We start from the raw sequence: 226,932 nt of genomic DNA on the forward strand, positions 1-226,932 counted from the left end.
GATCGCAGCCTATGGCGGCCTCGTCAACCGGATGCCGCTCTACGCGCTGACCTTCATGGTCTTCACCATGGCCAATGTCGGTCTGCCCGGCACCAGCGGCTTCGTCGGCGAGTTCATGACGCTGCTCGGCACCTTCAAGGTCTCGATCCCGACGGCGTTCTTCGCCAGCTTCGGCGTGATCCTGTCGGCGTGCTACGCGCTGTGGCTCTACCGCAAGGTCGTGTTCGGGGCGCTGGTCAAGCCGTCGCTGGCGAGCATGAAGGATCTCACCTTCCGGGAGTGCCTGACGCTGTTCCCGATGATCGCGCTGACGATCCTGTTCGGCGTCTATCCGAAGCCGGTGCTCGACATGTCGGCCGCCTCGGTCCAGCAACTCGTCAACAACTACAACACCGCTGTGACGGCCGTGAAGGCCGCCGCACTGCTCCAGTGAGCGGGCAGGTCAGGATATCGCCATGAGCTTTGAGACTGCAGGTTATCAACTGGCGCCGGTGCTGCCCGAGATCGTGCTCGCGATCGGCGCGATGGCGCTCCTGATGCTGGGAGCCTATCGCGGACAGGGCACCACCAGCACGGTCACCTCGCTGGCGGTCGTGCTCCTGGTCGTGGTCGGCGTGCTCGAATACATGCTGCCGGCGGGCAAGCATGTGACCTTCGGCGGCAGCTTCATCGTCGACGACTTCGCTCGCTTCATGAAGATCCTGGCCCTGATCGGCTCGGCGGTGACGCTGGTGCTGTCGACCGAGTTCCTGTCCGACCCGTCGCGCCGGATCTTCGAGTATGCCATCCTGGTGCTGCTCTCGACTCTCGGCATGATGGTGCTGATCTCGGCCGGCGACCTGATCTCGCTCTATCTCGGCCTCGAACTGATGTCGCTGGCGCTCTACGTCGTTGCGGCCTCCAACCGCGACAATGCCAAGTCGACCGAGGCCGGCCTGAAGTACTTCGTGCTCGGCGCGCTGTCCTCGGGCATGCTGCTGTACGGCTCCTCGCTCATTTACGGCTTCACCGGCACGGTGAGCTTCACCGGTATCGCCGCGGCTGCGACGGTCTCGAATGTCGGCCTGGTGTTCGGCCTCGTCTTCCTGCTCGTCGGCCTCTGCTTCAAGGTCTCGGCCGTGCCGTTCCACATGTGGACGCCGGACGTATATGAAGGCGCACCGACCCCGGTCACCGCCTTCTTCGCTTCGGCGCCGAAGGTCGCCGCGCTCGCCGTGTTCACCCGCGTCGCGCTGACGGCGTTCCCGGGCATCGTTTCGCAATGGCAACAGATCCTGGTGTTCGTGGCGATCGCCTCGATGGCGCTCGGCTCCTTCGCCGCGATCGGCCAGAGCAACATCAAGCGCCTGATGGCCTATTCGTCGATCGGCCATATGGGCTTCGCGCTGGTTGGCCTTGCCTCGGGCACGGTCGAGGGCGCGCAGGGCGTCCTGATGTACATCGTGATCTATGTCGCGATGACGCTGGGCTCGTTCTCGATCATCCTCGCCATGCGCCGCAACGGCCAGGCCGTCGAGCAGATCAGCGATTTCGCGGGTCTGTCCCGGACAAACCCGCTGCTCGCCTTCATGTTCGCGATGCTGCTGTTCTCGCTCGCCGGCATTCCGCCGCTCGCCGGCTTCTTTGCCAAATGGTACGTCTTCGTCGCCGCCATCAAGGCCAACCTGTTCACGCTCGCCGTCGTCGGCGTCCTGACCAGCGTGGTCGGCGCCTACTACTATCTCGCCATCGTAAAAACGATGTATTTCGACGAGCCGGCCGGCGAGGTCGACCCGGTGCGCGTTGAGGTCAAGACGGTGCTGGCGATCGCGGGCCTCTTCAACATCCTGTTTGCGCTGTTCGCAGGTCCGGTGGTGAGCGTCGCCTCCGCCGCCGCAAAGTCGCTGTTCTAGGATGGCTTTCGCGCTCGGTCCTCGCGCATCGGCCGCGGGCTACAAGCTCGCGGCGTTCGAACGGACCAGTTCGACCAATACCGAGGCGATCGAGCAGGCAAGGAGCGGCGAGCGCGGCCCGATGTGGTTCGTCACGTCGGAACAGACCGCCGGCCGCGGCCGCCGTCAGCGCGCCTGGATCGCGCCGCGCGGTAATCTTGCCGCCAGCATCCTCGAAGTCATGGACGTCGCGCCGGCGGTTGCCGCCACGCTCGGTTTTGCCGCCGGGCTCGCCGAAGAGGCGGCGCTGGAGAAGGTCAGCCTCGAGGCCGCCCTGCGCCTCGGCGAGGGCCGCCCCCGCTACGCCCTCAAATGGCCCAATGACGTGCTCGCCGGCGGCAGGAAGCTGGTCGGCATCGGCCTTGAAGCGGAGGTCGTCGGCAACGGCCTCGCCGTCGTCGTTGGCATCGGCACCAACGTCGTCGCAGCCCCCGAGGGCACCCCGACGCCGGCGGTGTCGCTGGCTGCGCTCGGCGTCCAGATCAGTGCGGAGGAGCTGTTCTCGGCTCTCTCCGATGCTTGGGTCGAGTTCCGCGGCATCTGGGACAATGGCCGCGGCTTTGCCGAGATCCGCAAACTGTGGCTGGAGCGCGCCGCCGGCCTCGGCGAGCGGGTCGCGATCCACACGGGAGTGATGACGCTGGAAGGCATTTTTGACACGATCGACGACACCGGCTGCCTGATCGTCCGCACTGCGGAGGGCCGGCGCGTGCCGGTGGCCGCGGGCGAGGTGTTCTTCGGCACGGCCGCCTCGGTGGGAGCTGCGTGATGGCGAAGCCTGAAGAACTGGTGTTTGCGCCGCTCGGCGGCGTCGGCGAGATCGGCATGAACCTGTCGATCTACGGCCTCGGCAACCGCCAGCAGCGCGCCTGGATGGCGGTCGATCTCGGCGTCTCTTTTGGCGACGAGGAGCATCTGCCGGGCATCGACCTGATCATGCCCGACATCAGCTTCCTGGAGAAGGAACGCAAGAACCTGATGGGCCTGGTGCTCACCCACGCCCATGAGGACCATTTCGGCGCCATCATCGACCTCTGGCCCAAGCTGAAATGCCCGATCTATGCGACGCAGTTCAGCGCCGCGCTGTTCGAGGCCAAATGCGCCGCCGAGCGCAATGCGCCCAAGATCCCGGTGACGGTGGTGCCGTCGGGCGGGCGCGTCGATGTCGGCCCGTTCAATGTCGAGTTCATCCCCGTCGCGCATTCGATTCCGGAGTCGCATGCGCTCGCGATTCACACCGAAGTCGGCACGGTGCTGCACACCGGCGACTGGAAGATCGATCCGACCCCGATCATCGGCCGCCCGACTGACGAAAAGCGGCTGCGGGAGCTCGGCGATCAGGGCCTGCTCGCCTTGATCGGCGATTCCACCAACGCCGTGCGCGAGGGCCGCTCACCCTCGGAAGCCGAGGTTGCCAGATCCATTACCGAGCTCGTCAAGGCCGCCAAGGGCCGCGTCGCGGTCACGACCTTTGCCTCCAATGTCGCGCGCCTCAAGGCCGTCGCCATCGCCGCGAAGGCCGCCGACCGTGAGGTCGTCGTGGTCGGGCGCGCCATGGAGCGCGTGGTGCAGGTTGCGCGCGAGACCGGCTATCTCGACGGCGTCCAGAATTTCCGCTCCCCCGACGTCTACGGTCATCTGCCGCAGGACAAGGTGCTGGCGCTCTGCACCGGCAGCCAGGGCGAGCCCCGCGCTGCGCTGGCGCGCATCGCCAATGACGACCATCCCGAGATCACGCTCAACCGCGGCGACAGCGTGATCTTCTCCTCGCGCACCATTCCGGGCAACGAGAAGGCGGTCGGCGCCATCATCAATGGCCTGGTTTTACAGGGCGTCGAGGTCATCACCGACCGCGACCAGCTGGTCCATGTCTCCGGTCACCCCCGCCGCGACGAATTGCGCGACATGATCGCCTGGACCAGGCCGCAGCTCCTGATCCCCGTCCATGGCGAGGCCCTGCACCTGAACGAGCACGCCAAGCTGGCGCGCGCCGCCGGCGTGCCGCGGGTGCTGGTCTGCCGCAACGGCGATCTCGTCAAGCTCGGCCCCGGCGATCCCGGCATCATTGGGCAGGTGCCTGCGGGCCGTCTCTACAAGGACGGCACGATCCTGGAGGATTCCAAGTCCCGGGCCGTGGTCGAGCGACGCCGCATGGCCTTCTCCGGCTGCGCCTTTGTGGCCATTGCCATGACCGAGCAGGGCGAGCTCGTCGACGATCCCGAGGTCGATCTGATCGGCATCCCCGAGAAGAACAAAGCGGGCGAGCCCTTCGACGACATCGTCTTCGATGCCGTGGTCTCCACCATCGAAGGCCTGCCGAAGGCGCGCCGCCGCGATGCGGATGCTCTCGCCGAGTCGGTGCGGCGCGCTGTCCGGTCCGTCATCAACGAACATTGGGGCAAAAAGCCCCCCTGTCTGGTACACGTACTGACAGTCTAATTTGGGCATGATCTTTCCGGAAAACCGCTTCACACTTTTCCGGATCATGCCCTAGGGGAGAGAAACATGCTGGGCCGGCTCAACCACGTCGCGATCGCGACCAAGGACGCCGTCAAGGCCGCCAGGATCTATGGTGCGGCGTTCGGAGCAGAGATTTCGGAAGCCGTCGCGCTGCCCGAGCATGGCGTCACCACCGTGTTCGCGACCCTGCCCAACACCAAGATCGAGTTCATCGAGCCGCTCGGCGAGGCTTCGCCGATCGGAAAGTTCCTGGAGCGCAACGCCGACGGCGGCATCCACCATGTCTGCTACGAGGTCGTCGACATCATCGCCTCGCGCGACACGCTGGTGAAGGAGGGCGCGCGCGTGCTCGGCGACGGCGTGCCGAAGATCGGCGCCCACGGCAAGCCGGTGCTGTTCCTGCACCCGAAGGATTTTTCCGGCGCTCTGGTCGAAATCGAGCAGGCATAAGGCCGCCCCATGGCCATCCAGATATCGACTGCGGTTGCGATCTACTTCGTCATCTGGTGGGTCGCGCTGTTCCTGACGCTGCCGTTCGGCGTGCGCAGCCAGCACGAGGACGGCGCCGGCGCGCCCGGCACCGACCCCGGCGCCCCGATCCTGACCCGGATGGGCGGCAAGCTGATCTGGACCACGATCATCTCGGCGATCATCTACGCGATCGCGATGGTCGCCTATCACGCCGGCTATTTGTCAATCGAACGCCTGTCGAAATTGATGGGCATGCCGTTTTAAGAATTTCTGGTTGTCTTGTTGGGGGACAAATGACTTTTCAGAGGATCGTCGTCGCGCTTCTGGTGCTGATCGTCGCGGGCATTGGCGCCGTCGGCTATGTGGAGTGGAAGATGGCCGGGCAGGTGCGCACCCTGAAGGCGTTCGTTGAGGGCTATGTCTTCAACGAAGCCGTGATCGCCTGCGAGCAGGCCAAGAGCTCGACGCCGTTCAAATGGAACGGCGGCAAGAGCACCTCGGTGATCGGCCTGAACTCGGTCAAGACAGACAAATACGCTGTCAGCGCCAGCTACACGCTGGTGGCGGACCTCGTTTATTGTGATTACGATCCGATCAAAAGAAAGGCCGAGATCGGCTCGAGCTTCCTGGAGCGGGAGTAACGATCCGGCCGTGCCAAGAGCATGATCCGGAAAAGTGTGAAGCGGTTTTCCGAGAAGATCATGCTCAAATAGAAAAACTAAAGCGCGATTTCATCGCGCTTTGGGGGATGGGATCGTCATGGCGCAGGGGCAGGGGGATTACCGGATTCTGCATGAGGCGGCCTTGCGGGATTATCTCGCGGGCCTGCCGGAGCTCAACGCGGTTCTTGGCGGCGAGCCGGCCGGCTGGACGATCACCGAAGTCGGCGACGGCAATCTCAACCTCGTCTTCATCGTCAAGAGCGCGAGCGGCGGCGTCGCAGTGAAGCAGGCATTGCCTTATGTCCGCCTCGTCGGCGAAAGCTGGCCGTTGCCGCTGTCGCGAGCCCATTACGAATATCTGGCGCTGTCGAAGCAGGCCCAGCTCGCGCCGGGCCTCGTGCCGGCTTTGCTGCATCACAACGAGAATCTGGCGCTGACGGTGATGGAGCTGCTCGAGCCCCACATCATCATGCGCAAGGGGCTGGTCGCGGCGACGCAATATCCCGGCTTCGTCGGTGACATCACCACTTTCATGGCGCGCACGCTGTTCTTCACCTCCGACCTCGCGCTGCCCGCGGCCGAGAAGAAGGAGGGCATCGCGGCCTTCGCCGGCAACCACGCGCTCTGCAAGATCACCGAGGATTTGATCTTCACCGATCCCTACCGCATCGCCGAACAAAACCGCTGGACCGCGCCGTATCTCGATGCGCTCGCGGCGAGCCTGCGCGACGACATGGAGCTGCATGTCGCGGTCTCCCGGCTCAAGCTGAAGTTCATGGCAAGCCCCGAGGCGCTGCTGCATGGCGACCTCCACACCGGATCGATCATGGTCACGGACAGCCAGACGCGGGTGATCGATCCCGAATTCGCGTTCTATGGCCCGATGGGGTTCGACGTCGGCGCCGTGCTCGCCAACCTCTTGATGGCCTATTTTGCATCGCGCGGCCACGAGCGCTCGCCGGGCGAGCGGGCTGCGTTCGAGGCCTGGGTGCTGGAGACGGTCGAGCAGGTCTGGAACGAGTTTTCCCGCAAATTCCTCGACCTCTGGCGTGCGGGCGCGACCGGTGACGCCTATCCGGCTTCGCTCTTCCCTGGCGACAAGGGGGCCGCGCGGCTGGAGGCTGAGCGGCAGGCCTACATGCAACGCCTGTTCACTGATGCCGTCGGCTTCGCCGCCGCGAAAATCATCCGCCGCATCTTCGGCCTTGCCCACAACATCGATTTCGAGCTGATCGAGGACCCGAAGAAGCGCGCCATCAGCGAGGCCCGAGCCGTGCGGCTGGCAAGGACGATGATGCTGGAGACCGAGGCGCTTCCGACCATCGCGGACGTCACCGCGGCGGCGCGAAAATTGCGGGACTGGCAGCCCGGGTTCGCGACTGGCTAGGGCGCGTACTCACAATCGACGGCGCCCGAGCGCCGCGCCCGCAAACATCAAGCCTTCAAGACGCTTGCGCTCGACGTGCCATGGATGGTCAACTCTCAAACCGGAGCACGCGGGCATGATCGGAGGGAGCATGATGTTCAGGATGATTGCGATCGTCGCGGGGGTAGGGCTGGCGCTCGCCGGATCGGTGGAGGCCCAGACCCCCCGCAAGGGCGGAACCATCCGCATGACCGCCCCGTATGGGTCGAGTTTCACCAGCCTTGACATTCACACCACACAGCGGGCCCAGGACGAAATCTACGCCAAGGCCCTGCACAGGTCGCTCTACATCTGGAATTCCGCCGAAGGCAAGCCGGTCCTGGAGCTTGCAAAGGAGGATGTGGTCTCGGGCGGCGGCCTCGTTCACACCTTCAAGCTGCGCGACGACGCCTATTTCCACAGCGGCCGCAAGATGACGGCCGACGACGTCATCTGGTCCTACAACCGCATCATGGACGGCGCCAAGGCCTTTCCCGGCGCGCGGTATGTCCGCGTGATCGAGGGCGCGGCCGCGGTCGAGAAGGGCCAGGCCAAGGAAATCTCCGGCCTGAAGAAGATCGACGATTTCACCATCGAGATGAAGCTGACCGAGAAGGTCGATCCGGGCTTCTACTTCTTCACCGCGCTGACCTCGATCTATCCGGCCGACGAAGGGGCCAAGGAGAGCTTCATCCAGAAACCGATCGGTCTCGGACCGTTCAAATTCGTCGAGCACGTGCCGGGATCGCGTATCGTGCTCGAGCGGTGGGACCGGTTCTACAAGTCCGGCAAACCCTATGCCGACAAGGTCATCGTGTCGGTCATGGGCGAGGCCGCGGCGCGCGACGTGGCCTTCCGCAACAAGGAAATCGACACCTCGGTGCTGGGACCGGCGCAATACGTCGCCTATCAGTCCGACGCCAATCTCAAGGGTACCATCGTCGAGGTCGCAGAAGTCTTCACGCGCTACATGGGCATGAATCCCTCGTTCAAACCGTTTGCCGACAAGCGCGTCCGGCAGGCCATCAACTATGCGATCGACACCGACCTGATCATCAACAAGCTGGTCAAGGGCAAGGCCTACCGTGCCACCAGTTGGCTGCCGCTGACCGCTCCGGCCTACGACAAGGCGATGAAGCCCTACGCTTACGATCCCGCCAAGGCCAAGCAGCTGCTCACCGAGGCCGGCTACGCCTCCGGCTTCGAGTTCGAATGGACCACCAGCCAGAACGAAAGCTGGGGCCTGCCGATCGTCTCGGCCGTGATCCCGATGCTGGACAAGATCGGCATCAAGGCAAAGGTCAAGCAGGTTGAGACCGCGGTGCTGGCGGAGGTGGTGCGTAGTGGCGACTACCAGGCCTTCATCTATTCCCAGGCAAGCGGTCCGGATCCGCTCGCTGCCCTTAAATGCTTCCACTCCTCGACGCCGCAGCCGGCCTGCAATTACATGACCTTCAAGAACGCCGAATTCGACAAGATCGTCGACGAGGCAGCGCAGGCTGACGATCCCGCCAAGCGCATCCAGCTGCTGCAGAAAGCCAATGCGCTGCTCTACGAGGAGGCGCCGGTCTGGTTCTTCAATTACAACAAGGCGGTCATGGCCGTGCAGCCGTGGCTCAAGGGCGTTCAGCTGAACGCGACGGAGCTGACCCATCAGAACGTCGAAGACCTCTGGGTCGACGAGACCTCGCCGGCGAAGTGACGCACGCTCTCGCGCTCCCTCCATCGCAACGAACGATGGAGGGAGAGGGGAAAGGCTGAGATGCTCTCGTTCCTGTTCCGTCGACTCCTACAGACCATTCCGACCGTGCTCGCCGTCGTGCTGCTCGTCTTCGTGCTGTTCAGTGTCGTCCCCGGCAGCATCGTCTCGAGCATGAGCGACGATGCCGATCCGCAGGTGGAGATGCGCCTGAAGAAGCAGCTGGGCCTTGACGAGCCCGTCTACATGCGTTTCGGCTCCTATATTGCAAAGCTCGCGACCGGTGATTTCGGGACCTCGTTCCGGACCCGCGAGCCGATCACGGCCATGATCGCCAAGCGCGCATGGCCGACGCTGCAGCTGATATTCGCGGCCATGGCGTTCGCGATCCTGATCGGGGTTCCGCTCGGGTTCATCGCGGCGCTGAAACCCGGCGGCATCGTCGATACCATCGCAATGGTCGTGGCGGTGTCCGGGCTTTCCATTGCCAAATTCTGGCTGGGGCTCGTGCTGATGTATCTGTTTGCGCTGAAATTGGGCTGGCTCCCGAGTTTCGGCTATGGCGATGGGGGGCTGAAATTTCTGCTGCTGCCGGCCGCGACGCTCGGCGTCTCGCCGATGGCGCTGTTCGCCCGGACGACACGCGCGGCGGTCCTGGAAATCATGACCGCTGATTTCGTCCGCACCGCGCGCTCCAAGGGCATGAGCGAGACCAGGGTCGTGAAATGGCATGTGATGCGCAACGCGCTCGTTATCATTCTCACGACCGTTGGCCTGCAATTCGGCGGGCTGATGGGGCAGGCCGTCGTCGTCGAAAAGCTGTTCTCCTGGCCGGGCATCGGCTCGCTGCTAGTCGATAGCGTGCTCCAGCGCGACATTCCCGCCGTCCAGGGCTCCATTCTCGTGGTGGTGCTGGCCTTTCTCGCAATCAATCTGCTGATCGACGTGCTCTACGGCGTGATCGATCCCAGGATCAGATACGTATGAAGCTCCGCGCCAATCTCGTCATCGGTGGGGTTTTGTTCGCGCTTGCGATCTTCGTCGGCCTGCTTGCGCCCTGGCTGGCGCACACCGATCCCGTCATGGACGCCAACCTCATGAACGCGGAGGAGCCGCCGAGTTGGACCTGGTGGTTCGGCACCGACGACCAGGGCCGCGACATCTATTCCCGCGTGGTGTATGGCGCGCGTGTCTCGCTGACGGTCGGCATCATCTCGCAGCTGATCAACAGCGTCATCGGCGTGGCCTTAGGGCTGAGCGCCGGCTATTGGGGCGGATGGTGGGACGATGTCGTCAACGCGCTGACCAATGTGATGCTCGCGATCCCCTCGCTGATCTTCGCGCTCGCCATCATGGCGGTGCTCGGCCCCGGCCTGACCAGCCTGCTCATCGCGCTCGGCCTGACCAACTGGTCCTTTACCTGCCGGATTGCGCGGGCCTCGGCGCTGTCGCTCAGGAGCCAGGGCTATGTGCAGGCCGCCACCGTGCTCGGCTATGGCGATTTGCGGATCATGATCACGCAGCTGCTGCCGAACATGTTGGGGCCGATCGTCGTCATCGGCACGCTGGGCATGGGCAGCGCAGTGCTGTCCGAGGCCGCCTTGTCGTTCCTCGGCCTCGGCGTGCGCCCGCCGTTTCCGAGCTGGGGCAGCATGTTGTCGGATGCCCGCGACCAGATCACGACGGCGCCATGGCTCTCGATCTTTCCGGGCCTCGCCATTTTCCTGACGGTTCTCGGCCTCAATTTGCTCGGCGACGGCCTGCGGGACATCCTCGATCCCCAATCGCGGAGCCGGCGGACATGACCGGCACGCCGCTGATCGAAGTCGAAGATTTGCGCATTGATCTCGATGGCGGGGGCAGGCGCGTTGCGGCAGCCGAGGGCGTTTCGTTCCGCATCGATCGCGGCGAGACGTTCGGCCTCGTCGGCGAATCCGGCTGCGGCAAGAGCATCACGGCGCTTGCCCTGATCGGCCTGTTGCGGCACCCCTTGTCGATCGGTGGCGGCATCATCCGGTTCGGAGGGCGGGAGATCCAGCACCTTTCCGCCGCGAGGCAGCGGGAGCTTCGCGGCAACCGCATTGCCATGATCTTCCAGGAGCCGATGACGGCTCTGAACCCGGTCTCGCCCGTGGGCCGGCAGATCGCCGAGATGTTCGTGCTGCACAAAGGCAAGGGCTGGCGGGAAGCCAACCAGCTGGCGGTCGAGGCGCTGGCGAGCGTGCGCGTTCCCGCACCCGAGCGGCGCGTGAAGGACTACCCGCACCAGCTCTCCGGCGGCATGCGGCAGCGCGTGATGATCGCCATCGCGCTCGCCTGCGGTCCGGATCTCCTGATCGCGGACGAGCCGACCACCGCGCTCGACGTGACCGTGCAGGCCGAAATCATCGAGTTGATGCGGAATTTGTGCGCGGAGAGGGGAACGGCCATCCTGATGATCAGCCACGATCTCGGCCTCGTCGCCAACGTCTGCCGCCGCGTGGCCGTGATGTATGCCGGCCGCATCGTCGAGGAGCGCGGCTCGGCCGATATCTTCCGCGCGCCCTCGCATCCCTACACGCAAGGCCTGGTCGCCTCGCTGCCGCGGCTGGGCAGCCGTGCCGCGCTCGGGCGCAGCAGGCTGAAGGAGATCGCGGGCGTGGTCCCGGCCATCACGAATTTCCCCGATGGCTGCCGGTTCAATCCGCGCTGCGCGCAGGCGACCGATATTTGCCGGACTGTCGCGCCGCGGACGGATTTGCTGGACGCTGGCGGTCTGGTGAGGTGTCATCACCATGCATGAGCCGCAAGTCGTGCAGGGCAAGGCGGGACCGAACGACGATCTCATCCTCAGCGTCGAGGACCTCGCGGTTCATTTCCCGCTGGGCGGCGGCCTATTTGGCCGTGGCCGGCGGTTGCTCCGGGCCGTCGACGGCGTCGATCTCAGCTTGAAGCGGGGCGAGTGCCTCGGTCTCGTCGGCGAGTCCGGCTCCGGCAAGTCGACGGTCGCATTGTCGATCCTTGGTCTCCAAACGCCGACGCGCGGCCGCATCATGCTGGACGGCGAGGTCATCACGAACCGGCAATCCGGGGATCGGAAGTCATTGGCGCGTACCGTGCAGATGGTGTTCCAGGATCCCTACGCTTCGCTCAATCCGCGCCAGACCGTTCGTCGCACGCTTGAAGATCCCCTGCGCGTCCATGGCGTGACCGCAAAGAGCGAAATCCAGGATCGCGTCGCGACCATGCTGCGGCATGTCGGCCTGCGCCCCGAACAGTCGGGCCGCTACCCACATGAATTCTCCGGCGGCCAGCGCCAGCGTATCGGCATTGCCCGGGCCCTGATTCTCAACCCCAGGATCGTCATCTGCGACGAACCGGTGTCGGCGCTCGATGTCTCCATCCGCGCCCAGATCATCAATCTGCTGCTGGAGTTGAAGGAGACGCTCGGCCTATCCTACATCATGATCAGCCACGACCTCGGCGTCGTCGAGCACATGAGCGACAAGGTCGCCGTGATGTATCTCGGCCGCATCGTGGAGAATGGCCACTGGCGCGAAATCTTCGAACGGCCGGCGCACCCGTATACGCAAGCCCTGATCGCCGCCATCCCCGATCCGCTGCGCCATGCACCGCTGGCGACGACAGGGGGCGATCTCCCCAATCCTCTCAATCCGCCGAACGGATGCGCGTTCAGCCCGCGCTGCCGTTATGCCGAGGCTGTGTGCCGGAGTGAGCCGGGGCCGTCGCTGGAGACGCGAACTGATGGGCATGCGGTGAGGTGTTGGCGGAGTGAGGAGATTACCGGTCGGACGGCGCTGGCCGCGGCCGAGGGTGGGCATTTCTAGAAGGGAGGGCGCGTCGGACGGGGATCGGTCTACTCGTCCGATCGCCCAGCGGTTGATCCGTCGGCCTGCATCGCGAGGATTTCTGATTCCGCATAACCAATTTCGCCGAGTATCGCTGCGGTGTGTTCGCCGACCAGTGGCGATCGGCTGCGAACGATAGGTCGGCTCGAAATGGGCAACGTCCCCGGTATCTGAGCAATCGCGATAGTGCCGACGCCGGGATGATCGACGTATTCAACCGCATTCATCGTCCGGGTCTGGGGATGATCGAGAAAATCGCCATAGGTCTGCACCGGCGCATTCATTACGCCGGCCGCCGTCAATTTCTCCGCCCAATAGGCGGTCGTCTGCTTGGCGAATTCCGTCCGGAGGATCACGAGCAGGGACGCTTCATTTCTGATCCGCAGTTCGCGACCTTGATAGATCGGATCGCTTGCGAGCTCAGGCCGACCGATGACGTCGCACAGGGCGACGAAGTGCTGCTCACGCATCGCCGTGATATTGAGATAGCCGTCGCTGGTGCGCATCGTCGCCACAGGCGAATAGAGTGGCTGCGGCTCGCCGCCCTCCAGGTGATATTCCATGATTTTCGCTGCCTGGAATGCCGCGGCCGCCTGCATCAGGCTGACCTCGATATGGCAGCCCACTCCAAACCGAAACTTGCGAAGCAACGCGGTCGCGGCCGCCTGGAAGGCGTAGAGACCGGTGACAACGTCGACCGGGGTCATGGTGAGACGGTTGGGCACACCATCGCTTGACCGGGCGACCGTCATCAATCCCGAAAAGGCTGGATCACCGCGTCGGTCACGGGCAGCGTCGCGTTGGGGCCGTGGCTGCCAAATCCATTGATCGACAGATAGACGATGCCGGGATTGGTGGCCTTCGCGTTCTCATAGGCAAGACCGTATTTCGTCATCACGCCAGGCCGGAATGCCTCGATCACGACATCGCTCGTTTTTATCAGTATCCGCGCGGCTTCGAGCCCGCGTGGTTTGGTCAGGTCGAGGGCGATCGACCGCTTACCCCGGTTGAACGCGATCGAGTGTGCAGTGTTCTCTCCATAGGGTCGGCCGAGCGTACGGCCCCAGTCTCCCGAGATAGGTTCGACCTTGACGGCGTCGGCACCATGCTGTGCCAACAGCATCGCGCAATAAGGACCCGCGATGCCCTGGCTGAAATCCAGGACGCGAAGTCCGCTGAAAGCTTCGTTATCGATCATGATGTTTTCGTCTGCGTTTGCGTGCGCTTATTCGAGGGGCACGTTGGCCGTCTTGACGACGGCCGACCATTTCTTGATTTCGACGTCCACGAAGCGGGTGAAAGCGGCGCCCGACAATTTGCCGGGGGCTACCCCCTGGGTTGCAAATTTTTCGGCGATTGCCGGGGAGGCCAGAATTTCGGTCATGACCTGGACCATCCTGGAATGAGCAGGATTGCCATTGGCCGCCGGCATGTAAATGCCAAACCATGCGGTCGCTTCAAAACCCTTGACGCCGGCTTCGTCGAGCGTCGGGACATCGGGAAGCGACGCCGCACGGGTCATGCTGGTGACAGCGAGCACGCGGATGTTGCCCGCGGAGGCGGCCGGCAACACGGTCGGGAGGGTGTCGAACATGATCGGGATGTGGCCGCCAAGCAGATCGTTCATCGCGGGCGCAGCTCCCTTGTAGGGAATGTGAACGATGTCGATGCCCGCCATTTGCTTGAAGAGTTCGCCGGACAGGTGATTGGCGCCGCCGATCCCGGAGGAGCCGAACGACAACTTGCCTGGCTCCTTTTTGGCCAGCGCGATGAGTTCGGCGACGTTTTTTGCCGGGAAGTCCTTGGAAACCACGAGCGCGTTGGGCGCGCTCGCGACCACCGCCACGGGCGAGAACGCGGTTTCCGTGTCATAGGGCAGCTTACGGAACAGGCTCGGGTTGATGACGTGGTGGGTCGCGGTGATCAGCAGAACGCTGCCATCCGCCGGGGATTTAGCAACCAACTCGGACCCTATGGTGCCCGACGCGCCGGCGCGGTTTTCCACAACGGTCGAAACGCCGAGCTTTTCGCCAAGGTGTTGCGCGATGAAGCGGGCCAGAATGTCCGTTGTACCGCCGGCCGGGAACGGAACGACGATCTTGATCTGGCTCGGGGGAAACTGCTGGGCGGACACCGAGCCCGGCGAGATCGCCAGCGACAGCACGGCCAGGCCAACAGCGAGCGCGAGCCTCTTCATCCTTGCAATCCGGTTCATGTCGTCCTCCCATCGAACGGTCTATACGCGCTCGTCTTGTTATGATTGTCGCGGAGGCTTGGTGCGGTGCCGATGTCGGCACCGCGAGGCACGATCGCGCTCGATTTCTCGGTCAGACCGCGATTGAGCCGGATACCGGAAATTCGACCATGGCTTCACCCGCGGCGACGTGTTCATCCATTTGATTGCGGACCAGCACGTCGATCAGCACCCAGCGTGAGTTCTGCGTCAACTGCTTGGACTTCACGATGCCCACGGGCTGAATCATGTCGCCGGGCTTGACCGGCTTGAGCCAACGCGTCTCCAGGCGACGCTGAATGGCACCGGCGGGGTAGGCCCAATCGGTCAGCATTCGGGTGATCAGCCCGAAATTGTTCATGCCGTGCATGATGATGCCGCCGAAATTGGTCTTGCCGAAACTATTCTTCATGTAGTCGTCGTCGAGATGCAGGGGGTTGTAGTCGAGGGATCCGTCGCAAAACAGACGAATGGATTCGCGCGAGACATCGAACTTTGGGCCGTTGATCGTGTCGCCGACGGAGAGGTTTTCGAAGCTGGTGCTCATGCCGTGTTTCCTTGTCTGTCGTTGCGATCAAGCGGGGCGGATTGTCTGGCCGCGGCCGGAACAGATGACCTCGCCGTGCTGGTTGAAGAACACGTTGTCATGGACGACGAAGAGGCGCTCGCGCTTGATGAACTTGTCCAGTGCGCGAGCTTGCAGGGTGATGGTGTCGCCGGGCCGCGCCGGCTTGTTGTAACTCCAGGACTGGCCGGCATTGATGGTCCCCGGGGTTCGCATCCAGTCATCGGTCGGCGTGCAGGCGAACATCAGCAGGATGTGGATCGACGGCGGTGCGATCAGCCCGCCATGCGGGGTTTTCCTGGCGTAAGCCTCGTCGAAATAGAGCGGGTGATCTTCGCCAACGGAGCGGCAGTAGAGCTGGATGGCTTCCAAGGTCAGCTTGTAGGGGATCGTCTTGCGCGGCTCACCGGGCACGATCTCGTCCCACACTTTGCGCAGATTGGCGTCCTTCCAGAAATCCGTCTCGAATCCGGGCGCTTGCGTCATCGCGTCTCCTCCCTTAGTGTGTTGTTCGCCAGGCGAACGAACATGCCGTTTTGTGAAACACTATGCACGGAGCTCGCCCGACTCCGCAAGGGTTCTTAAATTGCCAAAAGAGAGCGACGGATACGTTCGTGCCATCGAACGAGGTTTCGCCCTGATCGAGGCGCTCGGTCGATCGCCGGGGCGGCACACGCTGTCGGAGGCCGCCATCCACGCGGGCCTTAATCGCGCAACGGCGCGACGCATGCTCGCCACCCTCGTCACGCTGAAATATTGCGAAGCCGACGGCCGCTACTTTCGCTTGCGACCCCGCGCTCTCGGTCTCGGATTGTCCTATCTGAACGCGTTGCCGTTCTGGGGTTATGCCCAACGGGCGCTCGAAGACCTTCGCAATGACATCGGCGAATCCTGCGCGCTCGCTGTGCTCGATGAAGCTGATATCGTCTATGCCCTGCGGCTTCCGGCGCGGCGTATCCTCTCCGCCAATCTTGGAATTGGCAGCCGGCTGCCTGCGCATCTCGTCTCGTTGGGACGCGTGCTTCTGGCCAATCTTCCGCCGGAGCAGCGAGACCAATATCTGGCAAACACACCGCTCAAGTCGGTTACGCCGCGCACCATCATCGACCGCGGGCGCCTCGCTCAGGAACTGCGGTTGTCGCAGGAGCGGGGATACGCCTGGGTCGATGGCGAACTGGATCCGGCGATTTGCGGCATCGCTGTGCCCATTCGCGATCAGGGCGGCAACGTTGTTGCGGCGATCAGCATCAACTTGATCTCCGGTACGCTGAACGCAACCGCCGCAAAGAAAAAATATCTCGTGCGGCTCCAAAAGACCGCTCAGGACATTCGGACACAGTCGGTCTCACTGTCCTGATTTGAGAATGCCCGGCCGGCTGCGGGCAAGATTTTGTCGTTCCCAATGTCGCAAGCGTCTCTGTTGGGCCTTCGACGCCGAATTCCTGCGAGTTCGTGGCCTCAACTTCCGACGCCGCCGACCAGACGCGGGCGGCGTTGGTTTGCGCGCGGGAACTTAACCGGCAAGGTGCGCAGCCAATCGCGAAAACTGGCAATCTCGGGGCAATCCGCGGTGCCTTCAGGCGCGATCAGCCAATCGCCCAAGCCGGACCCCGCATCGACCCGGTCGCAGCGATAGCCCGGATGATGGCCAAAACCCCGGGCGATCAGCAGGTCGACCTTGCCCTCGACCAATTCGTGCAGGCCGGCGGGCTGCAGCACCCGCAATCCGATCTCCGCATGCGCGCCGCGAAACGCCGCCAGATCGAGGCGGCGCAGGTCGAGGCTGCCATGAACGCCCAATTGCAGCAGCACCGCACCTGCCGGCTTCAGCTCTGAGGTGGCCTCCGCGATGTGGCGAAAGCCCTCGGAGACCCCGGGCAGATAGGCCTGACCGGCCGCGGTGAGGATGAGCTGCTTATGCAACCGCTCGAACAGGCGCACGCCGAGGCGCGCCTCCAGCGCCTTCACCTGCTGCCCCACGGCGGCGGGCGTCACGTGCAACTCGTGCGCCGCCAGCTTGAAGCTGAGGTGCCGCGCGGCGGCCTCGAAGGCGCGGAGCGCGTTGAGGGGTGGAAGGGCGTAGGTCATGCATTCCATTTTGACACTGATGGGCCGCGGTTTTGCAATAGATTTTCTTGCGTTGAACCGCAGCAACAATGCTTTGCGAAGCAGTGATGTCGCGGCATAGGGTCGGCCTGCAATCCGGAGAAACTCTATGTCGCCAGCCCAAATCGTCAGCCACAATCCCGCAACGGTCCACGCTCCCGCCGGTGGTTACAGCTTGGGACTTGAACTGAAGCAGCACCGCCGCCTGCTGTTCGTCAGCGGCCAGGTACCCGAGAGATCCGACGGCACCGTGCCCGAGGGTTTCGAGGCGCAATGCGAGCAGGCCTGGCGCAATGTCGTCGAGGTGCTCGCAGCCGCCGACCTTGGCGTCGAGCATCTGGTCAAGGTCACCACGTTCCTGACCGACCGAAATCAAGTCGTGACCAACCGTAGCGTTCGCTGCGCGATGCTCGGGGACCACCAGCCCGCGCTAACGGTCGTGATCGTCGAGACCGTCGACAGCAAATGGTTGCTGGAAATCGAGGCGATCGCCGCGGAATGAAACCGACTTCGCGAATGAGCCAATCATATCAGGTGTCCAATGGCTGAAAACATGCATCCCTTCTACGAGACGCACCGGAGCACGATGGAAGCAGCCATGCGCCAGCGGCTCGACCTTGCCGATGCGATGTTGCGCGAGCGCGCGCATCTCACCGAGATCGGCGCGATCAGGCAGGAGGTGATGGACGAATTCGAGATCGTGCTCACACAGATGCCCTATGTCGGCGGCGCGGCCAGTCGCATGAGCGATTTTTTCATGCGTCTTTTGGGCTTCATGGCCATCAGTCGTGTCCTGCGGCGGCACGGCGTGCCGCTGCCTGTGGTCGGCGAGATCGAGCGGGAAACCTATAAGGCGCAATTGCTGACCGCGCCTGAAGCGGAGCGTCTCGCGGCGGGGCGTCAATTCATGTCGCCGGAGAACCAGGCTTTGCTGCGCGAGCAGGCGGCCACAAGCATGACCGACAGCCATCAGAAGGAGTTTCCGGAAGATTTCGCCTACGATTTCGTTGAGCCTGATACGAACGACAATTTCGAGTTCGGGATCAACTACAAGGCCTGCGGCTTCTGCAAATTCGCTGCGCGCCATGGCGACAAGGACATTCTGCCGAACATCTGCGGCCTCGATTTCGTCGCCTACGCAGCGCGAGGCATCCACCTGGAAAGGACACAGACGCTAGCGGGCGGCGCGAGCCACTGCAATTTCCGGTTCTCGCGGCTCGCGCTGGAAGAGAAGTCGGAGAGCTAAGCCGCGTTCTTATGCCCGGCGATACAGATGGCCCTGGATCGCGCCCGCTGTCACAGCGTCATTGCGAGCGTAGCGAAGCAATCCAGAATCTTTCCGTGGCGGCAGCCTGGATCGCTTCGCTGCGCTCGCAATGACGGAGCTTGGGGTAACGTCCTGGCCCACCGACGCCAAGCGCCATCATGAGATCCTGCTCCTGTTTTGCCCGACGAGTCAAACCGCCAGCGCGGTCGCACTCACGCAATCGTAGACTCGTAAGCGATTGAACTCCCTCACAGTTTCTACTGTGCATGGGGTTGTTTTCGCGCTTTTTGTTTTGAGGGCTGTCTACTCCGCCGCTTTTTCCCTCAGCCGCTGCGCGTAGACGTTGATGACCAGCGCTGCCAGCAGGATCAGGCCGCGGATCAGGATCTTCAGGAAGCTGTCGATGTTGACGTGGTCGAGGCCGTTGTTGAGAACACCGAGAACGAAAAGCCCGACGATGGTGTTCCCAATGCCGCCGCGGCCGCCGAACAGGCTGGTGCCGCCGACGACGACGGCGGCGATGGAGTCGAGCAGATAGGTGTCGAACTCGTTCTGCTGCGCGCTGCCGAAATGGGCGACGCCGAGCATGCCGCCGATGCCGGAGCAGACCGCCGAGATCACCATGACCGCGCCAAGGATGAGCTTGACGTTGAGGCCGGAATATTCGGCCGCCTCGCGGTTGCCCCCGACCATGTAGACGTAGCGGCCGAAGCGCGTGTAGGTCAGCACCAGATGGCCGCCGAGCAGCATGAGGGCGGCGACGATGACGATCCAGGGAATGCCGCCGATCGAGCCGGAGCCGAGCGTCGTGATCAGGCTCGGGACCTTGTAGGCGATCTGGCCGCGCACCAGCAGCGCCGAGATGCCGGCGGCGATCTGCATCATGGCGAGCGTCATGATGAACGAGGGAATCCCGATCACGGTCAGCCCCAGCGCGTTGACGAGGCCGAGCAGAGCGCAGAGCAGGATCGACAGGATGATCGCGACCGCGCCGGGCAGGGGGATGTTGGCGATGTTGACGTAGGAGTCCTGCAGCGTGAAGTAGGCCACCGCGATGCCGGTGACGTTGGCGATGCCGGCGACCGACAGGTCGATCTCGGCGCAGAGGATCACGAAGGTGAGGCCGACGGCGATGATGCCGGTTACCGACACCTGGGTCAGGATGTTGCCGAGATTGTCCAGCGTCGCGAAGGAGGGGCTGGCAAACGCGAAGAATCCGGACAGGAAGATCAGGGTGAGGAACGGGGCGATGTTGCGCATCTGCGAGCGCAGGAAGGGCGCGAGCCCGCGCGCCCGCTGACCCGCCACTGGTGCCGCTTCACTGCTCGTCATGTGCTTCTCCGTCACGCCGCTTCCAGCAGGCGGTCCTTGCTGACCGGCTCATTCCTGAATTCCCGTACCACCGCGCCGCGCTTGAGCACGAGGATGCGGTCGGCCAGCGACAGCACCGTTTCCGGCTCGGTCGATAGCACGATGATCGCAAGACCCTTGGTGCGGAGGTCCCGGACGATGTTGATGACGTCGTTCTTGGCGCCGACATCCATGCCGCGGGTGGGCTCGCACAGCACTAGAAGCTTGGGCGGATAGGTCAGCCATTTCGCCAGCGCGACCTTCTGCTGGTTGCCGCCGGAGAGCATGCCGAGGTCGAGGCCGACCACCGGCGGCCTGATCTGCAGCTGCTTGACCTGGCGCTGCGCGATGTCGCGCTCCTGCGCCGGCTTCAGCAGCAGGGCCGAGATGCGGTCCAAAATGCTGATCGAGATGTTCTTGTAGACCGGCTCCTGGTGAAACAGCATGTCGCGCCGGCTCTCCGGCACCAGCGCCACGCCGGCACGGCGTGCCGCCGCCGTGCTGGCAAAGGTCTTTGGCTTGCCATCCACCGCGAGCGTGCCGCTGTCCGGCTTCAGCTTGCCGAACAGGATGCGCGACAGCTCCTGCTGGCCGCAGCCCATGAAGCCGTAGATGCCGAGCACCTCGCCGGCGCGCGCCTCGAACGAGACGTCCTGAAGACTGCGGGCGAGGGACAGCTGGTCGACCTTCAGGATCACTGAACTGCCGCTCGGCTGTGGCAACATCAGATCGTCGGTATAGCTGTGCTCGAGCGCCTCGCCGCCGCGGCCGATCATGGCCTCGATCAGCGCGCCCTTGCTGGTCGCAGCGCTCGCGGTCTCCGCGACCTTCCGTCCGTTGCGGAACACGGTCACGGTGTCGGAGACGCGCAGGATGTCTTCGATGAAATGCGAGATGAAGACGATGGCAGTGCCTTGCTCGCGCAGGCGCCGGAGCGTTGTGAACAACCGCTCGACCTCGGGCGGGGAGAGGGCCGAGGTCGGCTCGTCCAGGATGACGATGCGGGCGCCGGAGAACAGTACGCGGGCGATCTCTATCAATTGCTGCAGCCCGATGGGCAGGTCGCCGAGCCTGCTCATCGGATCGACGTCGATACCGAAGCGGGCGAGCTGCTCGCCGGCCTCGCGGGCCATGCGTCGCCATTGCACGAGGCCAAGACGGTTGGTCGGCTGGTTGCCGAGGAAAACGTTCTCGGCGACCGTGAGGTCGGGCGCGACGGAGAGTTCCTGATGCACCATGGCGATGCCGGCACTGTGGGCGTCGCGGGCCGAGCGGAAATGGGTCTCCGCGCCGTTGATCAGGAAGCGGCCGGAGAATTCGGTGTGCACGCCGGCGATGATCTTCATCAGCGTGCTTTTTCCGGCGCCGTTCTCGCCGACGAGACCGTGGATCTCGCCGGGAAGAAGCGCGAAATCGACACCACGAAGCGCTTCGACGCCGCCGAAGCTCTTCGTGATGCCCTGCAGTTCAAGGATGGGCGAGCGCACCTCGGGCATGAAAGTTCAGATCTTGGAGGCTCAGATCAGGAAGTGATCCTGCATCCACTGCATTCCTGCGGCGTTGGCCTTGGTCACGACCGGGCCGTCGGTGACGACGTTTTTGGGAATGCCCTGTCCGCTCTTCTCGCCGCCCACCACGGCTGAGACGCCCGCGATGATGGCGCCGCCATGGATGCGGCAGGAAGGATTACGGACGGTCGCGAACATGCGGCCTTCACTCACCGCCTGGATCGCCGGCGGCATGGCGTCCACGCCGCCGATCAGGATGTTCGTGCGGCCCCGCGCCTTCATGATGTTGGCGGCGGCGAGCGCCATGTCGTCATTGTGGAAGAACGCCGCATCGATCTGCGGATATTTCGTGAGGTAGGTTTCCCACAGGCGCGCCGTCTTGGAGACGTCCCAGTCAGCCGGCTGGGTGTCGAGCACCTCGATCCCCGGGAATTGCTTCACGACATTGTTGAAGCCCTTGGCCCGTCCTTGCGCGCCGGTGTGGCCGAGCGCGCCCTGCGTCATGATGATCTTGCCCTTGCCCCCCATGGCGTTGCACAGCGCCTGCGTCACCGAGGCGCCCATGAACTCGTTGTCGGGAGCAAGGAAGGAGTGCACGTTGATCTGGTCGAGCGGTGCGATCAGCGTGTCCATGTCGATCACCGGCGTGCCGGCGTCGATCATCTTCTGCACGGGCTGGGTGAGGGTGCCGATGCCGAAGGCCTGGATCGCGACGAAATCCCATTTCTGCGAAGCCATGTTGTCGATCGCCGCTCGCTGCTTCACGGCGTCGAGCTGGCCATCGAACCAGGTGACCTCGACGTTGAAAAGCTTGCCCCAGAATTCGGCGGCCTGCTTGCCCTGTGCGCACCAGGTTGCCTGGAGGCCCGCATTGGAGAACGCCGCCTTCAGCGGCTTCTCGCTGCGTCCGACTTCGGCGGCCAGTGCTGGATTTATGCCCATGCTGCCGAAGAGGGCAGCTCCGGCGCCGGCGGCGGCCGCCGCCTGAAGAAGATCGCGCCTGGTCGTCGAGAAATCTTTTGTCCCGGACATCGCTCGCTCCCATATATTTTATCGTCGGCGCGTCATTGATTGCGCGACCGATGTTGAAAGTGTCTCACAAGAGTTGATGCCACTCAATCTGCAATCGCGCACGCCATCGCAGCGAGCCACCGTTGGTGCACCGCAAAGCGTCAGCCGGTCGCGCCGGTGAGTGCGTCGATGTCCACGAGCAATGTGTCCCAAGCCTGCGCGATCTCGGTTGACCATTCATCGCCGAGCAAATCGCGCAGCGTATCCCTGATGATAACGAAGAAGGCGGTGAACAGCTGGCGCGGCGTGCCATAGGCATCGTGGGAGGCGACCTCGCAGGCAATCAGCCGGAAACGCCCATGGCGCATCCCGGCGAAATCAAGGATGGCCTCGATCGTCAGCGCGAGCATCGACCCTTTCACGAGGTCACTGCCCTCCGAGCGGAACATCGCTTGCGTTTCGGGATGCGCGGCGAACAGGCGTTGGTAGACGAGGGGCGTGAGATCCGCGCAGCGCGAGGCCGCGAGTTCGAAGCTGATTTCGATCGGATTTGACGAAGCCTTCATCGACGCTTCAGCCTCGCGGACAAAAAAAGAGCGGGGCCCTAGCCCCGCTCGAAAATTGTGTCGACCCTATTATCCCCGATTCTAAGATTTGCTCTTGATTGACGGGGCGACGCTGCGTTTTGCGCGCCAGGGGCTCCTCCCGAGACTTGGACCACCAGACTTCGACCTCACGGCCAGCCTGAGCAAGAGGGATGCTAGATCAACTTTTCTCACTTGTCATCATTTTCAGCAACGAATGTTCAAAATTCCGGCAACTGGCGAAATGATCGGGCTTTTTGCCGCAAGTATATGACGGATATCAGAATATTTGGGCGGCGAGGCCACTGGACACGCCTCAAAATCCTCACCCCGGTCCCGCGGGTGGGTACTCTGGGCACGGTTCCCGACCAAATTTGCGCCGGGCCAAGAAGGCGGCGGAACTGACCTCGACTTGGGGCCGGCCGGGTGTTTAGTTAGCAGACGAACGAATGGTTCGGCGGATGCGCGCACGGCTACAGAAATTCCTACCCCTGGTCCTGCTCGCCCTGGCGATGCAGGTGCTGGCGCCGATTGCCGCATGCTGGGCGACTGGCCTCGCCGTCGCCGACCCGCTGTCAGCCGGCGTCATCTGCCATAGTGCGAGCGATCAAGGCGGACTGAGCGACCAGACCGGTGCGCCGATCGCGCATTCCGGCGCCTGCGCTCTGTGTTGCCTGTCCCAGGCCAACGCGTCGCTCGATTCGCCGACGCACGCGGCACTGCCGATTCTCTTCCCCCACGCCGAACCGGTGGTGTGGCGAGTCGCGGAAGGTCCCGCCGTTGCAGGCCGGAAGGGCTCAAGCGCCCAGGCCCGCGCACCGCCTCAATTTTCCTGATCTAGCGACAAATCTGCCCGGCGGCGGCGGCTGCACCGGGATTCGCAATGCGCCGGCACTCGTGCCGGCATCAGGAATTGTCACATGTCTCGTCTTGGTTTGTTCCAAAACGCTTCCGCGCGCGCAATCGTGCTTGCTTCTCTCTCTGCTCTCTCCCTGCCACAGCTTGCCGATGCGCAGGAAAGTCGGCGCGAACTTCCTCCGGTGATCGTGGACGCGCCACGGCACAAGCGCGCGGCGCCGGCCCGCCCGCAGCGGACTGCCGTGCGACCCACGCGCGCGCGTAGCGCCGCTCCGCAGCAAGCGGCGCCTCCGCAGGGGGAGGGCGCAAGCGGTCCAGGCGCATTGACCGTTCTGACGGCGCAGCAAGCCCTTGCGGAAATCAACCAGACACCCGGCGGCGTGGCGCTGGTGACAGTCGAGGCTTACCGGAATTCCACCCCCGTGAGCACAATCAAGGACGTTCTTGACTACGTCCCTGGCGTCTTCGCCCAGCCCAAATGGGGCGACGACACCCGGCTCTCGATCCGTGGCTCCGGGCTGTCGCGCAACTTCCATCTGCGCGGCGTGCAGCTTTATATGGACGGCATCCCGATCAACACAGCGGACGGTTATGGCGATTTCCAGGAGATCGACCTAACCGCCTACAAGTACGTTGAGGTCTACAAGGGCGGGAACGCGCTCCAGTTCGGAGCGAACTCGCTTGGTGGAGCGATCAATTTCGTGACGCCGAGCGGCCGCGATCGGTTCGCCAACGGAGTATCCGTCGATGTTGGAGGCTTTGGATACAAGCGGATCCAGGCCAACGCGGGCGGAGCGAACGGTCCTTGGGACGGCTTGGTGACAGCCTCCACGCAAGCCGCAGATGGTTTTCGAGACCACAGCTTTGGCTCAAGCAACCGTGTTAGCGCCAATGCCGGCTATCAGTTTTCGCCGGATTTCGAGACGCGCTTCTATCTCAATGCCAACGAGGTGCGGCAACGCATTCCCGGCACCGTCACCAAGGGGTCTGCGCTGACCAATCCCGAAGCTGCAGCTCCGGCAAATATTGCTATGGATCAGCAGCGCAATATCGACACGGTCAGGCTCGCAAACAAGACGACGATCCGTTTCGACGAGACCAAGGTTGAATTCGGCGCCTTCGGCGTCGATCGCCATCTGATGCATCCGATTTTCCAGTGGCTCGACTATCGCTACAGGGATTACGGGGGCTTCGCGAAAGTTACCGACGACCGCTTCATCGGCGGCTTCCGCAACAGGCTGGTCGCGGGTGTCAACGTACTGGATGGCAGCATCGACAATCAGCAATTCGCCAACATTGCTGGACAAAAGGGAGCTCTGCTCTCATCGTCGGTCGATCGTTCGAAGAACACGTCAGTCTACGTCGAAGACAGCTTCTACTTCCTTCCCAGTGTTGCTGCGATCGCCGGGACGCAGTTTCTCTATGCAACTCGAAGCCGGCAGGACCGTTTTCTCAGCGATGGCGATCAATCGGGGGCAACTCGCTTCAATCTGTGGTCGCCGAAAGCGGGCTTGCTGTGGCAAATCGATCCGACATGGCAGGCTTTCGCCAACGTATCGCGCAGCGCCGAAGTGCCGAGCTTCGGCGAGAGTTCAATTGGGCCGCTCATTCCGACGATCCCGTTCACCAGCATCCGCCCCCAGATCGCGACGACCTACGAGATCGGGACGCGCATGCGGCGGCCGGACTACTCGTGGGAGCTGACGGCCTATCGCGCCAATATCCGCGACGAACTGCTATGCCTCTATAGCGCCTTCGGCAATTGCAACGTGACCAATGCAGATCGGACCATCCACCAGGGCATCGAAGCCGGCGGAGGGGCCGCGATCTTCCGCGATATCTTCGTGACGGGAAGCGCGCCGGACAAGGTGTGGCTCAATTTGGCGTACACCTATAACGACTTTCGCTTCGACAATGATGCGATGTTCGGCAACAATCAGTTGCCTGGAGCGCCGCGTCACTATTTGCGCGCTGAATTGCTCTACAAGCATCCGACGGGCCTCTATATCGGACCTAACGTCGAATGGGTGCCGAAGGCCTATTTCGTTGACAGCATGAATACGCTGACGACAGAGCCTTATGCATTGTTGGGACTGAAGGCCGGTTTTGACAATGGCGGTCCGTTCTCCGCTTATATCGAGGGCCGTAACCTCACCAACCGGACTTATATTGCGAGCGCCAGCATCATCGATCGTGCGACTGCTGCGTCGACTTTGTTCGAGCCTGGAACAGGACGGGCAGTTTACACTGGAATGAGGTATCGATGGTAAGTGCTGCGGGTTCGCTGAAACAACCACGACCTTACGCGTTCGGTTACATCAACCATGAGGGAACCAAAATGAGCAAGACCCGGCAAACACTTTTCGCAATCGCCATTTTGCTGAACGGCAGCGCGGGCGCATTCGCGGACGACGTCAAGGCCGGCGATCTCGTGATCTCGCAAGCGTGGAGCCGCGCGACGCCAGGCGGCGCGAAGGTCGCCGGCGGCTATCTGACCATCGAGAACAAGGGGACGGCAGCGGACAGGCTGGTCAGCGTCTCCGCCGATATCGCAGGCAAGGCCGAGATTCATGAGATGGCAATGGACAATGGCGTCATGAAGATGCGCCCGCTCGACAAGGGGGTCGCGATTGATCCCGGCAAGACGGTGAAGCTCGCGCCCGGTGGTAGTCATTTGATGCTGCAGGAGCTCAAGGGCCCGTTCAAGCAGGGCGGCAAGGTGCCAGTGACGCTGCAATTCGAGAAGGCCGGCAAAGTCGCCGTTTCCCTCGACGTTCAGGGCGTCGGTGCGCAGGCGCCTGGCGATGCCGGGCATTCGGGTCATATGGACGTGAAGAAAATGCCGGATCATTCGGGAATGAAAATGAAATGAGAATGATCTGCGCTCTCGGGAGGCCGAACATGAAGCGATCATGCGTGTTCCTGATTTCCGCGCTCGCCGCCTCGCCGGCGGCGGCGCACGTGTCGATCGAGACCAAGCAAGCAACGGTCGGCGCGTCGTACAAGGCCGTGTTCACTGTCCCGCACGGCTGCTCGGGCTCGCCGACGGTGAAGATCCGCGTTCAGATCCCGGAAGGGGTGATCGCAGTGAAGCCGATGCCGAAGGCGGGCTGGAATGTCGACGTCGTCGAGGGCAAATATGCCAGTGAATATGACTATCACGGCAACAAGCTCTCCTCCGGCGTCAAGGAGGTGGCGTGGTCCGGCGGCAAGCTGCCGGACAAGAACTATGACGAGTTCGTCGTTAGCACGTTCCTTAGCGACAGCCTGAAGGCGAACACGATTCTGTACTTCCCCGTCGTGCAGGAATGCGAGACCGGCGTCAGCCGCTGGATCGAGATCCCAACCGATGGGGCAGGGCATTCACATGGGGGCAAGTCCGGGAGCAAGTCGCCGGCGCCGGGTGTCAAACTGTTGCCAAAACCCTGATGCGCCTGCTCGCCGCGCTTTCGACGCTGCTCCTCGCTGCCGGCTTCGCAAGCGCGGCGTGGGCGCACGCCGCGCTGATCTCGGTCGAGCCGGCGAGCGGCAGCATGCTCAAGACCGCGCCCAATTCGGTGGAGTTGCGCTTCAACGAGACGGTGACGCCCGGCGCGATCCGGCTGATCGACGGTGCGGGCAGGGCGCGGGACGATACAGGTGTCAGTGCATCGGGCCAGACAATTTCCGTCGCGATGCCGGCGGATCTGCCTGAGGGGACCGCGATCGTCAGCTATCGCGTGATCTCGCAGGACGGCCATCCCATCGCGGGATCGGTGACCTTTTCGACCGGCATGCCGACGCCGACGAAGCCTGCGGCCGCTGTGGATGGCGGGTTGAATGCGCTGATCTGGCTGGCGCGGGTTGGCCTTTATGTCGGGTTGTTCGTCGGCGTCGGCGGCGTGTTCTTCGCGCGTTGGGTTGCGTGGTCGATGACCGGCATGCGTGTCCCGCGCCTGGCGCTCGCCCTCGGCCTTCCGAGCGCCGCCGTCTCTCTCGGCGCGTTGGGCCTCGATCTCCTCGGCGTGCCGCTGACAGGTCTCGCGACGGCCGCGCCCTGGAAGGTCGCATTTGCAACCAGCGCCGGTCCGGCGCTGCTCGTCGCGATGGCCGCGATGCTGCTCGCGGTGATCGCGCTGTACGGCACGTGGTACGCGCGCGCTTTTGCGATCATCGCATTCATTGGCGTCGGCCTGTCGCTCGCCATGACCGGACACGCCGCCACCGCACCACCGGAGATGTTGACGCGGCCGGCCCTGTTCCTCCATGGCCTTGCCGTCGCCTTCTGGATCGGCGCTCTCGCGCCGCTTGGCGCGCTTGCGTCAAAGCCGACGAGCGCGACGTTGCCCGTCGTGAACCGCTTTTCCCGCATCGCCACGGCGGCCGTCGGCGGGCTCGCATTGACGGGCCTTGGGCTCGCGATCGTCCAACTCGAGAAGCCGTCCGCGCTGGTCGAGACGCGTTACGGCGTCATCCTCGCGGCGAAGCTCACGCTGGCCACCGCGCTGCTAGGGCTTGCCGCGCTCAATCGATTCCGGCTGACACCGGCCCTGGCGCGAGGGGAAACGGCGGCGCCGGCCCTCAAGCGCTCGATCCTGCTCGAATGCGCCATCGCGCTTGCCATCTTCGCCCTCGTGGCCGGCTGGCGCTTCACGCCGCCGCCGCGGACGGTGGCTCCCGAGACGCCTTTGGCGATCCACATCCACGGCGACAAGGCGATGTTCCAGGTCCTGGTCTCTCCGGGCAAGGCGGGGCTCGACGATTTCGTGCTTCAGCTCATGACCGGCGAGGGGACGCAGCTGGCGGCCAAGGAGGCGACGTTGACCCTCAGCCTGCCCGAACGCGGCATCGAGCCGATGGAGTGGAAGGCCTCGCCAGGGCCGGACGGCTACTGGCACGTGCGCAAGGTGGAGCTTCCCTTTGCTGGCCGTTGGCACCTGCGGATCGATGCGCTGGTGAGCGACTTCGAGCAAATCACGCTGGAAGATGAACTCGACGTCACGTTGCCGTAACGCACAGCTGAAGTCGGTCCGACGGAAAAATGACAGGAATTCCGCTGCCTTAGCGGCTTTTCCTCATTCCCGGTCTTGTGTTTTCGCTCTCAATCCGGTTTCACTGCAAGCGGTCACTGATTCCCAGAGTATTGCCATGCGGTTGTCGCGGTTCTTTCTGCCCATCCTGAAGGAAAATCCGAAAGAGGCGGAGATCGTCTCGCATCGGCTGATGCTGCGGGCGGGCATGATCCGGCAGGAGGCGGCCGGCATCTATGCCTGGCTGCCGCTCGGCTTCCGTGTGCTGAAGAAGATCGAGCAGATCGTGCGCGAGGAGCAGGACCGCTCCGGCGCGCTGGAACTGTTGATGCCGACGCTCCAGCTTGCCGACCTCTGGCGCGAGAGCGGCCGCTACGATGCCTATGGTCCGGAGATGCTGCGCATCGCCGACCGTCACAAGCGCGAGCTGCTGTACGGGCCGACCAACGAGGAAATGATCACCGAGATCTTCCGCGCCTATGTGAAGTCCTACAAGAGCCTGCCGCTGAATCTCTATCATATTCAATGGAAATTCCGCGACGAGCAGCGTCCGCGTTTCGGCGTGATGCGCGGCCGCGAGTTCCTGATGAAGGACGCCTATTCGTTCGACCTCAACGAGGCCGCCGCGCGTGTTGCCTACAACAAGATGTTCGTGGCTTACCTGCGCACCTTCGCGCGCATGGGGCTGAAGGCAATCCCGATGAGGGCCGAGACCGGCCCGATCGGCGGCGATCTCAGCCACGAATTCATCGTGCTGGCCGAGACCGGCGAATCCGGCGTCTTCATCAATCGCGACGTGCTGGACCTGCCGGTGCCCGGCGAGGACGTCGATTATGAGAGCGACCTGACCCCGATCATCAAACAGTGGACCTCGGTCTATGCTGCCACCGAGGACGTGCACGATGCCGCGCGCTTCGAGCAGGAGGTGCCGGCGGACAAGCGGGTGAACACCCGCGGCATCGAGGTCGGCCAGATTTTCTATTTCGGCACCAAATATTCGGACGCAATGAAGGCGCTGGTTGCGGGCCCCGACGGCGTCGACGTGCCGATCCATGGCGGCTCCTACGGCGTCGGCGTCTCGCGCCTGTTAGGTGCCATCATCGAGGCCTGCCATGACGACGCCGGCATCAAATGGCCGGAGGCGGTGGCACCGTTCCGCGTGTCGATCCTCAACCTGAAACAGGGCGACGCCGCGGTCGATGCGGCCTGCGAGAAGCTCTATGCCGAGCTCACCGCCAAGGGCGTCGACGTGCTCTATGACGACACCGACCAGCGCGCCGGCGCCAAGTTTGCCGCTGCCGACCTCATCGGCATCCCCTGGCAGATCATGATCGGACCGAAGGGGCTCGCCGACGGCAAGGTCGAGATCAAGCGGCGAAGTGACGGCTCCCGCGAGGCCATGTCGCCTGCCGACGCGGTCGCAAGACTTGTGGGCTGATAAGGCGGGTCGGCTGAATATTGTTCATCGCGCGATATCGCGGCCGCCAATCCGGCCACAATTGACCCCGAATCATGGGATTATCGAGCGATGGATGAGACCATGACCGAGACCGTGCAGACCGCGCCTTTTGCGCCATTCGAGTGGATGCTGTCGGGGCGCTATTTGCGGGCGCGCCGCAAGGAGGGATTCATCTCGGTCATCGCCGGGTTCTCCTTTCTCGGCATCATGCTCGGCGTGGCGACGCTGATCATCGTCATGGCCGTCATGAACGGCTTCCGCAAAGAGCTGCTCGACAAGATCCTGGGGCTGAACGGCCACATCCTGGTGCAGCCGCTGGAATCGCCGCTGACGGACTGGAAGGACGTCGCCGACCGCCTCAGCCAGGTCCAAGGCATCCGGCTCGCCGCGCCCGTGGTCGATGGCCAGGCGCTGGCGTCATCGCCTTGGAACGCCTCGGGCGTGCTGGTTCGCGGCATCCGCTCCGACGACCTCAACAACCTCACCTCGATCGCCAAGAACATCAAGCAGGGCTCGCTCGAAGGTTTTGACGACGGGCAGGGCGTCGCGATCGGCCGGCGCCTCGCCGACCAGCTGTCGCTGCATGCCGGCGACAGCATCACGCTGGTGGCGCCGAAGGGCGCGGTCACGCCGATGGGCACGACGCCGCGCATCAAACCGTACAAGATCGCCGCGGTGTTCGAGATCGGCATGTCCGAATACGATCTCGGCTTCGTGTTCATGCCGCTGGCCGAAGCGCAGGCCTATTTCAACCGCAGCAACGACGTCACCTCGATCGAGGTATTCACCACAAACCCCGACAAGATCGACGCCTTCCGCAAGGCGGTGACGGAGGCAGCCGGACGTCCGGTGTTCCTGGTCGATTGGCGACAGCGCAACTCGACCTTTTTCAACGCGCTCCAGGTCGAGCGCAACGTGATGTTCCTGATCCTGACCATGATCGTGCTGGTCGCGGCGCTCAACATCGTGTCCGGCCTGATCATGCTGGTGAAGGACAAGGGCAGCGACATCGCGATCCTGCGCACGATGGGTGCCTCGCAGGGATCGATCATGCGGATATTCCTGATCACGGGCGCCTCGATCGGCGTGGTCGGTACGATGGTCGGCTTCTTCGTCGGCCTCGTGATCTGCCTCAACATTGAATCGATCAGGCAATTCCTGTCCTGGCTCACCAGCACCGAGCTGTTCTCGCCGGAGCTCTATTTCCTGTCGAAGCTGCCCGCCGAGATCGACGTCGGCGAGACCACGGCCGTCGTCATCATGGCGCTGACGCTGTCGTTCCTGGCGACGCTGTATCCGTCGTGGCGCGCCGCGCGCCTCGATCCCGTCGAAGCGCTCCGGTACGAGTGAGGGGTTGATGGATCAGCAGCAGGGGGCTGAAGATGTACCGGTCATTTATCTCCACGAGATAAAGCGGCAGTACTTGCAGGGCGAGGTGCCGCTGACGATCCTCGACGGCGCCAAGCTCGCGCTGTGGGCCGGCCAATCGGTCGCGCTGGTGGCGCCGTCCGGCTCGGGCAAGTCGACGCTGCTGCACATCGCGGGGCTGTTAGAGGCGCCCGATTCCGGCGAGGTCTATGTCTCGGGCGCACCGACCTCGCAGCTGCCCGACATCGAGCGCACGCAGCTGCGCCGTACCGATATCGGCTTCGTCTACCAGTCACACCGGCTGCTGCCGGAGTTCTCCGCGCTGGAGAACGTCATGATGCCGCAGATGATCCGCGGCCTCAAGAAATCCGAGAGCGTCAAGCGCGCCAAGGAGATCCTCGGCTATCTCGGCCTCGGCGACCGCATCACCCATCGCCCGGCCGAGCTGTCGGGCGGCGAGCAGCAGCGCGTCGCGATCGCGCGCGCGGTTGCCAATGCGCCGCGCGTGCTGTTTGCGGACGAGCCGACCGGTAATCTCGATCCACACACCGCGGATCACGTCTTCCAGGCCTTGATGCAGCTCGTCAAGGCAACCAAGGTCTCGATGCTGATTGCGACCCACAACATGGAGCTCGCCGGCCGCATGGACCGGCGCGTGTCGCTGTCGAACGGCCAGGTGGTCGAGCTCGAATAGAACGCGAAAACAACCCCATGCACAGTAGCCAAGTGCTTGGTTGGACAGGCGAAAAAAATTGGCGACGGCGCTTTGGCCGCCGCCCGGTGCTCAGGGCCGGATCACCGTCAATTTGAACGGCCCGCTGTTGGCGGCGGCATGGGCGACCGCTTCGTTGGCATGGTCGAGGTCGAAGGCCGTGGTCTCGTATTCATCGAGCCTCAGCAGCCCCGACCGCACCAAGGCGATCAGACGGATCGCGGCATCCGGCGGATACATCCATACGCCGTGAATGCTGATGCAGTTGCGCATGACCCAGGGGTAGGGCAGCTCAAGGCCCGCGCCGCCCGCCATGCCGACGCCGCCCATCAGCACGACGCGTCCATAGGGGCGCACGGTCGTCACCGCCGCACGGACTACGGTGGTGCTCACCGAGGGCGGCATGATGTCGAACACGCAGTCGATCCGCCCGGGCGCTGCACGCTTCATCCGTTCGCGGTCGTCGTCCTCGTTGCCGGTGAGTTTCACCGGCTTCACGCGGGGGCCGAAGCGGCGGACGAGGTCGGCCAGGATCTCCTCGTTGCGGCCGGGTGCGACCACGCAGGCTGCGCCCATCGCGAGCGCGACCGAGACGGCGGCGCTGCCGAAATTGCCGGTGGCCCCGCTCACCAGCACGGTCTCGCCTGGTTGCAGGTTCGCCGCGAGGAAGCCGCCGTAAGGCACCAGCAGTGTCCCAAGGGCACACCATTGCGTGGCTTGCTCGGACGTGATTGCGCCGAGGGGTTTGACGTTCTCGGTCGGCAGGCGCATCTGCTCGGCAAACGAGCCGTGGCGAAAATGCTTCTGCAGGCGCATGCCGCCGGCGCCGGCAGCGGTCAGTCCTTGCAGCGCGATGTCGGGTGCGACGGCGCCGTCGCGCGAGCGCACCGTCGGATCGCAGAACACCCAGTCGCCGACATTCAGCTTGGTCGCGTCCGGTCCGATCGCGCGCACCCGGCCGATGCCGCCAGGGCCCGGGATGATCGGCAGGTCGAGTGCATAGTTGCGCTCGCCGCTGAACACCTCGTTCATGTAGGACAGCACGCGTGTGGCGACGATATCGACGATGATCTCGCCGGTGCCGAGCACCGGCTCTGGAGCATTCTCGATCGCCAGCGGCGAGCCGAAGGATTTGAGTACGGCAGCTTTCATAGTTCACCTCACACTGGGGAGAAGCCGATATGGGCTGCCTTGGAAGGGACAAGAAGGCCTGGTATTATCCTAGTATTCCAGAGGCCCTCCATCGCGGGAGCAACAGCAATGGCCGACCCACGCCGCGTCGAGTTCGGCGATTTTCTGAGGTCCCGCCGCGAAAGGCTGTCGCCGAAGACCGTGGGCCTTCCGGCGGGCCCCCGGCGGCGCACCGCGGGGCTGCGGCGTGAGGAAGTCGCGCAACTCGCCGGCATCGGCGTCGACTGGTACATCCGCCTCGAGCAGGGCCGCACCGTCAGCCCGTCCGTCACCACCATCGACGCGCTGGCCCACGCGCTCCGCCTGAGCAAGACCGAGCACGCGCATCTGAAGGCGCTGGCGCGCGACGGGGCAAGAAGCCCGTTCACGCGCGAAATCGTGCCGCCGTCTATCCGGCGGATGATCGAGAGCCTGCACCAGCCGGCCTATATCACCGGCCGGCGCTGGGACGTGCTGGCCTGGAATGACGCGGCCGAGGGCATCTTCGCCTTCGGGCAATTGCCGGAGCAGGATCGCAATACGCTGCTGCTGGTCTTGACCAACAGGCAGACGCGAAAATTCTACGGCGCGAGCTGGACCGACGTCGCCAGGAGCATGGTTGCGATGTTTCGCGCCACTCACGACGTCTGGGCCGGCGATCCTGCCTTCACCGAGCTGCTGACGCGGCTGCGCCAGGGCAGCCCGGAATTCGTCAAATGGTGGAAAGCGCACGACATCCGCAGCACCATGTCCGGCCTCAAGACCATGAACCATCCAGCCAGGGGCGTGCTGAATTTCGAGCACACGAGCTTTCAGGCCAACGACGATCCCGCGTTGAAGCTGGTGATCTACACGCCCGTGTGAGGTGTCTCACGGCGACGGCGCGGACGCGGGCGTTGTGCCGGCGTTCGGCACCGTGGCGGGCCAGGGGCTGATCGGGCTCAGCGTTGACAAGGCGCACGATGACTTGAGCTCGGTCCATGCGGACGCGAGGCCTGTCAGGTCGATGTCGAATTTCGTCGTGTCCGTCTTGTCGTCCGGCATCGTCGTGGTTTGGCGGACATGCAGGGCGCGGGACGCCAATATCGACTTGACCGTGTCGGAGTCGATGCTGCCGCGCCAGAGCTCGTACTTGCCGGACCGCACTGGATATCCTCCGGCCTCCTTGCCCGTCTCCGCATCCGCTGTCATCAGGATCGTGCTTTTTCCGACGGCGGCCTCGTCGATCTCGCCCGCGAATGTCAGCGGCACACGCTTGCTGCTTTCGCAAGATAGCCGCCACTCCATCGTACGGAACGAAGTGCCGTTCTCCTTCTTCATCACCGCGAACTTATGGACGAACGGCCGCGCTTGCTTCTCCAGCCTCCACATCGTCTCGACGAGGGGCCGCGTGTCGATGCCGAAACGATGAAGCTCGGGCCGCGTCAGCACGTGCAGGCTTTCGAACTTCACGGTGCGGATCAGGGCATCAAGCTCGCCGCTGATTCCCATCGCCGCAATGAACGCGGCGCGGTCGCGGTCGGCGCTGGCGATCCGCCGCCGCCTTACCTCTGCGACCACCTCCGGCGGTGGATTGCCTCGAAAGCGGAGGATCAGCCTGGAGTTATGGACTGCCAGCGCAGCATCGGGAGCAACCTCGCGCGAGGTCGCGCCGAGAAACAGATAACCGCAGGCCGAGTTGCACATCGCACGGTGAGTGGTGAGTTCGGCTTCGACCTCGCCAGTCGTGGTCTTGATCTTCAGGCAGGCGGCGTCCACCTGCGTGCCCGCGGCGCACGCCGTCGCGGTCGTTCGGCCAACCCGCGCGACCGCCTTGCGGCTGCGCAGCAGCCGGCCGATCGCATAGGACTGCTCCACGTTTCCGCCTGGCGAGTGAAGGTAGATCGGTCGCTGCGTGTCCTTGACGCCGGCGAGGAAGCGGCGAATGCGCGGCGCGGCGTCCTGATCAATCTCGCCCTCGATCGCGATCCAGCGGTCGCAGCCGCGCCCGCACGCATCGGGCGCCCCCTTGGCAAGATAGATCGTCAGCCGGGATGCAAATCCGGCTTTTTCAGCCGGCGATGCCGCGGCATGAAATGCGTCCGATGTTGACAGCAATGCCAGGAGGAGCAGGATACGGAGGATCATGGGATGACGGGCACGCAGACTGAAGGCCTGCGGCCGACGTTACACAATGGTCGTGAGCTGTACAACTTCCGGTCGCATAAATTGATGGCTAGGCGGCGCGCCCGGTCTCTCCGGTTTGGATCCTGCGCTTCAGCTCCCTGCAACCGGCCTCGAGCTTGTGCGAGCCGAGCTCGCGCGCCACGAGCTGGGCTGCATGAATCTCCGCTGCGGCACCCCGGACGTCTTGACTTTCGAGCTGCAGCTTCGCGATCCGGAGTCGCAGCCTCACGGCCTGGACGCGCCCTTCGACGCTCGACCAAAGCTGCCGGGCCAAGTGCAGATGCCGCAGTGCGGCTTCGTGGTCGCCGTCGGCATGCGCAAGCACGGACTGCGCCTCGTTGGTGAGCGCCCGGATCGAGGGCATCGGCCATCGGTCGGGACTGCCCGCAAGCTCCTCGATCAATTCCAGCGCCTGGCCGCGACGGCCGGTATGTGCCGCGACCAGCGCGAGATGTGCAAACAGAATTCCACGCCGCTGCAGGGTCCACCAGGTCTTGCCGATCAGGCTCCGCTCGAGGCCCGCATGGGCGGCTTCCGCCTCACCGCGCTCGAGCAACAACATGGCGCGACCCGGTTCGGGACACCAGCCGAGCGAATAGGCCCTGTCATAGGCTTCGAGCGCCGCGTCGTCGTTGCCGATTGCGGATTGAATATCGCCGAGGACGCGGTTGGCATCGCCAATCGACCATGGCGCATCGCTGCTGAGGCGCGACAGCGAGTCGTCGATGCGGGTGAGGGCCTCGCCGAGCGATCCCCTGACGCCGAGGACTTCGGAACGGTGGAGCTGGCACGAGCCAGTCAGTTCGACGCCGCTTTCGGAGCAGAATTTCTGATAACCCAGCGTCCATTGATCGGCGCGTGCCCAGTCTCCGAACATCCGCGAGGCCCACAGGATATTGCAGTAGAGGATTCCGCCCATGACCGGATCGAGCTGGTTGCTCGAGAGCGCCAGGGTTGCCGCGTGGTCCTGGTCCGCCAGACCTGCGCGGGTATCGCCAAGGCACAGCCGATAGAAGCCGCGATAGACGAGGCTCAACGCCTCGATGCCGACGGCGTCCTTGTGGCGCACCACGCCATAGGCTTCGTCAGCCAGCGACAGCGCCAGATCCGGTTCACCGTCGAACGCTGCGACCTTGGACTTCATCCAGAGGATCAGCGCCGAGGTTGCGGCATCCTCGACGTCGCCGGCCCAATCCTCGGCACGTGCGAGCCAGCCCTTGGCGATCGCCGCCTGGCCGCGCTCGAAGTAGAGGCCCGACAGCGTGACGGCGTCGACGACGGCCGATGGCATATTGCCTGCTTCGGTATGCGCTGCGACGGCGCGAACCAGAAGCGGCATGGCGGCATCGTTGTTGCCGGTGCATTGAAGCGCGAGCGCCCATTGGTGCAGATCCGGCCCATCCAGAATCTCGGCGGCATCGGCCTGTTCGAACAGGGTCGCGGCCTCGGTCCACGCCTGCGCGAACGCCGCGCGTTGCGCCCGTGTGCGCACGTCTGTGGCCTGCTCGCTCAACGTCCCGGGGGAGTGAGCCTGCAGTTCCGGCTCATGGTCGATGCAGAAGCGATAGCCCTTGCCCGGAATGTTCCGGATGGCGCTGTCCATGCCGCCCTCGCGCAGGATCATGCGGAGCATGCTCACCGCCCGCTGCAACGAATTGTCAGTGACGGTCACGTGCGGCCAGACGGCGCCCAGCAGCTCATCCTTTCCGATCAACCGGTCGCGGTTGCGCACCAGATACGCAAGTAGATCGAACACCCTTGGCTGCAAGGCGACCTCGCGCCCTGCGCGCAGAACGACGCGGCTCGCTTCGTCGAGCTCGAAGGGTCCGAACCTGAGGATCATATCGATGTGTCCGGGCAGGACGGGAAAGGTTCAGGCAGGCATCAGGAAATGATCAGGTCCCGGTAAGGACGGTCAGCGCCGCCTGCGCCTATAGCTCGCATGCGGTCGTTCGCGGCCGGTCGGTCAACAACCAAAACCTGAGGAGATATGACATGGAACTCTACGTCATTCGTCGTCCGAGCGCCTGGGCCAGTCTGTCCGAGCTGGAAGAAGCGGGCGCGAAGTCGGCCCGCATCGGCAACGAGCAAATGCCGGACCGCGTCCGCTGGATCCGCAGCTACGTCGTGCAAGAGGCCGACGGCCGCATCGGCACCTTCTGCATCTACGAGGCTCGCGACGGCGAGTCCATCCGCGAGCATGCGCGCCGCGTCGGCATGCCCGGCGAGGAATTTTACAAGATCGCCGCTACCGTCGTCGTGCGCGCCGATCCCGCGCAACAAAGCGCCGCCGCGGAATAACGGTTCGGCGCAAGCGCAGTCCGCCTTCCAGCAATTGCCAGTTCGCTATCATCGATCACGACTGCCAACCAAACGATTAGGAGCAACACATGAACACGTCCTTCTGGAAAGCCCTTCTGCTGATTGCTGGCCTCGCAGGAGGCAGCATTCTGAGTTCCGCCGAAACTGCCAATGCTGCGAAAATGAGCTGCATTCAGAAGTACCGACTCTGCAACCAGCGTTGCGCCGGGGCTTCGGGGCGAGGCGACTGGACGGCGTGCATCAATCGAACCTGCAACAGGCAGTACGACAACTGCGCGTCCAGTTACTGACTTCACGGCCCATTTGCTCGGTGTGCAGCGATCCCGCACGTCCAACGGACGCTGCCGAACAGTCTTTCGGCGCGGGCGCCGTTGTCTCGAACTCATCGAAAGGAAATCACATGCCAACGCTCTCCCAGGCGCCCGCGCTGAGCCCGTCGCACCGATACCTTTTCGTCGTCCTCGTGCGCCTGCGGCGGTTCGTCAACCGGTCCGTCGCCAACATGCTGGTGAAGCGCGAACGGGCGGCGGTCCAATTCATGACGAAGAAGGTCGGCCAGCGGCATCCGGATTGTGCAGGCCGTAGCCGCGGCCGAGTCCTCGGCGTCCGCGCCGCGCTGCTTGGTCTGATCGTTGCCGGCTTGCTGTCGCCGGCTGCGGCGCGGGCGGAGCAGCCGGTCTCGCGCGACCATCGCGGCGGCCGCGCCCAGCAGGCACCCAGGGTGTTCTGCGACGCGCGCAACCACACCCACACGCCCGATGGCGGCTGCGTCACGGCGAGAGGCGAGGCGACTGTTCGCGACCACCGTTCGCGCTGATCGCGCTGCCGTTTCTCCGATCCACGGCCGGCGCCGCCTGCGTCGTGCCCCAGCAACACCGGACGGCGGCCTGACCTTTGCCGTTCGATCCCGCACGTCCCTGCAACAACGTTCCCAACCCCGAGGAGGAATCCGTGAACTCGCTATTCAAGTCCAACACCGCCTGCAACAATGACATCTTCAGCAAGAGCATCTTCAAGACGACGGTCGCTCTCGCGATCGGCATGGCTAGCGTGGTGATGACCCTCGCCCCGGCCTCGGCCGCGACGACCGTCCGCGACCATCGCGACAAGCCGGCGGTTCGCGACCACCGAGAGGGGCAGCCCACGGTCCGTGATCACCGCAGCGCAGGCGGCGGAGGCGTGACGGTCCGCAACAGTCCGGCCAAGCGCAAGCCAGCCGATTGCCTCGGCAGCCTCTGCAACGTGAAGAAAGTCTGCATCGGGCTCACCTGCATCTGAGCCGACCTAGCGGCCGCGGCGACGGATCGGACGTCGTCGCGGTCATCATCCCCGCACAACCGCACATCAGGAGAACCGGACATGTCCATCACCCTGCAGAACGGGCCGGTCCAGGCCCAAAGCTCGCTCGCCGCTCGCAGCCTCGTGCTCGGTTACGGCCTGCTTGCCTATCTCGTCTTCTTCGGCACCTTCCTCTATGCCGTCGGCTTCGTCTCGCAGTTCCTCGTCCCGAAGACGATCGACAGCGGCGTGGCCGGTTCGCCCGTGCATTCGCTCGTCGTCAATGTTGCATTGATGTCACTGTTTGCGATCCAGCACAGCGGCATGGCACGCCAGGGCTTCAAGCGGCTGTTTGCCAGCGTCGCTTCGCCTGCGCTCGAACGCAGCACCTATGTGCTGCTGGCGAGCTCGAGCCTGATCCTGCTGTTCTGGCAGTGGCAGCCGATGCCGGCTGTCGTGTGGTCGATCGAGACGCCGTCACTCGCTTATGCCGCTGTCACAGGCCACTTCATCGGTTGGCTCATCGTGCTCTACAGCACGTTCCTGATCAGCCATTTCGAACTGTTCGGCCTGACGCAGGTTGTCGGGCATTTCCTCGGGCGGCTCGCTGCACCGATGAAGTTCAAGACGCCCGGATTGTATGGTTTGATCCGGCATCCCATCTACCTCGGCTTCATCGTCGCCTTCTGGTCGGCGCCGACCATGACGCTCGGCCACCTGCTGTTCGCAGCCGTGACGACGGCCTACATCTTTGTCGGGATCTGGCTCGAGGAACGTGATCTTCTGGAGTTGTTTGGCGATCAGTATCGCCACTACAGGCAGAAGGTGGCCATGTTGATCCCGGGCCTGTTCTGATCACGAGCGGCAAATCGCAACGCTGAGTGCGGCGGGAGCGGGCTGGTACCGTTCCCGCCGTCGCATCGAGACTGACAGGCTTTTGTCTGTCGTACTTGAACCGACACTAGCCGGCGGCGACATTGGAGCAGCCATGCGAGGCGGGCCGCATGTCAGCGTCCCGATCGCTACGTGCTAATCCAATCGAGCCGCTTCGAACGGCGCGGGGTCTTCCGCGGAAAAAGCAACCCGGTGCATGCCTGCCGCGGCGGAACCTTAACGCCTTCATAAAGTTATCGGGGTGCCAATTTCTCGCGGCATCGACGCTGGCGGTCGTCAGGTCGCAAGCTTGCCTTGGACCACTATTTAGTGAAACGAGAGAATTGTCGGGGGGAGTGAGATGACAACGGCGGCCGGGGAGACCTCGACCGATCGCAATGCCGTCTTGGCCGCACTTGGGGGCTACATCCGAGAGATCGCTGACCCTGACGATCTTGCCTATGCTGCTGCAGAGTTGCTCGGCCGCAGTCTGAAAGTGAGCCGGGCAGGCTATGGCACGGTCGATACATCGGCCGAGAGCATCACCATCGTTCGGGACTGGAACGCGCCGGGAATCTCCAGCCTGGCAGGGGTGCTGCGCTTTCGCGACTACGGCAGCTACATCGAAGATCTGAAGCGCGGCGAGACCGTCATCTGTGCCGATGCGGAAAAAGATCCCCGTGTCGGTGACCGGGCCGGGGCTCTCGAGGCCATCTCTGCGCGGGCGCTCGTCAACATGCCGATCTCCGAGCCCGACGGGGTCGTGGCGCTGCTGTATCTCAACAACGCCGCGCCCCGCCAATGGAGCCCCGAAGAGCTGGAGCTCATCCGCGACGTTGCCGAGCGCACGCGCACCGCGGTCGAGCGTCGCCGTGCTGAGACGGCGGTACGGGAGAATGAGGCCCGGCTGCTCTTCCTGGACGCACTGAACAAGGAGACGGCCAAGACCCGCGATGCCGATGGCGTGATGGCGGTTACGACCCGGATGCTCGGTGAGCATCTCGGCGTTTCCAATTGCGCCTATGCCGACATGGATTCCGATGAGGACGGCTTCACCATTCGCGGTGATTGGGCTGCGGCCGGCGCGATGCATATCGTTGGCCACTACAGCCTTGCCGACTTCGGCACGAAGGCGGTGCGAGAGCTTGGCGCCGGCAGGCCGCTCATCATCAACGACAATCTGACGGAGATCGCGCCTGAGGAGGCCGCCACATTCCAGAGCATCGGAATAGGCTCGACCATCTGCATGCCCCTGGTCAAGGAAGGGCGACTGACCGCCCTGATGGCGATTCATCATCGCGGCCCGCATCAGTGGACGCCGCGCGAGCTCGCCCTGCTCGCCGAGGTGACCGAGCGATCCTGGGCCCATATCGAACGCGTTCGCTCGGAACAAGCGGCCCGCGAAGCAGCCGAGCGGCTGGTGCTCGCGAACAAGGCGGCCGGCATCGGCACCTGGGACTACGATCCGGTCAACGACGTTCTGCGTTGGGACGTCCGCTGCAAGGAGGTGTTCGGTCTCTCGCCGGACGCAGAGGTCAGCTATGAAGGGTCGTTCCTGCGGGGTATTCATCCCGATGACAGGCGGCGCGCTGATGAAGCCGTATCGGCGGCGCTAAGTTCCAATGCTCCGACGGGTTACAACATCGAATTCCGAACCGTCGGGATCGAGGATGGTGTGGAGCGCTGGATTGCGGCGACCGGTGAAGCCATCTTTGCCGACGGCAAGGCCGTTCGATTCATCGGGACGGTACTGGATATCACCGCGCAAAAGAAAACCGAGCGTCACCTCAGAATACTGAACGACACAGGTGCGTCGGTCGCCCGTGAACGGGACCTTGAGAAAATCGTGCAGACCGTGACGGATGCCGGTGTCGAGCTGACGGGTGCTCAATTCGGAGCTTTCTTCTACAACGTTCTGACGGCGGACGGCGGCAGCTACATGCTGTATTCGCTGTCAGGTGCGCCGCGATCCGCATTTGAAAAATTCCCGATGCCGCGCAACACCGCCGTTTTTGGCCCGACCTTCCAGGGCTCTGGGGTTGTGAGGTCCGACGACATCCTGCAGGACCCCCGCTATGGCAAGAACGCGCCGCGGAAGGGCATGCCCGAGGGCCACCTCCCGGTCCGATCCTATCTGGCGGTCCCTGTGATCTCGCGGACGGCCGAGGTGCTCGGGGGGCTATTCTTCGGTCATGCCGAAACAGGTAAATTCCAGCCCGAACATGAGGCCGCGTTGCTCGGGATTGCCGGCCATGCTGCCACCGCGATCGACAATGCCCGGCTTCTGACACGGCTCGAGGCGCTCAATGCCCAGCTGGAGCAGCGTGTCGCAGATGAGATTGCCGAGCGCATGAAGGCCGAGGAGCAATTGCGGCAATCCCAGAAGATGGAAGCCGTGGGTCAGTTGACCGGAGGCATCGCCCACGACTTCAACAATATGCTGGCCGTGATTCTTGGCAGCTTGAATCTCGCCAAACGGCGGCTCGGCAAAGGAGAGGTCAACATCGACCGCTTGATCGAGGGCGCCATCGACGGCGCAAACCGCGCGGCCACCTTGACGCAAAGGCTGCTGGCGTTCTCGCGCCAACAGCCTCTTGCGCCGGAAGTCGTGGACCTCAACAAGATGGTCGGAGGGATGAGCGAGCTGCTGGAGCGATCGCTCGGCGAGCTTGTTCGCCTCGAAACGGTCCTTGCGGCCGGCCTCTGGCGCGTCAAGGCGGATCCGGCCCAGCTGGAAAGCGCTGTCATCAACCTCGCGGTCAACGCCCGCGATGCCATGCCGAAGGGCGGCCGGCTGACCATCGAGACCAGCAACGCCTCGATCGATCGGAAATTTGCCGGCGAATACGCATTGTCGCCCGGACAGTATGTTCTCATTGCCGTGACGGACAACGGCACCGGAATTCCAGCCGACGTGCTGGGAAAGGTGTTCGATCCGTTTTTCACGACCAAGGTCGTGGGTAAGGGTACCGGTCTCGGCCTCAGTCAGGTCTACGGCTTCGTGCGGCAGTCGGGCGGCCACGTCAAAATCTACTCGGAAGTCGACGTCGGCACCACGGTGAAGATCTATCTTCCACGCTTCGCCGGCGAGGAAACTGCCTCGGCTTCGTCGCAAGGCGTGACCCATCATGGTGCAAGCCTTCAGAGCGAAACCATTCTCGTCGTAGAGGACGATGAGCGGGTCCGCAGCATCTCATCCGAAAGCCTGCGCGAGCTTGGCTATACGGTGATTGAGGCTGCGAGCGCCAAGGAAGCGATCAGCACGATCGAAAATGGTTTCGTTCCGGATCTGCTGTTTACCGACGTCGTCATGCCCGACATGACAGGCGCTGAACTCGCGACCGAGCTGTCGAAGCGACACCCGGATCTGAAGGTGCTGTTCACCACCGGCTATACGCGCAACGCCATCGTTCACAATGGCACGCTCGATGCCGGCAAGCATCTGCTTTCCAAGCCCTTCGCGATCGAAGACCTGGCCGCCAAGGTTCGCAATCTGCTCGACGAGGGTTGAAGACGTTTCGGGCGAGGAGAACTCTCCCGTTTGCAAGTCGCGCTCGCAAGCGCTATGTCCCGGCTTTCGGAAGAGCCCTGACATGACGATCTCTGATGACGACGACCTCATCCGCCTGAAAGAGATCGGGCGCATCGTCGCCACTGCGCTGGAGGCGATGGGGAAGGCGCTCGAGCCGGGCATGACCACCTCCGAGCTCGACCTGATCGGGCGGAAGCTTCTGGAGGGCGCCGGGGCGCGTTCGGCTCCGGAGCTTGCCTACGAGTTTCCCGGGGCGACCTGCATCAGCGTGAACGAGGAGATCGCTCACGGCATCCCGGGCGCTCGGCGCATCGCGCGCGGGGATCTCGTGAACATCGACGTGTCAGCCGAGAAGAACGGCGTGTTTGCGGATACGGGAGCCTCGTTCGCCGTTCCACCCGTAACCCGCGCGGTCGAACGTCTTTGCAGGGACGGCCGGCGCGCGATGTGGACGGGCCTGCAGCAGGTTGGAGCCGGCAAGCCGATCGCCGGCATCGGTCAGGCGATCGGGACCTTTGCGCGGAAGAACGGTTACAGCCTGATCCGGAACCTTGCCAGTCACGGTGTCGGCCTGTCGCTCCACGAGGAGCCGACCGAGATCGCAACCTGGCCCGACCGCTCCGAGCGCCGCATCATGAACGAGGGCCTGGTGTTCACCATCGAGCCATTCCTGTCTCTTGGCGCCGAGTGGGCCGAGGATGGCGACGATCCGTGGACGCTCTACAGCAGCCCCGCAGCACCGACCGTCCAGTACGAGCACACCGTGATCGCCACGCGAAACGGACCTTTGATCGTGACGTTGGCTGGTTGAGGCGACGGAGGTAGAAGCCCATGCGGCTCACGCGGCGCCCGATGATAGGCGACCTCCTGCCAAGGGATTGCTTGTAGCACCCGATCGCTTCGATCATCCCGTGCCAACGGAAGGACGTCTCGAGCGGCGAGGTGACGGCAGTTTGCTCGATGGAAAATACGGGTTCACCATACAACTCGCCGAGCGTCCGGCGGCGAGATATCTGCACTGCTCGAGCGAGCTGTAGCGGCAGTCGAAATAGCCGACGGGGCCGTAGATCTGCATGCACACGGGATAATTCGGATCATAGGTCTGCGCGTGTGCAGACCCGCCCGCGAGGAGCAGTCCGATCACGAGGAGTGCGAGGCGAGGGCGGTGCATCTCAGCGCGGCAGGAAATAGCCCGGTGAATAGCCCGGTGTCTGTGCGCGCGGACGATTCTGGTAGGCGTAGGGGTCGTCGCTCTGTCCGAAATATGGATTCGCGATGCAGGTCAGCGCGCGCCCCGATGCGCTTGCCTGGCACTGCACGTAGGTGTCGAACCTGCAATTGCTCAGACCCGGCCATTCATCGCCGGTGAGGCAGAATGGATGGTGCGTTCCGAACGCGCGCGCCGGTGTGCTTGCGCTCGACGCGAATGCGAATGTGGCGAGTGCGAGCGAAAATGTGGCGACAATGGGGAGGGCGCGTCGTCTATGCATCTCAATTCTCCTTCACGCGAATGTGCGCGTGGCGTTGTTACGCGCGCATGCAATATATCCGGCCCGCCGACATCAGAACTACAAAAAACACTTGGTTTCGAAGGGTTTCCGGCGCGCGGTGATAGACCTTCGAATGAAGCGCTCGTCTTTGGAGCCAACTGTGGCGTCGAGGTTACAGCAATTCCGTCGATCACTGTTATGACCACTGCGCGGCCAGGGGGCCTAACGACGAAACTGGAACGGGACTCAAATGAAGAAGAATTTGTTGCTTGCTGCTGTGAGCCTTGTCGCGCTGAGCGCGACTGCGCCGGCGCTGGCTGCTGACCTCGCGGCACGGCCCTACACCAAGGCGCCTGCGATGGTTGCCGCGATTTATGACTGGAGCGGCTTCTACATCGGTATCAACGGTGGCGGCGGTTCGTCGCACTCGACCTGGGATTTCGTCGGCGGTGGCCGTGAGGGTTCGCACGATGCGACCGGCGGCACCGTCGGTGGCCAGGTCGGTTATCGCTGGCAGTCCGGTCAGTTCGTGTTCGGCCTGGAAGGTCAGGGCAACTGGGCTGACTTCTCGGGTGACAATGTCAGCGCGCTGTTTGCCACGCGCAACCGCTCGAAGATCGACTCGTTCGGTCTGATCACCGGTCAGGTCGGCTACGCCTGGAACAACGTCCTGCTCTACGTCAAGGGCGGTGCGGCCGTGGTCGGCGTCAAGTACGACGTGTTCAGCACGGTCTCGGGTGCGCTGCTGTCCTCGAACGAGCAGGCCCGTTGGGGCGGCACGATCGGTGCCGGCCTCGAGTACGGCTTTGCGCCGAACTGGTCGCTTGGCGTCGAGTACAACCACATCTTCCTGTCGGACAAGGACGTCACCTTTGCCGGCCTCGCGGGTACCGACCGCATCCGTCAGGACGCCGACATCGGCCTCGTCCGCCTGAACTACAAGTTCGGTGGCCCGAGCCTCGGCCGTTACTGATTATCAACCGCTCTTCGAGCGTTTGTCGAAAGCCCCGGCCTTGCGCCGGGGCTTTTTTGTTTTGAATTCAACGAGTTAACCATTCCCTTTCGGAGTGGTGGAGATGGCTTGACTCCTGAGAACGAAATGAGAACAATGTTCTCTTTACGTTCTAGCAAAGGAGCGAGGTCATGTTCAAGATTTTCGTGGAAGAAGCGGCGGCGCTGGCGTCGATCACGCTGTTCGTCGGGATGATTGCGATCTGGGCCCAAGTCATACCGCAGCTCTGATTCCGCAACTCCAGGGCGGCGGTTTTGTAAACCGGTGCTCCTCTTTCGGTGACGCCTTGGGGAAAAGCAGGACGACGCGGCCAATTGGCCGCTCCGGCGTGGACTCTGGAGCAGTGACGCCCCACCATTGTGAGGCGAGTCGGCGGGCGAGTGCAGGATGCCTTGAAGAGCCGGCGACCGCTTCATCTCATCTGCAAGAGGCCGTCACGCGACCATGCCGAGCGCCGGATTTGTTCACCTTCACGTTCACTCGGCCTATTCGCTGCTCAAGGGCTCGATCAAGATCGCCAAGCTCGCCGAGCTTGCCAAGAAGGATCACCAGCCGGCCCTGGCGCTGACCGACACGGACAATTTGTTCGGCGCGCTGGAGTTCTCCGACAAGATGGCGGGCTCCGGCATCCAGCCGATCGTCGGCTGTGAGCTGGCGATCGATTTCGGCGACCAGGACCCGAATGCGCGCAGCGCGATGGGGCCCTCGCGCGTGGTGCTGCTGGCAGCACAGGAGCGCGGCTATCGCAGCCTGATGCGTCTGAACTCGCGCGCGTTCCTCGAATCGCCGGACAGCCATGCTCCGTTCGTCAAGTTCGACTGGTTCGACGGCGAGACCGAAGGACTGATCGCGCTGACGGGCGGACCTGACGGGCCGATCTCGCTGGCGCTGGCCGGCGGTCATGCCGAGCTTGCAGCCCAGCGCTGCGAGCGTCTGGCCAGCCTGTTCGGCGATCGCCTCTACGTCGAATTGCAGCGCCACAACACCGACAAGGAGCGGCGCGTCGAGAGCAGCCTGATCGATATCGCCTACGCCAAGGGACTGCCGCTGGTTGCGACCAACGAGCCCTATTTCGCCGCGGCCGACGATTATGAGGCGCACGACGCGCTCCTGTGCATCGCCGGCGGGCGGCTGATCGCGGAGACCGAGCGCGAGCAGCTCACGCCCGATCATCGCTTCAAGACCCGGGCCGAGATGGCGGTGCTGTTCGCCGACATTCCGGAGGCGCTGGCCTCGACTGTGGAGATCGCCGAGCGCTGCTCGTTCCGGCCGATGACGCGCAAGCCGATCCTGCCGTTCTTCACCGTCGGCGCGGCGCAGAGCTCGGACGCCGCGGCGGTCGAGTCGGCGGAATTGAAGCGCCAGGCGGAGGCGGGGCTTGCCAACCGCCTCAGCATCCACGGCCTGTCGCAGGGCACCACGGAAGAGGACTACCACAAGCGCCTGGCGTTCGAGCTCGACGTCATCATGCGCATGAAATACGCGGGCTACTTCCTGATCGTGTCCGACTTCATCAAATGGGCGAAGGGCCAAGGGATTCCGGTCGGGCCGGGCCGCGGCTCCGGCGCAGGTTCGCTGGTCGCCTGGGCTCTGACCATCACCGACCTCGATCCGATCAAGTTCGGCCTCCTGTTCGAACGCTTCCTCAATCCCGAACGCGTCTCGATGCCGGACTTCGATATCGACTTCTGCCAGGACCGCCGCGGCGAGGTGATCCAATACGTGCAGCAGCGCTATGGCCGCGATCAGGTCGCGCAGATCATCACCTTCGGTACGCTGCAGGCGCGCGGGGTGCTGCGCGACGTCGGCCGCGTGCTGCAGATGCCCTATGGCCAGGTCGACAAGCTGACCAAGCTGGTGCCGCAGAATCCAGCGGCGCCCGTCACGCTCGCGGCGGCGATCGAGAGCGAGCCAAAGCTTCAGGCGTTCCGCGACGAAGACCCGGTCGTTGCGCGTGCCTTCGACATCGCCCAGCGCCTGGAAGGCCTGACGCGCCACGCCTCGACCCATGCGGCCGGCATCGTGATCGGCGATCGTCCCTTGAGCGAGCTCGTGCCGCTCTACCGCGATCCCAAATCCGACATGCCGGTGACCCAGTTCAACATGAAATGGGTCGAGCCGGCCGGCCTCGTCAAGTTCGACTTCCTCGGCCTGAAGACGCTCACCGTGCTCGACGTCGCCTGCAAACTGCTCAAGCCGCGCAACATCCATGTCGATCTTGCCACGCTGCCGATCGACGATGCCGAGAGCTATCAGATGCTGGCGCGCGGCGAGGTGGTCGGCGTGTTCCAGGTTGAAAGCCAGGGCATGCGGCGCGCGCTGGTCGACATGCGGCCCGACCGTTTCGAGGACATCATTGCGCTGGTCGCGCTGTATCGCCCGGGCCCGATGGCGAACATCCCGACCTATTGCGCGCGCAAGCACGGCGACGAGGAGCCGGAATATCTGCATCCCGTGCTGGAGCCGATCCTCAAGGAGACCTTCGGCGTCATCATCTACCAGGAACAGGTGATGCAGATCGCCCAGGTGATGTCGGGCTACTCGCTCGGTGACGCCGACCTGCTGCGCCGCGCCATGGGCAAGAAGATCCGCGCCGAGATGGAGAAGCAGCGCGAGATCTTCGTCGCCGGTGCGGTGAAGAACGGCGTGCCGAAGGGGCAGGCCGACACCATCTTCGAGCTGCTGGCGAAATTCGCCGATTACGGCTTCAACAAGAGCCATGCGGCGGCCTATGCGCTGGTGTCCTATCACACTGCCTACATGAAGGCGCATTACCCGGTGGAGTTCATCGCAGCGTCGATGACGCTGGATCTCAACAACACCGACAAGCTCTCCGAATTCCGCTCGGAGGCGCAACGCCTCGGCATCAAGGTCGAGCCGCCGAACATCAACCGCTCCGGCGCGACCTTCGAGGTCGGCGACAAGACGATCTACTACGCGCTCGCGGCGCTCAAGGGCGTCGGCCTCCAGGCAATCGAGCAGATCATCGAGGAGCGCACCAATCGGGGATTGTTTACCTCGCTCGCCGACTTTGCCGCACGGGTCAATCCGCGCGCGATTAACAAGCGCATCATCGAAAGTCTCGCCGCCGCCGGCGCCTTCGACACGCTGGAGCCGAACCGCGCCCGCGTCTTCGCCGGCGCGGACTCGGTCCTGGCCGCCTGCCAGCGCGCGCACCAGGCCGAGACCATCGGCCAGAACGACATGTTCGGGATGTCGGCGGATGCACCGAGCATCATGCTGCCGCAGATCGAGCCCTGGCTGCCGGCCGAAAAACTCCGCCGCGAATACGACGCGGTCGGCTTTTTCCTCTCAGGACATCCGCTCGACGATTACGCCACCGTGTTGAAGCGCCTGCGGGTGCAGAGCTGGGCCGAATTCTCGCGCGCGGTGAAGACCGGCGCCACCGCGGGCAAGGTCGCGGCCACCGTGGTCTCGCGCATGGAGCGGCGCACCAAGACCGGCAACAAGATGGGCATCATGGGGCTGTCTGATCCGACCGGCCACTTTGAGGCGGTGCTGTTCTCCGAAGGGCTCGCGCAATATCGCGACGTGCTGGAGCCGGGCGCCGCCGTGCTGCTGCAGCTCGGGGCCGAGCTCCAGGGCGAGGACGTCCGCGCCCGCGTGCTGCATGCCGAGCCGCTGGATGATGCCGCCGCCAAGACGCAGAAGGGGCTGCGGATTTTTGTGCGCGACACCAAGCCGCTGGACTCGATCGCCAAGCGTTTGGCGGGCCCCGACATGGCCGCATCGAATGGCGCCGCGCCAAAGATCGGCAGTCTAGGCGTTGCGTCACGCTCGAATGGCGACGGCGAGGTCTCGCTCGTGATGATGCTCGACCTCGAGACCGAGGTCGAGATGAAGCTGCCCGGCCGCTTCAAGGTCTCGCCGCAGATCGCCGGCGCGATCAAGGCAGTCGCGGGCGTGGTGGACGTGCAGCAGCTCTAAGCTTGCCTGCGTCGCCGCGAACCAAAGCTTAACTATCAAGCTCACGCATGGTTTCGAAGTCTGCCGGGTACAGCTATGAGTTGTTTCCCGGCGCGAACCAAGGAAGAACAATCATGTGTGACAAATGCTCTGAAAATCCGCATCGATCGCGTGCTCCTTCCCGGCGCTCGATGATGCTTTTCGCCGCCTCCGCGCTCGGGATGGCCGCGTTCGGCGGGCACGCGTCGGCCAAGGAGGCGAAGGCGCCGCCGAAACCCCAGAATGTGCTGTCGCCCGATGCGGCGCTCAAGCGGCTGATGGAGGGCAATTCGCGCTACGTGTCGGGTGTGTCGCGCCGGCACGACTTCACGCATGAGCGCGAGGCATTGGTCGGCGGTCAGAATCCGTACGCGGCCGTGTTGAGCTGTGCCGATTCGCGTATCGCGCCAGAATATGCCTTCGACAGCGGACGCGGAGACCTGTTCGTGTGTCGCGTCGCCGGAAATTTCGCCGGGGATGAGACGGTTGCAAGCATGGAGTACACTGTCGCCGTGCTCGGCACGCCGCTGATCCTGGTGCTCGGCCACGACAATTGCGGCGCCGTCGACGCGACGATCAAGTCGCTGAAGGACGACAAGCCGCTGCCCGGGCACATCCCGACGCTGGTCTCCGCGATCGCGCCGGCGGTGAAGACGGCGGCCCGCCAGAGCGGAAATGCGCTCGACAACGCCATTCGTCAGAATGTCCTCGACAACGTTACCAAGCTGAAATCGGCCGCTCCGATCCTCAACGCAGCGGTCGAACAGGGCAAGCTCAAGGTGGTCGGCGGCATCTATCGGTTGAGCACCGGGACCGTCGAGTTGCTTGCCGAGAGCTAGCTAAGCTTCCGGAGCATCGGGCGTCGTATGCAGCAGCTCTGGCGCCCGGTCTGCCCCATCCACGCAGTGGTCGTCGGATGTTGTTGCAACCTGCCGCTGACTCCCGGTAGCATGCATCCGGGGAATAGCGCGGGGTGTGCGATGCTGCGAGGGGGCGCGTTGTTGGTGGCCGTTGGTGCGATGCTGGTGGGCTGTGTCAGCGACCAGGTCGGAACCGACTTTGCCTCTGTATCAAAGAAGGTCGGACCTCCGCGCCCCGGGCAGTCGCGCGTCGTCCTGCTCCAGGACAAGAGGAATGGTCTCAGCATGGCTATCTGCGCCTGCGAGGTGAAGCTCGACGGTGCGCCGCTCGGCAAAGTCGTTGCCGGGAAATATGCCTATGCCGATCGTCCCGCAGGTCGCCACGAACTGCTTGTGACGGAGCTGATGTTTCCGGGCGATACCAAGCGAGAGATCACGATGGAAGCCGGCCGGACGCACTTCTACCTCATCAAGAGCAGCCCCAGGCACGATGCCGCGACGGGCGGGGCGGTGCTTGGCGGCTTGATTGGGCTTGCAGCTGTTTCGGTCGCGACGGCAGGCGAGGCCAATCCCGGGCCGGCCGAACTCGTTGCGCTGGACGAGGCGACCGCACGAACGAAGCTCGCCGAATTGCAAGCTGTCGAGTAGGCCGGGCTGCACAACGGATGCTCGATCCGACCGCGCAGGGCCGGGACTCGAAGCAGCCGTGCTCCGTTTCGAAGCTGACTTGGGGCTGACTTGGGGCTGACCTCGAGCTGACGCGCGCAGCGGCGTGGCCACGGCACTGCCTCAATCCGAGCTTTTCGTTCAACCGTCGTTCAGCCGGCTGCGCGCCTCATGCGCGGTGGCACCTCAACTAGAATAATGGGCAAGCAAGCCATGCGTGGGACTCTCAGGGTTTTCATCTGCCTTCTCCTGCCGATCGTGGCCCTTGCCGCCGCCGCGCCGGGATCCGTCCACGCCCAGCAGCAAGAGAAGCGCATCGCGCTCGTGGTCGGCAACGGCGCTTACGCCAAGTCGCCGCTGGCGACGACGGCGAACGATGCCGGCCTGATCGCCCAGACCCTGCAGGCGGCGGGCTTCGACGTCGTCGGCGCGCGCGACCTGGACGGCGATACGCTGCGCAAGAGCTTTCGCGACTTCATCCAGAAGGCCCAGGCCTCCGGCCAGGGCACCGTCGCGATGATCTATCTCGCCGGCTATGGCGTGCAGCTGGCCGGCGAGAACTACTTCATCCCGGTCGATTCCAACATCACGCGCGACACTGACGTTCCGACCGAGGCCTTGCGCATCAGCGACTACGCACGCCAGCTTGCGGCCGTTCCGCTCAAGGCCAACATCGTCGTGCTCGACGCTGCCCGCGCGCAGCCCTTCATCGAGGGGCAGCCGATCGCGAGCGGTCTGGCGCTGGTCGAACCTGATCCGAACATGCTGATAGCCTTCAACGCCGCGCCCGGGACGGTGGCGCCGGAGGAGCCGGGGCCGTATGGCATCTACGCCCAGTCGCTGGCCGAGATGATCCGCACCGGCGGCCTGCCGCTGCGTGAAGTGTTCGATCGCCTCCGCCTGCGCGTCAACGAAGCTTCCAAGGGTGCGCAAGTGCCCTGGAACGAGCAGAAGATCACCGCCCCGTTTTGGTTCTTCGAGCGTGGGCCCGACGCGCCGCCGCCGCAGACCGCGCCGGACCAGCTCGCCGCGATCCGAAGCAGGCCGATCCGCGATCTCGGCGTGCAGGATGCCTATGCCGCCGCGCTCGAGCGCGACACGCTGCCGGCCTATGAGGAATTCCTCGCGGCCTATCCCGGTGATCCCTTGTCGAAGCGCGTGATGGCGATCGCCGCGGCGCGCCGCGAGGCGATCACCTGGCGGCGTACCTACCGGAACGACACGCCGGAAGCCTATTGGTCGTATCTGCGCCGCTATCCGCGCGGGCCGCACGCAGCCGATGCACGCCGGCGCCTTGCGATTCTCACCGCGCCGGCCGAGCCGCCGCCGACCTTTGCGATGATCGATTACGACGTGCCACCACCGCCGCCCGAGGAGGTGGTCTATTTCGATCGTCGGGTGCTGTATTTCAGCGACCCCGATTTCGGCTTCGCGCCGCCACCGCCGCCGCCGGTCTATTATCTGCCGCCGCCGCCGCCGGATTTCGTCGTGCTGCCGCCGCCGCTGCCCGTCGTCGGCCTGTTCGTGCTGCCGCAGCCGGTGTTCGTGCCGATCCCGGTGTTCGTCAGGTCGCCGGTATATGTCGCGCCGCCGCCGAACAACATCATCTACCAGAACATCCACAACACCACCGTCATCAACACCGTGATCAACCGCCCGCCGGCGCCGCCGACGGGCGCGGGGCCCGCGCTGGGCAATCTGGCGCCAGCCGTCGCCGGACGCGCCAACCCGGCAGGTCCGGCGGTGCCGCAGGCCGTCGTCCAGCGCGCTGCCCTGATTCAGCAAGGCAAGGCGCCGATGCCCCCGAGCGCGACGATCCAGCCGACGGTGAGGCCCGGAACGCCTCCGGCGACGCCGGCGGCTGTCGCGCCGACCACAGCGCCACCGATCGCGCCCCAAACCAGGATGCCGCAGGGCAACACGCTGCCGGTGCCCGGTGCCCATGGTGGCCCGCCGACGCCGCCAGCGGGGGCGGGGCCATTGCCGGGGGGCAGGCCAACTCCGACGGCGACCGCGCCCGGCGTGATACCGCCGGCTCATCCGGGGGCGCCGACGACTGCCGCTCCCGGCACAACGCCGCCGGCTCACCCCGGCGCGCCAACGGCCGCCGCTCCGGCGAGCGCTGCGCCTGCGACAAGCTCCGCCGCTGGGGCAGGGCAACCGCCGAAGCCGCCGGTGGCCCAGACCCCGCCCGTGGCCGGGCCTGCGGATCATGCCAAGTCTGCAACCCGAACGCCGGCAGGCCTGCCGCCGCCTGCGGCCGGCGGGCACGGCACGCTTCCGGCCACCGCTGCAAGACCGGTCCCGCCGCCGCCCTCGGCCGCGCACGAGCCGATCAGACCGCACAATCACCCGTCGGCTGCGCCGGCATCGGCGGCCCGGCCCTCCGCACCCCCGCCGCGGCCCCAAGCCGTGGCGCGACCGACGCCACCACCGCCGGCCGCCATTGCGCGCCCGGCACCACCGCCGCCACCGCGTGTCGCATCGCCTCCACCGGCACGGGTGGCCCCACCGGTGGCGGTTGCGCGGCCGGCGCCGCCGCCCATGGCGCGGCCCGCGCCGCCACCGCCGATAGCCCGGCCGGCACCTCCGCCCCCGCCGCGGATGGCGGTCGCGCCACCACCACCGCCGCGCGCGGCTGCGCCTCCGCCGCGTCCCGCAGCGCCGCCACCAGCGGCAAAGAAGTGTCCGCCAAACCAGCCGAGATGCTAAAGCGCGATGCGATTAGGATGAATCGCAATCGCGCTTTAGGTTGTTGTTTAAGCATGATCTTTTCGGAAAACCGCTGCGCACTTTTCCGGATCATGCTTTAGGGGACGGCCCGGCTTCCATCGAACGGGGCCTGTCGGGGGCGAAAGCCGCCCGCGAGAGGCCTTATTTCCTTGCTTCTGGCCGAAATGGCGCTATACAGCGCGCCATCTCACACGGAAACATGGCTCACAAGGCCGTCCGGTGGCAGCCGGGGCGACAACGCTCCGTCTTGCTCACACGTTTCCGGAGGAACCAACCGGAGAATTAGAACGATGGCGCTACCCGATTTCACTATGCGTCAGCTGCTTGAAGCTGGCGTGCACTTTGGTCACCAGTCTCACCGCTGGAATCCGAAAATGGCTCCGTTCATTTTCGGCGCTCGCAACAACATTCACATCGTCGACCTCGCGCAGACCGTGCCGATGCTGCACACCGCCTTGCAGGCGGTGAGCGACACCGTCGCCAAGGGCGGCCGTATCCTGTTCGTCGGCACCAAGCGCCAGGCGCAGGACGGCGTCGCGGACGCTGCCAAGCGCTGCGCGCAGTATTTCGTCAATTCGCGCTGGCTCGGCGGCACGCTGACCAACTGGAAGACGATCTCGGCTTCGATCAAGCGCCTGCGTCACCTCGACGACGTGCTGGCCGGCGGCGATGCCACCTCCTACACCAAGAAGGAGCGCCTGACGCTTCAGCGCGAGCGCGACAAACTCGACCGCTCGCTCGGCGGCATCAAGGACATGGGCGGTCTGCCCGACCTGATCTTCGTGATCGACACCAACAAGGAAGACATCGCGATCCAGGAAGCCCAGCGGCTCAACATCCCGGTCGCTGCGATCGTCGACACCAATTCGGACCCGAAGGGCATCACCTATGTGGTGCCGGGCAACGACGACGCCGGCCGTGCCATCGCGCTCTATTGTGACCTGATCGCGCGCGCTGCGATCGACGGCATCTCCCGTGCCCAGGGCGATTCGGGCATCGACGTCGGCGCGTCGGCCCGTCCGCTCGTCGAAGAGCTGCCGGCGGCGGCATCCTCGACCGGCTTCCAGGGCCTTGCAGGTCCGCGCGGCACCGCTGACGACCTCAAGAAGCTCCCGGGCGTGTCGGGTGCGATCGAGAAGAAGTTCAACGACCTCGGCATCTTCCACTTCTGGCAGCTCGCCGAGCTCGACCACGACACCGCGCACAAGATCGGCGAAGAACTCGGTCTGCCGAGCCGTGCGGATGCCTGGGTGGCCAAGGCCAAGGCCCTGACCGCGGAAGCGGAATAGTCAAAAAGATCGATGGATTGGCCGGATAGGATCCGGCCACCATTTCAGTTGACGCGAATCCCTGAGATGGACCGCGGCGGGGCGATCGGGCCGCGCCGCGGCGAACCGGCAGGCACAAAGGATTTTCAACGATGGCAACGATCACAGCTGCGATGGTCAAGGATCTGCGCGAGTCGACCGGCGCGGGCATGATGGACTGCAAGGCCGCGCTAACCGAGAACGACGGCAACATGGAAGCGGCGCAGGATTGGCTGCGCAAGAAGGGTCTGTCCAAGGCCGCCAAGAAGTCGGGCCGCGTTGCGGCCGAGGGTCTGATCGGCGCGCTCACGAAGGGCACCAAGGGCGTCGTGGTCGAGGTCAATTCCGAGACCGACTTCGTGGCGCGCAACGGCCAGTTCCAGGGATTGGTCAAGATGGTCGCCCAGGTCGCATTCGACGCGGGCTCCGACGTCGAGAAGATCAAGGCCGCCAAGGTCGGTGAAGTCACGGTCGAGGCTGCGATAAATGACGGGATCGCCACCATCGGCGAGAACATGACGCTGCGCCGCGCGGCTTCGCTCGAAGTTGGACAGGGCGTGGTGTCGAGCTACGTCCATGGCGCGGTCGTCGATGGCGCTGGCAAGATGGGCGTGATCGTTGCGTTGGAATCGCCCGGCAAGGCTGACGAGCTCGCGACGCTCGGCCGCCAGATCGCGATGCATATCGCGGCCAGCAATCCGCTGGCGCTCGACCCGTCCGGCCTCGATCCGGCGGTCGTCAAGCGCGAGAAGGACGTGCTCGCCGACAAATATCGCCAGCAGGGCAAGCCCGAGAACGTGATCGAGAAGATCGTCGAGTCCGGCCTCAAGACCTACTACAAGGAAGTGTGCCTGCTCGAGCAGGCCTTCATCCACGACACCGGCAAGTCGGTGGCGCAGGCAGTGAAGGAGGCCGAGGGCAAGGTCGGCGGCGCTGTGAAGATCGCGGGCTTTGTGCGCTATGCTCTCGGTGAGGGAATCGAGAAGCAGGAAAGCGACTTCGCAGCCGAGGTCGCCGCGGCCAGCGGCAAGAAGTAAGCGCCGGAACGTTCCTTCCGGCGTGCCGCCGGAAGCGGCGCCCGGACAAGGAAAAGTGCTCATGACTGATCCGGTCTATCGTCGCGTCGTGATCAAGCTGTCCGGCGAATATCTCGCGGGACAGCAAGGCTTTGGCATCGATCAGCCGACGGTCGACCGGGTTGCGGACGATCTGATCGCGGCTCGCAAGCTCGGCACCGAAGTTGCGGTCGTGATCGGCGGCGGCAATATCGTGCGCGGCGTCGAGGTCTCGGCCCGCGGCGTGTCGCGCCCGACCGGCGACACCATGGGCATGCTCGCCACCATGATGAACTGCCTCGCGCTGGAATCGGCGATCGAGCGCAAAGGCACGCCGGCGCGCACGCTGTCGGCCTTCGTCATGCCCGAGATTTCCGAGCTGTTCACCCGAACTGCGGCGCACAAATATCTCGCCGAGGGCCGAATCGTGCTGCTTGGCGGCGGCACCGGCAATCCCTTCTTCACCACCGATACGACCGCGGTGCTGCGCGCCGCCGAGATCGGCGCTCAGGCGGTGCTGAAGGCGACCAATGTCGACGGCGTCTACTCGGCCGATCCGAAGAAGGATCCGGCCGCCACGCGGTTCGACCGGCTGACCCATTCGCAGGCCATCGAGGGCGGCTACAAGGTGATGGATGCGACCGCCTTCGCGCTTGCCCGCGAGACGTCGCTGCCTATCATCGTATTCTCGATCGCGGAGCCGGGGTCGATCGGCGCGATTCTGCGTGGCGTCGGCCACGGAACCATCGTCGCCGGCTGACGGCTCATCTGGCGCGCCCAAGGGAGGGTGCCGAGCGGTCGCCGGGATTTTGAAGGAGAAACGTGATGCCCACGGACAATTTCGACCTCAACGAAGTGAAGCGCCGCATGCAGGGCGCAGTCCAGTCCCTCAAGCACGAGCTCGGCGGCCTGCGGACAGGGCGCGCCTCCGCCTCGATGCTCGATCCGGTGCAGGTCGACGCTTACGGCACTCACATGCCGTTGAACCAGCTCGCCACCGTCAGCGTGCCGGAGCCGCGCCTGATCTCTGTGCAGGTCTGGGACAAGTCGATGGTCAAGGCGGTGGAGAAGGCGATCGTCGATTCCAATCTCGGCCTGTCGCCCGCGACCGAGGGCCAGGTTCTGCGTCTGCGCATCCCCGAGCTCAACGAGGAGCGGCGCAAGGAGCTGGTGAAGGTCGCGCACAAATACGCCGAAGCCGCCAAGGTCGCCGCGCGCCACGTCCGTCGCGACGGTCTGGATGTTCTGAAGAAGCTCGAGAAGAACCACGAGATGTCGGAGGACGACCAGAAGCGCCACGCTGACGAGGTGCAGAAGGCGACCGACAGCACGATCGCCGAAATCGACCAGCTGCTGGCCGCCAAGGAAAAAGAAGTCCTCACCGTTTAAGGCATCGCCTTCATGTCCAACGCCGCCGCGCCCGCAACGGAAGGCCCCGATCGGTCCGAGGCGCCCGCGCATGTCGCCATCATCATGGACGGCAACGGGCGTTGGGCGGCCGCGCGCGGTCTGCCGCGTGCGGAGGGGCATCGCCGCGGCGTCGAGGCGCTGCGCCGCGTCGTGCGTGCCTCGCACGAGCTCGGCATCCGCTACCTCACCATCTTCTCCTTCTCTTCGGAGAACTGGTCGCGCCCGGCGAGCGAGATCGGCGATCTCTTCGGTCTGCTCCGCCGCTTCATCCGCAACGACCTGGCCAGCCTGCATCGTGACGGCGTCCAGGTCCGCATCATCGGCGAGCGCGAAGGGCTGGAGAGCGACATCTGCGTGCTTTTGAACGAGGCCGAAGAGCTGACACGGGACAACACGCGCCTCACGCTCGTCGTCGCCTTCAACTACGGCTCCCGGCAGGAGATCGCAAAGGCTGCGCAGAGGCTGGCCCGTGAGGTCGCGGAGGGGAGGCGCGATCCTGATTCGATCGACGCCGAGACGCTCGGCGCGCATCTTGATGCGCCCGATATTCCGGATCCCGATCTCATCATCCGCACCAGCGGCGAGCAGCGCCTGTCCAATTTCCTGATGTGGCAGGCGGCCTATAGCGAGCTCGTGTTCGTGCCGATCCACTGGCCCGATTTCGACAAGGCGGCGCTGGAAGGAGCGATCGCCGAATTCGCCAGGCGCGAGCGCCGTTTCGGCGGTCTGGTCGCGAAAACCGCCTCGTGAGCGAACAAGATTCCGCACCGGCAGGCGCCAAGCCTGCCCCGAGCAATCTCGTGATGCGAGTCCTCGCAGCGCTCGTGCTGGCGCCGCTCGCCATCGCGGTCGCTTATGCCGGCGGATGGTTGTGGGCGCTGCTCGTCACCCTGATATCGATCGGGCTGTTCGCGGAATGGCTGACGGTGGTGGGCGCGGGATCGGCCGCGCTGACCGGGGCAGGGACGGTCGTCATTGCGATGATGGGGGCCGCTGTCGCTTTTGGCGGGCTCAAGACCTCCGTCATCGTCGGCCTCGTCGGCGGCGCGGTCGTGACACTGATCGCGCGGGGCAAGTTCGTTTGGGCCGCGACCGGATTCGCTTATGCAGCGGCGGCGCTGCTCGCCTCGATCCTGCTGCGGAAGGATCTCGCCAACGGTTTCTCCGCGCTGATGTTCGTGCTGCTGGTGGTGTGGGCGACCGATATCGGCGGCTATTTCGCTGGCCGCAGCATCGGCGGACCGAAGCTGTGGCCGCGCGTGAGCCCCAAGAAGACCTGGGCCGGCGCTCTCGGAGGCTTTGTTGCAAGCCTCATGGTTGCGGTCGGCTTTGCGGCTTGCGGGCTCGGAAAGATGGCGCCATTGCTCCTCGTCAGCGCCATCCTCTCGGTGGTGTCGGCGCTGGGCGATCTGTTCGAATCCGCGGTGAAGCGGCGCTTCGGGGTCAAGGATTCCAGTCACTTAATTCCGGGCCATGGCGGGCTTCTGGACCGCCTGGACGGCTTTGTCGCCGCCATCCTGGCGGCATGGATTATAGGCTTCCTCCGCCATGGTGTGCATAGCGCCGGAAGCGGTCTTATGGTTTGGTGAGGATATGAGCGCGGTCCCATTGCGTAATAACAAGGCTGCGGCGTCGTCCGTCCGCAGCGTCACGGTTCTCGGCGCCACCGGGTCGATCGGCGACAGCACGATGGATCTGTTGCGCGCCTCGCCGGAGCGCTACCGCGTCGAGGCCTTGACGGCGAACAGCAATGTCGAAGCGCTGGCGAAGCTTGCGAGGGAGTTTTCCGCGCGTTACGTCGCAATCGCCGATACCTCCAAGCTCGCCGAGCTCAAGTCCGCACTTGCGGGCACGGGCACCGAATGCGGCGCCGGTGAAAGCGCCGTGATCGAGGCGGGGGCGCGTCCGGCCGATTGGGTGATGGCGGCCGTGAGCGGCGCCGCCGGATTGAAGCCGGCACTGGCGGCAGTCGATCGCGGCGCGCATGTGGCGCTGGCCAACAAGGAATGTCTGGTTTGCGCCGGTGATTTCTTCATGCAGCGCGCGGCCAAGGCGGGCGCTTGCATCCTGCCGGCGGATTCCGAGCACAACGCGCTGTTTCAGGCGCTCGCTTCAGGCAATCGCGACGAGCTCGTCCGCGTCATCATCACAGCCTCGGGCGGCCCGTTCCGCACCTGGAAGCCCGCGGATATCGAGCAGGCGACCCTCGCGCAGGCCCTGAAGCATCCGAACTGGAGCATGGGCCAGAAGATCACGATCGACTCCGCCTCGATGATGAACAAGGGGCTCGAGGTGATCGAGGCGTCCTATCTGTTCGCGCTCACGCCCGACGAGATCGATGTTCTCGTTCATCCGCAGTCGATCATCCACGGCATGGTCGAGTTTTCCGATTGCTCGGTGGTGGCTCAGCTCGGCGCGCCCGACATGCGCACCCCGATCGCGCACTGCCTCGGTTGGCCCGATCGCATCAAGGGGCCGGCAGCGAAGCTGGACCTCGCCAAGATCGGCCAGCTGACCTTCGAGGCGCCCGACTTCGAGCGCTTCCCCGGGCTGCGCCTGGCTTTCGACTCGCTCCGGACCGGGAAGGGGGCGACCACCGTCTACAACGCCGCCAACGAGGTTGCGGTCGCCGCGTTCATCGCCGGCAAGATCCGGTTCGGCGCGATCGCCCGGCTGGTGGAGGCGACACTGGACGACTGGATCCGCAGCGGGAACCAGGCGCCACTGACGTCCGCCGACGATGCAATCTCTGTTGACCATGTTGCGCGAAATAGGGCTGCCGCCCTATTGCCTCAAATTGCCTTAAAGGCATCCTAGATGGTTCGCGGCCAGGGCCTTGCGGCGCTGGATGAGGGAATTCGATGATCGACTTTTTCGTCCATAGTTTCAATACATTGAGCCATGGGCTCCTCGGCTACGCTGTTCCCTTCCTGTTCGTCCTGACGATTGTCGTGTTCTTCCATGAGCTCGGCCACTTTCTGGTCGCGCGCTGGGCGGGCGTTCGCGTGTTAACCTTTTCGCTCGGTTTCGGACCTGAGCTGGTCGGTTTCAATGACCGCCACGGCACCCGCTGGAAGATCTCGGCAATCCCGCTCGGCGGCTACGTCAAGTTCTTCGGCGACGAGAGCGAGGCCTCGACCCCGTCGGCCCAGACGCTGGCGGCCATGTCGGCCGAGGAGCGCGCCGGCAGCTTCCACCACAAGAAGGTCGGTCCGCGCGCCGCGATCGTGGCGGCCGGCCCGATCGCCAATTTCATCCTGGGTGCGCTGATCTTCGCGGGCATGGCGCTGTATTACGGCAAGCCGAGCACGATCGCGCGCGTCGACGGCATCGTCGCCGAGGGCGCGGCGGCTGCGGCCGGCTTCAAGATCGGGGACGTCGTCGTCCAGATCGACGGCAAACCGATCGAGAGCTTTGCCGACATGCAGCGAATCGTCGCGATGAATGCGGGTTCGGCGCTCGCCTTCCAAGTGAAGCGGGACGGTACCATCGTCTCGCTGACCGCAACACCGGCTCTGCTCGAGCGCAAGGATCCGTTCGGTAACAGTCACCGTCTCGGTGTGCTCGGCATCGAGCACAAATCGCAGGCCGGCGAGGCCTCGACCGCGCCGGTGGGCGTCGGCGAGGCGCTCAAGATCGGGGTCGAGCAGGTCTGGTTCATCATCACCAGCACCTTCAAGTTCCTGGGGTCGCTGTTCGTCGGAAACGGCAATCCCAATGAGGTCAGCGGCGTCCTTGGAATCGCGAAAATGTCGGGGCAGGCGGCCAGCGCCGGGTTCCAGTTCGTGATCAACCTGTGCGCGGTGCTGTCGGTATCGATCGGCCTGCTGAACCTATTCCCGATCCCGCTGCTCGATGGCGGTCACCTTATGTTCTACGCGGCCGAAGTGGTCCGCGGCCGGCCCCTGTCCGAGCGAACTCAGGAGATGGGGTTCCGAATCGGGCTCGGCCTGGTCCTGATGCTGATGGTGTTTGCGACCTACAACGATATCCTGCGGATGGCGGCGTCCTGATGGCGGCTTTTTTGTGACGTTGCTGTTGAGCAACGTCTTGGAATGAAATTGAAATCACGACGCTTTCGGCCGTTTGCGGCGTCGGTGAAATTGGCTACAAGCGGCCTCGACTTTGGGGAATCTCCGGACCGGCGTTGGGGTTGGGTCTGGCTCGGAATGATAAGGGCGCGTTGCGCGATGAAGTTTGGACTGCGACTCCGGGGGGGCCTTCTCGCAACCCTGATCATGTTCGGCGCGCCGGTGGTTGCCCCGGTCGGGGCTGTTTTTGTGTCTTCGTCTGCGCTCGCGCAGACCGTTCAGTCGATTTCCGTCGAAGGAAATCGCCGGGTCGAGGTGGAGACGATCCGCTCCTACTTCAAGCCGGGTCCGGGCGGTCGCCTGGATCAGGCCGCCGTCGATGATGGCCTCAAGGCGTTGATCGAGACCGGCCTGTTCCAGGACGTCACGATCAACCGCGGCTCCGGCGGCCAGATCATCGTCTCGGTGGTGGAAAACCCGGTGATTGGCCGGGTCGCCTTCGAGGGCAACAAGAAGATCAAGGACGAGCAGCTCACCACCGAGGTCCAGTCCAAGGCGCGCGGCACCTTCTCCCGCGCCATGGTGCAGTCCGACACGCTGCGTATCGCTGAAATCTATCGCCGCTCAGGCCGCTACGACGTGCGCGTCACGCCCGAGATCATCGAACAGCCGAACAACCGCGTCGACCTCATCTTCACGGTCGAGGAGGGCGCCAAGACCGGCGTCAAGTCGATCGAGTTCGTCGGTAACGTCGCATTCTCGTCCTACCGCCTCCGCGACGTCATCAAGACGCGTGAATCGAACCTGCTGAGCTTCCTTGCCAGCGGCGACATCTACGATCCCGACCGCGTCGAAGCCGACCGCGACCTGATCCGCCGCTTCTATCTCAAGAACGGTTTTGCCGACGTCCAGGTGGTGGCCGCGCTCACCGAATACGATCCGGAGAAGAAGGGCTTCAACGTCACCTTCAAGATCGAGGAAGGATCCCAGTACCGCGTCGGTGCGGTCGACTTCCGCTCCAGCATTCCGAACTTCGATCCCACCTCGATGCGCGGTTATTCGCGCGTCCACGCCGGCTCACTCTACAACGTCGAGTCGGTCGAGAAGTCGGTGGAGGAGATGCAGATCGAGGCCTCGCGCCGCGGCTATGCCTTCGCCGTGGTTCGGCCCGGTGGCGACCGCAATTTCGAGGCGCACACCGTCTCCGTCGTGTTCAGCATCGACGAGGGCCCGCGCACCTATATCGAGCGCATCAACCTGCGCGGCAACACGCGTACCCGCGACTACGTGATCCGCCGCGAGTTCGACGTCTCCGAGGGCGATGCCTACAACCGCGCGCTGGTCGACCGTGCCGAGCGGCGCCTCAAGAACCTCGATTACTTCAAGAGCGTGAAGATCACGACGGAGCCCGGCTCGTCGAGCGACCGCGTGGTCCTGATCGTGGACATGGAAGAGAAATCGACCGGCGACTTCTCGATCTCTGGCGGTTACTCCACCACCGACGGCGCGCTCGCCGAAGTCTCGGTCTCCGAGCGCAATCTGCTCGGCCGCGGCCTGTTCGCCAAGGCGGCGGTGACCTATGGCCAGTATGCACGCGGCTACTCGCTGTCGTTCGTCGAGCCGTATCTGCTCGACTACCGCGTCGCGCTCGGCCTCGACCTCTATCAGCGCCAGCAGCTGTCAAACAGCTACATCTCCTACGGCACCAAGACGCTCGGCTTCTCGCCGCGCCTCGGCTTCTCCCTGCGTGAAGATCTGTCGCTGCAGCTGCGCTACTCGATCTATCAGCAGCAAATCACGCTGCCGTCCTACCTGGCGAACTGTAACAATGACCCGCTCTCCGCGGCGTTCAACCCGAGCCCGGCCTATTCGGCGCTGACGGGTACGCCCTTGGCTGCGTCCACCAACGGCCTCGGCTGCTACGTGGACGGCGAAGCTTCGCTGCCGGTGCGCAAGGAGCTTGCCAACGGCAAGACTTTGACCTCGGCGCTCGGCTACACGCTGACCTACAACACGCTGGACAACAACAAGAACCCCACCGACGGTCTGCTCGTCGACTTTCGTCAGGATTTCGCGGGCGTCGGCGGCGACGTGTCCTACCTGAAGTCCGTCGTCGATGCGAAGTACTATGCCCCGCTGGTGTCCGACATCGTCGGCCTCGTCCGCGTGCAGAGCGGCATGCTGAACAAGATCGGCAGCGATCTGCGCATGCTCGATCACTTCCAGATGGGTTCGAACCTCGTCCGCGGCTTTGCCCCGAACGGCATCGGCCCGCGCGATTTGAATCCGTTCGGTTCGCACGACGCGCTCGGCGGCACCAAATACTGGGGCGCATCGCTCGAACTGCAGATGCCGTTCTGGTTCCTGCCGAAGGAAGTGGGTCTGAAGGGTGCGGTCTATGCTGATGCCGGCGGCCTGTACGATTATAAGGGGCCGACGAGTTGGACAGCGACCAACGAAGTCAACACGCCCGGCTGTATCCCGTCGACCGTCAATCCGTCCTCGACAGGCACCTGTACCGGACTCGTCTATGACGACAGCAAGGTCATCCGCTCGTCGGTCGGTGTCGGCCTGATCTGGCAGTCGCCGTTCGGTCCGCTGCGCTTCGACTACGCCGTGCCGCTCAGCAAGGGCAAGTACGATCGCACGCAGGAGTTCCGGTTCGGCGGCGGCACCTCGTTCTAATTCGCTCAGCACGGCACGATCCGGATCACTGGAGCCGGTTTCCGAAAGGGATCGTGCCATTCCAAGAGATGGGGCATGATGCGGCCTGGCCGCTTCATGCCGAAGCCGGACCGCGACGGGGTGGAATGGCGCAGCCGATCTTCTTCACAAAGCCGCCTGCCTCAGCGCTGGCTGACATTGCCACGCTGACCAAGGCGGAGCTGGTCGATCCCGACAGGGGCGGCCAAATCATCACGGGCCTTGCTTCGCTCGACGAAGCGGGCCCGATGCATTTGGCGTTCTTCGACAACCTGAAATACGGCGACGAGCTCAAATCGACCAAGGCGGGCGCGTGCCTGGTCAGCCCGCGCTTCGAGGCCCAGGTGCCCACGCATGTGGCCGTGCTGCGGGTGGCGCAGCCGTTCCGGGCCTTCGTCAGGCTCGCGCGCGAATGGCATGGCGATGCGCTCAGGCCGCAATCCTGGGTCGGCGATGACGGTATTGCGCCGTCGGCGATCATCGATCCCACGGCCCGGCTCGAGGACGGCGTGATCGTCGATCCCTTGGCGGTGATCGGGCCGGACGTTGAGATCGGCAGCGGCACGGTGGTCGGCGTCGGCGCGGTGATCGGTCCCGGAGTCAAGATCGGCCGGGACTGCAATGTCGGCGCCCGCACTGCCATCCAGTGCGCCCTGATCGGCAACGACGTGCTGATCCATCCCGGCTGCTCGATCGGCCAGGACGGCTACGGCTTCATCTTCTTCGGCCCCGAGGGCCATCTGAAAGTGCCGCAGACCGGCCGCGTGCTGATCCAGAACAATGTGGAGGTCGGCGCCGGCACCACGATCGATCGCGGTTCCTTGCGCGACACCGTGATCGGGGAAGGCACCAAAATCGACAATCAGGTCCAGATCGGCCACAATGTGACCATCGGCCGGAACTGCCTGCTGGCGGCCCAGATCGGCCTCGCGGGCAGTCTGACCATCGGCGACAACGTGGCGCTGGGAGCCAAGGTCGGCATCAACAACCACCTCAAAATCGGAGATGGAGCCCAGGTCACCGCGATGAGCGGCGTCAAGGACGACATCCCGGCAGGCGGACGCTGGGGTGGTTTTTTTGCCAAACCGACCAAGCAGTGGTTCAAGGAGATCATCGCGGTGGAGCGCCTGGTACGCGACAGCAAGGCCGATGCGAAGGACGAGGGACGGGAATGACGGCGGAATCACCTGTTAAGTTCGAGCTGGTGGACATCAACGCGATCCTCCAGACCCTGCCGCACCGCTTTCCGATGCTGCTGATCGACCGCGTGATCAATATCCGCGCCGATTACAGCGGTATCGGCATCAAGAACGTCACCTTCAACGAGCCGGCCTTCCAGGGGCATTTCCCGGAGCGCCCGGTCTATCCCGGCGTCATGATGATCGAGGCAATGGCGCAGACCGCGGGCGTGATCGGCATCAAGTCGGTCGAAGGCACCGAGAAGCCGCGGGCGGTCTATTTTCTCACCATCGACAAATGCAAGTTCCGCAAGCCCGTGTTGCCCGGCGACACTATCGAGTACCACATGCGCTCGGTCGGCCGCCGCAAGGCCATGTGGTGGTTTCACGGTGACGCCAAGGTCAACGGGCAGGTGGTTGCGGAAGCCGATGTCGGCGCCATGCTGACGGACTGAGGCACCTCGGCCTGGGGCTCACGCGCTGCAATCGTACCGGCTGCCGGCGGCATCGCGCCTGATATGCCGGTTGAAGAACTTGCCCATGGACGGCGCCCCCAGAAGGCGGTCGACCGTCTCGGCCGCGACGCCGCAATAGCGCGCATAGAAGCCGCCAGTCGCGACGACGAGGTCGCGCTGCGCGTGGTCGTAGCAGACCCGCTGAAGTACCGTGCTGCGACTGATGTCGCGGCATTCGAACCTCGCGAGGTCGATGCGCTCGCGATCGCCGGTCTCGACCGTTTCCGAGACGATCGGTGCGCCCGCGAGCTGTACGAGCAGAAATGCCAAGGCCCTGACCACGAGTGCTGAAGCTCCACATGAAGGTGTTGGGAGACCGGGAAGACCGCCTCATCCGATACTTGAAACAGCCAGAGATGATACGTCACTGGACAGATCGGGCATAGTCGCGCTAACCACCGGAAAACTGAGCGACTTCAATACATAATCAGAGCTTCCTAACGAGTAAGATTGCTTGATGAGCAAGATTGATCCCACCGCACGGATCGCGGACGGCGCCGTGATCGGCGAGGGTACCGAGATCGGGCCCTATTGCATCATCGGCCCGAACGTCGTGATCGGCGCGAACTGCAAGCTGATCGGACACGTGCATGTCACCGCGCAAACCACGATCGGTGACGATTGCACCATCTATCCGTTCGCCTCGCTCGGCACGCCGCCGCAATCGCTCAGCTATCGCGGCGAATTGACGAAGCTCAACATCGGTTCGGCCTGCACCATCCGCGAATCCGTCACCATGAACGCCGGCACCGTCGGCGGCGGCGGGGTCACCACGGTTGGCGACCGCGGCTATTTCATGAACTGCAGCCATGTCGGCCACGATTGCCATGTCGGTAATGACGTCATCTTCGCGACGTCGGCAACGCTCGGCGGTCATTGTGAGATTGGCGACTTCGTCTTCATCGGCGGACTGTCCGCCGTGCACCAGTTTACCCGCATCGGGCCGCAGGTCATGGTCGGCGGCGTGTGTGGCGTGCGCGACGACATCATCCCGTTTGGCCTCGTGAACGGCCAATATGCGGTGCTGGAGGGCCTCAACCTGATCGGCATGAAGCGGCGCAAGTTCACCAAGCAGCGGCTCGCGACCGTGCGTGGGTTCTACCAAAAACTCTTCCACGGTCCCGGCACCTTCGCCGAGCGGTTGGAGGCATCCAGGCCGCTCGCGGGCGAAGATCCGGCTATCGCCGAGATTCTCGACTTCATCGGCAAGGGCAAGCGCCCGCTCTGTCTTCCCGCAATCGCGAAGTGATGTTGGGATGGCCGCGGGCATGACATCGGCGGCGTCGGAGATTGCACCGCCGGTCGGGATCGTCGCCGGCGGCGGCGCAATGCCGTTTGCGGTCGCCGACTCGCTCGCGGCCCGCGGCATCACGCCGGTGCTGTTTCCTCTCCGCGGGGCCTGCGATCCGGCGCGGGTGGAGAAATTCCGTCACCGCTGGATCTCGGTCGGCCAGCTCGGCCGCGCGATGCGGCTGTTTCGCGAGGAAGGCTGCCGCGACCTGATCTTCATCGGCACGCTGGTGCGGCCCTCGCTCTCGGAGATCCGGTTCGACGTCAAGACGCTACGCCTGCTCGGTAACGTCATCCGCGCCTTTCGCGGCGGCGACGATCATCTCTTGTCCGGCGTCGGGCGCATTCTCGAGCAGGACGGCTTTCGCATGGTCGGCATCAAGGATGTCGCGCCCGACCTGCTGATGCCCGAGGGCTGCATCAGCCGCGCCTGGCCGAGCGACACCGGCCAGACCGACATCGCGCGCGGCCGTGCGGTGCTGACCGCGCTCGGTCCGTTCGACATCGGCCAGGCTGTGGTGGTGATCGACGGCCACGTGGTGGCGGTCGAGGACATCGAGGGCACCGACGCGCTGCTCGCGCGCGTGGCGCGCCTGCGCGAGGAGGGGCGCATCCGCGCCGCCACGGGCCGCGGCGTGCTGGTGAAGGCGCCCAAGAGCGGCCAGGATCTTCGCTTCGACCTGCCGACGATCGGGCCGCGCACCCTCGAAGGTGTTGCCGCCGCGGGCTTGGCCGGCATCGCCGTCATTGCCGGCAACACCATCGCCGCGGAGCCGCAGGCGATGATCGCCTTCGCCGACGCGAAATATCTCTTCGTCATCGGCCTGCCGGCGTGATGCAAGGCCGCGATCCACAGCGCAAGATCTTCCTGATCGCCACGGAGGAATCCGGCGACCGGCTCGGCAGTGCCTTGATGAAGGTGCTGCGCCAGCGCCTCGGCGACGGCGTGCAATTCGTCGGCGTCGGCGGCCGCACCATGGCGCGCGAGGGGCTCGAATCGCTGTTTCCGATCGAGGAGCTCTCCATCGTCGGCTTCGCCGCGGTGGTGCAGCAATTGCCGAAGATCCTGCGGCTGATCCGGAAGACGGCCGACGCCGTGCTGGAGGCCGCGCCGGACGCGCTCGTCATCATCGACAGCCCCGATTTCACCCATCGCGTCGCGCGCCGCGTGCGTGCGCGCAATCCGGCGATCCCGGTTGTCGACTATGTTTCGCCGCAGCTCTGGGCGTGGCGGCCGGGGCGGGCGCGGACGATGCTCGGCTATGTCGACCATGTGCTCGGCCTGTTGCCGTTCGAGCCGGCGGAATACCGCAAGCTCGGCGGGCCGCCGTGCAGCTATGTCGGCCATCCCCTCATCGAGCAATTGTCCTCGCTGCGGCCGAACGCGGAGGAGCAGGCGCGGCGGGCCGGCGAGCCGCCCGTGCTGCTGGTGTTGCCCGGCAGCCGTCGCAGCGAGGTCAGGCATCATATCGAGGTGTTTGGCGCAACGCTCGGCCGGTTGCAGGCGGAAGGGCGCGCGTTCGAGCTGATGCTGCCGACCATGCCGCACCTCGAAGGCACGATCCGCGAAGGCATCGCGAACTGGCCGGTCAAGCCGCAGATCGTGACCGGCGAAAACGAGAAGCGCGCCGCGTTCCGGATTGCACGAGCGGCACTCGCCAAGTCCGGCACGGTGACGCTGGAACTCGCACTATCGGGCATTCCGATGGTGACGGCCTATCGCGTCGGCGCGATTGAAGCCTTTATCCTGCGCCGCGCGATCCGCGTCTCCTCGGTGATCCTTGCCAATCTCGTGATCGGCAAGGATGTCATCCCGGAGTTCTTGCAAGAGGAGTGTACGCCGGAGAAATTGGCGCCGGCGCTGTCGGAGCTTCTGAGGGATTCACCGCTACGCCGACGGCAGGTGGAAGCCTTCGCCCAGCTCGACACGATCATGTCGACCGGCAACAAATCGCCGAGCGTGCTCGCGGCCGACATCGTGCTGGCGACGATGCGCAAGGGCAGGCAGACGAGCTAGGACGAGGGTTCCGGAGCGTGATCGGCGGCTTGTGACCCTTAGCGGACTCCAGTCAGTTGTGGGATCACTCCGTCACGCCCGCTCGTGTTCTAATGAGGGGGCCTCCCGCCAATCGGTAACTGGCACCCGACAGCGTATCAGTGTTAGGATTTGACACACCGGAGGCAAGTTCCGGGGGGAGAGCTGATGGGCGCAATCGAACGAAACAACGTCCATGTTCGCGGAACGGGCGGGCAGAGTATGGTTTTTGCCCATGGCTTCGGCTGTGACCAGAACATGTGGCGTTTCGTGGAGCCTGCCTTCGTGAGCGAGTTCAAGACGGTGTGTTTCGACCACGTCGGGGCGGGCGGTTCTGACCTGAAAGCCTACGACAAGGAGAAATATTCGTCATTGGCGGGCTATGCCGACGATGTCGTCGAGATCGGACGCGAGCTTGGTCTGGCGGATGCGGTATTCGTCGGACATTCGGTCAGCAGTATGATCGGCGCGCTGGCGGCGCAGAAGGCGCCGGGCATGTTCGGCAAGCTCGTGATGATTGGTCCTTCGCCGCGGTACGTCGACGACGGCGATTATTTTGGCGGCTTCACCGAAGGACAAATCGGTGAACTTCTTCAGTTCTTGGACTCCAATCACATGGGCTGGTCGGTCCAGATGGCACCCGCGATCATGGGCAATCCCGATCGGCCCGAGCTTGGCCAGGAATTGACCAACAGTTTCTGCCGAACTGATCCGGACATCGCCAAGGCATTCGCCCGGGTCACGTTCATGTCCGACAACCGCGCGGACCTCGCTAAACTCGATGTTCCGACGCTGATCCTTCAGTGCAGCGATGACATTATCGCGTCGAGACCTGTTGGCGAATTCGTCAATCGCACAATCCGGAACAGCGAGATCGTCTTCCTCAAGGCTACGGGCCATTGCCCCAATCTCAGCGCGCCCGACGAAGTTGTCGCGGCCATGCGAACTTTTGTCTGAGGCATTCGGTGACTGATCCGCGGATCGACGATTTCGAAGACATGTTCGAGAACGCTCCGTGCGCGTACATCACTCTGCTGCCTAACGGGCGCATCGAGCGCGTGAACAAGACGCTTCTCGGCTGGATCGGCCACACCGCCGAGCACATGGTAGGCAAACGGTTCAGCGACTTTCTCAACATGGCAGGTCGCATCTATTTTGAAACCCACATTGCACCGCTGCTGCGGATGCAGGGCTTCTACGACGAGTTTGCGATCGACATGGTCACGGCGGCGGGCGGGCCGCTCCAGATGATTGCGAACGCGCGCGAAGGGCGGGACGCCGCCGGCGGGGCACTGTTCACCCGGCTGGCGTTGATCAAGGCCACGGATAGACGACGCTACGAGCATGAGCTTCTGCAAGCGCGCGACGTCGCAAAAACCAATCTGGAAAGCGAACGCGAGACTTCGGAGTTGCGCGAGCAGTTCATTGCCGTGCTCGGCCACGACCTCCGAAATCCTCTGGCTTCGATAAGTGCCGGGGCCCGCATCCTCGGTCGCGATGCAAAGAGCGACAAAGAGCACCAGGTCATCGCAATGCTGGAGACGACCGTTCTGCGGATGGCCGGGCTGATCGATAACGTGCTCGATTTCGCGCGGGGCCGTCTCGGTGGAGGTATCACGCTTGATCGCAATTCCCGCAGACCGCTCGAACCTGTGTTGCACCAGGTGATCGATGAGCTGCGGCTGTCTTCGCCCGGTCGCCGCATCGAAGCCGAATATGCGATCGATGTTCCCGTCGATTGCGACAGGAGCAGAATAGGGCAATTGGTGTCCAACCTCGTCGGGAACGCGCTCAGCCATGGCGCGTCCAATGAGCCGGTTCGCGTGCGCGCCGCGACGGAAGATGGGCTGTTCAGACTGTCAGTCGCCAACAGCGGCGAACCCATACCTGAGGCCGCCATGGGCAGGCTATTCGAGCCATTCTTCCGAGGCGAGGTCCGAGCCAGTCGCCAAGGTCTTGGCTTGGGTCTTCACATTGCGGCGCAGATAGCGAAGGCACATGACGGTACTCTGGACGTAAGCTCAACAAGTGAAGAAACTCGCTTCACCTTTTCGATGCCCCTTCGCTGATCTGTAAAATGAGCAAGGTCCGGTAGTGGTCCTTAGGCGACATGGCGGAGCGTGGCCTTGTTAATCGCTACTTTGTCGAAAGCAGACGTAGCTGGACAGCCAGGGGAATAGGTCGCGGTCCTCCGCCCGGAGATCGAGCATATGCGCTCGCAGATCAGCAGGCAGCGCAAGAAAATCCTCCGGTTCCAGCGCGCCGGCATCTCGACCGCCTCGGCCGAAGCGCTTGTCACTGAAGTGTGCCTGCTTTCGGTCGATTGGCTGGTCCCGAGCAAGGACGGTGCCGCAGCCGTCGTCCGCTGAGTGGACAAAGCTCAGCGGGAGCATCAATCGTGCTCGAGATGATCCTTCTGTTGCTCGCTGGCGGCTTAACCTTGTTAGGTTTGATCATCCTCGTCTTAAAGCTTAAGGCGGGCCGTGAACGGAAGCCCAGCGCGACGTGGGTCATTAAACCACATCGTCGTCGTAACGGCCGCTCCCCTTCCAGAAAACCGTCGCGGCAAGCTCGACGCCGCGCTGCGTTCGAGAAGTTCATGCTCCAGCGCCCTCATCCTCTTTTTCACCGCTCGCGCCTCTCGTAACCCCTTCTGATGTTCGGGTCGGCAGCCGCCTCATTGAAGCAAATGACAGTTTCGCACGAAGGACACTGACGCGAGAAGCCATCCTGCAAGCGGGGTGCCCGTTCACGAAAGACGTTTTTGCACCGGGTACAGCGAACCTGAACTTGGTCTTCCACGATCATCACCTGGCCAGCCGGAGCTTGGAAAGCGAGGCCACAATCTGGTCGAAGGCCGACAAAATCTGATCCGCAGAGGTCAGCATGAAGAAGTTGCCAGGTGTGGTCGCGCAGTACTTCAGTACGTCGGATTCCGGATCTTTGTCGGTATTAACCTGTATCGAATAAACGATGACCTTGTCCTTGCGGATGTTGTCACAGAGCAAGCGCTGGCGGCCGTCTACGTAGGTGGAGTGGTCAGAGCCATTGCCTGCCTTTTTGTTCTTCGTGTTCAAACCGTCACTGAGCACGATGATGATGTTCTTGTAGTTGTAGCCGCTTGTCTGCGCAGGCGCGTTGAGCGGATCGCCTGGCATCAACGACAGCCATGCCCAGGCCATACCAACCGGCTGGTTGGTGGGCCCGCCTGATTTTATCGTGTCGATGCGGGCCTTGAGCTTGCTCCAGTCTGTTGAGAGCGGCATCAGCTCAACAGGACACTGGTTGAACTGCTCAGGCTGGAAGCTGGTCGCCATGTTAGTGGGTGGAGTTTTGTCGACATCGTAGGGCTCGTCACGATCGGTGATGCAGCCGTTCCAGCTGGCGTGATCGGCCGCGGTCCAAGTGCCACCGTTACCGATGCATTTGGTCCTCGTTTTGCCGCCCTTGCTGCAGGTTCCGTTGGCCTCTTCCCACTCGGTCCAATCCAGCCAGCCCTTCTGATAATTTGATGCGGTGTTGATATGGGTGGAGAAGGGCACCACGGAGATATAGAGATCTTCAGGCGTCTTCGAATTCGCACTTAACTGGTCGATGAGGCTCTTGGCGGCCTTCTGCATTGCGGGCAGCTTGCCGTGCTGCGCCATCGATCCGGTCCCATCCAGCGCAAGGGCCACGCGAAGGCGCGTATTGCCCCAGGATGCTGTGGAATCGACGCCAAGGTTCATCGTGGGGAACCCAGCAATCTTCATGAAGTCCGTCGGAATCTGCCCCGTCGCACCGAGCTTGACTGATGCGCCTTTGCCTGTGTCCGGCACGTAATCGGCTGTTACTACGAGGCTTCCAACGTCCTTGCGTGTGAAAAGCCCCTGGAAATAGGACTTAGCCTTAGCGGTAATCTCGGAAGGAGTTAGCCCGATCGAATCCTTCATCGCCATCAGCGCGGCGTTATCGAGGGCAGTTTGCATCGCCGTCCGCGCGTTGACCGCTCGGGTGTAGTCGATTGCCATGCCGATAAGGACCAGCAGCGGCACAAGGCAGATTGCAAACAGGAAGGATACGTTCCCTCGATCATCTTGATGAAATTTCATGGTCGCTCCCCAGCGGTTTTAGCCGGGAGTAAAGCGAGAAACGCTTAATGTGGGCTTCTTCCGAAATTGCTGCGGAGGCCGATCGCACTCACTTTTTTGGTTTCAGGTAAACGAAGTTCACTGTTAACCATCAAAAAGCAAGACACGGTGCGCGGCGTCCGCGCGTCGCACGTCCCGAAAGAGTTTTTACTCTCAACGCGACTGCTACGGCCGTTTCGGCTGGCTTGAAGGGAGTGCGTTTCGAATTGCTAGCACCAGACACTCCGATAGTATGTGCCCGGTGCCGAAGCAGGCGCCCGAAGGGATCGCCGGCTTCTATCCCCTATTGCCCAGAAGCCGGCGATCTCCAGGGCCTAAAAAACCTGCATCACTAGGATTATGATGAATGATTTTGAGGGACTACCCGACCACTTCATCATGCGATGTACGAATGCATCCGCCGTGAGGTTCAGGCGGACGCACTGGCTATCGCGACGTTTGTGGGATTTCCTGTCAGGCGCCGCGCCGAGCGCCTGTATGCGGAGATCCAGCGCCGCTCACTGGTACCTGAAAACTGCGAAGCACCTTGGTATCAAGGTGCCGCCTGCGCTGCTGGCGCAGGCCGACGAAGTGATCGAATAGAACCTGATTGCTGCGTTGCATGGGTCCGGTTGTGGCCCAACTCGCACCTGGGTGAGGTACGAGAGCATGGCTGCTATCGGCGACAGAGCGGACCTCTACGAACAGCAACTCGGATCGTGCTCTAGCCGAGACCAGCGTCGACCCGAAAACACTGGCTGGTGATACGCTGGCTTTCGTCGGAGGCGAGGAACAGCGCCATGTTGGCGATGTCCTCGGGCGTGACCGCATCCGGAACCGCCTGGCGCGAGCGCATCTCGGCGATGACCTGCTCGTCCGGATACCAGAGCCGGCGCTGCCGCTCGGTAACGACCATGCCCGGCGCGATCGCGTTGACGCGGATGCGGTCGGGACCGACCGAACGGGCCAGCGAGTTGGTGAAGCCGACGATCGCGGCCTTGGCCCCGGCGTAGACCGGCAGGGCCGGTGCACCGCGCATCCAGGCGATCGACGACATGTTGATGATCGAGCCGCCGCCGCGTGCTTGCATCTGCGGCACCACCGCTTGCGCGGCAAAGAAGACGTGCTTGAAATTGACCCCGATCATCCAGTCGAACTCGGCGGGTGTGACCTCGGCCAGTATCTGGCGCTGGTCGTTGGCGGCATTGTTGACCAGCACCGCGGCGTCGCCGAGCGATCGCTGGACCTGCACAATGGCTGAGCGCAAGGCATCGATGTCCAGGAGATCGCAGGGCACGAACAGTGGTGCGGTCCCGCCCGAGGCCGCGACTTCCGCGGCCAGCGCCTGGCCGGCCGCCTGGTCGATGTCGAGGAACCCGACGCGGGCGCCTTGTGCAGCAAAGGCGCGCACGAAGGCGGCACCGATACCGCTGGCGCCACCGGTGATCAGCACCACGCGGTCCGCGAGGCCGGCATAGCTCGTCTTTGTCATGCGATCAGTCGCTCCGTTTCGGGGTCGAACAGGCAAATGCGGCGCGTATCGAGCGCGAAGGGGGCAGAGGTGCCGGGCGTGGGGCGGACGTCCGGCGAGAGACGTGCCTGCGCCGGCTCGCCACCGAGCCGGAGCAAGACGATGGTCTCGGCACCAGTGGGCTCCACCATCTCGACCGGCGCGGTGACGACAACCGGCGCGCTTGCGGCGCCGGAGAACGCGCGGTCCCCCTCGGCGATGCATTCCGGCCTGATCCCGAACACCACCTCGCGGCCGAGATAGGGGGCGGCCGCATCGTATCCTTGCAGACGAAGGCGAAACTCGTCCGATCGTCCTGCCCCGATCACGACCATCGGCCCGTCGCTATCTGCCTCGAGCCGCGCCGGCATCGTGTTCATCGGCGGCGATCCCATGAAGCGCGCCACGAACAGGTTGGCGGGGTAGCGATACACCGTGTCGGGATCGGCGAACTGCTGCACCACGCCGCGATGCATCACGGCGATCCGCGTTGCCATCGTCATCGCCTCGATCTGGTCGTGGGTGACATAGACGATGGTTGCGCCAATGCGCTGGTGCAGGCGCTTGATCTCCATCCGCATCTCCAAGCGTAGCTTGGCATCGAGGTTGGAGAGCGGTTCGTCGAACAGGAAGAGCAGGGGATCGCGCACCAGCGCGCGCCCCATCGCCACGCGCTGACGCTGGCCGCCGGACAATTGCGACGGCTTGCGGCCGAGCAGCGGCTCGATCTGGAGCAGCTTCGCCACGTTCGCGACCGCCTTCTCCTGCTCGGCCCGGGCTACAGCACGGCATTCCATGCCGAAGGTGATGTTCTGGCGCACCGTCATCGAGGGATAGAGCGCGTAGGACTGGAACACCATGGCGATGTCGCGATCCTTGGGCGCGACGTCATTGACCACGCGCCCGCCGATCTCGACTGTCCCCGCGCTCGGCTGATCGAGCCCGGCAACGATGTTGAGCAGCGTGGACTTGCCGCATCCGGATGGCCCGACCAGCACGGTGAACTCGCCGCTTTCGATGTCGAGATCGATGCCCTTCAGCACCTCCAGATTGGCGTAGCGCTTCGACAGGGCGCGAATGCTCAGTGCTGCCATGGCGGCCTCATCATTTCACGGCCCCGGCGGTGAGGCCTCGCACGAAGTACCTGCCGCCAAGGACATAAATCAACAAAGTGGGGAGCGCCGCGATGATCACCGCGGCGCTCTGAACGCCATGCTGCGGGATGTCTGCGACTGCGGCAGATAGCGCGATGAGAGCGGCGGTGACGGGCTGCTGCTGGCCGCTCGTGAACGTCACGCCATAGAGAAATTCGTTCCAGATATGCGTGAACTGCCAAATCACGGTGACGATCAGGATGGGAGGCGAGAGCGGCAGGACGATGCGCCAGAAGATGCGAAAGAACCCGGCGCCATCGATACGCGCGGCCCTGATCAAGTCATGGGGAATGGCGACATAGTAGTTTCGGCAGAACAGCGTGGTGAAGGACAGCCCCTGGATCGTATGAATCAGCACGAGGCCCGCCAGCGTGTTGATGAGTCCAATGTCCCGCAGCACGATGGTCCAGGGCAGCAAGCGCATCTGCTGGGGAAGGAAAAGGCCAAGGGTGACGATTCCGTAGATCCAGGTATCGCCGCGAAAACGCCAGAGCGACACCGCGTAACCCGCGACCGCACCGAGCAAGGTCGAGAAGATCGTCGCGGGAATCGTGACCAGCGCGGAGTTCAGCATGTATGGCCGGATGCCGGCGCAGGTCTCGGCGACACAGAAGCCGCTCCAGGCCGCGGCGTAATTGCTCCAGGCCAGATGTTGCGGCCAGCCGATCATCGACCCCTGCGCGATCTCCTCGTTGGTGCGGAGCGAGTTCAGTACGACAACGACCAATGGCGCGAGCCATGCGGCAGCCACCAGCAAGACGATGAGGTAGATCAAAACCCGGCTTGGTGCGAAGGTTCGCTCACGCATGGCTCGACCGCCGCCGCCGGACATACCGCCACGCTGCATAGGGCAGCAGGACCGCGAGAAGAATGAGCAACATGAGGACTGCCGCCGCGGCCCCCCGGCCGAGCAGGCTGCGCTGGAACATCAGGTCGTAGACGACGAGGGCCGGCAGCTGGGTCGCAATACCCGGCCCGCCATTGGTAAGCGCGCGGACAAGATCGAACGTCGAGATCGCGAACTGCAGCTGGATCACGACAACGGTGATGGTGATCGGCCAAAGCGACGGCAGAATGATGCGCCGGTACATCCGGATCGGTCCCGCGCCGTCGATCTGCGCGGCCTTGATGATGTCGGCATCGACGGACCGAAGGCCAGCAAGGAACAGTGCCATGGCAAAGCCGGAGGATTGCCAGATCGCGGCGACGACAATGGTCCAGATCGCCATGTCGCGGTCGATCAGCCAGTCGAACTTGAAGGAGGTCCAGCCGAGATCGTGGACGAGCTTCTGGATTCCAAGGCCAGGGTTGAGCAGCCAGCTCCAGACCGTGCCGGTGACCACGAAGGACACCGCGAGGGGATAGAGGAAGACGGATCGCAGCACGTTTTCGCCGCGAATGCGCTGATCGAGCAGGATCGCAAGCACGAGGCCGGTCGCCGCGCTCAACACCACGAAGGAGATGCCAAACAGCAGCAGATTGTCGAGAGCTATCTGCCAGTTCCGCGATGCCCCGACCGCCGAGTAGTTGCGCAAGCCCACCCAGCCCGTAACAGGAACGAGCGTGGACGGTGTGAACGAGATCCAGATCGTCCACAGCGAGAACGAGACGAGATGCGCGGCGGACAGCAGCAGCGGCACCCAGATCATCAGATATTCGGGCAGCCGGCGCACCCATTCGGGAAACGCCGGCCGGCCTGCTTTCATCGCAGTGGCATTGCTCAACGTGAGCTCTCGACGGCCTCGGCGAGGCGCGCGGCCGCCTGCTCGGGCTTGATCGTCTTGTTCTTCACGTACTCCGTGATCACGTCGATCATCGCGGCCGTCATGCCGTTTTCCTGCGCCATATTGTGCGCCATGCTGAGGACGGCCTGATTGCTGGCGATGGCGTCCTTCAGGGCCTTTGCGGTCGTTCGTTGCCCCTCGGACCAGCCTTCGCCGGACAGATCGACATCGGTGCGTACCGGGATCGACCCCGTGATCTGCGAGTACATGGTCTGGATCGCCGGATCCATGACGAGCTGCGCCATCAGCGTCTGGCCGGCTTGCAGGTCCGCCTCCTTGCGCTGCCAGAAGATGAAGGCATCGGCATTCAGCAGGAAGACCGGCTTGCTGTTGTCGCTCGGGCCCGGGGCGATGATGAAGTCCTCGAACTTGAAACCGGCGTTGCGCAATACGCCTTGCGCCCAGCCGCCCATGATCATCATGCCCATGTCGCCGTCGATGAAGCGCTTCAAATTGGTCGAAAAGTGCTGGGCGCCGACGTTGGGGTCCATCCAGTCGGCAATCTTGCGCACCTGCGCGAACGCAGCCTTGATTTCCGGACCTTCCAGGGCCTTCTTCTCGAGATTCATCATGGCGGCGCGGTAAGCGAGAGGACTGATGCCGGCCAGGGCGGCCTCGAATTTTTGCCCGTCGTCCGGGCGGGTCCCGCCATTGGCAATCGGAAAGGCGACACCGCCTGCTTTCATCTTTTCGGCGAGGTCGTTGAAGTCAGCCCATGTGACGGGGATCTTGTCGGCCTTGGCCTTGTCCATTGCGCGTTTGGAGAGGAACAGCATGTTGGTGCTGTAGATCTGCAAGGGCAATGCAATCCACTTGCCGCCCGGCTTGTGCAATTTCGCAAGGTCTGGCGCGACGACCTTTTCGTAACCAGCGGCAGCGACGAGAGCATCGAGATCGACGGTCGGGGCAATCTTCGACCAGGCCGCAATCTCGGGGCCCTTGAGCTGCGAACAGGCCGGCGGATCGCCGGCCATGATCTGAGCCCGCAGCTTGTTCATCATCTCAGTGGTGAAGCCGGGGACGGGCGAATGCTGCCAGACGCCGCCCTTCTCCTCGAACTTCTTGCCGAGCGCCGTGATGGCCGCGCCATCACTGCCGGCGGACCATTGCGAGATCACGGTCAGGCGCGGCTTGACCGCGCCTTGCGCGCGCGCAAATGCCGGCAGTGCGAGCGTGGCAACGGATCCAGCGAGCAGACGGCGCCTTGTTGTGGTGATCGGCATGGCAGTTCCTCCCGGTGTGAAATCTCGGCGTGTGTGGGCCGTGCAGGCTCAGCGCATGTCAGGCCGCCTCCGTCGATGCCGCGGCCATGCCGCCGCGGCCGGCGAGACGGAAGGCGGCGAAGGCGAGCGCAGCCTGCGGATCGTTGCCGGTCGACGGCGGCACGAAGGCGAGGGACACCTGCGCCAATTTTCGACCGCCCAGCAGACAGGCGTCCAGGCCTTCGATCACGGCGTTGCGGTCTTCGTCGGCGAGAAGCGACGGCCAGCCGCTGATCGCGACGCCGCCGCACGGCTTCACGTTCAACGTATTGCCGATGGCAAGGCCAAGCCGGAACAAGCGCCGGCGCAGCTCCTGGCGCACGCGCGAGGCGAGCGGGATCGTGTTCACCCATTCGCTGCCGAGCTGGAGCAAGTCGGCTTCGGCAATGCCGAGAAGCTCCGCCAGCGCAGGAAGCGACGTGTACGCCTCGACGCAGCCATGGTGGCCGCAGCGGCAAGGTGGCCCCTCGGGACCGAACACCATATGGCCGAGCTCGACCGGCTGGAGGGCGTCGGCCTCGGTTGGATCGTCCATCCAGGCGCCGGCAACGCCCTGGCTGACGAAGACGAACAGATGGGTGTCGCTGAACGGATAGTTTTCCGTGCGGCAGCGGTGAAAGGTGGCGTGTGCGACGACCGAATTGGTGAATTCAAGCGGCACGTCGGCGAACATCTCGCCGAACATGTCGCTGATACGCGCGACGTCGCAGGGAATGATCGGATTGGCCGACTTGCTGAGACGGCCGAGGCCGGGAATGGAGACGCCGATCTGGGAAAGCGTGATCCGGCGGCGCCGCGTCCAGTCGCGCAGCAATGTCATCGCTTGGCGAAACGCCCGGCCGACCGTCTCGACGGTGGGCGTCTTCGGCAGCGGCACACGCTCGGTGTAGTGCAACTCGCCCGACAGGCCGCCGACGCCGGCGCTGAGATGCTGAGCCGTCAGCTCGAAGGCTGCGAGGGCGACCGAGCCATCGAGCGACACGAGACCGGTCGGGCCGCCGACGTAAGGGGCAGGGCGCCGCACTTCCTCGATCAGGCCCTCGGCCTTCAGGTCGAACAGGATGCGCGACAGGCTCGCTTCCGACAGGCGCACGGCCTTGGCCAGCGGCGGGCGAAACGAGCCGCCCGACTGAAGCAGATGGGTCAAAATGGCAGCGCGCGTCTGCCGCCGACTTCTCGGCTGCTCCGGCATTTCCGTCCCTGTCGTCATTCTTACTTAGTGTAAGAATGCGCGCGGAGCGTTTCGACTGTCAAGCGTTTGCGGGCGCGACGCATCGACTTGTTGTTGTGCGTGGCAGCAAGCGGCGAGCGGTACGATCGGTCTTTGCGCGCAAACAAGAACGGCGCCATCTTGCGATGGCGCCGTTCTGAAAGCCCTGAGGCCAATCTTACTTGCGGTCCTTCATCGCGACGTAGTCGCGGCGGGTGACGCCGGTGTAGAGCTGGCGCGGACGGCCGATCTTCTGCTGCGGGTCCTCGATCATCTCGCTCCACTGGCTGATCCAGCCGACGGTGCGGGCGACCGCGAACAGCACGGTGAACATCGAGACCGGGAAGCCCATCGCCTTCAACGTGATGCCCGAATAGAAGTCGACGTTCGGGTAGAGCTTGCGGTCGATGAAGTACTGGTCGCTGAGCGCGATCTTCTCGAGCTCGAGCGCCACCTTCAGCATCGGATCGTCGCCATGGCCGGTCTCCTTGAGCACGGCGTGACACATCTTCTGCATGATCTTGGCGCGCGGATCGTAGTTCTTGTAGACGCGGTGACCGAAGCCCATCAGGCGGACTTCGGAGTTCTTGTCCTTCACCTTGGCGATGAATTCCGGGATCTTGTCCACGGAGCCGATCTCGGCGAGCATCGCGAGCGCGGCTTCGTTGGCGCCGCCATGGGCAGGGCCCCACAGGCAGGCGATGCCGGCGGCGATGCAGGCGAACGGGTTGGCGCCGGAAGAGCCGGCGATGCGCACCGTCGAGGTCGAAGCGTTCTGCTCGTGATCGGCATGCAGGATGAAGATCTTGTCCAGCGCGTCGGCCAGCACCGGGTTGATCTTGTAATCCTCGCACGGCACGGCGAAGCACATGTTGAGGAAGTTCTCGGAGAACGTGAGCGAGTTCTTCGGATAAACGAAGGGCTGGCCGACCGTGTACTTGTAGGCCATCGCCGCCAGCGTCGGGATCTTCGCGATCATGCGCATGGAAGCGATCATGCGCTGCTTCGGATCGTTGATGTCGGTGCTGTCGTGATAGAACGCGGCGAGCGCGCCGACCGAGGCCACCATCACCGCCATCGGATGGGCGTCGCGGCGGAAGCCCTGGAAGAAGCGGGCCATCTGCTCGTGCACCATCGTGTGATGGATCACGCGGTCGTCGAAATCCTTCTTCTGCGCGGCGGTCGGCAGGTTGCCGTAGAGCAGGAGATAACAGGTCTCGAGGAAGTCGCCGTTTTCGGCCAGCTGCTCGATCGGGTAGCCGCGGTATTCCAGCACGCCCGCGTCGCCGTCGATATAGGTGATCTTGGACTGACAGCTCGCGGTGGAGGTGAAGCCGGGATCATAGGTGAACAGGCCGGACTGGCCGTAGAGCTTGCCGATATCGATGACATCAGGCCCGACGCTGCCGCTATGGATCGGGAGATCGTAGTTCTTGTTTCCGACCGTCAGTGTAGCGGTCTTATTGCTCGGTTTTGCGTCCATCAGAGGTCCCCGATGTATGGTGAAACGGACCGGAGCCGGAGGCCCCTTTCACGAGATGACGGGGCAGGCCGGATGTTCCAGAAGGTACGGGAAGATGGGTATATTATTGCTGTGTGCGCTGCAAGATCGCCGCACGCATGGTCGACTTACGTCGTAGCCTGGTCCTTGAGCCGGGCGAGGCTTTCCTGGCGTCCCAGGACGTCCAAAACCTCGAATATACCGGGCGACGTCGTCCGTCCGGTCAGTGCCGCCCGCAGCGGCTGGGCGACCGCGCCGAGCTTGAGACTATTTTCCTCGGCAAAGGCGCGCAGCGCGGCTTCCGTGGCGGCGCCGCTCCAATCCCCGACTTTCTCCAGCGCGGAATGAAGCTGACCGATCAGCTTGCGGTTTTCCGGCGTCAGCAGCGCTGCCGCCTTCGGATCGAGCTCCAGCGGCCGGTCAGCGAAGATGAAATAGGCGCTGTCGATCAGCTCGATCAGCGTCTTGGCGCGCTCCTTCAGGGCCGGCATGGCCTTCACGAGCTGCGCCCGTGTGGTGTCGTTCAACTTGGCCTTAAGCTCGTCGCGGCTGGGGACGAGATGGTCGAGCACGTCCTCGAACAACTTCACGAGTGATTGATCGTCGGCGTGGCGGATGTAATGGCCGTTGAGATTTTCCAGCTTGGCAAAATCGAAGCGGGCAGCGGCGCGGCCGACGCTGGCGAGGTCGAAGGCTGCGATCATCTCCTCGGTCGAGAAAATCTCCTGGTCGCCATGGCTCCAGCCGAGCCGGACGAGGTAATTGCGGAGCGCGGCCGGCAAATATCCCATGGCGCGGTAGGCGTCGACGCCCAGCGCCCCGTGCCGCTTGGACAGCTTTGAGCCGTCCGGGCCGTGGATCAGGGGAATGTGGGACATGCTCGGCAGGGTCCAGCCCATCGCATCGTAGATCTGCTTCTGGCGTGCCGCGTTGATCAGATGGTCGTCGCCGCGGATCACATGGGTGACGCCCATGTCGTGGTCGTCGACCACCACGGCGAGCATGTAGGTCGGGTTGCCATCGCCGCGCAGCAGGACGAGGTCGTCCAGGTTCTCGTTCTGCCAGACCACGCGGCCCTGGACCTGATCCTCGATCACGGTCTCGCCGGTCTGCGGCGCACGCAGGCGGATCGTCGGTTTGACGTTGGACGGGGCCGTCGCGGGATCGCGGTCGCGCCACATGCCATCATAGAGGCGGGTGCGCCCTTCCGCACGCGCCTTCTCGCGCATCGCGGTGAGCTCCTCTGCGGTCGCGTAGCAGCGATAGGCCTTGCCCCCGGCAAGCAACTGTTCGGCGACCTCGCGGTGGCGCGCGGCGCGGCTGAACTGGTAGATGACCTCGCCGTCCCAATCGAGCTCGAGCCACTTCAAGCCGTCGAGGATGGCGCCGATCGCGGCCTCCGTGGAGCGCTCCCGGTCGGTGTCCTCGATCCGGAGCAGCATCTTGCCGCCATGCTTCTTGGCATAAAGCCAGTTGAACAGCGCCGTGCGGGCGCCGCCGATGTGGAGGAAGCCGGTCGGCGAGGGGGCAAAGCGGGTGACGATAGGATCGGTCATTCTTGGCGGGGCCTATGCATTCGAGGCGGTGGTATATAACAGGACCGGAGCATAACTAAAGCCCGGCGGCGGATCGCTAAGCCCTTGGCTCAGCCTCCCGAATTTGGCAGAAGGGCCGCTGATTTCCCGACAGGATTTTCGTAATGACAGAACCGGTGGCGACTGAGGTTGGGCGCGATTTCATTCGTGACATCATCCAGGCCGACCTCGATCAGGGCAAATACAGGGAGATCGTGACCCGGTTCCCGCCGGAGCCGAACGGCTATTTGCATATCGGCCACGCCAAGTCGATCGCACTCAATTTCGGCATCGCCCAGGAGTTTCCGGGCCGCTGCCACTTACGCTTCGACGACACCAATCCCGTCAAGGAAGAGCAGGAATATATCGATTCCATCCAGGCCGACGTGCGTTGGCTCGGCTTCGACTGGGGCAAGAACCTGTTCTTCGCCTCCGACTATTTCGAGCGCCTGTACGAATGGGCGGAGCAGCTGATCCGCGACGGGCTCGCCTATGTCGACGACCAGACCCAGGAGGAAATCCGCACCTCCCGCGGCACGCTGACCGAGCCGGGCAAGAACTCGCCGTTCCGCGACCGCAGTGTGGACGAAAACCTCGGCCTGTTCCGGCGCATGAAGGCCGGTGAATTCCCCAACGGCGCGCGCGTGCTGCGGGCCAAGATCGACATGGCCGCGGGCAACATCAATTTGCGCGATCCCGTGCTGTACCGCATCCTGCACGCGCACCATCCGCGCACCGGCACCAAATGGAGCATCTATCCGAGCTACGATTATGCGCACGGCCAGTCCGATGCGATCGAGGGCATCACGCATTCGATCTGCACGCTGGAGTTCGAGGACCACCGGCCGCTCTACGACTGGTTCATCGAGAAGCTGCCGGTGCCGTCACAGCCGCACCAGTACGAATTCGCGCGGCTGAACCTGACCTACACGCTGCTGTCAAAGCGCGTGCTGACCCAGCTCGTCCGCGACGGCCATGTCGCAGGCTGGGACGATCCGAGGATGCCGACCATGGCCGGCATGCGTCGCCGCGGCGTGCCGCCGGCAGCGTTGCGTGAATTCGTCAAGCGCATCGGCGTTGCCAAGGCCAACAGCGTGGTCGACGTCGGTATGCTTGAATTCTGCATCCGCGAGGAGCTGAACCGCACGTCGCAGCGGCGCATGGGCGTGCTGCGGCCGCTCAAGGTGGTGATCGAGAACTATCCGGAAGGGCAGACCGAGGAGCTCGAGGCGATCAACCACCCGGATGATCCCAGCGCGGGCACGCGGAAAATCACGTTCGGCCGCGAGCTCTATATCGAGCAGGACGACTTCATGGAGAACCCACCGAAGAAGTTCTTCCGCCTCTCCCCGGGCAACGAGGTGCGGCTGCGCTACGCCTATTTCATCAAGTGCACCGGCGTGATCAAGAATGACAAGGGCGAGGTGGTAGAGCTGCGCTGCACCTATGATCCGGCGACCAAGGGCGGCAACGCGCCCGACGGCCGCAAGGTCAAGGCGACCATGCACTGGCTGCCGGCCGCGACGTCCGTGCCCGCGGAGATCCGCATTTACAACCAGCTGTTCTCCAATCCCAGCCCGGACGCCTCGAACTTTGCGGCCGATCTCAATCCGCAGTCGCTGGAAATTCTCGCGCACGCGCGGGTCGAGGCATCGGTTGCGGAGAGCAATTCGACTGAACCTATGCAGTTCGAGCGGCAGGGTTACTTCGTGCGCGACAAGGACTCGACATCCGGCAAGCCGGTGTTCTCGCGCACCATCGGCCTGCGCGACACGTTCGCGAAAGAAGTCGCCAAAGGCTGAGGCGAAGGGTTGAAGCGCGCATGAGCAGAGAAGCCGACGCCATCGTTTCCACCATCATCGCAAAATGGTGCGCCGGCTTCGCGAGCCTCGATGCGGCCGCACTGTCGTCGCTGTATTCGAACAATGCGTTCTTCTTCGGCTCCAACCCAAAGCTCTATCGGGGCAGGGACGGCGTCGCCGACTATTTCAGCGGCCTGCCGCGCTGGCGCAAGCCGCGCGCGGTGTTTTCCGAGGTGAACGCAGCGCAGGCCGGTCCTGATCTGATCAATATGGGCGCGACCATCTCATTTGATCTTGCGGGCGAGCGGGACGATCTCGTCGTCAAGATGAGCTGGGTCATCATCCGAGAGGACGGCGACTGGAAGATCGTCAATCACCACGCCTCGTCGCAGGCGCCGCTGATCTGACGCGCGGAGGGCACGGCTTCGTCATTCTCGTGAGAGAACGAACCTGCGTCCTGCGCGTTGGAGTGGGTCCAACAAGGAACCCACCATGCAGAACATCGCAGAGCATATGGAAGTGATCGGCGCCGACGGCGTTCACATCGGCACCGTCGACAAGGTCGAGGGCAACCGCATCAAGCTGACCAAGAAGGACAGCGGCGAGGGCAGCCACAAGGGCCATCATCACTTCATCGACAAGGGCCTCGTCGCCGACGTCGAGGGCAACAAGGTCCGCCTCTCGGCCAAGGCCTCGGTGGCCGTGACCATGGAAGAGGAAAAGTAGGGCTTCTCCGAGCCCGTTCCTGATCCGTACCCTATTCTGCCCTCTGCACGTTCCAGTAGCCTCTTCACCCGTCGCGTAGCGTAGGATGCAGGGGAATGGCGGAGCCGGGCCGACCACTACGGTCCCAAGGTATCGCGGGGACCTGGCCCGTCGGGCGCGCCACGCCTGCCGGCGGTCTCGTGCCGGCGGGCTTTGGCATCTGGCCCGCGATCGCCGAAAGGCTGCGCGAGTGGGCCCGCGCCGAGGCCGGTCCCGGGCGGCTGTTGCCGTGGATGCCTGTCGCCTTCGGCGGCGGCATCGCGCTGTATTTTGCCGCCGATCGTGAGCCGGTGCTGTGGGTTGTCGCGACGACGGCGGCCGCACTTCTGCTCGGCGCGATCCTGTTGCGGCGGAGCCGGCTGTTCGCCCCGGCGATCATGATTGCGGCGGTCGTCTCGGGCTTTGCCGTGGCGACCTGGAAGACGGCGCGGATCGCTCACCCCGTGCTGGCCAAGCCGCTCTATTCGGTGTCGCTGTCGGGCTTCGTCGAGACCCGCGACATCCGCGAGCGCACCGACCGCTTCGTGCTGCGCGTCACCGCCATGGAAGCACAACGCAGCGAGGTCAAGCTGGAACGCGTCCGCCTCTCCGTGCGCAAGGGCACTGCGCCCGAGGTCGGCAGCTTCGTGCAGCTCAAGGCGCGGTTGATGCCGCCGCTCTCGCCGGTACGCCCTGGCAGCTACGATTTTTCGCGCGATATGTTCTTTCAGGGCATCGGCGCCTCCGGTTTCGTGATGGGCGCGATCACGGCTTCGATCCCGCCCGATGCCGGCGGCCTGCGGCTGCGCTATGCCGCCTTCATGCAGGGCCTGCGCGATGCGATCGACGCCCGCATCCGCGCCACGCTCGAGGGCGACAACCGTGCGATCGCGACAGCGCTGCTCACCGGGCGGCGCGATGCGATTTCCACGCCCGTCAACGACGCCATGTTCGTCTCGGGACTCGGACACGTTCTCTCGATCTCCGGCTACCACATGGCGGTGGTTGCGGGCGTCGTCTTCTTCGCGGTGCGCGCGCTGCTTGCCTTGATCCCGGGCCTGGCGGTCGGCTTCCCCATCAAAAAATGGTCCGCCGCCGCCGCGCTGGTTGCGGCCGCGTTCTATCTGCTGCTTTCGGGAGCGGAGGTCGCAACGCAACGATCGTTCTTCATGACCGCGGTGGTGCTGATCGCGGTGATGGTCGATCGCCGCGCCATCACCTTTCGCACGCTGGCCGTGGCAGCGATGATCGTGCTCGCGGTGGCGCCGGAGGCGCTGGTGCATCCGAGCTTTCAGATGTCGTTCGCGGCAACGCTGGGGCTTGTGGCGCTGGTGCAGATCGGCATGCCGAACCTGTTCGCCTCGCCCGATCATTCGGCGACCGCGCGCGTCGCGCTGTGGGGCGGACGCGAGATCGCGATGCTGTTCCTGGCCTCGCTGATCGCGGGGCTTGCGACCACGCCCTATGCCGCCTTCCACTTCCACCGCGTCACGCCCTACGGCGTGCTCGCCAATCTCGGCGCGATGCCGGTGGTCTCGGCGCTGGTGATGCCGGCGGGCCTGTTGGGACTGCTCGCGGCACCTTTCGGGCTCGATGGCGTGTTCTGGTGGCTGATGGGGATCGGCATCGACTGGATGGTCGCGGTGTCGCGCTGGGTGGCGGCATTGCCCGGCGCGGTTGGCCGCATCCCGGCGTTCGGTATCGCGCCTCTGATCGCTGCGAGCCTCGGTATCGTCCTGATGGGCCTGTTGCGCACGCCTCTGCGCTGGTGCGGTGCCGTGGTGCTGCTGGCTTCCATCGCCTGGGGGCTCTCGGTGCGGCAACCCGATATCCTGATTGCAGGGGACGGCGCGAGCGTCGCGGTGCGGGGCGCGGACGGGCGCTTGCACCTGATCAGGGCGGGCAAGGACAATTTCGTGCTGAAGGAGTGGCTGTCGGCCGACGCCGATCCGCGCGATGCCGGCAGTCACGCACTGGCCGCGGGCGTGTCGTGCGACGAGTCCGGCTGCGTGACGCAGCTCGCCGACGGGCGGCTGGTCGCGCTCGCCTCGCGCATCGACGCCTTGGCGGACGATTGCAGCCGGGCCACGCTGGTGGTGACGTCACGGCCTGCGCCGCCCGATTGCGCGGCAATGGTGGTGGATCGGCAGCGGCTCGTTCGCCAGGGTGCGCTGGCTCTGACACGGCGTGGCGACGGTTTTTCGGTTCAGGCGGTGAGGGCGAGAGGCACGAACCGCCCGTGGTTGCCGGCCGGTGCCGGCGAAGGTGATTTCGACGGCAGCCTTGCGCCGAAGACGGCTCCACGCAGCCGCGACGCAACGCCGTCCGAGACCGACCTCCAGGCCGACGATTGACGCGTTGATTTACAGATACGAGGCCAGCACGACTGCGGAGCGGACGTTCAAAATTCAGGCACGGCGGCTTAAACTTCGCGCGGCGAGGATGTGCTGCGGCGGGCCGGCGGATCGATTTTCATGAGAACACAAACCGCCGCGCTCGCCGGCCTCGGCCGGCGATGGCATCTCAATCCTGGCCTCGACCTGTCAATCGGGTGAGGTCAACCGATCGGCAGACGCGTGACGGTCGGCCGGCTGTCGGCGATGATCTGCGGCTTGTGCTCGCGCTCGCTGACCGGCTGGGTCACCGGCAGTTGCAGCACGGTTGCGCGCTGGCCTTCGACGAGCTGCGTCACCAGCACGTATTTGCCATCAGGGAATTCGACCGCGTCATGATGGCGATCAGGAATGTGCGGATCGATCTTGCCGAACTTGCCGACGCGCGAATTGACGGTGCGCGTCCAGATCCAGCGGTTGTCGTAACGGACGTCGTCGGCGAAGGCGAGCTCCGTTCCCGGAAGCAGGCAGACCGCAACGGTGGGGTCGGCCGCTGAAGCAAACCCACGCGTCGAGGTGCCGCGGAAGCTTGTCGTGACGATCGTCTCGCCGACTTCCGCGGGGCGCGATGCAACGGCATGCAGGCTGTAGTCACACATCGGGTGCTCCTCATGCGAAGATAGCAACCCGCGCCTCCCTCGGAGGCGCAAGCCTCTATCAGAGTGGAAACATGCAACGCTCTGCTTGGTTGTAGGCAAATCTGCGGCTGCGATCCGCAAGACGCGATCACATTATCTTTCCCGAATTCGGTAGGAACAAAGCCGGCTCGCGCGTATTCGGCGCACGCACGTCAATGACCGGCGCTGTCGCGCCGCACTCAAACGATCTGGCGCTTGGCTGTCTCCTCGAACCCGAAAGGCCGCGACGCGATGCTGCTAGCCGAGGCCTGCCGAGGTGTAACCGTCGAGGAGGGAGCCGGATAATCTGTGCAGCACCAGAAGACTATCCAGCCGAAGCGGACGATCATCCGCTCCAATCTCTGATCGGCGATGCCGATCGAAGGCGCACGCGAGGGCGCCGAATTCTTCCGTACCGAATACTTTCGTATCGAATATTTCGTGTCGAGGCCTTCCGGAATCAGTACTTCCGGTAAAGCCCGATCAGCTTGCCCTGAATCTTCACGCGGTTCGGCGGCAGGATGCGCACCTCGTAAGCGGCGTTGGCGGGCTCGAGTGCGATCGAGGCGCCGCGGCGGCGGAAGCGCTTGAGCGTGGCCTCTTCGTCGTCGATCAACGCCACCACGATGTCACCGGTATCGGCGCTCTCGTTGCGCTGGATCAGCGCCATGTCGCCGTCGAGGATACCGGCCTCGACCATGGAATCGCCGCGCACTTCGAGTGCGTAGTGCTCGCCGGAGCCGAGCATATCAGGCGGCACGCTGATGGTATGGCTGCGGGTCTGCAACGCCTCGATCGGCGTGCCGGCCGCGATGCGGCCCATCACGGGCACTGCCACGGGCCGCTCGCCCTCGTCCGCGGACGGGCTGGAGCTCGCGCGGATCTTGCCGAGATTGCCTTCGATGACGCTCGGCGTGAAGCCGCGTCGGCTGCCCGCAGCAGCCTGAAGCTCCGGCAGCTTGATCACCTCGATGGCGCGGGCGCGGTTGGGCAGGCGGCGGATGAAGCCGCGCTCCTCGAGCGCTGTGATCAGGCGGTGGATGCCTGACTTCGAGCGCAGGTCGAGCGCATCCTTCATCTCGTCGAAGGACGGCGGCACGCCGCTTTCCTTCAAACGTTCGCTGATGAACCGCAGAAGCTCGTATTGTTTGCGCGTTAACATCTCGACCAAAGTCCCCCGGTTGATGCGTTCGATTCCGAGACGATGAATTCAGCGATAAGCCGCTACATCCTCGAAACAAATCATGAACGGACACTATATGTTCGATACATGTTCCGCAACTGCTTAATTTACCGTGAACAGAGCCGAGCTCGCGGAATGCGTGTGGCCGTGCAGCTCAAGCGGGGAGGCGCACCACTTCGCAAGGGCTGCCGGCCTCGGCCTTCGGCGCGAACGGCGCGCGCACGAGAAGTACCTGTGCTGCAGCAAGATTCGCAAGCAGAGAGGAGTCCTGATGGCTGACGGGAATGGCGAGGAGCGTGCCGTCGTCACGCAGCTCCAGGCGCGCGCGCAGATAGTCCTCGCGCTGGTCGTTGGCGCCGAGATCACGGCCCAGCACGGCGTGCTCGCGACGATGATGAATCACTGAACGGCCCGACAGCGCGCGAATCAGCGGCACCATGAACAGGAAGGCGCACACATAGGAGGACACCGGATTGCCGGGCAGGCCGATCACGCGCATCGCGCCGAGCCGTCCGTGCATCATCGGCTTGCCGGGCCGGATAGCGATCTTCCAGAACGTCATCGAGACGCCTTCGTCGCGGAGCGCCTGCTGGACCAGATCGTGGTCGCCGACCGACGCGCCGCCGGTCGTGATCAGGATATCGGCACCGCTCTCGCGGGCCCGGCGGATGCCGGCGGAGGTCGCCTCCAGCGTATCGGCGGCAACACCGAGGTCGATGGTCTCGGCGCCCTCGCTGCGGGCGAGCGCGTGCAGGGCGTAGCCGTTGGAATAGACGATCTGGCCGTGTTCGGGCGTGGTGCCCGGCATCACCAGCTCGTCGCCGGTGGCGAGGATCGCGACCTTCGGCCGGCGGCAGACGGCAAGATGCGGGTGATTCATTCCGGCCGCGAGCGCGAGATCGCGCTCTGTCAGACGGGTTCCCTTGCGCAAGAGGACATCGCCCTCACGGAAGTCGACGCCCGCCCGGCGGATGTGCCGTCCGGCGATCGCCGCTTCCTTGATCGTGACGCACTTGCCGTCCGCGACGGTGTCCTCCTGGATCACGACCGCGTCGGCGCCATCGGGAATGACGCCGCCGGTGAAGATCCGTACGGCTTCTCGGGCGCCGACCGTTCCTGCGAAAGGACGGCCCGCTGCGACCTCGCCGATGACGGTCAGCCGGGATTCGATCGTTGCCGCATCGGCGGTGCGTACGGCATAGCCGTCCATCGCCGACATCGCTTCCGGCGGCTGCGTGCGCCGCGAGGCGACGTCGCGCGCGAGCACGCGATGGTAGGCCTCGTCGAGGGAAGCCATCTGTTCAGGCAGCGGCTCTGCGCCCGCCAGCACCGCGGCAAGCGCGTCAGAAACCGGCATGAGGGCCACGGCGAAAACTCCTGCTCGGCACGGTCGGGCGAATGTTCCGCAGGTCTTCTAGCCGCGCGCGGGCGCGGAGGCAAAAACAGCTGAGCGGGCACACTTCATCCCGCCGCTTCATATTCTTCTGGAAGGCAGACCAAGAGTCGCGGCAGGTTCCGAAGAACCTGACTCAGCGCCCTGCCTGCCCGGGACTTACGTCTGGCGCCTTCGGCCCCTGATCCTTGTCGGGCAGCGGATCGGCCTGGGATTTCAGGTCGGCGGCCTTGCTCACCAGCTTGGCGGAAAGCTCCGAGTCTGAAGTTGTCCTGGCGAACTCAAGAAGGAGAGAGGCCTGCTTGGTAAGGTAGGTTTTGCCCAACACGATGATGCGTCCGTCCGTAGAAGTCCCAACGGACAGTAGAGTCCGGAAGACGGTAGTCCGTTCCGGGAACTCTGTATAAAAATGCACAAAGTGATCGGGTTCCTAAGTTTCTTCAAAATTAGTTCCGGCCGGCAGTGATTTCGGAGCGGCCTCGCGGCATCGGATTGTCTCAGATGCCCAATGCCTTCAAGGCATTCCCCACGTCTCGGGGCGAGGTCACATGGACCGCAGTCAAGCCGCGCGCCCGCGCGCCCTCAATGTTCTCGGCGAGATCGTCGAAGAACACGATGCGCTCAGCCGGCACGCCGATCGCCGCGACGACATGGTCGAAAGCCTCCGCATCCGGTTTGCGCAGGCCGATGCTGGACGACAAATACAGTTCACGGAAATGGCCGAGCAGATCGGCATATTCCTTCGAGAAATGATCGACATGCGGCCGGTTGGTGTTGGAGAAGGCGTAGAGCGGCATCTGCCTCGCCGCGCGCGGCAACAACTCGGCTATATCGGGCATCTCGCCAGCGAAGATCGCGTTCCAGCCCTCCAGGAACTGCGCATCCGAAATGCCGATTCCGAGCGAAGCGCGTAGGGAGGCGAAATAATCCTCGTCGCTGATCTTGCCGACCTCGTGCAGCCGGTAGGCCTCGTCACGCACATAGCGCGCGACGATGGACTCAGGCTGGCAGCCGGCATGCCCCGCCCAGCAGGCGATCGCCTTGGAGAAGTCGATGTCGAGCACCACGCGCCCGAGATCGAACAGAAGCGCATCCGCGCTGCCGGGGGAGAGCGATGTCACCTGCGTCCTTTCACTCGGTATCGGCAAGAGCGGCAAGTCAGTATCGATAAGGCTCGTGATCGAACAGCGGGAATGCGCTGAACACACTCGGCGCGTTGGTGGCGGTCGCCGGATGCAGGCAGGTTTTGTCGACCTCGGCAAACGAAGTGGCCCCCAAGAGTCCGAGGCAGCGCAGCACCTCGTCCTCCAGGAGCTCCAGCATCCGTGTGATGCCGGCTTCGCCGGCCGCCGCCAGCGCCCAGCATTGCAGCCGGCCGATGCCGACGAGGTCTGCGCCTGCCGCGATCGCCTTGACGATGTCGGTGCCGCGACAAATGCCGCCGTCGACCATGATCTTGGCGCGCCCCTTCACGGCCTCGACGATCTCGGGCAACACATGCATGGCACCGCGGCCATGGTCGAGCTGGCGTCCGCCATGGTTGGAGACATAGATCCATTCGACGCCGTGATCCACCGCGATCAGCGCGTCTTCGGCGGTGGCGATGCCCTTCAGGATCAGCGGGATCTTGAACTTGTCCTTGATCATCTTCACGGTCCGCCATTCCAGGCCCTTCTGGAAATCGCCGCCCGTGGCGCGCAGGCGGCTCTCGCGAACGTAGCGCTTGGCGATGTCACGTTCGCGGCGGCTGTAATGGGCGGTGTCGACGGTCAGGCAGAACGCGGCGTAACCGTTCTTCTCGCTTCGGCTGACGACATCGGCGACGAAGGCGTCATCGCCGCGGACATAGAGCTGATAGAGACGGAGCGCATCGGGAGCCATCTCGGCGGTCTTCTCCAGGCCCGGTTCGGACACCGAGCTCAGCATGTGCGCTGCACCGAAGGCGCCGGCACCGCGCGCGACGCTCGCCGCGCCATCGGGATCGAAGATCTCGAGCGCGCCGACGGGGGCGAGCACCACCGGCAGGCGCATCTTGCGGCCGAACTGCTGAACCGAGCCGTCCACCTTGCGGACGTCGCGCAGCACACGCGGGCGAAAGGCAATCTCGTCCAGCGCCATGCGGTTGCGGCGCATCGTGGTTTCGGTCTCGGCGGCGCCGACGATGTAGTCCCAGGCGTTCTGGTTGAGGTTGGCCCGCGCTTTCCGGACGAATTCGTGCAGATTCTGGAACAGCTCGTTGCTGGCGCCGAGTTCGACGTTCCGTTCCGGCCGGATGCGGGGTGCTTCGTTCATTGTTATCCTCCCGAGAATTTGAAGACTTATGTCTTCGCGTAACCCGTCCAGCCCTCCAAAACTATCCTAAAATCGCATAGCTGCGAGGCGTGACCGGCCTTCCGATTCCCCTTGCGGGCGGACCAGTCCTGTAACGTTGCCAAAAGTTTAGGCCCGAACGAAGCGAATTCTGCGGAGTACCCGTCGGCGTGGCATCCCGGCCTTGAAGAAACCAGAATGGTATTGTGAGAAGCGGACTGGATCGCCAATTGCATGGCGCTTCCCCAGTCTCAAGCGACGAGCCCAAGCGAACCGGCAAAGCACAAAGGCCAGCCCAACCATGCGGAAATCCCTGCTGTTCCCTCTGGGCGCGCTCACCGGAGCGTGTCTGACTCTTCTGGTAGCCAGCCCGCACGGCGGCGTATGGGCGGCGCGGGCGGCGGCGGGTGCGAATGATGCCTACTCCCAGCTCAACCTGTTCGGCGAAGTGTTCGAGCGCGTAAAGGCGAGCTATGTCGAGAAGCCCGACAATGCCAAGCTGGTTGAGGGTGCGATCACGGGCATGGTGACCTCGCTCGATCCGCATTCGCGCTACATGAATGCGAAGGCCTGGACCGAGATGCAGGAGACCACCTCCGGCGAGTTCGGCGGCCTCGGCATCGAAGTCACGATGGAAGAGGGCCTCGTCAAAGTCGTCTCGCCAATCGACGACACGCCGGCTTCGAAGGCCGGCTTGATGTCCGGCGACCTCATCAGCAAGATCGACGGCGAGGCCGTGCAGGGCATGACGCTCGAGCAGGCCGTCAACAAGATGAAGGGCCCGGTCGACACCCAGACCAAGCTCACCATCGTGCGCAAGGGCGCCGACGCCCCGCTCGATGTCGCGCTCAAGCGCGAGATCATTCATGTGCGCCCCGTGCGCTTCCATGTCGAGAACGGCGACATCGGCTATATCCGTGTCACCTCGTTCAACGAGCAGACCACCGACGGCCTGAAGAAAGCGATCGCCTCGATCACCAGGGACGTCTCGCAGGACAAGCTCGTCGGCTACGTGGTGGACCTGCGCAACAATCCGGGCGGACTGCTCGACCAGGCCGTGTCGGTGTCGAGCGCGTTCCTGCAGCGCGGTGAGGTCGTCTCGACCCGTGGGCGCAGTCCGGAAGAGACCCAGCGCTTCACCGCGCATGGCGGCGACCTCACCAAGGGCAAGCCGCTGGTGGTGCTGGTCAATGGCGGCTCGGCCTCGGCCTCGGAGATCGTGGCCGGCGCTCTGCATGACCACAAGCGTGCCACGATCATCGGCACGCGCTCGTTCGGCAAGGGCTCGGTGCAGACGATCATTCCGCTCGGCGCCGGCAATGGCGCGCTGGCGCTGACCACGGCGCGCTATTACACGCCGTCGGGCCGCTCGATCCAGGCCCAGGGCGTCGCCCCCGACATCGAGATCCTGCAGGACGTGCCTCCCGAGCTGAAAGGCCGGATGGACACCATGGCGGAGTCGCAGATGCGCGGGCATCTGTCGGCCGGCGAGGGCGGCGAGCAGACCGGATCCCAGTCCTACGTTCCACCGAAGCAGGAGGACGACAAGGCCCTGCATGCGGCCTTCGACTTCCTGCACGGCGTCACCGCGAATGCGGTTGCGGCCAAGCCCGCGCCGAAGGCTGCGGTGCCGAACTAATCTTTGCGGCTTCGAGACATCGATATCGCCCGGGAGTGCATCACCACTCCCGGGCGATTTCGTTTGCAGGACCGTCTCAGTGATCCGTAGCCCGGATGGCGACGTTCGGACCTAACCTGCCTCGCGGCGGCGGCTCTCGCCGCCTTCACGCAGGGCGAGATGGCTGCGATGCAGCGCGAACAGCTCCAGTACCTTATCGGCGGGCTTGGCGGCGCTGAAAAGATAGCCCTGCATCTCGGAACAGCCGAGCGCGCGCAACAGGCGCTGCTGCTCCTCGGTCTCGACGCCCTCGGCCGTGGTGGTCATCCGGCGCGCGGTCGCCAGATTGACGACGGCCTGGACGATGCTGGCGGAGCCGTCGGGACCGGCGATGTCCTCGACGAAACAGCGGTCGATCTTGATCTTGTCGAACGGGAAGCGGTGCAGATAGCTGAGTGAGGAGTAGCCGGTGCCGAAATCGTCGAGCGCGATGCGCACGCCGATGGCCCGGAGCTGGTGCAGGATCGTAAGCGCAACATCGTCGTCGCGGATCAGCACCGCCTCGGTGATCTCGAGCTCCAGCCGGCTCGCAGGCAGATTCGAAGCGGCGAGCGCCGCCATGATTTTCAGCGCCAGCGTGCCGCTCTTGAATTGCACCGGCGAGACGTTGACGGCGAGGCGGATGTCATCGGGCCAGTTCGCAGCATCCCGGCAGGCGGTCGCCAGCACCCATTCGCCGATCTCGTTGATCAGTCCGGTATCTTCGGCGATTGGGATGAATTCCGCCGGCGAGACCATGCCGCGCTCGGGATGGCGCCAGCGCACCAGCGCCTCGCAGCCGGTGATGCGATCGTCCTTCAGGCCGAGGCAGGGCTGGTAATAGACCTCGAGGCCGCCGTGAGCGATGGCATGGCGCAGGTCGCTCTCGAGCTGCCGCCGTTCGCGCGCGTTGGCATCCATCTCCGGTTCGAAGAAGCGATAGGTGTGGCGTCCGGCGGACTTGGCGGCGTACATCGCCATGTCCGCGTTCTTGAGGATCTGGTCGAGCGCGGTGCCGTGTTCAGGTGCGAGCGCAATGCCGATGCTGGCATCGGTGTTGAGATGATGGCCCAGGCAGTCGAACGGCGCGCGGATAGATTCGAAGATCCGTGCGACGAGCTCATTGACCTGATCCAGCGATGTCACCGCGCTCTGGACGATGGCGAATTCGTCGCCGCCCAGCCGCGCCACGAAATCCGCCGGGCCCGCACAGCGACGCAGGCTTGCGGCAACCGATTTCAACAGCTCGTCGCCGACCAGATGGCCCAGCGCGTCGTTGACGCCCTTGAACTCGTCAATATCGATGTAATGCACCGCGATCTCTTCGCCGTTGCCGACAGCGGCGAGCTCCTCGCGCAGGTGCTCGTGGAACATGGTGCGGTTGGGCAGATCGGTCAGCGCGTCGTAATGGGCAAGGTGGGTGATGCGCTCCTCGATGCGACGGCGTTCGGTGATATCCTCATGGGTTGCCACCCAGCCGCCGTCCGCGAGCGGTTCGTTGAGGATGTGGATCGAGCGGCCGTCGGAGGTTTCGACCACCATCGAGTTGCGGGCATGGATGTCCTTCAGCACGCGCGCGACATAATCGTCCACGTCGCCGGCGAACGAGCCGGTCACCTTGCGATGGGCGATGATGTCATGGAAACTGCAGCCGGGCTTCACGATTTCGGCCGACAAACCGTACATTTCGATGTAGCGCTGATTGCAGACCACCAGCCGCCGCTCCGCGTCGAACAGCAACAGGCCCTGCGTCATGTTGTTGACGGCGCGGTCGAGCCGCTGCTTTTCCAGCGTCAAGCGTTCCCGCGACAGGCGGTGCTGCTCCAGCAGCTTGCGCACGACCGCGATCAGCACGCCTGCGATGGCGAGCGCGGAAGAGGCGGCGACCGAGATCAGGATGCCGATCTGCTCGCGCCAGTCCGTGAGTGCAGCCGCGCGCGTCGTGGTGGCCATCATCAGGATCGGGAAGTGGGGCAGGGCGCGCGAGGAAATCAGCCGGTCGTCGCCGTCGACCGGACTTACGAAACGGCCGGCGAAGTGGTCGAGGCCAAACACCCTCTGGTGCGCAAACGAACCATTTTTGAAGTTCCGCCCCATCAATGCGCTGGAATTCGGATACCGGGCGAGTAGCGTGCCGTCGCGGTGCAGCATCGAGATCGTCGCGTCTTCGCCGAGCGCGACCGAGGCGAAGAATTTCTCGAAATTGGCGGGCTCGATGCCGCGTCCAACGACACCCAGGAACTCGCCGGTGGGCCCGACGACCTTGCGCACGATCAGAACGGTCCAGGCACCGGAGATGCGACTGTGCAGGGGCTCGATCAGGACGTCCGGTGAATAGGGATCGTATTTGAAGGTGCGGAAATAGCTGCGATCGGCGACGTTCACTTTCGGAGCAGGCCATGCCGTCGAGGAATTGATCAGATTGCCTTCGGCGTCGATGATGTTGACGCCGCCGATGTAGGGCAGCGCCTCGATCTTCGAGCGCAACATCCCGTGGACGTCCTGGCCCGAGAGGCGCTTGCGATAGTCGACCGCATTGTTGATCCCGGTCGTGCGGACGTGGTCGACGAAATCCTTCTGGATGACCGCGAAATCCTGCAATTGCTGATCGAAATGATGGGCGAGTAGCAGCACCGTGTTGTCCAGCTCGCGGCTGGAGTTGCGCAGCGCCCGCTCGCGGAAATTCTGTGCCATCAGGACCGAGCCGATGGCAATTGCCGCGATCAGCAGCGCGCCGCCCACCACCAGCCAGCGGATCGGTCCGCCGCGCACGAAGGCCTGGTTAAAGAGGCGATTGCCAAATCTCGTCATCATGCTGGATCATTGCCGTGCACACGTCAGGGTCAATTCTTGGCCCCGGAAACATCCGTTGGTTTACGGGAACGGGGTGGAGGCGAAGTTAGGAAGCGCGGTTAATGTGATGTGAACGGCCGCGCGCAAAAGCAATCGATGTGCCGGACGCAACGCCGTGCAGGAATTGCCGCGGGCTGCCCCGATGCCGGTCAATTTCTGCCGGCCCCGCCGTGATCAACCAGAGCTTAACCATCTAACATGTTGGCGGCCCTCGAAAGCGCATTGGCACGTGATTTGCGAACACATCTGCCAACACCCAGAGGAGGACACGGTCATGACCAACATTCTGAAGAGTTTCATCGCCGACGAGCGTGGTGCGACCGCGATCGAATACGGCCTGATCGCCGCCGGGATCGCGCTTGCGATCATTACCGTCGTGAACGGCATGGGCAGCAGGCTCAGCACGAAATTCGCGTCGATCAGCACGTCGCTGAAGTAACGATCAGGCGCGATAATGGCCGGACTTGCCGCCGAGCTTCTCGACGAGGTGGATGCCTTCGATGCGCACGCCGCGCTCGACCGCTTTGATCATGTCGTAGATTGTGAGGCAGGCGACCGACACGGCGGTGAGGGCCTCCATCTCGACGCCGGTCGGGCCCGTCACCTTCACGCTGGCGCGAACGAGGCAGCCCGGCAATTTCATGTCAGGCTCGATGTCGAGCGTCACCTTCGACAGCGCGAGCGGATGGCAGAGCGGGATCAGCTCCGAGGTGCGTTTGGCGGCCATGATGCCGGCGATGCGGGCGGTGCCGAGCACGTCGCCCTTCTTGGCGTTGCCTGACACGATCAGGTCGAGCGTCGCCCTGGTCATGACCACGCGGCCTTCCGCGACCGCCAGCCGCTCGGTTGCCGGCTTGTCGGACACGTCGACCATTCGCGCCTCGCCCGAGGCACCGATATGGGTGAGGGCGGGGCCGGCCTTGGTCGGTTTGGTCTTCGCGGGCTTGCGCGCCATGTCAGCGCGTGCCCATCGCGCGCGGCGCAATCTCACGCGCGAGCAGGGTGCGCGTCGCCGCGCTGACATCGGCCTGTCGCATCAGGCTTTCTCCGACAAGGAAGGTCGACGTGCCGACGCGCTCGAGCCGGGCGAGATCGGCCGGCGTGAAGATGCCGCTCTCGCCGACCATCAGCCGGTCCCCCGGGATCAGCGGCGCCAGCGCTTCGCTGGTGGCGAGCGAGGTTTCGAAGGTGCGAAGATTGCGGTTGTTGACCCCGATCATCGGCGAACGAAGTTTCAGCGCCCGGTCGAGCTCGGCGCGGTCGTGGATCTCGATCAGCACGTCCATGCCGTAGGCCGTCGCGGCGTCTTCGAGGTCCCGGGCGGCGGCATCGTCGAGCGCCGCCATGATGATCAGGATGCAATCGGCGCCATGCGCACGGGCCTCGACCACTTGATAGGTGTCGAACATGAAATCCTTGCGTAGCACCGGCAATGACGTCGCCGCACGCGCCGCCACCATGAAGTCGAGATGGCCCTGGAACGAGGGCGTATCTGTCAGCACCGACAGACAGGCCGCGCCGCCGGCTTCATAGGCCTTGGCAAGCTGGGGCGGATCGAAATCGGCGCGGATCAGCCCTTTCGACGGCGAGGCTTTCTTCACCTCCGCGATCAGCGCGTAATCGCCATTGGCGTGCTTGGCCTTGATCGCGCGCACGAAGCCGCGCGGCGCGGCTTGCGCTTTGGCCTTTGCCTCGACGGAAGACAGCGGCTGCGCGCGCTTGGCCGCGGCGATCTCCTCACGCTTGTAGGTTTCGATCTTGGTCAGGATATCCGACATGGGGACGCTCAGCCGTTCGAGACCGCGATCAGGTGCTTCAGCCGCGCGTTTGCCGCGCCGCTGTCGATCGCCTTGGTGCCGATAGCGACGCCCTCCTTGAGGTCCTTGGCGCGGCCGGCCACGACCAGCGCGGCGGCGGCGTTCATCAGGGCGACGTCGCGGTAGGGGCTTGGGTTGCCATCGAGCACACTTTGCAGGGCGACCGCATTGGCATCGGCGTCACCGCCCTTCAGCGCGCCGGGCTCGCAGCGCGGCAGGCCGGCGTCCTCGGGCGTCACCTCGAAATTCCGGATCTCGCCGTTGTGGAGCGCGGAGACGAAGGTCGGGCCGGTGAGGGTGATCTCGTCGAGACCGTCGGAGCCGTGCACCACCCAGGCGGATTGGGACCCGAGATTCTTCAGCACCTGCGCCAGCGGCTGCACCCATTGCCTGGAGAACACGCCGACCATCTGGCGCTTGACACCGGCAGGATTCGACAAGGGACCGAGCAGATTGAAGATCGTGCGTGTCGCCAGTTCGACCCGGGTTGGGCCGACGTTCTTCATGGCGGGATGGTGGGCGGGGGCGAACATGAAGCCGATGCCGCATTCGCGCACGCAGTGTCCGACCTGCTCGGGCCTGAGGTCGATCTTCACCCCGAGCGAGGCCAGCACGTCGGCCGCTCCCGAGCGCGACGACAGCGCGCGGTTGCCATGCTTGGCCACCGGCACGCCGGCGCCCGCAACAATGAACGAGGCACAGGTCGAAACGTTGACGGAGCCGGAGCCGTCGCCGCCGGTGCCGACGATATCGACGGCCTCAGACGGCGCCGTCACGGTCAGCATCTTGGAACGCATCGCCGTAACCGCGCCCGTGATCTCGTCCACCGTTTCGCCGCGCACCCGCAGGGCCATCAACAGGCCGCCCATCTGCGAGGGCGTGGCCTCGCCGGACATCATGGCGTCGAAGGCGGAAGCGGCTTCGTCACGCGACAGGCTGGCGCCGGTCGCCACTTTTCCAATGATCGATTTCAGGTCGTCCATCGCGTGCTTTCAACTCACTGGTTCGCGCCGGTCACCTGCGCGAAGGCGGCCTGATTAATGGTGGTCCCGATGTCGGTTTCAAGCTTGTTGACGTAGGAAGCGATCTGCTCCTCGGTCTGGGCGCGGTCGAGGCTCTCCTTCAGCTTCTTGATCGCGTCGGAGGCGGCGTCGACCGCGGGATCGATGATGTCGGTGACGCGGAAGACCACGACTTCGCTGCCACCGCTGACTGCCGCCTGTCCGACGCCGTCCTTTGCGGTGCGGAAGGCAGCCGACACTATTGCTGCAGGAACGCCGGCGGGCGAGTCATCACGCTTGATGCCGGCCGCGGTCTCTACCTTGGCGCCGAGCGCTGAGGCTTCATCGGCGAGCTTGCCGCCCGTTTCGAGCTTCTGCACCATCTCGGTCGCCTTGGCCTTGAGCTTGGCCGCGATCTGATCCTGGCGCCAGCGCGCTTCGACCTGGTCGCGGACCTCGTCGAGATTGCGGTCGCGCGAGGGCGTGATGGCCAGCACGTCGTACCAGACATAGCCGCCCTTGAACGAGATCGAGTCGTTGTCGACGCCGACATCGGTGTTGAAGGCCTGCGACACCACGTCGAGGCCTTGCGGAATGTTGGCGATCGGCTGGCCGTTCGGGGCGCGGCCGGAGCGGTCGACGGCGTCGATGGTCACGGCGGTGAGGCCGAGCTTCTGCGCCGCGTCGATCACACTGGAGCCGCCGCCGCGTTCGTCTTCCATCTTGTCGCGGAGATCGGCGACCTTGAGGCGCGCGCGCTCGGTGGCGATCTCGCGCTTGATGTCGCCGGCAAGGCTGGCGTAGTCCGCCTCTTTGCCCGGCTCGATCTTGTCGACCTTGACGATCGCGACGCCGAGCCCGCCCTGGATCGGCTGGCTGATCTCGCCGGCAGGAAGCGCGAAGGCGGCGTCGCCGACTGCGGCAGTGAGCGAAGACTTGGTCACGAGTCCGAGGTCGACGTCGGAGGCGCTCAGCCCGCGCTCCTTGCCGAGGTCCTCAAACGACATTCCCCCGACGAGGCGCTCGCGTGCGGCCTGCGCGTCGGCGAGGTTCGGAAACACCAATTGCTGGATCTGGCGCTTCTCCGGCGTGCCGAGCCGGTCCTTGCGCAGCTCGAAAGCCTTCTTGGCGTCCTCGTCGGAGACCTCGCTCCATTTGCCGATCTCTTCCGGCGAGACCACGACGAAGGCGATCTTGCGATATTCGGGCGCTCGGAACTGGACTTTATGATCCTCGAAATAGGCGGCGAGCGTCTCGGGCGAGGGCGCGTCGATGGTGCCTGCCTGGGCAGCGTCGAGCTTGACGAACTCGATGGCGCGCTGCTCGTTCTGGAAGCGCGTCAGCACGTCGAGCATTGTCTTCGGCGGTTCGAGGCCGGCGCCGATCGTGCCGGTGAGCTGCCGCCGCAGCGACACCTTGCGCTGTTCGGCGACGTAACGCTGCTCGGTATAGCCGAAATTGCGGATCACGGCCTGGAAGCGGTTCGCATCGAAATTGCCGCCGACGCCCTTGAAGTTGGGATCGTTCATGATGACCTGGCGGATCTGCTCGTCGGACTGACCGAGCCCGAGCCGGCGGGCCTCCTCGTCGAGGGCGGCTTCGGCGATTGTCTGCTGGAGGACCTGGCGGTCGAGGCCGAAGGCACGCGCCTGATCCGGCGTGAGCGGACGGCCGAACTGGCGGCTGATCTGTTGCAGGCGGTCGGTATAGATCTGGCGGAACTCATTCAGCGAGATCTCGGTGCTGCCGATCTTGGCCACCGTGGACTGCCCGAATCCCTTGAAGATGTCGGCGATGCCCCAAATGCCGAAACTGACGATCAATACGCCCATCACCACGGCCATAATGGTCTTGCCGAGCCAGTTTGATGAGGCCTTGCGCATTCCTCGAAGCATTTGGTCCAACTTGTTTGAGCAGGAGGGGAACGGGAGCGCGTCTTAATGCAGATTCAGCAAAAGCGCCTCACCAAATTGATCAATCATCATAAAGTGGTGGCTTTCCCCCCGCAACCTCGGGTCAATCGACGGATCGAGGCTGCGATTAAAGGCCCTAGTAGCGTATTCCAGCGAGCTGGACCCGGTTCGCGTCAAGAAAACGCGTCAAAACAAGAATCTGGAACTGCCGCAGCAGCTCTGCTAGCGCATGCACAAACCTCATTTTCCTGGAAATTGACATGACCGACGCCATCCGCCCCCTGATCGCCGGCAATTGGAAAATGAACGGCCTGAAAGCCCAGACTGCCGAGTTCGACGCCATGCTCAACGGTGCGGCAGACGTGGCTGGCAAGGCCGATCTGCTGGTCTGCCCGCCCGCAACCCTGATTGCCGCCTTCGCTGAGAAGGCGCGTGGCAAGACGGTCGCGGTGGGCGCGCAGGACTGCCACGCAAAGGCCTCCGGCGCCCATACCGGTGATATCGCGGCCGAAATGCTGGTGGATGCGGGGGCGATCGCGGTCATCGTCGGCCATTCCGAGCGTCGCGCCGATCACGGCGAGGGCGATGCCCTGATCCGTCAGAAGGCTGAAGCCGCCTGGCGGGCCGGCGCGACGGCGATCGTCTGCGTCGGCGAGACGCAAGCCCAGCGCGACGCCGGTCAGACCCTGGACATCCTGCGCGGGCAGCTCGCCGGCTCGCTGCCGGATGGCTCGACCGCCGCGAATCTCGTCGTTGCCTATGAACCGGTCTGGGCGATTGGCACCGGCTTGACCCCCACAGCCCGGGATGTCGAACAGATTCATGGGTTTATCCGGGAACTCCTGACCTCGAAGTTCAAGGCCGACGGTGCCAAAATGCGCATCCTCTACGGCGGCTCGGTCAAGCCCTCGAACGCGGCCGAGCTGATGGCGGTCAAGAACGTCAACGGCGCGCTGGTCGGCGGCGCCAGCCTGAAGGCGGCCGATTTCCTTGCGATCGCGAAGGGCTGTCCCTAACTCATTCAAACCGTTTCTCCGGACCCGATCGGGGGTGGCAATACCCCCTCCGATCGTGTAACACCGCGCAACTTCAGGAAAACCCGCGAAGCGCGATCGGCCGCCGTCAGGCGCCGTCCGCTTGTGACGGAAGGGCACTATGCAGACTGTTGTCATCGTCATCCACCTCATGATCGTCGCCGTTATGATCGGCGCCGTCCTGCTCCAGAAGTCGGAAGGCGGCGGCCTCGGCATGGGCGGGGGCGCGGGCTTCATGTCGAGCCGCGGCACCGCGAACCTTTTGACGCGGACCACCGGGATTTTGGCCGCGGGCTTCTTCCTCACCAGCATGTTCTTGTCCTGGCACGCGGGTTACAGCCGTGCGCCGTCCTCGATCATTGGCACGCCGGCCTCGCAGACCCAGCCGGGCGGCGGATCGCCGATCGCGCCGCCGACCTCGGGCGGTATCCTGGATTCGCTGAAGAAGGCGGACGAGCAGCAGCAGGCCCCGGCCCCGAGCGGCCCGCAGGTGCCGCGCTCGCAATAACGCAGGGGGGCCATGCAGGGCGGTTGCTACCGTCCTGCATCAACAATCCCCATCAAGGCACTGTCACCACTCTTAGTTTTGGCTCACCCACAGGCCCGCAGAATCTTTCGGGCGGAATACGAATCGCTTTGGCGAATCGAATTCGAGGGATTAGAGGTTAAGTCCCATGGCGCGGTACATATTCATCACCGGCGGCGTGGTTTCTTCGCTCGGCAAGGGTCTGGCTTCAGCGGCACTCGGTGCGCTGTTGCAAGCCCGGGGCTACAAGGTCCGCCTCCGCAAACTCGACCCCTATCTCAACCTCGATCCCGGAACGATGTCGCCGTATCAGCACGGCGAAGTGTTCGTGACCGATGACGGCGCGGAGACCGATCTCGATCTCGGTCACTACGAGCGCTTCACGGGCCGGCCTGCGACCAAGCAGGACAACATCACAACAGGGCGCATCTACCAGGACATCATCTCCAAGGAGCGCCGCGGCGATTATCTCGGCGCGACCATCCAGGTAGTTCCGCACGTCACCAACGCCATCAAGGAATTCGTCCTCTCCGGGAACGACGAGTACGACTTCGTGCTTGTCGAGATCGGCGGCACGGTCGGCGACATCGAGGGCCTGCCGTTCTTCGAGGCGATCCGCCAGCTCAAGAACGAACTGCCGCGCGATCACGCCATCTACATTCATCTCACGCTGCTGCCTTACATTCCGAGCGCCGGCGAGCTGAAGACCAAGCCGACCCAGCACTCGGTGAAGGAGCTGCGCTCGATCGGCATCCAGCCGGATATCCTGCTCTGCCGCACCGACCGCGAGATTCCGAAGGAAGAGCGGCGCAAGCTGGGGCTGTTCTGTAACGTGCGTGAAAGCGCCGTGATCGAGGCGCGCGACGCCGACAGCATCTATGCCGTGCCGCAAGCCTATCACGCGGCGGGCCTCGACGACGAAGTGCTTGCCGCCTTCGGTATCGGATCGCAAACCCCGCCGGTGCTCAAGAGCTGGCAGCAGATCAACGAACGCATTCGCAATCCCGAAGGCGACGTCACCATCGCCATCGTCGGCAAATACACCGGCATGAAGGATGCGTATAAGTCGCTGATCGAAGCGCTCTCGCATGGCGGCATCGCCAACAAGGTCAAGGTCAATCTCGACTGGATCGAGAGCGAGATCTTCGAGAAGGAAGATCCGGCGCCGTTCCTCGAGCACGTCAATGGCATTTTGGTGCCGGGGGGATTCGGCCAGCGCGGCGCCGAAGGCAAGATCCGCGCGGCGCAGTTCGCGCGTGAGCGCGACGTGCCGTATTTCGGCATCTGCTTCGGCATGCAGATGGCAGTGATCGAGGCGGCACGAAACCTCGTCGGCATCGAGGACGCCAACTCCACCGAGTTCGGTCCCACCAAGGAGCCGCTGGTCGGCCTGATGACGGAATGGTTGCGCGGCAACGAGCTCGAGAAGCGCTCGCAGGCCGGTGATCTCGGCGGCACGATGCGGCTTGGCGCTTATCCTGCTGCCCTCAACCGCGGCAGCCGCGTCTCGCAGGTCTATGGCGGCGCCACCGAGATCTCCGAGCGCCACCGCCACCGCTACGAGGTCAACACCGCCTACAAGGATCGCCTCGAGCAGCACGGACTGAAATTCTCAGGCCTGTCGCCCGACGGCGTGCTGCCGGAGATCGTCGAATACGAGGACCATCCCTGGTTCATCGGCGTCCAGTTCCACCCCGAACTGAAGTCGCGGCCGTTCGAGCCTCACCCGCTGTTCGCGTCCTTCATTCAGGCGGCGATGGTGCAGAGCCGGCTGGTGTAGCGCTTTCTCTGCCTTTGACCATCGCGCGGATTGTTGCGACAACTGCCTGCCGCAAGAACAACAAAGCCGGAGTGAACGTCGATGATCTACGAAATGCGCGTCTATCGCTGTGTGCCTGGCCGCCTGCCGGCGCTGTTGAAGCGGTTCGAGACCGCCACGCTGAAGATCTGGGAGAAGCACGGTATCAAGCAGGCCGGGTTCTTCACGACGCTGATAGGCGAATCCAACCAGGAGCTGACCTATTTCCTGGCGTGGGACTCGCTCGCCGAGCGCGAGAAGAAGTGGGGCGCGTTCATGACTGATCCGGACTGGATGAAAGCCCGCGCCGAGAGCGAGGCCGACGGCCAGATCGTCGGCAACATCGTCAGCCAGATCCTGACGCCGACCGCCTTCTCGGCGGTGAAGTAGCAATCCTTGCCGCAGCGGGGAACTCTGGCGCAACCCTGATATTCGAACGGCCGGGCCGAAGGGGGTTGATCCGACCCCCGTCGCGGTTATGGTCGCGCCGAAATGAGGGATTTGCCTTGAGCTCTTCGAATTCAGCGGCGCCGGTCGTCGCCATCGGCAAGGTCAAATTCGGCAATGATTTGCCGATCGCGATCATTGCTGGGCCGTGCCAGCTCGAAAGCCGCCAGCATGCGCTGGAGGTTGCCTCTGCGCTGAAGGAGATCGCGACGCGGCTCAACATCGGCCTCGTCTACAAGACCTCCTTCGACAAGGCCAACCGCACCAGCGCATCCGCTGCTCGCGGCCTTGGGCTGGCGCAGTCGCTGCCGATCTTCGCCGAGATCCGCTCCTCGCTCGCCCTGCCTGTCCTGACCGACGTGCACGAGGCCACGCAGTGCGCCGAGGTCGCGCAGGCCGTGGACATCCTGCAGATCCCGGCGTTTCTTTGCCGGCAGACTGATCTGCTGCTCGCTGCCGCCGCGACCGGCAAGGTTGTCAATGTCAAGAAGGGCCAATTCCTGGCGCCCTGGGACATGGCGAATGTGGTCACCAAGATCACGAGTGCCGATAATCCCAACGTGCTCGTCACCGAGCGCGGGGCGTCCTTCGGCTACAACACGCTGGTCTCCGACATGCGTGCGCTGCCGATCCTGGCGCGCACCACCGGCGCGCCCGTCATCTTCGATGCCACCCATTCGGTGCAGCAGCCGGGCGGGAAGGGGACCTCGTCGGGCGGCGAGCGCGAATTCGTGCCGGTGCTGGCCCGCGCGGCCGTTGCGGTCGGCGTTGCCGGCGTCTTCATCGAGACCCATCCCGATCCTGATCGCGCCCCCTCGGACGGACCCAACATGGTGCCGCTACGCGAGTTCGAGGGACTGATCGCCAGGCTGATGGCGTTCGACGCGCTGGCAAAGAATCCGCGCTAATGCAGCAAGGCGAGGCGCGGCCGCAAGATCAGGGCTTGCCGACAGCGCTCTACGTCATCTCAGGCGCAAGCTTCGCCGCAGCGCTGTCGGCGCGCGCGCTCGATCCGGTGCTCCCGCACGTCGCCGAGGATTTTGGCGTCAGCATCGCGACCGCCGCGGGCTTTGCGGCGGTGTTCGCCTTCACCTTCTCGATCATCCAACCCATCGTTGGCGCCGCGGCCGATCTGTTCGGCAAGACGCGGCTGATGATCGGCTGTCTCGCGCTGCTTGGCCTTGCCAACATCCTGGGCGCGCTCTCGTCCTCGTTCTCGGTTCTGTTCGCGACCCGCATCCTCGCCGGTATTGGCTCGGGCGGAGTGTTTCCGGTGGCGCTCAGCCTGACTAGCGACCTCGTCGGTCCCGAGAAGCGCCAGGTCGCGATCAGCCGCACGCTCGCCGGCGCGATGACCGGCAATCTGCTCGGCGCCTCGGCCTCCGGCCTGATCGGCGACTTTCTCGGCTGGCGCGGCGTGCTAGCGGTCCTCGGTGGGCTCGTGATCGTGGCGTCGATCGCGGTCGCCGCCGGCTTTCACGGCGCCAAGGTCAAGCATCCACCGAAGACGAGCCTGTCAGCGCTCAAGGCCGGCTATCGCACCATCTTCACCAATCCGAACGCCTATGTCTGCTATTCGGCAGTGTTCATCGAAGGCTGCTGCGTGCTCGGCCTGTTTCCCTACATCGCCTCGTTCCTGTTCGAGCTCGGGCAGACCTCGCTCTCGATCGCCGGCATCGTCATCGCGGGCTTTGCGGTCGGCGGGCTGTTCTACACGCTGACGGTGTCGCGCCTGCTGCCTTGGCTGGGCGTGAAGGGAATGATGATCTCTGGCATGACGCTGGTGGCCTCGCAGCTCATTGCCGTCGCCTTCGGCCCGCGCTGGGAAGTGCAGGCACTGAATCTCATCGTGATGGGATGGGGCTTCTACATCGCCCACGGCTGTCTGCAGGTGTTCGCCAGCGAACTCTCGGTTGAGACGCGCGCCACCGCGCTGTCCCTGCATTCGTTCTTCTTCTTCATGGGGCAGACCGTGGGGCCGCTCGCCTATGGCTTCGGGCTCCAGCACGCCGGCAAGATGCCGACCCTGTTCGCGAGCGCAGTGATCATGGTGGCGCTCGGCGTTGTCTGTGCCCGGCTGCTCAAGCCGCGGGCGCCGTCCGACGCGCGGGTTTGACGAAAGTGCGCCGGAACCCTGCAACTAAATCGGACGTCGTGCCGTCGGCGTGCTACAGCCGGGGATGACAAAGTTCCTGATCGCCGCGCTGCTCGCCATGGGTCCGGTCGCCGCGCAGACCTCTGATGCGCAGCCGAAGCCACCCGTGACGGATCGCGAGCAGGTGCAAGCCGACCGCGCGAAAGCGGCTGCCGAGGAAAAGAGCGCGCCGACCATACGTCCATGGGACAGAGATGCCAACGGCAAACGTCCCTGGGAAAGGTCGTCCGTCTCCAAGTAACGCGGCATTCGCATTCTCGCTGGCGGGACCGTGGACCGAGACATGGCCACTGTGCCACTCGTTGGCCCCAGATCTGGCTATTCGAGTCCGACCACATGCGCCGCGAGCATGGTCGTGCCAAGCCTCGTCTGTTGCTCAAGCCGCGGGTCCCTCGGAGGCGCGCTGAGGTCACCCAGAGCGGCATGGTCAGCGTGAAGCTGCCGAGCGGCGTGCGGCTGACATCCCTCGGCCCCGGCATGGCGTTCGGCGAAATGACGATCCTGAAGCGAAGCCCCGACGTTCTCGCGGATACGCCCGTCACCTGCCTCGAGCTGCCGCTCGATAGCTTTGCCGACGCCGCCGGCACCCCGGGAGACGCCGCTGAAGATCATGCGCAATCTCGCCGTGATCCTGGCGCGACGGCTGTTGGCGGCGAATGCGAAGGTCGAACTGCTGAGGGCGTATTTGGTTGACCCGCCGATCCCTCGACAGGCTCGGCGGGTGCCCGGGAACCATGCAACCTTTTGTTGCCTTGCAGCCACACCGCCGTGGAATCGGCGCTCGGCCCGCCGACGAAACCGATCATCGATGGTTCGCCGCCGGTGAAGCAGCTAGAAATTTCGCGTTTGAAATATATGGAATCAAGGGCAGCGCACGGCCCAACGGAATTTTCGATGATCGGGGCAGGCGAGGGTGGGCCCACGCGTTGGGCTCTCTTAATCAGGTCTCTGTTAGCCAGCACGGCTCTTGTGACGGTCGCATTGTTGCCGTCAATGGCGCGAGCGCAGGTCTGGCAGAACGGCGGCGTCGCCAACGGCAATTACAACGAGCCAACCAATTGGTCGACGAACACCGTCCCCGACACCGCAGGCGAGACCGCGACCTTTTCCAACACTGGCACGGCGGCCGTCACAATTACCGTTGGTCCCATCTCACCCCAGTCCTGGATTTTCGACGCTGCGTCCCAGGGCTACGCGATAGGCGGTCAGGCGGTGAATTTTGTCACCGGCATCACCAACAATGCCGGCGGCGTCGGCACTTTCATCTCGATCAGCAACAACATGACGGGCGCCTCGATCTCGCAGGCGGGGTCCAGCAGGTTGACGCTGTCCGGCACCAACTCGTTCACCAACACCAGCGTTACTGGCGGGACCTTCATCAACACCGGCAGCCTGACGACGTCGCTGACCGTCAGTGCGATCGCGAGCAATCAAGGTACCCTGATCGGCGACATCACCACCACCACCGGTTTCTCCAATCTCGCAGCCGGCATCATCTCCGCCACGACGATTGCCAACAACGGTGGCACGTTCTTCAACAATGGCTCGATCACGACGACCGGGGGCACGACCAATGCCGCCGGCGCCACCTTCAACACGACCGGCACGGTCAACGGCGGGCTGACGAATTCGGGCACGGTCAACGCGAGGGGCGTCTTCAATGACGGCATCACCAACCAGGGCAGCGGCTCTTTCGCGCTGAGCGGCGATCTGACGACCAACGGTGCGGTGACCAACAACGCGACGTCGAGCCTGGCCGCGCAGTTTGGCAGCTTCACCGGCATCACGACGCTGACGAACAATTCGAGCTCGGCCACGGCGGTCCAGGTCGCGGCAGGCCGGACGCTGAGCGCGACCAGCATCGTCAACAACGCCGGCACCTTCACCAACGGAGGTACGGTGACGACGACTGCCGGGACGACGAACGCAGCCGGCGGTACCTTCACGACGACTGGAACGGTCAATGGCGGACTAACGAATTCCGGCACCGCGAACGCAGCCGGCACGATCAACGGTAACGTCGACCATCAAAGTGGTGCTTTCACGGTGACCGGTGCGCTCGCCGTCAATGGGACCCTGACCACCGGTGCAATATCCGACCTTTTCGTCTCCGGCGGCGATCTCACCGTAACGACGCTGATCAACCAATCCAGTGCGATGATTCACGCTACCTGGATCGATGCCGGCCGGACGATCAATGCGACGAGCGTGACCAACAACGGCAATCTCGCAGTCACGGGAACGCTGAATGCGACAAACACCATCAGCAACGCCATCGGCGCCAATATCGTCGTCGATCCTACCGGGACGATCAATGGATCGATCAACGCCGCCGGCGGATACACGCAGCTCTATGGGACGATCAATGGCAACGTGACACTGTCCGGCAGTCTCGCCTCGATGAACACCTATGGCGGCAGCGTCACGGGGCGGGTGGACATGACGGCTGCCGGCGCGAATGTCTACTCGACCTCCGGCGGGGCGACCTACGGCTCGCTCGCCGGCGTGGCGGGCAGCCAGCTGAATACGGGCGCATTTGTCTTCACCGTCGGCGGAGACAATTCGACGTCTCTGTTCGCCGGATCCATCAGTGGCACCGGTAGCTTCGTGAAAACCGGTTCCGGCGCCCTGATCCTGTCCGGCGACAGCAGCGGTTACACCGGCACCACCACGGTTGACGGGGGCACGCTCGTTGTGTCGGGATCGATGGCGTCGTCGGCTCTCACCACCGTCAATCCCAATGGATACCTGACCGGAAACGGTGCAGTCGGAGCCGCCCTGATCGCGGGAGGCTATTTCTCGCCGGGTGCGCCAGGCGGGCCGGGAACCTCCATGGCAGTGACAAGCCTCGTGATGCAACCCGGGGCGTACTTCAATGTCTTCGTCGATCCCACAACCTCTACCTTTGCCAATGTTGCCGGCAATGCAACGCTTGGCGGCGCCACCGTCAGTGCAAATTTTGCGGCTGGCTCTTACGTCGCCAAGCAGTACACGATCCTGAATGCGGCCAGCATCACCGACACGTTCAGTCCTACGGTCACCAATGTTGGCCTGCCGTCGGGCTTCCATACGTCGTTGAGTTATGACGCCACCCATGCCTACCTCAACCTCGCGCTGAACTTCGCGCCGCCGGCTGGCGACCTCAACAGGAACCAGCAGAGCGTTGGTAACGCCATCATCAACTATTTCAATGCGACCGGCACGATCCCGATCGTATTCGGCGGCCTGACGCCCGCCAGCCTCACCCAGCTCTCCGGCGAGGTCGGCAGCGCGCCGCAGCAGGCGACGTTCAATGCGATGGACCAGTTCATGGGTGTGATGACGGGTCCATTCATTGCGGGCCGCGGCGATCCGGTCGGTGCGGGCGGCACGCCGAACGCTTACGCCGATGAGACCGCGCTGGCCTACGCGCGGAAGCGCAAGCCGAACGACGCGCTGGCGGCGATCTACACCAAGGCACCCGTTGCACCGTCGTTCGAGCAACGCTGGAGCGTCTGGGCGGCGGGCTTTGGCGGCGCGCAGCAAACCGACGGCAACGCCGTCGTCGGATCGAACAACACTAGAAGCAATCTCTATGGCACCGCTGTCGGTGCGGACTATCGCATCTCGCGGGATACGCTGGTTGGCTTCGCGCTGGCCGGCGGCGGCACCAACTTCACCGTGGCGAACGCGCTCGGCGGTGGTCGGTCCGACCTGTTCCAAGCCGGCGCCTTCTTCCGGCACGGCGTCGGCGCCGCCTACATCACCGGCGCGCTTGCCTATGGCTGGCACGACATCACGACCGATCGCACCGTGACGGTTGCCGGCGTCGATCGTCTGCGCGCCGAGTTCAACGCCAACGCCTATTCCGGCCGGCTCGAGGGCGGCTACCGCTTCGTCACGCAGGGCGTGGGTCTCACGCCTTACGCCGCAGCGCAGTTCACGACTTTCGATCTGCCGGCCTACGCCGAGCAGGCGATCGTCGGCAGCAACCAGTTCGCGCTGGCCTATCGCGCGAAGAGCGCCACCGACACGCGCACCGAGCTCGGCCTGCGCACCGACAAATCCTTTGCTCAGGCGGACGGGATCGTCACCTTGCGCGGGCGGCTCGCCTGGGCGCATGATTTCAATCCGGACCGCGCCATCGGAGCCACGTTCCAAACTCTCCCCGGCGCGAGCTTCGTCGTGAACGGTGCGGCGATGGCTTCGGACTCCGCGCTGGTGACGGGATCGGTTGAAAAGAAGTGGCTGAACGGCTGGTCGGCCGCCGGTACGTTCGAGGGCGAGTTCTCGAATGTCACGCGCTCCTACGCGGGCAAAGGTGTGGTGCGGTACGCGTGGTGAGACGCAGGATGCCCCGGCTTAACCCCGCCCGCGATAGGGCGCGACGCCCTGCTCGGGCACCCACAAGCCCTTGGGCACGCGGCCGGTCTGCCAGAATACGTCAATCGGAATGCCGCCGCGCGGATACCAATAGCCGCCGATGCGCAGCCATTTCGGCTTGATCTCGTCCGCAATCCGCTTGCCGATCATCACGGTGCAGTCCTCGTGGAAGGCGCCGTGGTTGCGGAAGCTCGCGATGTAGAGTTTTAGCGATTTCGACTCCAGCAGCCACGGCCCCGGCGCGTAGTCGATCATCAGATGCGCGAAATCCGGCTGGCCCGTGACCGGGCAGAGCGAGGTGAATTCCGGCACCGTGAAACGCACCAGATAGTCGATGCCCTTTTGCGGATTGGGCACCCGGTCGAGCTGGGCGCCTTCCGGTGTGTGCGGCCACTCGACCGCGCGGCCGAGCTGGAGGGATTTTTTCGCCATCGTCGTCACATCCTGTGGAGCATGATCCGGGTCTGGAGGGCCGCGGTGGGCACCGGTTTTCCGAAAGATCATGCTCAGCCAAAAACGGCTGGAGCGCGATAAGATCGCGCTCCAGAGGGTGCCGGGATGGACGCAAATGGCGCTGTCGTCAACCGGCGGCGATGGTCTGGACCGCGACGATTCGGTCGTTACCGGACTCGCAGCCCCAGAGCTCGCCCGGCCTGCCGTCGAGCTGGCGCACGGCGGCATTCGCCTTGTCGCTGGCGAACACGTTGAACTTCTCCGTAGCAGGATCGAAGCGAACGATGGCGTTGGCGGCGAAGTCGGTCAACCAGACCTTGTCCTTGTCGTCGACGAAGACGGCGTAGGCGCGGGGGCGTTCGCCCGGCAGTTTCCAGGTCTTCCACGAGCCATCGGCGGGATCGTGCACCGAGACGTGACCGCTATTCCATTCGCTGACCCAAATCCGGCTTTTCGAGTCCGACCACACGCGCCGCGAACCCTGGTTCGGCGTCGGCGGCTCGACAACGCTGGCACTGCCTGTCGTACGGTCGATCTTCGCGATGTAGCTTCCGGCGAGAGAGGCGTACCAGATATCGCCCTTGGGCGTCACCGTGATGCCGTAGGGACCGACGCCCTTGGGCGCCCTGAACACATTCATGTCGCCTGACTTCGGCGCGAGGCGGCCGTAATAGCCGGACTGGCCGGTGAACCAATAGGTGCCTTCCTTGTCGAACACGCCGGTGTTGAGATTGGCGAAGGCGAACTTTTCCGGCAGGCGGAACAGCTTGACCTGGAGGTCGGACGGATCGACCCGCGCGATCGCGTTCTGGCCGCCTTCGGTGATCCAGGGCGCGCCATCGGGGCCGATGGTCACGCCATGCGGAGCGGCGCCTTGACCAAGGCTGACCGTCTTGAAACGGCCATCCCGGGGATCGAGTCTGCCGAGCAGGCCTTTGCCCTGCGCCGTGAACCAGACCGAACCGTCAGGGGCGGGCGCGAGATCATGCAGGCCGATGCCGGCACTGATCGGGAAATATTTAGTCCGGAACGGACCCTCCTCGGCAAAACCTGGGCGGGCGGCGACCAGGGCAGCGCTGGAAGCAAGAAATTGGCGGCGATTCATGGCGTTACCCCGGCTGGTTCAGATTGAGGTTGGACGCGCAGATCAGTCGGTTTCAAGCTTAGCCCCGCCCGCTTGACGCGTCAGTCCAAGCGGCACGTCCAAGCGTTCACATTTGCTTGCGGCCCGTGTAAGACCCGCGGCGAACCGATCAGCTCCAACGAACGGAAGTGCACATGACCGCCATCATTGACATCATCGGCCGCGAAATCCTCGACAGCCGGGGCAATCCCACCGTCGAAGTCGATGTCGTGCTGGAGGATGGCGCGCTCGGCCGCGCAGCGGTGCCGTCGGGTGCCTCTACGGGCGCCCATGAGGCGGTGGAACTGCGCGACGGCGACAAGGCCCGCTATCTCGGCAAGGGCGTCACCAAGGCCGTCGGCGCCGTCAACGGCGAGATCTTCGAGGCCCTCAGCGGTCTCGATGTCGAGCAGCAGGCCCAGATCGACCAGATCATGATCGACCTCGACGGCACGGCGAACAAGAGCCGGCTCGGGGCCAACGCCATCCTCGGCGTCTCGCTCGCCTGCGCCAAGGCGGCGGCGAACTCGCTCGACATGCCGCTCTACCGTTATGTCGGCGGCACCTCGGCGCGCCTCTTGCCGGTGCCGATGATGAACATCATCAATGGCGGCGTGCATGCCGACAACCCGATCGACTTCCAGGAATTCATGATTCTCCCCGTCGGCGCGACATCCTTCGCCGAGGGGCTGCGCTACGGCGCGGAGGTCTTCCACACGCTGAAGTCCGAGCTGAAGAAAGCCGGTCACAACACCAATGTCGGCGATGAGGGCGGCTTTGCCCCGAACCTGCCGTCGGCCGACGCCGCGCTCGATTTCGTCATGAACGCGATCGGCAAGGCCGGCTTCAAGGCGGGCTCCGACATCGTGCTCGGCCTCGACTGCGCCTCGACCGAGTTCTTCAAGGGCGGCAAATACGTCTATGAGGGCGAGGGCAAGTCCCGCTCGATCTCCGAGCAGGCCAAATACCTCGCCGACCTCGTCTCGCGCTATCCGATCGTCACCATTGAGGACGGCATGTCGGAAGACGACATGGACGGCTGGAAGGAGCTCACCGACCTCGTCGGCAAGAAGTGCCAGCTTGTCGGCGACGATCTCTTCGTCACCAACGTCAAGCGCCTCGCCGAGGGCATCAAGGCGGGCCGCGCCAATTCGATCCTGATCAAGGTCAACCAGATCGGCACGTTGACCGAGACGCTCGCCGCCGTCGAGATGGCGCACAAGGCGGGCTACACCTCGGTGATGTCGCACCGCTCGGGCGAGACCGAGGATTCCACCATCGCTGACCTCGCGGTCGCCACGAACTGCGGTCAGATCAAGACCGGCTCCCTTGCGCGGTCCGATCGGACCGCCAAATACAACCAGCTCCTGCGCATCGAGCAGCAGCTCGGCAAGCAGGCGCTCTACGGCGGCAAGGCGGCACTGAAGGCGCTGGCATAAGTCAGCGCCTCACCAAGATTGGGGAGGATCGACATGAGCGACGGCAAGACCGGACTGCAACTGCGTTCGCTGCTGAAGAAGAGCGGCGAGCTGGAATTGTCCCTCGTGAATGTCCCGACGCCGGAGCCCGCCGACGACGAGGTCGTGGTTCGCGTCGAGGCCACGCCGATCAACCCCTCCGACCTCGGGCTCCTGATCGGGGCCGCCGACATGTCGGCCGCCAAGGCCTCCGGCACGAAGGAGATGCCGGTCATCACCGCGACGATGCCTGAGGCTGCGATGCGGATGATGGGCGCCCGGCTCGATCAGTCGCTGCCGGTCGGCAACGAGGGCGCCGGCACGGTGATCGGGGCCGGATCGTCGGACGCGGCGAAGGCGCTGATGGGCACGACGGTATCGATGATCGGCGGCGCGATGTACACGCAGTACCGCGTGCTGAAGGTCCGCGATGTCATGGAACTGCCGGCGGGCACCACGGCCGCCGACGGCGCGTCCTGGTTCGTCAATCCGCTGACCGCGCTCGGCATGACCGAGACGATGCGGCGGGAGAACCACAAGGCGCTCGTTCACACCGCCGCTGCGTCCAATCTCGGCCAGATGCTCAACAAGATCTGCATCAAGGACGGCATCGGCCTTGTCAACATCGTCAGGAGCAAGGAGCAGGCCGACATCCTGCACAAGATAGGCGCCAAGCACGTCGTGAATTCCAGTGCGCCTGATTTCACCGACGATCTTGCCAATGCGCTGGTCGAGACCGGCGCCACCATCGCCTTCGATGCCATCGGCGGCGGCAAGCTGGCGAGCCAGATTCTGACCGCCATGGAAGTTGCCGCCAACAAGACCGCGAAGGAATACAGCCGCTACGGCTCCAACGTGTACAAGCAGGTCTATATCTACGGCAGCCTGGACAGCCGCCCGACCGAATTGAGCCGGTCGTTTGGTCTGACCTGGGGCGTCGGTGGCTGGCTGCTGACGCCGTTCCTCCAGAAGATCGGTCCGGCCGAGATCGGTCGCCTGCGCCAGCGCGTCGCGTCCGAGCTCAAGACCACCTTCGCCAGTCACTACACCAAGGTGGTGTCGCTGACCGAGGTGCTCGATCCCGCCAACATCGCGGTTTACGCCAAACGCGCCACCGGTGAAAAATTCCTCATCAATCCGAATAAATAATCGTGATCTGCGACCGCAGGTCACCGAAGGAAGGTCTTGCCTTCTGAGCGCAGCCGGAGATTATTCCGCCGTCATTTGAAAGCGGAAAACCGCGGGCGCTCAGAAGGGGACCTCTCCATGACTGATTTAAATCGTCGTCACCTGTTCGCAGGCGCTGCCGCCATAGGCGCGGCTGCCTTTACCGGGCTTGGGCCCGCCACCGTCGAGGCTGCAGTGCCGCAAGCCGGGACGCAGGCGCCGGGCTTCTATCGCTACAAGGTCGGCAGCTACGAGTGCACCTCGATCAATGACGGTGCGCGCACCTTCCCGATGCCGGACAAGTTCGTCGCCAATTTGTCGAAGGACGAAGCGCTGGCCGCGGGCGAAGCAGCCTACATGCCGAAGGGCATGGTCACGGTGCCGTTCAACCCGCAGCTCATCAACACCGGCTCCAAGCTGGTCCTGATCGACACCGGCAACGGTATTGCGAATTTCGAGGCGAGCAAGGGCGCGGTCGGCCGCACGCTGCAGAACCTCCAGGCTGCCGGCGTCGACCCCAAGAACATCGACGTCGTGCTGCTGTCGCATCTGCACCCTGATCACACCAACGGCATTCGCCTTGCCGACGGCTCGCTCGCATTCCCCAATGCGGAGATCATGGTGCCGGGCAAGGACTGGGAGTTCTGGACCAGCGAGGACAACGCCGGCAAAGCCGAGTCCAATCCGATGATGAAGAACTACTTTGCCAACGTGAAGAAGACCTTCGCCGGCCTCGAGTCCAAGGTCACCAAGTACGAGTGGGGCAAGGAGGTCGCGCCGGGCATCACTTCGATCGCGACGCCGGGCCACACCCCGGGCCACACCTCGTTCGCAGTCGCCTCGGGGGACGCCAAGGTGCTGATCCAGTCCGACGTCACCAACATTCCGGAATTCTTCCTGCGCAATCCGGACTGGCACGTGATGTTCGACTACGATGCCGCGCTGGCGCAGGAGACGCGCCACAAATTCTACGACATGGCGGCGGCGGAGAAGGCGACGGTGGTGGGCTTCCACTTCACGTTCCCGTCGGTCGGCCATGTCCAGAAGGACGGCGCCAAATATCGCCTGATCCCGTCGGCATGGAATCCGACGATCTGATCTGAATCAGACATTTGGGTGAAAAACCGGGCCGCCGCTTGGCGGCCCGGTTGTTTTGGGCGACCATCTGCTTTCGCGAAACACAGGGTTTCCAAATCCGGCCAATTCATGCACTTGCATCCATTGGTCGGGTTCGCTTAAGTGCCGTCCGGCACTTTCCCTCCAGGTTTCAAGGACACCTCATGGCCTACAACATCGTCGTAATCGCCGGCAGCCTGCGCAAGGACAGCTTTTCGCTGAAGATCGCCAACGCGCTGGCCAAGCTCGCGCCTGATACGCTCAAGCTCGAGGTCATCACGCCGGCGGGCATCTCGTTCTTCAACCAGGACCTCGAAGGTGCGCCGCCCGCCGACTGGCTGGCCTTCCGCGACAAGCTTCAGAAGTCCGACGGCATCATCTTCGTCACGCCCGAATACAACCGCGCCATCCCGGGCGTGCTGAAGAATGCCATCGACGTGGCTTCGCGCCCCTATGGCAAGAGCTCGTTCAACGGCAAGCCGGTCGGCATCATCTCGAACTCGCCAGGACCGCTCGGCGGCGTCAGCGCCGCCAAGACGCTGCAGAACATCCTGCCGGGCATTTCCGGCCCGATCATGCAGCAGCCCGAGGCCTATCTGAACGCGGTCGGAGACGCCTTTGATGCTGACGGCAATCTGACCAAGGAGTCGCTCAAGCCCGTGCTCCAGGCCTATATCGACGCCTTCGCGGCCCACGTCGCCAAGTACCACGGCTGAGGCCAAATATCCCCGCGGCCAGTCCGGAAGTCCTCATCCTGAGGAGATCGCGAAGCGGTCGTCTCGAAGGATGGCTGCGGGGACAGTCGGGCCTGCATGGTTCGAGACGGCGCTTCGCGCCTCCTCACCATGAGGGTCAAATGCGGCAGGGACCGGCTCCCCCGAATTAGCACTCCCTTAACCAACCTGTCCCATCTTCAAAGGATGGTCTCCCGCGCGCGCCTGAAATCGATCCTGACCGGCCTTGCCCTCTACGCGATGGCGGCCGCCATCGTCGGCTATTTCGGCGTCAACGCCTATACCGGCAAATACGGCCTCAACGCCCGCCAGGAACTCGACCAGGAGATCATCGCGCTGACCAGCGAACTGGCCCAGCTCAAGCGCGAGCGCGCCAGGAGCGAGCAGCGGGTGTCGCTGCTGCGGTCCGAGAGGATCGACCCCGACATGCTCGATGAGCGGGCGCGCTTCCAGCTCGACTACGTCAATCCGCGCGATCTCGTACGGATGATCCCGGCGAAGTAGCGTCTTCCGCAGCTTTCGAAACAGACGCGAAAGCCGCTGCCCAAATCCGATCACCGCGCCGTTGGCTGCTGCGACGGTCGTAAGCTGGTAACCGGTTGGCCGCCTCAATGGCAGCGCCGCAGCGGGCTCATGGCTTCTGTCGCGGTCGCCCAAGTTGACGCAGATCAATCAGGCAGCGCCGGCACGTTCTAATCTGTCATCCGGAGGAAACTGTGATGATTGGGACAATGCCCGGCATCACGCGGCCCCTGTCGAGGCCACCGTCGCGTCAGGGCGGGCGGCACGCGCCGCGCTCGTGGCCTCGTGGCCCCGTTCGTCCAGATGCATCATCTCGATCCCGGCGGCATCGGCACATGCCTCGTCGAGCAGCGTCCGTTGACGACCGATCGCGACCAGCATTTCTTCACCCGCAACACGCTTCTGAGCTGCAGCGCCGTTCCGATCTATGACCATGAAGCGGCGCTCGCGGGCGCCCGCCGACCGATCAGAAGAAGCCGAGCTTCTTCGGGCTGCAACTGAGCAGTAGTCACGAACCTGCGCACGTGTGAGGCGCATAGAATTGTTGCCCGATCGGCGCCAAAGATTTTGCAATATTTCGACAACGTTGCACTGCGGCATAATGAAAGTCGTGCCATGTCGCCGCGGTGCTTTCCAAGGGCGTTTGACTTGGGTTAGAGAGGACGAAAGTTTTCTCTGACCCGGAATTCCTATGGCCGCACCCAAGAAAGCCGCCGCAAGCACTCCACAGGACAAGCCCGACGGCGGTTCGCCCCCGGAATTCACCAGGGAGCAGGAGCTCAAGGCCTTCCGGGACATGCTCCTGATTCGGCGGTTCGAGGAAAAGGCCGGCCAGCTCTACGGCATGGGCGCGATCGGCGGCTTCTGCCACCTCTATATCGGCCAGGAGGCCGTGGTGGTCGGCATGCAGATGGCCCTGAAGCAGGGCGATCAGGTCATCACGGGCTACCGCGATCACGGCCACATGCTCGCCACCGGCATGGACGCCAACGGCGTCATGGCCGAGCTCACGGGCCGCCGCGGCGGCTATTCCAAGGGCAAGGGCGGCTCCATGCACATGTTCAGCAAGGAGAAGCACTTTTACGGCGGCCACGGCATCGTCGGCGCCCAGGTCTCGCTCGGCACCGGGCTTGCCTTCGCCAATCACTATCGCGGCAACGACAATGTCAGCGTCACCTATTTCGGCGACGGCGCGGCCAACCAGGGCCAGGTCTATGAGAGCTTCAACATGGCGGAGCTCTGGAAACTGCCGGTGATCTTCGTCATCGAGAACAACCGCTACGCCATGGGCACCTCGGTCTCGCGCGCGTCGGCGCAGCAGGATTTCTCCAAGCGCGGGGCCTCCTTCAATATTCCCGGCCAGCAGGTCGACGGCATGGACGTTCGCGCCGTCAAAGCCGCCGGCGACGAGGCGGCGGCCTGGTGCCGTGCCGGCAAGGGGCCCTTCATCCTGGAGATGCAGACCTATCGCTATCGCGGCCACTCGATGTCCGATCCCGCAAAGTACAGAACGCGGGAAGAGGTCGAAAAAGTCCGCCACGATCAGGACCCGATCGAGCAGGTGCGCAACCGCCTGTTGGCCGCCAAGGTCAGCGAGCAGGATCTGAAGGCGATCGACGCCGAGGTGCGCGACATCGTCAACGCCTCCGCCGATTTCGCCCAGCATGATCCCGAGCCGGATGCCGCCGAGCTCTGGACCGACATTTACCGCTGAACGCGCGCAAGCTTTCTTTTGGAGCCGATATGCCAATTCAAGTGCTGATGCCCGCGTTGTCGCCCACGATGGAAAAGGGCAACCTCGCCAAATGGCTGAAGAAAGAGGGCGAGACGATCAAATCCGGCGACGTCATCGCCGAGATCGAGACCGACAAGGCGACCATGGAGGTCGAGGCGACCGACGAGGGCACGCTTGGCAAGATCCTGATCCCCGAGGGCACCGCCGACGTCGCGGTGAATACGCCGATCGCGACCATTTTGGCGGACGGCGAAAGCGCGGGCGATCTGGCCAAGGCGCCGGCGCCCGCACAGCAGCAGAAGGCCGCGGAGTCCGCGCCGCCTGCCGCTGCTAAGGCCGAAGCACCCCAACCCAAGGCTGCTCCCGCACCGCAGGCCGTCCCCGAGCCAGATCCCGAAGTGCCTGAAGGCACCGAGATGGTGACGCAGACCATCCGCGAAGCCTTGCGCGATGCCATGGCCGAGGAAATGCGCCGTGATCCCGACGTGTTCGTGATGGGCGAAGAGGTTGCCGAATATCAGGGCGCCTACAAGGTCACGCAAGGGTTGCTCCAGGAGTTCGGCGCCAGGCGCGTCATCGACACCCCGATCACCGAGCACGGCTTTGCCGGCGTCGGCGTCGGCGCCGCGATGACCGGCCTCAAGCCGATCGTCGAGTTCATGACCTTCAACTTCGCCATGCAGGCGATCGACCAGATCATCAACTCCGCGGCCAAGACGCTGTATATGTCCGGCGGTCAGATGGGCTGCTCGATCGTATTCCGCGGCCCGAACGGAGCGGCCGCCCGCGTTGCCGCCCAGCACAGCCAGGACTACTCGGCCTGGTATTCGAACGTTCCGGGCCTCAAGGTCGTCGCGCCGTTCTCGGCAGCGGACTACAAGGGCCTGCTCAAGGCTGCGATCCGCGATCCCAATCCGGTGATCTTCCTCGAGAACGAGGTGCTCTACGGTCATACCGGCCAAGTGCCCAAGCTCGACGATTTCGTGATCCCGATCGGCAAAGCCCGTATCGTGCGTTCGGGCAGCCACGTCAGCATCATCTCTTGGTCGAACGGCATGACCTATGCGCTGAAGGCCGCCGACGAGCTCGCCAAGGAGGGCATCGAGGCCGAGGTGATCGACTTGCGCACGCTGCGTCCCATGGACACCGAGACCATCATCAACTCGGTCAAGAAGACCGGCCGCGCCGTCACGGTGGAAGAGGGCTGGGCCCAGAGCGGCGTCGGCGCCGAGATCGCCGCCCGCATCATGGAGAACGCCTTCGACTATCTGGACGCGCCTGTGACGCGTGTCTCCGGCAAGGACGTGCCGATGCCCTATGCCGCCAATTTGGAGAAGCTCGCGCTGCCCTCGGCGGCGGAGGTCGTCGAGGCCGCCAAAGCCGTCTGCTACAGGTAGATCATGGCGGGCCCGAAGGAGCAGCCGCTGCCGCCCGACGTCATGACCCGCGACGACGCGGTCGAGATCCTGCGCGTGTTCGTGCTGGACGGCGGGCTGTCGATGGCGTTCCAGCGGGCCTTCGATGAGCCGGACATGTGGGGCCTCTTGCTCGTCGATCTCGCCCGTCACGCCGCGCGTGCCTATGCGCGCGAGAGCGAATACACCGAGGAGGACGCGCTGAACCGGATCATCGAGATGTTCCAGGCCGAGATCGAGCGTCCCACCGACACCGGCACCACGACGCCGCGCGGGAAGGGACACTGACCGTGGGGGTCGACTCCTATCATTTCGATTTCATGCTGGAGGCGATCCGCGAGGCGGAGGCTTCGATCGCGCAGGGCGGCCTGCCGATCGGCGCCGTGCTGACGCGCGACAACAAGATCATCGCCCGCGGCCACAACAATCGCGTGCAGGAGAACAATCCGATCCTGCATGGCGAGATGAGCTGCCTGCGCGAAGCCGGCGCGATCTCGTTCCACGACACAATCATGTACACCACGCTGTCGCCATGCTCGATGTGCGCCGGCGCGCTCGCGCTGTTCAAGGTGAAGCTGGTGGTGATCGGAGAATCCGTCACCTTCGAGGGATCCAAGGACATCCTCGACAAGTTCGGCATTCCCTGGATCGATCTTGCCGACGACCGTTCCATCACCATGATGAAGAATTGGCGTTCCAATCCTGCCAATGAGCGCCTGTGGCAAGGCGACATCGGCAACTAAACCTGGTCTGTTCGTCTTCGCTTTTGGAGACGAATTTTTGAGAAGCTCTTCGTGAGGTCAGCATGCCCATCAACATCCTGATGCCCGCTCTTTCGCCGACGATGGAGAAGGGCAACCTCGCCAAGTGGCTGAAGAAGGAAGGCGACAAGGTCAAATCCGGCGACGTCATCGCCGAGATCGAGACCGACAAGGCCACCATGGAGGTCGAGGCCATCGACGAGGGCACGATCGCCAAGATCCTGGTGCCCGAGGGTACGCAGGATGTTCCGGTCAACGACGTGATCGCGGTGCTCGCCGGCGAGGGCGAGGACGTGAAGGCGGCGGGCGCCGCCAAGCCCAGCGCGTCGGCCGCGCCTCCGAAAGCTGCTGAAGCACCGGCTGCAGCGCCGGCTCCCGCAGCTGCGCCTGCCGCGCCCAAGGCCGCGTCGGCTCCCGCCGCAGCATCCGCGCCGCAGGCCGCACCGGCCGCGCAGAGCAACGGGCACGGCGGCCGCGTCTTCTCATCGCCGCTGGCGCGGCGTCTTGCCAAGGATGCCGGCATCGACGTGTCGATGGTGACCGGCACCGGGCCGCACGGCCGCGTGGTCGCGCGCGATGTGGAGCAGGCCAAGTCAGGCAAGGGCCTCAAGGCGGCCGCCGCGACGCCATCAGGCGCGTCCTCGATCGCCCCGACCATGTCGGACAAGCAGATCCTGTCGCTCTTCGAGCCGGGCTCCTACGACGTCGTCCCGCATGACGGCATGCGCCGCACCATCGCACAGCGCCTGACCGCGTCGATCCAGAACGTCCCGCACTTCTATCTCACCATCGACTGCGACATCGGCAAGCTGCTTGCCGCCCGCGAGGAGATCAATGCGGCTGCTCCCAAGGACAAGGAGAAGAAGCCGCTCTACAAGATCTCGGTCAACGACTTCGTCATCAAGGCGATGGCGGTCGCACTGCAGAAGATCCCGAACTGCAATGTGAGCTGGACCGAATCGGGCATGGTCAAGCACCACCATTCCGACGTCGGCGTTGCGGTGGCGATGCCGGGGGGCCTGATCACGCCGATCATCCGCAAGGCCGAGACCAAGACGCTCTCGACCATCTCCAACGAGATGAAGGATTTTGCGACACGCGCCCGCTCGCGCAAGCTGAAGCCCGAAGAGTACCAGGGCGGCACGACGGCTGTCTCGAATCTCGGCATGTTCGGCATCAGCCACTTCACCGCCGTGATCAATCCACCGCATGCCACCATCCTCGCGGTCGGCACCAGCGAAGAACGGCCAGTCGTGCGCGGCGGCAAGATCGAGATCGCGAGCATGATGAGCGTGACGCTGTCGTGCGATCACCGCGCCATCGACGGCGCGCTCGGCGCCGAGCTGATCGGTGCCTTCAAGCAGCTGATCGAAAATCCCGTCATGATGATGGTCTGACGGGGAGGCGCAGGGTGAATGCGAACGCGCTGGCCCTGGATCTCCCTGTTGCTCTCGGCCGTGCTTGTGCTCAATCCGGTCGGGCTCGACGTTCTGCATTCCGCGTTCTTTGCCGGCGAGCAGCTGGCAAGGAGCATCGGCCAGGCGGTCGTTCTGATCGTGCTGGCCAGCATGGCCGGCGCGACCCTACTCGAATGGCTGGTCCGGGTTTTGATTTCCAGGCGTCGCGCCCGCGGCGCATCCACGTGAGTTGAACGGGAGCCGCCATGGCCGATACATCCTTCGACGTCATCATCATCGGCTCCGGACCCGGCGGCTACGTCACCGCGATCCGGGCTGCCCAGCTCGGCTTCAAGGTCGCAATTGTCGAAAAATCCTATCTCGGCGGCATCTGCCTGAACTGGGGCTGCATCCCGACCAAGGCGCTGCTGCGTTCGGCCGAGATCTATCACTACATGCAGCACGCCAAGGATTACGGGCTCTCGGCGGAGAAGGTCTCGTTTGACCCGAAGGCCGTGGTGCAGCGCTCGCGCGGTGTCTCCAAGCGCCTGAATGACGGCGTCGGTTTCCTGATGAAGAAGAACAAGGTCAGCGTCATCTGGGGCGCGGCCTCGATCGACGCGCCCGGCAAGGTCACCGTGAAGAAATCCGACGTCCAAGGTCCCAAGGGGGCGCTGGGCGAGGGGAGCTATCAAGCAAAACACATCATCGTCGCGACTGGCGCGCGACCGCGTGTGCTGCCGGGGCTCGAGCCTGACAAGAAGCTGATCTGGACCTATTTCGAGGCAATGGTTCCGGAGCGGATGCCGAAGTCGCTGCTGGTGGTCGGCTCCGGCGCGATCGGCATCGAGTTCGCCTCGTTCTTCCACACCATGTGCTCCGAGGTCACTGTCGTCGAAGTGCTGCCGCAGATCCTGCCCGTCGAGGATGCCGAGATCGCCGGCCTTGCGCGCAAGCGCCTGGAGAAGCAGGGCATCAAGATCATGTCCTCGACCAAGGTGACCAAGCTGGAGAAGAAGGCCGACAGCGTCGTCGCCACCATCGACGACGGCAAGGGCAAGCCTGTCACGACCGAGTTCGAGCGCGTGATCTCGGCGGTCGGCGTCGTCGGCAACATCGAGAATCTCGGACTCGAAAAGGTCGGCGTGAAGACCGATCGCGGCATCATCGTCGTCGACGGCTATGGCAAGACCAACGTTCCCGGCATCTACGCCATCGGCGACGTCGCCGGCCCGCCCATGCTGGCTCACAAGGCCGAGCATGAAGGCGTGATCTGCGTCGAGGCAATCAAGGGGCTGCATCCGCACCCGATGGACAAGAATCTGATCCCGGGCTGCACCTATTGCCAGCCACAAGTGGCCTCGGTCGGCCTCACCGAAGCCAAGGCCAAGGAGAACGGCCGCGAGATCCGCGTCGGCCGCTTCCCCTTCGTCGGCAACGGCAAGGCCATCGCGCTCGGCGAGGATCAGGGCCTGGTCAAGGTGATCTTCGACAAGAAGACCGGCCAGCTGCTCGGCGCCCACATGGTCGGCGCGGAAGTCACCGAGCTGATCCAGGGCTATGTCGTCGCCATGAACCTGGAGACGACGGAAGAAGAGTTGATGCACACGGTGTTCCCGCACCCGACGCTGTCGGAGATGATGAAGGAAGCCGTGCTGGATGCGTATGGGCGCGTGTTGAATATCTGACAGCCGCCGTCATTGCGAGCCAAGCGAAGCAATCCAGAATGCCTCCGCGGTAACACTCTGGATTGCTTCGTCGCAAGAGCTCCTCGCAATGACGAGCAGAATGAGTCGTTTGCAAAATAAGAAGGAAACCAACCCATGCACGACAACGACAACCTCACCATCGAGCGCCCGACCTTCGTCACCCATCTCGAATGCGCGATGGAGGGTGACCATTACGCGGCCGACCAGGTCCACAACCTCTCTAAGGCGGGCAAGCCGCTGCTGGTCCGCTACGATCTGGCGGGTGTGAAGAAGGCGCTGACGAAGGATGCGCTCAAGGAACGGCCCGGCGACATGTGGCGCTATCGCGAGCTGCTGCCGGTGCGCAAATGCCAGGACATCGTCTCACTCGGCGAAGTCACGACGCCGCTGATCCGGCTGCCGAAGCTGGGTGCGAAGCTCGGCGGCGGCGAGATCATCGTCAAGGACGAGGGACGGTTGCCGACCGGCTCGTTCAAGGCGCGCGGTCTCGTAATGGCGGTGTCGATGGGCAAGGCGCTCGGAATCAAGCACATGGCGATGCCGACCAACGGCAATGCCGGCGCGGCACTGGCCGCTTACGCCACGAGCTGCGGCATCAAGACCACGATCTTCTGCCCGGCCGATACGCCGGAGGTGAATGTCAGCGAAATCGAGCTGCAGGGCGCGACCGTCTACCGCGTCAACGGCTATATCGACGATTGCGGCAAGATCGTCGGCGAGGGCAAGGCCAAGGTCGGCTGGTTCGACACCTCGACGCTGAAGGAGCCGTACCGCATCGAGGGCAAGAAGACGATGGGCCTCGAACTCGCCGAGCAGCTCGGCTGGGACGTGCCCGATGTGATCTTCTATCCGACCGGTGGCGGCACCGGCCTGATCGGCATGTGGAAGGCATTCGACGAGCTCGAGAAGATCGGCTTCATCGGAAGCAAGCGCCCACGCATGGTCGCGGTGCAGGCCTCCGGCTGCGCGCCGATGGTGCGGGCCTATGATGCCGGCACCGAGCATGCAACCCGCTGGGAGGATGCCCACACCATTGCGTCGGGAATCCGCGTGCCGCAGGCGATCGGCGATTTCCTGATTCTGCGCGCGGTGCGTGAGAGCAAGGGCTTTGCTATCGCGGTCGACGACGACAAGATCTCCTCGGCGCTGAACGAGGTCGCGCGCGAGGAGGGGCTCTTGCTGTGCCCCGAGGGCGCCGCCACCTATGCCGCCTACAAGGACAGCCTCGCCGACGGCCGCGTCTCGAAGGGTGATCGCGTGATGCTGTTCAACTGCGCCACCGGCCTGAAGTACCCGCTGCCGCCCGTCAGCCGCACGCTCGACCGTCACAAGCCGATCGATTATTCCCAGTTCTAAAGCGCGATGCGGTTTGGATGAATCGCCATCGCGCTTTAGGTTGTTGTTTAAGCATGATCTTATCGGAAAACCGCTGCGCACTTTTCCGGATCATGCTTTAGCGCGGCAAGACGCCACGAACGATCCCTCTTCCCGTACGCGGGAAGAGCAAACCAATACGCGACATCGCTGGGGAGAAGACAATGACGAAGGCCGTCTGGGCTGCGCTGTTTGCTATTCTCGCTGTTTCAGGCGCCGCGCGCGCTGATGACTATCCTTCCCATCCCATCACCATCATCGTTCCCTTCTCGGCCGGCGGGCCGTCGGATGCGATGGCGCGGGTGCTTGCCGAGCGGATGCGCGTCGCGCTTGGTCAGGCCATGGTGATCGAGAACGTCACCGGCGCGGGCGGCTCGATCGGCGTCGGCCGCGCCGTGCAATCGCCGCCGGACGGCTACACCATCTCCTTCGGCCATCTCGGCACCCATGTGGCCAATGGTGCCGTCTACAAGCTCAGATACGACCTCGTCGCCGATCTCGAGCCGGTGGTGCTGCTGCCGAGCAATCCGATGATCGTCGTCAGCAAGACCGGGGTGCCCGCGACCTCGCTGAAAGAACTTCTGGAATGGCTGAAGTCGCGCACCTCGCCGCCGACCGCGGGCACTGCCGGCGCCGGCTCCGGCAGCCACATCGCCGGCGTTTATTTCGAAAGCGTCTCCGGCATCAAGCTGCAATACGTGCCCTATCGCGGCACCGCACCCGCACTGAACGATCTCATCGCCGGCCAGATCGACATCATCGTCGACCAGACCTCCAACTCCATCGGCCAGGTCCGCGCCGGCACTATCCGCGCCTACGCCATCACCGACGACAAGCGCCTCGCGTCCGCACCGGATATTCCGACCGCGGAGGAGGCGGGGCTGAAGGGCTTCAACATGACGCTGTGGTCGGGCATGTGGGTGCCGAAGGGCACACCCAAGGAGATCGTGACCAGGCTCAATGCCGCGGCGGTGGAAGCGCTCAACGATCCCGCCGTGAAGAAGCAGCTCGAAAGCCAGGGCCTGGAGATGACACCGCAGGATCAGCTCACCCCCGAAGCGCTCGGCAACCGCCAGAAGGCCGAGATCGCGAAATGGTGGCCGATGATCAAGGCGGCGAACATCAAGGTGGAGTGAGCGCCGCGTCGCCGGGGCTCGCGCCGGCGTATCACGTCTCGGTTTGATCGGAGCCGGACAGGGCCATCCGCAAACATTCAAGCAGAGCGGGCGTGGAGAACGGCTTCGCGAGAAAGCAAATAGCGCCCGCTTTCAGCGCGCGGTCGCGCACGGCAGCGTCAGGAAAGCCCGTCATAAAGATGAACGGCGTGTGGTGACCGAGGCTGCGCATGTGCATCAAGAGATCAACGCCGCCCATGACCGACATCTGGACATCCGCGATCACACATGACGTCCTCTTCAGTTCGGCCGATTGGAGAAATTCGTCAGCGGAGCGAAAGATGTTGACCGTGTATCCCCGCGACCTCAGCAGATTGTTGGTCGCGAGGCGGACTGATCGATCATCGTCAATGACGGAAATGGCCGAGGGGATTGACAAGATGATCGCTCCTGATCGGGGAGCCGCCGATCACGGTGCCGCACCTGGCGGAAAGTGAGCCCTTGGAGCGAGCTTGAAAAGCATACTTAGGTTTGTACCTTTCCCCCCGGCCGTGAGATTCCGAGCGCCTCCACCATTCTGACGAGATCGGCCAACGACTTGGCGCCCATTTTCCGCATGATCTGCCCACGATAGATCTTGACGGTAATCTCGGCCAATCCAAGCTCGGCAGCGACTTGCTTGTTCATCAGGCCGGATGCCACCAGGGTGAGAATGTCGCGCTGGCGCGCGCTCAAACCCTCGAAGCGGGACCGCACTCCCGCGACCGACTCCTCGGCATTGCGCCGCTTGCGGTCCCGTTCGATTGCGGCCTGAACCGCATCCAGCATGTCCTGGTCGCGCACGGGCTTGGTCAAAAAATCGATGGCGCCGCTCTTCATGGCCCTGACGGTCATCGGAATATCGCCATGACCGGTGATGAAGATGATCGGGGTGTGAATGTTCGCCTTCGCGAGGTCCGATTGAAGGTCAAAGCCGCTGGAGCCCGGCAGGCGAATGTCGAGCACGAGGCAGCTGGGGACCGCCGGTCGCTTGGCTTCCATGATCTCCGCCGCAGAGCCGAAAGCCTCGACCCGGAGGCCGACGGATTGAAAGAGATTGGTGAGCGCACGGCGCATTGATGGATCGTCGTCGACGATCAAGACTATCGGATCGTCGACGCTTGTCTGCGCCGTCGCGGCCTTGGGAAGGTCAGTCACGACGTGTCCTCGATCGGCAAGGGCAGGGCAATCTGGAATGTCGCACCGCTCCCGTCATTGGGGAATGCCGAGAGCCGGCCCGCGTGAGCTTCGATGATCGATCGGCAGATCGACAGTCCCATCCCCAGGCCGCTCGGCTTTGTCGTGAAGAAAGGTGTGAAGATGCGCTCGGTCGCGCCGTTGCCAAGGCCGGTCCCGCTGTCCGTCACGGTCAGGAGCATGCGGCTTTCGCCGTGCTCGCTCACTTGGCTGGAGCGGATCGCAAGCTCGCGCGGGCATTCCACATTGGCGTGCATGGCTTCAATCCCGTTCACGACCAGGTTGATCAGCACCTGCTGCAGCTGGATCCGGTCGCCGCAAACCCGGGGTAGAGCGGACGCCAGCTCCATTCGCACCGACACAGCACGGGTGGCAAGCTCGCCCCGAACGAGCGCCACCGTCTCCCTGACGAGCTGGTTCATGTCGACCGGAGCCATCTCGATCTCGGTCTTCTTCGCAAGCGCTCTGATCCGCCGGATCACCTCGCTGGCGCGATTGGCGTCTTCGACGATCCATTCCACGGAACGGCGCGCGGCATTCAGTTCGGCCGGTTCGCGGTCGAGCCATCCGATACAGGCGTCTGCGTTGGAGATCACGGCGGCAAGCGGCTGATTGATCTCGTGGGCTATCGAGGCCGTGAGTTCTCCAAGCATCGTGACGCGCGTGACATGGGCGAGTTCGGCTTGCGCCTTGCGCAGCGCTTCTTCCGCCTGCTCGGCGCGGACCGCCGCGGTTACGTCGGTACTGACGCCACGATAGCCGAGAAAATTTCCGTTCGCATCGTGCAAGGGTTTGCCGCTGGTGCGCACGTAGATTGGAGATCCGTTGCGATCCTTGCTTCGGTAGACCAGGTCGCGAAACGGAAGGTGGGCATCGAGCGTCGCGCGATGCCGCTCCCACTTCTCGGGCTCGAGCTCGGCGTCGGGCGGAATGTCCCAACGGGCCAGGCCGATCACGCCCGTGGGGACCGCACCCGTCTCGGCATGTTCCGAGATCCGGGTGATACGGTGGTCCGGTCCGGTCTCCCAAAACCAGTCCGATGCGGTTTCGGCATAGTCACGGAATCGTTGCTCGGATAGCTTGATCTCGTCAAAGGCCTTCTGCAGCGCTTGTTTTGCGGCAAACTGTTCGGTGACGTCCACGTGGGTGCCGATGATTTCCATCACATCGCCGTCGCCGCTGATGACTGGACGTCCCTCCGTATGGACGTGTCTCACCGAACCGTCCGGACGTACAATCCGAAAATCAACTTCGAAAGGTCGCTTTTGCTGGATTGCATGACGTTCCACATCGACAATCCGGCCGAAGTCTTCGGCGAGGATTCGTTTTTGGAAAGCCCGTGCCGACAGATCGATCTGGTCGGGGTCGAATCCGAACAGGCGATAGAGTTCGGCCGATCTGTAAGCGAACTCCTGACGGCGCACGTCCCAGGCCCAGCTGCTTGTATGACTGAGGCGCTGGGCTTCGGTCAGATAGGCTTCGCTGCGACGCAGCCTCTGTTCCGCTTCCTTTGCAGTCGTGACGTCGGTGACGGCGCCAACAAACTCGATGTGCCCGGATCCATGTCTCACCGCGCGTGCCACGGAATGGAGATATTTGATGGATCCATCGGGCATCAGCAGGCGATATTCATGGTCGAAGTCCTGCACGTCGCGGAAGGCTCGATCGAGGGTCTTGCTGACCGCATTGCGATCTTCCGGATGGATGCGCTGGAAAACGAAATCCAGGGTCGGCTTTACCGCCGGGTCACATTGGAAGATGCGAAAGGTCTCCCTGGACCAGACGGCCTCACGGGTTGCCAGACTCAAGCCGAAGCTGCCGGTGCGGCTCAATTCCTGCGCTTGGGCAAGGTAGGCCTCGCTCTGCCGCAGCGCATCCTCCGCCTCCTTGCGTTGGGTGATGTTTTCGCAAGCGACCAGCACGATCGGCGTGCCGTCGCCGCGCCGCATGGCCTTGGCGTTTTCGCGGACCCAGAGAACCGAGCCGTCCTTCCGGATCTTGCGAATCTCCCAGGTGTGCGACTGGTCCACGGTTTCCAGGCACAGCCCGACACAGCGACGAACGAAATCGCGGTCCTCTTCGAAGAAGACGTTCAGCACGGATTGGCCGGTCAGCTCGGCCGCCGTGTAGCCCAGTTGTGCGGCGCCAAATGTATTCACGTTGAGCACCGTACCGGCCGGATCGACCATGAAGTACATGACGGGATTATGCTCGAACACCTGCCGCCATTGCTTCACGGCGTCGCGGAGATCGGCGTTGTCCGGCCGCCGGCCGTTTCCAGCCGCGGGCCCGTCTTTCGCTGCATTGCCGAGAGATCGAAGCGCCGCAAGGCCGCCGAGCAGGAATTGCGCGGCCGAATTCCCTAATCTTGCGATCTGGCCAGGCATCATCGCAGGCGTCCCGGCCCGCTTGGGGGCTGGGCAAGTAGAGCACTTTGCGACAGGAGGGGCAATTCCCTCCGATCAAGCCAGGATTCCGCATCGAAAGTTCGCGGTCTCCGTGCAGCTTGCCAGCTTGCGCCGTCTCGTTGCGCGCGGACGAAGCTCCGGAAGATCACCGGGCAAACCTATGTATAGGTCGCGCAACCCTAGTCATACGCTGCATTTACCTCCGTACAATTGAGCGGCCCGTCGCATCGGGACTAGGCTCACCGGCAATCCAGCGGAGTCGATCGCGAAGCGCGAGCCGTCGAGTTGCTCGGCATCGTGCACCCGAGAGGCCAGCTTCGCCTCCGCCGCCGCGCGACTTGCCGATCATCCGGCCGGTCACGATTGAGAAGCCGCATTTCGTTGACGAACGTCATGACCGTGCATCAGCGCCCGTGGGGAGCCTGGACCATCAGAGGCACCCATCAGACGCCAGGAGGAGAGGACCATGTGCGATAAGCCCGAACGCTCCGACCGCCCTTCTGCCGCAAAAAGCTGCGCCGTCTGCAGCGGGAAGTTCGGCCTGATCCGGTATTATTCTTGGCGAGCGCCGCTCTGCTCCCGGAAGTGTCTCGATCGCTTCAGGGCGCGCCGCGAACGCGACCGTCGATGGCTGTTTCGGTTTCAGGCGGCGTGAGAACAATCCGCCGGATCCGCCCCGTTCGGCATTTCTCAATCAGGAGGCTGCGTGTTGAACCGTGTTTGCAAGCTCCTCTTGGTGATCGCGCTCCCGTTTCCGTTGATGACGGGGGTGGGGGCCGACGAGGTTGGACAGGATGCTACACATCGTCACCATCCGCTTCAGGATCGGCTCCTCCACGACGAGTTCTATTCCAGCTGGCGCATGCCCGATAACCCAGTGCTGAGTTGTTGCAACAGCGCGGATTGCTACCCGACCGAGATGCATTACGTCGACGGCAAGGTCTACGCGCGGCGCCGGGAAGACGGGAAATACATCCTCATTCCAGCCCAGAAGGTCGAGCGAAATAGAGACAATCCCGACGGCCGCAACCATCTTTGCGCGCCGCCGCCGTCCGCCTCTCTGGTCGACGCGGTCTTCTGCTTCGCTCTGGGAGGCGCCACGTGAGATTTATATTGGTGAACGGAAGGACCCCTTTCCGAAAAACGTTTTGCCTATGGTGCTGCGAGGAGATCAGCGCCGGCTATCTGCGCGATGCGAAGACGCTGCTGCCCTACTGCGGCTATGAGTGTTACGCGCTTCATGGCGAAGCTGCGCCGCTCACTGAGGGGCGCACACGAGCGGCGTCTTGAGAGGACAGGGGAGTAAAACCGCCGGCGGATTTGCCCTCCGGGTGAGAGGACATGACGATGAGATTCATGCTCGTCAATCAGGAAGGGCCTCGCCACGCCGGTACCTGCAGCGCGTGCGCCAAGCAGCTGGGCTCGAGTTACGTCCGCCATGTCCCCGCGGAGCGGCGGTACTGTAGCCATGATTACTACCGTCGATATCAGCACACGACGGTGGAAATGCTCTGGCCCTACCGCAGTTCGCTTGAAGCGATCACGGTTTTCACGGCCACTTCGAGCTGGAGCTGGATACTGCAGATGGGCGTGGTCTCGCGCTCGCTGACGGAAGCATTTCTGCGCGCGTACGACCCCTCTGACCACGGAAGGAGGTGACGGCTCGCCGAACGACGCGGACCCGCGCAGAGAGGTCGGTCGCGGTCACTGCACCCAGCTTCGCGCCGCGTCCAGCCCCGGCGTCGCGAAACTAGGGCGCGGCGGCTGCGGCCGATGCCGTCGGCACTGGGCCCACGTCCTGCGCTGTAACGCGTTGCTCGCTCTTCCCGGCGACCACGCTGCTGCCCTCAAAGCGCGCCCGGTACACAAGCACGTTCTCCATCACGCGCTGGACGTAGTTGCGCGTCTCCGACAGCGGGATGCGCTCGACCCAGTCGACCGGATCGACCTTGGGATCCCGGGGGTCGCCGCGCGCCTGCACCCATTCGCGCACGCGGCCGCGGCCGGCATTGTAGCCGGCGAAGGTCATGATCTGGTTGCCGCGATATTCCGACAAAAGCGCGCTGAGCTCGGCCGCGCCCATCTGGGTGTTGTAGACGGGATCCGATACCATCTTGCCCCAGTCATAGGTCAGGCCGAAGCGCTTGGCGGTGTCGCGGCCGGCTTCGGGCGTCACCTGCATCAGCCCGACCGCATTGGCGGCCGATTTGTCGCGCTGGTCGAACGAGCTTTCGGTGCGCGCCACCGAATAGATCACGCTGGTCTCGATCGCGGGCGCGACCTGCCGGTGCTCGGGGATGCCGATTGTGGGGAAGGCGTAATGGTCCAGCGCGAGCCCGCGTGCCAGCGCCGACTTGCCGACCTCCAGCATGACGCGCGCATCGTTGCGCCGGCCGGCGAGTGCGCCGAGTCCTTCGAGCGCTGCGACGTCGGTGCTCTCCTTGGCAAAATCCTCGGCGTAATAGAACACCACGTCGCGCTCGCCGATGCCGTAGAGCATGTCGGCGGCACGCACGCGCTCGTCTGAGGGCTGCATGTCGGCTGCCGCCAGCACGGGCGAGGGCGCCCGCAGCTCGATGCGGTCGAGGCCGAGCCTTGCACGTGCAAGCTGGCCGTAATAGGCGGTCGGATAGCGCGAGGCCGCCCGATAGCTCATCTGCGCATCCGCGCTCGCGCCCATCGCATCGGCGGCACGGCCGCGCCAATAATGGGCGCGCGACAGCGCGATCGGATTGGCCGAGCCTTCGTCGATGGCGGCGAAGTGCATGATCGCCGACTTGGGATCGCCGAGGAATCGCAGCGCGATCCAGCCGCACATGAAGTGGTAGTCGACGCGGTAGACTTCCTTCTCGGGCACCGCCGCGGTGCGCACCACGTCATAGGCCGTTTCGAATTTGCCCTGGTCGAGCAGCTTGCGCGCGAGCAGGCGGCGCTCGCGCCACCAGGCATCGGTGTCCTGGGCCGCCATGGTGGCGGGCGCGGCGGCCAGGATCACCTCGGCCGCGTCGTCGATGCGGTTATTCTGGAGGTGCCACTGGGCTCGGCACAGCACATAGCCGAGATCGCGCCGTGCGTCGGCCGGGACGTCCTCGAGATAATCCTTGGCCTTGCTAGCCTTGCCGGTGACGGCGGCGCAGGCTTTGACGATCGCGAGCGCATCCTCGCCGAGCCGTTTTGCCGCGCGCCGGGCAGCCGAATAGTCCTTGGCGCCGAGCCGCTTGTCCATGCGGGCGCGATGATCGTCAGCGGTGAGGAGATCGTGGAACGCTTCGTAGGAGTCCTCCTCGCTGCGCTCCGACAATTCGTCCGTGCGCCAGGCCTCGCGCACGAGCCGCGCGGCCCAGTCGGCGTCGCCTTCAACGAGCAGCACGCGGGCCAGCGCGAACTTGCCCTTGGCGCTGGCCGGCCGGTCCATGGTGAATTTGTGCACAATGGCCGCATCGCTCTTCTCCTGCCACAGCCGCGCCTCGGCGCGGCGGCGGAGCAGGGCGCTGCTCGGCCAGTCAGGATTGGCGTCGAGGAAGGCGGCGTAACGCCTGAAATTCGCTGTGCTCTCGGAGTGGCGCAGCATGAACCAGTCCGCGAGCTTCCGTCCGGCGGGGTCCGCGATGCGGTCGCGCGCGGCGCTCGCGTCGTCGGTCTTGCCCTTGCGTGCGAGATCGATCGCGTCCTTCAGCGCGGCGAGGTCGCCAGTCAGCGGCGGGGTTGCGGGCTTGTCGGACGGCGCGTCGTCGCTCTTCTTCGACTTATGCCTGGCCTCGGCATGCCTGCCGTGGCGCGATTTCACCGCGGCATGACGCTGCTTGCCGGCTTTCACCTCGTGCGTCTTCTTCGGCGCGGACGATTTGTGGCTGCTCTTGGCCGCGAGCTCGGTGGGAAGAAGGGCCATTGCGGCCGCGGCAACGACACACGCGAGCGAGCGTAGGCACTGGTTCATTCCATGGTCCCCCCTGCGAAACCACCACAAACCAAGGTCCGCGACGACATGCGGCTTGAGAATCAAAGCACCGACACGATGCATCAGCATCGTGTCGCATCCTCACGCTGTCGCAACAATGCGGCAAAATACGGATGCGGCGGGGGAACTCCCGCAAGGGAGAACAAGGGAACTTTTACGCAAGGGAGAACAAGCGTAGGCGCTTTGGCCTCATTTAACGATGTGGGCTCGCGCGACCGGCGAACGCACTATGCCGAAGTGCTCGCCGCTTATCTCGCCCGGCGGTTCGACGACGCCCGCGCCGCCTTCAATACGGCGCTCGAAGCCGTTCCCGATGATGGCCCCTCGCGGACGATGCTCGGCCGCATCGCGCAGTTTCGAGGCCAACCCGCCGGCCGCCGGCTGGGATGGCGCCTGGCGGCTGGACCGCAAATAGCTGCCGCGGCGGAAAAATTGATTCTACTCGATAACGATGTTCGCCGTGACCTATTTCCCGGGCTTAATTTGGATGTCCTTGAGGCGTTTGATGGGGACACGCCGATGACAGACCTTCAGGACAGGCTGGAACGGTTCGAGACGCTCACCGCCGAATGCGAGCTGATTACCAAGCTCGCCACCGACAGTGCCAAGCGCGAGTTCTATCTGAAGCTTTCGGAGCAGTACCGTCAGTTGGCGGCGGACATGCGCCAGGCGATCGCGACCAAGGCTGCGGCCTGAGGCCGGCTGCAATCCGTTCTTAAGGTTTGGCGCGCATCCTCTGGGGATGCGAGCGTCGTGCGTCAACGTTGCTCGTAGTGGGAATGCCGGGGTCCGTTGCGGTGCAGCGTACCCCGCTGATCTTTGCTTTGCCGCTCTCTACGGGGCAATCCCATGCGCCTTCTTGCAGTCCTTATTTTCGCGCTCATGACGGCCGCCTGCAATCAGGAGCAGGACATCACCGGCGCGACCCCGGTCTGCGCGATGCGGAACTACAGCTCGTACAATCCCCGTGACATGAACCAGTGCGTTAACGCCTGCAAATCGTGCGACCACGGCAACACGGTTACCTGCACGACCTCCTGCACCCTCAAGGGCGCGCGCTAAAGTCCTGACGCTTGCAGAGGTGGGGACGGCGAGTCTGAGATCATTAGCTCCCCAGGGGAAGAACCGGTGAAAACTGGCGGTGCTAAGACACCGGAACGATTCACTTGCGTTAAACATTGAAGGAGGCGGCAGGACGCGGAGTCCGATGGAAATGGGTATGCTCGATCCCGGTCGATTTCTGGTGTCGTGCTCGCATTGCGATGCTTGGCCGATGGCGGCCAATGTGAAGCGATCGAGCTGGTGGGCGTCCCCGCACGAGGTCCGCTTTGTCTGCACGCGCTGCCGCCGCGAGGAAACCGCGATCGTCTCGGCCTCCGGCGAATTGACCCCGATCAAGCGCGTCGATGTTCCGCCACGAGACGTCGCTGCCGCCTGGGCCCAGGCCCAGCGTTTCCGAGGGCGGACCTGAGCGGCGCCACCGTCGCAAGGCGACCCCGTCCAGACCGTCTCGACAAGTCCGAACGGCCAGCACTGGAGAGGCTGTAAATCCCACCGAGCGCGCACGCCGCCGCGAAAGGCCAGCACATAGCGCGACCCGCGCGGCTCCAGCTTCGCGGTTGCGCGGGGACGACCAACAGGATCGTCATTGCAAGTGCCAGCGACTTGTCCGGCGAAGCCTTGGCAACGGCGGAAGCAATCCAGAATCCCACCGCTGAAAGATTCTGGATTTGCTTCGTCGCAAAGGGCTCGTCGCAATGGCCGCGTGGACGCGGCGTGCGCGTTACCCCGCTCTCGTGCCCGCAGCGCAGCGTTCCCTGGATGGTGCGCTGCTGAGCAGGGGCCCCACGTCGCGGACTGGTGCCATGTCGCTCTGGGTCCCGGCTCTGCGCCGCGCCGCTCAAGCGTTGCAGCTTGTCCGGGACACGAGCGGCCGAGCGCTGTCGTTGGTGAGAGAGCGCCCCCGACTCGCCCGTGCAGCCGCCGCGGCGTGGACCGTTCAGGAGTGATATGCCCCACGAAATCTGAAGTTGTGCGCCGGTCGTTTTCGCGAGGTATTACAGTAAGCGAACCCGTGTCTTCGCGGTAACGATTGTGCCGTCCATGCAACACCCGTCCTAGATTTAACCGTCATCACGGGCGGTTCGCATCCCCGCCGCTTTTTGGCCACACCCAAACATGAATAAAATCGCTCTAATGTTTTTGGAGGCAGCGGGCAGTCCTCAACGCCACGAGAAAATCCCAAGGTCGATTCAAATCTTGGCTCTGATTTTTCGGGTCTGAAAGGGTTGGCCGGGGAAACTGGTTTTGCGATGGGCGCGAAGATTGACAAGCAGAGGCTGCCGAGCCGTCACGTGACGGAAGGCCCTGCGCGTGCGCCCCATCGCTCGTACCTCTACGCCATGGGTCTGACCACCGAGCAGATCCACCAGCCCTTCGTCGGCGTCGCCTCGTGCTGGAACGAGGCCGCGCCCTGCAACATCTCCTTGATGCGTCAGGCGCAGGCGGTGAAGAAGGGTGTGGCGTCGGCCGGCGGCACCCCCCGCGAATTCTGCACCATCACCGTCACCGACGGCATCGCCATGGGCCATGACGGCATGCGCTCCTCGCTGCCGTCGCGCGAATGCATCGCCGATTCCGTCGAACTGACAATCCGCGGCCACGCCTACGACGCGCTCGTCGGCCTCGCCGGCTGCGACAAGTCGCTGCCCGGCATGATGATGGCGATGGTCCGCCTCAACGTGCCTTCGATCTTCATCTATGGCGGCTCGATCCTGCCCGGCAATTTCCGCGGCCAGCAGGTCACCGTGCAGGATATGTTCGAGGCAGTCGGCAAGCACTCGGTCGGGGCCATGTCCGACGAGGACCTCGACGAGATCGAGCGCGTGGCGTGCCCCTCGGCGGGCGCCTGCGGTGCGCAGTTCACCGCCAACACCATGGCGACCGTCTCCGAGGCGATTGGCCTCGCACTGCCTTACTCAGCCGGTGCGCCCGCACCTTATGAAATCCGCGACGCCTTCTGCATGGCCGCGGGCGAGAAGGTCATGGAATTGATCGCGTCCAACATCCGGCCGCGCGATATCGTCACCCGCAAGGCATTGGAGAACGCGGCTGCCGTGGTCGCCGCCTCGGGCGGCTCGACCAATGCTGCGCTGCACCTACCCGCGATCGCGCATGAGTGCGGCATCAAGTTCGACCTATTCGACGTCGCCGAAATCTTCAAAAAGACACCATATGTCGCGGATTTGAAGCCGGGTGGCCGTTATGTCGCCAAAGACATGTTTGAAGTAGGTGGCATACCGCTTCTGATGAAGACGCTGCTCGACAACGGCTTCCTGCACGGTGATTGCCTTACCGTCACGGGCCGCACGATCGCTGAAAACCTCAAGAGCGTGAAGTGGAATCCGCACCAGGATGTGGTGCACCCGGCAGACAAGCCCATCACCGTCACGGGCGGTGTGGTTGGTTTGAAGGGCAATTTGGCGCCAGAAGGTGCGATCGTGAAAGTCGCGGGAATGTCCAACCTCAGGTTTACCGGTCCGGCCAGGTGCTTCGACCGTGAGGAGGATGCTTTCGAGGCGGTCCAGAAGCGCACCTACCGCGAAGGCGAAGTCATCGTGATCCGCTACGAGGGGCCCAAGGGCGGTCCCGGCATGCGGGAAATGCTCCAGACCACCGCGGCGCTGACCGGCCAGGGCATGGGCGGCAAGATCGCGCTCATCACCGACGGCCGCTTCTCCGGCGCCACCCGCGGCTTCTGCATCGGCCATGTCGGGCCGGAAGCGGCCATTGGCGGTCCGATCGGGCTGCTCGAGGACGGCGACATCATCGAGATCGACGCGGTTGCCGGTACCCTTAACGTAAAATTGAGCGACGCCGAGCTCGCCCAACGCAAGACCAAATGGAGCGCTCGCGCGACTAACCACACGTCGGGTGCGCTCTGGAAATATGCTCAGCAGGTTGGACCAGCGGTCGGGGGGGCAGTTACCCATCCGGGCGGCGCGCACGAGAAACAGTGCTATGCGGACATCTAGGCGTGCCATAGTTGCGTTTGTGTTGGGGGTCAGTGCGCTGGCCACGCCGGCGCTCGCCTTCGACGGCGCTCCGGTCAACCCGAAGGATGCGACCATCCCGGTTGTGACCACATTGCCGGGAACCGCGGCAACCGTGCGCGGCAAGGTCGCGCCGGTGGCTGCGCCTCAGGAGGCATCGCTCAACGCGCTGCAATATGCCGCCGAGGGTGGTCACCCCATCGCGCAGTGGAAGCTCGGCCGCATGTACGCCAATGGCGACGGCGTCGCCCAGGACGATCTGCGCGCCTTCGAATATTTCAGCCGGGTCGCCAATGCGCATGCCGAGGACAGCCCGTCGGCTCCGCAGGCGCAGATCGTGGCCAACGCCTTCGTCGCGCTCGGCCGCTATTATCTGACCGGCATCCCGAACTCGAAGATCAAGTCGGACCCGGAGCGGGCGCGGGAGATGTTCTCCTATGCGGCCTCCTATTTCGGCAATGCCGACGCGCAATACGATCTCGCCCGGCTCTACCTGAAGACCCCGGACGCCTCGCGCGAGGATTTCCGCTATGGCGCGCGCTGGCTCGGCCTCGCCGCCCAGAAGGGCCAGCACGAGGCACAGGCGCTGCTCGGCCAGATGCTGTTCAACGGCGACCGTCTGCCGCGACAGGCCGCGCGCGGCCTGATGTGGCTGACCCTGGCGCGCGACAGCGCCGGCGCTGACGAGAGCTGGATCAAGGAAAGCTACAACCGCGCCTTCGCCAAGGCCTCCGACGACGACCGCGCCATGTGCCTGCAAATGCTGGAGCAGTGGGTGCAGGGCCGCCGGGAGTAAGCGGGATCTAGGGTGGACAAGGCGCCTTGGCGCCGTGCCACCATCTAGCCGCCAGCCTTACGCCGCCTCCAGATCCAGATCCGCCCATACCGGCACGTGGTCCGACGGCTTCTCCCAGCTGCGCACATAGCTGTCGATTCCGACATTGGCGAGCTTGTCGCTGGCCTGCGGCGACAGCAGCAGATGATCGATCCTCAGGCCCTGGTTCTTCTGCCAGGCTCCGGCCTGGTAGTCCCAGAAGGTGTACAGCCCGGGCTCGTCGGTGACGGCGCGCAAGGCGTCGGTCAGCCCAAGGCCGAGCAGGGCTTGAAAGCTCTCCCGCGTCTCCGGCTTGAACAGGGCGTCCTCGGTCCATGCGGCCGGATTGTGCACGTCGCGGGCGTGCGGGATGACGTTGAAATCGCCTGCGAGGATCAGCGGCTCCTCGGTCTTGAGGCGCTCCTTCGAATAATCAAGAAGCCGCGACATCCATTTGAGCTTGTAGGGATATTTCTCGGTCCCGACCGGGTTGCCATTGGGCAGATAGAGGCAGGCGATGCGCAGTACCCCGCGCTTGAGCGTCACCACGCCTTCGAGGAAGCGGGCATGGGCATCCTCGTCGTCGCCGGCGAGGCCCGACTTGGTCTCGTCGAACCGGAGCTTGGAGAGCAGGGCGACGCCGTTGAACGTCTTCTGCCCGTGCGTGACCACGTTGTAGCCGAGCGCCTCGATCTCCAGCCGAGGGAAGGCTTCGTCGACGCATTTGATCTCCTGTAGGCAGACGATGTCCGGCTGGCATTCCTTCAGCCAGGTCAGCAGAAGGTCGATCCGCTGCCGGACCGAGTTCACGTTCCAGGTGGCAACTCTGATGGTCATGTCGGCAGGCTCCGGGCAGGGACCATGGTTAGAACAAACTGCAAACGCGCCCGTCAAGGACGCCGCGAAATCTCCCACAAAATTAACCCGGCTTAAGCAGGCAGCAGGCCATTGATCGTCAAAAGGTTCCTCGGATGGGATGGCCCGACAAGTCGATGAAGCTAACTGAGCCGCGTGACGGCTTGATCGGCGCGTTCCTGTACTGGCTGGGCGGCTTCGAGATCGAGGACGGCCTGACTGCCGATCTCAGCGAGCGCGAGATCCGTCGCATTCGCGCCAAGCAGATCGACGCGGTGACGCAGCTGATGCCGGTAACCATGGCGGTGACGATGCTGAACGTCGCCATCGTGCTGATCCTGTTCTGGGGCCGGGGCTGGAATGACTTCCTTGCGATCTGGGGCCTGACGCTCGCCACCACCGCCGCGCTCGCGGTGCGCGCATGGCGGCGGTCGCGTCGGAGCCCGCTGCAGGAGGCCTCATCCCATGCCGCGGGGCAGATGCTGCGGCAGGCGGTCTTCCTCGCCGCGATCTGGGGCACGTTGCCGCTCGCTTTGTTCAGCCGCATCGAGCCGACCAGCCAGCTGCTCCTGGCTTGCCTGATGGTCGGCATGATGTCGGGCGGCGCCTTCACGCTCTCGACGTTCCCGCGTGCCGGCCTCGTCTATCTCGCCACCGTGACGGTCGCCTGCGCCGGCGCGCTGCTGCTCTGCGGCGCCGGGCCCTATCTGGCGACGGCGGTGTTCCTGCTGCTGTTTGCATTTTTCATGGCGCGCAACATCGTCTCGCAGGGCAATCTCTTCCTCGGCAATCTCAAGGCCCAGCTCGAACTCGAACGCCAGACCGAGATCATCTCGCTGCTGCTGAAGGATTTTCAGGAGAACGCCAGCGACTGGCTGTGGCAAACCGATGCCGAAGGGCATTTGATCGACGTGCCCCAGCGATTCGCCGACGTCGCGCAGCTGCCGCTCCCGCTGCTGAAGGGATCGCATTTCGCCGACGTGCTCGACATGCTCTGCCCTGAGGACAAGAGCGCAGCCTACAACGTCGTCGGCCTGATGGAGCAGAACGAACCGCTGCACGAGATGAACCTCAAGGTGGTCGCCGGCGGCGAGGCGCGGCTGTGGTCGCTGACGGCCAAGCCCGCCTATGACCGCGAGGGACAGTTCCTCGGCTATCGCGGCTTCGGGCGCGACGTGACCGAGCGCTGGCGCGCGGAAAAGGCCGAGGCCGAGAGCCGTGCGAAATCCGACTTCCTCGCCGTGATGAGCCACGAGATCCGCACGCCCATGAATGGCGTGCTCGGGCTCGCCAGCATGCTGCTGGAGACAAAACTCGATCCGGAGCAGCGCGAGGCCGTCACCACGATCCGCGAGTCCGGCGACAATCTCCAGCGCATTCTCAACGACATCCTCGACCTCTCCAAGCTCGAGGCCGGCCGCTTCGCGTTCGAGGCGATCGACTTCGCCCCGCGGGCGCTGGTCGAGACCGTCGCAAATGTCGCGCGCGCAAGTGCCAACAGCAAGGGGCTGACGGTCAAGGTCGAGCTGGATCCGAACCTGCCGCCGACGCTGCGCGGCGACGTCGCGCGCATCCGCCAGGTGCTGCTCAACCTCGCCTCCAACGCGGTGAAGTTCACCGATCAAGGCGAAGTGACGATCTCAGCCACCTGCCAGGCGCGGCGCGATCTGCTGGCGACCGTCGAATGGACCGTGACCGACAGCGGCATCGGTATCGCCCCGGAAAAACTCGGCCAGCTCTTCAGCGACTTTGCCCAGGCCGATGCCTCGATCAGCCGCCGCTTCGGCGGCACGGGCCTCGGCCTTGCGATCTCCCGGCGCATCATCGAGCAGATGGGCGGTACCATCGGCGTCACCTCGACGCCAGGAGAGGGCTCTGCCTTCCATTTCACGCTGGTGCTGCCGTGGAGCCAGACGCAAACGTCAGATCAGGACGCAGGCCGTGATGAAGCCGACGGTCTGAAGGCCCGTATTGCGAGTCACGATCGGCCGCTGAAGGTGCTTGTCGCCGAGGACGATGCCGTCAACCGCATGGTCGTGAGCAAGATGCTGGGAGCGTTCGACGTCGAGCTGCGCGTCGTCATTGATGGCGCCGAGGCCGTCGGGGCAGCCTGCGAAGGCAATTACGATGTCGTGCTGATGGATGTGCGCATGCCCGACATGGACGGGCTCGCCGCCACCCGCGCGATCCGCGCGCAAGGCGGGCGCTTCGAGGCCTTGCCCATCATCGCGCTGACCGCGAACGCTTTCAACGAGGACGCCAGGATCTGCCGCGAGGCCGGCATGTCGGACTTCCTGGCCAAGCCGCTGCGCAAGCCGGCGCTGGTCGCCGCATTGCTGCGTGCGCTGGACGGCCACGTGATGTTGGAGGACGCGCCGCTCCAGCCGGAGCCGATGCCCGCCGACATGGAGTGGACGGACGAGGAAAGGCAGATTACGGGCGCTTAAGATGCCCGTTAGACCGAGAAGCTGGTCCCGCAGCCGCAGGACGCCGTGGCGTTGGGATTGTTGACGCGGAACGAGGCGCCGATCAGGTCATCGACGAAATCGACCTGTGACCCCTCCAGGAACGCCTGCGAGGCGGAATCGACCAGCACCACCGCATTGTCCTGCTCGATCACGAGATCGTCGTCGCTGCGGGCGCGGTCGATGTCGAACTTGTACTGGAAGCCCGAGCAGCCGCCGCCCTCGACCGAAATGCGCAGCATCGCGCCAGAGCCTTCGCCCTTGAGGATCTCCCCAATCCGGCGTGCGGCCTTGTCACTGATGGTCACGGCAGTGGTCATTGCTGGTCTCCGATAGTCCCGTCGTCCCGCGTCATACCCATTTTATTTGGTATCCCGCGCCCGACATAGTTAAGTGCCACCATACGCAGAATCAAATGGATAGGGACTAAATTCGCCGTGTCCGTCGGAATGGCAGCCCCCCGTGCGCCCTATGCCTGCGACCCCGATCGCAGCCGGGGCAGGCTGGTCGCCGAGCCGCCGAGCCGGACCCGCAGCCCGTTCCGCCGGGATGGCGACCGCGTGATCCATGCCACCGCGTTCCGCCGCCTGAAGTACAAGACCCAGGTGTTCGTGTTCCACGAGGGGGATCACTACCGCACCCGCCTCACCCATTCGCTGGAGGTGGCCCAGATCGCCCGGGCGCTGGCCCGGCAACTCGGGCTGGACGAGGATCTCACCGAAACCCTCGCGCTGGCCCATGATCTCGGCCATCCCCCGTTCGGCCACGCCGGCGAGCGGGCGCTGGACGCCTGCCTGAAGGCGTTCGGCGGCTTCGATCACAACGCCCAGACGCTCCGCGTCGTCGCTTCGCTCGAGCACCGCTATCCCGAGTTCGACGGGCTCAACCTGACCTGGGAGTCGCTGGAAGGCATCGTCAAGCACAATGGCCCGCTGACCGACCGCAGCGGTGCGCCGGTCGGGCGCTATCGCGAGCACGGCATTCCCGTCGGAATCGCCGACTACATCAAGACCTACGACCTGGAATTGTGGAGCTTCGCCTCGCTGGAGGCGCAGGTCGCCGCCATCGCCGACGACATCGCCTATGACGCCCACGATATCGACGATGGCCTGCGCGCGGGCCTGTTCCATCTCGACGATCTCAAGGTGATGCCGCTCACGGCCGAGATCATTGCCGAGACCTCCGCACATTACCCCGAACTCGAAGACCTCAGGCGCGGCGCCGAGCTGGTGCGCGAGCTGATCTCGCATCTGATCGGCGCGGTGTTCGCGGAGGCGCAGAAGAACCTCTTCGCGGTGAAGCCGCAGTCGGCCCAGGACGTCCGGCAGCAGAGCAGGGCGCTGATCGCGTTCCCGGCCGAGGTCGCCGAGGAAGAGGCGGCGATCAAGCGCTTCCTGTACCAGCACATGTACCGCCACAAGCGGGTGATGCGGGTGATGGGCGAGGCGGAGCAGATCCTGTTCGACCTGTTCGCCAAATACCTGAAGGAGCCGGCCGAGCTGCCGCCGGAATGGCTGCTGGGGGCGGAGGCGGACAATGAGGGCGACCGGGCCCGCCGGATCGGCAATTTCATTGCCGGAATGACTGACCGTTTTGCCCTGACCGAGCACCAACGGCTTTTTGACTCGACCCCGGATTTGCGTTAGGCGGCGACCATGCCCCAGACATCATCATCCCTGCATTTGTTCGCCGACGTGCTTGCACGCGTGCACGCCGCCTGCCGCGCGCTTGCGGCGGAGGCCAACTGGCCCGAGGGCATCGATTTCTCCCGCGTGGTGGTCGAGCCGCCGCGCGATGCCGCCCATGGCGACATGGCGACCAACGCCGCGATGGTGCTGGCGAAAGAGGCAAAAGCAAAGCCGCGCGATCTCGCAGAGCAGATTGCGGAACGGCTGCGCACTGATGCGCTGATCGCCAAGGTCGACGTCGCCGGTCCCGGCTTCATCAATTTGACGCTGAAGCCCGCCGCCTGGGCCGAGGCGCTGCGCACGGTGCTGCGCGAGGCCGCCGATTACGGCCGCGTTCGCGGCGGCTCCAAGGTCAATGTCGAGTACGTCTCGGCCAATCCGACCGGGCCGATGCATGTCGGCCATTGCCGCGGCGCCGTATTCGGCGACGCGCTGGCGAGCCTCCTGGATTTTGCAGGTCACGACGTCACGCGCGAATATTACATCAATGACGCCGGTGCCCAGGTCGACGTGCTCGCGCGCTCCGCCTTCCTGAGGTATCGCGAAGCGATCGGCGAGGACATCGGTGCGATCCCCGAAGGCCTTTATCCCGGCGACTACCTTAAGCCGGTCGGGGCAGCCTTGGCCAAAGAGCACGGCGATAAGCTCCTCGCCATGAGCGATGCGGGATGGCTGCCGACGGTGCGGGCCAAGGCGATCGCGATGATGATGGACGAGATCAAGGACGATCTCGCGGCGCTCAACATCCGCCACGACGTGTTCTTCTCGGAGCGCTCGCTGATCGAGGCCGGCAACAACAAAGTCGCCGACACCATCGATTTCCTGAAGGCCAAGGGCGACATCTATGAAGGCCGCCTGCCACCGCCGAAGGGCGCCCCGGTCGAGGATTGGGAAGACCGCGAGCAGCTGCTGTTCAAGGCGACTGCCTATGGCGACGATGTCGATCGTCCACTGATCAAGTCGGACGATTCCTACACCTACTTCGCCTCCGATATCGCCTATCACAAGAACAAGTTCGACCGCGGCTTCGCCGAGATGATCGACGTCTGGGGCGCCGACCATGGCGGCTACATCAAGCGCATGCAGGCGGCGGTGAAGGCGACGACATCGGGCAAGGGCGCGCTCGATGTCAAGATCGTCCAGCTCGTGAAGCTGCTGCGCAACGGCGAGCCGGTGAAAATGTCCAAGCGGAGCGGGGACTTCGTCACCTTGCGTGAGGTGGTGGATGAAGTCGGCCAGGACGCCGTCCGCTTCATGATGCTCTACCGCAAGAACGACGCGGTGCTCGATTTCGACCTCGCCAAGGTCATGGAACAGTCGCGCGACAACCCGGTGTTCTACGTCCAGTACGGCCACGCCCGGGGCCACTCGATTTTCCGCAATGCGCGAGCCGAGGTGTTCCCGGACCTGCCGGACGATACTGGCAAACGAATCGCATGGCTCAGTGAGTCGGCTGTGGAACGGCTGTCGGATCCGGTCGAACTTGAACTTCTTAAGCGCCTCGCAATATATCCTCGCATGCTCGAAGCTGCCGCCGCAGCCCACGAGCCGCACCGAATTGCCTTTTATCTCTATGATTTAGCCAGCGAATTTCATGCACTTTGGACGAAGGGGCGCGATTTGCCGTATTTACGCTTCATTATCAATAATGATGCAGATCTAACAAAGGCGCGGCTGGCAATGGTCCAGGGCGTCGTCTCGGTTCTGGCATCGGGCCTCGCCATCCTCGGCGTCCATGCCCCGAACGAGATGCGGTAGTTTGGGGCGAACTACTTAAGGGGAATTCGGGGGTAACCGGCAGAAGCCGGATCGCTTAGACTTGGTTGAAGCCTTGTGGGTCGAAAGCCGTGCCTTGGTCGAGGGGCGCGCGGCTTTCCCGAAGGGACGCATCATCACGATGGCCGAACGATATCAGGACAGACCGTTTCCTTCCGATGACAATGGTCGCGGTGGCGATCCGCATGGCAGGACGGAAAGTGATCCCTTGGCTGAGCTCGCTCGCCTGATCGGACAGACCGATCCTTTCGCCGCGCAGTCGCGGCCCGGCGCGCGCCCGCCGGCAGCTTCTCCGCCCGCCCAAGGCTATCAGGACGACGATCGGCAGGACGATGATCAACAGGACTATGCCGAGCCGGCCCCGCCGACACCGCCTTCATGGATGCGGCGTGCCAATGTGCAGCCGGCACCCGCGCCGGAGCCTGACTATCCCGTCTCCGTGAACCCGGTTCATCCGCTGCATCGCTATTCAGCCCAGCCCGCCGCGCCCGATCTTCATCAGCCGCAGGCCTATCAGGATCACGCATATCACGGGCAGGCTTACCAGCAGCAAGATCACGCCTACCAGCAACAAGCCTATCAGGAACCACATCAGCAGCCTGATCCGGCGCGCTACGACGATGCGCTCTATGGTCGGCTCGAGGCCGGCGAGCAGGATTACCAGCGTGAGCCGGCTTACCCGGATGATCCCTACGCCTACCAGAGCGACTATCCCGAGGCCGAACTCGATGAGCCGAAGAAGCGGCGCGGCGGCATGATGACGGTCGCGGCGATCCTGGCGCTTGCCGTGGTCGGCACGGGCGCTGCCTTTGCCTACAAGACCTATGTCGGCTCGCCCCGCAGCGGAGAGCCGCCGATCATCAAGGCCGACAACACCCCGACCAAGATCGTGCCCGCGCCGGCGGATTCCTCGGCCAAGGTGCCGGATCGCATGGTGAGCGGCGATGGCACCGAGAAGATCGTGCCGCGCGAAGAGGCGCCGGTCGATGTCAATGCCAAGGCGGGCGGTCCCCGCGTTGTGTTCCCGCCGCTGAACCAGAATGCCAACCCGCCATCGGTCGCGAGCGTTTCGCCGTCGATGGTGCCGGCGCCGGGCGCGGGGACGGCTGCGAGCAACGGCACGCTACCGAACAATTCGCCGCGGCCGATCAGGACTGTCGCGGTGAAGGGTGATCAGACCGATAGCGCCACGCCGCAATCGGCCGCTGGCGCCAAGCCCGCGACGGCTGCACCGAAGCCCATTGCTGCGCCAGCTGCACCCGCCGCGCCGCGCAATCCGCCGACCTCGGCCAATGCCAGCGCGAACCAGCCGATGTCGCTGGCGCCGCAATCGGCACCGGCCGCAGAGCCGCCGCAGCGGATGGCTGCGACCGCCCCCGCTCAGCTCGCCCCCGCCAGCAGTGGCGGTGGCAGCTACATCGTGCAGATCTCCTCGCAGCAGAGCGAGGAAAGCGCAGCGGCCTCGTACCGCGTGCTTCAGAGCAAGTATGGCAGCGTGCTTGGCTCCCGCTCGCCGGTGATCAAGCGTGTCGACCTCACCGACAAGGGCAAGGGGGTCGTCTACCGCGCCTTCGCTGGGCCCTATAGTTCTGCGGAGGAGGCGACGCACGCCTGCAACAGCCTGAAGTCTGCCGGCTTGTCCGCCTGCTTCGTCCAGAGGAATTAACGGCCGTTTCCTTGACCCTCTCGCGGGTCAGGGTTAATCGGCCATTATGAGCACGCGGGCCTTCATTACCGGCGTTTCCGGAACCGAACTGACCGCCACCGAGCGGGAGTTTATCCGTGCCCAGCGCCCATGGGGCTTCATCCTGTTCAAGCGCAACGTCGTCACACCAGCTCAAGTTGCTGCGTTGGTTGCGGAATTGCGGGCGGCGGCAGGTGCCGCCGACGCGCCTGTCCTGATCGACCAGGAAGGCGGGCGAGTGCAACGGCTGGGTCCGCCGCACTGGCCGGCCTATCCGCCCGGCGCTGTTTTCTCGAACTTGTACGACACTGATTCGGCGCTCGGGCTAACCGCGGCACGCCTCAGCGCCCGCCTGATCGCAGCTGATCTCGCCGATCTCGGCATCACCGTGGATTGCCTGCCGCTGGCCGACGTGCCGGTGCCGGGCGCCGATGCCGTCATTGGGAACCGGGCCTACGGTACTGAGCCGGGCAAGGTCGCGGCGATCGCGCGCGCCGTCACCGAAGGGTTGGAGCAGGGCGGCGTGCTGCCGGTGCTCAAACACATTCCCGGTCATGGCCGGGCCACCGCCGACACCCATTTCAAGCTGCCGATGGTGGACACGCCGAGGGCCGAGCTGGAACAGACCGATTTCGCGGCGTTCATGCCGCTGTCGGATCTGCCAATGGCCATGACTGCACATGTTGTGTTTAGCGCGGTCGACCCCGCCCATCCGGCGACGACATCTGCGACAATGATTGCTGACGTGATTCGCGGCGCAATCGGGTTCCAGGGTTTGTTAATGAGTGATGACGTGTCGATGAACGCGCTGTCGGGGAATATCGCCGAGCGGACCCGCGCCATCTTCGCGGCCGGCTGCGACGTGGCCCTGCATTGCAACGGCAACATCGAGGAGATGCGCGAGGTCGCCGGCCAGACACCAGAACTGTCCGGCAGGGCATTGGAGCGGGCGAACGCCGCGCTCGCCGCACGCAAGGCGCCGCAGCCGCTCGACCGCGTCGCCGCGCGCACTGAGCTGGACGCATTGATCGCACGGGCAAACACGGCATCCGCATGACTGCAGAAATTTTATCGTTTGAGACCGGGCGGCCTGCAGAGCTCGCCGAGGATGAACCGGCGTTGGTGGTGGACGTCGAGGGCTATGAAGGCCCGCTCGACCTGTTGCTCGCGCTGGCTCGGAACCAGAAGGTCGACCTCGCCAAGATATCGATCCTGGCACTGGCGGACCAATATCTCCACTTCATCGAAGCCGCGCGAAAAATCCGGCTGGAGCTTGCGGCCGACTACCTCGTCATGGCGGCCTGGCTCGCCTTCCTGAAGTCGCGCCTGCTGCTGCCGGAGCCGCCGAGTGCCGAAGGCCCGAGCGCGGAGCAGATGGCAACGGCGCTCGCCAACCGTCTGCGCCGGCTGGAGGCCATCCGCGAGGCCGCCAACCGGCTGATGAACAGGCCGCAATTGCAGCGAGATATTTTCCCGCGCGGCGGACCCGAGCAGATCGCCGAGATCAAGCATCCGAAATACACGGCGACGCTGTACGATTTGCTCACCGCCTACGCCTCGCAGCGCCAGTCGCGCGTGCTGGCGAGCGTGCATCTGGCCAAGCGCACGGTGTGGTCGCTCGCGGAGGCGCGCGCCACGCTGGAGCGGCTGGTCGGCAGCATCAGCGAGCAGGACGACTGGGGCGTGCTCGACGACTTCCTGATCCGCCACGTCGCCGATCCGACGCAGCGCGCGACGGTGTTCGCCTCGAGCTTTGCCGCCGCGCTCGAATTGGTGCGCGAAGGTCAGCTCGAACTGAACCAGAAAGAGGCGTTTGCGCCGATCTATTTCCGAAAGGGGCGCCCGAAACCGATCCCGGACGCAGTTCCTGCGCCTGATGCGCCGGTCGGTTAAGTGCAAGAAGGAGGAGCTACCATGGCAAGCCTGGCTGAAGTGCGTGTAGACGAGGCCGAGCCGATGGAGAACGAAACCCAGGCACGTCCTGAGGAACTGCGGCTGCTGGAAGCGCTGCTGTTCGCTTCGAGTGAACCGCTGGACACCGCGACGCTGGCCAAGCGCATGCCCGAGGGTGTCGACGTCAAGGCCGCGCTCGAGCAGCTCCAAGCGGACTATTCCTTGCGCGGGGTAAATCTCGTTCGCGTCGCCAACAAATGGACCTTCCGCACCGCAGGCGATCTCGCCTGGCTGATGACGCGGGAGAGCACCGAGACCCGCCGCCTGTCGCGCGCGGCGATCGAGGTGCTGGCGATCATTGCCTATCACCAGCCGGTGACGCGCGCCGAGATCGAGGAGATCCGCGGCGTCGTCACCTCGAAGGGCACGCTCGACGTGCTGCTGGAGACCGGCTGGATCAAGCCGCGTGGCCGCCGCAAGACGCCCGGCCGTCCGTTGACCTTTGGAACCACGGAGGACTTCCTGTCGCAGTTCACCTTGGAACAGCTCGGCGATCTGCCGGGCCTCGAGGAGCTGAAAGGCACGGGTCTGCTGGATTCGCGCCTGCCGACCGGATTCAGCGTGCCGACACCGTCCGACGATCCGCAGCTTCGTGAGGACGAGGATCCGCTGGAACCGGGCGACGAACTCGATCTGGCGCTGGCGCCTGCGGTCGAGCCCGAGACCCCGGAAGAGACGCCGGAAGGCCGCAATGAGGACGGCGGCGAGGGTGGTACCGAGGAGTGACACCCCGGCCATTTGTGGGCTCCCTGCGATCAGTTAACACTAGCAAGATTACGTAGTGCCGCCAGCGAATTGGCACTGCCTTGGTCCTTGTTTTTGAGCCCTGCCAAGCCTAGGTTTCGGTGAAGATCGGCCGGGTCCCGGCCATGCGCGTTTGGAGGGTTGCAGGATGGGTTCACTCAGTATTTGGCACTGGATCCTGGTGATCGCAGTGGTCCTGCTGCTGTTCGGCCGCGGCAAAATTTCGGATCTGATGGGTGACGTGGCGCAGGGCATCAAGGCATTCAAGAAGGGCATGCAGGACGACGACAAGCCCGCCGAGAAGCCGGAGCCGGCCAAGTCCATCGAACACAATGGTGCGCCGACTGCGGCGCGGTCCGACGTCGGCAGCAAGGCCGTCTGAGCCGAAAGAAGCACGCGAGACGCGGCCAGCGCCCCGATCCTGCGCGCGAGGGTTGGGCCGGCTGCGGCTTGGCGTGAACGGAAGACCTCATGTTCGATATCGGGTGGAGTGAACTGGTCCTCATCGGGGTCGTGGCCCTGATCGCCATCGGCCCGAAAGAGCTGCCGGGCGTGCTGCGCATGGTCGGACAGTGGATGGGCAAAGCGCGCAAGATGGCCGCCGAATTCCAGGGGCAATTCCAGGAAGCGATGCGCGAGGCCGAAATGGCCGACCTCAAGAAGAGCTTCGACGAAGTCAAGGAAGCCGCCACGGGATTCAATCCGCTGACCTCGCTCCAGAGGGACGTCAGCGACGCGCTCCGCGTCGATGCGCTGGACAAGCCTGCGGAGACGTCCGCGACGACTGCCGTTGAACCTCCGACGACTTCAAGCGAAGCGTCGACGACTTCAAGTGAAGCGTCGGCGAATTCAAGCGAAGTGCCGACGACGCCCACCACGCCGGAAGCCCCGACGCCCGCGACCTTCATGGAAGCCGAGGCGCATGCGGCTGCGAACGAGCCGCTTGCGATCACGCGTGAGGTCGAACAGGCGCAGGTTGCGCAGGACACCGCGCCATCCGAAGCGATCAAGGACGCCAAAGCGTCATGAGCGACGCCGATATCGAGGCCAGCAAAGCCCCGCTGATGGACCATTTGATCGAGCTGCGCTCGCGGCTGATCAAGGCGCTGCTCGGCTTCGGCATTGCATTCATCTTCTGCTTCTTCTTCGCCAAGCAGATTTACAACGTGCTGGTCTGGCCGTTCGTCTGGATCGCGGGTCCCGAGAACTCGAAATTCATCTACACGGCGCTGCTGGAATATTTCATCACCCAACTCAAGCTCGCGCTGTTCGGCGCCGGCTTCATCTCGTTCCCGATCGTCGCGACCCAGATCTACAAGTTCGTTGCGCCCGGGCTGTACAAGCACGAGAAGCAGGCCTTCCTGCCGTATCTGGTCGCGACGCCGTTCTTCTTCGTGCTCGGCGCGGCACTGGTCTATTTCGTCGTGCTGCCGATGCTGGTCCGCTTCTCGCTCGGCATGCAGCAGGCCGGCGGCGACGAGACCGCGCAGATCCAGCTCCTGCCCAAGGTCGGCGAATATCTGTCGCTGATGATGTCGCTGATCTTCGCCTTCGGCATCGCCTTCCAGCTTCCGGTGATCCTGACTCTGCTCGGCCGGATCGGCATCGTGACTTCGAAGATGCTGCGCGAGAAGCGCCGCTATTTCATCGTCATCGCCTTCGTCATCGCGGCCGTGCTGACCCCGCCTGATGTGCTGAGCCAATGCTCGCTCGCGATCCCCTTGATGGCGCTTTACGAGGGCTCGATCATCGCGGTCGGAATCGTGGAGAAGAGGGCGGCGGCAGCCGCGCCGGCGACCACCGGCACCGACGTCTCGACGCCGGCTAATCCGGCGGAGTAGGGGCCCAACTCCCGGTGTCATTCCCCGCGAAGGCGGGGAATCCGGTACGCGGCGGTTTCTCGGGGAATCACTGACGTCACTGGAATACTGGATCGCCCGCTTTCGCGGGCCATGACAGAGTGCTAGGGGAAGCCGCTGACGTACAACGTTTGCCGCTGTATGTTTCCGCGCCGCCCTAGGACCACAGCCATGCACGACATCAAATCGATCCGCGACAATCCGCAAGCCTTCGACGCCGGCCTCGCACGGCGGGGTCTGAAGCCGTTGTCGGCCGCGCTGCTTGCGATCGACGAGAAGCGGCGCTCCGCGATCCTGGCCTCCGAGCAGGCGCAGGCGCGGCGCAACGCGGCGTCCAAGGAGATCGGCGACGCAAAGAAGGCGAAGGACGAGGCACGCGCGGCCAAGCTGATGGCCGAGGTCGCCGAGCTCAAGACCACGATGCCGCAGCTCGAGGCCGCCGCAAAGACCGCCGACGAGGAGCTGACGAAAGAGCTGTCCGCGCTCCCGAACATTCCGCTCGACGACGTGCCCGACGGTGCCGACGAGCACGGCAACGTGCAGCACCACGTGTTCGGCAACAAGCGCAACTACAGCTTTGCGCCGAAGCTGCATGACGATCTCGGCACCGCGCTCGGTGACATGGACTTCGAAGCGGCGGCAAAACTTTCCGGCGCGCGCTTCGTCGTGCTGAAGAAGGGCCTGGCGCGGCTGGAGCGCGCGCTCGGCCAGTTCATGCTGAATCTGCACGTCGATGAACACGGCTATACCGAGATCAATCCGCCGCTGCTGGTGCGCAACGAGATCATGTTCGGCACCGGGCAATTGCCGAAATTCGAGGACGATCAGTTCTGGGCGATCAAGGGCGAGCTGCTCGCCGCGCCCGACCATGAGCGGCTGAAGGCCGAGCGTCTCGGCCTCATCCCGACCGCCGAAGTGTCGCTGACCAATCTCGCACGCGAATCCATTCTCGACGAGAAGCAATTGCCGATGCGCCTCACCGCGCTGACGCCGTGCTTCCGCGCCGAGGCAGGCGCCGCAGGGCGCGACACCCGAGGCATGATCCGCCAGCACCAGTTCACCAAGGTGGAGTTGGTCTCGATCACGACGCCGGAGGTGAGCAAGGACGAGTTGGAGCGGATGCTGTCATGTGCCGAGCAGGTGCTCCAGAGGCTCGGCCTGCATTATCGTGTGATGACGCTGTGCGCAGGGGACATGGGTTTCTCGTCGCAAAAAACCTATGACATCGAGGTTTGGATGCCCGGACAGGGCGAGGGCGGTGCATTCCGCGAGATCTCGAGCTGCTCCGTCTGCGGCGACTTCCAGGCGCGCCGCATGGACGCCCGCTCGCGCGGCCCCGACGGCAAGCCGCGTTTCGTCCATACGCTGAATGGCTCGGGCACCGCTCTTGGCCGCGCGTTGATCGCCGTGATGGAGACCTATCAGCAGGAGGACGGCTCCATCGCGGTCCCCGACGTGCTGCAGCCCTATATGGGCGGCGTGAAGGTGATCGGGCGCGACTAAAGCGTTTTCGAGCGAAGTGGATCCGGTTCGCGCAAGAAAAACGCGTCGAAACACGAACCGCGTCGTTCGTCTGAAATGCTGGAAACGAGCGGTTGCGAAGATCGGCCGGCCGGTTATCCTGCCGGCCATCCGACAACGCGAACCCACCGTTCATGGCCTTGCACCGCGACATCTTCTGGGTGGGCAGACAATGGGCGGTGACGGCTGCCGGCATCCAGGCCGTGGACCAGCGCCTGCGTGGCGTGCTCGACATCGAGATCGCGCGGCTGTGGGACGACGATCTCGTGCAGAGCCGGCGGGCCAAGCCGGGTGTGAATGCGGCAGATTTCGACAAGGCGCTAACGATGGCGCGCGAACGCTTTCCGCAGGCGCCGGAGGCGAACCCGTTCGTTGCGCAATTGGAAGCGCTCGGCGTGATCGAGGCTCCGGTCGCGGCCCCGGTACTGCCGCTGATGAAGCTGCGTGCGGAGGGCCGGCTGGCGCGCTTTATGCCGCAATGGCGCATCCGCCGGTAAACGGATCAAGCCGGAACCCGCCACAGGGACCCCGAGCGGCCGGTTTGCCTGATCGGCCAGAGCCGGATAAGACGGCTCAGACCCCCTTCTGGATCGACCCTTCGCATGCGCATCCTCTGCACCAATGACGACGGCATCCACGCTCCCGGCCTTGAGGTCGTGGAGGAGATCGCGCGCGCTCTGTCCGACGATGTCTGGGTGGTTGCACCTGAGCTCGACCAGTCCGGCGTGTCGCATTCCCTGTCGCTGAATGACCCCTTGCGCCTGCGTGAAGTCGGGCCCCGGCACTTTGCCGTGCGCGGCACGCCGACCGACTGCGTCATCATGGGCGCGCGACATATCCTTGGGCCCAAACTGCCCGATATCGTGCTGTCCGGGGTCAACAAGGGCCGCAACGTCGCCGAGGACGTGGTCTATTCCGGCACCATCGCCGGCGCCTTGGAGGGCACCATCCTGGGGTTGCCGTCGTTCGCGCTCTCGCAGGAGTTCAGCGTCGAGACCCGCGAGCACATGCCGTGGGACACCGCGCGAAAATTCGGGCCCGACATCCTGCGCAAGGTGATCGCCGCCGGCATCCCGAAGGACACCGTCATCAACGTCAATTTCCCGTCCTGCGCGCCGGAGGATGTGCTGGGCATCCGCGTCACGCGCCAGGGCAAACGCAATCTGGGTTTCTTGCGGATCGACGAGCGCAAGGACGGCCGGGGCAATCCCTATTTCTGGATCGGCTTCGAGCGCACGGCGATGATGGACACACCGGCTGACGGCACCGATCTTGCGGCGCTTCGCGAGCGCTATGTCTCGGTCACGCCGCTCAGGCTCGACCGCACCAACGAGGCGTTTTCGGAAGAGCTCAGCGCGACGCTGAAATAGCAGCTAACCGCCGCGAAGCGCGGCTTCGATGGTCTTGCCGAGGGCGTCGAGCTGAAACGGTTTCTGAAGCGCCGGCCGGTCGCGGTACTGCTCGGGCAGGCCGGAGGAGCCATAGCCGGTGGCAAAGATGAACGGGCAGCCCTTGGCCTTGATCACGTCGGCGACCGGCGAGATCACCTTGCCGTTGACGTTGACGTCGAGAATGGCGATGTCGAACTCGGTCGCCTGGGCGAGCCGCATGGCCTCGGTGATGTCGCCCGCCTCGGCAGCCACCTTGTAGCCGAGCTCTTCGAGCATGTCCGCGACCATCATTCTGATCATCACCTCGTCCTCGACGAGGAATACAGAGCGGCCCGAAAGCCCTGTCGCGGTCATGATTGAGTCCTTGCCCATTGCCAAAAACGTTCGCAGATAACACGAATTGACGCAATGCGCGTTTCGACCAACGTACGGCTGAACATGGTCATCGCGGCTTGTTCGTGGCAAGCCAATTTGTGGTCAAATGCGCCACCCGAAGAGTATCATGAGTTCCCCAGCAGGAACAGGATTCTGGCGCCCGGCTTGACCCCACCGAGTCCGGCAAGACAGCGTAATCAACAATGACCAATCAGCACCCGCCGGAAAAGATGATGTTTCAGCTCACGCTGAGGCGTCGGGGCATCAGCGATCAGGCGGTGCTGCGAGCCATGGAGGAGGTGCCGCGCGAGCTTTTCGTCGACGAGGCCGACCGCGAGGGCGCCTACCGCGACAGCGCGCTGCCGATCGCCTGTGGACAGACCATCAGCCAGCCCTTCGTGGTGGCCTATATGACCGAGCAGCTCCAGCTCCGGAAGCAGCATCGGGTGCTCGAGATCGGGGCCGGTTCCGGCTATCAGGCGGCCGTGCTGTCGCGGCTCGCGGGGCAGGTGCTCACGGTCGAACGCTATCGCAAGCTCGCGGACACCGCACGCGCGAGGCTTGAAAAGCTCGGCTGTCACAATGTCGAGGTGATGCTTGGCGACGGGCTCAATCTGCCGGCCAATATCGGCGCGTTCGATCGCATCATCGTCACCGCGGCGGTGGAGCAGCTTCCGGAGAATTTGGTCGAACGGCTTGAGGTTGGCGGCATCCTGATCGCGCCGGTCGGCCCGCATCAGGGCGTGCAGACGTTGATCCGCCTGACCCGCAGCGAAGCCGGGATCGAGCGCAAGGAACTCCTCGACGTCCGCTTCGTGCCGGCACTGCCCGGTGTGGCGCGGGAGCTGTAGATTTCCGGATTGGCTGTGCCGCCAACATCTTATTGGGAGGGTTAAGCCGTTATTTACTCGGCGCGTGTTTACTTAAAAGACCAGTTCTGTTGCGTACGAGTGAGTAACCATGTCCGTCGTCGCCGAGTTGCTTTACTCGCGCCGCGTACCGCAGGTCGCGGTGCTGGCGCTGATCTCCTTCAGCTTCGCAGGTTGCAGCGCCGACATGTCGTCGCGGCTGTCCCAGTCGAACCTCTCCAACCCCTTTGCCTCAGACCAGACCGGTTCGGTGCAGCAGGCGCCGCCGCCGCAGCGTGAGCTACCGCAATATTCGCGGCCGCAAACGCAGCCCGGTTCTTATCAGTCGCAGCCTTTGCCGCCTGCGGTGTCCGCGCCGCAATCCTATCCCGCAGCGGCAGCTGGCGGGGTGTCCGGAGGCGGGCGCGGCGTCAGCTCTTACGCGCCCCCGGCGCAGCCGCATCTGGAAACCACGGCCACCGTGCCGCCGCGCTCCGTTGCAGCCGCTCAGCCGACTGGCGGGACCAAGATCATCGTCGGGACCAGCGACACGCTCGACGTGCTCGCCAAGCGCTATCACGTCACGCCGCAGGCGATCCTTGCCGCCAACGGCTACAAGGGCCCACGCGCGCTCTCGCCCGGCCAGCAGATCATCATCCCGCATCCGGCCACGGCCGCTGCACCTGCGGCCGTGATGGCTCCCGTCGCGGCGGCTCCCGCTGCGAAGCCGGTCGCGGCCATGGCTGCGCCATCGAGCACCCACTTCGTCAATCATGGCGACACGCTCGCCAGCATTGCCCGCAAGAACCATATTTCGTCGGCCGAGCTTGCCCGTGCCAACGGCCTCGATCCCTCGACCAAGCTCAAGCTCGGCACCAAGCTGACCGTGCCCGGTGTCAAGACCGCCGCCGTTTCAGCTCCGGTTGCTGCGGCCCCGGTCGGGGCTGCTCCGCTGGCGGGGACGCTGCAGCCGGTTGCCGCAGCTCCCGCGCCGACCACCAAGATGGCGGCAGTCGCCGCACCGGTGCAGAGCGCGCGTCTTGCCCAGGCCGCGGCGAACGTCGAAGAGAAACCCGCCGAGACCCCGGCAAAGGCTGCTGAGACCACCAGCGCGCTGCCAACCTTCCGCTGGCCGGTGCGCGGCAAGGTGGTCACGAGCTACGGCGCCAAGACCAACGGAAAGTCCAATGACGGCATCAATCTCGCAGTGCCCGAGGGGACGCCGGTCAAGGCGGCCGAAGACGGTGTCGTCGCCTATTCCGGCAACGAGCTGAAAGGTTACGGCAATCTGGTCCTGGTTCGGCATTCCAACGGCTACGTCACCGCATATGCCCATGCGAGTGAGCTGCTGGTGAAGCGCGGCGATCCTATCAAGCGCGGTCAGGTCATTGCCAAGTCGGGTCAATCCGGGGAGGTGGCGTCGCCGCAGCTCCACTTCGAGATCCGTAAGGGATCGAGCCCGGTTGACCCGCTTCAATTCCTGAACGGGGCGTAAGGCGCCGTCAGGCCGTCGGATCGCAATGATCGCCCGCGAAAGCGGGCGATCTCGTTTTGCCTGATCGCTCTCGCTACATCGCCGTCAGCTTCACGCCGAGCCGCCCCGCCAGCTCCTGCACGAACTGCCAGGCGACGCGGCCCGAACGTGAGCCGCGGGTGGTCGACCATTCCAGCGCTTCGCGTTCAAGCGCCTCGTCGTCGACCTCAATGCCGAAATGGCTGCAATAGCCGCGCACCATGGCGAGGTATTCGTCCTGGCTGCAGCGGTGGAAGCCGAGCCAGAGGCCGAAGCGATCCGACAGCGAGACCTTCTCCTCGACCGCTTCTCCGGGATTGATCGCAGTGGAGCGCTCGTTCTCGATCATCTCGCGTGCGAGCAGATGGCGGCGGTTCGAGGTCGCGTAGAGGATGACGTTCTCGGGCCGGCCCTCGATGCCGCCTTCCAGCACCGCCTTCAGCGACTTGTACGAAGCGTCGTTGCCGTCGAAGGAGAGGTCGTCGCAGAATACGATGAAGCGGAAGGACGAGGCGCGAAGCTGGTCCATCAGCGCGGGCAGGCTCTCGATGTCCTCGCGATGGATCTCGATCAGCTTCAGCTTCTCGGCTGGTTTGCGCTGTGCGTTGATGCTGGCATGGGCGGCCTTCACCAGCGACGATTTGCCCATGCCGCGCGCGCCCCAGAGCAGGGCGTTGTTGGCAGGCAGGCCGCGTGCGAACCGCTCGGTGTTCTCCATCAGGATGTCGCGCATCCGGTCGACGCCCTTCAACAGGAACAGCTCGACGCGGCTGACCCGCGGCACGGCCGAGAGGCGACCATCGGGGTGCCAGACATAGGCGTCGGCCCGCTTGAACGACTCGCGTTCGACTGCCGGCTTGCCCTGGGCTGCGAGGTGCGCCGCAATGGTCTCAAGCGCGCGGATGATGCGTTCCTGGGAGAGATCTGGGGCTGCCTCAAGGCGTGCCTCGACGGTCCGCTTGGCCGTCGCCTCGGGGCGATTTGCCGCGAGGCGGGCAGGCGTCCTGGCAGGGGTGCGGGGGCCTTTGCCGGCCGGGCTTTTGCTTGATTTTTTGGGCATGTCCGAAGTTCCTGAGAACGCAGCCTTTATCGGGCCTGAGGGCGCGCCGCAAGGTGGCCAAAAGGGCGGTCTGGCAGCGTTGCAATTGGGGCAATGGCCGCTATAGTCCGCGCGAATTTGACCGAGCCGGTCGCCTTTGAGGGCCTGACCGGCTTTCCCCCGTTCTCACGAGGATCGTCCGAATGCTGATTACTCCTGCGTATGCCCAGGCCGCGGGCGCCGGCGACACCAACAGCATGTTGATGTCGCTGCTGCCGTTCGCCCTGATCTTCGTGATCATGTACTTCCTGATTCTGCGTCCGCAGCAGAAGAAGGTCCGCGACCATGCCGACCTCGTGAAGAACATCCGCCGCGGCGACACCGTCGTGACTTCGGGCGGCCTAGTCGGCAAGGTCACCAAGGTCGTCGATGACGACCAGATCGAGTTCGAGATTGCCGACGGCGTGCGGGTGCGGCAGATGCGCTCGATGGTCTCCGGCGTGCGCGCCAAGGGCGAGCCGGCCAAGGAAAGCGCCAAGGAAGCCGCCAAGGACGACGCCGCCTCGAAGTGAGCGCTTCTGCGGGCATCTCAAGTCTCCTGATCTGACAGGTCCAGTCGATGTTGTATTTCACGCGGTGGAAGGCGCTCGGGATTATCCTGACGGCGCTGATCGTGTGCCTCTGCGCGGTCCCGAACTTCTTTCCGGAGTCGCAGGTCAAGACCTGGCCCGCCTGGGCGCAGCGCCGGCTGGTGTTGGGTCTCGACTTGCAGGGCGGCTCCTCTTTGCAGCTCGAGGTCGATGCCAGCTATGTGAAGAAGCAGAGGCTCGATCAAGTTCGCGGCGATGCACAGAAGGTGCTGCGCGATGCCCGAATCGGATTTACCGGCGGCATTGCTGTGCGAAACGATGCCGTCGAGGCACGCATCACCAAGGAATCCGATCTGCAAACTGCGCTATCCAAGCTGCGGGATCTGTCGCAGCCATTGGGCGGTCTGATGGGCTCCAGCGGCCAGCGCGACCTCGATGTGACCGATGCCGGCGGCGGACTCATCCGCCTGACCATCCCTGAGGCCGCGATGCTCGATCGCCTGCGCAAGACCATCGAGCAGTCGATCCAGATCGTTGAGAAGCGCGTCAACGAGCTCGGCACCGTCGAGCCTATCATCCAGCGCCAGGGCAACGACCGCATCCTGGTGCAGGTCCCCGGCCTTCAGGATCCGACCCGCCTGAAGGAGCTGCTGGGCAAGACCGCGAAGATGGAATTCCGTATGGTCGACCCCTCGGTGCCGCCGGACCAGGCGCAGCAGCGCGGGTTGCCCGCTGACACCGAGTTCCTGCCGGGCGCGACGCCGCCTCCGCCGGGCTACGTGGTCAAGAAGCAGGTGCTGGTGGCGGGCGGCGATCTGACTGACGCCCAGGCCACCTTCGACCAGCGTACCAATGAGCCGGTCGTCAGCTTCAAGTTCAATACCTCGGGCGCGCGCAAGTTCGCGCAGGCCACGCAGGAGAATGTCGGGGTGCCCTTCGCGATCATCCTCGATAACAAGGTGATCTCGGCGCCGGTCATTCGCGAGCCGATCACCGGCGGCCAGGGACAGATCTCCGGCAGTTTCACCGTGCAGTCGGCCAACGACCTCGCGATCCTGCTGCGTGCCGGCGCGTTGCCTGCGCCGCTCACGGTGGTCGAGGAACGCACCGTGGGCCCCGGTCTCGGCCAGGACTCGATCGAGAAGGGGGAGCTTGCGGCTTACGTCGGCTCGATCCTGGTCATCATCTTCATGCTGCTGACTTACCGGCTGTTCGGCGTCTTCGCCAACATCGCCGTGGCCATCAACGTCGCCATGATCTTCGGCCTCTTGTCGCTGCTCAGCGCCACGTTGACCCTGCCCGGCATCGCCGGCATCGTGCTCACCGTCGGCATCGCGGTCGACTCCAACGTGCTGATCTACGAGCGCATCCGGGAGGAGCTACGCGGCGGGAGAAGTCCTATCTCGGCGATCGACGCAGGGTTCAAGCGAGCGCTGGCGACCATCCTCGATTCCAACATCACCACCTTCATCGCCGCTGCCGTGCTGTTCATGATCGGCACCGGACCGGTGCGCGGCTTCGCTGTAACGCTCGGCATCGGCATCATCACCACGGTCTTCACCGCCTTCACCATGACCCGCCTGATCGTCGCATGGTGGGTGCAGTGGAAGCGGCCGAAGACTGTGCCGATTTGATATTTCGAGGCCGGCTGTGACCACTACTCAACTCGTTCTCATCTCTCTGGGCGTGCTGATTTCCATTCTGACCGTGGTCAGCGTGCTCGGCCTCCTGCCGTCGCTGCGCATCGTGCCAGACGATACGCATTTCGACTTCACGCGCTTCCGCCGTATCAGCTTCCCCATCTCGGCGGCGCTGTCGATCGTCGCCATCACGCTGTTCTTCACCCATGGCCTGAACTTCGGCATCGACTTCAAGGGCGGCACCTTGATGGAGGTGCGGGCCAAGTCGGGCCCTGCCGATCTTGCGCAGATGCGCGCAACCCTTGGCGCCCTCGGTCTCGGCGAAGTCCAGCTGCAGCAATTCGGCGGCCCCGCTGACGTGCTGCTTCGCGTTGCCGAGCAGCCGGGCGGCGACAAGGCGCAGCAGGCAGCCGTGGACAAGGTTCGCGGCGCGCTCGGCGAGTCTGTGGAGTATCGCCGCGTCGAGGTTGTGGGCCCGCGTGTTTCTGGCGAACTGCTGGGTTGGGGCATGGCCGGCCTGATGCTCGCTATCATCGCGATCCTGATCTATCTCTGGTTCCGGTTCGAATGGCAGTTCGCGCTGGGCGCCATGATCGCCAACGTGCACGACATCGTGCTGACGATCGGCTTCATGTCGATCAGCCAGGTCGATTTCGACCTGACCAGCATCGCGGCGCTTCTGACCATCCTGGGCTATTCGCTCAACGACACCGTCGTCATCTACGACCGCATCCGTGAAATGCTGCGTCGCTACAAGAAGATGCCGATGCCGCAGCTTCTCAATGAGTCCATCAACTCGACGCTGTCGCGTTCGATCATCACCCACGTCACCGTGACGCTCGCGTTGCTGGCGCTGCTGTTGTTCGGCGGCCATGCGATCCACAGCTTCACCGCGGTGATGATGTTCGGCGTCGTGCTGGTCGGCACCTACACCTCGATCTTCATCGCCGCGCCGATCCTGATCTATCTCGGCGTCGGCGAGCATCGCGAAGATGCGCCGGATACGGCACCACCGGCGAAGAAAAACAAGGCGTGATCCGAACCGCATGCCCTCGCACGCGTTTGCGAGGGCAGTAAGCTCATTCGGACCAAGCTCATGGCCGGCGATCCCAACGCTCCCCATTTCCCGCGCTCGGCGCCGATCGAGGCCTATGGCAAGGGCGGCTTTGCCTTCGCCGGCATGTCGCATCGCGGCTCGCTGCTGTGCCTGCCGGATGCGATCTGGGCCTGGGACGTGACCGATCCCGCGAAGATCGACCGCTATTCGCTGGATCGGGTCTTCACGGCTGCCAACAGCATCGACACGCTCCTGGTCGGCACCGGAACCGGGCTCTGGCTGCCGCCGCCGGAGCTGCGCCAGGCGCTCAAAGCGGTGAGGGTGGTGCTGGACACGATGCAGACCGGTCCCGCCGTGCGCACCTACAACATCATGATCGGCGAACGGCGGCGGGTTGCCGCCGCGCTGATCGCGGTGCCATGAAGAGCACATGAGCAGCGCCGCTCCGCCCTCCGATTCCGTCACCTTCTGCGCCGATCTCGTGCGCAGCCATGACTTTCCGCGCTATGCCGCGACGCTGTTCGCGCCAGCCGCGGAGCGCCGGGCATTGCTGGCGCTCTACGCCTTCAATGTCGAGATTGTCCGCGTCCGCGACCAGGTGAGCCAACCCTTGCCCGGCGAGATCCGCTTTCAATGGTGGACCGACCTGTTTTCGGGCCTGGTCCACGGCAGTGCCGAGGGCAATCCGGTCGCGGCGGAGCTGCTGCGTGCGATCCGTGATTTCGGCCTGCCTGTTGAGCCGCTGTCGCTGCTCGTCGATGAGCATCAGTTCGACCTCTATAACGACCCGATGCCCACGCTGACGGCGCTGGAGGGCTATCTGGCCGCGACCTCATCGGCGCTGTTCGATCTGGCGGCGCGGATTTTGGGGCCGCCGTCCGAGGCCGGCGAGCATCTCGCCCGTCATGCCGGGCTGGCGCAGGGCATCGTGCAAGTGATTGCGAATCTGCCGCGCGATGCATCGCGCCGGCAGCTGTTCCTGCCGCAGCAGGTGCTGGCGAGCCATGGCTGCCAGATGGAGGATTTATTTGCCGGCAAGGACACGTCGAACCTGCGCGCCGTGCTGGAGCAGCTCGCGGGCGAGGCGCAGCAGCATTTGACCACGGCCTTGTCGCTGCTGGCGGACGTGCCGGTCGCGGTGCGTCCGGCGTTTCTGCCGTTGAGCCAGGTCAAGGCCGATCTCAAACGCCTGTCGCAGCCCGGCCGCAATCCGTTCGCGCCGCAACCGACGTCGCGGCTGAGCACGCTCTGGACGCTGTGGCGGGCGTCACGTTCGCGGGAATTTACCAAATAGCGGCTGGCATATCGCCTCGAACCGCCGGATGCTCTATGCTGTCCCATGGCTGAGTTGTCCCAAAGCACGTCGCCCGACCTGAGCGGTTTTCCGGTCGCGCCTGATGATATTCATGCCGCCGCCGAGACCATCAGGGGTGCCGTCGTCGAGACGCCCTGCAGCTACAGCCGCACGCTGAGCAGCATCTGCGGCTGCGAGATCTGGCTCAAATTCGAGAACCTTCAGTTCACCTCCTCCTTCAAGGAGCGCGGCGCGCTCAACCGCCTCGCCGCGCTGACGCCGGAAGAGCGTGCGCGCGGCGTCATCGCCATGTCGGCCGGCAACCACGCACAGGGCGTTGCCTATCACGCCAAGCGCCTCGGCATTCCCGCCACCATCGTCATGCCGATCGGCACACCGATGGTGAAGATCGAGAACACAAGGCATCACGGCGCGGAAGTGGTCGTCACGGGCGCGACGCTGGAGGAGGCGGCCAGCTTCGCACGTCACCAGGGCGAAGCTAGAAGCATGATCTTCGTCCACCCCTACGACGATCCGCTCGTGATCGCAGGGCAGGGCACCGTCGGGCTGGAGATGATGAGAGCCGTGCCGGAGCTCGACACGCTGGTGCTCCCGATCGGCGGCGGCGGCCTGATCAGCGGCATCGGCATTGCCGCGAAATCGATCAAGCCCTCAGTGCGGATCCTGGGCGTCGAGGCCTGGCTCTATCCTTCGATGTACAACGCCATCCATGCCGGAAATCTGCCGGCGCGCGGCGATACGCTGGCCGAAGGCATCGCGGTGAAATCGCCCGGCAAGATCACGACCGAAATCGTCCGCCGTCTCGTCGACGATATCGCGCTCGTCAACGAAGCCGAGCTCGAGCGCGCGGTGGCGGCCCTGATTTCGATCGAGAAGACGGTGGTCGAGGGCGCCGGAGCCGCCGGCCTTGCCGCGCTGATGTCAGATCCGACGCGCTTTGCCGGCCAGAAGGTCGGTCTGGTACTCAGCGGCGGCAACATCGACACGCGGCTGATCGCCTCGGTCCTGACGCGCGAGCTGGCACGCGAGGGGCGGCTGACGCAATTGTCTCTCGATATTCCTGATCGCCCCGGGCAGCTGGCCGCCGTTGCGGCGCTGCTGGCCGAAGCCGGTGCCAACATCATCGAGGTCTCGCACCAGCGGACGTTCTCCGACCTGCCGGCCAAGGCAACGCTGCTGCAGCTCGTCATCGAGACCCGCGACAGCGCTCATCTCGACGAGGTCATGGCAAGGCTCAGCGCGTCCGGCTTGAGCGCGCGCTGCACCTGAGCGCGCGCCACTATCGCCGCGCCAATCCCGCGATGTGGTCGATCAGGCGGTCGACCTCGGCTTCCGTGTTGTAGTAGTGCGGGGACGCCCGCACGAGATGCGGCAACGCGCGAATTTCGGCATCGATGCGCGTGCTCGGCGGATCGGAAGCGCCGATCGTGATGCCGACGGCAGCTGCACTGGCAACAATGGCGTCCGCCTCGTATCCGTCCACCGTGAAGCTGACGATGGCACCCGGCGCGCGGCCGAGGTCGCGAATGGTGACGCCGGGAAGGGCCGCGAGGCCGCTGCGAAGGCGGCCGGCAAGCAGACGGCAGCGTTGTTCGACCGGAGCGATGCCGATCGCGAGGGCGTAGTCGACAGCCGCCCCGAGTCCCAGCCGGGCCGCGTAGTTGTTCTCCCAGGTCTCGAAACGGCGCGCATCGTCGCGCAGCCGATATTCGTCGCGCGAGACCCAGGGCGCTGCGAAGTGATCGATCATCGGCGGCTCTAGCTTTTGCAGCATCGCCCTGCGGACGTAGAGAAAGCCGGTGCCGCGCGGGCCGCGAAGGAATTTGCGCCCCGTTGCCGACAGCATGTCGCAGCCGAGCGCCTCGACGTTCACGGCCATTTGACCGACCGCCTGACAGGCGTCGAGCAGGTAGGGAATGCCGCGCGCCCGCGCGATCTTGCCGATCGCTGCCGCGGGATTGACCAGCCCGCCATTGGTCGGAACCCAGGTGATGGCGATCAGCTTCACGCGCTGATCGATCATGCGTTCGAGCGCGTGGACGTCGAGCTCGCCACTGGCATCGCTCGGCGCCACATCGATGACCGCGCCGGTACGTTTGGCGACTTGAAGGAAAGCCACATAGTTGGCGGCATATTCCGCCTCGGCGGTCAGGATGCGATCGCCCTTGCCAAACGAAAGCGAATAGAACGCCATCTGCCAGGCCACCGTCGCATTCTCCACGAGAGCGATCTCATCGGGCGCAGCATTCAGCAGGCGCGCCACCGAGCCGTAGACCGCTTCGAGCCGCACGGCCTCCCGGTCGGCCGCGGCATAGCCTCCGATCTCGCTTTCCAGATCGATATGCTGCTTCATCGCCGCGACAACGGGGGTCGGCATGAGTGCCGCGCCGGCGTTATGGAGGTAGGTATGCCGGCGGGTGGCCGGCGTGTCGGCTCGTATTCGGTCGATGTCGATCAACAGCGCCTCCATCTCTCGCGATGTCAGTGCATGAATTAGACGCGATGAGCACTGCGAACAAGGCGTCGGCAGCGATCAGATGCAGAGGCCGAGCAGCTTGACGTGGCAACTGCTGGTCTTTGCTTGAGGCTTCGGCTTGCTTGCCGGCAGGGCGTCGCGTTTCACGGCAACGAGGGGCTCCTGGTCCTTCTTCTTGCCCTTGCCCTTCGGCTCGTAGTCGCCCGCGATCACCATGGCCCAGTAGGTGCGCTTGCCGCTGGCGTTCTTGACGCTGGCGATGCCGACGCGGGAGGCGTTGTGCAGCAGCAGGTTCTTGCGGTGCCCGGACGAGTCGATCCATTGTCCCAGGGTCTTCTCGAAATTATCGTAGCCGTAGGCGATGTTCTCGGCGGCGCGGCCCGCGCCGGCCGGTGCGACACGGCGGTTGAACGGGCCGAGCGCGTCGTGACTGAGGTCGTCCTTCGCGGCCATCGCGCGGGCCTGGTCCATGGCGATGCGGTCGAGAGTTGAATCCCGGACGACGCGGACCTCGCCATGCTTGAGGCGGAAGCTGGAGATCAGCTCCGCCGGGGAGTCAGCTTTTGCGGGCGCGGCTGTCAGGAGCAGAAGGCCGGTGATCAGACTGCCAACCATACGATGCATCATCGTCCCCCCAGCGCCCATGACCCCGCCACGTCTGCCTTTGTTCGACCGCTTCTCTATCGCCAATGTGGACGCTTCAAGGCGCAGGCAGCCTGTCAGTTCGTCGGCAGGTTCGCCTCGAAATTGAAGCGGTCGCGCAGGTTCTTGCGCTGTTCCAGGATATCCTTGAGGAAGGCGCGGTCCTGGTCGTTCTTCATCATCGGCTCGATCAGGTCGAGCTGGTTCATGGCGACCAGTTGCAGGATCTCGGTGCGCGGCTTGCCGCTGACGTCGCGTGGCAGCGCATGGACGACCTGGATGTGTTCCGGCGGCTTCGGACCCTTCGCGGCCGCAAGCTCGTTGCGGAGCTCGCCTTCGAGCGCCACCTGATCCGCCTCGACGAAGGCATAGAGCCCGACACCGGAGCGGCGGTCGGCAAAAGCGACGATAGCCGTGTCGCGCACGGCGGGGTTCTTGCGGATCAACTCGGTCAGCACCGGCGCATCGTTGACCAGCCTGCGGCCGCCGCCCTCGCGGTCGGTGAAGTTGAACAGTCCGCGGGTGATGGCGCGATAGACCTTCTTGCCGGTGGCAAGCCACAGGCTTGCCACGAACGATTTCTTCGCCAGGATCTTTCGCTCGCGCGGCGTCAGCGCCTCCGGGGCGTAGGAGCGCTTGTGCTTGAGCAGGTGCCGGAGGTCCTCATAGGCGAGGATGCGATAGAGCCGGCCGCGCCGCGCAAAGCAGGCAGCGAGCTGGAAGTCGGTCACATAGGCGCAGCCGTCGCGGCCGACCAGCCAGTTCTGTTCCTTGGCAAGGTCGTTGTGGCAGATACCGGCGCGGCGTAGCCGGCGCAGGACCACCTTGGCCGAACGGAAATAGGCGACGTCGCCATGCGGCTTTGCCAGATGCAACGCGACACCGTCGACGAAGCCGCGTACCAGCGCGCGGCGTCCGGCCCACAGCAGCTCGGGACCGACATTGAGACCGTCGGCGAGCGCCAGGGCACGCTTCTCGCGCGCGAACAAATGGCGTGCCAGCAGGAATGACCACCACGGCACTTCGTCCAGCCGGCGCAGCACCGCGTCAACCTCACCGCTCTGGCCGCGGAAGCGGCCGCGCTCGACGTTGGAGAACACGTCGCGCTTGAGCAGCACGCCCTCGGTCCAGCGCGCCGACAGCGTAGCGGCGTCGTCTTTGGGGAGGCTCATTACAGACTCACGCGGCTGCGGCAATGCGCAAATGATCGGCGATCCAGCGATCGAGATCGGCGAGGGCCCGGGCGCTCATCGCCTGCTTCTTGGCGACCGTCTTCTCGTTGCCGCGCAGGCGCGTGCCGTCGGGCTTCTTGGTCGGCACGGTCGCAAGCGGCGGGAATAGGCCGAAATTGATGTTCATCGGCTGGAACGACCGTGTGCCGGGCTCGATGGTCTCGATGTGGCCGCCGGTGATATGGCCGAGCAGCGATCCGAGCGCGGTGGTGCCCGGTGGGCTCGCCAGCGTCTCGCCGCGCGCGTCGGCGGCCGCATAGAGACCGGCGATCAGACCGACGCTGGCCGATTCCACATAACCCTCGCAGCCCGTCATCTGCCCGGCAAAGCGCAGCCGTAGCTGCGCGCGCAGGCGCAACTGACTGTCGAGCAGCTTTGGCGAGTTCAGGAAGGTGTTGCGGTGCAGGCCGCCGAGGCGGGCGAACTCAGCCTTCTCCAGACCGGGAATCGTGCGGAAGATGCGCTGCTGCTCGCCGTACTTCAGTTTCGTCTGGAAGCCGACGATGTTGTAGAGCGTGCCGAGCTTGTTGTCCTGACGCAGCTGCACGATGGCGTAGGCCTTCGTGCCGGGATCGTGGGGATTGGTCAGGCCGACCGGCTTCATGGGTCCATGGCGCAGCGTCTCGGGGCCGCGCTCCGCCATCACCTCGATGGGCAGGCAGCCGTCGAAATAGGGCGTGTTGGTTTCCCACTCCTTGAATTCGGTCTTTTCGCCTGACATCAGCGCGGCGACGAAGCCGTCATACTGCTCCTTCGTCATCGGACAGTTGATGTAGTCGGCGCCGGTGCCGCCAGGGCCCACCTTGTCGTAGCGCGACTGGAACCAGGCCACCGACATGTCGATGGAATCCCGGTGCACGATCGGCGCGATCGCGTCGAAGAAGGCGAGCGCGTTCTCGTCGGTCAACTCGCGGATGGCATCGGCCAGCGGGGCGGAGGTGAGGGGGCCGGTGGCAACGATGACATTGCTCCAGTCGGCCGGGGGCAGGCCTGCGACCTCGCCGCGGGCGATCTCGATCAGGGGATGATCGTTCAGCGCCTTGGTGACGGCCGCGGAGAAGCCGTCGCGATCAACCGCAAGGGCGCCCCCGGCGGGCACCTGGTTGGCATCGGCCGCGCGCATGACGAGCGAATCGAGCCGGCGCATCTCCGCGTGCAAGAGGCCGACGGCGTTGTTGGCGGCATCGTCCGAGCGGAACGAATTGGAGCAAACGAGCTCGGCGAGCCCGTCGGTGCGGTGCGCCTCGGTCATGCGGGTGGGCCGCATCTCGTGCAGCACCACGGGCACGCCGGCTTTCGCGACCTGCCAGGCTGCCTCTGAGCCGGCAAGGCCTGCGCCGATCACGTGCACGGTGTTGGATAGGGGTCCTGTCATAGGGCGGACAGGTAGCGCTTTTTGGTGGTCAGTGAAATCGCAGAGATCGAGTTTTCTGCCACCAGATGCGACAACGCCCGCACGAGGCGGGCGCTATCGATCGGTCTCCGGTGAAGGGCTGAACGATGTCAGCCCTGATACTGACCGGCGGCAACGCGCGGGATGTCCGAGCGATCGAGGCCGATATCGGCCAATTCGCGATCGCTGAGCTGGGACAGCTCGGCAACATTGCGCTGATAGTCCCGGAAAGCCTGGATCATGCGGATGAGCGAGAGCAGCATAGGTAGTCTCCTGTAGTTCGATTCAGCCCTTGCCCGGGCTCCATCGTTGAAGTGAATATAGATGAGATTGATGCAGTGCGAAAGTTCCTCTGCTGCGACGCAGCTAGGCGCTGGATGCATAGCGTCAGTAAGAAACGATTAACGCTTTGGCAGTCCGCTTACAGGGGGTGCAGGAGCTTAGCGGGGCCGCAAGGCAAAGACTCGTGACACCAGAGGGTTAACAGCATGCCATGTGATGTCGTCGCGACCCGAACATGTTGCAGATGGTGATGCGACGCCAGGTCCAATCAGCGTCTACCCAAGTCTCACCTGTGTAATTTGCATGGAGGAACAGGACTAGAAGTGAATCTCTATTCATAATATGCCGTGGGAGAGCTGGTCGGCCGGACCTTTCGATGGTCTGTCAGGCGCCCCAGCACGCGCATAAAGTCAATGCGTCCGAGAGCTGGTCGCGGGTAATCGGGCTCTGCGGGTAGCCCAGACTTAGGGCGCGCGCGCCAGCTGGGTGGCGAAATAGGCGACGGTCTTGGAATAGACCTCGCTCTTGTTCCACTGCTTGAGCACCTCGAAATTCGGACTGCCGGGCTGCCAATCCTTGCCCTTTTGCCAGCCATAGCCGGCCAGATAATTGGCGGTCGAGGCGAGCACGTCGGGTGCGTTGTGCAGAAGATCGCGCTTGCCGTTGCCGTCGAAATCGACGGCGTATTTCATCCAGGAGGACGGCATGAACTGCGTCTGGCCGAGCTCGCCGGCCCAGGCGCCCTTCATCTCGGCAGGTGCTAGATCGCCGCGCTGGACGATGCGCAGCGCATTCATCAGTTCGGCGCGAAACTGCTCGGCGCGCCGGCAGTCATAGGCCAGCGTTGCGAGCGAGCGGATGGTGGCGAACTTGCCGGTGTTGACGCCGAAATCGGTCTCCAGGCCCCAGATCGCGACCAGAACCTCGCCGGGAACGCCATAGGTCTGCTCGATGCGCGAGAGTACTGAGCCGTATTGCTTCATCCTGTTGGAGCCGCGCTCCAGGCGCGGTGGCACCATGCGGCCGGAAAACTCCTCGAAGCTCTGGCCGAAGACCTTTTGCGAGCGGTCGCGGTTGAGCACGCTCTGATCCAGCGTCACCCCGGCGAGCCCCGATGCAATGGCCTGTTGTGAGATGCCCTTGGCCGCAGCGTCAGTTTTGAAGTCCGCAAGCCAAGCATCGAAATTGCCCGAACCGCAGGCAACCGCGGCGAACGCTGGCTGGGCGGACAGGATTGACGCGGAGAGGGCGATGGCTGCGAGAGCGAGACGAGAAATCGTCGAGGTCATTCGAGTCAATGAATTCCGTGAAGTGATCTGACCGAGGGCGCAATCTCGATCGGAACCGCGGCCAAAGCAAGGCGTGCGACAGGGTGCGATCCTGCCCGAGGCAGGGCAGGATCGCATGTCACGATATCGTCAGACGTTCGTCCGGTTACGCCAGGGGAAGAGATTGGCCGGGAAATCGGCAGCCGGCTTGCGCGGACGATGCGGCGGGGGCGGCACCGGACGTGCACCGGGCTCCGAGACGATCGCCTTGCGGTAGAGATGCCAGGTGGCATGGCCGAGCAGGGGGATCACCACGGCAAGGCCGAGGAAGGCCGGGAGCGTGCCGAGCGCGAGCAGCACCGCCACGATCAAGCCCCAAGCCGCCATCGGCACCGGATTCTTCGCGACCACGCGCAGTGAGGTGCTCATCGCCTCGAATGCGCCGGCATGGCGGTCCAGCATCAGGGGAAACGACACCGCGCTGATGCAGAGCGCGGCGAGGGCGAACAGGAAGCCGGCGCCGCAGCCGACCACGATCAGCCACCAACCATGCTGTGTCGTCAGCACGCGCGTCATGAAGTCCGAGATTCCGGTCACGCCCTCATAGCCGAACGCCGCGACATAGATCGCCTGCGCGGTTGCAACCCAGGTCACGAACAGGGCGAGCAGCAATGCGCCGAGGCCGAGCATCGCTCCGAACGACGGCGAGCGCAGCACCTGCATGGCATCCCATGCGCTGGCTTCTTCAAAGCGTTCGCGTCGGCTGGAGAGCTCGTAGAGACCGAGCGCCGCGAAGGGGCCGATCAGTGCGAAGCCGGCGGCGAGTGGAAACAACAATGGCAGCACCGAATAGCCCAACACCACGCGAGCGAGCACCAGGCCGAGCACCGGGTAGATCACGCAGAGAATGATGGCGTGGCTCGGAACAGCCTTGAAATCTTCCCAGCCGCGCCGGAGCGCATCGTGCAGATCGGAGAGCTGGATGGTTCGAATGACAGGTCCAGCCGCATCCGCGCTCTGGGCCATTGTCGGGACATTGCCCTGGTAAAGTGTGGCCATCGTCGCTAGCTCCCTTGCCGAGCGGCCGAATCCGGCGCCGGCAAACGGCGCGAGCGGCCGCGATTCTTGAGTTCTGCGATTCCGACCAGACGCGAATTCCGGACGGCATCGCGAGCTGAACGCGAAGCGTACGCCCATTTCCGAGTCCTGTCCCTCACGCTTGGGTGAGATTCGATACCGCAGCGCAACCCGGCGATGTCGTTCGGTCGTCATTTCGCCGCAGATAAGCTGATGCTGCGCGCTCGTTCGCAGAACTCCGCGGGCGCAATGCAGTGACTTGGTCTATAAGTGCCACTCAAGGCCCTTCCAACGGATCCTTTTCGGGGAGCAGATATGAGCATTTTCGGTAAAATCATGAGCGCGATCTTCGGTAGTCAGCCGGCTTCCGCCGCGCCTGCCGGTGGCGCGGCTTCGCCCGCTGGCGCGGCGCCGGGAGCATCGGCGCCGGGCGGCGCGCCCATGGCCGCGGTGGACGTCGCCGCGGTCGTCGACAAGGCGGTCGCCGCGCACAAGGGCGAGAAGCTGGAGTGGCGTACCTCGATCGTCGACCTCATGAAGGCGCTCGACATCGATTCCAGCCTCGCTGCGCGCAAGGATCTCGCCAAGGAGCTAGGCTACACCGGCGACATGAACGATTCCGCCAGCATGAACGTCTGGCTGCACAAGCAGGTGATGTCCAAGCTGGCCGCCAATGGCGGCAAGCTGCCGCCGGAAATCAAGCACTGACCGACCGCCGGTCGTGCCGCAAGGGCCCGCGATCTCGCGGGCCCTTTTTGCTTTCAGGCGACCAGATCCGCATCCTCCGGATGCCGATCGAGATAGTCGACGACGAAGCCGCAGCCGGCGATGACCTTCCTGCCGTCGCGCCGTATCAGGTCCAGCGCGCCCTTGACCAGCTCGGATGCGATGCCGCGGCCGCGTAGCGCGCGGGGCGTCTCGGTGTGGGTGATGATGACCGCCGAGGGCGTCAGCCGGTAATTGGCAAAGGCCATATCGTTGCCGACATCGAGTTCGAAGCGGCTCCTGTCCTTGTTGTCCCGTACCGATGCGGCCATGCAAGATCCTTCCGACGTTCGTCTTACGCCTTGATCTAGGAGCCCGTCCCCGTCCTTGGCAAGGCGCAGCCAAGGGAGCTTGCCGTACGGCAGATATCTGCAAACGCACGTGCCTGTAGCTGCAGCGCAGTATCAGAGGTCATCCACCACGCCGATCCAATAATTGCCGGCGCCGCTCTTGCAAGTTCCACGGCGGCTCCCACGTCCTCTTGAGGACATACGCCCGAATGCGGCCGGCAGGGTCGCTAGACATTCGGAGTGTCATGATTGCCAGCCGCAGACGTATGCCTCTTTGCAGGAGGTTACGATGTCGGACTTTGGTTTCTTGAATACTCATCGAACATGGGAAGACTGGTGCGGGATGCTGCTCGGCGCGCTCATCGTGGCTTCGCCGTGGTTTCCCATTCAGGATCCGGCGATTGCCGGGCTCCAGACGGCGATCCTGAATACGGTCGCAATCGGTTTGGTCGTGTTTGGCATCAGCCAGCTCGAATATGTCGCCTTGCAGCGCTGGCAAGAGGTGACGACGATCCTCATCGGACTGTGGCTCATCGCCTCGCCTTACGCCCTCGGCTATTCCGCTGACGGCTTTCTCCGTATCTACCACACGAGCGTCGGCGCGGCGGTGGTGCTGCTGGGCATACTCCAGCTGTGGCAGGACTGGGATCTGAATGATCAGGACATGCTCAAGCACGGACAATAGCGCGTAGATGTCGGCAGGCCCGCTGGCTACAGGCGGCGGGCCTGCGCTCTCACCTGGCTACGAGGTCTGCATAGTCCGGATGCTTTTCGATCCATGCCTTCACGAACGGGCATTGCGGGATCAGCTTCAATCCGGCCGCACGGACCTGGTCGAGCGCGCCTTGCACCAGCTTTGAGCCGATGCCCTTGCCGCCGAGCTCCTTCGGCACGTCGGTGTGCTCGAACGTGATCACGTCGCCATCGAGCTTGTAATGCTCGGTCGCAAGATGGCCCTCGGCCTCGAGCTCGAAGCGGTGATCGGCCTTGTTGTCGATGACGTCGCTCATGTTGTAGACCTTCCAGCTGCCAGCCTCGCGCACCAAATCGTAACGCACGGTCGGGCCGGCCAGTTTCCGGTGTCGAGGTCGTTCGGTTCAATCGGCCGCTTTGGCGAGCCTGGAATCTTCGGGCTGCTGCTGGGGACGCAGGCACCCCTTGCAGATGACCAGGGAGCGGTTGACCCTGGCATCCTGCTCGGCTTCGTTTTCGCCCTGGGCTTGCCACCACTCCTTCGAATGGGGTTGAAGCCCGGCTTGCGAGCTGCTTCGCTCGGCTCGGGCCGCGGTCCGTGGTTGTGAGGCCGCACGTGGCCGATTGGGATCCTCGCCGGCGCCGTCCCAGGCATAGCGGGCCGGCTTGAAGGCGGGATCGGACGCCAGATGCGCCTGTGGCGCCACGGCACATCCGGCGAGCGCCAGCGACAACAGGAGGATGGCAGGCGCTTTGACCATGATGCGGCACTCTGTACACGAGAACTGAGCGAGGGTGCGCCGATCATGTTTAAAATTCCCTGAACGATTGCGGCCGCGCCGGCGACCAACCCGCATGCGTTCTCTGATCCTCATGCTCGCTCTGTTCACCTCTGCCGCGCGCGCCGAGGATGCAAAGCCGTTCAATCCAGCCGACTATCCGTCCGGCGTGCAGAAGGCGCTGCGCTACGCCAATGAGGAATGCACCAGCCAGGACGGCGGCGAGGTGACGTTCGCGCCCGATACGGTGCGCAGGATCGATCTGACCGGCGATGGACGCGAGGACTATATTATCGATTTCCAGGACACCAAATGCGGCGATCGCGAGAGCACCTATTGCGGAACCGGCGGCTGCGTCATGAAGATCGTGGTGACGTTGCCGGATGGCAGCGTGCGCGAGGTGTTTGATGGCAATGTTCGCCGCTACAAGATCATCGCGCGGCCGACGAAGCGCGGCGCTGCGCGCAGCATTCGCTTCGACCTGCATGGCAGCTTCTGCGGCGGCTTTGGCCCGCAGACCTGCATCAAGCAGAAGGCCATCACGGCGACGCCGTTTACGTTCAAGCAGCCGTAGGACAGGTCCGCGGCCGCTGGCCTTGCAGGGGCGCCAGTGATGGCGATAAATGGGCGGTAATGAGCGGGCGGCCAGCGCGCCGTCCGCCCTCCAAGAGGAAGCCCGATGCAGCCCCTGCGCATGTCCCGCCGCGTCATGAATCTCGCTTACATGCTGACCCAGAATGCGCGGCGGCATGGAGCGCGTCCCGGCTTCGTCTGGGGTGACAAATCCTGGACCTGGCGCGAGATCGATGCGCAGGTCTCGGCGCTGGCCGCGGCGCTCGCCGCACGCGGTATCACCAAGGGTGACCGCATCCTGGTTCACTCCAAGAACAGCGACGAGATGTTCTTGTCGATGTTTGCGGCATTCCGGCTCGGCGCGGTCTGGGTGCCCACCAATTTCCGCCTGATGCCGGATGAGGTCACCTATCTCGCGCAGGCCTCGGGGGCCAAGGCGTTTCTGTGCCATGTCGATTTTCCCGAGCACGCCGCGGCCGTGAAGGGCGGGGCGATCGAGTTCACCTGGAGCATCGACGGCAAGGCCGCCTTCGGCGAGCGCTCGGTTGCTGATGCCATTGCCGCGCAGGCTGGCGCCATTATCGCGAATGTCGAGGTCGAGCACGACGATCCCTGCTGGTTCTTCTTCACCTCCGGCACCACCGGGCGCTCGAAGGCGGCGGTACTGACCCACGGGCAGATGGGATTTGTCGTCACCAACCATCTCGCCGATCTCACCCCCGGCGTGACCGAGGCTGACGCTTCGCTGGTGGTGGCGCCGCTGTCGCATGGCGCCGGCGTGCACCAGCTGGTGCAGACCGCGCGCGGCGTCTGCACCGTCCTGTTGCCGACCGAAAAGTTCGACATCAACGAGGCGTTCCGCCTGATCGAGGCACATCGGGTCGCCAATCTCTTCACCGTGCCGACGATCTTGAAGATGATGGTCGAGCACCCCGCCGTCGACAAATACGATCATTCCTCGCTGCGTCACGTGATCTATGCCGGCGCGCCGATGTATCGCGAGGACCAGAAGACCGCGTTGAGGAAGCTCGGCAAGGTCATCGTGCAGTATTTCGGCCTCGGCGAGGTCACCGGCAACATCACCGTGCTGCCGGCGGCGCTGCACGATCCCGAGGACGGGCCGTATGCCAGGATCGGCACCTGCGGCTTCGAACGGACCGGCATGCAGGTCTCGATCCAGGACGACGAGGGCCGCGAGTTCGCGGCAAACCAGAGCGGCGAGATCTGCGTGATCGGCCCTGCCGTGCTCGCCGGCTATCACGACAACCCTGAAGCCAATGCGAAGGCATTCCGCAACGGCTGGTTCCGCACCGGCGACCTCGGCCACATGGATGAGGAGGGCTTCGTCTACATTACCGGCCGCGCCTCCGACATGTACATCTCCGGCGGCTCCAATATCTATCCGCGCGAGATCGAGGAGAAGATCCTGACGCATCCCGCAGTGGGTGAGGTCGCCGTGCTCGGCGTGCCCGATGCGACCTGGGGCGAGGTCGGCGTCGCCGTCTGCGTGGCGCGAGACGGCGAGAAGCCGGTGAGCGAAGCCGAGATGGCGGCGTTCCTCTCGCCGAAGGTGCCGCGCTACAAGATGCCGAAGCGGTTCTTCTTCTGGGAGGCGCTGCCGAAATCCGGCTATGGCAAGATTCCCAAACGCATGGTGCGCGACGAGCTCGAGGCGCGCGGGCTGCTCGATCTCGACAAGACGGAACTTGGCTGAGCGGTGGCGATGCGGAATGTCAAGCAGCCGGGCGCGCCCGTCCCAGAGCGCATCCGATGGGTGGAGGCGAGGGGACGCGCCTTCTCGTTCACGCTTCAGGCAGGTCTGCCGTTGCTGGAAGCCGCACGGCTTGGTTTTGCGGCCGAGGGATTTGCCGCTGGCGTTCTGAACTTCCGGCGCGGCGCGCTCGGGCCGTTCGCCTATGTCATGCCGGCGCTGTCGAAGACCGGCGAGAACGCCGCATTCTACAGCGACACGTTCCGGCCCGGCGGCGTGACGCGCACGAGGCTCGGCAGCATGACGCTCGGCCTGCGCGACGGCGCGCCGTTCTTTCACTGCCACGGGCTGTGGACGGAAGCGGATGGCAAGGCCAGCGGCGGCCACATGCTGCCGGACGAAACTGTCGTCGCCGAACCGTTCGAGGTCGAGGCCTTCGGTATCGACGGTGCGATGTTCACCGGCGAGCCCGACCCCGAGACCAATTTCAAGCTGTTCGGGCCGGTCGCCGCTCAGAGCACGGGCGCGCGGACGACGAGCCGCGCGTTTGCGCTGCGGCTGCGGCCGAACCAGGATTTTGCAGGCTCGCTCGAACAGTTTTGCCGCGCGCACGGCATCGCGCGTGCGAAGATCCATGGCGGCGTCGGTTCGACCATCGGCGCGCGCTTCACCCATGGCGGCGTGACCGAGCCGTTTGCGACCGAACTTGCCGTGACGTCCGGGCTGATCGCGGCCGGGCACTCCGGCACGCTCGAAGCGGCGCTCGACGTCGCACTGGTCGACTACACCGGCGGCCTGGCGGAGGGGCGCCTGGTCCGCGGCGACAATCCGGTGCTGATGACCATGGAGCTGGTGCTGGAGGCGCTGGACTGATGGCCTACCCGAATGCGCGGCTGCTGCGGCTCGGGAAATGCGGCCTGGAGCCTGTGACGGTGGAGGAGACCGATCATTATCGGTGATGCGCGAATTCTGCGACGACTGCCGTGGGTTCGTGGAAGGCGACGCTGGGGGAGTGAATGCACTATCCATTGCCCTTCACCGCTTCCTGTACTATGTTTCTGCCATGATCAGATCCTGGCGGAACACCGCGAGCCGCAAGGTCTGGGATGGCGAGCACCCGAACCAATTTCGTGGACTCGATTTCGAGTCGGCGGCCGAGTTGTTGCTTGCGCTGAACGTCGCGAAATCGCTCGGAGACTTGAGCCCATTGAAGAGCGTCGGATTGCACAAGCTGAAGGGCGATCGCAGGGGACAATGGGCGATGACAGTCAATGAGCGCTGGCGCATTTGTTCCGAATTCAGCAAGGGCGATGCCTACGAGGTAGAAATCGTCGATTATCATAAGGGCTGACATCCATGGCTCCGCTCGTTCATCCCGGACGGTTGCTCAAGCGCGAATTGGTTGCGCGAGGGCTGAGCGCCAACAGGCTTTCACTCGACATCGGGGTTCCCTCAGGGCGGATTACCGATATTCTGAATGGACGCAGAGGTATCTCTGCAGACACCGCGGTGCGACTTGGTCGCTATTTCGGCAACAGTCCACAATTCTGGTTGGACCTGCAGGGGCAGTACGACATCGGTGTCGTCGAGCGGGAGAAGGGGACGGAGATCGCCCGACGTGTCAGGCCTGCCGACGCGGCTTGATCGGCTCGATTGAAGGCAATCGCGCTTCGTCCGAGCAGCGAGGACACGTCCCGGCGTTCTCGCGGCGTATTCCGCCCGAGCTTTGCGGTCGTTGCCGCCCTCGAAAATGCCGAGGGCGCAGGGAAGGCCGGGTGCCGGCTGGCACCCGCGGTCCACTGTGCGAAGCGTGCTAAAACAGCTGCACAGCGGCATACAGGTGAAGCCAAACATCCGGCCTTCCCTGCGCAGTGGTTTTACAGCTTATGTCGTGATCTCCCCGGGGAGCGATGCACTATTGCCCTCGTCGCCTTGCGGATGGCTGATGCACGCGCCCGGTTGGGCGACACACATCACCACAAAACTTGACGCACAGACCCCGGGCGCCAGGACCACACGATTTTGCCGTACGCTGAGTGCGCCGGTCGTATGCGCGCAGGTGTGCTGCTCACGGTGTGACCCGCCCTGCAACCACCCTCGCGCCGACGCCAACTAGCGTCCACCGCCGCCCATCCCGCGTGTCGTGACGATCGCGATGCGCCCCTCGGCCGGGTTGGGATGGCTTTCCATATGATAATCCGAAGTTCTGATAAGGAGAAATATTTTAGCGCGGTGGCGTTGACCCTGCCATGGGGTGTTTTGCCCGACGGGCAGCGCAACAGGTTGTGGGTTGGGCCGAGCGTCGCGGCAACGGTGCCACGAACCGGTCTCCCCTCGGCCCCAAAATACGCTAGGATGATCGCAGCGCGCCTTAAATCGCGCAGATTGAAGAGTGAGGGAACGGATGAGGATGAGAAGCGGAACGGCGATCGCCGGGGTGGCGGCGCTGGCGGTGGCGGGGATGGCTCTGACGGCCGCTTTCGAGCCGGTCTGGGCTCACGGACCGACCCGGCAGAAGGTGCGGGAATCCATCGAGATCAGTGCGCCGCCGGCCAAGGTGTGGGCCGCGATCTCCAATTTCCAGGACATGAGCTGGCTCCCGGTCGTCACCAAGACCACGGGCGAGAAGGGCAACGAGATCGGCGCGACGCGGACCCTGACCCTGACGGGCGGCCCGACGGTCGAGGAGGAGCTCTACAAATATGAGCCGGACATGCTGAGCTATTCGTACCGGATCACCAAGGTGGACGTGAAGGTGTTGCCGGTGACCAATTATTCCTCGACGTTGACGGTGTCGCCGGCGCCCGACGGCAAGTCCAAGCTGGAATGGGCCGGCGCGTTCTACCGCGGCTTTCCAAACAACGATCCGCCGCCGGAGCTGAGCGACGAGGCCGCGGTGAAGGCGGTCAGCGGGCTCTACAAGGCCGGCCTCGAAGCGCTGAAGAAGAAGATCGAAAGCGGAAGCTGATCGTGCGGGCACTGGCCTTGCGGGCGCCGGTCTTGCGGGCGCTGGTCTTGGCGGCGCTCGCCGCCGGCCTTTGCCGGGGTGGTCTCGGCAGCGCATGCGCCGAAGAGGCGTTCGTGACCAACCAACTCAGCGACGATCTGATGGTCGTGGACCTCGCGACATCGCGTAGCCTCGCAACCATTGCGATCGGCGGCAAGCCGGCGGGCGTCGCCGTCAGCGCGGACGGACGCTTCGCCTATGTGACGAGCCCCGACGCCAAGGCGGTGACTGTCGTCGACGCCGCAGCGCGGCAGGTGGCGGGACGCATCGAGGTCGGTGGCGGGCCGCTCGGCATTGCGGTGGCGCCCGATGGCAGGACGGTCTATGTCGCCGACTGGTATGCGGCCGCGGTGCGGGTGATCGATACGGCCTCGCGCAGCGTCACCGCGAGCATCGCGGTCGGCGCCTCGCCCTCGGGGCTGGCGGTGACGCCGGACGGCAGGCTGCTGCTCTCGGCGGACCGCGACGATGATAGCGTCTCAGTCGTGGACACGACGACGCGTCAGCGCAAGACGACGATCAAGGTCGGCACCCGTCCGTTCGGCGTCACGATCGACGCAGAGGGCAGGCGCGCCTACACCGCCAATGTCGGGTCCGACGACGTTTCCGTGATCGATATTGTAGAAGGCAGGGAGATTGCCCGCGTGCCGGTTGGGATGCGCCCCTATGCGGTGGCACTCACGCACGGCCGCGGCTTCGCCAGCGATCAATATGGCGGCACCGTCAGCGTATTCGACCTGGCGAGCCTGAAGCCGATCAAGCGCATCAATGTCGGCGACTATCCGGAAGGCATCAACGCAACCGCCGACGGCAAGCGCGTCATCGTGGCGTGCTGGGAGAGCAACACGCTAAGCATCATCGATGCGACCGAGCTGAAGGTCGTCGGCGAGGTCAAGACCGGCGACGGCCCGCGCGCGTTCGGGATGTTTTTGCGCAAGACGGAGTAGGGGGCTGTAGCCCTCATGAGCGGCAGCGACAGGCGGGAGAGGCGTCCCTATCCACCGGTGTTTCCGGACATCGCTTCGCTCATCCGGGCTACGGCAGCGGTGCACAGCGTCGTTCCAATCTCATCCATCCGCTCAAACACGTGATCAGGCCCCAGCGCCCGCAGCGCCGCCGGGGCGGCATAGCCCCAGCATACGGCACCGCAAGCAATCCCGACGGTCCGCGCTGCCTCGATGTCGCGGACCTCGTCGCCGATCGCGATCACATGGGCGGGCTCGGCACCGGCACGGCGGATGACCCGGCGGAATTTCGCGGCCTTGCCGAACAGCGATGCCGAGCAGTCGAAATGGGAGAACAGCGCTGCGGCCGGCCCAAGCTTTTCGCGCGCATTGGCTTCGCTGTCGGACGTCACCAGCGCGAGCTTGATGCCGTTATCGGTCAGGGTCCGCAGCATCACCTCGACGCCCGCAAACAGTGAAATCTCGCTAGCCGCCTCCGCCTTCAGCAGCCGTGCATGCCGCGCGATCGCCGGCAACTTCCACAGCGGCACCTCGAGGCGGGCGAGGATCTCGCGGCTCGAAGCATGCCGCAGGCCCTCGATATCCTCATCCGCGACACGGCGAAAGCCGAAGCGGTCGGCGACGTCGTTGATGACGCGCAGGAACCACGGGAAGCTGTCGGCGAGCGTGCCGTCGAGGTCAAAGATGGCGAGGGCGTAGGGCATGAAGAGCGCGATGCGGATGGGGGAAGCGATTGACGCGGCTGTTGCTCTAAGTAATCAGTCGTAACCCAGCCGTCGACCGGGTTGATTGGGCACCGCCTCGTTTACGTCGAGATAAACCCTGTCAACGCAGCGTTGTACGGCGCGATGATAGCTTGCTCCGCGCCATTCCCCCTTGCGGATTTCGACGTCACTAACCTGCGCCACCGTGAGGCAGCGCCATTCGCCGCCGGCCGGCAGCTTACTTCGGCTAAGGCCGCCGAATTGAAACACCAATGCCCGTTCTTGCCCATTGGTATGCCCGAGAATGTAAGGGCATACCTCGCGACGAACGCCGTTGTAGTTTAAGGATACAGGTGCGCGCTTCAATATCGCTTCTGCGAGCATTTCGAACGCAGCGCTGTGACTCGATCGCACGATCTCGAACGCTTTGTCACGTGAACGACCATAACGATAGATAGAAAAGTCCTCATCGAAGCTCGCCGCTCGCGTGATCCCAAGCCGTTCCATCACAGCGAAGCTCGTTCGATCTACGAAAGAAAAGTCCTGATCTGGAAATGAAACTCCGATCGCCCAGGCCGCTTCGAGGTCGGCAATAACGACCGGCTCGATCCGCACGGTACTGTTGCGAACCCGGTCCCAGAACGTCTCAGCGACGTTCCGATCAAATCGACTTCTAAGCAGCATCCATGTCTCGGCAAGGACGTGGTCCGTCATCACCGGATCAGGGAAGCTTTGGAGGATTGCTTTCGCTAGGGCATTGCTTCGGTCCCGCTTCGCGACGGCCGCAAACCAGACCGATGTATCCACAAACACACTCAAGGGCGCCGAGACTTGAGCTTGAGCTTAGTTTTTTTGCGGCCGCCCCGCGACGAATGAACATCTAGGATCGCTTCGGCGATCATCTCTTTTTTATGACTTGCAACGTCGGTTTCTGGTCCGTCCTCCGTGAGATCGAATACGGTGGAGATGTCGAGCCTTCGTTCCGATTCACCCAAATCTGTGAGGACAAGTCTCCTCACATATTCGGCAAACGACATCTTTTGCTCGGCGGCTTTTGCTTGCGCGCGCCGCTGCGTTTCTGGATCGAGCGTGACTTGCGTTCTGGCCCGCATGGCTGCTCCTGTCCAACCCCAACGCCATCATGACATCCTACGGTCGTAATGGCAAGGAGCCGACGCACTTGGAGGGCTTTTGTCGGGCTCATTTCACTCCGCCGCCTCGCTCGCAGCGCGTCTCCGCTTCGGCTTTCTCGCCTTCTCCAGCACCGGAGCCAGAAACTTCCCCGTATAGCTCCGCGGTGCCTTGGCGATGTCCTCCGGCGGGCCCCAGGCGACGATCTCGCCGCCGCCGTCGCCGCCTTCGGGGCCGAGGTCGATGACCCAATCGGCGGTCTTGATGACTTCGAGATTGTGCTCGATGACGACCACCGTGTTGCCCTGCGCGACCAGCTCGTGCAGCACCTCCAAGAGCTTCTTGACGTCGTGGAAGTGCAGGCCGGTGGTCGGCTCGTCCAGGATGTAGAGCGTGCGGCCGGTGGCGCGTTTTGAAAGTTCTTTGGCGAGCTTGACGCGCTGGGCTTCGCCGCCCGACAGCGTGGTGGCCTGCTGGCCGACATGGATGTAGTCGAGGCCGACGCGGTGCAGGGTCTGGAAGGTTTCGCGCACGCGCGGCACCGCCTTGAAGAATTCGGCGGCTTCCTCCACGGTCATGTCGAGCACGTCGGCGATGGACTTGCCCTTGAACAGCACCTCCAGCGTCTCGCGGTTATAGCGCTTGCCCTTGCAGACGTCGCAGGTGACGTACACGTCGGGCAGGAAGTGCATCTCGATCTTGATGACGCCGTCGCCCTGGCAGGCCTCGCAGCGGCCGCCCTTGACGTTGAAGGAGAAGCGTCCGGGCTCGTAGCCGCGCGCCTTGGACTCGGGCAGGCCGGCGAACCATTCGCGGATCGGCGTGAAGGCGCCGGTATAGGTCGCCGGATTCGAGCGCGGCGTGCGGCCGATCGGCGACTGGTCGATGTCGATGATCTTGTCGATGTGCTCGAGGCCCTCGATGCGGTCGTGCGGGGCTGCGCCTTCGCTGGCATTGTTCAGCTTGCGGGCGATGGCCTTGTAGAGCGTGTCGATCAGCAGCGTCGACTTGCCGCCGCCGGAGACGCCGGTAACACAGGTAAACAGGCCGAGCGGAATCTCGGCGGTGACGTTCTTGAGGTTGTTGCCGCGCGCATTGACCACCTTGATGGTGCGGCGATGGTTCGGCGGACGCCGCTCCGGCACCTCGACCTCAAGCTCGCCGGTCAAATACTTGCCGGTGAGCGATTTCGGGTTGCGCATGATCTCGGCAGGCGTGCCTTCGGCGATGATGTTGCCGCCATGCATGCCGGCGCCGGGGCCGATGTCGAGCACGTAATCGGCGAGGAGGATGGCGTCTTCGTCGTGCTCGACCACGATGACCGTGTTGCCGAGGTCGCGAAGTCGCTTCAGCGTATCGAGCAGGCGCGCGTTGTCGCGCTGGTGCAGGCCGATCGAGGGCTCGTCGAGCACGTAGAGCACGCCCGTCAGGCCCGAGCCGATCTGCGAGGCCAGGCGGATGCGCTGGCTCTCGCCGCCGGACAGCGTGCCGGAGGAACGCGAGAGCGTGAGGTAATTGAGGCCGACGTCGAGCAGGAAGGTGAGGCGCTCGCGGATCTCCTTGAGGATGCGGCCGGCGATCTCGTTCTGCTGCGTGTTCAGCGCCTCCGGCACGGTGGCGAACCATTCACCGGCGCCCTTCACCGAGAGCTCCGAGATGTCGCCGATATGCTTGCCGCCGATCTTGACGCAGAGCGCCTCGGGCTTGAGCCGAAAGCCCTTGCAGCCCTCGCAGGGCACGTCGTGGAAGTACTTTGCAAGCTCCTCGCGCGCCCACTCGCTCTCGGTCTCGCGATAGCGGCGATTGATGTTGGTGATCACGCCCTCGAACGGCTTCTTGGTGTCGTAGGAGCGGACGCCGTCCTCATAGGAGAACTTGATCTCGTCCTCGCCGGAGCCATGCAGGATCGCGTCTTTCGTCTTCTTGGGCAGATCCTTCCATTTCGTGGTCAGCGTGAACTTGTAGTGCTTGCCGAGCGCAGTCAGCGTCTGAATGTAATAGGGCGATGATGACTTGGCCCAGGGCGCGATCGCGCCCTTGCCGATGGCGAGCTCCTTGTCGGGGACGACGAGGTCCTCGTCGACATGCTGCTCGACGCCGAGGCCGCCGCAGGCGGGGCAGGCGCCGTAGGGATTGTTGAAGGAAAAGAGTCTGGGCTCGACCTCGGGGATCGTGAAGCCGGAGACGGGGCAGGCGAACTTCTCCGAGAACAGCATGCGCTCGGGACCGCTCTTGTCGTGGATCTTCGCGGTCTTCTTTTTCTCTTTCTCTTCGGCTTGGGCCGCCGCCGGCGCGTCAGCGAATTCGACGACCGCGAGGCCTTCGGCGAGCTTCAGCGCGGTCTCGAAACTCTCGGCGAGGCGCTGGCCGATGTCGGCGCGCACCACGATGCGGTCCACGACGACGTCGATGTCGTGCGGGAATTTCTTGTCGAGAACAGGCGCTTCCGCCAGTTCATGAAAGGTGCCGTCGATCTTGACGCGCTGGAAACCCTTCTTGAGCCATTCGGCGAGCTCCTTGCGGTACTCGCCCTTGCGGCCGCGCACGACGGGCGCGAGCAGATAGAGACGAGTGCCCTCGGGCAGCGCCAGCACGCGGTCGACCATCTGCGAGACGGTCTGGCTTTCGATCGGAAGGCCCGTGGCCGGCGAATAGGGCACGCCGACGCGCGCCCACAGCAGGCGCATGTAGTCGTAGATCTCGGTGACGGTGCCGACGGTGGAGCGTGGGTTCTTCGAGGTCGTCTTCTGCTCGATCGAGATCGCCGGCGACAGACCGTCGATCTGGTCGACATCAGGCTTCTGCATCATCTCCAGGAACTGGCGCGCATAGGCCGACAGCGATTCGACGTAGCGGCGCTGGCCCTCGGCATAGATTGTGTCGAAGGCGAGCGAGGATTTTCCGGAGCCTGATAGCCCCGTGAACACCACCAGCTTGTCGCGGGGAATCTCGACGTCGATGTTCTTGAGGTTGTGCTCGCGCGCGCCACGGATGGTAATTGCGCGCAGGTGTGCCCCTGCGTTCTGCTGTTGGCGCTTCGCCTTGATCACTTCATCCATCCGAGTTGCCCTCAAGGAATCCCATGGGTGCGCGACCGCGCCAGCAAAAGAGGCGCGCTTCGCCCGGAACCGGGATCGGCGCCGATGGGGTTGTCAGCGAACGTAGGAAGAACGCGGGCAGATTTCCAGAGGGAGTTGCGAATCGTCAACGGATTGTTGGCGCGCTGGCGGCATCTGGCAGCAGGAGGTGCGGAAATGCGCGGGAACGTCGCTGCTGAAGAAAAAGGCCGGCGCGAGGCCGGCCTTTCGTGACGCTGTAACGTCGGTCCAGATCAGTACTTCAGATCAATACCGGGCAACCGCCGGGCCGCCAAAAGTGTAGTTGAGTCGGACAGTGCCCATGTCGACATCCTGCTTGATGCGGTCGGTGCGATCATTGATGCCCAAGACCGTGAAATTGATGTTCCGCCCACCCATGAACAGATGGTTGTATTCGACAGCAACAGACCAGTTCGGGGCGAAACCGAATTCCAGGCCGGTGCCAACTGCGCCGCCCCAGCGCGTCTCGCTCGCGCTGTCGAAGACGGCGCCGCCGAAGAGGCCATCGTACTTGGCGTGCGTCACCGCGGCGCCGCCCTTTACGTACCAGAGCACGTTGTTCCAGGCATAACCGACCTGGCCGGTGAAAAGTCCGATGGCATCGATTCTGGTCTGATTGACGATGGGCGCAAACGCGGCGAGGGGGCTCGCATTCGATCCCTTCAGGTTAGCCCAGTCGCCTTGAGCTTCGAGGCCGAACACCCAGTTGGTCGACTGCCAGCGATAGCCGACCTGACCACCGACGACTCCGCCTGTGGCGTTGTGGCATCCTTCGGCGACGACCGGAATTGCTGCTCCGAGAACAGCATTAAGATCCCAGCAGTTGCGGCTCGAGGCGCCACCGCCATTGATGCCGATATAGAAGCCGCTCCAATTGTACGTCGCGATTGGCGCGACCGGAGCCTTGGTGTAGGGGCGGGCCGCCAAATCGGCCGCCGAGGCCGGCGCCAATGCGCTGAGTGCGAACAACCCAGCCGAAGCCAGCAAAATCTTCTTCATATGGATTCCCCAGTTCCGTTCTCTTTCTTGCCTTCCGGTTGGCGGAAGAACAGCGGACCCCAATGACCCAGCTGGTGTGTTTTCTCTACACCACTGAAGCCAAAGGTTGTGTCACCGGAGCGCCACAATTGGACCGAAAATGCTAGCTGGGTGCGAAACAAAAAGGCCGGCGCGAGGCCGGCCTTTCGTGACGATTTGACGTGAGTCGAGATCAGTACTTCCGATCAGTACTTCGCTTAGTACTTGGCGACGACGGGGGCGCCGAAGTGATAGTTCACGCCAACCTGCACGGTGTGGAAGTTGAGCGTGCCGGTGGGCACGGCGCCCGAGAAGTAGGTCTCGCCGCCGAGGCTGCGATAGAGGTACTCGCCCTTGACCGACCACTGCGGAGCGAAGAACGCTTCGACGCCCGCACCGACGGTCCAGCCGGAGTGGAACTTGCTGTCGGAGACCGAGGCCGCGCCCAGGGTGGCGGTGATCTTGTTGTCGATCCAGGCGTAACCACCGGTGCCGTAGAACAGGACGTTGTTGACGGCCCAGCCGATACGGCCGCGCACGGTGCCCATCGCGTCGGTCTTGGAGGACACGGAGGCGGGAACCGCACCGATGCCGGGGACGAAAACCGCACCAGCCGCCGAGGCGCTGACGTCGGCCCACGCGCCATCAGCCTCGAGGCCGAACACGACGTTGCCGGTCTGCCAGTTATAGCCGGCGGTGCCGCCAACGAAGCCACCCTTCATCCGCGGGTCGCCGGAGCCGTTTTCCCAGGCGCCGCCGCCGACGATACCGAGGTAGAAGCCGGTCCAGTTGTAGACCGAAGCCATCGGAGCGATCGGAGCCTTGGTGTAGGGGCGGGCCGCGAGGTCAGCGGCCGAGGCCGGAGCGGCGAGAGCGAACAAACAGGCCGAAGCCAACCAAACCTTTTTCATTTTCAACTTAATCCCAGTCCCAGTTTCTGTGTTGCCTTCCACGATCGGGAAGGGCATCGGACGCTGTGTCCAACTGCTGCAGTGCTTACACGAGTAAAGCCGCAAGTTGTGTCTCTCAAAAGCCACACGGCCGACCGAAAACGTAAGGGTGATTGACTCATCTGGCGTGCCGCCCAACGAAAAGGCCGGCGCGAGGCCGGCCTTAGACGTCAACGATGTGAGAGGGTTATCAGTACCTGGCGGTGCCGACTCCGCCCCAGTTGAAGTGATAATTGATGCCTGCCTTGACGGTGTGGACGGTATCGTTCCACTCGGAGCGGTCGGCGGGCGCGGCGGAGTACTGGATCGTGCTGCGGCCGAGGTCGAGGTAGTTGTATTCAACCTTGGCCGACCAGTTCGGAGCGAACATGTATTCCGCGCCGGCACCGACGGTCCAGCCCCAGCGGGTGTTGCTCTGGACGAAGACGTTTCCGGGGACGCCATCATAGCGGTGCTGAATGTCGCCGACTGCAGCACCGCCGCTGACGAACAAGAGAGCCGGGCCGGTCGAATAGCCGAGACGGCCCTTGATATCACCGAAGCCGCGAATTCTGGTGAAGTAGGTGTCGCCGACGCCGGCATTGATAACGGCAGAACGACCGTCGATGTCAGCCCAGTGATAATCGCCTTCGATGCCGAACACGACCGGACCCGACTGCCAGTTGTAGCCGAACACGCCGCCGACGAAGCCGCCGGTGATATCGTAGTTCTGAGTGCCAGCGAAGATCGCTGTATTCGGAGCGCCAAAGAAGGTCTCGTTGCTGCGACCCCAGCCGCCACCGCCCTGAATACCGGCATAGAAACCGGTCCAGGTATAGATCGGAGCGGGGGGCGCGACTGGCGCCTTCGTATAGGGACGGGCTCCGAGGTCCGCGGCACCAGCCGGAGCAGAGATGGTCAGCGCAACCGCGCCGGCCAAACCAATCAGAATCTTCTTCATTGCAATCTCCCCAGTCGTATCCGGCTCTTAAGAGTTTCCCCGAGGCGGACTATCAGGCGCGAGGCCCATTCGGCATCAATTCCAGCCAGAACGATAGCCTGATCGGGCGGCAGAGTCCGTGCCCGGAGAGCAACAGTTGGGAGCAATCGACCTCCCCGTAGCTTAATGAATGTTAAGGGATTTTTTCGATTCACGGGAACCTGGTTTGGTTCCATTCCGCTTGCCATCGCGGCGCCTTTTATGCGCCATCGCGTTTCCATATTTGATGTTGTCTTCTGCAGGAACAAAGCTGGAACAAATCGGTGGTCGGTGCTATATGATGGGGATAACGTTGGAGTGACGGGCTGAGCGGCGCCTGCAAGCGTATAGGGTCCCCTCAACAGGCGCAGGGGAGCGCGAGTAGCGCTCGGCCTTTTGAATTCAGTGGCATTCGGAGTGGAGAGCGGCGATGGCGGGAAGCGTCAACAAGGTCATTCTGGTTGGAAATCTCGGCAAGGATCCTGAAATCCGCCGCACCCAGGACGGGCGGCCGATCGCGAATCTGAGCATCGCCACCTCGGAGACCTGGCGCGACAAAAATTCCGGCGAGCGCAAGGAGAAGACCGAGTGGCACCGCGTCGTGATCTTCAATGAAGGTCTCTGCAAGGTCGCCGAACAGTACCTGAAGAAGGGCGCCAAGGTTTACATCGAGGGCGCGCTCCAAACCCGCAAATGGACCGATCAGAGCGGCGTCGAGAAGTACTCGACAGAGGTCGTGCTCCAGGGCTTCAACTCGACGCTCACAATGCTCGACGGCCGCAGCGGCGGCGGTGGAGCCGGTAGCTTCGGCGACGAGCCGGGCGGCGATTTCGGCTCCTCGGGCCCCGTTAGCAGCGCACCGCGCCGTCCCGTTGCCGCTGGTGGCGGTGGCCGCAACAGCGACATGGACGACGATATTCCGTTCTAACGCGGGGGGCAGACCCGGCTCGGGTCGGGACAGGAAACGGCCGACCCGGCTTTGCCTGCGCCGACCCGGAGAACGCTCCGCATGAGCCTCGCGCCGCTGCTTGATGCCGCTCCAGCGATCCCGCTGCATGCCTTCGCGGCCATGGCTGCGTTCTTCCTCGGAATGATCCAGCTCACTGCTCCAAAGGGAACGCTGCCGCATCGGGTTCTGGGCTGGGTTTGGGTTGCGCTGATGCTTGTCGTGGCGCTCAGCTCGTTCTGGATCCACCAGATTCGTCTGGTCGGGCCATGGAGTCCGATCCATCTGCTCTCGATCTTCGCGCTGGTGATGCTGGCATTGGGCGTGATAGCCGCTCGAAGCCGCAATGTCCGTCGGCACAAGATCACGATGGTCTCGATATTCTTCGGCGCACTCGTGATTGCCGGGCTGTTCACGTTCATGCCTGGGCGGATCATGCATACGCTGATTTTCGGGTCGTAGCGGCGGCCGGAATAGGCATTCTCGCTGCGGGGCCGCCGGGGTGCGGAAACCGCTTCCAGCCAACCCGGTAAGTGCATGAAAGAACGAAGGGAAAAAGCGCTTCCCTGGAGCCAGCAAGGGTGGTTATCAGGGCCCCGATGCGCTATATGATTCCCAGATAAAATCTCACCGGATTTCCCTTTGGCCGACGACGACAACAAGCCCGGCGACCAGCCGGCGCAACCCTCGGATATTCGCCCCGTCTCCATCTTCGAGGAGATGAAGAAGTCCTATCTCGACTACGCCATGAGCGTGATCGTGGCGCGGGCGCTGCCTGATGCCCGCGACGGTCTGAAGCCGGTGCACCGCCGAATCCTGTTCTCGATGAACGAGCAGGGGCACACGCCCGACAAGAAGTACGTCAAGTCCGCCCGCGTGGTCGGTGACGTCATCGGTAAATATCATCCGCATGGCGACCAGTCGATCTACGACGCCATGGTCCGGATGGCGCAGGACTTCTCCATGCGCGTGCCGCTGATCGACGGCCAGGGCAATTTCGGCTCGGTCGACGGCGATCCCGCGGCCGCCTATCGTTACACCGAAGCCCGCCTGACCAAGGCGGCGCTAGCTCTGCTCGCAGACATCGACAAGGACACCGTCGACTTCCAGCCGAACTACGACAACAACGAGACCGAACCATCGGTCTTGCCGGCCAAGTTCCCGAACCTCCTCGTCAACGGTGCGGGCGGCATCGCGGTTGGCATGGCAACCAACATCCCGCCGCACAATCTCGGCGAGGTCATCGACGCCTGCGTCGCGCTGATCGACAACCCCGCGCTCACCATCGACGAGCTCATCAACATCGTTCCGGGGCCCGATTTTCCGACCGGCGGCGTTATCCTCGGACGGCAGGGCATCCGCTCCGCTTATCACCTCGGCCGTGGCTCGGTCGTGATGCGGGGCAAGGTCGCGATCGAGACCATTCGCAAGGAGCGCGAGGCGATCATCATCACCGAGATTCCCTACCAGGTGAACAAGGCGACGATGGTCGAGCGCATCGCCGAGTTGGTCAAGGAAAAGAAGATCGAGGGTATCGGCGACCTGCGCGATGAGTCGGACCGAGATGGCTACCGCGTTGTCATCGAATTGAAGCGCGACGCCGTGCCGGATGTGGTGCTGAACCAGCTGTACAGATTCACGCCGCTGCAGACCAGCTTCGGCGTCAACATGGTGGCGCTCGACAGTGGCCGTCCTCGGATCATGCATCTGAAGGACCTGCTGTCCATCTTCGTCGACTTCCGCGAGCGGGTCGTCACGCGGCGCACCAAATACCTGCTGGCCAAGGCGCGCGATCGCGCTCATATTTTGGTGGGTCTGGCGATCGCGGTGGCCAATATCGACGAGATGATCCGCGTCATCCGGACCTCGCCCGATCCGACCACCGCCCGCGACACCCTGATGTCGCGCGACTGGCAGGCCCGGGACGTCGCGGACATGCTGACTCTGATCGACGATCCACGTCATCGCATCAGCGCCGACGGCACGATCCGGCTGTCGATGGAGCAGGCGAGGGCCATCCTCGACCTGCGCCTGCAACGCCTCACCGCACTCGGCCGCGACGAGATTCGCGAGGAGCTCGACAAGCTCGCCGGCGAGATCGCCGACTATCTCGACATCCTGCGCTCGCGCGACCGCGTGCTTGATATCATCAAGACCGAGCTCGCCGAGGTAAAGGCCGAGTTCGCCACGCCGCGGCGCACCGTCATCATCGAGCAGGAAGGTGAGGTCGAGGACGAGGACCTGATCCAGCGCGAGGACATGGTCGTCACCGTGTCCCACGCCGGCTACGTCAAGCGCGTGCCGCTATCGGCCTACCGGGCGCAACGCCGCGGCGGCAAGGGCCGTGCCGGCATGCAGACCCGCGACGAGGATTTCGTCTCGCGTCTGTTCGTGGCTTCCACGCACACCCCGGTGTTGTTCTTCTCCTCGCGCGGCCAGGTCTACAAGGAAAAGGTCTGGCGCCTGCCGATGGCCGCGCCGAACGCGCGCGGCAAGGCGCTGATCAACATCCTGCCGCTGGAGCAGGGCGAGCGCATCACCACCATCATGCCGCTGCCCGAGGACGAGTCGACGTGGGGCAACCTCGACGTGATGTTCGCCACGACAGGCGGCAACGTCCGCCGCAACAAGCTGTCCGACTTCGTCGACGTCCGCCGCTCCGGCATCATCGCGATGAAGCTCGACGACAACGAAGCGATCGTCGACGTGCAGATCTGCACCGAGCGCGACGACGTGCTGCTGACCGCCGCCGGCGGCCAGTGCATCCGCTTCCCGGTCGCCGACGTGCGCGTCTTCACCGGGCGCACCTCGATGGGCGTGCGCGGTATTGCCCTTGGTGACGGCGACAAGGTGATCTCGCTGGCGATCCTGCGGCATGTCGAGACCATCTCGGACGAGCGTTCGGCGTATTTGAAGATGCGCCGCGCGGTGGCCGGCGAAGCCGCGGCCGACGAAACAGCCGTGGACGGCGAGGCCGAGGAGACCTCCGGCAGCTTCCAGCTCTCGCAGGAGCGTTACGCCGAGATGTCGGCGCAGGAGCAGGTCGTGCTCACGGTGTCCGTCAACGGCTATGGCAAGCGGACCTCGTCCTACGAGTACCGCACCACCGGCCGCGGCGGCAAAGGCATCGTCGCGATGAGCGTCAACAACCGCAACGGCAATCTGGTCGCCTCGTTCCCGGTCGAGGATGCTGATCAAATCATGCTGGTCACCGACAAGGGCCAGCTGATCCGCTGCCCGGTCGAAGGCATCCGCATCGCCGGAAGATCGACGCAAGGCGTGATCGTGTTCGATACCGCCGAGGACGAGCACGTCGTGTCGGTGGAGCACATCACGGAAGAGGCGGAGAGCGGCAACGGGACGAATGGGGAGACGAGCGGGGAGTAACGTGTAGCCCCGTAGCCCGGATGGAGCGCAGCGATCCGGGACCCCCATGCAGCAGGGACCTGGATTGCGCTTGCGCTCCGTCGGGGCTACGGACTCCCCTAAATCTCCAGCTCCGTCCCGAACTCCACCACCTGCCTGGTCGGCACGCCGAAGAACGCCGCCGAGCGTTCGGCGTTGCGCTGGAGGAAGGCGAACACGCCTTCGCGCCAGACCCACATGCCTGGAATGTCCTGGCTCGGGATGATGGTCTCACGTCCTACGTAATAGGTGACGTCGGAGAGATCGATGCCGGGCAATTTGCTCTGGCGGCAGACAAGCTTCAGCCCCTCATAGATCGTCGGGTTCTGCATGAAGCCGTAATGCAGGATCACGCGGGTGATGCCGGGAATGATCTCGATCACCTCGGCGCGTTCCTCGTCGGCGATGTGCGGCAACTCCTCGATCAGCACGGTGACCAGCAGCACGCGTTCGTGCAGCACGCGGTTGTGCTTGACGAACTGGGTAAGCGCGAGCGGCACGCCGCGCGGTGCGGATGCCAGGAATACGGCGGTCCCGGGTAGCCTTGCGCTGCACTTGTTCACGGCGGTCTCGATCAGATCTTCTTCGGGCTGGCGCAGCTTCGCGCGCGCGGCCTCGACCAGCTTCACGCCGGAGCGCCAGGTCAGCATCAGGAAGGCGACGAGGCCGGCGAGCAGCAAAGGAAACCAGCCGCCCTCGAACAGCTTGACCGAGTTGGCCGAGAAGAAGATCACGTCGATGACGAAGAAGGTCCCGTTCACGGCGACCACGAGCCAGGGTGAATAGCCCCACTGGATCGCGACGAGAGCTGCGAGCAGCGTGGTGATCGCCATCAACAGCGACACCGCGATGCCGTAGGCGCCGGCCAGCGCCTCCGAGCTGCCGAAGCTCAGCACGGCGCCTAGCGTTGCAGCGGCGAGCAGCCAGTTCACCAAGGGCACGTAGATCTGGCCGATCGCGTCGCTGGTGGTGTGACGGATTTGCATGCGCGGCAGGAAGCCGAGCTGGATCGACTGCTGGGTCAGCGAGAACACGCCGGAGATGATGGCCTGCGAGGCGATCACCGTCGCAATCGCCGAGAACGCCACCAGCGGATAGTGCAACGCGTCGGGGCAGAGCTGGAAGAACGGATTCTCGATCATGGCGGGATCGGTGATCAGCAGCGCGGCCTGGCCGAAATAGTTCAGCACCAGCGCCGGCAGGCAGATTGCGAACCAGGCCAGCCGGATCGGGAAGCGCCCGAAATGCCCCATGTCGGCATACATGGCCTCGCCGCCGGTCACCGCGAGGAAGGCCGCGCCCAGGATCGCGAAGGAGATATGGAAATTCTGATGGATCAGGAAGTCGAACGCATAGAGTGGGCTGAGGGCAGCCAACACTGCAGGAGCCTTGAGGATGCCGTGGATGCCGAGCGCGGCCAGCACGATGAACCAGGCCATCATCACTGGCCCGAAGATCCGGCCGATGAACCCGGCGCCCTGCTTCTGCATCATGAACAGGCCGACCAGAATGACGATGGTCACGGGCACCACGACCGGCGCGAGCGAGGGCGCGTCGACCTTGAGGCCTTCCATGGCGCTGAGCACGGAGATCGCCGGCGTGATCGCGCCGTCGCCGTACAGCAGCGCGGCGCCAACGAGGCCAACCACCAAGAGATGGGCGCGCCATGTGCCGGGCTGGGCATGGCGGGCGTGCAGCAGGGCGAGCAGCGCGACGATGCCGCCTTCGCCGCGATTGTCCGCGCGCAGGATCAACAGCGCATATTTGAGCGAGATGATCAGCAGCAGGGCCCAAAGGATCAGCGAGGCAACGCCCAGGACGGCTTCGGGGGTCACGGGCGCGCCGTGGGCGGCCGCCTTGGCGGCTTCCTTCAGGGCGTAGAGGGGGCTGGTGCCGATATCGCCGTAGACGACACCGAGAGCCCCCATGGTCATGGCAATCGGCAGCGGATCACGATCGTGGCCGGAAGCGACTGCGGGCGTACTGGACAAGGGTGGGCCCCCAATGGGACCGCGCCCGACGGGCCATTCCGCGGGGCGCGACCATCACCCAGTCTGCGATGAGACGCCGCAAAACTCCATCGGGATTACGTGACGCGAAGCTGACAGACCGGACTACGGCATCCGGTTGGCGGTCACGAGGCGCGCTTCGCGGACATTCGCCTTGGTGTCGGCCTTGCGCAGGCATGAGGCTTCGAAATTCGGCCAGGCCTGCTGCGAGCAGTCTTTGCCGATGGCGCGGATATCGAGCCGGTCGCTCTTGGCCAGGGGCTGCGGCACGCTGGCTTCGACGCTCGGGGCAAAGCCGGGCAGGAGGGTGAGGGCTGCGGCGACAGACGCAGAGAGTGCGATCGCTGAAAGAGCCTTGATCATTGACAGTCCCCTGTGATGCGGCCGCCTACGCCCAGTGTGCGGCCCGTCATTTCGTTGGCCGGATTAGTAACCATGGCCAGTTTCGGGACGTCTTCGCCGAGGCTGGAAATGGTTTCGTTCGCGCTCCGTTTTGTTTCGTGGCTGCCCCGAGGACGAAACAAACCGGCCATTACCGACACATCCGGCGGAGATTTCGCGTGAATCGGCCAGGAACCAGTCCGGCTTGCCGGGCCGGGCCGGGCGCGGTAGGAGGGAGCCATGCCGCGTATCGCCTTCTATCCCGGTTCCTTCGACCCCATCACCAACGGCCATCTGGACGTGGTCCGGCACAGCGTGTCCCTTTGCGACCGGCTCGTGGTCGCGGTCGGGGTCCATCCTGGCAAGAAGCCGCTGTTCTCGACCGAGGAGCGGTTGAAGATGCTGCTTGACGTCTGCGGCCCGGTGGCGGCGCAGGCCGGCTGCGTCCTCGAAGCGGTGACGTTTGACGACCTGTCAGTGACCGCGGCGCGCAAGCACGGCGCGACCATCATGATTCGGGGCCTGCGCGACGGCAGCGATCTCGATTACGAGATGCAGCTCGCCGGCATGAACGAGGCGATGGCGCCGGATGTGCATACCGTGTTCCTGCCGGCCTCTCCCATGGTTCGCCCGATCACCGCCACTTTGGTGCGCCAGATCGCCGGCATGGGCGGGGATGTCTCGGCCTTCGTCCCGCCGCAGGTTGCGGCTCAGCTCAAGGCAAAATTCGCCGCATAGCGGCGCGATTCCCTTCTTAATCTCTGATCCGGAGTTGTCATGATCCGAATTCTCGCAGTTCTTGCCGCGCTTCTGTTCGCGGTGCCGGCGATGGCGCAGCCTTTGCCGGCCAACCTCGACAAGGCCAACGCTATCGTCATCGACAGCACCAAGGGCCGTATCGTCATCAAGCTTCGCACCGATATCGCGCCCCAGCATGCCGAGCGGATCAAGCAGCTCGCGCGCGAGGGCTATTACAACAACGTACCGTTCCATCGCGTCATGGACGGCTTCATGGCGCAGACCGGCGACGGCGAGAAGTTCAACGGCACCGGCGGCTCGAAATATCCGAACCTGAAGCAGGAATTCTCCAAGGTGCATTTTGCGCGCGGCATCGTCGGGATGGCGCGGCGCGGCGACAGCGTGGACAGCGCCAACTCCCAGTTCTTCATCATGTTCGCCGACGGCGGCAGCCTCGATAACCAGTACACAGTAATCGGCGAGGTCGTGCAGGGCATGGACGTCGTCGACAAGCTGAAGAAGGCACCTCCCGGCTCCGCCGGCGGCGCGGTGACCGATCCCGACAAGATGGTGAAGGTGCAGGTCGCCTCCGACACCAAATAGGAGCTGCGATGGCGCGCTGTGGCGACAAGCTGCTGCTGGTTGCTGCAGTGCTGCTGTTCGGCACCTCGGGCGCGGCCTCTCAGGATCGGCAGGTCAACACCATCCAGGACATCTTCCGGCACCTGCGTACCTGCTGGAGGCCGCCGTCGCCGGCAAAGGCGCACCCCCTCGACATCACGGTGGCCGTGAGCTTTAACCGCGCCGGAAACATTCTGGGCCATCCGAGGATTACCTATGAATCCGCGGAAGCCTCCGACAATGACCGGCTGCAATACCGGATCGCGGTGATGGAGGCGTTGCAACGCTGCACGCCGGTGCCATTTACCGATGCAATGGCCAGCGCCGCCGCGGGGCGACCTTTCGCGATCCAGTTCCGCAGCCGCAAAACGTCGCCTGACAAGACTTCACCCCCAACGCAAGAGAGACGAGTATGAGCGCCACCGAAAACACCCTGATCCTCGAGACCACCCAGGGTCCCGTCACCATCGAGATGCGGCCCGACCTCGCGCCCGGGCATGTCGCGCGCATCAAGGAGCTCGTTCGCGAAGGCTTCTACGACGGCATCGTGTTCCACCGCGTGATCGACGGCTTCATGGCGCAGACCGGCTGCCCGCAGGGCACCGGCACCGGCGGCTCCGGCAAGAAGCTGAAGGCCGAGTTCAACAAGGAGCCGCATGTGCGCGGCACCACCTCGATGGCGCGCGCCGCGAGCCCCGATTCGGGCGACAGCCAGTTCTTCATCTGCTTCGACGACGCCCGCTTCCTCGACAACCAGTACACGGTGTGGGGCAAAGTCACCGAGGGCATGGAGAACGTCGACAAGATCAAGCGCGGCGAGCCGGTGCAGAACCCCGACAAGATCGTCAAGGCGCGGATGGCCGCGGACGCGGAGTAAGCGTTTCTCCTCGTGGTGAGGAGGCGCGCAGCGCCGTCTCGAACCATGAAGGCCGAGCTGCAGCAGTGGGGCCTTCATCCTTCGAGACGCGCGTTCCGCGCTCCTCAGGATGGGGAGTGACTGTGTGGCGCTGGGTCCGACATGCGTACCGATCTGTTCGATTTCGACCTGCCTGCCGAGCGCATCGCGTTGCGCCCGGCGAGCCCGCGCGACTCCGCGAGAATGCTGGTCGTGGAAAACGGTGCGCTGCGCGACCAGACCGTTGCCGATCTGCCGCAATGGCTGAAACCGGGCGACCAGCTCGTCGTCAACGACACCAAGGTGATCGCAGCGCAATTGAGGGGCCGCCGCATCGGCCGCGAGACCGAGCCCAGGATCGAGGCGACGCTGATCAAGCGTCTCAACGGCTCGCGCTGGCAGGCGCTGGTGAAGCCCGCGAAGAAGCTTGTCGCCGGCGACCGCATCCGCTTCGGCAATGAAGGCAAGGTCTGCCTGCTGGGCCATCTCGACGCCGAGGTCGAAGCCAAGGGCACCGAGGGCGAGGTGACGCTGTCGTTCTCGTTTCATGGCCCGGCGCTGGATCAGGCCATCGCCGATCTTGGCAGTCCGCCGCTGCCGCCCTACATCGCCTCGAAACGAACGCCCGATGATCAGGACCTCGCCGACTATCAGACCATGTTCGCCGCGAACGAAGGCGCGGTCGCGGCGCCGACGGCGGGACTGCATTTCACCCCGGAGCTGGAGCAGGCGCTGCGCGAGCGCGGCATCGAGGTCAATCGCGTCACGCTGCATGTCGGGGCAGGGACGTTCCTGCCCGTGAAGGCGGACGACACCGAAGGCCACAAGATGCATGCCGAGTGGGGCACGATCTCGGCCGAGACGGCGGAGCGCCTCAACCGCGCGCGGAAGAACGGCGGCCGCATCGTCGCCGTCGGCACAACGTCACTCCGGCTGCTTGAAAGTGCGGCCGGTGAGGACGGCACCATCCAGCCCTTCGCGGCCGAGACGGCGATCTTCATCACGCCCGGCTATCGCTTCCGCGCCGTCGACATCCTGATGACCAATTTCCATTTGCCGAAGTCGACGCTGTTCATGCTGGTCTCGGCCTTCTCCGGGCTCGAGACGATGAAGGCGGCGTATGCTCACGCAATCGCGAGCGGTTATCGCTTCTATTCGTATGGCGATGCGTGTTTGCTGTTTCGGGCGCGGGAGTGACGTGACCTCCGGGCATCTTCGTGCTACGATGCCGTGTCATTTGCGTTGATCGAGTGGCCGATGAACATCCGTTCCAGGAAAGTTGATGAACTTGCCCAGCGCCTCGCCCGCCTGACGGGGGAAGATATCGAGACGGCGCTGGAGCGCGCCATCGAGGAGCGCTTGTCGCGCGTCCTCCCGCCGGCCGAAGATAGAAAGGCCGCCCTGACGACGTTCTTCGAACGAACCGCTGCCTTGCCTGTTCTGGATCCCCGACCTGCCGACGAAGTTCTTGGGTACGACCGGTTCGGGCTGCCTTCCTGATGGTGCTGGATACGTCTGCGATCGTCGCGACCGTCAAACGAGCCGGATGGGCAGCGCTATCGGACCGCCATGCTGGAAGCGGATAGCCTGTCGATGTCGGCAGTCGCCGTGCTGGAAACCAAGATCGTTCTTTCTTCTCGCTTCGGGGCGTCGGCAGTCGAATTTTTTGGGGAGTTGCTGGAGACGGCCGGCATCGCGGTAGTGCCGTTCGACGCAGAGATGGCGAAAGGCGCGTTCGAGGCATTTCGGCGGTTCGGTAAGGGCGGGGGCCATCCGGCGCAGCTGAATATCGTCGATTGCGCGGTCTACGCCTTGGCGAAGGCGCGCTCAGAGCCGCTCCTTTTCAAGGGAGCCGATTTTGCCGAGACAGATGTCACGGCCGTTCTGACCTAATTGCCCGGTCAAGTCGACGGTAGGGTGGACACGCTTCGCTTTGCCCACCCTACGCACCTTCCGTTACGCCATCACCCGCTGCGGCAACAGTTCCGCGATCTGCACCGCGTTCAGCGCCGCGCCCTTGAGCAGCTGGTCCGCCGCCACGAACATCGAGATCGAATGCCCGCTGGGATCGCTGAGGTCCTTGCGGATGCGGCCGACCAGGACGTCGTCCTGGCCAGAGGCGTCGATCGGCATCGGGAAGTAGTTCTTCACCCGGTCGTCGACGACCTTCACGCCGGGGGCCTGCGCCATGATGGCGCGGACCTGGTCTTCGCTGATCGGCTTCTCGCATTCGAAGGTGATGGCCTCGCAATGGGCGCGCAGCACCGGCACGCGGACGCAGGTGACGCCGATCGCAATCTTCTCGTCCTCGAAGATCTTGCGGGTCTCCTTGATGACCTTGGTCTCCTCGTCGTTGTAGCCGGTCTCAGGATCGACGGCGGTGTTGTGGTTGAAGAGGTTGAAGGCGTAGGGGTGCGGCATCACCTTCGGCGTATAGACCTGACCGTTGAGATTGGCGCGGGTGGATTCGACGAGTTCCTCCATCGCGGCCGCGCCGGCGCCGCTGGCGGCCTGGTAGGTCGAGATGATGATGCGCTTGATGCGGTTCTTCTGATGGATCGGCCACAGCGGCACCAGCGCGGTGATCGCAGCGCAGTTCGGATTGGCGATGATGCCCTTGTGATCCCTGATGCGGCCCGCATTGATCTCGGGGATCACCAGCGGCACGCTCGGGTCCATGCGGAAGGCGGAGGAATTGTCGACCACGGCAGCGCCGGCCTTGACCGCGATCGGCGCATACTTCCTGGAGATGCTGCCGCCGGCGGAGAACAGCGCGATATCGACGCCGTCGAAAGATCGTTCGGTCAGCTCCTCGATCACCACCGACTGGCCGCGGAACGACACCGTCTTGCCGGCCGAGCGGGCACTGGCGAGCGCCTTCAGCTTGCTGGCGCGAAAGCCACGCTTGTCCATGGTGGCGATGAATTCAGCGCCCACCGCACCGGTGACGCCGACAATTGCGACGACGGGATCGTTACTCACTTTGTCCTCCATTGAATTGAAAATTTAGGCAACAAAAAAGCCCCGGACCATCGATGGCGGGGCTTCGGTAGAGTGGATGCGTTCTAGTCGACGACTACGCGCGCACGCCTCCCCGGGCCCCTGAGGCCGTGGTGGTTTTGGTCGTGCGTTTGGTGATCGTGAACATGGCGGCGACTTATGCGGGAGAGTCTTGCGGCCGTCAATGGCCTTTCGTCCCCGGCCGGTGCCGGAGAGGCGGGTCTTGTGCCGTTATTTGGGCCGCGCGCCCGGCGGCTCCAGGATGACCTCCTTGAGGTCGTCGCCGCTGATCACGACGATCGCGAAATTGAGCCGGCCACGTTCGCGTACCAGCCCGCCGCTGATCGCCTTGCCGGAGGCCGCGCGCTCAGCGACCAGCACGGCATCGGCGAGGCGGTGCCTGATCGCACCGAGTGCTGCGAGGTTGTTGCGGTCCGCGTGGTCGAGCTCGGCGAGAGGGAGGGCGGCGTCCGCGACGAGCTCGCCGGTCGAAGCATTGATGGTGTGGCGCCAGATCCGGTCGTTGTGCAGGGTCTTCACCCGATACACTGGTATACCGGAGGCACCGTCGAAACTCACATCCGCCGTCGTGGCGCCGTCGTGACGGCGTTCGGCAATCGCCATGGCCTGGCTGATCGAGATCGACGAGCTGCGGAAGCGCTCGATCTCGCGGCTGACGGCCTGGCGGTCGGCTTCGGGATCGCCATCTCTGTCGCTGTGAAGAGAAGTGGGCGTGCCCGAGGTCACGATCGCCCGCGCGGGCGCGCCGAGGAGCAGCGCTGGCAAGGCGATGGCAAGCAGTCCTGAGGTCCATCGTTTGGCTGTCGTCATGCTCGAACCCTCGGCCAGCGAGTGTGCCGGATGATCGTAAAGAATTCGCGGCCGGCCTTGGGCATCGGCCGGCCGCGGAGCGCCGCACCGGGCCGGCGCGGCGATCTCAGCGGTACGGTATTTGTTTAATAAGGGTCGCGGTGTGAATATCCGCTTCAATTGTGTCCCAGTCTGAAGCACAGGCCGGCCGCGGCGTGCGTTGCGCGGTTGATCAGCTTCCTCCGACACGCAATAAGCATCGCCATGAATCGCGACAATGACCTTCCCAATCACTTTGAACTGCTCGGCACTGACGGTGCCGCGCGCACCGGACGCCTGACCACACCTCACGGCGTGGTGCGGACGCCGGCCTTCATGCCGGTCGGCACCGCCGGTGCCATGAAGGGCATGCACTGGCGCGAGGTGCGCGATGCCGGCGCCGACATCGTGCTCGGCAACACCTATCACCTGATGCTGCGTCCGACCGCCGAGCGGATCGCGGCGCTCGGCGGCCTGCAGCGGTTCACCGGCTGGAACGGGCCGATGCTGACGGATTCCGGCGGCTTCCAGGTGATGTCGCTGGCGGACCTGCGCAAGATCAGCGAGCATGCAGTCACCTTCCGCTCGCATATCGACGGTGCCAAGGTCGAGCTGTCGCCGGAGCGCTCGATCGAAGTGCAGCGCTTGCTCGGCTCCGACATCGCCATGCAGATGGACGAGTGCGTGCGGCTGCCGGCCGAGCGCACCGACATCGAGCGTGCGATGCAACTGTCGCTGCGCTGGGCCGAGCGAAGCAAGCGCGCCTTCGAGAGCGCCCCCGACGGCTACATGCTGTTCGGCATCGTGCAGGGCGGCGACATTCCCCAGCTTCGTCATGACAGCGCGAGCGGCTTGGTTGCGATCGGCTTCCACGGCTACGCGATCGGCGGCCTTGCCGTTGGTGAGCCGCAGGCCGTGATGCTGGCGATGATCGACGAGACCGCGCCGGTGCTGCCGAAGGAGCGCCCGCGCTATTTGATGGGCGTCGGTACGCCCGACGACATTCTCGAAGCCGTGAAGCGCGGGATCGACATGTTCGATTGCGTGATGCCGACGCGCAATGGCCGGCACGGCGTCGCCTTCACGCGCTTTGGTCAGGTGAATTTGCGCAATGCGCGCCACGCAGACGATCCGCGTCCGCTGGATGAGGAGAGCTCATGGCCGTCAACGCGCAACTGCGCGCGCGCCTATCTGCACCATCTCGTCAAGGCGGGCGAGACATTGGGGGCGATGCTGCTGTCCGAAATCAATATCGCCTACTATCAGTTCCTGATGCAGGGCATCAGAGACGCGATCGCACAGGGAAAATTCGACGACTTCTATCAGCGTACGCGCACGGACTGGGCGAGGGGCGACATCGCCCCGCGCTAGATCAGTTGCACACGAACCGTTGCTTGACGGCGTGCTTGGTGACGAAGCCATAGCCGCAATTGTCGCAGGTCCAGAGATAGCTGATGACGTGGTCCGAGACGTAGGCGGATGCTTCGGCGGCGACCATGGAGTCGGCGCAGACCGGACAGGTGGGCAACTCGCTGCAACGCGGATCGCGGTTCGGCGCGACGGTCGGCAACACTTCAGCGACTGCTGACATCGTGGTGACCTCCCTGCTTTAAGACGTAAGTCTAACATAAGCAGAAGTGTTTGACGAGGTCGCTACACGAACGGCGGGCTTTTATAAAATTGCCGTCACCACGATGTGTTCACTGGCCGTCTTTCGGCCTCGGTATCGCAGCGCAAAAAATCCGTGTGCGTTGCGATAGTTCGGCGCGCTGCTTCACGCGTCATGGCGCGCAATTACTGCGCTGCACCCTGTCGGCCGAGAGCTTGCTCGAGCGCGATCGCCTTTGCGGTCCGAGTGGAGGCTGTGTGCGAATGAAATCCAGGGTTTCTCGACGAGGGAATATGTCATCCAGCTGACAAGGATTGACGACGTCACGACCTCGGCGACGAAGACGAACCATGCCAGCGGTCCGTCGCCCGGCCAGGCGTAGTGGTGAATCCAATCCATTGCGAACGGCGACATCAGGTAGACCGAGTAGCTGATGACGCCGACGAACGCGATCGGGCGCCAGGCCATCCTCTCACCGAATGCGGCAAACACGATGAAGACGAGGGCCGCGCAGACATAGGCCGCCCCGATCGAATAGCTGTAGAAGAAATCGTCCTGGTAGATCCCGCCATAGCGTTTGCTGGACAGCGTGATGGCGAACAGGACGTAGAGCGTCGTGCAGCCCGCCACATGGCGCCATCGCAGCCTTCCGCCGATGACGGTGTCGCGAATGATCTTGCCGAGGAACATCGCCGACAGGTTCAGTCCAACCTCCATCACCACCCAGGCTGCCCGGTCCGCAACCAGGACAGCGACCGCCATCCCGACAAGAGCGGTTGCAATGACGATGGCAGCGGCCGTGAGGGGCCGGTGCAGCAGTCCTGCCGCGAAGAGAATGATGCACACAAGGTAGAACAGCAGCTCGATTGTCAGCGTCCAGTAGAAGTCCCAGAGGTGAGGGACCTCCAGGAAGGACTGGAGCATCGTGAGGTTGGCGGCGATCTGCGACAGAGGATAGGTCCTGGACGTGACCGCCTGCATCGTGACCAGCCCGATCGCGATCGAGGTCCAGTAGGCCGGGAAGAGTCGGAAGAAGCGGCTGATCGCGAAGTCGTTCACGGGAGATGCGCTGGCGGGAAAACTGAAGGGAATGACGAAGCCGCTGACGAAGAAGAACAGCACGACGCCGAACCGGCCGAAATTCATGTAGTAGCCGATCGCCTCATGAAGGAACGCATGATAGGCGCCTGTGGGATGGTCCCGCACGATCACCTCGAGCGTATGCTGGACCACCACCGCCAGGACCGCGATGCCGCGCAGGGTATCGATGAATGCGAGCCGTTTGTGCATCAGGCCTTCTCTGCGCTCCCCCCGCCCGTGAGCGGCCGATCGCAACGGACGTCGCCTGCCGGGACGGCATGTGGCGAAGGCATAAGCGAATGATCCGGAAGACTGCACGCCGGACGGGTAATTCAGCACGGCAATCGTGAACGGATTGACAACGAAATCGCGGTTGGCGGCCGGCTTGAGACTCCCGCAGACGGCCAGCCCGCCCACACAATTTTGCTGTGCAGCGAATTCCCGGCCGCCCCGCATTGTCGCTTGCGAGTCGCCGCAAGCTGTCGGTAACTGCGCACGGTCGCGACAGAAGCATGTCGCCACAGGGAGTTCATCATGGACGCGTCGTCCACCACGGGTGCAGCGCACCAACCCGGCCGCGGCCGGATCTACGACTCGATCGTCGAGGCCTTCGGCAATACGCCCATCGTGCGCTTGCGCCGGCTGCCCGCCATGCACGACGTAAATGCGACCATTTTGGCGAAACTTGAATATTTTAATCCTGCCGCAAGCGTGAAGGACCGAATCGGCGCGGCCATGATCATCGCGATGGAGCAGGCGGGCATCGTCAAGCCTGACACCGTGCTGATCGAGCCGACCTCCGGCAATACCGGCATTGCGCTCGCCTACGTGGCGGCCTCGCGCGGCTACCGGCTCAAGCTTGTGATGCCGGAATCGATGTCGATCGAGCGGCGCAAGATGCTTGCTTTTCTCGGTGCCGAACTGGTCCTGACGCCGGCGGCGCAAGGCATGAAGGGCGCGATCGCGGCCGCCGAGGAGCTGTTGAAGACGACGCCGAACTCGGTGATGCCGCAGCAGTTCAAGAACCTCGCCAATCCCGAGGTGCACCGCCGCACCACGGCGGAGGAGATCTGGAACGACACCGCCGGCAATATCGATTTCTTCGTGGCCGGCGTTGGTACCGGCGGCACGATCACCGGCGTCGGCCAGGTGCTCAAGCCGCGCAAGGCCGGCTTGCGCGTCGTCGCGGTCGAGCCGGAGGAGAGCCCGGTCCTGTCAGGGGGACAGCATACGCCGCACAAGATCCAGGGCATCGGCGCCGGCTTCGTCCCTGACATCCTCGATCGCGCGGTGATCGACGAGATCGTGAAGATCAACTCGACCATGGCAATCGAGACCGCGCGCGCGCTGGCGCGGCATGAGGGCATTCCGGGCGGCATCTCCTCGGGTGCGGCGATCGCGGCAGCGCTGCAGATCGGCAAGCGGCCGGACGCTGCGGGAAAAACCATCCTGGCGATAGTGCCGTCCTTCTCCGAGCGGTATCTTTCGACGGCTCTGTTTGAAGGAGTCTAGGACATGGCGGACCAACCACCGAGGCGGCCGCGCACGCTTGGCGATGCCAGGACCGAAGCGGAGGCAGCGTTCAAGAAGGTGACGGCCAAGGTCGCCGTGGCGCCGCCCAAGCAAAACGCCGTTCCCGGCGTCAAGGAGCAGGTCACGCTGCGCCTCGACCAGGACGTGCTGGAGTTCTTCCAGTCCGGCGGTCCGGGCTGGCAGGATCGCATCAACGAGGCGCTGCGAAAGGCCGCGGGGAAGGAATCTCTCGTCCCGCGCCCTATGGACTCCTCATCCTGAGGAGCTTGCGCAGCAAGCGTCTCGAAGGATGGAAGGCCCTCTAAAGCGCGATGCGACCAGGATGGATCGCCATCGCGCTTTAGGTCGTTGTTGAAGCAGGATCTTTTCGGAAAACCGCTGCGCACTTTTCCGGATCATGCTTTAGCTGGGCCTTCATGGTTCGGCCTCGCGCCTCCTCCCCATGAGGATCAAAGAAAAAGCCCGGCGCAAGCCGGGCTTTTTTGTTTGATCCAGTCTCGTCTCAGCGGCGGAACATGCCGCCCATCACGCCGCCAACGACGCCGCCCACGAAGGCCGCGCCGGCAGCATCGCCGGGATTGCTGCGGTGGGGTGCCGGTGCGCTGCTGCCCGCAGGAGCGCTGGCGGCGCGCCGGGCTGCCTTCTGGCTGTTGTCGCTTGCGGTCGCCGGGGCAGCCACGACTTCCGAGAGCAGGGCCTTGTGCTGGTGCTTGTTGAGGTAGCCCGATGAGGGATAGCCGCGCGCCGACTGCCAGCGCTTGAGCACCGAGCGGGTCTCCTCGCTGAACGCGCCGGTCTGCTTCGTATCGAAACCGAGCCCGGTGAGGCGACGCTGCACATCGCGGCGCTGGGTCTTGTCGAGGCCGACCTGGTCTTCGGTGAGCTGGGTGGCCTCTTCGGTGAAGGTCGCGGGATCGACGCCGGCGGTGAGGGTGCGCGTCGCAGTCGAGGGACCGCTCTTGATGGCGGCGAGCCGTGCCAGCGCCAGCGCCTTGAACTGACCGTTCGGATAGGCGGTGAGATAGGCGTTGAGTTCTTCCGGCTTGTTGGACTCCTTCACCGAGCGCCAGTATTCGAGCTCGACGCCCTCCGAGCCGCCGCTCGCAGCCGGCACCATGCCAGCAGCGGTCGGTGCTGCGTTGGCGACCTGCGTCGTCGGGGCCTGGTTGAGATAGACGGAGCCGGTCAGGTTGGTGTGGCCCCAGGGCAGCTGCCCCTTGCGGGTCTCTTCATTGACCTGAGCGCGTACCGACGTCATCGCCTGCTGGATCTCGATGCCGGGCTTGGTGATGTTGTCGATCAGCGCACGCGTGAACGGGCTGTTGTTGCCCTCCTGACCGTCGAGCGCGGTCTGGCCGGGGCCGGTGGCGAACGCGATGAGAGTGCCTTCACCGGACTTCATCTCGGCAAGACCACTCTGCACGTTGACGCTGCGCGTCGCCGAGTTCGACTTGATCTTGGCAGCGAACGGATTGTCACGGCAGGCATCGAGGAAGACCAGCTTGACCTTGGCGTCGCCCATGGTCTGCTCAAGCGTCAGATCGATGTTGATGGCGGCGCCGAGCTTGACGTCCATCTCCGACTTGATGTCAGCGTCGACAGGCAGAAGATAGTTGGAGCCGCCGACGGCGATGCCGTGACCGGCATAATAGAAAACTGCGACATCGGAGCCCTGCGCCTTGCGCCCGAAGTCCAGCAGCTTCTCTGTCATCTGGTCGCGCGAGAGGTTCGAACCTTCGATCACCTCGAAGCCGACATTGCGCAGCGTCGACGCCATCGCCTTGGCGTCGATTGGCGGGTTCGGCAATTGCGCGACGTTCTTGTAGTTGCCGTTGCCGACAACGAAGGCGACGCGGCGGTCGGCCTTCGCGGCACTGACCGACAGGGCCATGCACATCAGCGAAGCGAGGAGGGTGAGATAGCGCATCTGAGATCCCCAACAGAATCGAATTGCAGGCAGCAACGAATTGGCAACGAACCTACACGAAGTCCCCGACTTCGTGCCACCAAAACGGCTAGTAGGTGGCGTCCAAACCGCTGCTGTGTGGCCGAATGTGCACGATGGAGATGCTCCAACGTGATCCAAATCACACGGCCACTTTGGTTTGTCGCGCAAGGCGGCGCGAGGTTCACTGCGCGCGGGCGGGAACCGCTGGCGTCGGCTTCAAATTCAGGAGATTGCCGCACAGGATCAGCGCCGCGCCGAGCACGGTCCAGGTATCGAGCCTCTCGGAATACAGCAGCCAGCCGGCCGCCGCAGTCAGCGGAACCCGCAGGAAGTCCATGGGAACCACGATTGTCGCATCGGCGTACCGGAGCGCACTCGCGAGGCAGTAGTGCGAAAAAGTGCCGCAGACCCCGATGACGAACAGCCAACCCCATAGATGAGGCGACGGCCAGATCCACACCGCGAGCGTCGGCAGCAGGCCCACGACGGCCTGGACCACGATCATCCAGAACAGGATGGACAATGCACTCTCGGTCCGCGTCAGCGACTTCGCCAGGATCATGGAAACGCTGAAGCCGATCGCGGCACCGAGCGCGATCAACTGGCCCGGATTGATCTCGCCGGTGGCGGGCCGCACGATCATGACGACGCCGACAATGCCGAGCACGATGGCGGCGATCTTCCAGATCGTCATGCGCTCGGACAGGAACGTTGCGGCCAACACGGCGGTCCAGATCGGCATGGTGAATTCGATTGCGACGACTTGCCCGATCCCGATCAGCGTCAATGCGTAGAACCAGCCAAGCTGTGCGAAGTAATGGACCCCGTTGCGTGCGAGGTGCTGGCGCAGGCGTTTGGTCGCGACTGCCTTGAAGCCGCCGGCGCTGTAGATGATGGGCAGGAGCAGCGTGAACCCGATGATTGAGCGCACTTCCATGATCTGAAAGACGTTCAGCTCGCGCGTGGTCTCGCGCCCGGCAACCGCCATGACCAGCATTAGCGACAGCCAGCCGGCCATCCACAATGCAGCCATCGTTTTGGACGGTATCGCGCTCATTGGGGCAAATGCTGGATGGAAACCTGGAGGGACGGCCGGTATCGGCGACATCGCTACCGTTTGCAACGGTCAATCTGTGGATGCAGCGATGCAGCGTGTCGTGCTAAAGCCGATGCGATTAAGATGAATCGACATCGCGCTTCAGGTTATTGTTTAAGCATGATCTTTTCGGAAAACCGCTGCGCACTTTTCCGGATCATGCTTTAGGCATCATCGAACAACGAGAAAATCGGGAGAGCTCCGCTCATGCACGTCTTGCAGCCGGCCGAATGGAAGAAACCTCGCGGCTTTTCCCATGGCCTCGTGGTCGAAGGGCCGGGGCGCTGGGTGGTTCTGGCCGGCCAGACCGGTGGCGACGAGGCCGGCAATTACGCGCCCGACATGGCAGCGCAGGTCGCGACCGCGCTGAAGCGGATCATCAAGCTGCTGGGCGAGGCCGGCGCAGGCCCGGAGCACATCGTCCGCCTGACCTGGTACCTGACCAGCCGCAGCGAATATGAGGGTGCAGGCGCAGGCATCGGTGCCGCCTGGAAGGACACGCTAGGTCGCAATTTCCCGCCTTCGACGCTGCTCTACATCGGTGGCCTCGTGGACGACCGGGCCAAGGTCGAGATCGAGGTCACGGCGTTCGTGCCGGGCGCATAAAAATCGACCCGGCGCGGGCGCTGGGTCGATTGTCGTGCCGTTGATGTCTTATTTCGAAAGCGAGACGTTAGCGCCGCGGAACTGGCTATCGGCGCGTATCGAGACGCTCTGCTTGTTGCCGCTCGTCTTCAGCGAGAGGTTGGCGTTGAAGCCAGCGGTGGAGGCAACCAGCTCGTAATTGCCGCCGCCGCCGCGGCCCTGGAGCGAACCGGAGATATTGCGGCTGGCCTCGGACCAGCTGCCGGCGATGGCGCTTCCCTCAGCCTTGACGCTGGCCGCGAGGTTGAACTTGTAGGCGTCGCTGGCACAGGTCAGCGACATCTCCATGGTCGGGCCGATCGGGGCGTATTTGGCCCGGCAGCGGATCCGTTCGGTCGAGCCGTCGTCCAAGGTCACGGTGCCGGCGCCGCTCCAATTGCCCGCCAGCGGGGCGAACGGGCCGGACTGCGCATAGGTTTCAGTGTTCGCGAACGCGGCTACAAACGAAACGGCGGCCGCAATCAGCAGCCGCCGGTTCCGGGCGGGAGCCTCGACTGATTTATTGGCGCGATGCTTCCCATCGCCCGCTGCACGGTATGCCTGCAGATGCTCCATTCCACTTTCCCGATCCGGCGTTGCCGCTGAGTTGACCGTTAGCATATGCACCATTGATCGAAACTTTCACAAGTCCCCCGCTGCCAATGGTGCCGGAAACGTTAGCGCCGGGCGCAGTGATCTTGCCGTCGGCAACCGTCAGCATGGAGCTCGCGGTGGGTTCGCAGGAGCCGCTCTTGGTCATGATCGTGACCTGCCAGTTGCCGTCGTAGGGGGTCTGGGCATAGGCGGAAGCGGCGAGGGTAGCGGTGAAAACTGAAGCGGCACAGAACACCGCAATGCGAGCAAAACGCATAAATTCCGTCCTTGAATCTGTCTGATATGCTGTCGCTTATCTGGACCAAATGTGACGGAAATTTGGTGCAACGCCAAATCCAAAATTGTTCCTGCTGGAACAATGGTTTATTTGCGTTTCCGGTGCCAGTTTTCGAAGCAGAATCAATGCGGCTTCACGTTAAGGGTAAACGTCAGAGAGGGCCTTCAGGACAGGCTCGGCGCGGAGGTCGCGAACTGCTCGTCCTGAGGCTTGGCGGGCAGCGCTTTGTGAACCTTGGCGTAGTCGATCACGTCGGCCAGTAATTTGAGGCCGAGCGGCGCCAGCGCGCGTTCCCAGAGCTCGCGCGCCGTCTCGCCCTTCTTGACGAAGCACCAGTCCTGGGCGGCGATGGCGCCGGCGTCCATGCGGTCGGCGAGGTGGTAGATCGTGCCGCCGGCGATCGGATCCCCTTCCTTGATGGTCCATTCCACGGCGGCCTTGCCGCGATGGCGCGGCAGCAGCGAGGGGTGATAACCGATGCCGCCGAGCTTGGCGGCGGCGAGCGCGTCCTTGCCGATCCGGGCGTGGCTGTGCGCCGTGATGATCAGATCGGTATCGGGGGCAATCTCGGAGGCCACCACCAACTTCGGATCGGCCTGCACCACGACCTCGATGCCGGCCGCCGCGGCGGTCGCAGCGAGGCGATCCTCGGCATCGGCCACCACGACCCGAGCGATCGAGACGCTGTGCTCCCGGAGCATGTTCAGGGTGGTCACGCCGAAATGGCGGGAGCCGACGAGGGTAATGCGCATGGGGTCCGATCCGGTCTCGCAACTGCGTCATCCCCCGATAACACGTCCCGATGCCCTGTCACCACCCGCTCAGCGTTTGCGTGGGTTATCAACAATGCGCCGAGGCGGCGGGCGCGATGAACGTCGTGATTGCGCTGCCCGCCGTTCCGGTGCTTCCATGGGGGCATTGCACCGGTTCGGGAGCGAGCGCATGCGATGCGCCTGGTTTTTCCTTTTCGCGACCCTGCTCGCCACCATTCCGGCCCAAGCGGGCGGGCCATACCCGGCCGTGCCGCCCGAAACCGGGATCGCGCCATTCGTGGGGCCGAGCTGGAATACCTATCGCTGCGCCCGAGGGCCGGTGACCAATTTCTATCACCGTGCCTATTACGGCGAAGAGCCGCCGGCGCTCTATCGCGGCTACGCTTACCGGCCGTATTACCGTTACGGCGCCTATCGCAGATGGCCGCGCACCTACTTCTGCGTCACCGACTAAAGCGCGATGCGATTAGGATGAATCGCCATCGCGCTTTAGGTTGTTGTTTAAGCATGATCTTTTCGGAAAACCGCTACGCACTTTTCCGGATCATGCTTTAGCCGTTGCCGCGCCGCCACGGTCGGACGGCACGCGGACGAACGCTGGTTCCTGTGTCTGGTTTAACAGAGACAACCTTGGTCGGCTGATAGGCGTGCGCCGACCGGGGCTGGCTGCATTTCAACCCGCATCGGTTTTTGAACCCGGCCTTTTCATGCCGCGCATCAATCATCGAATGGTAACACGATCTCAACCAGCCTGGCGTATCGACGAATCCGTCGCGGATTTGTATTGCGTACCGCGACACCGAAATGTCCCGCCGGCGTGGGTGCGCCGCGCGGGCGTTTTCGCCGGGACAGATTTCATGCCGAGCGCCATTGAGCAGATCGTCGACAGCTATGTGCGGCTGAAGAACCGCCGCGGGCTCGACGAGCTGATGATGCACAGGCAGCGGCTCGCGGTCGATCTGAAGAGCAAGTCCGGCTATGATTTCAGCCTGCCGATCGGCCAGATCGACGAGGAGATCGCGGTCATCGAGGCAGGCCTCAGCCGGCTCAAGGCAGAGAATTCCACGACGATCTAGCGGGCTGCGAGGCCAGCTCTTGCGAGGATGGGACGGCGTATCGTCGCAGTCCGAGACCGGTTCATGCAGGGTTCAGGCCGGGCATGGCTCAATCCTTGGGTCGTTTCGTGGGACACGAATCCTGCTAGGCTTGTCCCCGTGATTTGGAGGAGACGTCATGATCGAGCTTGCGCTGGCTGGCCTGCTTGCATTTGCCACCGTGCCTGCGGCTTCGCCGGAGCCCATGGTGGAGCAGGTCCAGTTCAGAGGTGGTCCGGGCGGACAATGTCCGCACGGCTATGATTTCAACCACTCGAACGGCCGCTGCTACCCCAACGACTATCATTCGCCCGGCGTGTATACGCGGGATCCCGGGCCGGGCGAATACGGACGACGCGGCGGCCTGTGCCCGCACGGTTACGACTACAATTACTCGACCGGCAGCTGCTATCCGAATAGTGCGCATGCTCCCGGCGCCTACGGGCGTCCCGAACAATACGGACGTCGCGGCGGCCTCTGCCCCGATGGCTACGATTACAATTATTCGCAGGGACGGTGCTATCCGAACGGCGCACGCGGGCCCGGAATGTACGGGCGTTAACCGATCACCGCGCCGGGGCGGGCGCGCTCAGTCGCGCCGGCCGCCGTCGATCACCGTGAACAGCGGCCGAGCCGGGGTCGGCTCGACCAGCAATTCGTCCACCAGTGCGGTCGCCGCATCGACATATTTGCGCGTCGGCTTGTCGAGCTGGCGCTTGGCCTCGTCGTCGAGCGCGATCTTTGCGGCTTCGACCAGCTTGCGCATGCGCACCGCATGGTCGTCGCCCGCCGTCAGCGTGGCGCGCGCCAGTGAGCGCAGCACGAACAGCTCGCCCTCGAGGCGGAGCAGGCGGTCGTTGAGCCTGGTAAGGACGGCGTTGAGGTCGGCCATAATTGCTGTTCGCGCGAAGGATTCCGTCCTGATCTAGCGGCGATCGGTGAACGGACTCCAAACGGCGCCGGTGCAATTGCGCCGATCCCCGGTCGGTCTCGCATCACCGGGGGCGTGACCAGAGGTGCGCGCGTCGTGGACACCCTACCATTCGACGTCTGCCCAGCGCCTCCCGAACACGGGCGGCCTCGTCTTCACGGCTTGCCAGCCGAAGAAATGATGTTTCCCGGACCAGGCGTGCACCACACTGCTGCAGACGCTGCATTTGAAGATGCCGGTGTGGGACTCGCTGTGCTCCTCCCTGGTCGCGGTGTAGTTCATGCCGCAACCCGCACAGGTGAATTGTTCGATCGTCCAGATGGTGTTGGCCATTGCGCCGAATGCTTTTTGGTGACTTCGATCCACGGTAGCCACGGGCGTTTGCAGCGGCGTAAACCGGCGCGGGGAAATCCGGTTAACGGGCGTTAGCCACGCCCGGCCGAGTTGCGGGCCCGTCGCAGAATGCCGAATGGTCCGAAGTGCTCCTAATCTTGGCCCCGAGCAGTTCCAGTCGTCTTGACGCCGGATGCGTTGCTGGCAATAACGGCTAGGCCTCGCAAGCACCGAAGTTGCGTTCATGCCGCAAGGAAAGCAGTGCCCGTGAAAAGTCTCCGTCAGCTCCTGACCGGAGAGGACGTCATCCAGCTCGTGATCCGGCTCGGCCTGCTCGCCCTGTTGATTATCTGGACCTTCCTGATCATCCGCCCGTTTGTGCCGATCCTGGCTTGGAGCGGCGTGCTCGCCGTTGCGTTCTATCCAGTCTTCAGCTGGGTCGCCAAGGTCCTCGGCGGCCGGCCCAAGACCGCCGCAGTGATCCTGACCTTGATAACGCTCGGCATCGTCATTGGCCCGGCCACTTGGCTCGGCATCAGCGCGGTGGACGGCGTGCGCGAGCTGGCGCATCAGCTCGGCACCGGCGATCTGGCGCTTCAGGGAGCGCCCGAGCAGCTGAAGACGTGGCCGCTCGTCGGCCCCTGGCTCTACGAGCTCTGGGACCAGGCCTACACCAACATCCGCACCGTGGTGCGCGAGGTGGCGCCATATCTCCAGCCGCTGGCGGGCCCGCTGCTTTCGCTCGCGGGCGATGCCGGCGTCGGCACGCTCCAGTTTCTGGTCTCGGTGTTCGTGGCGGGCTTTCTATTTCCGCATGGGCCGAGGCTGGTCGCCGCCGGCCGCGGCTTCCTGTTTCGCATCGTGCCCGAGCAGACCGAGCATTTCCTGTCGCTTGCGGGCGCGACCATTCGCGCCGTGGCCCAGGGTGTGATCGGCGTTGCGATCGTGCAGGCACTGCTCGCCGGCATCGGCTTCAAGCTCGCGACGGTACCGAGCGCTGGCCTTCTCGCCTTCATCGTGCTGCTGCTCTCGATCGTGCAGATCGGCGCCTTCCTCGTGCTGCTGCCCGTCATCATCTGGATCTGGACCGCCAAGGACGTCACCACGGCGCTGCTGCTCACCGTGTTCCTCGTCCTGGTCGGCTTCATCGACACCATGTTGAAGCCGCTCGTCATGGGGCGCGGCCTGACCACGCCGACCATCGTAATCTTCGTCGGCGTGATCGGCGGCACGCTCGCCCACGGCATTGTCGGCCTGTTCATCGGACCGATCATCCTGTCGGTGGCGTGGGAGATGATGATGGCCTGGATCAGGACGGAGGATCGGGCAGGGGCGGGCGAGGGCTGATCTCGCCTCGAGGGGCGCGATCTGCCGGCGAGGTCTCGCCAAGTGCCGGCGGCGCGGCCTGTGATCAAAGTCTCTCGCAACTTGTCTGTTCCACTAGACAAGTTACGATTGGGACGATTCTGTTCAGTGGCGGCAGCAATGGCGAAGTCTTCCAAGCTGGTTGCCGCGCGGCGCGGCAAAGTATTGTTGGTCAGACGTCGGTCGGACGGCCTGTGGATGTTCCCGGGCGGCCGCAAGCGTGCGCGCGAGTCCGAAAAGGATTGCCTGCGCCGGGAGATCAGGGAGGAGCTGCCCAAGCTGAAGCTCGGCAGGATCAGCCTCTGGAAGGAAGTGAAGGCGAGGAACAAGCGCTCCGGCCGCAGGATGAGCGACGCGATCTTCATTGCCAAGACGGCCAAGGGCAGGCTGGCGATCGGCGACAAGAAGGAGATCGACCGCGCCGCCTGGCAGAAACCACGCGGCATCCGTCTGACGGCGACCTCGCGCTACATCCGCGACCGCCTGTTTCCGAGGAAGCAGAAGCGCAGGTGAGCTAGTCCTCACGTTCCGCCGATCGCGTCCGTCCAGCGAACGATCTCGATCGTGCCCCGCGCTGCTCCGGAGCAGCCAGTCTTGCCGCATCCGCCTCCCGCATCTCCTTGCGGGCCTTGCGCGCATTGCGCATCGCGCGCTTGATGAAGGGATGTTGGGAGTCCTCGGCGAAGAACAGCACCACTTCGCAGCCCGGACATTGCCTGGAATAGCCGTCTTGCAACCGCCCGGCGCGATCGCGAAACACGTTCTTGCACCGCGTGCACTGAATCTGGACTGAACTCATGCGCGGACAACAATGACTTTTGGAAATGGATGGTCAGCTGACCCCAAATGTCTGAAGAAAGCTTGAATGTCTTCGCCGCTGGGTGTCCCAGATCGCGCGCGGCCAAGCGCCATTGGCCGGCCGCGGCAGGCGGCGGAAGATGCCGGCCGGAAACAGGCTGTCGGCCGTTATCGCTTGGCCGCCATCGCGTCCAGACATTGGTTCAGAAAGGCGGTGCGATCCCTGGGCAGCACCTTCTCGAGATCCGCCTTCAGCGCGCATTCGCGCTGGCGCAGCTGCTCGGCCCGGCGCTTCTCCGCCGCCTCGCGGTATTCGGGAGCAACCTTGTTGGGATCGACCAGCGGCTGTGAGCGGGCGGGACCGCTCGCAAGCAGCGCGAGGGCGGCGATGACAATAAACGATTTCAAATCAGCCTCCGTAAAAGGGGCATCGTAGCGCGCGGCGCGTCCGCACTCAAACCGGGGAGGATGCGGTATTCCGCTCCGGGCGGATGGGCAGACGGAATGTGCCGGCGGATATTGGGCCGGCACGGTTGGAACGACCGTGCGTGGCAGGCGTCGAATCCGGGCTCCCGACCCGTCCCCAAGCCCCCCAAGCCCGGGCCGCGAGAAAACCTTCCCCACAAAGGTTGGCGACCTCGGTCCCCCGAGGTCGTTTGTCTATTGCGAGGCGTGTGAACCAGTTCACAAGCGCGCCTCGACTTCGCTGCTATGAAGATGTCATTGCTTAGCCGATTCATTTTGAACGAAGCGCCCCAGCGTGGCTCCAAGCGCTGGGGCTTTTTCGTGACTGCCTTTGCGCAGAACGTTTAAAGTCGCGCCAAGCGTCGCATCGACGACAGACGCAATCCCCCGCCGCGTTAGTTCCGGCCGAAGCGCGATCAACGGCGAAGATTGTCGGGATCGCAGCGCCGCGCCGAACGTTGCCACGAGGGGTGCGTTCGCGGGGCAAATCCCATATGCAGGGCTAGAAGTCGCCGAATCGAAAACGAAGGCGGCTGGCGTTCAGTTGACGACGGTTTACGACCAGAAACGGATCCAAGTGAGGCTTACCAAAAAGGCGCGGGTGGCCAAGACGCTGCCGAAGAAGCCGCTCCCGAAGAAGACGCCGCCGAAAAAGGCGTTGCGAAGCAAGACCTCGCCGATGAAGAGCAAGGTGGCGCAGCGCGCCACGATCTCGTCTTCCTCGCCGCTTGGCGTGCTAGCTCTCCATCTGCTTGCTCAATGGAAACAATCTGGACGCAGCGGCATCGTTTTTCTCGCCGAGAGCGAGAACAGGGCGGAGCGGCTCGGCAGCGTCATTCACGCGCTCGACTCCTCCTGTGAAGTCCTGGTCTTTCCGCGATTGAACACCCTGCCGTTCGATCAGCTGGAGCCGTCGCACGAACTCGCAGGACGCAGGGCCTCCGTCCTGAGGCGCCTCGCAAAATCCAAGAAGCCGCTCTTCCTCGTTTCGACGGCGGAAGCCGTGATGGAGCGCCTGCCGCCGCCGGCGAGCCTGTCGCGCCTGAGCCTCAGCTTGAAGGTGGGCGGCACGTTCTCAGAGCGCGACCTCGAGGCGCGCCTCGAAGCCCTCGGATACGATCTGGAGGACGAGCCGGACTATCCGGGCGGGGCGCTGTTCCACGGCCAGACCTTCGAGATATTCCCTGCGGGCGCGCTGGGGCCGTTCCGGATCGAACATTCGGATCGCGCGATCAAGCGGATCGTGGCGTTCGATCCGAACGAGCACAGGATCATCTTCGAGACCAAGGAGCTTCTCGTCGATCCGATGTCGGAGCGGCTTGGCCTTGCCGGCAAAGGCAGCAAGCGCGCGAGCCTGTTCGACTATTGCGGGCGCGCCAAATGGATGGCCGATGCGGGTGTCCCGGTGCACGCCGAAGGCTGGCTCGATACGATCGAGGAGGCCGCGCCGCGTGCCGAGCGTGAGCGCGAATATCTCGGACGGCGCGACTGGAAGCAGCTCTCCAAGGGCATGAAGGTGCTGCCGCGCGCTTCGTCCTTCCAGAGGATCCCGGAGTTTTCCAAGCTGACATCCGCCAGGAAGGCGCTGCGTGGTTACGTCGAGGAGACACGCCGGGCCGGATCGCGACTGATCCTGGCCGCGGCGCAGGAGGACGATCTGCGCGTGATGGAGCGGATGAGCGGCCTCAAGGCGCAGCGCTGCGAAGATTGGGACGAGGCGACGCGCGCGCGGAGCGGCGAGGCGGCGCTGCTGGCCGATCTCGATGCGGGGTTCGTCCTGCCGGGGAAAAAGGCTCTGGTCGTGGTGACGGCTTCCGACGTGCTCGGCAGCCGGGCGCATCATCCGCAGCCGATGGCGCGCGCCTGGAGCGCGGCCTTCGAGCATGCCGACGTCCCCGAGCAGGGCACGGTGGTCATCCATCTCCAGCGCGGCCTCGGCGTGCTCGACGGCTTGCAGACCGTGAACACGGGCGGCGGCGCGCTGCGCGAGATGATCCGCCTGAAATTCGCGGGCGACGACGCGGTGCTGGTGCCGCCGCCTGATCTTGCCTTGATGTGGCCTTACGCGGCCGAACTCGGCAAGCTGACGCTCGACAAGGCGGATGGCAGCACGTGGTGGGCTCGCCGCGGCGAGGCCGAGCGCGAAATCCAGGCGGCTGGCAAGGCGCTGGCCAAGCACATCAGCCAGCGCCGCCGGCGGCGCGGCGAAAAGCTGGTTCCGCCGGGGTCGGCCTACGAGAAGTTCGTCGCGCGTTTCCCTTATTTCACCACCAGCGACCAGGCCAAGGCGATCGCCGACGTGCTCGACGATCTCGCATCAGGTCGTCCCATGGACCGGGTGATCTGCGGCGACGTCGGCTTCGGCAAGACCGAGGTGGCGCTGCGCGCGGCGGCTGCCGCGGTGCTGTCCGGCAAGCAGGTGGCGATCGCGGTGCCGACGACGGTGCTGGCCCGCCAGCATGTCGCGACGTTCAAGAAGCGCTTTGCGCCGTTCGGCATCGAGGTCGGTAATTTGTCGCGCGCGACTTCGGGCGCGCAGTTGCGCGAGACCAGGGAGGGCCTGCGCAGCGGCCGGATCAAGGTCGTGATCGGCACCCAGGCGCTCACGGGCAAGGACGTGAGGTTTGACGATCTCGGCCTCGTCATCATCGACGAGGAGCAGCATTTTGGCGCAGCCGAGAAGGCCAAGCTCGCCGGCCTCGCCAAGAACGTCCACGTGCTGATGATGAGCGCGACGCCGATCCCGCGCACGCTCGCGGCCGGCCTTGCCGGCTTCCGCGACCTCAGCGTGATCGCATCGCCCCCGGTGCACCGGCTGCCGGTCGCGACCCGGATCGCGCCGCTGTCGGATGCGGCGATTGCCACCGCGCTCCTGCGCGAGCAGCGCCGTCACGGCCAGAGCTTCCTGATCTGCCCGCGCATCCAGGATCTCGATCCGATGCTGGCGCGGGTGCAGGCGGTGGCGCCTGACTTACGCATCGTCTGCCTGCACGGCCGATTGGCGGCGGACGAGATCGACGACCGCATGATGAGCTTCGTCGAGGGCAGGGCCGACGTCCTGCTCGCGACCAACATCGTCGAGAGCGGCCTCGACATCCCCCGTGCGAACACCATCGTGGTCTGCTGGCCGGAGAAGTTCGGCCTCGCCCAGCTGCACCAGCTGCGCGGGCGCGTCGGCCGCGGCGGCATCCGCGCCTTCGCCCATCTCTTGACCGAGTCGGCGTCCGGACAATCCGAGAAGCGGCTGGCCGTGCTCGAAGAGTTCAGCCGGCCCGGTGCCGGCTTTGCCATCAGCGAGCGCGACCTGGATCTGCGGGGCGCGGGCGATTTGTTTTCGGAGCTGCAATCCGGCCACGTCCAGGTGTTCGGGCCCGTGCTCTACAGCCACCTGCTGAAAATGGCTTCGGAGAAGCTCGACGAGGGGCAGGCGGTGTGGGTGCCGGACCTGAACCTGCCGGTCGCGGACATGCTGCCCGAGACCTACGTGCAGTCCGAGCCGGTGCGTCTTGAATTCTATGCGCGCGCCGCACGATGCACCGATGAGGACGACCTCGAAGACCTCGAAGAGGAAACATCCCGCCGCTTCGGACCCTTGCCCAAGGGCGCGCGCGACTTCTTCGCCGCAGCCAGGATCAGGCTTGAATGCAAGCGACGCGGCATCGTCCGCCTCGACGTCGGTCCTGAAGCTGCGGCCGCGACGTTCCTCCCCGGACGCTTGCGGAAGTCGCGGGGCAAGTCACTGCAACGCCACGGCGATCGCGTGGTCTATCACGCCAAGATGCAGGACGCGCCGTTCGAGCGGGTGGAAGAGCTGTTCGAACTGCTGGACGAGGGTTAGGAGCGCATCAAAAGCCGCGAAAACAACCCCATGCACAGTAGCTAAGTGGCGCTGGCACAAGGTCTTTTGAAACCGGCGGGAGGGCGCGTTCGTGCCTCTGCTCTTCGCTTCCCCCGTAATCGGCCGGGGTGGCCCGGCCCGTCGGCCGGCCACGTCGCTAACGTGGAATTAATCCGAAAAGCCCACAATTTTAGTCAGTTGTGTATGGGTGCTGCGTAAAGGGTACGTCGCGAGGGCGTTCCAGGGGCGGCTTCCTATTGCTCGCTCATTGGGGTCAACGCAAATGACCGCGACTTTCGAAACGGCAAGCTTCGCCGAAGAGCTCGACGCTACAGCGCTTGCAGCTGCCGCAGCAGCGCACGAACCTGCAGCCCCGGAAGCTCCGGTCTCGAGCAAGAGATCCAGCCGGAAATCGGTCCTGGCATTCTCGGTGTGCGCTCTGGCCATCAACGGCGCAGCGGCGATCTACACCTCGCCGTCCGATTTTTCGTCGCTGAATGTCGGCCGCCTGGCTGAACTGCTTCCGCGCCTGGAAGCGTCCGTGCCAAAGCCGGATCCGGTTGTCGCTGCCTTGAAGGAGATTCAGGCGGCCCAACAGCAACACACCGCCTTGCTGCAGCAGAATAACCAGGCGTCGGAGCAGAACTCAGCTCTGTTGCAGCAGGATTCAACGGTGCTGCTGTCCCTGCGCCAGAGCGTCACGGACGAACGGGTCGACGTGAGGAAGATATCTTCGCAGCTGTCGACGTTGATCGCCAAGGTCGACTCGCTGCAAAACACTGTGGTGTCGGATGTCACGTCGTCCGTCCGAAGAGCGCATGCGCGCTATGGACTGTCCGCAGCGATGCGCAAACGGCTGGTTCGGGAGCCGAAGCCCCTGGGGCCTGTTTCGATTGGCGGCGCTCCGCTGAGCGTGCCGGCTGCGATGGCAGCCCCGGAGAGCTAAAGCATGATCCGGAAAAGTGCGCAGCGGTTTTCCGAAGAGATCATGCTTAAACAACAACCTAAGCGCGATGGCGGTTCTTCCTAATCGCATCGCGCTTTAGTGCGTAGCGCGTAGGATGGGTAGAGCGCTCGCGAAACCCATCCTACGAGCGTCCGGTCACTTCAAGGCGTGATCGATCTTGTGCCCCAAATGCCCGGTGTCGTGATCGCGGCGCAACTGGCTTAGTGACGTCTCGTTCAGCTGGGTCAGGACTTCGCTGAGCGGCGTCGCATCGGGATAGCCGGCGGCGAAACCCTTTCCGTAGATCTTGCGCAATGTGCCGACCAGCGTGTTGCCGTGCTTCTTGCCGATCCCGCCGTCCTTGTCGCGGTGGCGGCCATCCAGGCCCTGTTCCTTCATGTCTCTCTCCCGTGCGGCGTCTTGAGCGCCTGGAGGGAGCCTGCTCCCAAACGGGTTGACTGGCAATCTCATCGCGCGCGGCAGTCGAGGCCCGGCTTGCGCCACGGCAAGAGCCCGCGCTTCTCCTCTCCGTGATTGTGAAGCCCCGACAGATGTGGCGAACCGACCGGCGCGTCAGATGACAGCGGGCGATTGCTCCATTGGAGTTGATGCGATGCGCTCTCTTGTCGCCATGGATCTGTTGCTGGTGCTGTGCAGCTCCGCAACCGCCGCAGCGGTGCATCACGCCCGCGCACGCCATCCTGCCGCGGAGCGGCCCCGGGCGAACGCGACGCCGCCGGCGCGCTTCGCCGTCACCGTGACGAAGCAACACAGCGCTGGCTGAACAACGCCTCGTCAAACGTCGGGCGAGGGGGATAGCGGCGGGACTAAAGCATGATCCGGAAAAGTGCGCAGCGGTTTTCCGAAAAGATCATGCTTAAACAACAACCTAAAGCGCGATGGCGATTTATCCTAACCGCATCGCGCTTTAGGCGCCGGTGTTCGCTCGAATTGCGCCGTAGGCTGGAGCGGCTAGGCGGCCTGCTCTTCAAACGAGGTGTAGACCCTGCCATTGGGATCAACGACCCGAACGTCCCAGCAGCCGTCCCTGATCAGCTCTCTGGCCTTCTTGAGGGCGGCGGCGAGTGACAGCCGCTTCAGGCTGACGACGCCTGCCGTGTCGAAACCGTTGATTTCAAACATGCAGCTCCTCCGGTTTTGGTGAATCCTACACGTTTCCGGCGGGTTGTCAGCGGGTTTTTGGGGGGAGGGCTCCTGGAGCCGCCGCAGATGCCAGGCAATAGCAGGGTGCGGAAGTTGGGTGCACCTGGTCGTTGACGCGCGATCACGCCAATTCAGGCTTCAATCCAGCGGGATGGTGTCCACCCGCAGACAGGGACGGCACTGGTAGGCATGCACTGCGGGAAGCGTGAAGATTCCTGGCAGCGTGGCCAAAAACGTCATCGGCCGTCTGCACCTGGTGCAGATCAGAACCGGCGGACTGTCTTTCGCTACGCAAATCATCGCCAACACGCCCTGAGGGGGGAGGGCACAATAGGCGCCTGCAGCCCGCAGTTCATCTCAGGGCGACTACTGGACTCTATCGGAATTTGGCGTTTTGCGAAGAAGGAGCGGTTGAGGATCGCTCCGACAACAGACCACGGATCGCGGTGGCGCTGATCGCACGAGTGATGGGTTCGCGAGGGCTCAACCGGTCCTAAAGTGCGCCTTGCCCTTGCGGTGGGAAGATCACGCTCCAAGCCGAAAGCGCCCGAGGACGGGTTAGTCCCAGACGCGGCGCTGCAGGCATAGCTGCGTCTGTGAGGTGTTGCAGCCCGGCACTATGCGGCCCCGCCATCAACTCCGTAAAACGACGGGACATTGAAAGCACGTTCACCGACGTTATTGGGGTATTCACATGAGAACAAAGATTGCTGCTGCCGCTATTCTTCTCGCTTCGACAAGCCTGAGCTTCGCCGCAGACATGGCCACCAAAGCCCCTCTGATGGCTCCGGCCGCAGTTTGGAGCTGGACCGGCTTTTATCTTGGCGGCCACGTGGGCGCCGGCTGGGGTACAACGGAAGCCACTTTGACCGGCCTCACGGGAGGCGGCGGTCTGATCCCGGGTGGCTTTCCGATCGACCAGAACAGCCGGAGCGGGTTTCTCGGAGGTGGCCAGATCGGCTACAATTGGCAGTCCGGATGGGCCGTATTCGGCGTCCAGGGTGACATCGCCGGAATGGACGTGAAGGGCACGACGCCATGCCTCTTCGTTGCCAGCTGCACCGGCAAGAGCGATTGGCTCGCAACTGTCACGGGCCGGTTCGGTGGCGTCGTGGCTGAACGTACGCTGGTTTATGTGAAGGGCGGTGCTGCATGGCTGCACACCAACCATACCTTCAGCGCGGGTGCCGGATTGGGACCGGCAGCGTTTTCGGTTAGCTCGGACAGCACGTCTTTCGGTTGGCTGCTCGGTCTTGGTGCAGAATACGCATTCGACCATAACTGGAGCGCATTCATCGAATACGACTACATGGACTTCGACAAGAAGAGCGTCGCGTTTGATTTCTCTCCGCTCGCCGGCGTACCCGCCGTTGCAAACGTCGACATCAAGAACAAGCTTTCCATCGCGAAGGTCGGCCTGAACTACAAGTTCGGCGGCCCCGTTGGGGGACGGTACTGATCTGCAAGCTTCTATGTTCCAGTCAACTGAGCCCGGCCGCTGTGCCGGGCTTTTTCTTTGGAA

220 protein-coding genes and 3 pseudogenes (1 of these 223 running past the window's edge) are annotated in these 226,932 nt (G+C 64.1%); 143 read left to right on the forward strand and 80 right to left on the reverse strand.

The window, feature by feature from the left end; translation table 11 throughout:
* From IVB28_RS14145 to IVB28_RS14205, 13 genes are all read left to right on the forward strand, one after another.
* Positions 1-433 carry the 3' end of an NADH-quinone oxidoreductase subunit M gene (locus tag IVB28_RS14145; protein WP_247526934.1) on the forward strand. 1,076 nt of this gene lie to the left of the window's left edge, so 433 of the gene's 1,509 nt are visible here — the last part of the coding sequence; its start codon lies beyond the left edge, outside the window; the stop codon is at positions 431-433.
* Between the two features lie 22 nt (positions 434-455).
* Complete coding sequence (nuoN, locus tag IVB28_RS14150; RefSeq protein ID WP_247526935.1) at positions 456-1,892, forward strand: NADH-quinone oxidoreductase subunit NuoN; 1,437 nt, start codon at positions 456-458, stop codon at positions 1,890-1,892.
* A gap of 1 nt (position 1,893) precedes the next feature.
* Positions 1,894-2,700, forward strand: coding sequence for a biotin--[acetyl-CoA-carboxylase] ligase (locus IVB28_RS14155; protein WP_247526936.1), 807 nt, complete (start codon positions 1,894-1,896; stop codon positions 2,698-2,700).
* Positions 2,700-4,370, forward strand: coding sequence for a ribonuclease J (locus tag IVB28_RS14160; protein WP_247526937.1), 1,671 nt, complete (start codon positions 2,700-2,702; stop codon positions 4,368-4,370). The genes IVB28_RS14155 and IVB28_RS14160 overlap by 1 nt, the downstream gene beginning before the upstream one ends.
* A gap of 66 nt (positions 4,371-4,436) precedes the next feature.
* The gene (gene mce / locus IVB28_RS14165) at positions 4,437-4,841 is read left to right on the forward strand and encodes a methylmalonyl-CoA epimerase (protein ID WP_247526938.1); all 405 of its coding nucleotides are present in this window, start codon (positions 4,437-4,439) and stop codon (positions 4,839-4,841) included.
* Positions 4,842-4,850: 9 nt separating this feature from the next.
* A complete protein-coding gene (locus IVB28_RS14170; protein ID WP_247526944.1) occupies positions 4,851-5,126 on the forward strand; it encodes a DUF1467 family protein in 276 nt (91 codons plus the stop codon).
* A 29-nt stretch (positions 5,127-5,155) separates the two neighbouring features.
* Positions 5,156-5,503, forward strand: a complete 348-nt coding sequence (locus IVB28_RS14175; RefSeq protein WP_247526946.1) for a hypothetical protein — start codon at positions 5,156-5,158, stop codon at positions 5,501-5,503.
* A 118-nt stretch (positions 5,504-5,621) separates the two neighbouring features.
* Positions 5,622-6,911, forward strand: a complete 1,290-nt coding sequence (mtnK, locus tag IVB28_RS14180) for an S-methyl-5-thioribose kinase (RefSeq protein WP_247526948.1) — start codon at positions 5,622-5,624, stop codon at positions 6,909-6,911.
* A gap of 130 nt (positions 6,912-7,041) precedes the next feature.
* Complete coding sequence (locus IVB28_RS14185; protein ID WP_247526950.1) at positions 7,042-8,631, forward strand: ABC transporter substrate-binding protein; 1,590 nt, start codon at positions 7,042-7,044, stop codon at positions 8,629-8,631.
* Between the two features lie 60 nt (positions 8,632-8,691).
* Positions 8,692-9,615 (forward strand): ABC transporter permease, encoded by a 924-nt coding sequence (locus IVB28_RS14190; protein WP_247526952.1) that lies wholly within the window; start codon positions 8,692-8,694, stop codon positions 9,613-9,615.
* Complete coding sequence (locus IVB28_RS14195; protein ID WP_247526954.1) at positions 9,612-10,433, forward strand: ABC transporter permease; 822 nt, start codon at positions 9,612-9,614, stop codon at positions 10,431-10,433. Before IVB28_RS14190 ends, IVB28_RS14195 begins: the two co-directional genes overlap by 4 nt.
* Positions 10,430-11,410, forward strand: a complete 981-nt coding sequence (locus tag IVB28_RS14200) for an ABC transporter ATP-binding protein (protein ID WP_247526958.1) — start codon at positions 10,430-10,432, stop codon at positions 11,408-11,410. The genes IVB28_RS14195 and IVB28_RS14200 overlap by 4 nt, the downstream gene beginning before the upstream one ends.
* Positions 11,403-12,455: an oligopeptide/dipeptide ABC transporter ATP-binding protein gene (locus IVB28_RS14205; protein ID WP_247526960.1), complete on the forward strand. Its 1,053-nt coding sequence runs from the start codon at positions 11,403-11,405 to the stop codon at positions 12,453-12,455. The genes IVB28_RS14200 and IVB28_RS14205 overlap by 8 nt, the downstream gene beginning before the upstream one ends.
* A gap of 29 nt (positions 12,456-12,484) precedes the next feature.
* Here the strand turns inward: IVB28_RS14205 and IVB28_RS14210 are convergent, their stop codons facing one another.
* The 5 genes from IVB28_RS14210 to IVB28_RS14230 all read right to left on the reverse strand — a co-directional run bounded on the left by IVB28_RS14210 (position 12,485) and on the right by IVB28_RS14230 (position 15,760).
* Complete coding sequence (locus tag IVB28_RS14210) at positions 12,485-13,228, reverse strand: CoA transferase (RefSeq protein ID WP_247526962.1); 744 nt, start codon at positions 13,226-13,228, stop codon at positions 12,485-12,487.
* Positions 13,228-13,674 (reverse strand): CoA transferase, encoded by a 447-nt coding sequence (locus tag IVB28_RS14215; protein ID WP_247526964.1) that lies wholly within the window; start codon positions 13,672-13,674, stop codon positions 13,228-13,230. The genes IVB28_RS14210 and IVB28_RS14215 overlap by 1 nt, the downstream gene beginning before the upstream one ends.
* 27 nt (positions 13,675-13,701) lie before the next feature.
* Complete coding sequence (locus tag IVB28_RS14220) at positions 13,702-14,673, reverse strand: tripartite tricarboxylate transporter substrate binding protein (protein WP_247526967.1); 972 nt, start codon at positions 14,671-14,673, stop codon at positions 13,702-13,704.
* A 130-nt stretch (positions 14,674-14,803) separates the two neighbouring features.
* Positions 14,804-15,256 (reverse strand): MaoC family dehydratase, encoded by a 453-nt coding sequence (locus IVB28_RS14225; RefSeq protein ID WP_247526969.1) that lies wholly within the window; start codon positions 15,254-15,256, stop codon positions 14,804-14,806.
* Between the two features lie 27 nt (positions 15,257-15,283).
* On the reverse strand, positions 15,284-15,760 hold the full coding sequence (locus tag IVB28_RS14230; RefSeq protein WP_247526972.1) for a MaoC family dehydratase: 477 nt from the start codon (positions 15,758-15,760) through the stop codon (positions 15,284-15,286).
* 100 nt (positions 15,761-15,860) lie between these two features.
* On the opposite strand from IVB28_RS14230, the gene IVB28_RS14235 reads away from it, so the two are divergent.
* Positions 15,861-16,631 carry an IclR family transcriptional regulator C-terminal domain-containing protein gene (locus tag IVB28_RS14235; protein WP_247528539.1) on the forward strand — a complete coding sequence of 257 codons (771 nt, stop codon included), beginning with the start codon at positions 15,861-15,863 and terminating at the stop codon, positions 16,629-16,631.
* A gap of 101 nt (positions 16,632-16,732) precedes the next feature.
* On the opposite strand, the gene IVB28_RS14240 is transcribed toward IVB28_RS14235, so the two are convergent.
* Entirely contained in the window at positions 16,733-17,362 is a 630-nt protein-coding gene (locus IVB28_RS14240; protein ID WP_247526975.1) for a LysR family transcriptional regulator, read from the reverse strand.
* Between the two features lie 127 nt (positions 17,363-17,489).
* On the opposite strand from IVB28_RS14240, the gene IVB28_RS14245 reads away from it, so the two are divergent.
* Complete coding sequence (locus tag IVB28_RS14245; protein WP_247526977.1) at positions 17,490-17,882, forward strand: RidA family protein; 393 nt, start codon at positions 17,490-17,492, stop codon at positions 17,880-17,882.
* Positions 17,883-17,921: 39 nt separating this feature from the next.
* Positions 17,922-18,626 (forward strand): L-2-amino-thiazoline-4-carboxylic acid hydrolase, encoded by a 705-nt coding sequence (locus IVB28_RS14250; RefSeq protein WP_247526979.1) that lies wholly within the window; start codon positions 17,922-17,924, stop codon positions 18,624-18,626.
* Positions 18,627-18,950: 324 nt separating this feature from the next.
* Here IVB28_RS14250 and IVB28_RS14255 read toward each other — a convergent pair whose 3' ends face one another.
* From IVB28_RS14255 to IVB28_RS14270, 4 genes are all read right to left on the reverse strand, one after another.
* Entirely contained in the window at positions 18,951-19,979 is a 1,029-nt protein-coding gene (locus IVB28_RS14255) for an ABC transporter permease (protein ID WP_247526980.1), read from the reverse strand.
* A gap of 11 nt (positions 19,980-19,990) precedes the next feature.
* Entirely contained in the window at positions 19,991-21,493 is a 1,503-nt protein-coding gene (locus IVB28_RS14260; RefSeq protein WP_247526981.1) for a sugar ABC transporter ATP-binding protein, read from the reverse strand.
* Positions 21,494-21,514: 21 nt separating this feature from the next.
* Complete coding sequence (locus IVB28_RS14265) at positions 21,515-22,537, reverse strand: sugar ABC transporter substrate-binding protein (protein ID WP_247526983.1); 1,023 nt, start codon at positions 22,535-22,537, stop codon at positions 21,515-21,517.
* A 140-nt stretch (positions 22,538-22,677) separates the two neighbouring features.
* The gene (locus IVB28_RS14270; protein WP_247526987.1) at positions 22,678-23,082 is read right to left on the reverse strand and encodes a globin; all 405 of its coding nucleotides are present in this window, start codon (positions 23,080-23,082) and stop codon (positions 22,678-22,680) included.
* A 467-nt stretch (positions 23,083-23,549) separates the two neighbouring features.
* Here IVB28_RS14270 and IVB28_RS14275 point away from each other — a divergent pair, with 467 nt between their 5' ends.
* From IVB28_RS14275 to IVB28_RS14310, 8 genes are all read left to right on the forward strand, one after another.
* Positions 23,550-23,936, forward strand: a complete 387-nt coding sequence (locus IVB28_RS14275; RefSeq protein ID WP_247526989.1) for a DUF2946 domain-containing protein — start codon at positions 23,550-23,552, stop codon at positions 23,934-23,936.
* Between the two features lie 84 nt (positions 23,937-24,020).
* Entirely contained in the window at positions 24,021-26,228 is a 2,208-nt protein-coding gene (locus tag IVB28_RS14280; protein ID WP_247526991.1) for a TonB-dependent receptor, read from the forward strand.
* A gap of 68 nt (positions 26,229-26,296) precedes the next feature.
* Entirely contained in the window at positions 26,297-26,830 is a 534-nt protein-coding gene (locus IVB28_RS14285) for a copper chaperone PCu(A)C (protein ID WP_247526992.1), read from the forward strand.
* A gap of 29 nt (positions 26,831-26,859) precedes the next feature.
* Entirely contained in the window at positions 26,860-27,387 is a 528-nt protein-coding gene (locus tag IVB28_RS14290) for a YcnI family protein (RefSeq protein ID WP_247526994.1), read from the forward strand.
* Positions 27,387-28,949: a CopD family protein gene (locus tag IVB28_RS14295; protein WP_247526996.1), complete on the forward strand. Its 1,563-nt coding sequence runs from the start codon at positions 27,387-27,389 to the stop codon at positions 28,947-28,949. Before IVB28_RS14290 ends, IVB28_RS14295 begins: the two co-directional genes overlap by 1 nt.
* 136 nt (positions 28,950-29,085) lie before the next feature.
* A complete protein-coding gene (gene proS, locus IVB28_RS14300; protein ID WP_247526997.1) occupies positions 29,086-30,405 on the forward strand; it encodes a proline--tRNA ligase in 1,320 nt (439 codons plus the stop codon).
* A gap of 90 nt (positions 30,406-30,495) precedes the next feature.
* The gene (locus tag IVB28_RS14305; RefSeq protein WP_247527002.1) at positions 30,496-31,776 is read left to right on the forward strand and encodes a lipoprotein-releasing ABC transporter permease subunit; all 1,281 of its coding nucleotides are present in this window, start codon (positions 30,496-30,498) and stop codon (positions 31,774-31,776) included.
* Positions 31,777-31,783: 7 nt separating this feature from the next.
* The gene (locus tag IVB28_RS14310; protein ID WP_247527010.1) at positions 31,784-32,488 is read left to right on the forward strand and encodes an ABC transporter ATP-binding protein; all 705 of its coding nucleotides are present in this window, start codon (positions 31,784-31,786) and stop codon (positions 32,486-32,488) included.
* A gap of 90 nt (positions 32,489-32,578) precedes the next feature.
* On the opposite strand, the gene IVB28_RS14315 is transcribed toward IVB28_RS14310, so the two are convergent.
* Positions 32,579-33,658, reverse strand: coding sequence for a zinc-binding alcohol dehydrogenase family protein (locus IVB28_RS14315; protein WP_247527014.1), 1,080 nt, complete (start codon positions 33,656-33,658; stop codon positions 32,579-32,581).
* 108 nt (positions 33,659-33,766) lie between these two features.
* On the opposite strand from IVB28_RS14315, the gene IVB28_RS14320 reads away from it, so the two are divergent.
* Positions 33,767-34,540 (forward strand): helix-turn-helix transcriptional regulator, encoded by a 774-nt coding sequence (locus tag IVB28_RS14320; RefSeq protein WP_247527017.1) that lies wholly within the window; start codon positions 33,767-33,769, stop codon positions 34,538-34,540.
* A gap of 6 nt (positions 34,541-34,546) precedes the next feature.
* On the opposite strand, the gene IVB28_RS14325 is transcribed toward IVB28_RS14320, so the two are convergent.
* Both IVB28_RS14325 and IVB28_RS14330 read right to left on the reverse strand, forming a co-directional pair.
* Complete coding sequence (locus IVB28_RS14325) at positions 34,547-35,803, reverse strand: hypothetical protein (RefSeq protein WP_247527018.1); 1,257 nt, start codon at positions 35,801-35,803, stop codon at positions 34,547-34,549.
* An 88-nt stretch (positions 35,804-35,891) separates the two neighbouring features.
* A complete protein-coding gene (locus IVB28_RS14330) occupies positions 35,892-37,685 on the reverse strand; it encodes a winged helix-turn-helix domain-containing protein (protein ID WP_247527019.1) in 1,794 nt (597 codons plus the stop codon).
* A gap of 152 nt (positions 37,686-37,837) precedes the next feature.
* Between IVB28_RS14330 and IVB28_RS14335 the strand changes: the two genes are divergently transcribed.
* From IVB28_RS14335 to map, 6 genes are all read left to right on the forward strand, one after another.
* Entirely contained in the window at positions 37,838-38,143 is a 306-nt protein-coding gene (locus IVB28_RS14335; protein WP_247527020.1) for a nickel-binding protein, read from the forward strand.
* Positions 38,144-38,564: 421 nt separating this feature from the next.
* Entirely contained in the window at positions 38,565-38,981 is a 417-nt protein-coding gene (locus tag IVB28_RS14340) for a hypothetical protein (RefSeq protein WP_247527021.1), read from the forward strand.
* Positions 38,982-39,115: 134 nt separating this feature from the next.
* Positions 39,116-39,442, forward strand: coding sequence for a hypothetical protein (locus IVB28_RS14345; RefSeq protein WP_247527023.1), 327 nt, complete (start codon positions 39,116-39,118; stop codon positions 39,440-39,442).
* Between the two features lie 81 nt (positions 39,443-39,523).
* Positions 39,524-40,297 carry a methanethiol S-methyltransferase gene (gene mddA, locus IVB28_RS14350; RefSeq protein ID WP_247527025.1) on the forward strand — a complete coding sequence of 258 codons (774 nt, stop codon included), beginning with the start codon at positions 39,524-39,526 and terminating at the stop codon, positions 40,295-40,297.
* Between the two features lie 379 nt (positions 40,298-40,676).
* Entirely contained in the window at positions 40,677-43,826 is a 3,150-nt protein-coding gene (locus IVB28_RS14355; protein ID WP_247527026.1) for a GAF domain-containing protein, read from the forward strand.
* A gap of 82 nt (positions 43,827-43,908) precedes the next feature.
* Positions 43,909-44,658, forward strand: a complete 750-nt coding sequence (gene map / locus IVB28_RS14360) for a type I methionyl aminopeptidase (RefSeq protein WP_247527030.1) — start codon at positions 43,909-43,911, stop codon at positions 44,656-44,658.
* A 93-nt stretch (positions 44,659-44,751) separates the two neighbouring features.
* Here the strand turns inward: map and IVB28_RS14365 are convergent, their stop codons facing one another.
* Together IVB28_RS14365 and IVB28_RS14370 are read right to left on the reverse strand one after the other, a co-directional pair.
* A complete protein-coding gene (locus IVB28_RS14365) occupies positions 44,752-45,018 on the reverse strand; it encodes a DUF3551 domain-containing protein (RefSeq protein WP_247527032.1) in 267 nt (88 codons plus the stop codon).
* A gap of 1 nt (position 45,019) precedes the next feature.
* Positions 45,020-45,337 (reverse strand): DUF3551 domain-containing protein, encoded by a 318-nt coding sequence (locus IVB28_RS14370; protein ID WP_247527035.1) that lies wholly within the window; start codon positions 45,335-45,337, stop codon positions 45,020-45,022.
* 250 nt (positions 45,338-45,587) lie between these two features.
* Between IVB28_RS14370 and IVB28_RS14375 the strand changes: the two genes are divergently transcribed.
* From IVB28_RS14375 to fabZ, 16 genes are all read left to right on the forward strand, one after another.
* A complete protein-coding gene (locus tag IVB28_RS14375) occupies positions 45,588-46,310 on the forward strand; it encodes an outer membrane beta-barrel protein (RefSeq protein ID WP_247527036.1) in 723 nt (240 codons plus the stop codon).
* Between the two features lie 483 nt (positions 46,311-46,793).
* Entirely contained in the window at positions 46,794-50,297 is a 3,504-nt protein-coding gene (gene dnaE, locus IVB28_RS14380) for a DNA polymerase III subunit alpha (protein ID WP_247527038.1), read from the forward strand.
* Positions 50,298-50,410: 113 nt separating this feature from the next.
* On the forward strand, positions 50,411-51,154 hold the full coding sequence (locus tag IVB28_RS14385; RefSeq protein WP_247528540.1) for a carbonic anhydrase: 744 nt from the start codon (positions 50,411-50,413) through the stop codon (positions 51,152-51,154).
* 180 nt (positions 51,155-51,334) lie between these two features.
* Positions 51,335-51,823, forward strand: a complete 489-nt coding sequence (locus IVB28_RS14390) for a DUF2846 domain-containing protein (RefSeq protein WP_256467003.1) — start codon at positions 51,335-51,337, stop codon at positions 51,821-51,823.
* 231 nt (positions 51,824-52,054) lie between these two features.
* Positions 52,055-54,553 carry a caspase family protein gene (locus IVB28_RS14395; RefSeq protein WP_247527045.1) on the forward strand — a complete coding sequence of 833 codons (2,499 nt, stop codon included), beginning with the start codon at positions 52,055-52,057 and terminating at the stop codon, positions 54,551-54,553.
* Between the two features lie 311 nt (positions 54,554-54,864).
* Positions 54,865-55,863: a 30S ribosomal protein S2 gene (locus IVB28_RS14400; protein ID WP_247527047.1), complete on the forward strand. Its 999-nt coding sequence runs from the start codon at positions 54,865-54,867 to the stop codon at positions 55,861-55,863.
* A gap of 131 nt (positions 55,864-55,994) precedes the next feature.
* The gene (gene tsf / locus IVB28_RS14405; RefSeq protein ID WP_247527050.1) at positions 55,995-56,918 is read left to right on the forward strand and encodes a translation elongation factor Ts; all 924 of its coding nucleotides are present in this window, start codon (positions 55,995-55,997) and stop codon (positions 56,916-56,918) included.
* Between the two features lie 61 nt (positions 56,919-56,979).
* The gene (gene pyrH / locus IVB28_RS14410; protein WP_212250900.1) at positions 56,980-57,696 is read left to right on the forward strand and encodes a UMP kinase; all 717 of its coding nucleotides are present in this window, start codon (positions 56,980-56,982) and stop codon (positions 57,694-57,696) included.
* 65 nt (positions 57,697-57,761) lie between these two features.
* Positions 57,762-58,325 carry a ribosome recycling factor gene (gene frr / locus IVB28_RS14415; RefSeq protein ID WP_247527052.1) on the forward strand — a complete coding sequence of 188 codons (564 nt, stop codon included), beginning with the start codon at positions 57,762-57,764 and terminating at the stop codon, positions 58,323-58,325.
* A 12-nt stretch (positions 58,326-58,337) separates the two neighbouring features.
* Entirely contained in the window at positions 58,338-59,096 is a 759-nt protein-coding gene (locus IVB28_RS14420; RefSeq protein WP_247527055.1) for an isoprenyl transferase, read from the forward strand.
* Positions 59,093-59,935: a phosphatidate cytidylyltransferase gene (locus IVB28_RS14425; protein WP_247527057.1), complete on the forward strand. Its 843-nt coding sequence runs from the start codon at positions 59,093-59,095 to the stop codon at positions 59,933-59,935. Before IVB28_RS14420 ends, IVB28_RS14425 begins: the two co-directional genes overlap by 4 nt.
* 4 nt (positions 59,936-59,939) lie before the next feature.
* The gene (gene dxr, locus IVB28_RS14430; RefSeq protein WP_247527058.1) at positions 59,940-61,163 is read left to right on the forward strand and encodes a 1-deoxy-D-xylulose-5-phosphate reductoisomerase; all 1,224 of its coding nucleotides are present in this window, start codon (positions 59,940-59,942) and stop codon (positions 61,161-61,163) included.
* A 44-nt stretch (positions 61,164-61,207) separates the two neighbouring features.
* Positions 61,208-62,359, forward strand: a complete 1,152-nt coding sequence (rseP, locus tag IVB28_RS14435) for an RIP metalloprotease RseP (RefSeq protein ID WP_247527059.1) — start codon at positions 61,208-61,210, stop codon at positions 62,357-62,359.
* Between the two features lie 177 nt (positions 62,360-62,536).
* On the forward strand, positions 62,537-65,062 hold the full coding sequence (gene bamA, locus IVB28_RS14440; protein ID WP_247527060.1) for an outer membrane protein assembly factor BamA: 2,526 nt from the start codon (positions 62,537-62,539) through the stop codon (positions 65,060-65,062).
* A 125-nt stretch (positions 65,063-65,187) separates the two neighbouring features.
* Complete coding sequence (gene lpxD, locus IVB28_RS14445; protein WP_247527065.1) at positions 65,188-66,255, forward strand: UDP-3-O-(3-hydroxymyristoyl)glucosamine N-acyltransferase; 1,068 nt, start codon at positions 65,188-65,190, stop codon at positions 66,253-66,255.
* Positions 66,252-66,713, forward strand: a complete 462-nt coding sequence (gene fabZ, locus IVB28_RS14450) for a 3-hydroxyacyl-ACP dehydratase FabZ (protein WP_018320213.1) — start codon at positions 66,252-66,254, stop codon at positions 66,711-66,713. The genes lpxD and fabZ overlap by 4 nt, the downstream gene beginning before the upstream one ends.
* Before the next feature lie 18 nt (positions 66,714-66,731).
* Here the strand turns inward: fabZ and IVB28_RS14455 are convergent, their stop codons facing one another.
* Entirely contained in the window at positions 66,732-67,055 is a 324-nt protein-coding gene (locus IVB28_RS14455) for a KTSC domain-containing protein (RefSeq protein WP_247527068.1), read from the reverse strand.
* Positions 67,056-67,230: 175 nt separating this feature from the next.
* Here IVB28_RS14455 and lpxA point away from each other — a divergent pair, with 175 nt between their 5' ends.
* From lpxA to IVB28_RS14485, 6 genes are all read left to right on the forward strand, one after another.
* Positions 67,231-68,022: an acyl-ACP--UDP-N-acetylglucosamine O-acyltransferase gene (gene lpxA / locus IVB28_RS14460; RefSeq protein WP_247527070.1), complete on the forward strand. Its 792-nt coding sequence runs from the start codon at positions 67,231-67,233 to the stop codon at positions 68,020-68,022.
* A 19-nt stretch (positions 68,023-68,041) separates the two neighbouring features.
* Positions 68,042-68,899 carry a UDP-2,3-diacylglucosamine diphosphatase LpxI gene (gene lpxI / locus IVB28_RS14465; RefSeq protein WP_247527073.1) on the forward strand — a complete coding sequence of 286 codons (858 nt, stop codon included), beginning with the start codon at positions 68,042-68,044 and terminating at the stop codon, positions 68,897-68,899.
* Positions 68,896-70,080 (forward strand): lipid-A-disaccharide synthase, encoded by a 1,185-nt coding sequence (gene lpxB, locus IVB28_RS14470; RefSeq protein ID WP_247527078.1) that lies wholly within the window; start codon positions 68,896-68,898, stop codon positions 70,078-70,080. Before lpxI ends, lpxB begins: the two co-directional genes overlap by 4 nt.
* A gap of 186 nt (positions 70,081-70,266) precedes the next feature.
* On the forward strand, positions 70,267-71,055 hold the full coding sequence (locus IVB28_RS14475; RefSeq protein ID WP_247527079.1) for an alpha/beta hydrolase: 789 nt from the start codon (positions 70,267-70,269) through the stop codon (positions 71,053-71,055).
* Positions 71,056-71,096: 41 nt separating this feature from the next.
* Complete coding sequence (locus IVB28_RS14480) at positions 71,097-72,167, forward strand: HAMP domain-containing sensor histidine kinase (protein ID WP_247528541.1); 1,071 nt, start codon at positions 71,097-71,099, stop codon at positions 72,165-72,167.
* A 141-nt stretch (positions 72,168-72,308) separates the two neighbouring features.
* Positions 72,309-72,467 carry a hypothetical protein gene (locus IVB28_RS14485; protein ID WP_247527080.1) on the forward strand — a complete coding sequence of 53 codons (159 nt, stop codon included), beginning with the start codon at positions 72,309-72,311 and terminating at the stop codon, positions 72,465-72,467.
* A gap of 438 nt (positions 72,468-72,905) precedes the next feature.
* Here the strand turns inward: IVB28_RS14485 and IVB28_RS14490 are convergent, their stop codons facing one another.
* The 9 genes from IVB28_RS14490 to gltX form a co-directional block, all read right to left on the reverse strand.
* Positions 72,906-74,189, reverse strand: a complete 1,284-nt coding sequence (locus IVB28_RS14490; RefSeq protein ID WP_247527081.1) for a pilus assembly protein TadG-related protein — start codon at positions 74,187-74,189, stop codon at positions 72,906-72,908.
* 742 nt (positions 74,190-74,931) lie between these two features.
* Entirely contained in the window at positions 74,932-75,699 is a 768-nt protein-coding gene (locus IVB28_RS14495; protein ID WP_247527082.1) for an SDR family oxidoreductase, read from the reverse strand.
* On the reverse strand, positions 75,696-76,811 hold the full coding sequence (gene ugpC / locus IVB28_RS14500; RefSeq protein WP_247527083.1) for a sn-glycerol-3-phosphate ABC transporter ATP-binding protein UgpC: 1,116 nt from the start codon (positions 76,809-76,811) through the stop codon (positions 75,696-75,698). Before ugpC ends, IVB28_RS14495 begins: the two co-directional genes overlap by 4 nt.
* Positions 76,812-76,821: 10 nt before the next feature.
* Positions 76,822-77,679 (reverse strand): carbohydrate ABC transporter permease, encoded by an 858-nt coding sequence (locus IVB28_RS14505; RefSeq protein WP_247528542.1) that lies wholly within the window; start codon positions 77,677-77,679, stop codon positions 76,822-76,824.
* On the reverse strand, positions 77,672-78,577 hold the full coding sequence (locus IVB28_RS14510) for a sugar ABC transporter permease (RefSeq protein WP_247528543.1): 906 nt from the start codon (positions 78,575-78,577) through the stop codon (positions 77,672-77,674). The genes IVB28_RS14505 and IVB28_RS14510 overlap by 8 nt, the downstream gene beginning before the upstream one ends.
* Before the next feature lie 14 nt (positions 78,578-78,591).
* Positions 78,592-79,878, reverse strand: coding sequence for an ABC transporter substrate-binding protein (locus IVB28_RS14515; RefSeq protein ID WP_247527084.1), 1,287 nt, complete (start codon positions 79,876-79,878; stop codon positions 78,592-78,594).
* Positions 79,879-79,936: 58 nt separating this feature from the next.
* Positions 79,937-81,109, reverse strand: coding sequence for an ROK family transcriptional regulator (locus IVB28_RS14520; RefSeq protein WP_247528545.1), 1,173 nt, complete (start codon positions 81,107-81,109; stop codon positions 79,937-79,939).
* Between the two features lie 196 nt (positions 81,110-81,305).
* On the reverse strand, positions 81,306-82,610 hold the full coding sequence (gene gltA / locus IVB28_RS14525) for a citrate synthase (RefSeq protein WP_247527085.1): 1,305 nt from the start codon (positions 82,608-82,610) through the stop codon (positions 81,306-81,308).
* Positions 82,611-82,756: 146 nt separating this feature from the next.
* Positions 82,757-84,184: a glutamate--tRNA ligase gene (gene gltX / locus IVB28_RS14530; RefSeq protein WP_247527086.1), complete on the reverse strand. Its 1,428-nt coding sequence runs from the start codon at positions 84,182-84,184 to the stop codon at positions 82,757-82,759.
* A 143-nt stretch (positions 84,185-84,327) separates the two neighbouring features.
* Between gltX and IVB28_RS14535 the strand changes: the two genes are divergently transcribed.
* The 4 genes from IVB28_RS14535 (at position 84,328) to IVB28_RS14550 (ending at position 89,102) form a co-directional block, all read left to right on the forward strand.
* Positions 84,328-86,004: a glutamine--tRNA ligase/YqeY domain fusion protein gene (locus tag IVB28_RS14535; protein WP_247527087.1), complete on the forward strand. Its 1,677-nt coding sequence runs from the start codon at positions 84,328-84,330 to the stop codon at positions 86,002-86,004.
* A 20-nt stretch (positions 86,005-86,024) separates the two neighbouring features.
* Positions 86,025-86,411: a nuclear transport factor 2 family protein gene (locus IVB28_RS14540; protein ID WP_247527089.1), complete on the forward strand. Its 387-nt coding sequence runs from the start codon at positions 86,025-86,027 to the stop codon at positions 86,409-86,411.
* A gap of 85 nt (positions 86,412-86,496) precedes the next feature.
* The gene (locus IVB28_RS14545; RefSeq protein WP_194407912.1) at positions 86,497-86,730 is read left to right on the forward strand and encodes a DUF2171 domain-containing protein; all 234 of its coding nucleotides are present in this window, start codon (positions 86,497-86,499) and stop codon (positions 86,728-86,730) included.
* A 95-nt stretch (positions 86,731-86,825) separates the two neighbouring features.
* On the forward strand, positions 86,826-89,102 hold the full coding sequence (locus IVB28_RS14550; RefSeq protein ID WP_247527091.1) for a ComEC/Rec2 family competence protein: 2,277 nt from the start codon (positions 86,826-86,828) through the stop codon (positions 89,100-89,102).
* 203 nt (positions 89,103-89,305) lie between these two features.
* Here IVB28_RS14550 and IVB28_RS14555 read toward each other — a convergent pair whose 3' ends face one another.
* The 6 genes from IVB28_RS14555 to IVB28_RS14580 form a co-directional block, all read right to left on the reverse strand.
* Positions 89,306-89,740: a hypothetical protein gene (locus tag IVB28_RS14555; RefSeq protein WP_247527092.1), complete on the reverse strand. Its 435-nt coding sequence runs from the start codon at positions 89,738-89,740 to the stop codon at positions 89,306-89,308.
* 478 nt (positions 89,741-90,218) lie between these two features.
* A complete protein-coding gene (gene lexA, locus IVB28_RS14560; protein WP_094890533.1) occupies positions 90,219-90,920 on the reverse strand; it encodes a transcriptional repressor LexA in 702 nt (233 codons plus the stop codon).
* Positions 90,921-91,095: 175 nt separating this feature from the next.
* Positions 91,096-92,307 (reverse strand): gephyrin-like molybdotransferase Glp, encoded by a 1,212-nt coding sequence (gene glp / locus IVB28_RS14565; protein WP_247527093.1) that lies wholly within the window; start codon positions 92,305-92,307, stop codon positions 91,096-91,098.
* 163 nt (positions 92,308-92,470) lie between these two features.
* Positions 92,471-92,662 (reverse strand): hypothetical protein, encoded by a 192-nt coding sequence (locus IVB28_RS14570; RefSeq protein ID WP_247527094.1) that lies wholly within the window; start codon positions 92,660-92,662, stop codon positions 92,471-92,473.
* Positions 92,663-92,831: 169 nt separating this feature from the next.
* Positions 92,832-93,455, reverse strand: a complete 624-nt coding sequence (locus IVB28_RS14575; RefSeq protein ID WP_247527095.1) for an HAD family phosphatase — start codon at positions 93,453-93,455, stop codon at positions 92,832-92,834.
* A gap of 37 nt (positions 93,456-93,492) precedes the next feature.
* Positions 93,493-94,626: an alpha-hydroxy acid oxidase gene (locus tag IVB28_RS14580; protein WP_247527096.1), complete on the reverse strand. Its 1,134-nt coding sequence runs from the start codon at positions 94,624-94,626 to the stop codon at positions 93,493-93,495.
* A gap of 319 nt (positions 94,627-94,945) precedes the next feature.
* On the opposite strand from IVB28_RS14580, the gene IVB28_RS14585 reads away from it, so the two are divergent.
* Positions 94,946-96,283: a S41 family peptidase gene (locus IVB28_RS14585; RefSeq protein WP_247527097.1), complete on the forward strand. Its 1,338-nt coding sequence runs from the start codon at positions 94,946-94,948 to the stop codon at positions 96,281-96,283.
* 111 nt (positions 96,284-96,394) lie between these two features.
* Here the strand turns inward: IVB28_RS14585 and IVB28_RS14590 are convergent, their stop codons facing one another.
* Entirely contained in the window at positions 96,395-99,115 is a 2,721-nt protein-coding gene (locus tag IVB28_RS14590; protein ID WP_247527098.1) for an EAL domain-containing protein, read from the reverse strand.
* Between the two features lie 313 nt (positions 99,116-99,428).
* Between IVB28_RS14590 and IVB28_RS14595 the strand changes: the two genes are divergently transcribed.
* Positions 99,429-99,593: a Flp family type IVb pilin gene (locus IVB28_RS14595; protein ID WP_247321581.1), complete on the forward strand. Its 165-nt coding sequence runs from the start codon at positions 99,429-99,431 to the stop codon at positions 99,591-99,593.
* A 3-nt stretch (positions 99,594-99,596) separates the two neighbouring features.
* Here the strand turns inward: IVB28_RS14595 and moaC are convergent, their stop codons facing one another.
* From moaC to IVB28_RS14615, 4 genes are read right to left on the reverse strand one after another with little or no spacing between them, the layout of a single operon-like run.
* A complete protein-coding gene (gene moaC / locus IVB28_RS14600; RefSeq protein ID WP_247527099.1) occupies positions 99,597-100,109 on the reverse strand; it encodes a cyclic pyranopterin monophosphate synthase MoaC in 513 nt (170 codons plus the stop codon).
* A gap of 1 nt (position 100,110) precedes the next feature.
* Positions 100,111-100,932, reverse strand: a complete 822-nt coding sequence (gene trpC, locus IVB28_RS14605) for an indole-3-glycerol phosphate synthase TrpC (protein ID WP_247527101.1) — start codon at positions 100,930-100,932, stop codon at positions 100,111-100,113.
* Between the two features lie 8 nt (positions 100,933-100,940).
* The gene (trpD, locus tag IVB28_RS14610; RefSeq protein ID WP_247527102.1) at positions 100,941-101,954 is read right to left on the reverse strand and encodes an anthranilate phosphoribosyltransferase; all 1,014 of its coding nucleotides are present in this window, start codon (positions 101,952-101,954) and stop codon (positions 100,941-100,943) included.
* A 14-nt stretch (positions 101,955-101,968) separates the two neighbouring features.
* Positions 101,969-103,867, reverse strand: coding sequence for a peptidylprolyl isomerase (locus IVB28_RS14615; protein ID WP_247527104.1), 1,899 nt, complete (start codon positions 103,865-103,867; stop codon positions 101,969-101,971).
* Between the two features lie 278 nt (positions 103,868-104,145).
* On the opposite strand from IVB28_RS14615, the gene tpiA reads away from it, so the two are divergent.
* From tpiA to IVB28_RS14660, 9 genes are all read left to right on the forward strand, one after another.
* Positions 104,146-104,901: a triose-phosphate isomerase gene (gene tpiA / locus IVB28_RS14620; protein WP_247527105.1), complete on the forward strand. Its 756-nt coding sequence runs from the start codon at positions 104,146-104,148 to the stop codon at positions 104,899-104,901.
* A 139-nt stretch (positions 104,902-105,040) separates the two neighbouring features.
* Entirely contained in the window at positions 105,041-105,427 is a 387-nt protein-coding gene (secG, locus tag IVB28_RS14625) for a preprotein translocase subunit SecG (protein WP_246929325.1), read from the forward strand.
* Between the two features lie 166 nt (positions 105,428-105,593).
* Positions 105,594-107,225 carry a CTP synthase gene (locus IVB28_RS14630; RefSeq protein WP_247527107.1) on the forward strand — a complete coding sequence of 544 codons (1,632 nt, stop codon included), beginning with the start codon at positions 105,594-105,596 and terminating at the stop codon, positions 107,223-107,225.
* An 81-nt stretch (positions 107,226-107,306) separates the two neighbouring features.
* Entirely contained in the window at positions 107,307-107,633 is a 327-nt protein-coding gene (locus IVB28_RS14635) for an NIPSNAP family protein (protein WP_028136196.1), read from the forward strand.
* A 116-nt stretch (positions 107,634-107,749) separates the two neighbouring features.
* Positions 107,750-108,598: a 3-deoxy-8-phosphooctulonate synthase gene (gene kdsA, locus IVB28_RS14640; RefSeq protein WP_247527108.1), complete on the forward strand. Its 849-nt coding sequence runs from the start codon at positions 107,750-107,752 to the stop codon at positions 108,596-108,598.
* Positions 108,598-109,806 carry an MFS transporter gene (locus IVB28_RS14645; protein WP_247527109.1) on the forward strand — a complete coding sequence of 403 codons (1,209 nt, stop codon included), beginning with the start codon at positions 108,598-108,600 and terminating at the stop codon, positions 109,804-109,806. Before kdsA ends, IVB28_RS14645 begins: the two co-directional genes overlap by 1 nt.
* Before the next feature lie 64 nt (positions 109,807-109,870).
* Positions 109,871-110,086, forward strand: a complete 216-nt coding sequence (locus IVB28_RS14650; RefSeq protein WP_247527110.1) for a hypothetical protein — start codon at positions 109,871-109,873, stop codon at positions 110,084-110,086.
* A gap of 182 nt (positions 110,087-110,268) precedes the next feature.
* Positions 110,269-110,538 (forward strand): cyclic nucleotide-binding domain-containing protein, encoded by a 270-nt coding sequence (locus tag IVB28_RS14655; RefSeq protein ID WP_247527111.1) that lies wholly within the window; start codon positions 110,269-110,271, stop codon positions 110,536-110,538.
* Positions 110,539-110,838: 300 nt separating this feature from the next.
* Positions 110,839-114,168: an autotransporter outer membrane beta-barrel domain-containing protein gene (locus IVB28_RS14660; RefSeq protein ID WP_247527112.1), complete on the forward strand. Its 3,330-nt coding sequence runs from the start codon at positions 110,839-110,841 to the stop codon at positions 114,166-114,168.
* 18 nt (positions 114,169-114,186) lie between these two features.
* Here the strand turns inward: IVB28_RS14660 and queF are convergent, their stop codons facing one another.
* On the reverse strand, positions 114,187-114,639 hold the full coding sequence (gene queF, locus IVB28_RS14665; RefSeq protein ID WP_247527113.1) for a preQ(1) synthase: 453 nt from the start codon (positions 114,637-114,639) through the stop codon (positions 114,187-114,189).
* Between the two features lie 148 nt (positions 114,640-114,787).
* The gene (locus IVB28_RS14670; RefSeq protein ID WP_247527114.1) at positions 114,788-115,765 is read right to left on the reverse strand and encodes a lyase; all 978 of its coding nucleotides are present in this window, start codon (positions 115,763-115,765) and stop codon (positions 114,788-114,790) included.
* A gap of 173 nt (positions 115,766-115,938) precedes the next feature.
* Between IVB28_RS14670 and eno the strand changes: the two genes are divergently transcribed.
* The 15 genes and pseudogenes from eno (at position 115,939) to IVB28_RS14745 (ending at position 130,306) form a co-directional block, all read left to right on the forward strand.
* Positions 115,939-117,222 (forward strand): phosphopyruvate hydratase, encoded by a 1,284-nt coding sequence (gene eno, locus IVB28_RS14675; protein WP_247527115.1) that lies wholly within the window; start codon positions 115,939-115,941, stop codon positions 117,220-117,222.
* 33 nt (positions 117,223-117,255) lie between these two features.
* Entirely contained in the window at positions 117,256-118,389 is a 1,134-nt protein-coding gene (locus IVB28_RS14680) for a zinc-binding dehydrogenase (protein WP_247527116.1), read from the forward strand.
* Positions 118,390-118,506: 117 nt separating this feature from the next.
* Positions 118,507-119,505, forward strand: coding sequence for an MBL fold metallo-hydrolase (locus tag IVB28_RS14685; RefSeq protein WP_247527117.1), 999 nt, complete (start codon positions 118,507-118,509; stop codon positions 119,503-119,505).
* Positions 119,506-119,687: 182 nt separating this feature from the next.
* Positions 119,688-120,239, forward strand: coding sequence for an NAD(P)H-dependent oxidoreductase (locus IVB28_RS14690; RefSeq protein WP_247527118.1), 552 nt, complete (start codon positions 119,688-119,690; stop codon positions 120,237-120,239).
* Positions 120,240-120,443: 204 nt separating this feature from the next.
* A complete protein-coding gene (locus IVB28_RS14695; protein ID WP_028141594.1) occupies positions 120,444-120,761 on the forward strand; it encodes a septum formation initiator family protein in 318 nt (105 codons plus the stop codon).
* A gap of 193 nt (positions 120,762-120,954) precedes the next feature.
* Positions 120,955-121,232 (forward strand): annotated as a pseudogene (locus IVB28_RS29495) (hypothetical protein); the annotation flags it as partial.
* Between the two features lie 238 nt (positions 121,233-121,470).
* A complete protein-coding gene (gene pdhA, locus IVB28_RS14705) occupies positions 121,471-122,493 on the forward strand; it encodes a pyruvate dehydrogenase (acetyl-transferring) E1 component subunit alpha (protein WP_247527119.1) in 1,023 nt (340 codons plus the stop codon).
* Between the two features lie 29 nt (positions 122,494-122,522).
* The gene (locus IVB28_RS14710) at positions 122,523-123,911 is read left to right on the forward strand and encodes a pyruvate dehydrogenase complex E1 component subunit beta (protein WP_247527120.1); all 1,389 of its coding nucleotides are present in this window, start codon (positions 122,523-122,525) and stop codon (positions 123,909-123,911) included.
* Positions 123,912-123,914: 3 nt separating this feature from the next.
* The gene (locus IVB28_RS14715) at positions 123,915-124,217 is read left to right on the forward strand and encodes a DUF5076 domain-containing protein (protein WP_247527121.1); all 303 of its coding nucleotides are present in this window, start codon (positions 123,915-123,917) and stop codon (positions 124,215-124,217) included.
* A 2-nt stretch (positions 124,218-124,219) separates the two neighbouring features.
* A complete protein-coding gene (locus tag IVB28_RS14720) occupies positions 124,220-124,672 on the forward strand; it encodes a nucleoside deaminase (RefSeq protein WP_247527122.1) in 453 nt (150 codons plus the stop codon).
* Between the two features lie 62 nt (positions 124,673-124,734).
* The gene (locus IVB28_RS14725) at positions 124,735-126,087 is read left to right on the forward strand and encodes a pyruvate dehydrogenase complex dihydrolipoamide acetyltransferase (RefSeq protein ID WP_247527123.1); all 1,353 of its coding nucleotides are present in this window, start codon (positions 124,735-124,737) and stop codon (positions 126,085-126,087) included.
* Between the two features lie 18 nt (positions 126,088-126,105).
* The gene (locus IVB28_RS14730; protein WP_247527125.1) at positions 126,106-126,336 is read left to right on the forward strand and encodes a hypothetical protein; all 231 of its coding nucleotides are present in this window, start codon (positions 126,106-126,108) and stop codon (positions 126,334-126,336) included.
* Positions 126,337-126,353: 17 nt separating this feature from the next.
* The gene (gene lpdA, locus IVB28_RS14735; protein ID WP_247527127.1) at positions 126,354-127,775 is read left to right on the forward strand and encodes a dihydrolipoyl dehydrogenase; all 1,422 of its coding nucleotides are present in this window, start codon (positions 126,354-126,356) and stop codon (positions 127,773-127,775) included.
* A 135-nt stretch (positions 127,776-127,910) separates the two neighbouring features.
* Positions 127,911-129,152, forward strand: coding sequence for a threonine synthase (locus tag IVB28_RS14740; RefSeq protein ID WP_247527128.1), 1,242 nt, complete (start codon positions 127,911-127,913; stop codon positions 129,150-129,152).
* A gap of 182 nt (positions 129,153-129,334) precedes the next feature.
* Positions 129,335-130,306: a tripartite tricarboxylate transporter substrate binding protein BugD gene (locus IVB28_RS14745; protein WP_247527129.1), complete on the forward strand. Its 972-nt coding sequence runs from the start codon at positions 129,335-129,337 to the stop codon at positions 130,304-130,306.
* 31 nt (positions 130,307-130,337) lie between these two features.
* On the opposite strand, the gene IVB28_RS14750 is transcribed toward IVB28_RS14745, so the two are convergent.
* The 3 genes from IVB28_RS14750 to IVB28_RS14760 form a co-directional block, all read right to left on the reverse strand.
* Entirely contained in the window at positions 130,338-130,724 is a 387-nt protein-coding gene (locus IVB28_RS14750) for a response regulator (RefSeq protein ID WP_247527130.1), read from the reverse strand.
* Between the two features lie 86 nt (positions 130,725-130,810).
* Positions 130,811-131,482: a response regulator transcription factor gene (locus IVB28_RS14755; RefSeq protein ID WP_346730733.1), complete on the reverse strand. Its 672-nt coding sequence runs from the start codon at positions 131,480-131,482 to the stop codon at positions 130,811-130,813.
* On the reverse strand, positions 131,479-133,911 hold the full coding sequence (locus tag IVB28_RS14760) for a PAS domain S-box protein (RefSeq protein ID WP_247527131.1): 2,433 nt from the start codon (positions 133,909-133,911) through the stop codon (positions 131,479-131,481). The genes IVB28_RS14755 and IVB28_RS14760 overlap by 4 nt, the downstream gene beginning before the upstream one ends.
* A gap of 754 nt (positions 133,912-134,665) precedes the next feature.
* Between IVB28_RS14760 and IVB28_RS14765 the strand changes: the two genes are divergently transcribed.
* Positions 134,666-135,034: a hypothetical protein gene (locus IVB28_RS14765; protein ID WP_247528547.1), complete on the forward strand. Its 369-nt coding sequence runs from the start codon at positions 134,666-134,668 to the stop codon at positions 135,032-135,034.
* 645 nt (positions 135,035-135,679) lie between these two features.
* Here the strand turns inward: IVB28_RS14765 and IVB28_RS14770 are convergent.
* Complete coding sequence (locus IVB28_RS14770; RefSeq protein WP_247527132.1) at positions 135,680-137,866, reverse strand: lytic transglycosylase domain-containing protein; 2,187 nt, start codon at positions 137,864-137,866, stop codon at positions 135,680-135,682.
* 240 nt (positions 137,867-138,106) lie between these two features.
* Between IVB28_RS14770 and IVB28_RS14775 the strand changes: the two are divergent.
* The 5 genes and pseudogenes from IVB28_RS14775 to IVB28_RS14795 all read left to right on the forward strand — a co-directional run.
* Positions 138,107-138,302 (forward strand): annotated as a pseudogene (locus IVB28_RS14775) (adenylate/guanylate cyclase domain-containing protein); the annotation flags it as partial.
* Positions 138,303-138,736: 434 nt separating this feature from the next.
* Positions 138,737-138,949, forward strand: a complete 213-nt coding sequence (locus IVB28_RS14780; RefSeq protein ID WP_247527133.1) for a hypothetical protein — start codon at positions 138,737-138,739, stop codon at positions 138,947-138,949.
* A 157-nt stretch (positions 138,950-139,106) separates the two neighbouring features.
* Positions 139,107-139,358 carry a hypothetical protein gene (locus IVB28_RS14785; RefSeq protein ID WP_247527134.1) on the forward strand — a complete coding sequence of 84 codons (252 nt, stop codon included), beginning with the start codon at positions 139,107-139,109 and terminating at the stop codon, positions 139,356-139,358.
* An 841-nt stretch (positions 139,359-140,199) separates the two neighbouring features.
* Positions 140,200-141,921 (forward strand): dihydroxy-acid dehydratase, encoded by a 1,722-nt coding sequence (ilvD, locus tag IVB28_RS14790; protein ID WP_247527135.1) that lies wholly within the window; start codon positions 140,200-140,202, stop codon positions 141,919-141,921.
* A complete protein-coding gene (locus tag IVB28_RS14795) occupies positions 141,908-142,735 on the forward strand; it encodes a tetratricopeptide repeat protein (protein WP_247527136.1) in 828 nt (275 codons plus the stop codon). The genes ilvD and IVB28_RS14795 overlap by 14 nt, the downstream gene beginning before the upstream one ends.
* A 57-nt stretch (positions 142,736-142,792) precedes the next feature.
* On the opposite strand, the gene xth is transcribed toward IVB28_RS14795, so the two are convergent.
* A complete protein-coding gene (xth, locus tag IVB28_RS14800) occupies positions 142,793-143,590 on the reverse strand; it encodes an exodeoxyribonuclease III (protein WP_247527137.1) in 798 nt (265 codons plus the stop codon).
* 134 nt (positions 143,591-143,724) lie between these two features.
* Here xth and IVB28_RS14805 point away from each other — a divergent pair, with 134 nt between their 5' ends.
* Entirely contained in the window at positions 143,725-146,055 is a 2,331-nt protein-coding gene (locus tag IVB28_RS14805) for an ATP-binding protein (RefSeq protein ID WP_247527139.1), read from the forward strand.
* 8 nt (positions 146,056-146,063) lie between these two features.
* Here IVB28_RS14805 and erpA read toward each other — a convergent pair whose 3' ends face one another.
* A complete protein-coding gene (erpA, locus tag IVB28_RS14810; protein ID WP_247527140.1) occupies positions 146,064-146,393 on the reverse strand; it encodes an iron-sulfur cluster insertion protein ErpA in 330 nt (109 codons plus the stop codon).
* A 117-nt stretch (positions 146,394-146,510) separates the two neighbouring features.
* Here erpA and IVB28_RS14815 point away from each other — a divergent pair, with 117 nt between their 5' ends.
* The 12 genes from IVB28_RS14815 (at position 146,511) to surE (ending at position 158,668) form a co-directional block, all read left to right on the forward strand.
* Complete coding sequence (locus IVB28_RS14815; RefSeq protein ID WP_247527141.1) at positions 146,511-147,719, forward strand: deoxyguanosinetriphosphate triphosphohydrolase; 1,209 nt, start codon at positions 146,511-146,513, stop codon at positions 147,717-147,719.
* 9 nt (positions 147,720-147,728) lie between these two features.
* Positions 147,729-149,519 (forward strand): arginine--tRNA ligase, encoded by a 1,791-nt coding sequence (gene argS, locus IVB28_RS14820; RefSeq protein WP_247527142.1) that lies wholly within the window; start codon positions 147,729-147,731, stop codon positions 149,517-149,519.
* A gap of 139 nt (positions 149,520-149,658) precedes the next feature.
* Positions 149,659-151,203 carry an SPOR domain-containing protein gene (locus IVB28_RS14825; RefSeq protein ID WP_247528548.1) on the forward strand — a complete coding sequence of 515 codons (1,545 nt, stop codon included), beginning with the start codon at positions 149,659-149,661 and terminating at the stop codon, positions 151,201-151,203.
* A 46-nt stretch (positions 151,204-151,249) separates the two neighbouring features.
* Positions 151,250-152,278 carry a beta-N-acetylhexosaminidase gene (gene nagZ / locus IVB28_RS14830; RefSeq protein WP_247527143.1) on the forward strand — a complete coding sequence of 343 codons (1,029 nt, stop codon included), beginning with the start codon at positions 151,250-151,252 and terminating at the stop codon, positions 152,276-152,278.
* Positions 152,275-153,114, forward strand: coding sequence for a ScpA family protein (locus IVB28_RS14835; RefSeq protein WP_247527144.1), 840 nt, complete (start codon positions 152,275-152,277; stop codon positions 153,112-153,114). Before nagZ ends, IVB28_RS14835 begins: the two co-directional genes overlap by 4 nt.
* A 21-nt stretch (positions 153,115-153,135) precedes the next feature.
* Complete coding sequence (gene scpB, locus IVB28_RS14840; RefSeq protein WP_247527145.1) at positions 153,136-153,900, forward strand: SMC-Scp complex subunit ScpB; 765 nt, start codon at positions 153,136-153,138, stop codon at positions 153,898-153,900.
* Positions 153,901-154,066: 166 nt separating this feature from the next.
* Positions 154,067-154,300 carry a twin-arginine translocase TatA/TatE family subunit gene (locus IVB28_RS14845; protein ID WP_018317874.1) on the forward strand — a complete coding sequence of 78 codons (234 nt, stop codon included), beginning with the start codon at positions 154,067-154,069 and terminating at the stop codon, positions 154,298-154,300.
* Positions 154,301-154,389: 89 nt separating this feature from the next.
* On the forward strand, positions 154,390-154,947 hold the full coding sequence (gene tatB, locus IVB28_RS14850) for a Sec-independent protein translocase protein TatB (protein ID WP_247527146.1): 558 nt from the start codon (positions 154,390-154,392) through the stop codon (positions 154,945-154,947).
* Entirely contained in the window at positions 154,944-155,759 is an 816-nt protein-coding gene (gene tatC / locus IVB28_RS14855) for a twin-arginine translocase subunit TatC (RefSeq protein WP_247527147.1), read from the forward strand. The genes tatB and tatC overlap by 4 nt, the downstream gene beginning before the upstream one ends.
* A 189-nt stretch (positions 155,760-155,948) precedes the next feature.
* The gene (serS, locus tag IVB28_RS14860) at positions 155,949-157,280 is read left to right on the forward strand and encodes a serine--tRNA ligase (protein WP_247527148.1); all 1,332 of its coding nucleotides are present in this window, start codon (positions 155,949-155,951) and stop codon (positions 157,278-157,280) included.
* A 152-nt stretch (positions 157,281-157,432) separates the two neighbouring features.
* Entirely contained in the window at positions 157,433-157,795 is a 363-nt protein-coding gene (locus IVB28_RS14865; protein ID WP_247527149.1) for a hypothetical protein, read from the forward strand.
* Positions 157,796-157,900: 105 nt separating this feature from the next.
* Positions 157,901-158,668, forward strand: a complete 768-nt coding sequence (gene surE / locus IVB28_RS14870) for a 5'/3'-nucleotidase SurE (RefSeq protein ID WP_247527150.1) — start codon at positions 157,901-157,903, stop codon at positions 158,666-158,668.
* A 3-nt stretch (positions 158,669-158,671) separates the two neighbouring features.
* Here surE and IVB28_RS14875 read toward each other — a convergent pair whose 3' ends face one another.
* A complete protein-coding gene (locus tag IVB28_RS14875) occupies positions 158,672-159,043 on the reverse strand; it encodes a response regulator (RefSeq protein ID WP_008547195.1) in 372 nt (123 codons plus the stop codon).
* A 224-nt stretch (positions 159,044-159,267) separates the two neighbouring features.
* On the opposite strand from IVB28_RS14875, the gene IVB28_RS14880 reads away from it, so the two are divergent.
* Together IVB28_RS14880 and IVB28_RS14885 are read left to right on the forward strand one after the other, a co-directional pair.
* Positions 159,268-159,915 carry a protein-L-isoaspartate(D-aspartate) O-methyltransferase gene (locus tag IVB28_RS14880; RefSeq protein WP_247527151.1) on the forward strand — a complete coding sequence of 216 codons (648 nt, stop codon included), beginning with the start codon at positions 159,268-159,270 and terminating at the stop codon, positions 159,913-159,915.
* A 109-nt stretch (positions 159,916-160,024) separates the two neighbouring features.
* Entirely contained in the window at positions 160,025-161,407 is a 1,383-nt protein-coding gene (locus IVB28_RS14885; RefSeq protein ID WP_247527152.1) for a LysM peptidoglycan-binding domain-containing M23 family metallopeptidase, read from the forward strand.
* A 73-nt stretch (positions 161,408-161,480) separates the two neighbouring features.
* Here IVB28_RS14885 and IVB28_RS14890 read toward each other — a convergent pair whose 3' ends face one another.
* Positions 161,481-162,485: an ATP-binding protein gene (locus IVB28_RS14890; protein WP_247527153.1), complete on the reverse strand. Its 1,005-nt coding sequence runs from the start codon at positions 162,483-162,485 to the stop codon at positions 161,481-161,483.
* 182 nt (positions 162,486-162,667) lie between these two features.
* On the opposite strand from IVB28_RS14890, the gene yajC reads away from it, so the two are divergent.
* From yajC to IVB28_RS14920, 6 genes are read left to right on the forward strand one after another with little or no spacing between them, the layout of a single operon-like run.
* Positions 162,668-163,036, forward strand: a complete 369-nt coding sequence (gene yajC, locus IVB28_RS14895; protein WP_247527154.1) for a preprotein translocase subunit YajC — start codon at positions 162,668-162,670, stop codon at positions 163,034-163,036.
* Between the two features lie 47 nt (positions 163,037-163,083).
* Positions 163,084-164,688, forward strand: coding sequence for a protein translocase subunit SecD (secD, locus tag IVB28_RS14900; RefSeq protein ID WP_247527156.1), 1,605 nt, complete (start codon positions 163,084-163,086; stop codon positions 164,686-164,688).
* Positions 164,689-164,704: 16 nt separating this feature from the next.
* A complete protein-coding gene (secF, locus tag IVB28_RS14905) occupies positions 164,705-165,730 on the forward strand; it encodes a protein translocase subunit SecF (RefSeq protein WP_247527158.1) in 1,026 nt (341 codons plus the stop codon).
* Between the two features lie 60 nt (positions 165,731-165,790).
* Positions 165,791-166,174, forward strand: a complete 384-nt coding sequence (locus IVB28_RS14910; RefSeq protein WP_247527160.1) for an MTH938/NDUFAF3 family protein — start codon at positions 165,791-165,793, stop codon at positions 166,172-166,174.
* A 7-nt stretch (positions 166,175-166,181) separates the two neighbouring features.
* Positions 166,182-167,045, forward strand: coding sequence for a phytoene/squalene synthase family protein (locus tag IVB28_RS14915; RefSeq protein WP_247527162.1), 864 nt, complete (start codon positions 166,182-166,184; stop codon positions 167,043-167,045).
* 45 nt (positions 167,046-167,090) lie between these two features.
* Entirely contained in the window at positions 167,091-168,335 is a 1,245-nt protein-coding gene (locus IVB28_RS14920; protein WP_247527164.1) for a threonine ammonia-lyase, read from the forward strand.
* Positions 168,336-168,345: 10 nt separating this feature from the next.
* On the opposite strand, the gene IVB28_RS14925 is transcribed toward IVB28_RS14920, so the two are convergent.
* The 7 genes from IVB28_RS14925 to IVB28_RS14955 all read right to left on the reverse strand — a co-directional run bounded on the left by IVB28_RS14925 (position 168,346) and on the right by IVB28_RS14955 (position 175,418).
* Positions 168,346-169,524: an aminotransferase class V-fold PLP-dependent enzyme gene (locus IVB28_RS14925; RefSeq protein ID WP_247527166.1), complete on the reverse strand. Its 1,179-nt coding sequence runs from the start codon at positions 169,522-169,524 to the stop codon at positions 168,346-168,348.
* A gap of 75 nt (positions 169,525-169,599) precedes the next feature.
* The gene (locus IVB28_RS14930) at positions 169,600-170,166 is read right to left on the reverse strand and encodes a CAP domain-containing protein (protein ID WP_247527168.1); all 567 of its coding nucleotides are present in this window, start codon (positions 170,164-170,166) and stop codon (positions 169,600-169,602) included.
* A 95-nt stretch (positions 170,167-170,261) separates the two neighbouring features.
* Positions 170,262-171,356, reverse strand: coding sequence for a serine/threonine protein kinase (locus IVB28_RS14935; RefSeq protein ID WP_247527170.1), 1,095 nt, complete (start codon positions 171,354-171,356; stop codon positions 170,262-170,264).
* Between the two features lie 7 nt (positions 171,357-171,363).
* Positions 171,364-172,791 (reverse strand): methylenetetrahydrofolate--tRNA-(uracil(54)-C(5))-methyltransferase (FADH(2)-oxidizing) TrmFO, encoded by a 1,428-nt coding sequence (trmFO, locus tag IVB28_RS14940; protein WP_247527171.1) that lies wholly within the window; start codon positions 172,789-172,791, stop codon positions 171,364-171,366.
* 128 nt (positions 172,792-172,919) lie between these two features.
* Complete coding sequence (locus IVB28_RS14945) at positions 172,920-173,072, reverse strand: DUF1127 domain-containing protein (RefSeq protein ID WP_007590701.1); 153 nt, start codon at positions 173,070-173,072, stop codon at positions 172,920-172,922.
* Between the two features lie 483 nt (positions 173,073-173,555).
* On the reverse strand, positions 173,556-174,380 hold the full coding sequence (locus IVB28_RS14950; RefSeq protein WP_247527173.1) for a lytic murein transglycosylase: 825 nt from the start codon (positions 174,378-174,380) through the stop codon (positions 173,556-173,558).
* Between the two features lie 129 nt (positions 174,381-174,509).
* Positions 174,510-175,418: a DUF2189 domain-containing protein gene (locus IVB28_RS14955; protein ID WP_247527175.1), complete on the reverse strand. Its 909-nt coding sequence runs from the start codon at positions 175,416-175,418 to the stop codon at positions 174,510-174,512.
* Positions 175,419-175,751: 333 nt separating this feature from the next.
* On the opposite strand from IVB28_RS14955, the gene IVB28_RS14960 reads away from it, so the two are divergent.
* Positions 175,752-176,144, forward strand: a complete 393-nt coding sequence (locus IVB28_RS14960) for a DUF3597 domain-containing protein (RefSeq protein WP_247527177.1) — start codon at positions 175,752-175,754, stop codon at positions 176,142-176,144.
* Positions 176,145-176,197: 53 nt separating this feature from the next.
* Here the strand turns inward: IVB28_RS14960 and IVB28_RS14965 are convergent, their stop codons facing one another.
* Positions 176,198-176,473, reverse strand: coding sequence for a GNAT family N-acetyltransferase (locus IVB28_RS14965; protein WP_247527179.1), 276 nt, complete (start codon positions 176,471-176,473; stop codon positions 176,198-176,200).
* A gap of 307 nt (positions 176,474-176,780) precedes the next feature.
* Between IVB28_RS14965 and IVB28_RS14970 the strand changes: the two genes are divergently transcribed.
* The gene (locus IVB28_RS14970; protein WP_247527181.1) at positions 176,781-177,176 is read left to right on the forward strand and encodes an SPW repeat protein; all 396 of its coding nucleotides are present in this window, start codon (positions 176,781-176,783) and stop codon (positions 177,174-177,176) included.
* A 49-nt stretch (positions 177,177-177,225) separates the two neighbouring features.
* On the opposite strand, the gene IVB28_RS14975 is transcribed toward IVB28_RS14970, so the two are convergent.
* Both IVB28_RS14975 and IVB28_RS14980 read right to left on the reverse strand, forming a co-directional pair.
* Positions 177,226-177,501 carry a GNAT family N-acetyltransferase gene (locus IVB28_RS14975; RefSeq protein WP_247528549.1) on the reverse strand — a complete coding sequence of 92 codons (276 nt, stop codon included), beginning with the start codon at positions 177,499-177,501 and terminating at the stop codon, positions 177,226-177,228.
* 87 nt (positions 177,502-177,588) lie between these two features.
* The gene (locus tag IVB28_RS14980; RefSeq protein ID WP_247527182.1) at positions 177,589-177,945 is read right to left on the reverse strand and encodes a hypothetical protein; all 357 of its coding nucleotides are present in this window, start codon (positions 177,943-177,945) and stop codon (positions 177,589-177,591) included.
* A gap of 94 nt (positions 177,946-178,039) precedes the next feature.
* On the opposite strand from IVB28_RS14980, the gene IVB28_RS14985 reads away from it, so the two are divergent.
* The 8 genes and pseudogenes from IVB28_RS14985 to IVB28_RS15020 all read left to right on the forward strand — a co-directional run bounded on the left by IVB28_RS14985 (position 178,040) and on the right by IVB28_RS15020 (position 184,201).
* Complete coding sequence (locus IVB28_RS14985; RefSeq protein ID WP_247527183.1) at positions 178,040-178,537, forward strand: hypothetical protein; 498 nt, start codon at positions 178,040-178,042, stop codon at positions 178,535-178,537.
* A 105-nt stretch (positions 178,538-178,642) separates the two neighbouring features.
* Positions 178,643-180,250, forward strand: coding sequence for an acyl-CoA synthetase (locus IVB28_RS14990; protein ID WP_247527185.1), 1,608 nt, complete (start codon positions 178,643-178,645; stop codon positions 180,248-180,250).
* A gap of 9 nt (positions 180,251-180,259) precedes the next feature.
* A complete protein-coding gene (locus tag IVB28_RS14995) occupies positions 180,260-181,120 on the forward strand; it encodes a DUF296 domain-containing protein (RefSeq protein WP_247527186.1) in 861 nt (286 codons plus the stop codon).
* A pseudogene (locus IVB28_RS15000) lies at positions 181,117-181,244 on the forward strand (ATP-binding protein); the annotation flags it as partial. The gene IVB28_RS14995 and the pseudogene IVB28_RS15000, both read left to right, overlap by 4 nt.
* Before the next feature lie 66 nt (positions 181,245-181,310).
* The gene (locus tag IVB28_RS15005; protein WP_247528550.1) at positions 181,311-181,598 is read left to right on the forward strand and encodes a type II toxin-antitoxin system RelE/ParE family toxin; all 288 of its coding nucleotides are present in this window, start codon (positions 181,311-181,313) and stop codon (positions 181,596-181,598) included.
* A 5-nt stretch (positions 181,599-181,603) separates the two neighbouring features.
* Positions 181,604-181,891 (forward strand): HigA family addiction module antitoxin, encoded by a 288-nt coding sequence (locus IVB28_RS15010; RefSeq protein WP_247527187.1) that lies wholly within the window; start codon positions 181,604-181,606, stop codon positions 181,889-181,891.
* 760 nt (positions 181,892-182,651) lie between these two features.
* Positions 182,652-183,215 (forward strand): SRPBCC family protein, encoded by a 564-nt coding sequence (locus tag IVB28_RS15015; RefSeq protein WP_247527188.1) that lies wholly within the window; start codon positions 182,652-182,654, stop codon positions 183,213-183,215.
* 32 nt (positions 183,216-183,247) lie between these two features.
* Positions 183,248-184,201, forward strand: coding sequence for a cytochrome D1 domain-containing protein (locus IVB28_RS15020; protein ID WP_247528551.1), 954 nt, complete (start codon positions 183,248-183,250; stop codon positions 184,199-184,201).
* A gap of 47 nt (positions 184,202-184,248) precedes the next feature.
* Here IVB28_RS15020 and IVB28_RS15025 read toward each other — a convergent pair whose 3' ends face one another.
* From IVB28_RS15025 to IVB28_RS15055, 7 genes are all read right to left on the reverse strand, one after another.
* Positions 184,249-184,923, reverse strand: a complete 675-nt coding sequence (locus tag IVB28_RS15025) for an HAD family hydrolase (protein ID WP_247527189.1) — start codon at positions 184,921-184,923, stop codon at positions 184,249-184,251.
* Positions 184,924-184,977: 54 nt separating this feature from the next.
* Positions 184,978-185,730 (reverse strand): PIN domain-containing protein, encoded by a 753-nt coding sequence (locus IVB28_RS15030; RefSeq protein ID WP_247527190.1) that lies wholly within the window; start codon positions 185,728-185,730, stop codon positions 184,978-184,980.
* 8 nt (positions 185,731-185,738) lie between these two features.
* Positions 185,739-186,035 carry a hypothetical protein gene (locus IVB28_RS15035; RefSeq protein ID WP_247527191.1) on the reverse strand — a complete coding sequence of 99 codons (297 nt, stop codon included), beginning with the start codon at positions 186,033-186,035 and terminating at the stop codon, positions 185,739-185,741.
* 93 nt (positions 186,036-186,128) lie between these two features.
* Positions 186,129-189,113 (reverse strand): excinuclease ABC subunit UvrA, encoded by a 2,985-nt coding sequence (gene uvrA, locus IVB28_RS15040; protein ID WP_247527192.1) that lies wholly within the window; start codon positions 189,111-189,113, stop codon positions 186,129-186,131.
* A gap of 285 nt (positions 189,114-189,398) precedes the next feature.
* Complete coding sequence (locus tag IVB28_RS15045) at positions 189,399-190,151, reverse strand: outer membrane beta-barrel protein (protein ID WP_247527194.1); 753 nt, start codon at positions 190,149-190,151, stop codon at positions 189,399-189,401.
* A gap of 236 nt (positions 190,152-190,387) precedes the next feature.
* Positions 190,388-191,080, reverse strand: coding sequence for an outer membrane protein (locus IVB28_RS15050; RefSeq protein WP_247527196.1), 693 nt, complete (start codon positions 191,078-191,080; stop codon positions 190,388-190,390).
* A gap of 229 nt (positions 191,081-191,309) precedes the next feature.
* A complete protein-coding gene (locus tag IVB28_RS15055; protein WP_247527197.1) occupies positions 191,310-192,059 on the reverse strand; it encodes an outer membrane beta-barrel protein in 750 nt (249 codons plus the stop codon).
* Between the two features lie 448 nt (positions 192,060-192,507).
* Between IVB28_RS15055 and IVB28_RS15060 the strand changes: the two genes are divergently transcribed.
* The 3 genes from IVB28_RS15060 (at position 192,508) to gyrA (ending at position 196,410) form a co-directional block, all read left to right on the forward strand.
* Positions 192,508-193,005, forward strand: coding sequence for a single-stranded DNA-binding protein (locus IVB28_RS15060; protein WP_247527199.1), 498 nt, complete (start codon positions 192,508-192,510; stop codon positions 193,003-193,005).
* Between the two features lie 81 nt (positions 193,006-193,086).
* Complete coding sequence (locus IVB28_RS15065) at positions 193,087-193,485, forward strand: DUF2306 domain-containing protein (RefSeq protein ID WP_247527201.1); 399 nt, start codon at positions 193,087-193,089, stop codon at positions 193,483-193,485.
* Between the two features lie 180 nt (positions 193,486-193,665).
* Positions 193,666-196,410, forward strand: a complete 2,745-nt coding sequence (gyrA, locus tag IVB28_RS15070; protein WP_247527203.1) for a DNA gyrase subunit A — start codon at positions 193,666-193,668, stop codon at positions 196,408-196,410.
* A 98-nt stretch (positions 196,411-196,508) separates the two neighbouring features.
* Here the strand turns inward: gyrA and IVB28_RS15075 are convergent, their stop codons facing one another.
* Together IVB28_RS15075 and IVB28_RS15080 are read right to left on the reverse strand one after the other, a co-directional pair.
* Complete coding sequence (locus IVB28_RS15075) at positions 196,509-198,362, reverse strand: KUP/HAK/KT family potassium transporter (RefSeq protein WP_247528552.1); 1,854 nt, start codon at positions 198,360-198,362, stop codon at positions 196,509-196,511.
* A 180-nt stretch (positions 198,363-198,542) separates the two neighbouring features.
* Complete coding sequence (locus IVB28_RS15080) at positions 198,543-198,800, reverse strand: hypothetical protein (protein WP_247527205.1); 258 nt, start codon at positions 198,798-198,800, stop codon at positions 198,543-198,545.
* Positions 198,801-199,058: 258 nt separating this feature from the next.
* Between IVB28_RS15080 and coaD the strand changes: the two genes are divergently transcribed.
* From coaD to IVB28_RS15115, 7 genes are all read left to right on the forward strand, one after another.
* Positions 199,059-199,556 (forward strand): pantetheine-phosphate adenylyltransferase, encoded by a 498-nt coding sequence (coaD, locus tag IVB28_RS15085; RefSeq protein ID WP_247527206.1) that lies wholly within the window; start codon positions 199,059-199,061, stop codon positions 199,554-199,556.
* Between the two features lie 39 nt (positions 199,557-199,595).
* Complete coding sequence (locus IVB28_RS15090; RefSeq protein WP_247527208.1) at positions 199,596-200,159, forward strand: peptidylprolyl isomerase; 564 nt, start codon at positions 199,596-199,598, stop codon at positions 200,157-200,159.
* A gap of 8 nt (positions 200,160-200,167) precedes the next feature.
* A complete protein-coding gene (locus IVB28_RS15095; protein ID WP_247527210.1) occupies positions 200,168-200,593 on the forward strand; it encodes a hypothetical protein in 426 nt (141 codons plus the stop codon).
* A complete protein-coding gene (locus IVB28_RS15100) occupies positions 200,590-201,054 on the forward strand; it encodes a peptidylprolyl isomerase (RefSeq protein WP_028144513.1) in 465 nt (154 codons plus the stop codon). Before IVB28_RS15095 ends, IVB28_RS15100 begins: the two co-directional genes overlap by 4 nt.
* A 141-nt stretch (positions 201,055-201,195) precedes the next feature.
* Positions 201,196-202,269 (forward strand): tRNA preQ1(34) S-adenosylmethionine ribosyltransferase-isomerase QueA, encoded by a 1,074-nt coding sequence (queA, locus tag IVB28_RS15105; protein ID WP_247527212.1) that lies wholly within the window; start codon positions 201,196-201,198, stop codon positions 202,267-202,269.
* A 60-nt stretch (positions 202,270-202,329) separates the two neighbouring features.
* Complete coding sequence (locus tag IVB28_RS15110) at positions 202,330-202,572, forward strand: type II toxin-antitoxin system VapB family antitoxin (protein ID WP_247527213.1); 243 nt, start codon at positions 202,330-202,332, stop codon at positions 202,570-202,572.
* Positions 202,573-202,641: 69 nt separating this feature from the next.
* Entirely contained in the window at positions 202,642-202,965 is a 324-nt protein-coding gene (locus IVB28_RS15115; RefSeq protein ID WP_247527214.1) for a type II toxin-antitoxin system VapC family toxin, read from the forward strand.
* Between the two features lie 63 nt (positions 202,966-203,028).
* On the opposite strand, the gene IVB28_RS15120 is transcribed toward IVB28_RS15115, so the two are convergent.
* Complete coding sequence (locus IVB28_RS15120; RefSeq protein ID WP_247527215.1) at positions 203,029-204,066, reverse strand: aspartate-semialdehyde dehydrogenase; 1,038 nt, start codon at positions 204,064-204,066, stop codon at positions 203,029-203,031.
* A 237-nt stretch (positions 204,067-204,303) separates the two neighbouring features.
* A complete protein-coding gene (locus tag IVB28_RS15125) occupies positions 204,304-204,903 on the reverse strand; it encodes a PepSY domain-containing protein (protein ID WP_247527216.1) in 600 nt (199 codons plus the stop codon).
* Positions 204,904-205,146: 243 nt separating this feature from the next.
* Here IVB28_RS15125 and tgt point away from each other — a divergent pair, with 243 nt between their 5' ends.
* Entirely contained in the window at positions 205,147-206,292 is a 1,146-nt protein-coding gene (tgt, locus tag IVB28_RS15130) for a tRNA guanosine(34) transglycosylase Tgt (protein WP_247527217.1), read from the forward strand.
* 1 nt (position 206,293) lies between these two features.
* Here the strand turns inward: tgt and IVB28_RS15135 are convergent, their stop codons facing one another.
* On the reverse strand, positions 206,294-206,512 hold the full coding sequence (locus IVB28_RS15135) for a hypothetical protein (RefSeq protein ID WP_247527218.1): 219 nt from the start codon (positions 206,510-206,512) through the stop codon (positions 206,294-206,296).
* Positions 206,513-206,695: 183 nt separating this feature from the next.
* Positions 206,696-208,132: an acyltransferase gene (locus tag IVB28_RS15140; protein ID WP_247527219.1), complete on the reverse strand. Its 1,437-nt coding sequence runs from the start codon at positions 208,130-208,132 to the stop codon at positions 206,696-206,698.
* 12 nt (positions 208,133-208,144) lie between these two features.
* Here IVB28_RS15140 and cysK point away from each other — a divergent pair, with 12 nt between their 5' ends.
* Positions 208,145-209,122 carry a cysteine synthase A gene (gene cysK, locus IVB28_RS15145; RefSeq protein ID WP_247527220.1) on the forward strand — a complete coding sequence of 326 codons (978 nt, stop codon included), beginning with the start codon at positions 208,145-208,147 and terminating at the stop codon, positions 209,120-209,122.
* A gap of 3 nt (positions 209,123-209,125) precedes the next feature.
* On the forward strand, positions 209,126-209,404 hold the full coding sequence (locus IVB28_RS15150; protein ID WP_247527221.1) for a BrnA antitoxin family protein: 279 nt from the start codon (positions 209,126-209,128) through the stop codon (positions 209,402-209,404).
* A 241-nt stretch (positions 209,405-209,645) separates the two neighbouring features.
* Here IVB28_RS15150 and IVB28_RS15155 read toward each other — a convergent pair whose 3' ends face one another.
* Positions 209,646-211,070 carry a caspase family protein gene (locus tag IVB28_RS15155; protein WP_247527222.1) on the reverse strand — a complete coding sequence of 475 codons (1,425 nt, stop codon included), beginning with the start codon at positions 211,068-211,070 and terminating at the stop codon, positions 209,646-209,648.
* Between the two features lie 202 nt (positions 211,071-211,272).
* On the reverse strand, positions 211,273-212,148 hold the full coding sequence (locus tag IVB28_RS15160; RefSeq protein WP_247527223.1) for a DMT family transporter: 876 nt from the start codon (positions 212,146-212,148) through the stop codon (positions 211,273-211,275).
* Positions 212,149-212,394: 246 nt separating this feature from the next.
* Here IVB28_RS15160 and IVB28_RS15165 point away from each other — a divergent pair, with 246 nt between their 5' ends.
* Positions 212,395-212,793, forward strand: coding sequence for a RidA family protein (locus IVB28_RS15165; RefSeq protein ID WP_247527224.1), 399 nt, complete (start codon positions 212,395-212,397; stop codon positions 212,791-212,793).
* Between the two features lie 48 nt (positions 212,794-212,841).
* On the opposite strand, the gene IVB28_RS15170 is transcribed toward IVB28_RS15165, so the two are convergent.
* The 3 genes from IVB28_RS15170 to IVB28_RS15180 all read right to left on the reverse strand — a co-directional run bounded on the left by IVB28_RS15170 (position 212,842) and on the right by IVB28_RS15180 (position 214,455).
* On the reverse strand, positions 212,842-213,387 hold the full coding sequence (locus IVB28_RS15170; RefSeq protein WP_247527225.1) for a hypothetical protein: 546 nt from the start codon (positions 213,385-213,387) through the stop codon (positions 212,842-212,844).
* Positions 213,332-213,682, reverse strand: a complete 351-nt coding sequence (locus IVB28_RS15175) for a hypothetical protein (protein WP_247527226.1) — start codon at positions 213,680-213,682, stop codon at positions 213,332-213,334. Before IVB28_RS15175 ends, IVB28_RS15170 begins: the two co-directional genes overlap by 56 nt.
* Positions 213,683-213,867: 185 nt before the next feature.
* Positions 213,868-214,455 carry a formyltransferase family protein gene (locus tag IVB28_RS15180; protein ID WP_247527227.1) on the reverse strand — a complete coding sequence of 196 codons (588 nt, stop codon included), beginning with the start codon at positions 214,453-214,455 and terminating at the stop codon, positions 213,868-213,870.
* A gap of 190 nt (positions 214,456-214,645) precedes the next feature.
* Between IVB28_RS15180 and IVB28_RS15185 the strand changes: the two genes are divergently transcribed.
* From IVB28_RS15185 to IVB28_RS15195, 3 genes are all read left to right on the forward strand, one after another.
* Positions 214,646-214,930 carry a hypothetical protein gene (locus IVB28_RS15185; RefSeq protein ID WP_247527228.1) on the forward strand — a complete coding sequence of 95 codons (285 nt, stop codon included), beginning with the start codon at positions 214,646-214,648 and terminating at the stop codon, positions 214,928-214,930.
* 403 nt (positions 214,931-215,333) lie between these two features.
* Positions 215,334-215,552: a hypothetical protein gene (locus IVB28_RS15190; RefSeq protein ID WP_247527229.1), complete on the forward strand. Its 219-nt coding sequence runs from the start codon at positions 215,334-215,336 to the stop codon at positions 215,550-215,552.
* A 157-nt stretch (positions 215,553-215,709) separates the two neighbouring features.
* Positions 215,710-216,132, forward strand: coding sequence for a hypothetical protein (locus tag IVB28_RS15195; protein ID WP_247527231.1), 423 nt, complete (start codon positions 215,710-215,712; stop codon positions 216,130-216,132).
* A gap of 27 nt (positions 216,133-216,159) precedes the next feature.
* Here the strand turns inward: IVB28_RS15195 and IVB28_RS15200 are convergent, their stop codons facing one another.
* Both IVB28_RS15200 and IVB28_RS15205 read right to left on the reverse strand, forming a co-directional pair.
* Positions 216,160-216,462 carry a hypothetical protein gene (locus tag IVB28_RS15200; protein ID WP_247527233.1) on the reverse strand — a complete coding sequence of 101 codons (303 nt, stop codon included), beginning with the start codon at positions 216,460-216,462 and terminating at the stop codon, positions 216,160-216,162.
* A 144-nt stretch (positions 216,463-216,606) separates the two neighbouring features.
* On the reverse strand, positions 216,607-216,834 hold the full coding sequence (locus IVB28_RS15205; protein ID WP_247527235.1) for a hypothetical protein: 228 nt from the start codon (positions 216,832-216,834) through the stop codon (positions 216,607-216,609).
* A 261-nt stretch (positions 216,835-217,095) separates the two neighbouring features.
* Between IVB28_RS15205 and IVB28_RS15210 the strand changes: the two genes are divergently transcribed.
* Complete coding sequence (locus IVB28_RS15210) at positions 217,096-218,181, forward strand: AI-2E family transporter (RefSeq protein WP_247527237.1); 1,086 nt, start codon at positions 217,096-217,098, stop codon at positions 218,179-218,181.
* A 138-nt stretch (positions 218,182-218,319) separates the two neighbouring features.
* Positions 218,320-218,712, forward strand: a complete 393-nt coding sequence (locus IVB28_RS15215) for an NUDIX hydrolase (protein WP_247527238.1) — start codon at positions 218,320-218,322, stop codon at positions 218,710-218,712.
* Between the two features lies 1 nt (position 218,713).
* Here the strand turns inward: IVB28_RS15215 and IVB28_RS15220 are convergent, their stop codons facing one another.
* Complete coding sequence (locus tag IVB28_RS15220) at positions 218,714-218,998, reverse strand: Zn-ribbon domain-containing protein (protein ID WP_247527240.1); 285 nt, start codon at positions 218,996-218,998, stop codon at positions 218,714-218,716.
* A gap of 167 nt (positions 218,999-219,165) precedes the next feature.
* Entirely contained in the window at positions 219,166-219,405 is a 240-nt protein-coding gene (locus tag IVB28_RS15225) for a hypothetical protein (RefSeq protein ID WP_247527242.1), read from the reverse strand.
* A gap of 790 nt (positions 219,406-220,195) precedes the next feature.
* On the opposite strand from IVB28_RS15225, the gene IVB28_RS15230 reads away from it, so the two are divergent.
* Entirely contained in the window at positions 220,196-223,300 is a 3,105-nt protein-coding gene (locus IVB28_RS15230; RefSeq protein ID WP_247528553.1) for a DEAD/DEAH box helicase, read from the forward strand.
* 283 nt (positions 223,301-223,583) lie between these two features.
* Positions 223,584-224,246: a hypothetical protein gene (locus IVB28_RS15235; protein ID WP_247527244.1), complete on the forward strand. Its 663-nt coding sequence runs from the start codon at positions 223,584-223,586 to the stop codon at positions 224,244-224,246.
* Between the two features lie 156 nt (positions 224,247-224,402).
* On the opposite strand, the gene IVB28_RS15240 is transcribed toward IVB28_RS15235, so the two are convergent.
* Positions 224,403-224,645, reverse strand: coding sequence for a hypothetical protein (locus IVB28_RS15240; protein WP_247527245.1), 243 nt, complete (start codon positions 224,643-224,645; stop codon positions 224,403-224,405).
* A gap of 214 nt (positions 224,646-224,859) precedes the next feature.
* Here IVB28_RS15240 and IVB28_RS15245 point away from each other — a divergent pair, with 214 nt between their 5' ends.
* Positions 224,860-225,030: a hypothetical protein gene (locus IVB28_RS15245; protein ID WP_247527246.1), complete on the forward strand. Its 171-nt coding sequence runs from the start codon at positions 224,860-224,862 to the stop codon at positions 225,028-225,030.
* A 188-nt stretch (positions 225,031-225,218) separates the two neighbouring features.
* Here the strand turns inward: IVB28_RS15245 and IVB28_RS15250 are convergent, their stop codons facing one another.
* Positions 225,219-225,389 (reverse strand): hypothetical protein, encoded by a 171-nt coding sequence (locus IVB28_RS15250; RefSeq protein ID WP_247527247.1) that lies wholly within the window; start codon positions 225,387-225,389, stop codon positions 225,219-225,221.
* Positions 225,390-226,104: 715 nt separating this feature from the next.
* Here IVB28_RS15250 and IVB28_RS15255 point away from each other — a divergent pair.
* Entirely contained in the window at positions 226,105-226,869 is a 765-nt protein-coding gene (locus tag IVB28_RS15255; RefSeq protein WP_247527248.1) for an outer membrane beta-barrel protein, read from the forward strand.
* Positions 226,870-226,932 lie beyond the last annotated feature (63 nt).

Source organism: Bradyrhizobium sp. 199 (assembly GCF_023073355.1).
Taxonomy (GTDB): domain Bacteria; phylum Pseudomonadota; class Alphaproteobacteria; order Rhizobiales; family Xanthobacteraceae; genus Bradyrhizobium.

Bases quoted from the DNA above. Each gene is read 5' to 3' on its own strand.
- IVB28_RS14685 (WP_247527117.1), top strand. From the start codon at position 118,507: ATGACTGATTTAAATCGTCGTCACCTGTTCGCAGGCGCTGCCGCCATA.
- pyrH (WP_212250900.1), top strand. From the start codon at position 56,980: ATGACTGATCCGGTCTATCGTCGCGTCGTGATCAAGCTGTCCGGCGAA.
- IVB28_RS14395 (WP_247527045.1), top strand. From the start codon at position 52,055: ATGCGTGGGACTCTCAGGGTTTTCATCTGCCTTCTCCTGCCGATCGTG.
- tgt (WP_247527217.1), top strand. From the start codon at position 205,147: ATGAATCGCGACAATGACCTTCCCAATCACTTTGAACTGCTCGGCACT.
- IVB28_RS14690 (WP_247527118.1), top strand. From the start codon at position 119,688: ATGGCCTACAACATCGTCGTAATCGCCGGCAGCCTGCGCAAGGACAGC.
- IVB28_RS14200 (WP_247526958.1), top strand. From the start codon at position 10,430: ATGACCGGCACGCCGCTGATCGAAGTCGAAGATTTGCGCATTGATCTC.
- IVB28_RS14740 (WP_247527128.1), top strand. From the start codon at position 127,911: ATGCACGACAACGACAACCTCACCATCGAGCGCCCGACCTTCGTCACC.
- IVB28_RS14760 (WP_247527131.1), bottom strand. From the start codon at position 133,911: ATGATGCCTGGCCAGATCGCAAGATTAGGGAATTCGGCCGCGCAATTC.
- frr (WP_247527052.1), top strand. From the start codon at position 57,762: ATGCCCACGGACAATTTCGACCTCAACGAAGTGAAGCGCCGCATGCAG.
- tpiA (WP_247527105.1), top strand. From the start codon at position 104,146: ATGACCGACGCCATCCGCCCCCTGATCGCCGGCAATTGGAAAATGAAC.
- IVB28_RS14175 (WP_247526946.1), top strand. From the start codon at position 5,156: ATGACTTTTCAGAGGATCGTCGTCGCGCTTCTGGTGCTGATCGTCGCG.
- IVB28_RS14660 (WP_247527112.1), top strand. From the start codon at position 110,839: ATGGCGCGAGCGCAGGTCTGGCAGAACGGCGGCGTCGCCAACGGCAAT.
- IVB28_RS14330 (WP_247527019.1), bottom strand. From the start codon at position 37,685: ATGATCCTCAGGTTCGGACCCTTCGAGCTCGACGAAGCGAGCCGCGTC.
- IVB28_RS15150 (WP_247527221.1), top strand. From the start codon at position 209,126: ATGGCGGACCAACCACCGAGGCGGCCGCGCACGCTTGGCGATGCCAGG.
- IVB28_RS15245 (WP_247527246.1), top strand. From the start codon at position 224,860: ATGCGCTCTCTTGTCGCCATGGATCTGTTGCTGGTGCTGTGCAGCTCC.
- IVB28_RS15125 (WP_247527216.1), bottom strand. From the start codon at position 204,903: ATGACGACAGCCAAACGATGGACCTCAGGACTGCTTGCCATCGCCTTG.
- IVB28_RS14265 (WP_247526983.1), bottom strand. From the start codon at position 22,537: ATGTCCGGGACAAAAGATTTCTCGACGACCAGGCGCGATCTTCTTCAG.
- secD (WP_247527156.1), top strand. From the start codon at position 163,084: ATGTTGTATTTCACGCGGTGGAAGGCGCTCGGGATTATCCTGACGGCG.
- IVB28_RS14770 (WP_247527132.1), bottom strand. From the start codon at position 137,866: ATGAACCAGTGCCTACGCTCGCTCGCGTGTGTCGTTGCCGCGGCCGCA.
- IVB28_RS14680 (WP_247527116.1), top strand. From the start codon at position 117,256: ATGAGCGACGGCAAGACCGGACTGCAACTGCGTTCGCTGCTGAAGAAG.
- IVB28_RS15100 (WP_028144513.1), top strand. From the start codon at position 200,590: ATGAGCGCCACCGAAAACACCCTGATCCTCGAGACCACCCAGGGTCCC.
- lpxD (WP_247527065.1), top strand. From the start codon at position 65,188: ATGGCGCAGCCGATCTTCTTCACAAAGCCGCCTGCCTCAGCGCTGGCT.
- IVB28_RS14990 (WP_247527185.1), top strand. From the start codon at position 178,643: ATGCAGCCCCTGCGCATGTCCCGCCGCGTCATGAATCTCGCTTACATG.
- pdhA (WP_247527119.1), top strand. From the start codon at position 121,471: ATGGCCGCACCCAAGAAAGCCGCCGCAAGCACTCCACAGGACAAGCCC.
- tsf (WP_247527050.1), top strand. From the start codon at position 55,995: ATGGCAACGATCACAGCTGCGATGGTCAAGGATCTGCGCGAGTCGACC.
- IVB28_RS15075 (WP_247528552.1), bottom strand. From the start codon at position 198,362: ATGACCATGGGGGCTCTCGGTGTCGTCTACGGCGATATCGGCACCAGC.
- IVB28_RS14280 (WP_247526991.1), top strand. From the start codon at position 24,021: ATGTCTCGTCTTGGTTTGTTCCAAAACGCTTCCGCGCGCGCAATCGTG.
- IVB28_RS14230 (WP_247526972.1), bottom strand. From the start codon at position 15,760: ATGACGCAAGCGCCCGGATTCGAGACGGATTTCTGGAAGGACGCCAAT.
- map (WP_247527030.1), top strand. From the start codon at position 43,909: ATGACGATCTCTGATGACGACGACCTCATCCGCCTGAAAGAGATCGGG.
- nuoN (WP_247526935.1), top strand. From the start codon at position 456: ATGAGCTTTGAGACTGCAGGTTATCAACTGGCGCCGGTGCTGCCCGAG.
- dnaE (WP_247527038.1), top strand. From the start codon at position 46,794: ATGCCGAGCGCCGGATTTGTTCACCTTCACGTTCACTCGGCCTATTCG.
- IVB28_RS14420 (WP_247527055.1), top strand. From the start codon at position 58,338: ATGTCCAACGCCGCCGCGCCCGCAACGGAAGGCCCCGATCGGTCCGAG.
- IVB28_RS14285 (WP_247526992.1), top strand. From the start codon at position 26,297: ATGAGCAAGACCCGGCAAACACTTTTCGCAATCGCCATTTTGCTGAAC.
- IVB28_RS15025 (WP_247527189.1), bottom strand. From the start codon at position 184,923: ATGCCCTACGCCCTCGCCATCTTTGACCTCGACGGCACGCTCGCCGAC.
- fabZ (WP_018320213.1), top strand. From the start codon at position 66,252: ATGACGGCGGAATCACCTGTTAAGTTCGAGCTGGTGGACATCAACGCG.
- IVB28_RS15240 (WP_247527245.1), bottom strand. From the start codon at position 224,645: ATGAAGGAACAGGGCCTGGATGGCCGCCACCGCGACAAGGACGGCGGG.
- IVB28_RS14985 (WP_247527183.1), top strand. From the start codon at position 178,040: ATGCGTTCTCTGATCCTCATGCTCGCTCTGTTCACCTCTGCCGCGCGC.
- IVB28_RS14865 (WP_247527149.1), top strand. From the start codon at position 157,433: ATGGCCTTGCACCGCGACATCTTCTGGGTGGGCAGACAATGGGCGGTG.
- IVB28_RS14370 (WP_247527035.1), bottom strand. From the start codon at position 45,337: ATGCATAGACGACGCGCCCTCCCCATTGTCGCCACATTTTCGCTCGCA.
- IVB28_RS14590 (WP_247527098.1), bottom strand. From the start codon at position 99,115: ATGATGACGAGATTTGGCAATCGCCTCTTTAACCAGGCCTTCGTGCGC.
- ugpC (WP_247527083.1), bottom strand. From the start codon at position 76,811: ATGGCAGCACTGAGCATTCGCGCCCTGTCGAAGCGCTACGCCAATCTG.
- IVB28_RS15120 (WP_247527215.1), bottom strand. From the start codon at position 204,066: ATGGAGGACAAAGTGAGTAACGATCCCGTCGTCGCAATTGTCGGCGTC.
- IVB28_RS14340 (WP_247527021.1), top strand. From the start codon at position 38,565: ATGCCAACGCTCTCCCAGGCGCCCGCGCTGAGCCCGTCGCACCGATAC.
- IVB28_RS14205 (WP_247526960.1), top strand. From the start codon at position 11,403: ATGCATGAGCCGCAAGTCGTGCAGGGCAAGGCGGGACCGAACGACGAT.
- tatC (WP_247527147.1), top strand. From the start codon at position 154,944: ATGAGCGACGCCGATATCGAGGCCAGCAAAGCCCCGCTGATGGACCAT.
- IVB28_RS14960 (WP_247527177.1), top strand. From the start codon at position 175,752: ATGAGCATTTTCGGTAAAATCATGAGCGCGATCTTCGGTAGTCAGCCG.
- IVB28_RS14880 (WP_247527151.1), top strand. From the start codon at position 159,268: ATGACCAATCAGCACCCGCCGGAAAAGATGATGTTTCAGCTCACGCTG.
- gltX (WP_247527086.1), bottom strand. From the start codon at position 84,184: ATGACCGATCCTATCGTCACCCGCTTTGCCCCCTCGCCGACCGGCTTC.
- IVB28_RS15180 (WP_247527227.1), bottom strand. From the start codon at position 214,455: ATGCGCATTACCCTCGTCGGCTCCCGCCATTTCGGCGTGACCACCCTG.
- IVB28_RS14540 (WP_247527089.1), top strand. From the start codon at position 86,025: ATGAGCAGAGAAGCCGACGCCATCGTTTCCACCATCATCGCAAAATGG.
- IVB28_RS14650 (WP_247527110.1), top strand. From the start codon at position 109,871: ATGACAAAGTTCCTGATCGCCGCGCTGCTCGCCATGGGTCCGGTCGCC.
- lexA (WP_094890533.1), bottom strand. From the start codon at position 90,920: ATGTTAACGCGCAAACAATACGAGCTTCTGCGGTTCATCAGCGAACGT.
- IVB28_RS15065 (WP_247527201.1), top strand. From the start codon at position 193,087: ATGAGCCTCGCGCCGCTGCTTGATGCCGCTCCAGCGATCCCGCTGCAT.
- IVB28_RS14225 (WP_247526969.1), bottom strand. From the start codon at position 15,256: ATGAGCACCAGCTTCGAAAACCTCTCCGTCGGCGACACGATCAACGGC.
- IVB28_RS14275 (WP_247526989.1), top strand. From the start codon at position 23,550: ATGGTTCGGCGGATGCGCGCACGGCTACAGAAATTCCTACCCCTGGTC.
- IVB28_RS14355 (WP_247527026.1), top strand. From the start codon at position 40,677: ATGACAACGGCGGCCGGGGAGACCTCGACCGATCGCAATGCCGTCTTG.
- queF (WP_247527113.1), bottom strand. From the start codon at position 114,639: ATGGCGAAAAAATCCCTCCAGCTCGGCCGCGCGGTCGAGTGGCCGCAC.
- IVB28_RS14335 (WP_247527020.1), top strand. From the start codon at position 37,838: ATGGAACTCTACGTCATTCGTCGTCCGAGCGCCTGGGCCAGTCTGTCC.
- IVB28_RS14955 (WP_247527175.1), bottom strand. From the start codon at position 175,418: ATGGCCACACTTTACCAGGGCAATGTCCCGACAATGGCCCAGAGCGCG.
- IVB28_RS14795 (WP_247527136.1), top strand. From the start codon at position 141,908: ATGCGGACATCTAGGCGTGCCATAGTTGCGTTTGTGTTGGGGGTCAGT.
- IVB28_RS14655 (WP_247527111.1), top strand. From the start codon at position 110,269: ATGGTCAGCGTGAAGCTGCCGAGCGGCGTGCGGCTGACATCCCTCGGC.
- IVB28_RS14365 (WP_247527032.1), bottom strand. From the start codon at position 45,018: ATGCACCGCCCTCGCCTCGCACTCCTCGTGATCGGACTGCTCCTCGCG.
- lpxA (WP_247527070.1), top strand. From the start codon at position 67,231: ATGAGCAAGATTGATCCCACCGCACGGATCGCGGACGGCGCCGTGATC.
- IVB28_RS14155 (WP_247526936.1), top strand. From the start codon at position 1,894: ATGGCTTTCGCGCTCGGTCCTCGCGCATCGGCCGCGGGCTACAAGCTC.
- IVB28_RS15195 (WP_247527231.1), top strand. From the start codon at position 215,710: ATGATCGAGCTTGCGCTGGCTGGCCTGCTTGCATTTGCCACCGTGCCT.
- IVB28_RS14910 (WP_247527160.1), top strand. From the start codon at position 165,791: ATGGCCGGCGATCCCAACGCTCCCCATTTCCCGCGCTCGGCGCCGATC.
- trmFO (WP_247527171.1), bottom strand. From the start codon at position 172,791: ATGACAGGACCCCTATCCAACACCGTGCACGTGATCGGCGCAGGCCTT.
- IVB28_RS14975 (WP_247528549.1), bottom strand. From the start codon at position 177,501: ATGAGCGACGTCATCGACAACAAGGCCGATCACCGCTTCGAGCTCGAG.
- mddA (WP_247527025.1), top strand. From the start codon at position 39,524: ATGTCCATCACCCTGCAGAACGGGCCGGTCCAGGCCCAAAGCTCGCTC.
- IVB28_RS15205 (WP_247527235.1), bottom strand. From the start codon at position 216,834: ATGGCCAACACCATCTGGACGATCGAACAATTCACCTGTGCGGGTTGC.
- IVB28_RS14320 (WP_247527017.1), top strand. From the start codon at position 33,767: ATGGCCGACCCACGCCGCGTCGAGTTCGGCGATTTTCTGAGGTCCCGC.
- IVB28_RS14950 (WP_247527173.1), bottom strand. From the start codon at position 174,380: ATGACCTCGACGATTTCTCGTCTCGCTCTCGCAGCCATCGCCCTCTCC.
- IVB28_RS15115 (WP_247527214.1), top strand. From the start codon at position 202,642: ATGCTGGAAGCGGATAGCCTGTCGATGTCGGCAGTCGCCGTGCTGGAA.
- IVB28_RS15045 (WP_247527194.1), bottom strand. From the start codon at position 190,151: ATGAAGAAGATTTTGCTGGCTTCGGCTGGGTTGTTCGCACTCAGCGCA.
- IVB28_RS15010 (WP_247527187.1), top strand. From the start codon at position 181,604: ATGGCTCCGCTCGTTCATCCCGGACGGTTGCTCAAGCGCGAATTGGTT.
- IVB28_RS14190 (WP_247526952.1), top strand. From the start codon at position 8,692: ATGCTCTCGTTCCTGTTCCGTCGACTCCTACAGACCATTCCGACCGTG.
- IVB28_RS14245 (WP_247526977.1), top strand. From the start codon at position 17,490: ATGTCGCCAGCCCAAATCGTCAGCCACAATCCCGCAACGGTCCACGCT.
- IVB28_RS14715 (WP_247527121.1), top strand. From the start codon at position 123,915: ATGGCGGGCCCGAAGGAGCAGCCGCTGCCGCCCGACGTCATGACCCGC.
- trpD (WP_247527102.1), bottom strand. From the start codon at position 101,954: ATGGACGACCTGAAATCGATCATTGGAAAAGTGGCGACCGGCGCCAGC.
- IVB28_RS14325 (WP_247527018.1), bottom strand. From the start codon at position 35,803: ATGATCCTCCGTATCCTGCTCCTCCTGGCATTGCTGTCAACATCGGAC.
- IVB28_RS15050 (WP_247527196.1), bottom strand. From the start codon at position 191,080: ATGAAAAAGGTTTGGTTGGCTTCGGCCTGTTTGTTCGCTCTCGCCGCT.
- IVB28_RS14315 (WP_247527014.1), bottom strand. From the start codon at position 33,658: ATGAAAGCTGCCGTACTCAAATCCTTCGGCTCGCCGCTGGCGATCGAG.
- IVB28_RS14965 (WP_247527179.1), bottom strand. From the start codon at position 176,473: ATGGCCGCATCGGTACGGGACAACAAGGACAGGAGCCGCTTCGAACTC.
- IVB28_RS14825 (WP_247528548.1), top strand. From the start codon at position 149,659: ATGGCCGAACGATATCAGGACAGACCGTTTCCTTCCGATGACAATGGT.
- IVB28_RS14555 (WP_247527092.1), bottom strand. From the start codon at position 89,740: ATGTGTGACTACAGCCTGCATGCCGTTGCATCGCGCCCCGCGGAAGTC.
- IVB28_RS15190 (WP_247527229.1), top strand. From the start codon at position 215,334: ATGCCGAGCGCCATTGAGCAGATCGTCGACAGCTATGTGCGGCTGAAG.
- IVB28_RS14670 (WP_247527114.1), bottom strand. From the start codon at position 115,765: ATGAATCGCCGCCAATTTCTTGCTTCCAGCGCTGCCCTGGTCGCCGCC.
- ilvD (WP_247527135.1), top strand. From the start codon at position 140,200: ATGGGCGCGAAGATTGACAAGCAGAGGCTGCCGAGCCGTCACGTGACG.
- IVB28_RS14730 (WP_247527125.1), top strand. From the start codon at position 126,106: ATGCGAACGCGCTGGCCCTGGATCTCCCTGTTGCTCTCGGCCGTGCTT.
- IVB28_RS14745 (WP_247527129.1), top strand. From the start codon at position 129,335: ATGACGAAGGCCGTCTGGGCTGCGCTGTTTGCTATTCTCGCTGTTTCA.
- moaC (WP_247527099.1), bottom strand. From the start codon at position 100,109: ATGGCGCGCAAGCCCGCGAAGACCAAACCGACCAAGGCCGGCCCCGCC.
- trpC (WP_247527101.1), bottom strand. From the start codon at position 100,932: ATGTCGGATATCCTGACCAAGATCGAAACCTACAAGCGTGAGGAGATC.
- yajC (WP_247527154.1), top strand. From the start codon at position 162,668: ATGCTGATTACTCCTGCGTATGCCCAGGCCGCGGGCGCCGGCGACACC.
- argS (WP_247527142.1), top strand. From the start codon at position 147,729: ATGCCCCAGACATCATCATCCCTGCATTTGTTCGCCGACGTGCTTGCA.
- IVB28_RS14160 (WP_247526937.1), top strand. From the start codon at position 2,700: ATGGCGAAGCCTGAAGAACTGGTGTTTGCGCCGCTCGGCGGCGTCGGC.
- IVB28_RS14270 (WP_247526987.1), bottom strand. From the start codon at position 23,082: ATGAAGGCTTCGTCAAATCCGATCGAAATCAGCTTCGAACTCGCGGCC.
- erpA (WP_247527140.1), bottom strand. From the start codon at position 146,393: ATGACCACTGCCGTGACCATCAGTGACAAGGCCGCACGCCGGATTGGG.
- IVB28_RS14595 (WP_247321581.1), top strand. From the start codon at position 99,429: ATGACCAACATTCTGAAGAGTTTCATCGCCGACGAGCGTGGTGCGACC.
- surE (WP_247527150.1), top strand. From the start codon at position 157,901: ATGCGCATCCTCTGCACCAATGACGACGGCATCCACGCTCCCGGCCTT.
- IVB28_RS14295 (WP_247526996.1), top strand. From the start codon at position 27,387: ATGCGCCTGCTCGCCGCGCTTTCGACGCTGCTCCTCGCTGCCGGCTTC.
- nagZ (WP_247527143.1), top strand. From the start codon at position 151,250: ATGAGCACGCGGGCCTTCATTACCGGCGTTTCCGGAACCGAACTGACC.
- IVB28_RS15200 (WP_247527233.1), bottom strand. From the start codon at position 216,462: ATGGCCGACCTCAACGCCGTCCTTACCAGGCTCAACGACCGCCTGCTC.
- IVB28_RS15185 (WP_247527228.1), top strand. From the start codon at position 214,646: ATGCGATGCGCCTGGTTTTTCCTTTTCGCGACCCTGCTCGCCACCATT.
- IVB28_RS15135 (WP_247527218.1), bottom strand. From the start codon at position 206,512: ATGTCAGCAGTCGCTGAAGTGTTGCCGACCGTCGCGCCGAACCGCGAT.
- IVB28_RS14510 (WP_247528543.1), bottom strand. From the start codon at position 78,577: ATGAAAGCAGGCCGGCCGGCGTTTCCCGAATGGGTGCGCCGGCTGCCC.
- IVB28_RS14480 (WP_247528541.1), top strand. From the start codon at position 71,097: ATGTTCGAGAACGCTCCGTGCGCGTACATCACTCTGCTGCCTAACGGG.
- IVB28_RS14515 (WP_247527084.1), bottom strand. From the start codon at position 79,878: ATGCCGATCACCACAACAAGGCGCCGTCTGCTCGCTGGATCCGTTGCC.
- coaD (WP_247527206.1), top strand. From the start codon at position 199,059: ATGCCGCGTATCGCCTTCTATCCCGGTTCCTTCGACCCCATCACCAAC.
- IVB28_RS15015 (WP_247527188.1), top strand. From the start codon at position 182,652: ATGAGGATGAGAAGCGGAACGGCGATCGCCGGGGTGGCGGCGCTGGCG.
- IVB28_RS15235 (WP_247527244.1), top strand. From the start codon at position 223,584: ATGACCGCGACTTTCGAAACGGCAAGCTTCGCCGAAGAGCTCGACGCT.
- IVB28_RS15255 (WP_247527248.1), top strand. From the start codon at position 226,105: ATGAGAACAAAGATTGCTGCTGCCGCTATTCTTCTCGCTTCGACAAGC.
- IVB28_RS14935 (WP_247527170.1), bottom strand. From the start codon at position 171,356: ATGAGCCTCCCCAAAGACGACGCCGCTACGCTGTCGGCGCGCTGGACC.
- IVB28_RS14890 (WP_247527153.1), bottom strand. From the start codon at position 162,485: ATGCCCAAAAAATCAAGCAAAAGCCCGGCCGGCAAAGGCCCCCGCACC.
- IVB28_RS14580 (WP_247527096.1), bottom strand. From the start codon at position 94,626: ATGAACGAAGCACCCCGCATCCGGCCGGAACGGAACGTCGAACTCGGC.
- IVB28_RS15055 (WP_247527197.1), bottom strand. From the start codon at position 192,059: ATGAAGAAGATTCTGATTGGTTTGGCCGGCGCGGTTGCGCTGACCATC.
- IVB28_RS14390 (WP_256467003.1), top strand. From the start codon at position 51,335: ATGCTGGTGGGCTGTGTCAGCGACCAGGTCGGAACCGACTTTGCCTCT.
- IVB28_RS14240 (WP_247526975.1), bottom strand. From the start codon at position 17,362: ATGACCTACGCCCTTCCACCCCTCAACGCGCTCCGCGCCTTCGAGGCC.
- eno (WP_247527115.1), top strand. From the start codon at position 115,939: ATGACCGCCATCATTGACATCATCGGCCGCGAAATCCTCGACAGCCGG.
- IVB28_RS14400 (WP_247527047.1), top strand. From the start codon at position 54,865: ATGGCGCTACCCGATTTCACTATGCGTCAGCTGCTTGAAGCTGGCGTG.
- IVB28_RS15165 (WP_247527224.1), top strand. From the start codon at position 212,395: ATGCACGTCTTGCAGCCGGCCGAATGGAAGAAACCTCGCGGCTTTTCC.
- IVB28_RS15170 (WP_247527225.1), bottom strand. From the start codon at position 213,387: ATGGAGCATCTGCAGGCATACCGTGCAGCGGGCGATGGGAAGCATCGC.
- IVB28_RS15220 (WP_247527240.1), bottom strand. From the start codon at position 218,998: ATGAGTTCAGTCCAGATTCAGTGCACGCGGTGCAAGAACGTGTTTCGC.
- IVB28_RS15005 (WP_247528550.1), top strand. From the start codon at position 181,311: ATGATCAGATCCTGGCGGAACACCGCGAGCCGCAAGGTCTGGGATGGC.
- IVB28_RS15110 (WP_247527213.1), top strand. From the start codon at position 202,330: ATGAACATCCGTTCCAGGAAAGTTGATGAACTTGCCCAGCGCCTCGCC.
- IVB28_RS14915 (WP_247527162.1), top strand. From the start codon at position 166,182: ATGAGCAGCGCCGCTCCGCCCTCCGATTCCGTCACCTTCTGCGCCGAT.
- IVB28_RS14945 (WP_007590701.1), bottom strand. From the start codon at position 173,072: ATGCTGCTCTCGCTCATCCGCATGATCCAGGCTTTCCGGGACTATCAG.
- IVB28_RS14980 (WP_247527182.1), bottom strand. From the start codon at position 177,945: ATGGTCAAAGCGCCTGCCATCCTCCTGTTGTCGCTGGCGCTCGCCGGA.
- IVB28_RS14495 (WP_247527082.1), bottom strand. From the start codon at position 75,699: ATGACAAAGACGAGCTATGCCGGCCTCGCGGACCGCGTGGTGCTGATC.
- IVB28_RS14695 (WP_028141594.1), top strand. From the start codon at position 120,444: ATGGTCTCCCGCGCGCGCCTGAAATCGATCCTGACCGGCCTTGCCCTC.
- IVB28_RS15060 (WP_247527199.1), top strand. From the start codon at position 192,508: ATGGCGGGAAGCGTCAACAAGGTCATTCTGGTTGGAAATCTCGGCAAG.
- IVB28_RS14170 (WP_247526944.1), top strand. From the start codon at position 4,851: ATGGCCATCCAGATATCGACTGCGGTTGCGATCTACTTCGTCATCTGG.
- mtnK (WP_247526948.1), top strand. From the start codon at position 5,622: ATGGCGCAGGGGCAGGGGGATTACCGGATTCTGCATGAGGCGGCCTTG.
- IVB28_RS15160 (WP_247527223.1), bottom strand. From the start codon at position 212,148: ATGAGCGCGATACCGTCCAAAACGATGGCTGCATTGTGGATGGCCGGC.
- IVB28_RS14785 (WP_247527134.1), top strand. From the start codon at position 139,107: ATGCTCGATCCCGGTCGATTTCTGGTGTCGTGCTCGCATTGCGATGCT.
- IVB28_RS14210 (WP_247526962.1), bottom strand. From the start codon at position 13,228: ATGACGGTCGCCCGGTCAAGCGATGGTGTGCCCAACCGTCTCACCATG.
- queA (WP_247527212.1), top strand. From the start codon at position 201,196: ATGCGTACCGATCTGTTCGATTTCGACCTGCCTGCCGAGCGCATCGCG.
- IVB28_RS14930 (WP_247527168.1), bottom strand. From the start codon at position 170,166: ATGCATCGTATGGTTGGCAGTCTGATCACCGGCCTTCTGCTCCTGACA.
- IVB28_RS14545 (WP_194407912.1), top strand. From the start codon at position 86,497: ATGCAGAACATCGCAGAGCATATGGAAGTGATCGGCGCCGACGGCGTT.
- IVB28_RS14385 (WP_247528540.1), top strand. From the start codon at position 50,411: ATGTGTGACAAATGCTCTGAAAATCCGCATCGATCGCGTGCTCCTTCC.
- mce (WP_247526938.1), top strand. From the start codon at position 4,437: ATGCTGGGCCGGCTCAACCACGTCGCGATCGCGACCAAGGACGCCGTC.
- IVB28_RS14505 (WP_247528542.1), bottom strand. From the start codon at position 77,679: ATGCGTGAGCGAACCTTCGCACCAAGCCGGGTTTTGATCTACCTCATC.
- IVB28_RS15175 (WP_247527226.1), bottom strand. From the start codon at position 213,682: ATGCGTTTTGCTCGCATTGCGGTGTTCTGTGCCGCTTCAGTTTTCACC.
- IVB28_RS14485 (WP_247527080.1), top strand. From the start codon at position 72,309: ATGCGCTCGCAGATCAGCAGGCAGCGCAAGAAAATCCTCCGGTTCCAG.
- lpxI (WP_247527073.1), top strand. From the start codon at position 68,042: ATGACATCGGCGGCGTCGGAGATTGCACCGCCGGTCGGGATCGTCGCC.
- IVB28_RS14490 (WP_247527081.1), bottom strand. From the start codon at position 74,189: ATGAAATTTCATCAAGATGATCGAGGGAACGTATCCTTCCTGTTTGCA.
- IVB28_RS15095 (WP_247527210.1), top strand. From the start codon at position 200,168: ATGGCGCGCTGTGGCGACAAGCTGCTGCTGGTTGCTGCAGTGCTGCTG.
- IVB28_RS14195 (WP_247526954.1), top strand. From the start codon at position 9,612: ATGAAGCTCCGCGCCAATCTCGTCATCGGTGGGGTTTTGTTCGCGCTT.
- IVB28_RS15080 (WP_247527205.1), bottom strand. From the start codon at position 198,800: ATGATCAAGGCTCTTTCAGCGATCGCACTCTCTGCGTCTGTCGCCGCA.
- IVB28_RS14185 (WP_247526950.1), top strand. From the start codon at position 7,042: ATGATGTTCAGGATGATTGCGATCGTCGCGGGGGTAGGGCTGGCGCTC.
- IVB28_RS14375 (WP_247527036.1), top strand. From the start codon at position 45,588: ATGAAGAAGAATTTGTTGCTTGCTGCTGTGAGCCTTGTCGCGCTGAGC.
- IVB28_RS14250 (WP_247526979.1), top strand. From the start codon at position 17,922: ATGGCTGAAAACATGCATCCCTTCTACGAGACGCACCGGAGCACGATG.
- serS (WP_247527148.1), top strand. From the start codon at position 155,949: ATGCACGACATCAAATCGATCCGCGACAATCCGCAAGCCTTCGACGCC.
- IVB28_RS14550 (WP_247527091.1), top strand. From the start codon at position 86,826: ATGGCGGAGCCGGGCCGACCACTACGGTCCCAAGGTATCGCGGGGACC.
- IVB28_RS14875 (WP_008547195.1), bottom strand. From the start codon at position 159,043: ATGACCGCGACAGGGCTTTCGGGCCGCTCTGTATTCCTCGTCGAGGAC.
- IVB28_RS14305 (WP_247527002.1), top strand. From the start codon at position 30,496: ATGGATGAGACCATGACCGAGACCGTGCAGACCGCGCCTTTTGCGCCA.
- IVB28_RS14970 (WP_247527181.1), top strand. From the start codon at position 176,781: ATGTCGGACTTTGGTTTCTTGAATACTCATCGAACATGGGAAGACTGG.
- IVB28_RS14805 (WP_247527139.1), top strand. From the start codon at position 143,725: ATGGGATGGCCCGACAAGTCGATGAAGCTAACTGAGCCGCGTGACGGC.
- IVB28_RS14615 (WP_247527104.1), bottom strand. From the start codon at position 103,867: ATGCTTCGAGGAATGCGCAAGGCCTCATCAAACTGGCTCGGCAAGACC.
- IVB28_RS14635 (WP_028136196.1), top strand. From the start codon at position 107,307: ATGATCTACGAAATGCGCGTCTATCGCTGTGTGCCTGGCCGCCTGCCG.
- IVB28_RS14475 (WP_247527079.1), top strand. From the start codon at position 70,267: ATGGGCGCAATCGAACGAAACAACGTCCATGTTCGCGGAACGGGCGGG.
- IVB28_RS14255 (WP_247526980.1), bottom strand. From the start codon at position 19,979: ATGACGAGCAGTGAAGCGGCACCAGTGGCGGGTCAGCGGGCGCGCGGG.
- gltA (WP_247527085.1), bottom strand. From the start codon at position 82,610: ATGGACGCAAAACCGAGCAATAAGACCGCTACACTGACGGTCGGAAAC.
- tatB (WP_247527146.1), top strand. From the start codon at position 154,390: ATGTTCGATATCGGGTGGAGTGAACTGGTCCTCATCGGGGTCGTGGCC.
- IVB28_RS14585 (WP_247527097.1), top strand. From the start codon at position 94,946: ATGCGGAAATCCCTGCTGTTCCCTCTGGGCGCGCTCACCGGAGCGTGT.
- IVB28_RS14290 (WP_247526994.1), top strand. From the start codon at position 26,860: ATGAAGCGATCATGCGTGTTCCTGATTTCCGCGCTCGCCGCCTCGCCG.
- IVB28_RS14780 (WP_247527133.1), top strand. From the start codon at position 138,737: ATGCGCCTTCTTGCAGTCCTTATTTTCGCGCTCATGACGGCCGCCTGC.
- proS (WP_247526997.1), top strand. From the start codon at position 29,086: ATGCGGTTGTCGCGGTTCTTTCTGCCCATCCTGAAGGAAAATCCGAAA.
- dxr (WP_247527058.1), top strand. From the start codon at position 59,940: ATGAGCGCGGTCCCATTGCGTAATAACAAGGCTGCGGCGTCGTCCGTC.
- IVB28_RS14845 (WP_018317874.1), top strand. From the start codon at position 154,067: ATGGGTTCACTCAGTATTTGGCACTGGATCCTGGTGATCGCAGTGGTC.
- IVB28_RS14885 (WP_247527152.1), top strand. From the start codon at position 160,025: ATGTCCGTCGTCGCCGAGTTGCTTTACTCGCGCCGCGTACCGCAGGTC.
- xth (WP_247527137.1), bottom strand. From the start codon at position 143,590: ATGACCATCAGAGTTGCCACCTGGAACGTGAACTCGGTCCGGCAGCGG.
- IVB28_RS15035 (WP_247527191.1), bottom strand. From the start codon at position 186,035: ATGCGGGCCAGAACGCAAGTCACGCTCGATCCAGAAACGCAGCGGCGC.
- IVB28_RS14725 (WP_247527123.1), top strand. From the start codon at position 124,735: ATGCCCATCAACATCCTGATGCCCGCTCTTTCGCCGACGATGGAGAAG.
- lpdA (WP_247527127.1), top strand. From the start codon at position 126,354: ATGGCCGATACATCCTTCGACGTCATCATCATCGGCTCCGGACCCGGC.
- rseP (WP_247527059.1), top strand. From the start codon at position 61,208: ATGATCGACTTTTTCGTCCATAGTTTCAATACATTGAGCCATGGGCTC.
- IVB28_RS14710 (WP_247527120.1), top strand. From the start codon at position 122,523: ATGCCAATTCAAGTGCTGATGCCCGCGTTGTCGCCCACGATGGAAAAG.
- IVB28_RS14630 (WP_247527107.1), top strand. From the start codon at position 105,594: ATGGCGCGGTACATATTCATCACCGGCGGCGTGGTTTCTTCGCTCGGC.
- IVB28_RS14310 (WP_247527010.1), top strand. From the start codon at position 31,784: ATGGATCAGCAGCAGGGGGCTGAAGATGTACCGGTCATTTATCTCCAC.
- IVB28_RS14220 (WP_247526967.1), bottom strand. From the start codon at position 14,673: ATGAAGAGGCTCGCGCTCGCTGTTGGCCTGGCCGTGCTGTCGCTGGCG.
- uvrA (WP_247527192.1), bottom strand. From the start codon at position 189,113: ATGGATGAAGTGATCAAGGCGAAGCGCCAACAGCAGAACGCAGGGGCA.
- IVB28_RS15155 (WP_247527222.1), bottom strand. From the start codon at position 211,070: ATGCGCTATCTCACCCTCCTCGCTTCGCTGATGTGCATGGCCCTGTCG.
- IVB28_RS14645 (WP_247527109.1), top strand. From the start codon at position 108,598: ATGCAGCAAGGCGAGGCGCGGCCGCAAGATCAGGGCTTGCCGACAGCG.
- scpB (WP_247527145.1), top strand. From the start codon at position 153,136: ATGGCAAGCCTGGCTGAAGTGCGTGTAGACGAGGCCGAGCCGATGGAG.
- IVB28_RS14835 (WP_247527144.1), top strand. From the start codon at position 152,275: ATGACTGCAGAAATTTTATCGTTTGAGACCGGGCGGCCTGCAGAGCTC.
- IVB28_RS15215 (WP_247527238.1), top strand. From the start codon at position 218,320: ATGGCGAAGTCTTCCAAGCTGGTTGCCGCGCGGCGCGGCAAAGTATTG.
- bamA (WP_247527060.1), top strand. From the start codon at position 62,537: ATGAAGTTTGGACTGCGACTCCGGGGGGGCCTTCTCGCAACCCTGATC.
- IVB28_RS14535 (WP_247527087.1), top strand. From the start codon at position 84,328: ATGACAGAACCGGTGGCGACTGAGGTTGGGCGCGATTTCATTCGTGAC.
- IVB28_RS14215 (WP_247526964.1), bottom strand. From the start codon at position 13,674: ATGATCGATAACGAAGCTTTCAGCGGACTTCGCGTCCTGGATTTCAGC.
- IVB28_RS14520 (WP_247528545.1), bottom strand. From the start codon at position 81,109: ATGCCGGAGCAGCCGAGAAGTCGGCGGCAGACGCGCGCTGCCATTTTG.
- IVB28_RS14920 (WP_247527164.1), top strand. From the start codon at position 167,091: ATGGCTGAGTTGTCCCAAAGCACGTCGCCCGACCTGAGCGGTTTTCCG.
- IVB28_RS15250 (WP_247527247.1), bottom strand. From the start codon at position 225,389: ATGTTTGAAATCAACGGTTTCGACACGGCAGGCGTCGTCAGCCTGAAG.
- IVB28_RS15090 (WP_247527208.1), top strand. From the start codon at position 199,596: ATGATCCGAATTCTCGCAGTTCTTGCCGCGCTTCTGTTCGCGGTGCCG.
- secG (WP_246929325.1), top strand. From the start codon at position 105,041: ATGCAGACTGTTGTCATCGTCATCCACCTCATGATCGTCGCCGTTATG.
- IVB28_RS14260 (WP_247526981.1), bottom strand. From the start codon at position 21,493: ATGCCCGAGGTGCGCTCGCCCATCCTTGAACTGCAGGGCATCACGAAG.
- IVB28_RS14995 (WP_247527186.1), top strand. From the start codon at position 180,260: ATGCGGAATGTCAAGCAGCCGGGCGCGCCCGTCCCAGAGCGCATCCGA.
- cysK (WP_247527220.1), top strand. From the start codon at position 208,145: ATGGACGCGTCGTCCACCACGGGTGCAGCGCACCAACCCGGCCGCGGC.